Raw genomic sequence first — 230,686 nt, 5'->3', positions numbered from 1 at the left:
TTTTGCTGCTGATTGGCCTGGCCCTCGCTTTGAGCCTGCAGCGCACGCCCTTGGTCGCCCTTGCCGCCGAACTGCAGCCAGCCGATGTCAAACAAGCCAAAGATGTTTTGCGGCGCAATGATCCGCGCCAACTTGAGACGGGGGCGCAGCGCCTGTTGAGCCTGCGCGAGCAGGAGCTCAATTTGATGCTGGGTCAGGCAACCAAGGTCTATGGCCATGCGGCAGCACAGATGCAGCTGCATCCCGGCCGGGCTCATTTCCAGGCCAGTTGGCCGGTGGCGAAGCTGGGCCTGTGGTTGAACCTGGACGCCGAGCTGCAAGACGGCAAGGCGCTGCCGGAATTCACCCGCTTTCGCATCGGCCGGCTGCCGCTACCGGCCGGGCTCGCCAACTGGGGCATGAAGCGCGCCATGCAGAGACTGCCCGCCCTGCTTGATCTTCCGCTGAGCGATGTTTTGCTGGGCGATATGGTCGAGCGGGTTGGCTTTGCCGAGGAGCTACTACAAATCAAATACCGCTGGAACAAAGACAGCATGGCACGCGTGATGTCCTCCTTGTGGCCGGCGGCCGAGCAGCAACGCGCGCTGGCCTACCAGGCGCATTTGGCGGCCTGGGTGCAAACATTGCCGGCAGGTCAACCGGTTTCTTTAGCGAGTTTGATGCCGCCGATGTTTGTGTTGGCCCAGCAGCGCAGCGCTGGCCTGAGCGCGCAGGCGGCGGCGGAGAACCGCGCCGCCATTCTGACGCTGGCGCTTTACGCCACCGGGGAGAGCTGGGCGCGCGTGATGCCGGCGGCGCAGGCTTGGCCACGGCCGCTGCCTCTGCAAGTGACGCTGAACGGCCGCGACGACTTCGCCATGCATTTCTTGGTCTCGGCGGCATTGGCGGTCGAAGGCGGCGGGCCGCTTGCGGATGCGATCGGCGTCTACAAGGAGCTGTCAGACTCGCGCGGCGGCAGCGGCTTCAGCTTCAATGACATCGCCGCCGACCGGGCCGGCACGCGTTTCGGGCTGCTGTCCGAACAATCGCCAGAGAAATTGCAATCACTGCTCAGCGGTGGCCTGCCCGAGAGTGCCTTCATGCCGGTCGTGTCCGATCTACCGGAATTTCTGAGCGAAGGCGAATTCTTGCAGCGCTATGGCGGCGTCGACGGGCGGGCTTATAAGCAAATGATCAAAGAGATCGAAGCGCGCCTGAACGCGTTGGCCTTGTCCCATTGAAGGCCATGCCGCTACCGCACCGAGCTGTGAAAGATCAGCCAGAACGCCACGCGGCGAGGCCGCCACGGGCCCAATGCCCGAAATGCCAGAGGCCACAGGCGGCCTGCATCTGCGAATGGGTCAGACCGGTCGCTAACCGGGTCGAGCTACTGCTGCTTCAACATCCGCTGGAACAGGGCCACGCCAAGGGCACGGCCACGCTCTTGCAAATGTCGCTGCGGCATTGCCGCATCTGGGTCGGCGAGAGCTTTGACCCACAAGAACTGGCGCAGGCTTTGGCAAGAACTGAGGCTGGTTCAACTTGGCTGCTGTATCCGGAGGATCGCCCACACATCAGCCCAGGCTTGATGGCCGCAGCGGCCTGCCGACAACTGGTGGTGCTGGATGCCACTTGGCGCAAAAGCCGCAAGATGCTGCTGCTCAACTCCTTGCTCCAGCATCTGCCCCGCCTCGCCCTGCTGGACCCACCGGCCTCGCGCTACACGGTGCGCAAGGCCCAGCTCGGCCATCAGCTCTCGACCCTGGAGGCCAGCGTCTTGGCTTTACAACAGTTGGAAGGGCCGTCAGCCGCCTTCGATGATTTGCTCAAGGGCTTCGACGGTTTTGTTGCGCAACAATCAAGCCGCTTTCAACCCTGACCCGAAACATTCAAAGCGCGCGCAATGCGGTTGCGCGCCACTGTCGTCTTGGGTACCTTGAAGGGGAACCAGGTCCGCACATCCTCTTCCAGTCCGATGCCGTGCATATAGTTGTAGATGGCCTTTTTCAGCCCGACTCCCAAGCGGTCGTGGTCAACCCCGGTTGGGTCGATAAAACCAACATCGTTCTTGGCGAATGAGACCGGCGGCAGGGGCCGCAAGCTCACGCCATATGCGGCTGGATCGCGCCCCACCGGTGAGTGCACCGTGCAGGCAAAGCGGTGGAAGAAGCCGCTTTGTATGCAGCCTTGCTCGAACAACTGACGCACATATTCCAAAGCATCGACTGTGTCTTGCACGGTCTGGGTCGGGAAGCCATACATCAGATAGGCATGCACCAGAATGCCGGCATCGGTGAAGCCGCGCGTGACGCGCGCGACCTGCTCGACCGAAACGCCTTTTTTCATCAGCGTCAAAAGCCGGTCGGAAGCAACCTCCAGGCCGCCGGAGATGGCGATGCAGCCGCTATCGGCCAACTGCTGACACAGCTCGGGGCTGAAAGATTTCTCGAAGCGGATATTGCCCCACCAGGAGATGCTGGTGTTGCGCGCCTGCAGCTCGGCCGCCAGCGCCTTCAAGGCCTTGGGCGGCGCGGCTTCATCGACGAAGTGAAAGCCGGTCTGGCCGGTCTCGGCAACGATGGCTTCGATGCGGTCGACCAAGGTGGCGGCCGAAGTGCCCTCGTAGCGCGAGATGTAATCCAGCGAAACATCGCAAAAGCTGCATTTCTTCCAGTAGCAGCCATGCGCGACGGTGAGTTTGTTCCATCGGCCGTCCGACCAGAGTCGGTTCATCGGGTTGAGCATGTCCAGCAAGGACAGATAGCGGTCCAGCGGCAGGCCGTCCCAGGTCGGCGTGCCGACTTCGGCAAAGGCAATGTCCGGCTCGACAAAGTTGATGTACCTGACCTGGCCCTCTTCTCTGACAAAAGTCCTCACCAGCCGCTGCTTGGAACGCTTGCCATTGAGGTGCTCAAGCAGCGCCAGCAACGGCCGCTCGCCGGCGTCCAAGGTCACATAGTCAAAGTAGTCAAACACGCGCGGCTCGGTCAGCTCACGTAACTCGGTATTGACGAAGCCTCCACCCAAGGCAATCACCACGCCGGGATAGGCTGCGCGGATGAACTGAGCGATCCGGAATGCCGCGTAGACCGCGCCGGGAAAGGGAATCGACAGCAGCACCAGGCGCGGCTGGTGCTTGTCCATCGCCGCCAGGGCGAGCGCTTGCAGCGTGGTGTCCACCAGATTCAGCGGTGCCGCCAGCGCTTGGGCCAGTGGCTCGAAGGTCGGCTGGCTGGTCGCCAGTGACTCGGCATAGCGGACGAACTCGAAGCGCGGGTCGACCGCGTCGCGCAGCACATCGGCCAGATCGTTCAGGTAGAGCGTGGCCAGGTGGCGCGCTTTGTCTTGCAAGCCCAAAGCGCCAAAAGCCCAGGCCAAGGGATCGCCACCGTCTTCGTCGATATAGACATCGAGCGAGGCAAAACGCGGCCCCTCGGGCAAAAAGTTGCGGCCGCAGATGCGGTGCGCCAAGGTCGGGTCGCGCCCTTGCAAAAAGGCGATGGTGGCCCCAATGGTCGACACATAGACCTCGAATGCAGAGTCGAAGCCTTGCACCAGGGGCGTGCGCTTGTCCAAGGGCAAGGCATGAATGGCCTCACGCAGCGACAGCAAGCCGGCGCACGAAAACAGCTTGAGCATCAAGGCCAGGGCCAAGTCTTCTTGCACCGCGTCGACAGCGCGAGAGCGCAAAAAACCGGTCAGATAGGCGGTCGAAGGGTAAGGCGTGTTGAGCTGGGTCATCGGTGGGATGACGGACAGCACACGCATGGCAGTGGGCAAAGAGGACTGGGGGAACATAGAAACGCCTGGAGGGGGCCTCATTTTGCCTGCCTGGCCGACCACTCGCCCAGCGCCGCGCTAAAGCCTGCCGCTCACTGCGTGCATTGCAGGGTCGAATCGTTAGCGCATGGGCCGCGCCAGCGCAACTCGGTGGCATTGGCCGGAGGCAGCGGCGAGCGCAAGGTCTGCGCCTCCGCTCGGCTGACGTTGAAGGTGGCCAGGGCGGTCCAGCTCCCTGCCGCACCGGCGCGGTACTCGAGGCTGTAGCTCGCCTTGGGGCGCAGTGCGCGCGTGCTGATCAGGTATTGCGTTTTGTCCAAGGTGAAACTGGGGCTGTCGGGAAATGGCCGCGCCAGCGGCTCGCCGACGAACAAACCCTGACCCGGCCATTGCACCGATTTCCAATAGGCCTCGATGACGGTCTCACCGCGAAAATAATGCTCCATCAAGACTGAGGCCTGCGGAAACTTTTGGGTGTAGCTGCAGGGCTCCTCGACAGTGCCATAGCTCGCCGTGGCGCCAGCATCCAGCCAGTCGGTGATGGGCATCTGACCGGAGCTAGGCAGCAAGCCGCCGTAGGAAGTCAGATGATCGGCCACAGCACCGGGCCTGAAACTCACGCTACTCAACTTAGGCACGTTGGCCAGACCGGTGAAGTAGAACAAGACACCGGCCTTGGCTTCGATGAAGTCGGCCGCTGCCCCAGCCGAGTTGTCGATGTAATTGAGCTTCAGCCGCCCGGCCCAGGCGGCGGGCAGGCCGGTGTAATCGGAAAAGCGCACGCTGCGTGCCTCGTCGCTGGTGCGCAGCAAATAGCCGTCGCCGGCGGGCTGGCTGGCGTCGGCGCGCACACCTCGGTCAATCAGGGTCTTGGCGGCGGCCAGGGTCGCCGCACCCAGCATCATCGAGGGGCGGATCTTGTGATCCACCCAGGCCTGCTTGGACTCGGAATCAAAGTAGCTGGACGACGCGGTGCTGGAGCAGCCGCCACAATACTTGCTGTCAAAACCAAAGGCCATGGCACTGGTGATGCTCATCGCGCAAGAGCCCACCACGCGGGACGGCGCCGTCCAAGTCAGCAGCGTGGCCTGCACGCCGGCAGGAAGCTTGGCGTCAACTTCAGCCTTCAGGGCCGCAAAGTCGGGCGCCGAGATCGTCGCAGAGGCAGTGTTCAGCTTGACCCGGATGATGTTGGCGGCCGGGATGGCTCGCGCCGTTTGGTAATAGCTGGCAATCGCCTCGGATTGCGCGTCGCCGTCGACCACGATGACCGCCAGTTCGGCGGCACCGAGACCACCCCGAGGCAGACTGAAGCCCAAGGTGCTGTTGGCACTCCCGATCGGCACCGGCGTGCTTGTAGGCGGTGACGTCTCCTGAGCATTGGTGGCAGAGCCACCACCGCCCCCACAAGCGCTGAGCAACAAGAGCAAGGCGCAGCCAAGCATGCGCGAGAGGCTGCGCCCTGAAGCGCAAGGGTTGGCTGTGCTGAATGCATACATAGACCAAATTGTCTCGCGTCCAACTGGGTGACAAAGCGAAAGATGAGTTGTGCCTGGCACCCTGTTCGAGCCATCCAGGCCCCAACGCGGCCGGATGAGATCGAAAAGCGCGTCAAGGCTGGCTTGATTGTGTGCGAAAACACCACAGAAATCAGGCATGGTGGAAGCAGTCGTGAACTAAAGCAGTGCAAGCATGGAATACAAAGACTTCAATGAAATCAATGAATTTCAAATAGTGAGTGCACACCAACACCGCCAAGTCGGTGCACTTTGCCCGTAAAAACCCCAAGTGCGGGCATGCTGGCCCGCGTCTACATTGCGTTCACTCGAAGCGTCCGCGACCCGGATGCTAGGGCGGCCGAGGAGACAAACTCGAGCGAAGCAGTACAAACAATAAAGTGACACTGTCACAATCAATGGGTCGCTGAAATCAGTTTTCAGCGACCCGTTTTTCTTTTCGGCAACAGTTTGATGCTGCGCGTCACCTGCCCCTCTCTTCCCCTGCATGCTTGAACTCTTGACCGTCGCGTTGGCCTCCCTGATGGCCGGGTTTATTGATGCCGTGGTCGGCGGCGGCGGCTTGATTCTGGTGCCGGCCTTGTTCGGCGTGTTTCCCCAAGCCGCTCCCGCCACACTTTTCGGCACCAACAAGGGCGCGTCGATCTGGGGCACAGCCTGGGCCACGGCGCAATATGCAAGGCGAGTCTCGCTGAATTGGTCGGCATTGCTGCCCGCCGCAGCTATCGCCTTGGCCGGGAGCTTCGCCGGCGCCTGGACGGTCACCTTGATAGACCCGAGTTTTTTGCGCCGCGCCTTGCCGCTGATCTTGGCTCTGGTGCTGATCTACACCCTGGCGCGCAAGGACTTGGGCCGCCAGCACGCGCCGCGCTTCAGCGGCCGCACCGAAACGCTGGCCGCCGGTGGCATCGGTTTGATCGTGGGCTTTTATGACGGCTTCTTTGGCCCGGGCACCGGCAGCTTCTTTGTATTTCTATTCGTACGCTTGCTGGGTTACGACTTCTTGCATGCCTCGGCCACTGCCAAACTGATGAACACGGCCACCAATGCTGCGGCCATCGCGCTGTTCGCCTACAAGGGCCATATCTGGTGGCATATCGCAGCGGTGATGGCCGTCACCAATGTGGCCGGCAGCTTGGTCGGCACGCGCATGGCGCTGGCGCGCGGCGCCGGTTTTGTGCGCGGCATGTTCATCGTGGTGGTCAGTGCGCTGATCCTGAAGACGGGCTGGGATGCCTTCTTGCGCTAACCCTGCGATACAACCGTTGCTTGCAAAGACTTGCGCTACGCCGCCAGCAAAACAGCCGCTCTAAGCACTAAGATCGCACAAGTTTCAGGAGGTTCCTCACCATGCCCGTCGATCCAACATTGCGCACGCTTGACATCGAAATTCCGACTCAGCCCGAGGTCTTGGTCAAGCTATCGCTGTTGATGGCGGCCGAGGACATAGATTTACTGGCGATGTCTTCCCTGGTCGAGACCGATATGGCGCTGGCGGCGGCGGTCTTGAAGGCCGTCAACTCCTCACTCTATGGTTTGCGCGGCCGCGTCCAGACCGTGCACCAGGCGCTGACCTATCTGGGCATGCGCGAAGTCGCCTCGATTACTTTCGAGATGGGCTTGCGCGCCGCGTTCCCGCCTGCGGCTGAGCTGGAGCCGGTCTGGAAGCGCGCCGCCGAGCGCGGCTTGCTGATGGGCCGCATGGGGCAGATGCTGGGCATCGACCCCTGGGCCGCGCATTCGGCAGGTCTGTTTGAGGAGTGCGGCAAAGCGGTCTTGTATCGCCATGCGCCGGCGCATTACCCGGCCATGTTGCGGGCGGCGGCTAGCGACGTCGAATTGGTGCAACTCGAACACACGGCCTTCGGCGTTAGTCACGACGCACTGGGCGCGGCGCTGTGCGAGAGTTGGGGACTGGCGCCGGCCGCCGTGGCCAGTGTCAGGCACCATGTCGAAGTTCAAGCCACGCTGCTGATGCCCGAGGCCCTGCAACGCCGCGGCGTTAGCGCCATCTCCACCATTGCCTGGGCCTTGCTGCTGCATCCCGAGCGTTTAGATGAGGTAGCGAGCGATATCGCTCCGCAAGCCTCGCTGGACGAAGCCCTGGTGTTGCGCGCCGCACGTCGCGTCAGCGACCAGATGCAACAGGCGCTCGAGCGCGATCGCTGACGAGAACCGACAGCAGGCTAAGGATGCCCGCTTGATGCCGCGAGGCTGAGTCGGTCGCGGCCGGCATGCTTGGCGATGTAGAGCGCTTCGTCGGCAGCCTGCATCAAGGCATGCGGGCTCAAATAGGGGTGCGCCGGGCTATAAGCGGCCAAACCCACGCTGACGGTCAGCACCCGGCCACTAACGCCACCTTCATGCGGCACTTTCAGCTCACGCAGATCTTCACGCAACTGCTCCAGCAAACCCTGGGTGACGTCCAACCCAAAGCCCGGCAGCAGGGCAACGAACTCCTCGCCGCCGAGTCGCGCCACCAGATCGGTATCGCGCTTGAAGCGCACCGACAGCAGTTGCGCAAAGCGAGCCAGCACCGCGTCGCCAGCCGCAACGCCGTAACGCTCATTGAAATTCTTGAAATGATCCAGATCCAAGACCGCCAGGGCCAAATGACCACGTTGGCGCTGCGCGCGTTTGAACTCGCGCCTGAGACCCTCATCAAACTCCCGCCGATTGGCCAGACCGGTCAGCTCATCGATGCGGCTGAGCCGACCCAGCTCCAAGTTTTTTTGCGCCAATGACTGCTCGGCCGAGCGCAGTGCTTCTTGCTGCCGACTCACTTCCAGTCGCAACTGTTCGGCGCGGGCTTGCTCTTCTTGCAGCTGCAGCCACAGGCTTTGCTGCGCGCGCGTGATCGAGTGGGAGATGCGCGCCAATTCATTCGGCTGCGACTGCGCTTGCAGCGGCTCCTGCGGTGGCGGCAAGGTGGAGTCAAAAGTATCGGCGTGGCTGGCCAGTCGACGCAGCGGCTGCAGTGGCCGCAACAGCATGCGGTCCAAAACAAAGATCAAGACCAGACTCAGCAGCAGCACCAGGCTCAAATCGCGCCACAGCATGGCCGGCAATTGCTCGCGCCAAAAATTCCTTTGCAAAGCCTCCGATTGCCGACCCAAGTCATTTGGCCCCGTGCCCAAGTCTGAGGAAGTCTGATACACCAAGCCGCGCGCCTTGGCTTGCTCATCGCGCCCAGGCAAGGAGCCCTGTCCCACCTCAAATGCCAGTTGCTGCTGCATTTGATAGCGCAGGTGAAGGGCGTCAGTCGCGCAGACCAGCAACAGACTCACCGACACGACGGCAAGTGCCAAGCGCAGGCGGATAGAACCGAGGCGGGCTGAGGCTGGTGTTGCTGCAGCGGCGGACGGGAGGTCGGCCGCTGCAGCGTCCAGCGGTGCTGCAGATGAGAGGGGGCGCTGACTCACGGCTGGGCTCGGGCAAAGAGAGTAGGATGCAGAGCTGCCATTGTGCATGGCCGCCTGGATTCAGAACGCCCCAAAACACCAGGGTATTCCCAGACTGAACGGAACTTGGGCACCCCATTTAGGCCACTTCGCGGCATTTCGGGCCTCTTCTGGCCACTTCGGGCGCCGGCATCGAGGCCGACGCTAGTCTTCAGGCGCTGAGTTCAGGCATTGATGAACTGCATTTGCGTGCCGGCCAACTCAATCACATCGCCGTTCTTGAGTGCGACCGACTCACCCGTCAAGGGTGCGCCGTTGACGCTGGGCCGTGCCACCCCTTCGACATGGGCAAAGACGTAGCCGCTGGGCCGCTTGGTGATGGAGGCGACTTGCACGCCCGGCTTGCCGACCGTGGTCACGACCTTGGTCAAGCTGACCTCACGGCCTGCCGCCGCACCATTCAAAACCTTGATCGAGGCGGTCGAGGCGTTGGCCGCGCCCGTCAAGGTGCCGAATCCCGAAGGCAAGCCAGAGGCGGTCGGCAAGGCCGCACCGGGCTTCAAGATCATGGTCTTTTCGTAATCGCCGGCATCCTCCAGCAGATATTTGATCTTGTACTTGCCGATTTCAACAATGTCGCTGTTCGCGAGCAATTGCTTTTTAATCGCCTTGCCGTTGATATAGGTCCCGTTGGTCGAATTCAAGTCTTCGATAAAGACATCTCCACCAACCATCTGCAAGACGGCATGCTCGCCACTGACCGCCAGGTTGTCGATCACGATGTCGTTGTACGGCCGGCGCCCAAGCGTGGTCTTGTCCTTGGTAATTTGGACATCTTTAATCACCACCCCATCGAGCGAAACCACCAGTTTGCCCATGCTTTGACCTCGATCCTGTTGTCTTATTGCTTGCGTCTGCGCTGCCTAGCAGCACCACTCATATTCTTTAGCCCAGTTCAGCGCCGCCCAAACGACCACCAAGCTCGGCCCTCTGGCTTGACGCGACCTTCGGCGCGAACCAACACCAGGGCGATATTATCTCGACCACCCATGTCATTGGCGCCGTCTATCAAGGCCTGCGCCGCTTCCGACAAAGATGGGTGGTTTAAGAGCAACTGGCAGATGGCTGCATCGTCCAGCATATCGGACAGGCCGTCCGAGCAAAATAGGTAGACATCCCCAGGCTGGACTTCGTGCAGATGCAACTCCAGCATCACCGAATCCTCGACGCCGACAGCGCGGGTGACCAAATTCTTGTTGCTGGACTGGGCTGCTTCTTCAGCGGTCAGCAGGCCGGCATCGAGTTGCTCCTGCAAGAGCGAATGGTCACGGGTGATTTGCGTCAGATGGCCGGCACGCATGCGGTAGGCACGGGAATCACCGACATGGCCCATCAAGAGGCCCTCCTCGCGGAACACGCCGACCACCAAGGTCGTGCCCATGCCTGCATAGCGCGGGTTGGTGTTGGCGGCGTTGAAGATCGCGCGGTTGGCATTGTCTACACAGATGTCCATCGCCCGCCTGACATCCACAGCACTGGCGCTGCTGGCCGACTCTTTCAGCCAGCGGCCGAGCTCGGCGCGGATGAAGCTGGTCAACATCTGACTGGCCACTTCACCGGCGTTATAGCCGCCCATGCCATCGGCCAGCACAGCCAATCCGACCGCCTCGTCCATGGCGACCGAGTCTTCATTGTTGTCGCGTGCGCGGCCCACATCGGTGGCGCTGAAAAACTCCAGGGTCATGGCTTTGTCTTCGGTTGCAGTTCTGCAGGATTCTGCCCTGCTTCCTGCGTATTTAAGCGGACTGTTTGTGCGAAAGAATCGGCAGTTTCAATCGCCTCGCTGGGGATTTGTGCCGGCGCAGGGGGCGCAGTCGTGTCGTCCCATCCTTGCATCAACAGTACGGCGTCCAGATCCTGCGCCATCTGCTCGCCGCTGGCATATCGCAACTCGGGGCGTTTTTCCAGCGCCAGCGCCAACACCAAGGCCAAGGCTTCGGGCAGCCCGGGCCGGTAATGGCGCACATCGGCCGGTGTCTGATTGGCGATCTGGTACATCAAGCGCGCCATCGAGTCCGACTGATGGGGCAGATGGCCGGTCAGCAATTGGTAAATCATGGCGCCCAGCGAGTAAAGGTCGCTGCGCCCGTCCACCTTGAGCCCGGCCAATTGCTCGGGTGACATGAAGGAAGGGGTACCCAGGACCAAGCCGGTACGTGTGCGGCTGCCGTCGGCAATGCGGGCGATGCCAAAGTCCATCACCTTCAGCACATCGTTTTGCACATCCAACATCACATTGGCCGGCTTGATGTCCCGGTGCACTACCCCTTGTCTGTGCGCATAGTCCAAGGCCCGCGCCAGCCGGGCACCTATCCGAATCACTTGGCGCGCCGGCAGCAGTTGGTCCGCACGGGTGTAATGGCTGAGATCCTTGCCCTGCACGAACTCCATCGCGATCCAGGCATCCTCACCGGCTTCACCGGCATCGAGCACCTGCAAGATGTCGGGGTGATGCAGATGCCCGGCGGCGCGTGCCTCGCGCATGAAGCGCTGGCGTACATCGACCAAGTCTTCGGCTGCAAATTCGCGCTGCAGCGACAGGCGCTTGATAGCGACCAGTTGGCCGTTACTGAGCTGGCGGGCCAAGTGAACCACCGCCATCGCGCCCCGACCGAGTTCGCGCTGCAACTCGTAACCCTGCAGGCCGACGGCCACCTTGGTGGCTTGAACAGCTAAAACGGATGCCCCATCGGCGGCTGACAGCATCGATTCGCCCCCCGCCGGAGAGCTTGATTTACCGAGAATTCGCCGCCAGAAGCCCATCATTCGTGCGCCCTTTTGCCTAGTCTGTTTTTTTGCTTCGAGCCGCCAATACTTTGCCCGCAGCCAGCACTAACAAGGCGCCAACAATTCCGCAGCCGTAATGCCACGCCGGCACAACCATGGCGCTGCCAGCTTGTTCACCCGGCTGAGTCGGCACCCAAGCCTTCAAAGCCGGATCGCCAACAATCATCGTACCGGCGATCCAGCCCAAGAGCATCGCGCCTACGGTGATGACCACCGGGAAGCGATCCATCAGCTTGATCACCAACTGGCTGCCCCAGACGATGATGGGAATCGACACCAGGAGACCGAAAATCACCAGCGGCATTTGGTGGTCGCCACCCGCGCCTTGGGCCGCGCCGGCGATCGCGATCACATTGTCCAAGCTCATCACAAAATCGGCCACGATGACGGTCTTGACCGCCGCCCACAGCTTGTCACTGGCCTGAATCTGAGCATGCTCTTCCTCGTTTTCGGGCACGAGCAACTTGATGCCTATCCAAACCAAGAGCAGGCCGCCGACGATCTTGAGATAGGGCACTTGCAGCAGGGTCAGCGCGAAGAAAATCAGCAGCACACGCAAAACAATTGCGCCGGCCGTGCCCCAGATGATGCCCTTGGTGCGCTGGGCAGCCGGCAACTTGCGGCAAGCCAAGGCGATCACAACGGCGTTGTCGCCGCCGAGCAAGATGTCGATCATGATGATCTGACCGACGGCCAACCAGAACTCGGGACTTAAAAGGGTATCCATCAATAAAAGGGGCCGTAGCCTGGGTTGTCAGTTTCAGCGGTCTTGACAGCCGCCGACTATAACGAAGCAGCGCAAGTGCGAGCTTAAGAATGGAAAAAGGGGCGAATGCCCCTTTTTGAATGATGCGCGTCTGGCCGGCCGGTACTCCGCCCCGGCTGGCACAGAATCATCTACTGCTTTACAGCAAGCCCTTCAGCAGCTTGGCCATTTCCGACGGGTTGCGCGTGACCGTGAAGCCGCAGGCTTCCATGATCGCGAGCTTGGCGTCCGCCGTGTCATCGCCACCGGAGATCAAGGCACCGGCATGACCCATGCGCTTGCCCGCAGGTGCTGTAACACCGGCGATAAAGCCAACGATAGGCTTCTTCATATTGTCTTTGCACCAGCGCGCGGCTTCGGCCTCGTCCGGGCCGCCGATTTCGCCGATCATGATGACGGCGTCGGTGTCCGGGTCGTCATTGAAGGCCTTCATCACATCGATGTGCTTCAGACCATTGATCGGGTCGCCACCGATGCCGACGGCGCTGGACTGGCCCAGGCCGATTTCGGTCAGCTGAGCCACTGCTTCATAGGTCAGCGTGCCGGAGCGCGAAACGACGCCGATCCGACCCTTGCGGTGGATGTGGCCGGGCATGATGCCGATCTTGATTTCGTCCGGGGTGATCAGGCCTGGGCAGTTAGGTCCAAGCAACAAAGTGCGCTTGCCGCCGGCGGCTTCCTTGGCGCGCATCCGGTTGCGGATCATCAGCATGTCGCGGACGGGGATGCCTTCGGTGATGCAGATGGCCAAGTCCAAGTCGGCTTCGACAGCTTCCCAGATCGCAGCTGCTGCGCCGGCAGGCGGCACATAGATCACCGACACGGTGGCGCCGGTGGCTTGTGCGGCTTCGGTCACATTGGCGTAAATCGGGATGCCTTCGAAGTCCTCACCGGCCTTCTTGGGGTTCACGCCGGCGACGAAGCAATTCTTGCCGTTGGCGTAATCGCGGCAGCCGCGGGTGTGGAATTGACCGGTCTTGCCCGTGATGCCTTGGGTGATGACCTTGGTGTCTTTATTGATGTAGATCGACATGATTTCTTATCCTTGTGGGCCTAAGCCAGATTAAGCAACGGCGGCGACGATCTTCGTCGCGGCTTCGGCCATCGAATCGGCGGCGATGATGGGCAGGCCGGATTCGGCCAGCATCTTCTTGCCCAGGTCTTCGTTGGTGCCCTTCATGCGCACCACCAGCGGCACGGACAGGTTCACGGCCTTGCAGGCGGTGATCACGCCTTCAGCGATGGTGTCGCACTTCATGATGCCGCCGAAGATATTGACCAGGATGCCCTTGACGTCCGGGTTCTTCAGCATGATCTTGAAGGCTTCGGTGACCTTCTCGGCCGTGGCGCCGCCGCCCACGTCCAGGAAGTTGGCCGGCTCGCCGCCGAACAACTTGATGGTGTCCATGGTGGCCATGGCCAGACCGGCACCGTTCACCAAGCAGCCAATATTGCCGTCGAGCGAGATATAGGCCAAGTCAAACTTGGACGCTTCGACTTCGGCCGGATCCTCTTCGTCCAGGTCGCGGTAAGCGACGACTTCCGGATGACGGAACAAGGCGTTGGCGTCGAAATTGAACTTGGCGTCCAGGGCGATCAGATTGCCCTTGGAGTCGCAGTTCAGCGGGTTGATCTCGACCAGCGACGCGTCGGTCTCCATGAAGCACTTGTAGAGCTTGGCGAAGATATCGACGGCTTGGTCGATCGAAGCGCCGGTCAGGCCGATAGCGGCGGCGATCTTGCGCGACTGCGCTTCGGTCAGGCCGGCCAGCGGGTCGACCATCTCAGTGATGATTTTCTCGGGCGTGGAATGAGCCACTTCCTCAATGTCCATGCCGCCTTCGCTTGAAGCGATGAAGGCGACCTTCTGCGTGCCGCGGTCGGTGACCAGCGAGACGTAGAGCTCATTCTTGATGTCGGCACCGTCTTCGATGTACAGGCGGCGAACCTTCTGGCCGACAGGGCCGGTCTGGTGCGTGACCAGTTGCATGCCCAGGATCTGCTCGGACAGTGCCTTGACGTCTTCCAGCGTGCGACCTAGCTTGACGCCGCCGCCCTTGCCGCGGCCGCCGGCGTGGATCTGCGCCTTCACGACCCAGACCGGGCCGCCCAACTTCTGTGCGGCTTCGACCGCTTCTTGCACCGTGAAGGCAGGAATGCCACGCGGCACAGGCACGCCGAATTGGCGCAGGATTTCCTTGGCCTGGTACTCGTGAATCTTCATAGGGGTCTCGCTTTTGGAAAGGTCAGGAAGAGGAGGTGAAAGCGGGCATCGCAGCGGGCAAGGCCGTCAGGGCCGAGACGCTGCGAAACCAGCGAGGGTAATGAGTTTGCACCGTTGGCCCGTCAATGCGAAGTGCGTGACAACGATTGAGTTGGAACGGGGCCTGGCCGTCGGCGCTGCCTTCGCGTGTGTCGAGCACGATGCCGGCAAAGGCCTGAATCACGGCGGACGGCAGCACCTGGCACATTTCGGTCAGGTGAGTACAACCTTTGATGCCCGCCAAACGCTCTTTGACACCGAGTCTGAAGCCCTGCATCAAATTGAGTCCGACCAAAGCCGCGTAGGCGTCGCCATGCTGGTCACAAGCGCCGGGGTAAGGCATCCAGCTGGTTTGTGAGCCAGCTTCCAGAATATTGGTCTTGTCGTCCACCACCAGGCGCAACTGCATCGCGTGGATGGGTTCGCCCGCCAAGCGTGTGCCGCCGGCGACCGCCATGTCGCGCGTCTTGGTATCCGTCAACTCGGCGTCGACGTCATACAAGCCGTCGGCGCGCGCGAACACCTGCACATCAATGGCGCGGCGATGCATCAAACGGCGCTCGGCGAAAGGATTGGATAGGGGCATGTCTTGAAAACGGCTTCACACAAAACACTGCCTGCGGCCCAAATGGTCGGCAGGCAGGGACATGTGTAGGCTCACAATGTAGCATGCTGCGCCGCCGCAAGGCTTTCGCGAAACTGTCAAGACGGGCATGAACCCTGGCTTTTTGCGCGATGTTGTGAGGCTGGACAAGCATCAATCGTCGTCCCAACGCAGCAGCTTTCGAATCGTTTCGGGGCTGAAGCCGCGCGCCGTCATGAAGCGGATCTGCTTGGCCTTGGCCGCTGCGTCAGGCGGCGCATGGGCTCCGAATTTGCGTAAGTAGATGATTTTGGCGCGCTCAAGCTCGGCCGCCTTGAGCTCGGACATTGCCTCGGCACTCAGGCTCAGCCCATGTTGAGCCAACTCTTGCTTGATACGCAGGTTGCCATAACGCGAGGCTCGCGCATGCACCCGGGACTCGACAAAGCGCTGATCGCTCAGATAGCCTTGAGCCTGCAGCCAGTCCAGCAACAAGTCGAGTTCGGCCTGGGCATCCATTACAAGGCTCGGCTCGCCTTCAGCGGCCGGAGCAGCTTTGCGCTGAATGTTCTGTAGCTTGCGGCGAAGCTCGACTCGGCTGTGCTCGCGCTGGGACAGCAGGGAAATGGCGCGCATTTTCAAGGACAGCGGTTTCATTTCTGTTTGCGCAGCGCATGGCGGGCCCGCAGCAAGGCGGGGCCACTTCAGTTCTATCAGGACGCAGCGACTTGCAGCGACAGGCCCTGCCGCTGATCTACTGCCATTGGAATCAAACCCGGCAAGCTGCCGTTCTGCCGCCAAGCAGGAGCCGCCTGCGTATCCGACCAATACTCGTCAATGCTGACGATCAAGTCTCGCTCAATGCCAAAGAAACTATTGGCGTAGAAAGACTGAGCGCCATGATCAACCCGCACCAAGCTGTGCACGCGCCGGCGCGACTGCGCGTCCGCTGACGCCGACGCTTGCCCCGCAGCGCCCAGCGCATTCAACTCCAGCAGATGAATCGTCCAGCCCTCGGGGTAGACGGCATTGACATGGACGATGGCCACAGCGCCCTCGAAGCGCTCAGACGTCGCCCACCATTGGCAACAGGCTTCCGGATGCAGCAAGGCTTGCGCGGCGGCCCATTCGCGCGCTTGGTACAGCGCCCAAAAGCGCTGCACCAGATTCAGATCGGCGGCTGGACCGCTCATGCTCGGTGCCTTACGAAGCTCAAGCAGCGGCCGTGCCTGCCAACAGGGGCACGCCCAGCGAGTCGCGCACCTTGTTCTCGATTTCATGCGCGATATCGGGGTTCTCGCGCAGGAATTCGCGCGCATTGTCCTTGCCTTGGCCGATCTTTTCGCCGTTATAGGCATACCAGGAGCCGGACTTTTCGACCACCTTGGCGATCACACCCATATCGATGATCTCGCCTTCGCGGCTGATGCCTTCGCCGTAAAGAATGTCGAATTCGGCGGTCTTGAACGGCGGCGCGACCTTGTTCTTGACCACCTTGACCTTGGTTTCGCTGCCGATCACTTCATCGCCCTTCTTGATCGAGCCGATGCGGCGGATGTCCAAGCGCACCGAGGCGTAGAACTTCAGCGCGTTACCGCCGGTAGTGGTCTCGGGGCTGCCGAACATCACGCCGATCTTCATGCGGATCTGGTTAATGAAGATGACCATGCAATTGGCCTTCTTGATGGTGGCGGTCAGCTTGCGCAGCGCCTGGCTCATCAAACGGGCTTGCAAGCCGGGCAAGGAGTCGCCCATTTCACCTTCCAACTCGGCCTTGGGCGTCAAGGCCGCGACCGAGTCGACGACGATCAGGTCGACCGCGCCGGAGCGCACCAGCGCGTCGACGATCTCGAGCGCCTGCTCGCCGGTATCGGGCTGGCTGATCAACAGGTCTTGCAGATTGACGCCAAGCTTTTGCGCATATTGAATGTCCAGCGCATGCTCGGCATCAATGAAGGCGCAAACGCCGCTGAGCTTTTGCATCTCGGCGATCACCTGCAGCGTCAGCGTGGTCTTGCCCGAGGATTCTGGGCCGTAAATCTCGACCACCCGGCCGCGCGGCAGGCCGCCAACGCCCAGCGCGATGTCCAGGCCCAGAGAGCCGGTAGAGACGACCTGAATGTCCTCGATCACCTCGCCATCGGCCAGGCGCATGATGGAGCCCTTGCCAAATTGCTTTTCGATTTGGCTGAGCGCGGCCTGCAAGGCCTTGGCCTTCTCTGGGTTGACGGTGTTGGCGGTTTTGACTGGGGCGTCCATGAAGTTCTCCTGAATGAGCTGGCCGAATTATGGCGCAACCTGAGGTTTTGTACAGTAGTTTTTGAGATTGCAGCCAAAAGACCAGCAAGTTCATCCATCGTACAAAGCCAGTAGCTCATAGGGTGAGCTACATCCAGAAAAACTCCTGGCTTAGGCTGGCAATTTCAGCAAGCCAATCGGCGCCCTCCCGCTGGCCGCCGAGATCAGACCCAGCACGCGGGTCGGCTCGGCCCCCAACATCGACCAAGTGAAGCGCCAGCTCCAGTTGCCACCCAAGACGCCGGGCACATTCATCCGGTGTTCACCGCCCAGGCCCAAAACATCTTGCAGCGGGAACACCGCCAAATTGGCGACCGAATTGCAGCAGGCGCGAATCATCGCCCAGTGCACATCCTGCTCGCCGCAAGCCAGGTAGGCGCCGGCATAGGCGCGCTCATGCGGCGCAGCCTTGTCCCACCAACCACGCACGGTGTCGTTGTCATGGGTGCCGGTATAGACCACACAGTTGCGCGGCCACATATGCGGCAAGAACTCATGCGTCGCGTCGCCGCCAAAGCCGAACTGCAAGATCTTCATACCCGGAAAACCGCAGCCGTCGCGCAGCGCATGCACATCCGGCGTGATGAAGCCCAGGTCTTCCGCGACGATGGGCAAGGCGCCGAGCGCTGCCGCTATGGCGTCGAACAAGGCCTGGCCGGGGCCGGTGATCCATTGGCCTTGCTTTGCATCGGGGCTGCTGGCCGGGATTTCGTAATAGCCGGCAAAGCCCCGGAAATGGTCAATGCGGAACACATCGGCCTGACTCAGCGCACGTTTGACGCGCGCCGTCCACCAGCTGTAGTTATCTGCCGCCATGGCCTCCCAGCGGTAAAGAGGGTTGCCCCAGCGCTGCCCTTCCAGCGACATCGCATCGGGTGGCACGCCGGCCACGACCGTGGTCTGGAAGTTCTCATCTAGGTGATAAAGCTCGGGGCGCGACCAGCAGTCGGCACTGTCATGCGCGACGAAGATAGGCAGGTCGCCCATGATGGACACGCCCTTGCTATTGGCATAGGACTTGAGCGCGCCGATCTGGCTGTCAAACGCCCATTGCACAAACTGCCAGAAGCGGTACTCGTCGGCATGGCTGAGCCGCGCTGCGGCCAAGGCCTCAGGCTCGCGCCGCGCCAAGGCCGGTGCCCAGCTCCACCAGGGCAGACCATTCAGCGGAGAGCGGATCGCCATGAAGAGCGCGTAGTCGTCCAACCAATCGTTTTGGGCCTCGCACCAGGCGGCAAAAGCCGCGCGGTCCTCGGCGCTGGCCTTGGCGAAGAAGCCTGCCGATGCCAAGCGCAGCTGCTGCTCGCGCCAAGGCAGCACGCGGCCGTAATCGGCTACTTGTGCGTTAAAGCCGTCGGCGGGCAAATGCGGCGGCGCCAACCAACCTTTGGCGATCAGCGGTTCAAACGCCACCATCCACTGGCTGCCGGCAAAGGCCGATACGCCTTGGTAAGGCGAATCGCCGGGGCCGATCGGCGTGGTCGGCAGCAACTGCCAGATGCTCTGGCCGGCGCTGTGCAGCCAATCGACAAAAGCATAAGCGTCGGGACCGAAGTCGCCCATGCCATGCGGGCCGGGCAAGGAAGTGATGTGCAAGAGCACACCAGCGGAGCGTTGATTGAGGTTCATCGTTGCTTTCTCAGTCATGACGCAGCAAAAGCAAGCTGCGCCCGGGGATGGTCATTGTCTGACCTGTGTGGAAAATTTGATCCGTGGCTGGCAGCACGCCGCTGCTGTCCAGCGCCAAGCGCCAGGCGCCGCCGCAGAGTTTGAAGGCCAGCTCTTGAGGCTCGGGGTTGAACACCACCATCAGACGCGGCTGGCTGGCGCCGGCCTCGAACATCTGCGCCGCGAAAGCATGGCTGGAAGCATCAAACCAGTCTTGCTGCTGCATCTCTAGGCCCGCCGGCGTGAACCAGCGCAGGCGCGCGGCGGCGTCGCCGACGTCTTCCCGGGCCGAGGCAAACCAGGCGTCATGGCGCAGCAAAGGCTCTTGGCGGCGCAGCGCCAAGAGCTGCGCGACAAAAGCTTGCGTATCTGCTTCAGCTTCGGCCCAGCTCAGCCAGGTCGTCGCGTTGTCCTGGCAATAGGCATTGTTATTGCCGCCCTGGCTGTTGCCGATCTCGTCCCCGGCGCACAGCATCGGCGTACCCTGGGCCAGCAGCAGCGTGGCCAGCATGGCGCGGCGCACGCGCAAGCGAGTTGCGCGAATGGCGGCGTCATCGCTCGGCCCCTCAAACCCAAAATTGGCGCACAGCTCACCATCACGTCCATCGCGGTTGTTTTCGCCGTTAGCGTGGTTGTGCTTGGTCGAGAAGCTCACCACATCGGCCAAGACATAACCATCATGCACAGAGACAAAATTGACCGAGGCGCTGGGCCGGCGGCTGCCGTGGTGGAACAGATCGCTGGAAGCCATGAAGCGCCGCGCCAGCTCGCCACGACCGACACTGGGCTTGTCCGAGCGCAGCCAATAGCCGCGCACCGCGTCGCGGAACTTGTCATTCCAGTCCAGAAAGCGGCCCGGGAAGCGCCCAACCTGGTAGCCCTCATGGCCGGCGTCCCAGGGCTCCGAGATCAGATGCACGCCGGCCAGCAGCGGGTCCTGACGCAAGGCGGTAAAGAATGCCGCTTGCGGGTCAAAGCCATGGTGGGTGCGGCCCAGCACCGGGGCCAAATCAAACCGGAAGCCGTCGACGCCCATCTCGCCGACCCAGTAGCGCAGCGAGTCCAGCACCAGCTGCGCGACACGTGGATGGGCGCAGTTGACGGTATTACCGCAGGCGCTGACATTTTCATAACGGCTTTTGTCATCGGCAACCAGACGGTAATAGCTGCGGTTGTCCAAGCCCCTGAAGCTCAGGGTCGGGCCGAACTCATTGCCCTCGGGCGTGTGGTTGTAGACCACGTCCAGCACCACCTCCAGCCCGGCCGCGTGCAGCTCGCGCACCATCGCACGAAACTCCTCCCGCACGGCGCTCGGGTCGTCCCGGTGCCGGGCCTGCGCCAGACCAGGGTCCGGGCTGAAAAAACCCAGGCTGTTATAGCCCCAGTAATTGGGCTTGCCCAGGTCGGCCAGATGCGGCTCATCGATGTGGAAGTGGACCGGCAGCAGAGACAGGGTCGTCACGCCCAAGGCCTTGAAATGTGCCAGCGCGACCGGATGCGCCAGGCCGGCATAAGTGCCCTGCAGCTCGGCCGGCAGGCCCGGCAGTCGCTTGGAAAAGCCCTTTACATGGACTTCATACAGCACCAAATCGGCCGTCGCATGGCGCGGCGCATTCAGGCGCGGGCTGCTGGCGGGCTCCAAACCTGGCGCCACCCGCGCCTTCAGCGCTTGTAGCGCGTTGTCGCGCGTATCGAAGGAGCGCGGGCCGTCCGGATGACCCAGCTCATAGCCATGCTGCTCGGGGCCCCAATTGAAATGGCCGACGATCTCGCGCGCATAGGGATCGAGCAGCAGCTTATGCGCGTTGAAGCGATAACCATGCTCGGGCGCGTAGGGGCCGTGGGCGCGCAGGCCGTAGACCAGACCCGCGCCGAGGCCGGGCAAGAAGCCGTGGAAGACCGCGTCGTCATGGCCCGGCAAGTCAAAGCGACGCAGCTCACGCTGGCCCGAAGCATCGAAGATGCACAGCTCGATGCGCGTTGCACCTTCCGAGAACACGGCAAAGTTGATGCCGCCGTCGCGCGGCGTGGCGCCCAGTGGCTCGTGGCGCCCGGGCAAAAGTTTTGTTGGCAATGCAGACATAAATCAACAGGGTCTCAAGCAGGCACAAGAAATAGGCAGGCCAGCGGCGGCAAGCTCAGCACAATCGACTGCGCTTGGCCCTGTGTGGCCACGGGCTCAGCACGCAGCTGTCCGGCTTGATTGCCCATATTGCTGCCGCCGTAATGCGCAGAATCGGTATTCAGGGCTTCAGTCCAGATCGCATAGCCGGCCGGCACACCCAGACGATAGCCATGGCGCGGCACTGGGGTGAGGTTGCTCACAACAATGACCGGTGGTGCTGAGCCCTCGTCTTTGCGCAGCCAGGCCAAAACCGAATGCTCGGCGTCCGCTGCGTCCAGCCACTCGAAACCGGCGGCCTCGCAGTCAAGCCGATGCAGCGCCGGCTGCGCGCGGTAAAGGGTATTCAAATCGCGCACCAAGCGCTGCACGCCGGCATGCGCGGGCTGCTCCAGCAAGGCCCATGGCAATTCAGCGTCATGATTCCATTCGCTGCTTTGAGCGAACTCCTGGCCCATGAACAGCAGCTTCTTGCCCGGATGGCCCCACATAAAGCCGTAATAGGCGCGCAGATTGGCGAACTTCTGCCAGGCGTCGCCGGGCATTTTGTTCAGCATAGCCCCCTTGCCATGCACAACCTCGTCATGCGAGATTGGCAGCACAAAGTTTTCGCTGAAGGCATAGACCAGGCCGAAGGTCATCTTGTCATGGTGCCAGCGCCGGTGAACCGGGTCTTCCTGCATGTATTTGAGCGTGTCATTCATCCAGCCCATATTCCATTTGTAGTGAAAGCCTAGGCCGCCTGCCGAGGTCGGCGCCGAGACGCCGGGGAAGCTGGTCGACTCCTCGGCCATGGTAATGGCGCCTGGCGAGGCCTGACCTAATTGCTCATTCATGCGGCGCAACAGGGCGATCGCCTCAAAGTTCTCGCGCCCTCCTTCGCTATTCGGAACCCACTCACCGGCCGGGCGCGAATAGTCGCGGTAAAGCATGGACGCGACCGCATCGACGCGCAGGCCGTCCACGCCCCAGCGCTCGGTCCAGTACAGCGCATTGCCGACCAGGAATTGGCGCACCTCGTTGCGGCCAAAGTTGTAGATCAGCGTATTCCAGTCGCGATGGAAGCCCTCGCGCGGGTCGGCATATTCGTACAGTTGCGTGCCGTCAAAATTCGCCAAACCATGAGCGTCGGCGGGGAAATGCGCCGGCACCCAGTCCAGCAGCAGCCCCAAGCCACGCGCATGGCAGGCCGCCACAAAACGGGCAAAACCCTCGGGCGGGCCGAAGCGTGCACTGGGCGCATACAGGCCCAGCGTTTGATAGCCCCAGGAGCCATCAAACGGGTGCTCGCTGATGGGCATCAGCTGCAAATGCGTGAAGCCCATTTCGGCGGCGTAGGCCGGCAACTGCTCGGCCAACTCATCCCAAGTCGGGAACTGCGCCGCGCCGCGCCGCCAGGAGGCGGCATGCACTTCGTAAACCGAGATCGGCGCCGAGCGCGCATTGGCCGCCGCGCGCTCGGCCGGCAAGGCCTTGGGCGCCGACAAGGCGCTGGCGACGATGCTGGCCGTGTCTGGCCGCAGCTGCGCGGCACGGGCAAATGGGTCGGCCTTCAGCGGCAACAACTGCCCCCCGGCATCCAGCAGCTCGAACTTGTAGAGATCGCCCGCCGCCACATGCGGCACAAAAATCTCCCACACGCCGCTCTCGTGGCGCCGCCGCATTGCGTGGCGCCTTCCGTCCCAGCCGTTAAAGCTGCCGACCACGCTGACGCGGCTGGCATTCGGCGCCCAGACCGCAAAGCGCACGCCGGCGACATCACCCAAGATAAGAGGATGGGCGCCCAGCGCCTCGAAGGGCCGCGGGTGCTCGCCGCGCGCCAACAGGCTCAGGTCTTGCTCGGGCAATTGCGGACCGAAGGCATAAGCATCGGCATAAACACCCTCGCTGCCATCGCCCCAGCACACGCGCAGGCGGTAATCAAAGCGCTTGCGGCGGCGCCCGGCCGGTGCTTCGAACAGCCCGTCCGGAAGACGCAGCTTGAGGCTGGCAACCAGCTTGTCGCTGCCGGCCTCCAGCAAGTCCACCGAGCGCGCGCCCGGTAGCAGCGCGCGCAGCCAGAGGCGGCCTCCCGCCTCGGCCATGTCTGCCTCTGCGTGCAGACCCAAGACCGCAAACGGATCGGCATGCCGCCCGCCCAGCAACTGATCGACGTCGCGCTGCGCCAACATCACGTTCAGCCCAGGCTGGCGACCGACCAGACGCGGTCAACGTACTCGGCGATCGTGCGATCGCTGGAGAAGTCCCCCATGCCAGCCACATTCAAAATCGCCTTGGCGCCCCAGGCTTCGGGCTGCGCATAGAGCGCGTCCACTTCCAACTGCTTGTCCACATAGGCGGCAAAGTCCGCCATCAGCAAGTAGTTGTCGCGGTTCAAGAGCATCTCGGTCAAGGCGCGGTAGCGCCCCGCATCACCGCTTGAGAACACGCCACCGGCGATGCTGTCGATGACGCGCTTGAGCTGCGCGTTCTGTTCCATATACAGACGCGGGTCGTAACCGAGCGCTTTGATCTGCGCGACCGCCTCGGTGCGCAGGCCGAAGACGAACATATTCTCCTCACCCATGGCCTGGGCCATCTCGATATTGGCGCCGTCCCAGGTGCCAATGGTCAGCGCGCCATTGAGGGCGAACTTCATATTACCGGTGCCCGAAGCCTCGGTGCCGGCGGTAGAGATTTGCTCGGACAGGTCGGCCGCCGGGATGATCACCTCGGCCAGACTAACGCCGTAATTGGGCAGATAGACGAGCTTGAGCTTGTCGCCGACACGCGGGTCGCTATTGACCACGCGCGCCACATCGTGCGCCAGCTGAATGATGGACTTGGCCATCACATAAGCGCTGGCCGCCTTGCCGGCAATGATGACGGTGCGTGGTACCCAGGCGGCGTCAGGATTGGCCAAGATAGCCTGATAGCGCGCCACCACATGTAGGATATTCAGCAACTGGCGCTTGTATTCATGGATGCGCTTGATCTGCACATCAAAGAGGCTGTTCGGGTCGACCTGCACACCGACTTCGCGGCGGATCAGGTCCGCCAGGCGCTGCTTGTTGGCCAGTTTGACAGCCTGAAACTGCTGGCGGAAGGCGACATCCGAGGCGGCCGGCGTCAGGGCGCGCAGCTCAGCCAGATCTTGGCGCCAGCCCTTGCCGATACGCGCGTCCAGCAAGGTGGAGAGCTGCGGGTTGGCCTGCTGCAACCAGCGGCGCGGCGTCACACCATTGGTGACGTTATGGAAGCGGCCGGGGAAGATGGCGGCATAGTCGGCAAAAATGGTCTGCACCATCAGCTCCGAATGCAGCGCGGCCACGCCGTTGACGCGGTGCGAGGCGACGATGGCCAAGGCCGCCATACGCACGCGCCGCTCGCCACCATTGCGTCCCTCATCGATCAGCGACACGCGCGCCAGCAAGGCGTCGTCGCCAGGGAACTTGGCCCGCACTTCGGCCAGGAAGCGCGCATTGATCTCGTAAATGATTTCCAGATGGCGCGGCAGCAGCGCCTCGAACAGAGACAACGCCCAGGTCTCCAGCGCCTCGGGCATCAAGGTGTGGTTGGTGTAAGACACCGCTTGGCGCGTGATCTTCCAGGCGGCATCCCAGCCCAGGCCGTGCTCGTCCAGCAGCAAGCGCATCAGCTCGGCCGGGGCCAGCGCCGGGTGGGTGTCGTTCAGATGAATTGCATTGGCAAGCCCTAAGCCATCCAAGCTGCCCGCTTCGCGCAAATGGCGGGCGATCACGTCTTGCAGCGAGGCGCTGACCAGGAAGGCCTCTTGCTTCAGGCGCAGCTCGCGGCCGGCTTCGCTGCTGTCGTCGGGGTAAAGCACCCAGTTCAGCGCATCGGCGACGACGCGGTGGCGGGCCGCGCCGGCATAGTCGCCGGCGCAAAAGGCCTTGAAGTCGATGGGCGCGGCAGCAGTCGCATGCCATTGGCGCAGCGTCGAAACGCGCTCGCTGTGGTGTGCCGGCACAATGAAGTCAAAGGCCTGCGCTTCGAGTTGCTCGGCCGGCAGCCAATGGCGCTGGCCGGCTTCATCCACCGTGACCCGGCCGCCAAAGCCGACCGCATAGCGCACATCGGCGCGCGGCACTTCCCAGGGCTGACCCAGGCGCATCCAGTCATCCGGCGCCTCGACCTGGCGGCCGTCTTGAATCGCCTGGGCAAACATGCCGTATTGATAGCGCAGGCCATAGCCGAAGGAAGGCAGGCCCAACTCGGCAAACGAGTCCAGAAAGCACGCTGCCAGGCGGCCCAGGCCGCCGTTGCCGAGCGCCGCGTCGGGCTCACGCTCCAGCACATTGCCAAGCTGCTGACCCTGCGCGGCCACGAGCCGATTCAGCTCGGGCTCAAGCCCCAGCGCGGCCAGCGCGTTCGACAAGGCACGCCCCATCAAGAACTCCATCGACAGGTAATGCACACGGCGCACCGGATGCGCAGCACCCCGCACCGAGTCGCGCGCGGCGTCCTCAGCCTGCGTGCGCGCCCAGCGCTCGGCCAACAAGCCGCGCGCCGCTGTCGCGGCGGCCCGCATGGCAACGGCCGCTGTGGGCTGGCTCGCCTGCGCCAGCTCAGCGCCGTAGGCCAGTGCAAATTGTTCGTTAAGGGCGGCTTTTTGGACTGCGTTGGAAGTCATAGGGCTGGCGCTCTTTGCGCTGTTGATACTTGGGGCAATTTTTTGCATGGTCGAATTCATGGCCTTGACAATCGGTCTTGATCGCAGCGGAGCTTGCAGGCTGCACTGCTTTAGCGAGGCAAGAAGCCCTCGGCGATGGCTGCTTGAACCAAAGTATCGCCTACTCCAAGGATTTTGTGTAGTTTCACTACATAGTGAAAGCCCCAATTTATCACTCACACCTAGGCTTGCCGCCACAAAGTCCTGGCTCCTAGGTAGTTTTGCTGTTGTTAAACTACATCTTGAACGGTATATTGCCTCCAAGATAAGACAAGGCGTGAGACAAAGATATGGCAGATGTTCAACTCAGCGGCGTGGCCAAGGCCTACGGCGAGGTCAAGATCCTGCATGGGATCGACCTGGAAATTCGCGACGGCGAGTTCATGGTGTTTGTCGGCCCCTCGGGTTGCGGCAAATCGACGCTCTTGCGCACCATCGCCGGCCTGGAAGAGATCACCGGCGGCGAGCTGCGCATTGGCGGGCGCGTGGTCAACGAGGTGCCCCCGGCCGAGCGCGGCATTGCGATGGTGTTCCAGAGCTATGCGCTCTACCCGCATATGAATCTGTACGACAACATGGCTTTCGGCCTGAAGCTGGCCAAGGTGCCGCCGGCCGAGATCGAAGCCGCTGTGCGCGGCGCCGCGAAGATTTTGCACATCGAGCATCTGCTGGATCGCAAGCCCAAGGACTTGAGCGGCGGCCAGCGTCAGCGCGTCGCGATTGGCCGCGCGATTGTGCGCAAGCCCGAGGTGTTCTTGTTCGACGAGCCGCTGTCCAATCTCGACGCCGCCTTGCGCGTGCGCATGCGCTACGAGTTCGCCAAGCTGCACGAAGAGCTCAAGACGACGATGGTCTATGTGACCCATGATCAGGTCGAGGCGATGACGCTGGCCGATCGCATCGTCGTGCTCAATGCCGGCCGCATCGAGCAGGTCGGCACGCCGCTGGAGCTGTATGAGCACCCGGTCAATCTGTTTGTGGCCGGCTTCATCGGCTCGCCGAAGATGAATTTCCTCGAGGCCGAGGTGGTCGCCGCCGATGCTGCGGGCGCCAAGCTGCGTCTGGCCAGCGGCGCGGTGGTCAGCGCGGCGGTCAATGCAGCCAAGGCTAAGACTGGCGACAAGGTCACGCTGGGCCTGCGGCCCGAGCATTTCGTCGTTTGCGAAGCTGCGGCCGAGGCGGTCAACGCGATCCAATGCACGGTCACCTTTGTCGAAGCACTCGGCAGCGCCACCCATGCCTATTGCGCCTACCCGGGCGTCGAGGATGCACTAACTTGTGAGTTCGACGGCCGCACACGCATCCGCGCCGGCCAGGACATTCGTCTGAGCCTGCCGCCCGAGGCCTGCTATGTGTTTGATGCGGCGGGCGTGGCCTTGCCACGACTGGGCGGGACGCCGACATGAAAGGCAGCGCCCTCCCACTGCTCGCCTTGCTGTTGAGCGGCGCCGTTCACGCTGGCAGCAATCACAAGCTGCTGGTTTGGATCAATGGCGACAAGGCCTATACCGGCCTGCAGCAAGTTGGCGATGCGTTTACCAAGGCCTCGGGCGTCAAGGTCGTGGTCGAGCATCCGGTCGACGCGACCGACAAATTCCAGCAAGCTGCCGGCGCCGGCAAGGGGCCGGACATTTTTTGCTGGCCGCATGACCGGGTCGGCGAATGGGCCAAGTCGGGCCTGTTGACGCCCTTGCGCCCGAGCAAAAAGCTCTATGAGGAAGTTGAAGAAGCGGCCTGGAAGGCCTTTGCTTACCAGGGCAAGATCTGGGGTTACCCGATCGCGATCGAGACCACCGGCCTGATCTACAACAAGGCCTTGGTGGCAACGCCGCCGGCCACCTTCGATGCGCTGATCGCGCTCGACAAGCAGTTGCAAAAGCAAGGCAAGCACGCGATTTTGTGGGACTACAACAAGAGCTTTTTCACCTGGTCCATCCTGGCCGGCGCCGGCGGGCATATCTTTGGCCGCGACGCCAAGGGCGAGCTTGATGCCAACCAGGTCGGCGTCAACAATGCCGGCGCCTTGGCCGGTGCCGAGATGATTGCCCGCCTCTTGCGCGAAGGCCATATGCCCAAGGGCGCACGCTATGCCGAGATGGAAAGCGGCTTTGCCAAGGGCGATGTGGCGATGATGATCTCCGGCCCCTGGGCCTGGGACAACGCCAAGAAAGCCAAGATTGACTTCGGCGTCGCGCCGATCCCAGCCGTGGTCGCGGGCAAACCCTCCAAACCTTTTGTCGGCGTACTCGGCTGCATGATTGCCGCACCGAGCACCCAGAAAGACATCGCGCGCGAGTTCCTTGAGAACCATCTGATGCGCCCGGAAGGTCTGAAGATTCTGGACGCCGATGTGCCGATTGGCGTGCCGGCCAACAAGGCGTTTTACGCCGAGTTGTCGGTCAACCCGCTGATACGCGCCAGCATGGAGAACGCCCGACTGGGCGAGGCCATCCCCAACATCCCCGAGGTCGGGCGCTTCTGGACTGCGATGGACGCCGCGCTTGAGGCCATCACCAACGGCCTGCAAAGCCCCAAGGATGCGCTCGACGGCGCCTCGGCCCGCATGCTGCTGAAGACCGCCAAATAAGTACAAAACACATGAACGCCGCACCCCAACAATCAACAAGCCTGGGCGCACTCAGCGCCTACAGCAAGCTGCCGCCCACCGCGCTGGAGCGCTTGCTGCAGGCCTTGCGCTGGCCGCTCACCGGCGCGGCCATGCTGGCCTCGCTCTACATGGTCTTCATGATCCACGCCGCCGGCCAGACCTGGTGGGCTGTGGGCGCCCTGAGCTTCTTCTCGGCCGCGTTTTACGTCTACGTCAGCAATGCGGGCTTTGCTTACCGCTACTTGTTCCCCGGCATCGCCGGCATGCTGATCTTCATTGCCTTCCCGCTGATTTACACGGCGCAGATCGGCTTCACCAACTACTCCTCGGCGCATCTGTTGAGCGAGCAGCGCGTGCGCGACTATTTGCTTGATCAGCATGAGGCGGTGCAAGAACTCACCCAGCCCTTCACCCTGCATGCCGCTGGGTCGGAGTTCCGCCTGGCGCTCAGAGGGGCCGATGAGACTCCTGCCTGGGTCTCGCCACCGCTTGCTTTGCGCAACTCGGGCAAAGAGTTGGCGGTCGAAATGGAAGCCTTCGCCAATCAGCCCCTGCAGCCCGCCTTGTCGCTGCACGAGTTAATCCTGCACCGCGAAGCCTTGATGCAGCTGAAATTAGTATTGCCGGCTTCGGCGGGTCTGGGCGATTTGCGTTATCTGGGGCTGCGCGAATTCGGTCCCATCACACGCAATTGGCAGGCTAACGCCGACGGCAGTCTGACCAGGCTCGCCGACGGCCAGGTCTTCAGCGCCAACCGCGAGATCGGCAATTTTCAAAATGCTGAAGGTGAAATTCTGCAGCCCGGCTTCAAGGTCGTCGTTGGCTGGCAGAACTACACCCGCATGGTGCTGGACGCAGAGTTCCGCGGGCCCTTCTTGGCCATCTTCAGCTGGACGGTGATCTTCAGCTTGTTGACCGTCGTACTGGCCACGTCCATCGGCATGCTGCTGGCGGTGATGCTGAACTGGGATGACCTCAAAGGCCGCACCACTTACCGCACGCTTTTGTTCCTGCCTTACGCGGTGCCGGGCTTTATTTCCATCCTGGTGTTCAAGGGCTTGTTCAACCAGAACTTCGGTGAAATCAACGCCATCTTGGACGCGCTGTTCGGCGTCAAGCCGGCTTGGTTTGCCGACCCGCTGCTGGCCAAGACCATGCTGCTGATCGTCAACGTCTGGCTGGGCTACCCCTACATCATGATTCTGTGCGCCGGCCTGCTGAAGGCGATTCCGGCCGATCTGTACGAGGCCTCGGCGATTGCCGGCGCCGGCCCGCTGACCAACTTTTTCAAAATCACCGCACCTCTGGTCATCAAGCCCTTGGCGCCGCTCTTGGTCAGTGCTTTTGCCTTCAACTTCAATAACTTTGTGTTGATCGCGCTGCTGACCGATGGCCGACCCGATTTCTTGAGCACCAAGATCCCGGCCGGCCAGACCGACATTCTGGTGTCCTACACCTACCGCATCGCCTTCAAGGACTCCGGCTCCGACTTCGGCCTCGCTGCGGCGATCTCGACGCTGATCTTCTTCCTGGTGGCGGCGATGTCTTTGATCAATCTGCGCTTGATGCGCAAAGCCCAAGCTTAAGGACTTCACATGGCAATCGTTCGAGGCAAACAAGCACGTTGGCGAATCTGGGCGGCCCACGCCTTGATGTGGGCATTCCTGGCCATCACGCTGTTCCCGCTGCTGGCCATTGTGAGCATCTCGCTGCGGCCCGGCAACTTCGCCACCGGCAGCATCATCCCGACGCAGATCAGTTTCGAGCATTGGTCTTTGGCGTTGGGCATCCCCTATCAGGCAGCCGATGGAAGTCTGGTGCAGCCCCCCTTCCCGGTGCTTTTGTGGTTATGGAACTCGATCAAGGTGGCAACGATTTCGGCCTTTCTGATCGTTGCCATCTCGACCTCGGCGGCTTTTGGCTTTGCGCGCCTGAAGTTCCGCTTCAAGATGCCCATCCTGAATTCGATGCTGCTTCTGCAGATGTTCCCACCTGTCTTGGCACTGGTCGCGATCTACACGATCTTCGAAACGATTGGTAACTTCATCCCCTGGCTGGGCATCGAAACCCATGGCGGCTTGGTGCTCGCCTATCTGGGCGGCGTGGCCACCCATATCTGGACCATCAAGGGCTATTTCGAGACGATCCCGGTCGAGATCGAGGAATGTGCCAAGGTCGACGGCGCCAGCCATTGGCAAGCGTTTCGATTGGTGCTGCTGCCGATGGCAGTGCCGATTCTGATGGTGGTGTTCGTGTTGGCCTTTATCGGCTGCATCATCGAATACCCGGTCGCCTCGGTGCTGCTGCGCGAAGAAAGCCATCTGACTCTGGCCGTGGGCTCCAAATACTTTTTGCATGACCAGCGCTTTTTGTGGGGCGACTTTGCCGCCGCGGCTGTCTTGTCGGGCCTGCCGATCACGCTGGTGTTCCTGCTGGCGCAGCGCTGGATCGTCTCGGGCCTGACGGCCGGTGGCGTGAAGGGTTAGGTCGGCGATGTTTCGCTTCACCCTCGCCCTCTTTTTCGGGCTGCTGCCGGCATTGGCACAAGCCACTGACTGCAAGACCAGCCCGCTGGGCGAGCGAGAGCTGTTTCTGCGCGGCACTTTTAACAACTGGAGCGCCAGCGACGAGCACCGCTTTGTCTATGTGTGCGACCGCTATGAGCTTTACGCCAAGCTGAGCGGTGAGCAGAGTTTCAAGATCGCCGATGAGGACTGGTCGACCGACGCGGACTTTGGCGGCAGCGCGGCCGAATTGAAACTCAAGGGCGGTGCGCTCAGCGAGCGCTTTGGCGGCGGCCACAAGTTATCACTGCGCTTCGCTGAGGGCGGCGCGGCCAGCTTGCAGATCAGCCCTTTTGCGGGCGAAGCGCCTCAGCTTCTTGCAGCGCCGACGGTCACCGACCCGGTCGCCCTGAGCATCCGCTTCGACTCGCGCGACCTCCGCGACAAATCACCGTTTGGCGCTGTCACGCCGGGCAAGCGCGTGAGCTACAGCTTCCAGGCGCTGCCCGGCATCGAGCAGGCCACGCTGGTGATTGCCAAGCGCCGTCTGGAGGGCAATCAAGAGCTGCTGGAATATGGCGGGGCGACGCGTCTGCCGATGAAGGCCAGCAAGGTGATGGGCAAGCTTCAGCGCTGGAGCGCCGAGCACAGCTTTGCCGCACCGGCCATCTACGGCTACCACTTTGAGGTCCAGATCAAGGGCAAGACCTTTGTCTACCAAAACAAGCGCGACCCGGTGTATTGGACGCGTGAAAAAGGCAGCATGGGCTTAGGGCTGGTGGACCCGCTGCCCGAGCAAACCAAGCGCATCAGGCGCTATCGCCAGACCGTCTATGCGGCCGACTTCCAGGTGCCGGCCTGGGCGCGTGACGCGGTGTTCTACAACATCTTCCCCGAGAGATTCCGCAACGGCGATACCGACAACGACCCTCGCCCGGGCCGCGATCACTACCAGGACAAGGACGTCGAGTTCCACGCCAATTGGCTGGACAAGCCGAGCAAGCCCGGCACGCCGGACGGATCGGACGACACCTACAACAACGACTTCTTCGGCGGCGACCTGGCCGGCATCATAAGTAGGCTCGACTACATCAAGTCGCTGGGTGCCAACGCGATCTATATAACGCCGATTTTTCGCGCCGCCAGCAATCACAAATACGACACCGCCGACTACACCCAAGTCGACCCGGCCTTCGGCACTAACGCCGACTTCAAGCGTCTGACGGTCGAAGCCGCCAAGCGCGGCATCCGTGTGATCCCCGACACCTCGCTGAACCATGTCGGCAGCGACTCGCCCTACTTCAACCGCTTTGGCAACTACCCGGCCGGCGGCGCTTTTGATGATGGTGCGCTGAACCCAGCCTCCAGCTACGCGTCCTGGTTCAAGCTCGACGCAGCCCAAGCCAAACCCGAAGACCAGTACCAGGGCTGGGTGGGGGTGAAGGACCTGCCCGAGCTCGACAAGGGCTCCAAGGCTTTCCGCGCCTTTGCCTACGGCGCCCCAGGCTCGGTGATGCTGCAATGGCTGGACCTGGGCGCGGCCGGTTGGCGCATGGACGTGGCGCCCTGGGTGCCGGATGACTTCTGGCGCGAATGGCGAGCCGCCATCAAGACGCACAAGGCGGACGCTTTTCTGATCGCCGAGACCTGGTTCGATGCCAGCAAGTTCTTGCTCGGCGACAGCTTTGATTCGTCCATGAACTACATCTTCCGCAACACCGTGCTGGACTATGCGGCCGGCGGCGATGCCACGAAGCTGTACCCCAATATCGAGTTGATGCGCGAGGCCTATCCGCCGCAGGCCTTCTTCGCGATGATGAATCTGCTCTCTTCGCATGATCAGGCGCGCGCCTTGCATCATCTGGGCTGGCAGGTCGAGGGCGACCTTGAAGCCAAGGCTTTGGCCAAACAGCGCCTGCGCTTGGCCAGCTTTATGCAAATGACGCTGCCCGGCGCGCCGGCGATTTACTACGGCGACGAGGTCGGTGTCGGTGGCGGCGAAGACCCGTTCAACCGCGCCACCTACCCTTGGGCCGACCTCGGCGGACAGCCCGACAACGCACTGCTGGCCGATATCAGGAGGCTCACACAGCTGCGCCACCAACACAAGGTGCTGCGCCACGGTTCCATCGGAGCGCCACTGCACCTGGACGCCCATGTGATCGTGCTGGCTCGCCAGGACGGCAAAACCTGGGCACTGAGCGCCAGCAATAACGACTCAAAAGCCCAGACCGTCAAGCTGAAGCTAGCGCCGAATTTGCGCGGGCTGCGCTGGAAAGATGCCTTCAGCGGCCGCTGGCTGAAGGCCGACCACCAGGGCCAGCTTCAAATCACCGTTCCCCCCTTGTTTGGCCGCGTGCTGATCAGTCACTGACAAGAAGATAAAGAAGAATCCCATGCAATTGCGAGACTTCGGCAACACCGGCCTGCGCGTCAGCGCTTTGGGTTTCGGCGCCATGCACATCAACGACGAACGAGTCACAGAGGCAGATGCCGGTCGGCTCTTGAACGAGGTGCTGGACCTGGGTGTCAACCTGATCGACACCGCGCGCGGCTACGGTCTGTCTGAAGAACGTATAGGCCGCCACATCGCCCACCGGCGCCAAGACTATGTGCTGTCGACCAAGGTCGGCTACGGTATCCCCGGCGTGGACGACTGGACGGCGGCCTGCATAGTGCAAGGCGTGGACGCGGCCCTCACACGCATGCGCTGCGAGCAGATCGACATCGTGCATCTGCACTCTTGCCCACTGGCGGTGCTGCAGCGAGGAGAGGTGACCGCAGCTTTGCTGAGTTGCAGGAAAGCCGGCAAGCTGCGTGTAGCCGCCTATTCGGGCGACAACGCCGAGCTGGACTTTGCGCTGAACAGTGGCGCATTTGGAGCGGTGCAAACCTCGATCAGCGTTTGCGATCAGGTCAATCTGGCCGCACGCCTGCCGCTCGCGGACAAGCGTGGCATCGGCGTGATCGCCAAGCGGCCGCTGGCCGGCGCGGTCTGGCACCACGCGCAGCGCCCCGCTGACTACGCGGAAGGTCTGTACTGGGATCGCTGGCAGGCCATAGGCTTGGCGGCTGACTTGGCTCCAGAAGAAGTCAGTGCGATGGCACTGCGATTCACGGCCTTTCTGCCGGGTATCGCCAGTTGCATCGTCGGCACGTCCAAGCCCGCTCACTTCAAGCAGAACTTGGCAGCCTTGACGATGGGGCCGCTCGGTGCCGATCAGCAGTCAAGGCTGCGGCAAGCGTTCCTAGATAAAAATTCAAGCGGCACATGGGGCGGGCTGATCTGATGCGGCGCGCTGCACTTCTTTCCCCCCTATTGCTGCTCGGCAGCGCATTTGCGACTTCGATTGCCGCACCGATTGATCTGAGCCCGGTCCCTCACAAGATGGCGCGGGCCGTCAAGCCTTTGCCCAAGGGCTGGTCCGAAGGCGCCGCCTTTATGGAGATCTTCGTGCGTGGCTACCAGGACAGCGACGGCGACGGCATCGGCGATCTGCGCGGCCTGATCCAGCGGCTGGACTATTTGCAGGCGCTGGGCATCCAGGGCATCTGGCTGATGCCCATCAGCCCAAGCGCCGATAAAGATCACGGTTATGCCACGACGGACTACCGAGGCATGGAGCCGCAATATGGCAGGCTGGAGGACTTTGATGAGTTGATGCTTCAGGCGCATAAGCGCGGCATCGCCGTCATCATCGACTATGTGATCAACCACAGCGCGGCCGCGCACCCGCTGTTCCAGCAAGCGAAGCTGGGGCCGGAGAGCCCCTACCGCGACTGGTTTGTATGGCAGAAGACGGCGCCCATCGGCTGGGACATCTGGGGCAAGAACCCCTGGTACACGACCGAGCCAGGATCTGCTCACTACTTCGGCACTTTCGGCCCGCATATGCCGGATTTCAATCTGCGCAATCCGGCCGTCGTGGATTACCACCGTAGCAGCCTGCGCTTTTGGCTCAACCGAGGGCTAGACGGCTTTAGGCTTGATGCCGTGCCGCACATGATCGAAAACGACGCCATCAATTGGAATGACCAGCCCGAGAGCCGGCAGCTGACTCGGGATTTTCAGGCACTGATCAAAAGCTACCCCGATCGCTACACCGTCTGCGAAGCCACCGCCAACCCAAAGGTCTACGCGGCAGAAGAGGTCTGCGGCAGCGCTTTTGCCTTCGGCCTTGAAGCCCAAGTCATCAAGGCCTCACGCGGCGAGCCTGAGGCCATCAAATTCGTGGCCGATTATTTCTTGAGCGCGCCGCCGAGCATGGCCACGATGCTGGCCAATCACGACATCTTTGCCGGCCAGCGGGTCTGGGATCAGCTGGGTGGCGATGAAGCCCGCTACAAGCTGGCGGCCGCCACCTATCTGCTGCAGCCCGGCACGCCCTTTATCTATTACGGCGAGGAGATCGGCATGGCCGGCGTCGCCGGCCTGCCCGGTGACGAGCCACTGCGTGCCCCTATGAGCTGGAGTGCGGGCGGTGGCAAAGGCGGCTTCAGCAGCAGCGACAAACCGTTTCGCCCTCTGGCGCCAAACATCATCAGCCATAACGCGCAAGCCCAGCAGGCCGATCCGGCCTCCATCCTGAACTTCTACAAAGCGATGCTGAAGTTGCGCAAGCAAAACCCGGCGCTGGCTCGCGGCAACTATGAAGCACCGAGCGCGCAGGATCAGGTCTTGAGTTTTCAGCGGAGGCTGGGCAAGCAAACGAACTTGGTGGTGATCAACTATGGCGCCGAGGCCAGCAAGGTCGGCCTCGACAAGCTGCCGGCTCATGCAAAGCTGATCGCAGCCTACCCAGCCCAGGCCGCAGCTGCGCAATCTGATGCACAGGGGCGCTTGACATTGCCCGTGGCGCCCTTGTCCGTCAACGTCTACAAGGTCTCTCCATGAACAGCTCTTTGTTCCACGCAACACGCTTGATTTCGTTCGCACTGGTCCTGTCTTGCGCAGGATGCGACGGTAGCGGCATGCTCACCGCCACGCCCGACAAGGTCGTGCCGCCTAAGGCCTCAACTGCGCAGCCCAACGTCTCCCTGCTGCCGCAACTGCTTGATATGCCGGGCCTGAACCGCCAGCGCCAGCTGCGCATCTACCTGCCGCCGGGCTACGCTGAGTCCGGCGACAAGCGCTATCCGGTGCTCTATATGCACGACGGCCAAAACCTGTTCGATGTGGCCACGGCCTATGCCGGCGAATGGCAGGTGGACGAGAGCTTGAATGCCTTGGCCAAAGCGGGCAAGCTGGAGTTGATCGTGGTCGGGATTGATAACGGCCAAGAAAAGCGCATCACCGAGTTGAATCCCTGGCCAGATCCAGACACGAAACTCGGCGCGCCAGAAGGCGAGGCCTACCTGAATTTCATCGTCAAGGTCGTCAAACCGATGATCGACAGTCAATACCGTACCCAAGCTGAGCCCGCCCACACCGGCATCATGGGCAGTTCGATGGGCGGGCTGATTTCGCACTATGCGATCACCCGATACCCAAGCGTCTTTGGGATGGCCGGCGTGTTCTCGCCCTCCTACTGGGCCGGCGGCGCGCCTGCGCTTGATCACTTTGCCGCCAAGCCAGCGGCGACGGAGGCGCGGCTCTTTCTGCTGATGGGCGAAAAAGAAGGCGGCAATATGGTCAGCAATGTGGAGAAAGTTAACGCCGCCTTGCTACGGGGCGGCCACCCTCCCGCCAATCTCTCGCTGAAGATCACGCCCGGCGCCGGCCACAACGAGGCCTTCTGGGCCAGCGAGTTCGAGCGGGCGGTGTTGTGGATGTTCGCGCCGGGACCATAAGGTCAGGCATTGCCCTCATCAATCGGTCGCCACCAAGAGAAAACCCGCGTCGGATTCAATTGAAACGAATAGACATTGCCGCCGCCGTTGGGTGGCTGATCCCAGCGTCTATCAATCGGCTGGCCAGACAAATGGCAATACAACAGCGTGCCAACGGCGCCATGCGAAACGATGGCGATCGTGCCGGCACAGGTATCAGCCTGCACCAAGGCATTGACCGCCGCAACGATGCGCTGCTGGGCCGCGAGCGCTGCTTCCCAACCCCGCACTGACTCTTCGGGTCGTGCGAAAAACTGATCCGCCACCTGTTCGAACTCTTCGGGCGGCAGAAAGCCGGTCGCGGATCTATCGTTTTCACCCAGCTCGTGGATTGGCGTGAACGGCAGTGACAGATGGCGCGCCAGGATCTCGGCACCATCGATGGCTTTTTGCTCCGTGCTGCAGTAGAGCGCCGTGATCTCTGCAATCCAGGGCTGGTCAAGTGCCGCCCTCATCCGCTCCCGGCCAAGGCTTGAGAGCGGCCACTGAGGCACGGGAACGTCTTTGCTGATCACGACGTTCGGATGACTGATGAGGAGAACTTTACGCATGTGGCTTGTTATACAAGCGAAAAGCTACCCAAGCATGACGTCCCGTCCGAGAGCAGCAAGCGTATTCAAAGCTCCTCGGCGCTTTCGCTTATTTCACTCCCAACTGCTGATCCAAAAACTTCAGCGTCCGGTTCCAAAAATCGATTTGATTCGCAGGCACACGCCAGCCATGCCCCTCGTCCTCATAGACGATGTACTCCACGCTCGGGTTGGTGGCCTTGATCGCGCGGCTGAAAGCCTCGCCATGCACCAGCGGCACGCGCTTGTCCGCGCTGCCGTAGGCCAGCAGCAGCGGCTGCTTGATCTTGGCAGCATGGGTCAGCGGCGAGTTTTCCTTCAGGTCGGCGGCGTCTTTGACGCGGTCACCGAGCAAGGCCGGCATGCCATGCTTTTTTTCACTGTCTGAAATGTCACTCCAGTTGACGGTGTGCAGCATGTCCAGATCGGTCACCGCCACCCAAGCCACACCGGCGCGGAACAGCTCGGGCTCTCGCAGCAGGCCCATCAGGGTCGCGTAACCTCCATAACTGGCTCCAGCGACGGCAATGCGCTGCGGGTCGGCGATGCCTTGCGCAATCGCCCAGCGCGTTGCGTCGGCAATATCGGTCTGCATCGCCTTGCCCCATTGGCGCCAGCCGGCCAAGTGATGAGTCGCTCCAAAACCCAAGGTGCCGCGAAACTGCGGCTGCAGCACCGCGTAACCCCGCGCAGCCAGCAACTGCACCTCCGCGTCCCATTGCCAGCTCGGCCCACGCACAAATGGCCCGCCATGTACCAGCACCACCATGGGCAGATTCTTCTTGTCCTTGGAGCCGGCAGGCAGCGTCAGCCAGACCGGCAGCTCCAGGCCGTCACGCGCCTTGATGCGGTGCAGGTCCATCGTGGCCATCTGCTGCGGCTTGATATCGGGCCGCAAGGCGCCGAGCTTGCTGAACTTCTTTGTCGCCCGGTTGTACAGATAGAACAGCGTCGGCTGTACATCGGCAAAGGCTTCGATCAAAACCCAGGGCGCATCACCCGACCAGGGCGGCGAGAGCCGGTTGACCGTGTTCGGCAGCACCTTGTCAATCTGCGCCTGCAGCGCTTGCATATCGGCGTCCAACCATTGCGTCACTTCGGCATCAATAGTAAAGCGCAGGCCCAAGACCTTATCCTGACGTGCAATCACAGCAGCATCGACATCGAACAAGGGCGAAGAGGCCAACGGCTTGCCCGACCATTCAGCCTTGGTCGGGTCCAAGAGCCACATGGCCGCTTTGTCGCTGCCCCGCTGCGCTGTGACATAGAGTTTGCCGTCGGGGTCGACATGGCGCACTTGCAACTCGCCCGCTTGCGTATAGACATTGAACTCGTTCAAGACGCGCCACTCGCCGCTTTGCGGATCTTTCCAGCGAATGGAGCCCTGCTCGCCCTGGCGGGTTCGCACCACCCTCAGATTGCCATGTTCGTCCGCCCACCAACCAACCGCGTGCAGCGGTGCGGCAATCTCTTCGCTGCGCCCGGTCTTGGTGTTGAGCCTCAGCAACTTGACGAAGCCAACATCTTTTTCGCTATAGGCCTCGGGGCGCAGCACCAGCACCTCATCGCCGCGGCGCTGGCTGCTGCCATTGAGCAAATAGGTATTCCAGGGCTGCAGTTGGGCGTCATTGCCGACCTTGACAAAAACTCGCTGACGTTCGACCAACTGCCTGTAGTTCTCGCCATCATGATCGACGGCAAACAAGCCCGGGGCGGATTCCAGCTTGCCCTGCGCGGTCTCGCGGTCCTCCAGCGTGAAGGCCAGGCGCAGTGGGTTGACCCACACCACCCGCTGCACATCGGCCGCGTCCGAGCTGTACACGACCTTGGAGCTCATCGTCCCCAAATCCAACACCGACAACATCACCCGCCCATGCGGCCCCACCACCCGCATTGCCAAGCGCTTGCCATCAGGTGCCAGCTCGGCGCCCAGCATTTGCTCGGGGCGGAAGAACTGTTCGGCGTCGGCCAGGGCTGACTTCGCGGCTTGACCATAACTGAGAGGCCAGGCGGATAGCAATGCGGCCGCCAGCAGACTGCGGCGCTTCAGGTGAAGGGTGGTGCTGGGACGACTGGGCATGGCGAACTCACTCTCGAAAACAAACAAGCCCCCGCCGGCATCACGTGCCGGCGGGGGCCTTTCTCAACGCTGATTCAATTCAGACTCAGAACTTGTAGCTAGCACCCAGCAAGACCGTACGGCCCCACTTGATGTACTCAAGCGGGCGGTCCTTGGTGCCAGCATAGGTCTGGAACGCTGCGTCGGCCAGATTATTGACTTGCAGCAACAGGCCCAGGCCCTTCAGGCTGCCTTGGTTGAAGCTGTAGCCGATTTGCGCGTCGGTGATGTTCTCGCCAACCACATAACGCACGGTCCGGTTGCCATTGAAGTTGCCGATTTCGCCGATGAAGTCGGAGCGACGACGCTGGCTGATACGGGCTTCGAAGCCGGAGTTCTCGTAATAGAAAGTCAGGCTGCTGACGTTCTTGGATAGGCCCGGCAAGGTAATGTTGGCCTCGCCGACGGCGCTGACGCTGCCTGGATCGGGCTTGATCTTGATATCGCTGTTGGTGACCGAAGTGCTGGCCGTGAGACCAAAGCCGCTCAACATCGGCGTCAGCAGATTGAAGGGCAAAGAGGCCGACAACTCAATACCTTGCAGCTTGCCACCCTTGCCGTTGTAGGCCGAGCGGAATTGGCCGACCTTCTGCGCAGGCGGCGAACCAACGGGTGGCACATAGCCGGCCACGAAGGCCGAGAAGTCAACTTCGCGGCTGTCTTCGTAGATATAGGTCTTCAAGTCCTTGTGGTAAGCGGCCACAGCCACATAGGCCTTGGTCGCGAAGTACTTTTCATAGGACAGATCAAATGCGTTGGCCTTCCAAGGGTCCAACTGCGGGTTGCCGCCATTGGCACTTGGCTTGCCGGTCGCTTTATCCACATTGAAGTCCAAGGCAGCGCGCAGCTGGTCAACCCGTGGGCGGGCCGTCTGTTGAGCCGCACCAAAGCGCACGGTGTGGTCATTGCCCAGGCCGAACACCAAGTTCAGCTGTGGCAGCACATCGGTGAACTTCTTGCCGTCGCTGAAAGGCTTGACTTGCTGTCCGGCCGGCGCTGTGCCGTCCCAATAGTTGGCGCTTGAGGATTGATCGACGTTCTGCACCTGCACACCGACATTGCCGCGCAGCGTGATGCCGCCCAGGTTGGAATCGATATTGGCCATCGCGTAAGCGGTGGTGGTCTTCTCGTAGACATTCCAGGCCTTGGCGATCAGGTAGTCTTTGTCTTCGACCGGGTTGAAGCTCATGTACTTGGCGACCGAGCCGGGCACATTCCAAGCCGGGATCTTGCCCAGATTGGAACCTGCAAAGCTGAGGTCAACCGGCGCGTATTGCAGCTCCGACGAGATCGTAGTTTCACCTTGCTTGCCGAGAACGATGTCGCCTTCGGGCTGGCGCTTTTTCTTCGAGCGGTCGGCGTAGTTGAAGCCGATATCAAAGTCAGCAAAGTAGCTGCTCAGAGACTCAGGTGCGGGGATCTTGCCGGCGAGCTTGAAGCTCTTCAGCTCGTCTTCCACGCTTGGTGTGCGGCCATAGCCGGAGCCGTAAATACTGTTGCGCAGGTAGAGCTTGCTCGGGTCCGAGTAGTCGCGCGCCGGGTTCATGGTCATGAAGCCGTCGTTCGGGAAGGCCACGGTCAGCACATCCAATTGCTTGGACGGCACCAACTGAGTGTTGTTCTCGAGGTAGAGCTCTTCGCGCTTGGCTTTCGAGTAGCCCAGGTCGGCCACCATTGAAGCGCCACCGAGCTTGAAGGCATTGTTCCAGCCCAGCGCGTTGATCTTGTCTTCGCGCTTGTTGTACTGGCCACGCACCAGTGGGTAGACATTGGTCACAACGCCGCCAACCACGGTGTTGGTCGCGTTGACGGTGGACGAGGTCCAGTTGCAGGCCGGCTTACAAGGGTAGTCGCCGTTGTAGTACAGATGCGATTCGAACTGGTTGGCGGTGTCTTCTTGCGTCGCCCGGGAGGTGAACATGTCCACCGTGCTGCTGAAGTCGGCCGAAGGCTTCCATTCCAGCGTGGCCATCAGGCCGTCACGCTTGGTCGAGCCGGTGCGGCGCAAGGCCTTGACACCGTCGGTCATGTACGCACCCTTGGCAACGCCGGGCCGCTGGCCGCCGTCCGAAGGGTTGGCGAAGAAGGGCTCGTAAGTGCCGGTCTGGTTTTCCTGTACCGGTGTTTCCTGGTGGGCGTAGCCGATGGCCAGACCCACAGTACGGTTGGCAAACTGGTCGATATAGCTGGCGCTGAGGCGGTTGCCACGGTCGCTCGAGTCGGCGGCAGAGCCGAGCGAGTTCTGCGAGATGCGGCCGTTCAAGGCCACCACCGATTTGCCAAAGTTCAGAGGACGCACGGTCTGCATATCGATCGTGCCGGACAAGCCCTGGCCGACCATCGCCGCATTCGGCGTCTTGTAGACGACCACGCCAGCCAGCAGCTCAGACGGGTATTGATCGAACTCGACCGAGCGGTTGTCACCGGTGCTGACCAACTCGCGGCCATTCAGCAAGGTGGTGGCGAAGTCGGGCGACAAGCCGCGCACGCTGATCACCGAAGCCCGGCCAGCCGAACGCTGGGCCGACAAACCCGGCAAGCGCGAGATCGCTTCGGCGATGCTGTTGTCAGGCAGCTTGCCGATGTCTTCGGCCGAGATCGCCTCGACGATCGAATCGGAATTCTTCTTGACCGAAATGGCCGCCTCGATACCGCGGCGGATACCGGTCACGGTGACCGTGTCCAGGGTGTTGGGCGTAGCTGGAGCCTGCTGGGCAAAGCCAGCCGATGCCAAAGCCAACAAACCGCAGCCAATGGCCACCGGTTTGATCTTAAAAATCTCGCGCTGCAGTGTGGACATCTGCTTGCGCTTCTCTACGGAAGTACTCATTGATTTGTCTCCTCAAGCGTCAAAAAACAAAGGGGTGGACCCAGACAACTCGGTGTTGTGCGAAGGGATGGAGATCCGAACGTCTCAACCGTGTTTGTACCAAAACTAGATTTAATTCATACAAACGTAAACCCTAGGCGTTGCTTTACTACTACCAAATTCACGCAAACTACAGCAAAAATACAACGGGTTTACCCCTGATTTTGCTGCTTAATGAGGCAATAACGCCACTTCAAGACCAATTCCCAAGCTTTGTCGTGTAATTCAACTACATAGCTTGTCTTGTGGAACTACAGAGAAAGCCATCCGCACTTGGATTACTCATGCTGCTGCTCCAACGCCAAGGCCGCGCCACTGAGTGCGGCCAAGGTATCGGTGATCAAGGCAGTCGGGATCTGGGTCAGGTAGTCGCGAAAGCGCCCCTTGGCCTCGAAGCGCTCGCGAAAGCGCGAAGCAAAAAAGCGCTCACCCAGGCGCGGCACGATGCCGCCGCCGATGTAGACGCCGCCGCGCGCCCCCAGGGTCAGCGCCACATTGCCAGCAAAGCCGCCGAGCAAGGCGCAAAACACATCCAAGGTTTCACTGCAGATCGCATCCTGGCCGCCCAAGCCGCGCTCAACAATCAACTCGGCGCTGAGCGACTGAAAGCCCGGCACCCCGCGCACCGCCGCCACCGAGCCATGCAGCAGCGGCAGGCCAATGCCGGACAAAAACCGCTCGGCCGACACATGCTCGAAACTGCGACGCATATGCGCAAGCAGTTCGCTCTCGAAGGCATCGGCCGGGGCCAGCGTCATATGCCCACCCTCGCCCGGCAGCGCCACCCATTCGCCGTTGGCAAACACAACACCAGCTACGCCCAGGCCGGTGCCAGGGCCAATCACGGCAAAAGTCGTGGCATTGGCAGACCGACCCGAACCGGGCACGCCCGTGGTCGCGCACCATTGCCGCATTTGGCTTGACTGCAACTTGGGCAAGGAGAGCGCCAGCGCCTCGAAATCATTCAAGACCAGCAAGGACTCCAGGCCCAGCGAGGCTTGCACCTCGGCGCGCGAGAAGCTCCAATGCCCATTGGTCAGTTCCACACGATCGCCGACCACCGCCGTAGCCACGGCAAAAGCCGCCCGCCGGGGCACCGACTCAAGCCCAGCCTGCGCCAGCAACGGCCGCAGCCCATGCAGATAAGCCTGCACCGCCGCGACCGGGCCGGCATGCTCAGACACCGGCATCACCGCGATATGCATGACCTCGGCGCCACGCGCGGCCACCCAGCCAAAACGCGCATTGCTGCCGCCAATATCGGCCACCAGGCAGGGGTAGGCCCTGGCGCTCATACCAACCCTCCCAGGGATGACAGCACAAACCGACCACAGAAAGAATTTGCTCGCACGATAGCTCTCGACTCGAAACGCTCAAGGCAGCACAAGGCCACCCCAAGCTGATACAGACCCCGGCGGCCAACACCAAGCCACCAAGCACTTCATTGAATTGTTGCGCAGAAGGTAACAAAACTACATCGCCTGCGCAATAGCGCCTTTCCCGAATCGCAGCATTTCTTTGAATCTTCAGCTATTCACCAGTGCCAACGGGCCTGTTTTCTGCAAATTCAAGGCAAAGCACCGGCAAAAGTCTGGCAATTTTCGAATGTAGTCCAGCTACAAACCTCCATGCGCGCCTCTGCAGCGCCGTCCATTTGCAGCGGGCCTGCCTCTGCGCTGCGCCAAGGCCTGAAAAGACCCAAGGCCTGACGCTGATGGCAGCCTCATAATGCGGCGCACACTCAAGCCTTGCAGGCCCGCACCCACAGCTCTGCCCAATCAGCCCGCCCTCCTCACCATGCCCTCGACCTTTGACAGCCCGCGCCTGATTGCCGACATCGGCGGCACTTACGCCCGTTTCGCGCTTGAAACAAGCCCCGGCGAATTCAGCCAGATTGCCTCGCTGCGCTGCGCCGACTACCCCGACTTCCATGCCACTGTCAGCGCCTACCTGGCCAACCTGACCGGCATGAGCGCCAGCACCCCGATCGAGCATGCGGCAATAGCGATCGCTTACCCGGTCGAAGATGACTTGGTGCGCATGACCAATTACCACTGGCAGTTCTCGATCGAAGAAATGCGCCAGCGCCTGAAGTTCGACACCTTGGTGGTGGTGAATGACTTCACCGCGCTGGCGATGGCGCTGCCCAGACTCAACGCCAATGAGGTGCAGCAAATCGGCGGCGGCCAAGCGCGCATGCCCAGCGTGATCGGCCTGCTGGGCTCGGGCACCGGCTTGGGGCTGTCGGGCCTGATCCCGGCCGCCGACGCCTGGGTGGCGCTGGGCACCGAGGGCGGCCACACCGCTTTTGCGCCGCGCGACGAACGCGAGATCGCGGTGCTGCGCTTTGCCATGAAGCAGTTTGAACATGTCTCGTTCGAGCGCCTGCTGTCCGGCCCCGGCCTGGCCTTGATCTATCGCGCCCTGGCCGAGCGCGCCGGCACAGTGGCCGAAGACTTGCAAGCGCCCGAGATCACGCTGCGCGCGCTGGAGCAGCGCGACGCCTTGTGCGAAGAAACACTGGAAGTCTTCTGCGCCGTCTTGGGCACGGCGGCGGCCGACTTGGCGGTGACGCTGGGAGCTTTTGGCGGCATCTATATCGGCGGCGGCATCGTGCCCAAGCTGGGCGAGTATTTCGCGCGCTCCTGCTTCCGGGCGCGCTTCGAGGACAAGGGCCGCTTCACCGCCTATGTCTCAGCCATACCGACCTTTGTCATCACCGCCGAACACGCCACCTTCAAGGGCGCCTCGGCCATTCTTGAGGCGCAGCTGCGCAATCTGCAGACCACGCCGGGCGCCGGCCTGCTGGGCCAGATCAGGCGCGCGCGCGCGGAGCTGTCACCGGCCGAGCTGCGCGTGGCCGAACACATCCTGGCGCACCCGCGCTCGGCGCTGAACGACCCGATCGCCACGATTGCCCGCGCCGCCCAGGTCAGCCAGCCGACCGTCATCCGCTTTTGCCGCACGCTAGGCTGCGAGGGCCTGTCCGACTTCAAGCTGCGCCTGGCCTCGGGCCTGACCGGCACCGTGCCGGTCACGCATACCCAAGTCAATTTGGACGACTCGATGCTGGAGCTGGGTGCCAAGGTGCTGGGCAATACCGCCTCGGCGATTCTGCAGGTGCGCAGCCAGCTCAACCGCGACATGATGGCGCGCGCGGTAGACCTGCTGCTGCATGCGGGGCGTATCGAGTTCTATGCGCTGGGCCATTACGGCGTGGTGGCGCAAGACGCCGAGTACAAATTCCTGCGCTTCGGCATGCCCAGCTCGGCCTACACCGACCCGCGCCTGCAGCTGCTGGCTGCCAATGTCCTGAAGCCCGGCGATGTGGCCGTGGTGATCAGCAATAGCGGCCGCCTGCCCGAGCTGCTGGAGGTGGTGGAGCGGGCGCATCAGCGCGGCGCCCTGGTCGTGGCCATCACGGCCGGCCAGTCGCCGCTGGCGCGCAAGGCCGATGTGACCTTGATCGTCGACCATGCCGAGGATGTGGAAACCCATGTGCCCATGGTCAGCCGCATCCTGCACCTGCTGGTGATCGACATCCTGGCGGTGGGCGTGGCGATGCGCCGCAATGCGGACGGCCTAGACCCGCTCGCCGATTCACCGCTGCTGGGCCTGGACGAAAACGCCAGCGCCGAGGAGGAAGCAAGCGGCAGCGGCCCTGGCGGCCCAGCGCGCGCCAAACGCACCGCGCCGGGCGTCAGCTTGGCGTCGCCCTTGGCGCGCCTGACGTCACACAGCCGCTAAGCCGCGCCAGCTGCCCGCACCCGCCGGTGCGCCGCGCGGGCGCTGGGCACCCAGGCCTGCGTGGCCCAGCGGCGCCACATCAGCAGCCCCCTGATCCACTCATCCAGCGCATAGGCCATCCACAAACCCGGCAAGCCCAGCTCCAAGTGGACGCCCAAAAACCAGCTGCCACCGGCCAAGACCACCAGCATCGAAGCCGCGCCGGCGATGACCGGATAACGCGCATCCCCAGCGGCACGCAGCGCATTGATGACGACCAGATTGAAGGTTCGGCCCGGCTCCAGCAGCACGGTCAGCCACAGCAGCGTCACGCCGGCCGCAATGATGTCCGGATCTTGGGTAAACCAGCCCATCAACCACGGCCCGGCCAAGGCCGCAGCCAGCGCCACCACCACGCTGACCACCAAGCCCCGCGCCAGCGCCCGCCGCACCAAGCGATGCGCCGCGTGCAGATGCCCCGCGCCAATCATGTGGCCCACCACAATCTCCACCGCGAAGCCAGTGGCGATGCCGAACATCATCACAAAGCTCATCAGCTGCAAGGCGTAAGCCTGCGTGGCCAAGACCGTGGCGCCCAGGCTGGCGGCCACGCTGACGCTGACCATAAAGGCCAGCCGGTAGGCGATGTTCTCGGCCGCGCCCGGCAGGCCGATGTGCAAGACCGCCGCGAGCTCCGCACCCGGCAAGCGCCACCAATCCGACCAACGCGGCCGCAGCCCCAGGCGGGCGCGCCACAGCAGCAGGTGCAGCGCCAGCCCCAAGGCCCGGCTCAGGCCCAGCGCCAGGGCGAAGCCGGTCAAGCCCATCGCCGGCACAAAGCCCCAGCCCAGCATCAAGGGCAGGGCCAAGGCCAGGTGGCACAGCTGCATCGCCACCACCACGGCCAGCGCCTCGCGGCTGCGCAAGTGAGCGCGCATCACGCTGGACATCGTGGCATTCCAGGCATCCAGCAGCAAGGCCGGCGCCAAGACTTGCAAGAAGGGCGTCGCCAACGGCATCACCTCGGCCGGTGCGTTCAGCAGGCGCAAGAGCGGCGCCGCGCCAAGCACGGCGGCCAGGGCCGCGATGCTGCCTATCCAGGTGCTGGCCCCCAAGACCGCGCGCGCCACGCCGTCGGCCGCCGCACGCTGGCCGGCGCCCAGGTTTTGCGTCAAGACCACGCTAACGCCGGCCCCGATGACCCGGAACAAGATGAACAGCGTCGCCGAGACCTGCAGGCCCAAGGCAAAGGCGCCGGCCGAAGCGTCGGAGATGCGCGCCGCCAAGGTGGTGCCGAACAGGCCCAGCGCCATCGCCAGCCACAGCTCCATGAACAAGGGCCAGACGACGCTGAGTAGGCGGGGAGCAGGCAGCGCAGGGGAAGAAGAAGGCATCGAGAAAACAGGCGAAAACAAACAAGACCTTAGACTGCAGGCCGCTGCTGCAACGGATACAAGAGCAGCAGCATTACTTGCGTCAGCGATTGTTGCCCCCAAGCGCCGTGCCGGCGTCCACCCCCTCAGTTGAGTTTGCTCTGCAATGACCCCACCCGCCCCAAGCCTGACGACACAAGTGCTAGCCGCGCAAGGGCTGCTGGGCGCGGCGGACGTACCGACGCTGGCTGCCTTGCTAGCGCAAGCGCCCCAGCAGATCGAGCAGGCGCTGCTGAAGGTGGCCGCGAGCGGGCCGGCCGCGCCGAGCCCAGCCCCCGACGCACGGCTCTTGACCGAGCTGCTGCCGCGCGCGCTACAGCTCTTGCTCAATGCCGAGCAGGTCGTGCGCGCCGCCGAGCTGGTGCTGCAACACGGCACGCCCGCGCAGCAGCTCGACTTTTTGGAACAAGCCGGCTGGGCCTTGTTCTACAGCCCCGCTGCCCGCCCGCTGCTGGGCCAGTTGCTGAGCCTGAATGCCTTGCAGCCACGCCTGCAGCAAGGGGAGTTGCTGGGCCTGCAACATATCTGGACCGTCGAAGTCGCCGGCGAGCCGCATCAGGTCGAGCGCCGCCTGCCCGCGTCTACCGGCTTGAGCGTGGCGCTGCGGGCCACGCTGCAAGCCCGTATCGCGCAGATGTTTGACCAAGCGCCGCGCGCCATTCAACAGGCGCAGATCGCCATTGAGGGCTTTCCCAACGACCTGGTCCTACCCGCACTGTTGGCGCGTTACTCGCTCGGCTTGGCGCTGCTCGATGCCGGCCAGCCTCAGGCGGCAATAGCCCCCTTGAGCGCCGCCCTCAAAGGTGCCAACCGCGACGGCGCGACCTTGCTGCAAATCGACGCCCTGCAGGCCTTGAGCGAGGTGCATGAGGTCTTGGAGCTGGCCGCGCCCGCCGAACTCTATGCCCAAGAGGCGCAGCGCCTGCGCCGCCAGCTCGGCCTGCGCGAGCCGCAAGCGCCCTGGCCCGACGAGGCCTACAACGCCTTCCCGCAACTGCTGGACCGCGCCACGCAGCAGCTGTTTGCTGGCCATCTGGTCGACATAGCCGCCGCTGCCGCCGGCTTGGCCGAGCTGGAGCAGCGCGAGCGCAAGGCCTTTTACTGCTTCAAATGGCGCAACCGCCTGCTGCACGCGCAGAGTTGGCTGGCTTCGCTGCGGCATCAGGACGCGGCGCTAACCGGCATCTCCGCCGGCTTTCGCTCAGACGCCCTAACTGGTTCTTTCGCCGGCAGCTCGCTCTACGAGCTGGAACTGGCGGTGCTGCAAGCTGGCTGCGCGCTGCTGGCGGCGCGACCCTTGCCCGCCGAACCCCTGCTGGCCCTCGAAACCGAGCTGCAGCTGCGTCCGCTGCCGCAATTGCTGCGCCGCCTGCACCTGATCAAAGCGCTGGGCGCGGCGGCCGGCGCCGACATGCCGGCGCTGCTGCAATGGTTGAACAGCGACGATGAGCTGCTCGAGGCCGATGCGCGCTGGCTGGCGCCCAAGCTCGTCGGCCCCTTGGCCGCGCTGCTGGCCTCGGCCTCTATCGTCCACCAGCCCCAAGCCCGCAGCCGCGCCAACAACCTTTTGGCCCTGCTGCGCAACGCAGCGCCCAAACCGACAAGCAGTGAAGCGCAAGCAGCGCCGCTTACCGCGCCGCCCCCTGGCCTGACCGGCCGTGAATGGCAGGTGCTGCGACTGATCGGCGAGCAGCACAGCAACGAGCAAATCGCCAGCGCGCTCTTCGTATCGGTCGCGACGGTCAAGACGCATATCAACCGCGTTTACAGCAAGCTCAACATCGGCTCACGCGAAGAGGCGATGCAGCGGGCAAGGCATTTGGGCGCTTGAGCTGAATCGTCGAGGTTTGGATGGCGGCGAAGTGCCCATTGCAGGTATTCACCTTGGCTAGACGGACTCGCCCAATCGCTCATAAGCGGTCATTGACAGCGGCCTCTTTCAGGCGGCTTTCCAGCTGAAGCCGCCAGCACAGTGCCACAGCGGGAACACGCCAGCTGCCCGGCCATCCATGCCTCGGCTTGGAGACGAACCATACCGATTGAACTCCGCCGTCATGGCGCAGTGTTCGGCGAAGGTGAGGCCCTTTAAGGCCTTCGACTGATGCTTGCAGCGTTGCACGGACAGGTCTGCTTGCGCGCCGCGTTCGACCCTTGGTTGCAAAGCAGGGTTGAGCGACCGGACCTGGGGCGTCCAAAACCTCTTGAGCCCGCCGTCGGAATGATTGGGCCACTTGCTATTCGTTCGGTTTTGGCTGAATTCAGGAAGACGAACTTCTGTTGTTTGGAGTTTCAAATGACAAAGCAAGAGCAACCGAGCCGAGCCCGGCCGGCTGCTCTTGTGTGTCGCTAAAAACCTTACTCAGGGTTTACTTGCTTGTATGTTGCATGTCCGGCCCACTTAGTTGGATGCTTCCATCGCATGCAGGCGACGCATAGCCGCAGCCAGCTCATACTTGCCATAGCGTTCCAAGCCGGCATAAGCGTCGTCCAGCAGAGGCTGGGGGTCACCTTGACCGAGCTTGAATTGAGCTTGGGTGGCAATGATTCGAGCTCGGAAAGGCACGATGAACTTGGCCAATTCGGCCAAGCGAGGACCCATCTCGGCGCCGGACCAGGGCTCCGGATAAGGCTCATCGGCTTGGGCCACCAAAGTTTGAAGCGCCAGTTCGATCGCCCCTGCGTGCTCTTCCAAGGTGATGTCGACGGTGAAGTGCACTGCCTGGTAGTTCCAGGTCGGCGCGTACCGCCGTTCACGAAGCCAACTGGATGAGATATAGCCCTGCGCGCCGGAAAATGTAATCAGGGCGCGACCATTACGGCGCATCAACTCCACCTGCGGGTTGGCCCGTGACAGATGACCGATCAAGGTGCCCTCACCTTGGGCATCGCGTTGAAGTACCAACGGCAGCGGCGAGGCTTGAATTTCGCCATCAACAGCACTGATTACCAGCGCGAGCGGGTAGGCGGCCACCATGCGGTCGATCTCGGCGGGATGTTTGGGGCGAAAGATTTCTGGGTTGTTCATACGAAGGGGGCCACTGCGCGGTGATGGGGTGCTTCAGTCTAGGATTATTTGCATCCGGCCGTTCATCCATTTTTGCAAATCAAACTTGCAGATTTGCAAATTTGATTTGTCAACAAGCTAGCGGTCAATCGCGCTTTTTGGGGCATAAAAATACCACCACTGATGTCGCAATGGCTTGCGCCAAGAGCGGAGTGCTGACTGCGCGGGCCAGGGTCACCCCGCCGAGCAAGGCTGCCAGTGCCGCGAATGCCGCCTCTACATCGCGTGGAGCATCCAATGCCTTTGGACCGGAAGCTATGACGCGGGCAGCCTCACGCTTAAAGACAATAGCTGGGGCGCGGGTGCCAATCTGGGGCTGATGTATGAGTTGGATGCCGGCAGGCGCTTCGGGCTGACCTATACCTCGCCGGTAAAGCTCAACTTCAAGGCGCAAACGCAGTGGAGTGGAGTGGTTTGGCTCCCGGCGTGCGAGCGCTGCTCAACGCCCGAGGCTTGCTGGACACGCAAGTCGATCTCGGCGTGACGGTTCCGAAAGGCCTGATGGCCAGCACCTACCAACAAATCGCAGCGGATTGGGCGCTGCTAGGCAGCGTCGGCTGGCAGCAATGGTCAAAGTTTGGCGAGGCTGAAATCGGCATCGACTCCAACAACCCCGTCGGACTGTCGACACAACTGCCCTTCAGAGACACCTGGCATCTGTCGGTCGGCACGCAGTACAAATGGTCAGATGCTTGGCTGCTGAATGCCGGCATCGGCTATGACTCGGGCTTTCAGAGGAATGGCCAGATTGCCTTGGCCTTGCCGGTCAATGCCACTTGGCGTTTCGGTGTCGGCGGCCAAAAGGAAGAGTCGAGCAACTTCAACTGGGGTTGGAGCCTGGAGTACACGCCCCAGGGTACTTTGCGCTCGAACGCTCAAGGTAACGTTCCGGTGATCTTGGGTGGTCGCGGCAACGTGGTGGGCGAGTACAAAAAGGTCAACTTCATCTTCCTGGCGATGAACTTCAACTGGAAGTCTTGATCGACCGAGAGTGGGCCAAAGTGGAGACAAACTTAGACGCTGAAGCGCTGTGCAGACAGAGTTTCTCAGTCGCCCAACGCTGAGGAGTATCTTTCATGCAGGTCATCATGGAGGCCATACTTGTTGATGACCGCGGCGAGAAAGCGCCTGTGCGTTTGGCGGTCGTCGATCGAGAGTTGACGACCAGTACCTTGGACTTCACCTTGGCAGAAGCCAAGGCGTTCCTAGCCAGCGCGCAGTAGTACCTTGTGGGCGCTCAATGTGCAGACATCGCTGACGAGCACGCACATTGCGAGCGATGTGAGGCCCGATTGACCGTCAAAGGCACCCCTGGAGCTGAACTTCGGCTTTGGGCACCGTGCTGGCGCCCACTCTGCGCATCCGAATAACAGGAACTGGCCGGGAGCGTGAGGCCGCAACATCGCCAGTAAGCCGCCGTTGGGTAAAACGATCGGCGATCCGAACGTCAGCTGTGCGGTGCTTGTTCGAACTGTCGGCCCGGCACAGGCCGGGACATTTCAAGGGCACGGGCTGCTTGGCGACTCTCCACGACCCCGCCTCAGGAATAGACCGACTGTCCCACGATTCATGCACCCGGTCGGATTGCGCTTCAAGGCAGGCGGCTTGGCCGGAAAAATGAAGCTTCATGTCGGGCAGGGCGCATTGTTCGTCCTTGCCAAACAGTCTTCTTGGCGCAGTTCGTGGCTTCAGTCCGCAGCGCAAAAACAGCTGGAAACCCCTCAATGAAACGCATCTCCAAACTAACTCTCTTCCGCTTGCCATCGGCCATCCTGGCCTTGTCCCTGATGAGCGTTTTTGCCGCAGGCTCCGCCGAGGCCGCTCAAGCGACGGCGGCAAGCGCCGTCGCTGAGGACAGTTTCGATGCGGCGCTCGCGCCGTATTTCAAAGCAAATCTTCCAGGCGTCTCGGTGATCATGACGCGCGCCGGCAAGACCATCTTTCGCAAGTCCTATGGTTCGGCCGATCTCGATGCGAAGACGGCCTTGCGCCCAGACATGATGTTTCGGGTGGGTTCGGTCTCCAAGCAATTCACTTCGGCGGCGATCTTTCAAATGATCGAAGCCGGCAAGTTGAAGCTCGATGACGATATCAATGCCTTGCTTCCCGAACTGCCAAGCCAGGGCGAGAAGATCACGCTTGAACAAGTGCTCAGCCACACCTCGGGGCTGAAGGATTACGTCCGCTCACCCAAATTTGCCGAGACTGCCGGCAAGCCGATGACGCGGCAACAGATCTTCGAGCTCTTCAAGAATGATGGCTTGGCATTCCCGCCGGGGCAGGGCTTCGCTTACAGCAACACCGGCTACTTCCTGTTGGGCATGATCATCGAAAAGGTCTCCGGAATGAGCTACGAGGACTACCTCGCCAAGCACATCTTTGAGCCCTTGAAGATGACGCACACGGCCTACGAAGGGCGGGAGCGTGATGCTCAGCGCCGGGTCGAAGGCTATATGGGCCAAGGTGAGAAGGTTCAGAAGGCGGACCCCATCAGCATCGACGTCGTCTATGCCGCAGGCGGACTGGTGTCCACGGTGGATGATTTGGCCACCTGGGACCGGGCAATTACTGAAGGCACGCTATTGAAGCCAAGTTCATGGACGCTGGCGATGCAGCCTCACAAGATTCATGGCACTCAAAATGCAGGTTATGGCTACGGCTGGAACAACTATCAGATTCGTGGCGTTCGAGCGATTGGGCATGACGGCATCATCCCCGGCTTCAATGCCTTTGCCGTGAGGATTCCTGAGCATCAGCTGTACGTGGCGGTGCTGGGCAACAACGGTTTTGCTGCGCCGAACTCCGCTTACCTGGTGGAAAAGATTGCGGCGATTGCCATGGGCAATCCATACCCTGAGTACAAGGCTGTTCAGTTGGACGCGGACAGCTTGGAGAAGTTTGTCGGGGTTTACAAGATCAATGACAAAGATGATCGCTCGATCAGCCGCGAAGGCAATCACCTCTTCATGCAGCGCAGCGGGCGCGGCAAGTTTGAAGTCTTGCCCTGTGGCCCGGCGGAGTTCTTCATCAAGGACAGCCCGAGCCGTGTGCATCTTCGCTTCGTGGCCGACGCGGCAGGTGCGTTTGAGCAGTTGATCGTCACGCAAAACGATCTGCCAAACGCCGAAGTCCGTAAAGCAGGACGCTGAGCGCTGCGGGCCGGCCAGTCTGCAACGGCGGGGTTCAAGCCGTCAGCTCCAGGCACTTCGCGGACATTCAAATAGGCCGCGAAAAGCAGCCGAGCCAGGGTGCGGGCCGGTCACAAACCGTCACAGTCTGCACACGCAAGCACGACAGACTTATCCGCTGGGGTTTTTGACAATGCTGTTCATCGACACAACAGTTTTGACCGAGACCTTCTCCATGCACACATTGGCCGCCACTCCCAGCCCTTTTCAGCACAAGTTCAATTGCCGCCTGGGCCGGCGGCTCAAGCGCATCCAGGAGCCACATGTCAGGCCCCAAGCCATCGCCGGCCGCAGCCCAGCGCAAAACTTGACCGCCGCGTTGCTGGCGCTGGCAATCAGCGCCGTTTTGCTTGCCGCCCTGCCCTCTGAAGTGCGCGCCCAGACCCTGAATCAGGGCCCGCAAGCCGGTAGCAGCAGCACCCTGGTGCGCGTGATTTCGTCCACGCCAAATCTGGAACGTATCACCGAAACTCGCCAGCAATGCGGCTACGAGACTCAGCAAGTGCTGAACCCGCAAGCACCCCATCAAGCCGGCATGGGCAGCACCGGCGGAGCGTTGCTCGGCGCCGTGGCCGGAGGCTTGCTGGCAGCCCAAGTGGGCAAGGGCAATGGCAAGCATGCGGCGATTGCCGCCGGCAGTGCCACCGGCGCCCTGGTCGGCAAAAGCCTGGTGGAACAGTCCAGCCCGGCGACAAGCTATGCAACTTACAGCCAGCAGCAAGTCCATGTCTGCCGGCCGGTCAGCGCGCAGCGCGAACAGGTGCGCGACTACACCGTGCGCTACGAACATCAGGGCCAGGAGTACCAGGTCCAGCTGCCTCAGCAGCCCGGCCAGTGGCTGAGGTTGAACATCAGCCATACGGTGCAAGCAGTATGAGTTGCCATTGATCCAGGGCCACGACCGAGCTGCTGGCGATGCAGTTCGAAGCGGCTGTGGCGGGCTAAGCCCAGATCCTTATGGTGCCCGCCGCCAGCCGCCAGCCGCCGGACGCCGGACGCCGGACGCCTCAGCCTAGTACCAGTCTGCGGGAATCAACTGGCCCGCATTCACGTCAACATACTTGTACGTTGGGACGCCCGTCCAGTCAGTGAGGTTGAAGACGGTTTTGGGGTCCGCCAGTTTTCTCACCTCAACGGTCGACACTGAAAGCGGCTGCTGCGGCTTGCAGACGCTTGGAGGAACGGACGGGCGGACAAAATAGACCGCGCTTTCACTCGTCGTCGAAGGGTTGGTGACGCGCGTCGCAGTGACGGGATTGCCAACACCATTACCTTGCACCAACAAGGCGGTTTCAACGCCGATGCCAATGCCGCGTGCCGTCTTGTTCCCGCTAGACGAGGCAGGGAGTACGCCACCGCTGCATCCGAAACTACCGCTCGGAGTGGCTGTCGGAGCGACGATTCTCGAAATGAATGTCACCAAGCGACCCATGCGGTCCCGGCTGTCAAAGTGAGAATCGAGAATGAGGCTCTCCAACTCGGGCGGCGCGATGAAGCCGCCACTCAAACTCAAGGGCGAAGGATCGAAGGTAATGTCCTTGTAGTAAGGGTCAAGCATCGATTTCTCGGAAGTGGCAGACTTGTAAAGCGCCGAATAATCAAACTGCCCCAGTACTGCCAAGCCCGCACTTGTCCCGCCGATTGGGACATTCTTTTTCATCAATCCCTTGAGCGTTTGTTCCAGCGCTGTGCCCTTCCAGAAGCGAACGTAATGGCTCTGGTCACCACCGGCGATGAAGACGACGTTCGCCTTGGCGACAATCGCGTTGACCGCTGGGCTATTGGCGGCCTTGACACTTGGAATAACCAGCGTTTCCACGGACGTCAGGCCAGAAGATGCGCCGCCGACCCAAAGTTCTTTCACGTCCTTAGACGTCGACAAAGAGTCATCACTATAGAAAACATAGGGGTTGTAAGCGTCATCCCCAGTGGCCCGAATCACCACGAACCGCCCGCCACTTCCCGCAGTGATGGCCGCACGCTGAATCAACCAACGAAAAGCAGCATCCACATCCGGACCGCCGCCCATCAGTACAAAAGATGGTGTGGGACGGGACGCCGGCGCGGTGACCGGGGCGTTGACATCGCCTAGCGCATAGTAGGAATAGAGCGGAACCGGTTTCGCCACCTCGAAGGTGGGCCCCGCAACTGCAGGTTCCGCAGAAAGTGTGGCTGCCAAGGCAAGCGCAACGCTGCCAAAACCGAGGCAGATCCGCCCGGCCAAGTGGGAGAAGGAATTTGTCGACATCTGCTTGTCCTTGATTTGGTGACAGTTCAATACGAATCGCGTGTCAGAGTTTGAGGCGCCAACAGACGCTTATGCTTGTTATGCCCCGCGCCGCTTTGCTGCTCTCAGAATCAGCAGCAGGCCGCCCAGCATCAATGCATAAGTCTGCGGCTCCGGCACCGGCGTAACGCCGAAGGTCAAGGTCCCGGAGTTCCATATGCCATCCGGCTCGTCATACGCGAGATCCTTGTAGTACTCATGAAACTCCAGGCGCAAAATACCTTCGGAACCCACCTGAAAGCTTGTCCCATTGAGGCGCAAGTCCTGAAATCCAGCGTAAGCCATGGGGCCATCAAAATCGTCGCCTCCACCTGGAGCGAACGTGACCCCATTGCCCAAGGTGTCGCTGAAGGTGATTTGCATTTCCGACAGGTAGCTGCCGGCATAACTGGTGACGCAGACATCCCACTTCAGGCTGTCCATCGACGCTCCCGCACCGACGTAGAAGTCGAGAGTAATGTTGCTCGCTGCGTCGCGCTCATCATTGCTCGCAATGTTTGAAACATCGACCGTCAATTCCTTGGCCAGCGTGATTTGCTGGGTCATGCCAGCGCAGACCAGCGTGGCAATTGCAAGCCCACGCAAATACTTTGCCTTGATCATCATCGGTTTTCCCTTCAGTAGTTGTAAGGACGCATCTCCTCGTCAAGCCGCAGCGAACGGCAGCTTGCATGCGGCATGCCTTATTCGCGATTGACTTTTCGCTCAAGGACCAGGCGCTTGCCGACTTGAAAACAGGGCAAGCCAGAAGATTTGCATGCCGCACGCTCTCGCTGCCCTGCACCGCCACAGCGCATCAGTAGTGTCTTAAATTGCAAGCTCAGCGTACATGACATAACGTGACAATTCATGACATCGCTGTCGCAATCGCTGCCGCACTGGAACGCAACTGACGGTCGGTCGCTCGAGCGGCTGTGGCGGGCTTGCGACTGCAGCGCCCTCAATCCACCCCGGGGGATGACGCCCAAGGCTTGCGGCGATCAACACAATAGGGGTCATCTGAACAGCGGTTTGCCAACAAACTATGCTTCTCTTGCACCCCCCCATCAGCCCCTGGGTCCAGCGCGGCGCCGACGGCTGCCGCATCAGCCTGCTCTCCGAGCGGGTCGATCTGGACACCGTCTTCCTGCGCAGCACGCCCGACAACGAGGAATATCTGCTGACCATGCACTATGCGGGGCGGCATGCCGAGTTGCACCGCTGGGAAGCATTTCTGCCTTGGGATGGCGGCAATGCCTTGACGCTCTATGCCTTCAAGGTGCTGGCCGACGGCACGCAGTATTGGCTGGCAGCCGACGGCGCGCATGAACACTTGCCACCCGAGGACAGGCACTTTCGGCTGCATCCCACGCAGATGCCGCCAAGCTGGGTGCGCGAGCAGGTCTTCTATCAAATCTTCCCGGATCGCTTTCACAAGGCGCTGCCGCCGGTCGACCGGCAGGGTCAAGTCTTGCCCGGACAAGACGGCCGTGTCGTGCAACAGCCGCAATGGGACGCGCCGGTTGATCATGACAACGCGGCGAACAGCTTTTACGGCGGCGACCTGCCCGGCATCACGGCCAAGCTCGACTACCTTCAAGGGGAGTTGGGCATCACTGCGCTATACCTGAACCCGATCTTTGCCTCCGGCAGCAATCACAAATACGACACCGACGACTACGAGCAGGTGGACGAGCATTTCGGCGGCAATGCCGCGCTCGAGGGCTTGAGCAGCGCAGTCCACAGCCGCGGCATGCGTTTGGTGCTCGACGGTGTGGTCAACCATACCGGCGTCAACCACACTTGGTTCAAGCAAGCGCTGGCCTCGCCCGAATCGCCCTTCCGCGACTTCTACCTCTTCAACCAAGACGGCGTGCACTTCGGCTGGAAAGGCTATGCCTCGCTGCCGGTTCTGGACTTTTCATCCAGAGCCTTGCGCGAACAGATCTACGCTGGCCCCGACGCCGTGCTGCGCCGCTGGCTCAAAGCCCCCTACAACATCGACGGCTGGCGGCTTGATGTGATCCATATGCTGGGCGAAGGCTCGGGCGCGCGCAACAATGCCCACCATCTGCGAGAGATTCGCGCTGCCATCAAGCAAGAGACGCCCGAGGCCTATGTGATGGGCGAGCATTTTTCCGAAGCCACGCGCTGGCTGCAGGGTGAGCAAGAAGACGGTGCGATGAACTACTACGGCTTCGCCAACCCGGTGCGCGCTTGGCTGGCCGGCCAGGATGTGGCCTATCAGCCGATCAAGCTATCGACCGCCGCCTTCGATGCCTGGATGACTCGAGCCCAGGCCTGCATTCCCTTTGATAACCAGTTAGCCCAGCTGAACCTGCTGGACAGCCACGACACCACCCGCTTCTTCACCTTGCTGGGCGAGGACAGCGCCCGCATGCAGCTCGCGGCAACGCTGCTGTTCACCCGGCCCGGTGTGCCCTGCGTCTATTACGGCGACGAGATCGGCTTGGCTGGCGGCCCGGACCCGGATTGCCGCCGACCTTTCATCTGGGACCGCGAGCGTTGGAACTTGCCGCTGTTTGAGCATTTCCAGACCCTGGCCAAGCTGCGCCAACAGCGCGGCGAATGGCGCCATGGTGCCGTGCAAACCTTAGGGCTCGGCGCCGATTGGATCGTCTATGCCCGCTACACCGACTGGGAAGCCAGCATCATCGCGGTCAACCGCGGCGCATATCCGACCTTGGTGAAGCTGCCGGTGTGGCAGTTGCCGGTGCCGGTCAAGAGCTGGCAGTCGCCCAAGGGTGAGGCTTTAAGCCTGAGCGATGGCCAGTTGGCTTTCGAGTTGCCTCCGGTTGGCAGCGTGCTGCTATTGAGCTCTTGAGCTGCTGAATCAGCAGTGCCGTCGGTCTCCAAGCATGCCCTCAAAATGGTCAACCTCTCACCTCGGATCAAACCATGAAGATTGAAACCAACCAGGATTTGCGTGCCTACTTTGGTGAGCCGCAAGAGCGAGCCTTGAAGAAGGAAATTGCCTTCCTCGACAAGCATTGCCTGGACTTCATTCGCCTATCGCCCTTTCTGATTCTGGCAAGCGCCGACGCCGACTTCAACATGGATGCCTCTCCCAGAGGTGGGCTACCCGGCTTTGTGAAAGTGAACCAAGCCGGCGAGCTTCTCATTCCTGAAGCGCCAGGTAACAAACGCATCGATACCTTGCAGAACGTGCTTGCCACCCGCAAGGCCGGGCTGATCTTCCTCATCCCTGGCTTCAATGAAACCTTGCGCGTCAATGGCGCGGCGAGTTTGTCCTTCGATGCGGCTGATCTGGAGGCATGCAGAGATGAAAAACGACTCCCGCAGGCCGTGATCAAGGTCATCCCGGAGGCAGCCTACCTGCACTGTGCAAAAGCTTTTTTGCGCTCAAAGCTGTGGAAGGCCGAAGCGCAAGTTGACCGGGAACTGCTGCCCACCGCCGCCCAAATGATCAGCGACCAGACCGGCATCCGCGTGCCCTATGAGCCTCGTGAAGCGATGGAGCTGCGCTACCAAGCTGATCTATAGGGCTAGGTTTTAGGCGCTGACCCGGCGCGACCGGGGCAGACGAAGCCAAGCCAGCGATGGCTCAGCAAGGGCTCGCTCATTCCCCTGCCTTACCGCCCGGCGGGCCGACGAGGACTTTCAATCGCTGCCAAACAGACCCGGCTGCCCAAAGGTCACGCGCCAAAGTCAGCCAGGCATGGGTAGCAATGCGCAAGGGGTTGTGGCTCAGCAGCGGCGTGCTCAGGCCGTAGCGGATCTGCACATCGCTGCGCTCCTCCACAAAGCTGCCAAACAGTCGGTCGAAGATGATCAGCACGCCGCCGTAATTGCAGTCCAGGTATTCGGCATTGCTGCCGTGGTGAACGCGGTGATGCGAGGGCGTGTTGAACACCCACTCCAGCCAGCCCAGCTTGGGGATCCAGCTCGCGTGCAGCCAGAATTGATAGAGCAAATTGGTCGCCACCGCAGCAGTAACGGCCAGTGGCGAAAATCCCAGCCAGATCAGCGGCGCGAAGAAGAGCGTCGTGCCGGTGAGTTTGCCCGTCCAGCCAGGCTCAACTCATTGGAGCTGTGGTGAACCGCATGCGTGGCCCAGAACCAGCCCACGCGATGGGCAGCGCGGTGATAGCCGTAGTAACAGAGCTCCTGCCCTATAACGAGCAAAAGGAAGGCGACCGGCCCCGCCAGGCTTATGGTTTGCAGCCTGTTGTCATAGGCCCAGACCAGCAGCGGCGAGGCCAGTGAAAGGCCAAGTGCATCGACGGCGCGGCGGCCACCAAAATCGGCCATGGAGGCCGCATAAGCGCGCCAGTCATAGGGCAGGCGCAGCACGAAGCTGCGCACCACCCCCTCCAGCGTCACGCTGACCAAGACCAGGCCGATCAGGACCAGCAGCCAGGGCAAGGCTTCGGGCACGAGGTCCATGGCTCCCACTTGTTTGCATCGAATACCGCGGTTTGTTGGCGCTTGCGCGGCTCAGTGCCTGGGCCTGCGGCCTCAGTGCGGGTGCATGGCGGCTATCCTCAGGGCATGGGCGTGTGATCCATGCAGGGCGGTTTGGCGAAGGCGTCGATGACGCTGACAATACCCGTCGGGTCGATTGTCGTGATGATCATCATATCGAGGTCCTTGATCAAGTCGGCGATGTAGAACAGCAGTTGTCGTGCCGCCCATTCCCGCGCGATGTGCCGATAGTCGGCCGAATCGCGGGGGTATTTGGCGGCGATCTTGGCCTCGATGTCGGCGCTGGAAATGGACGCCAGATCCTTCTCGGCCAGGTTCAGGAAGTTATTGATGTCATTCGAAAGCAGCACCAGGGCCGTCGCCAGTTCATCGGCCGTCTTGGCTGCCTTGTAGACATCCTTGGCGGCCATCACCCCTATCTTGGCCTCGCCGATCGCGCCCGCCGTGGCGAAGGAGCCGATCATCATGGCCGAGCTGACCACCATATTGCTGATGGTGTTGACGCACTGGTTGGCATTGCTGGCGCAGGCCGCGGCACCACAGTCGGCAATGCCCTTGGCGCAGCGCTGGTTGCAGTTGGTGACGTTGCACTGGTAACCATCGCGTGGCTTCAGGTAGCACAGGCCGGCCTGCATCTCACGGTTGGACTTGCAGGAATTCGCCGCGCTGCCCGCGCCATTTCCATACGAAGATTTGGTAAGCCAGCAGGTGCCAATTCGGTCACTGGTGTAGCCGTCGCGGCAACCGTTCATCGCCCAGGCCCAGCAAGTGCCCAAGGCATCTTTTGCGGTGCAACGGTATCCAGGTTGGTAGGACAGCGACTGGTTGCTCCAGCACACCGGGCCCACGGGGTGGTAGCCGCTGCGGCAGTTGCTGTAGCACAGGGCGCCGTCTTTGTACTGGCCGTCGGCGCAACCGGGCGCAATGCCGATGCCACGGTCGTAGGCAGCGGTCTTGTAGCAAAACGGGGTGCTGCTGATCGAGGTTTCGCGCTGAATCCAGTTCACGATCGTATTGACCTGACCATTGCTCAACTTCTGGCCCGGCACATAGGTTGTGGGCTTGTCGGCCACGGGCACGCCCTGCGGCCAGGTGCTTGCCACGATGCTGCTGGTGCTCCAGTACTGGAACACATTGCCTGCATCGCAGGCCGCGAGCTCGACGCTGGCCCCTTTTTGACTCAGGCACAGGCCACTGGGTGACACGATGCTGGAGTTGCTGCCACGCTTCCACTTTTGATTGGCCGCCGGCGGCACACCCGTCTCGCCGCAGCTGCTTAAGCCGACCGCCGTGCCAGCACCTCCCGATGCCGTCAGGCAATAGCCGTTCAACACGATAGAGCCCTGGTTGGTGAAGCGAAAGTACTCGCTCTTTGCCGCCCCGGCACAGGCCGACACTGTCAACTTGCTGGCTGCCGGCGGCGATGTGAAATCGGTCTGCTGCAAGCAGCCCCGCGTGCTGCTCCTGACCTGCGTCTTGCTGGGGTCGGCCAAGTCGACGGGCAGGGGGTTGGCCAAGGTCCACTTCTGGTTGGCTGCGGTGGCCGAGCACAGCGCGAGTTCGGCGCTCAACACGCCCGGATTCCCGCTGCTGAGGCCTGACTTCACAGTGCCCACCAACTGCCAGGACAAGCACATGGCCGACATCGCCCGGGACTGGCTGAGTTGCAGTTGATTGCCGCCGGGTCGGCTCCAGTAGGTGCTGGCGTTGCCGGTGGACAGCGCTCCGCTGAAACTGACCGTCTTGCTCGCAAACAGATTGCCCTGCAAATAGCGCTTGCCCTCGCCGCCGGCCAGATAGACCGTGCCGTCCGCACCGAAGGCGAAGCGCTGCTCCGCCCCGCCGCAGGAGCTGAGGGCGCCGCTGCTGTCCAGGCATTGGCCGTTGCTGGCAACGAGGTTGTAAGAGGTATCAGCGGCGTGCGCCGACGCCAAGGCGCTGCTTGCCAACAGCGTGATCAAGAAGCGAGAAAACCAATTCATGGTGATGACTCCGGTGAGTGCAATAAGGTGACGATCAAGCGGGGCGCGGCACGCGGCGGATTTCAGCCACCGGCTTGTTTCCCGCCTTGGCTGCCTTGGCCGACTGGGCACGCCGCGCCGCGTCGATCGCTGCAGCGAGTTGCTCGGTGCCTACGGCCCCACGGAACATCACATCGCCGACGACGATGGCCGGCGTGCCCTGGATGCCCAGCCGCTCGGACAGCACGCGTACCTCACCGAGCTGGCGGTTCACTGCCACCACGTCCACCGGTTTGAGGCCGAACTGACGGCTGATGGCCTGCAGGCTGACCGCGTCGATGGACTCGGCGCTCAGCAAGGCCTTGTGCACCTGCTGCGCCGTGGCGCCCTTGCCCGCCGACAAGGCCAGCTGCGCCGCCGCGATCGACTCCGCCCCCAGGATGGGCAGGTGCTTGACCAGCACACGCAGCTGGCCGTCGCGCTGGATCAGCGCCTCGATGCTGGGTGCCAGCTTCTTGCAGTAGCCGCAGTGGTAGTCGATGAACTCGACCAGGGTCACATCGCCTGCAGGGTTGCCCAAGACCGTTGCGTCCGCTTCGTCGTGGATGGCTTTGGCGGAAGCTGCGAGGGCCTTGCGTTCCTGCTGGGCATTGCCAGCCAACTCGCGGCGCTGCAACTCGTCCAGCGCGTCGCGCACCAGCTCGGGCCGGCTCTTGAGCAGCTTGATGACGACTTGCTCGATGGCCTGAGATGATGGGGCAGGCGGGGCTAACTTGGCTGTCTCGCCGGTCTGCGCGATGGCCGCGCCGCCCGGCAGCGCCAAGCTCAGCGCCGCCAGCAAGGGCGCGCTCAGCCTGCGCGCGGCAGGGCTTGTTGAAAGTGAAAGCATGGCAGCTCCTGGCTGGCAAGGGTTGTGCGTGATGGATGGGCCGGCGGCCGGCCCTGAACTTCAACTGAGATTCAGCCGAACTTGCGGCGGCGCCAAGCCAGCAGCCCCAGCCCAGCCAACATCAAGGCATAGGTCTCAGGCTCGGGCACCGGGGCGGCCATCACCCTGATTTCGCCGCTCGTGTAGAGCTGGCTGTAGTCCAGCTGCGTCCCCGCCGCGAGCTTGAAGCCGGTGGCATCGATGTCGGCGAAAGTGCCGGTCAGCGTGCCCCAGTCCAGCAGGTCGAAGCTCTGGCCCTTTTGCGCCACGAAACCGTTCCAGGACGTCAGCTTGAGCGTGCCGTTCAAGCTCAGATTGCCGGCCACGATGTACTTGTCGAAGCTGCTGTTCTTGAACGCCTCATCGCTGCCGCAACGCAAGGTGCAGGCGGTAATGCCGCCAATCTCGGCCAGGTAGGTGCTGCTGTCGCCGAACTCCACATCGCCCTCATCGCTGCCCAGGCCCGGCGATGCGCCCACCGTCAGCGTGCCTTCGAAACGCTTGGCGCCCGCACCGCTGAACTTGGCGCCGGTGCGCTGCTGAACGGTGCCGAAGAAGGTCGCGACCGAGCCGGTTGAAACGCGCAATTCGGCGCCGTTTTGCACATCCACATTGCCGTAGAAGGTGCTGTTGCTATTGCCCGAAAGAATGATCTGGCTGGCAGCGGTACTGAGCATGTCGGCGTAGATCGTCGAGTTGCCGCCGCTCAGCAAGATCTTGCCTTTGTTGGTCAGCAAGCCGCTGTTCAGGCTGCCAAAGCCGTTGATCACCGCGCCGACCTCGTTGCTCATCGCGAAGCCATTGTTGTCAAACGTACCACCTGCCAGTTGGATCTTGCCCATATTCGGCAGCAGGCCTTGGGTCAAGCGCAGGGTCGCGTCGCGGTCGACGGACAAAGTCCCGCGATTGCTGATGCCCCCAGCGGCGAGCGTCAAGATGCCGCCCTTGGCGCTGACAAAGCCCTGGTTGTTGATCGCATTGCCGATCTGGCCCAGGCCCTCGATGCGACCGCTGTTGTCGATCGCCCCACCACTCAGGCTGGCGATGGCCGAAGTCAAGAGAATCTGGCCGCTGTTGGCAAAGCGCTTGTCGACCGACAGCTTGCCGCCCTCGACGATCAGGCTGCCTTGGTTGGCAAAACTGGCGCTGATGACGCCGTTGCCGCTGATCATGCCGCCCGCCTCGTTGACCAGCTTGCTCGTACCGTCAAAAGCACCAATGCTGGCGCCCGCCAAGCTCATCAAGCCCTGGTTATTCAGGTTGCTTGATCGCAGTTGGAGCGCGCCGCCCTTGCCCAAGGTCCAAACGCCGGTATTGATGTTGCTGCCTGGATTTACCAATTCGACATAGTCACCCTGGTCAAACCGGCCACTGTTGATGAATCCCCCCTGACCCAGGTTGGCGCGGATAGCGCCCGAGCCGGTCATGGTGCCGGCGTTGAGCAAGGCGCCGTTCACCGAACCACCGTCCAGCATCAGGCGCCCGTAGTTTTTGATGGTGTTGGCAGCCAAGCTGCTGGCGCGGCCCACTTTTGCTGAGGCATTCGCATCCATTTGGAAATCAATCGCCTGCAGCGCCCCCCCCGCGAAGGTGAGGCTGTCGCCCGAGCCCACACGGATTTGCGCGTCACCCTTGAGGATCTGGCCGGCGCTGAGCACCATGTCATGGCCCAGGAAGTCGCCCGTGGCGTAGTTCGACTTGAAGTTGAGCGTGCCGGAGTCCCAGTTCAATGTCCCGGCAATATTGCCTGTCACCATCTTCAGGGTGCCGCCCTGCAGATTGACGACGCCAAGATCTCCAATCACCAGTTGCCCGACGTCGACAACGCCGCCGCCCAAAACATCCAGCCGACCGGCGCCGGCGGAGCCCACGGTGAGTGCTTGAGCGACGCTCAGTAGAGCGCCCCCGCCCCCCACCGCAGCCGCGAAGCTTGACTCTCCTGCCTCCCCGATATTCATCCAATCTGATACTTGAACCTGGGCGCCATTGGAAACGTTCAAGAGGCCCGCCCGCCCAATGACGACCTTGGTTTTCAACGTTGATCCAAGTCCTGTCGCTTCAAGCACGCCGAAACCTCCGGTGCTTTGTTGCCCGATGAAAAGACTGGAGATTTCGGCAGTGGCGCCCTTGCTGAGTTGCATCAGCCCGTTGCCTTTTGAGCCCAGATAGAAGCCTAGGTCGACCTTGAACAGCGTGCCTGTGTCCTTCACCGTGACGCTGGCATTCTCATTGGGCGTGAAAGAGTCGGTCATATTGATGGTGGCGGTGAACTTGCCACCGCCCGAGACGATCAGTTCGCTGTTGCTGAACGACACGTCGCCACTGCTGAAGCTCGAACCGGCGCCGTCCACCGTCAGCTTTGCAGTCCCCTTCTTGCCAATGAACAACCGCTGGCTGGAGGCGCTGGCGCCGGAGTCGATCAGCAAGGTGCTGCTGCCGACATCGCCAAGGATCAGGTCGGTGCCGACGACAAGGCTGCTGCCCACGCCCTGCACATTGATGGTGCCGCTGCTTGTCGGGAAGGCGCTGCCCAGAGTAAGGTCGGCCGCTGTGCTGAAGCTGCTGCCGGAATTGATCGTCAAGCTGACTTTCGAATTGCCACTGCCGCTGTCACCAATCAAGGCAGAGCCGAGGTTCTTGTAGGCGACCTTGTTGGACAGCGTCAGATCATTTCTCTGGCCAATGCCACCGGTGATGTTCATGCCGGCCGTGCCGCCGTCCCAGGTCTGGTCGCCGTCGATGAATAAGCTCGACGCGCTCCAAACAAGTGTTTGCACCTTGCTGCTATTGTTGACGATGCCGTGGGAGAGCGCCAAGCTGTTGCCTGCGCTCTGTAGCGTGAATGCATTCGCACCCACGTCGAAGGAAATCTTGTCGTAAGACCGGTTGCTCAGCGGGTCATACGTAACCGTCGTGAAGGTCGACGTGCCGAAGTGCAGGTGGTCAAAGCCCATAGGCGTGACGCCCGGGTTCCAGTTCTGCCTGACGCTCATCTTTCCCGGGCCAGACACCGCGCCGCCCTTCCAGATTAAATCGTCCGCATTTGCAAGGCTCGCGCTGCACATCGCTGCAATAGCGAGGCATGTCGGCAGCAAGCGCAGCTTGCGTTCTGCCGTGTGCCGCGACGCTTGTGCTGAATGATGAGGAGTGAGCCATGCTTGCTTGTTCATATCGATTCCCTGGGTTCATTTGTATGGATGGCAGCCCGCTTGTGGGCGTTGCGATTGAAGACGCTTGCTGCAACGCCTGGTGAGCTCGCCGGATTCAGAAGGGCGCGGGGGCAAACTGAGCGTCGATACGCAGCGAAAGCAGTGTCTGCAGTTTTGTCCTCTGCATGTGCGACATAACGCGACGATTCATGACACCGCTGTCGCAATTGCTGCGGCAATGTCACTCGGTAGACGCCTGCGGATGACTTACGATCGCAGCCCCTGCGAACAAGAACTTAGAGCCCCTGCCTTCCCTGATGTCCCAAACCCAAGTGCTGATCGTTGACGACGACGCCGAGTTGGCCAGCATGTTGATGCTGCTGCTGGAGGCTGAAGGCTGGGCCGTGCAGACTGCCCTCAATGCGGCTGAAGCGGAGCGCCGCCTGGGCATGAGCTTGCCCGCCGTGGTGCTGCTGGACGTGATGCTGCCCGATGCCAGCGGCATGGACTTGTGCCGGCGCTGGCGTGCCGCCTACCCCGGCCTTGGCATCTTGATGCTGACCGCACGCGGCGACCCGTTTGACCGGGTGCTGGGCCTGGAACTGGGGGCAGACGACTATCTGGCCAAACCGTTCGAGAAGCGCGAGTTGGTGGCCAGGCTGCGTGCCTTGATCCGGCGGCAGAACCCGCCGGTCGTGGCTGCAGCGGCAAACGAGTTGCATTTCGGCAGCATGAGCGTGCACCTGGAACGCCGTGAAGTGCGTATCGGCGGCGTGGAAATCCCCCTGACCGGCATCGAGTTCAAGCTCTTGCTGGTGTTGGCGAGGGCCCCCGGTCAAGCCGTCTCGCGCCAGCAACTGAGCGACGCGGTGCAGGCCAGCGCCTACCGGCCCCAGGACCGAACGGTGGATGTGCAGGTCGGGCGTTTGCGCCGGCGGCTGGCAGAAGCGCTGCCGGGCCGCGATTGGATCGAGACCGTGCGCGGTGAGGGTTATGCCTTTGTGCCGCGCGGCACGGCTACGGGCAGCGCAGCTGCTATCGATGATCCCGAAACGCCTTGACTCGCTGTTTGTCCGCCTATTGCTGGCACAGGTGTTGCTGGTCGCTTGCGGCTTGCTGCTGCTGGGCGGCTTGCTGGTGGTGGAGCGCAATCAGCTGATGGCGCCGCAGTATGCTGTGCTGATCGCGCCCCAGGTGCTGATCGCCGCGCGTACGCCCTCGATGCCGACGACGCAGGCGCTGCCGGCATACGGCATCAGCGAAGGCCTCCGGCGCCACGAAGCCTTGCCGGCGGGTTTCAAGCTGCGGGTCACCGCCATGCCGGCCGTCGAAGGCTTCATTCAAGAACTGCACAAACAGGGCGTGCAGGTGGACGAGGTCTGGCTGAACCGCAGCGACGGCCACTTCAAGCTGTGGATGCATGTGCAAGTCCCGGGTTCCGAGCCCGTCTGGTTGAGTGGTCATCCACCGGCCATGTTCCCCCGCTGGGCGTCGCGCATGAGCGTTGGCCTGTTGCTGATGAGCTTGGTCGTGGGGCTGCTGAGCCTAAGCTTGGCGCGCAAGGTGACGGGGCCGCTGTCGCAGTTGCGCCGGCGCATGCAGGTGCATGCGCATACTGGCATCCAGGCCGGCGATGCGAGCCACGCGCCACTGCCCCGCCAAGCGCCACCCGAGCTGCTCGAGATTGACCAGGCCTACCGAACCCTGTCCGAACGACTGCAGCGCAATGAGCGCGAGCGGGCACTGCTCTTGGCGGGCGTTTCACATGATTTGCGCAGCCCCCTGAGCCGCATCCGGCTGGCCGCAGAGATGCTGCCCGAGTCGCCCGCGAATGCCGCAGGCGTTGCCTCCATCACGCGCAATGTCGACCATGCCGACCGGCTGACGGCCAGCTTTATGGAGTTCATCCGTGCCGGCGTTGTGGAACTGAATGAAACGGTGGACTTGGCTGCCGCGGCACGCCGGGCGGTGGCCGGCTTTGAGCGCCCTCAGCAGGAGCTGTTTTGCCGCGCACCGCCGACCTTGCTGCTGCACCAGGCGCATGAGCTGCTGCTGGAGCGCCTGATCGTCAACCTGATTGACAACGCGATCAAGCATGGCGGTGTACCGGTCGAGGTCGAAGTCCTGCAGAGCGGCGATACCGCGGTCCTGACCGTCTCTGACGCTGGCCCCGGTCTGCCGGAACAAGGCGCGCAGCAGTTGATGGAAGCCTTTGCGCGCGGCGATGCCAGCCGGGGCTTGCCGGGTTTTGGCCTGGGCCTAGCGATCGCTCAGCAAACCGTGGTTCGCTTGCAGGGCGAGCTCGTGTTCACCCAGAACGGCTCACAACACCAAGTCCAGGCGCGGCTGCCGCTGGCGCGCTAGGCCGCGGCTTTAGCACTCCTATTGCCACCGCATTTCGCCGGACATCAGCGCCGCACATCAGCGCCGCACAAAGACCACCGCGCTGCGCCCGGGCAAAGTGAAGCGGCCGGTGTTCGAATCAAAGTTTGCCTCGGCCGCAATGCGCTTGTCAGCGGCCTTGGCTTGCAGATGCACCGGGTGCAAGACCAAGGGCTTGCCGGCCTGCGAGGGCAAATCGATTTGCTGTGCGGCCGGGTCCGCATTGATGAAGTACAGCAGCTCCTTGAAGCCCGCCCCCGGCCAGCCGCGCCCATCCAGGCTGGCCACCAGCACGCGCGGGTTCTGCGCCGGGCCTGTGTTGTGGAACTTCAGGCGTTGCTTCACCTCTTGGGCGCTGGGCAGGCGAAACAGGCTGGAGCTGGCGCGAATCTTGAGCAAATCGCGAAAAGCGTCACGCGTCCAGGCGATGTCTGCCGGGCTGGGCTTGATCCGCGTGTCTGCCAGCAGCGGCGCCAACAGCGGGTATTGCTCGCCGTTATCCAGCTTGGGCGGCAGGCCGGCGGCGAAGCCGTTGTCGCGGTAAGTCCAGTCAAGGCGATTGAACCAATCGCCCGAGTCATAACTGTTCTTGTCCAGTGACTTGGAACGCAGAATATCGACACCGGCATGGAAGTAGGCGACGCCCTGGCTGAAGGCCGTCAGCGCCAGCCCTAAGACCTGCACGCGGGCGCGCTCGGCCGCCGAGGTCTCCAGCGGCAGCTTCAGCACATTGATGTCAAACAGGGTCTGGTTATCGTGGTTGTCGACGTAATTGACCACTTCGCCGGGCTGGGAGACATAGCCGGCCGGCTGATCGCCATAGGCGATCTCGGCAAGCTTGAGCGTTTTTCCCTGCCAGGTCGGCAGCTCATAGTCACGCAAAGAGCCGGCTAGGCCGACGCGAAGCAGATCGGCTGCCTGCATCAGATCGGCCGACGGACGCTGCGGGCTCTGCTTGGCTAGGGCGTTAGGCGCGTAGACCAGGCCATTCAGCCAGCCTTGGTTCTGAACTACAGCCGCGCCGTTGTCGCCCGCGCTGCCGCCGCGCGCGGCGTCACGACCACGGTCGCTGAAGGTCGCGATGCCGGAGCCGTTCAGCGACAGCTGCGAGGCCTGCACAAAGCGCGCGCCGTTGGCCACCTCGCCAAAATTCCAGCCCTCACCGATCAGTTGCACAGGCCGACCGGCTGCCTGGTTGACCTTCTCTTGCAAGGCCTCCATCACCGCACGCGGCTGGTGCGCCATCAGGTCGAAGCGGAAGGAATCAATCTTGTATTCGCGTGCCCACAGCGCCACCGAGTCCAGCATCAGTTTGGCCATCATCCGATGTTCGGTGGCGGTGTTGTCGCAGCAGGTCGAACGCTCCACTTCGCCGGTCGCATTCAGGCGCTGGTAGTAGCCGGGCACGATACGGTCCAGCACTGATTTTTCATGCTGGCCGGCGGCGGCCGTGTGGTTGTAGACCACGTCCATGCCGACGCGCAGATCGGCGCGGTGCAGCGCCTGCACCATCTCCCGGAACTCGATGATGCGGCGCTCAGCCTTGGCCGCATCGCTGGCATAGCTGCCCTCCGGCGCGCTGTAATGAAAGGGGTCATAGCCCCAGTTGAAGCAATCCTCGGCCGCCACGGCCATCACGGCCGCTTGCTGGCGCGGGCTATCGCCGGGAGCATGGGGCACCAAGGGCTCGCGGCAGCCGGCCTCGGGGATGGTGGCGATATCGAACACCGGCAACAAATGCACATCGGTCAAGCCGGCTTTGGAGAGCGCCCTGAGGTGTCGCATGCCGGCCGAGTCGCTTTGCGTGAAGGCCTGGTATTTGCCGCGCTTGGGCAGTGGCACGCTGGCGTCGCCGATCGAGAAATCACGCACATGCAACTCGTAAATGACCATATCGGTCGAGTCCTTGACGCGCTGCGGCCGCGCTGTGGCGTCCCAGCCCGGCGGCTTCAGAGCGGGGCTTTGCAAATGGGCCACAAAGCTGCGTTTGGAGTCGGTGCTCAGGCCGACCGAATAAGGGTCGGTGACGCGGTTGCGCACGACACCCACGCCGGGCACATAAACGTCCACCAGGTAGTTGTAATACTGACCGCTCAAATCACCTGTTAGCTTCGTTTGCCAAACGCCCGTCTGCGCGTCCAGATTCAGCGCCTCCATGGCCAGCGCCTTGCCGCTGCCGCTGGGGTAGCGGCAGAGCGCGACTTTTTGCGCCGTGGGCGCCCAAAGCTTGAAGCTGGTTTGCACGGCGGGGTGAGCACCCAGATCGTCCACTTGCTCGGCCGCTGCGTACAGATCGTCCAGAGCGCCGGCCGCCTGCAAGCGCGTGTGGGCTTGGATCGTGCCGTCGGCACCTTCCAGCACCAGCCAGACTTGAGAGCGGTGCAAGGCCGGCAATTGGGCCAGATCGGCCGCAGCCACTTGCCAGCGTGGGCCAGGGGCAATGAACTTGAAGCGCTGGGCGAGATCGGCGGGCAGTTCATCGCGACTGGGTTCAAGCAGCAGCGCCTGGTCCGCGCCGGTGACCGCTTGATTCGACCCGACCTGCAAGGCCGCCTGCGCCGAAACATAGAGCTTGGCCCGCGTGCCGGTGCCGATGTTCTCTACTGCGCCAGGCCATTGAATCAGACGCTGGTTCAGCCAATAGGCCTGCGCGGCCAGCGGCACGGCTTCGCGCTGCGGCTGCAGCACGCGGGCAAAGCCAGGCTCGTTGCAAGCATCCAAGGCCTGTGCCGGCATGACGCTCAAGCCAAGCACCAAGCTCACGCTCCACCGAGTCCAGCGGCTTGCCGCCATTATTTTTTGCATGCTCATTTTCTGCCCAAAGCTCGGGTTGGCCGGAATGGCCCACAGAAAATGGTAACAAAACTACTTCATTTTTTCAGTAAAAAAGTTGCAACACCTGTAGAAAGCTTCAAATAAGTAGCTTGATTACACAAAGAAGTCAGAAATAAATGAACCTGACCCCATTTAAAGGGCGGGTGGCTCCCAGAGTTCAACGCGGTTGCCTTCGGGGTCCATCACCCAGCCAAATTTTCCGAATTCGGAGGAGTCGGTCTTGGGGTCAACATCGCAGCCTTCGGCGCGCAGCGCGGCCAGCAGCGCGTCCAAGTCGGCGACGCGGTAATTGACCATGAACGCGGCCCGGCTGGGCGCGAAGTAGTCGGGCTCGGCGGCCGCGTCGAACACGCTCCAGACCGTCGAGCCATTCGGCTCGGGGCGTTCAGGCGTCTGCCATTGAAAGTTGCAACCGCCCCAGGCCTGGACCTCAATACCGAGATGATCGCGGTACCAAGCGCGCAGAGCGTCCGGGTCACGCGCTTTGAAGAAAATACCGCCGATACCGGTGACTCGCTTCATCGCATGCTCCGAACGCTAGGGGAAGGTGCTCTCCGACTCAAGCCGCCGCTGCTGCGGCCACATGGGCCGGGCCTTGGTAACCCTTGGGCACCGCACCCAGCAATTTGCGCGTGTACTCCTGCTTCGGGGCATTCAGCAGCGCCTGCGTCTCGCTTTGCTCGACCACATCGCCGTTCTGCATCACCAGCACTTCGTCGGAGATGAACTTCACCACGGCCAGGTCATGGCTGATGAAGACATAGCTGAGGCCAAACTCGTCCTGCAAGTCCTTCAGCAGATTGAGCACCTGGGCCTGCACCGACACGTCCAGCGCCGACACCGCTTCGTCCAGCACCAGCACCTCGGGGTTCAGCGTCAGGCAGCGCGCGATCGCAATGCGCTGACGCTGGCCGCCGGAGAACTCATGCGGGTACTTGTTCAGCACCGTGTCGTCCAGGCCGACCTTTTTCAGCAAGGCACTGGCACGCGCCAAGCGTTCGTCATGGTCCTTGCCAATCTTGTGGATCTCCATCGGCTCAACCAGGGTCTGACCAATCGTGAAGCGCGGGTTCAGCGAGGCATAGGGGTTCTGGAACACCACCTGGATGCGGCGGCGCATCTTTTGCCAGTCATTGCCGCTCATTTTCAGCAGGTCCTTGCCCTCGAACAGCACCTCGCCGCCGGTCGGCTCATGCAGGCGCAACAAGGTCAGACCCATGGTTGTCTTGCCCGAACCGGACTCGCCCACCACGCCCAAGGTGTAGCCCTTGCGCAGCTTGAAGTTCACTTCCTTGACGGCCTTGAACTCCTTTTGACCGAACAAGCCGCTCTTGAAGAAAAAGCTCTTCTTCAAGCCGCGCGCTTCCAGAATCACCGGTGCATTCGGGTCCTTGGCCTTGCCCGCACCTTCGTGCACCGTGCGGCCGGCGATATGGTCATCGATGACCATCAGCCGCGCCGGGTTCTCGGTCAGCGAAGGCCGGCAGGCCAGCAAGGCCTTGGTGTAGCTGTCTTGCGGATTGCTGAAGATCTCGGCAACGGGCGCCTTCTCGCGGATCTGGCCATGGCGCATCACCACCACCTGGTCGGAGATTTCTCCCACCACGCCGAGATCATGCGAGATGAACAGCAGCGCCATCTTGTGCGTCTCTTTGAGCTTGGCCATCAGCTCCATCACCTGGCGCTGGATCGTCACGTCCAACGCCGTGGTCGGCTCGTCGGCGATCAGCAGCTTAGGCGAGCATGCCAGTGCCACGGCAATCATCACGCGCTGCTGCTGGCCACCCGACATCTCATGCGGATAGTTGCCCAGGCGACGCTTGGGCTCGGGGATGCCGACCTCGTTGAGCAACTCCTCGGCCCGCACCAGCGCCTGCTTCTTGCTCATGCCCATATGCTTGATCAGCGGCTCCATGATCTGCGCGGCCACGGTAAACACCGGGTTCAGCGAAGTCATCGGGTCCTGGAATACGCAGGCAATGTCGCGGCCACGGATGGCCTGCAGCTCGCGCAGCGTGCACTGGCGCAAGTCCTGACCCTGAAACAGGATCTTGCCTTCGCGCTCGGCGTTATCCGGCAGCAGGTTGAGGATGGACATGGCCGTCACCGACTTGCCCGAGCCCGACTCGCCCACCAGCGCGACGGTCGAGTTCTCGGGGATGTCAAAGCTGATGCCTTTGACGGCCAATGCGCGCTGCATCTGGCCGTCGACCTTGCCCATGCGGAAGGAGACTTTTAGGTCTTGAATACTCAGTAGCATTTTCAAATCACTCCAGGCCGCGCAACTTTGGATCCAGCGCATCGCGCAAGGCATCGGTGAACAGCGCAAACGCGGTCACAAAGATGGCCATCAAGCCGGTCACTGCCGCCAACTGCCACCAGTAGCCCAGGATCAATTCGCTCTGCGACTCGCTCAGCATCGTGCCCCAGGACACCTGGTCCACGCCGACGCCCAGGCCCAGATAGGACAGGATCACCTCGCTCTTGATGAAGCCCACCACATGCAGCGACAACTGCACCAGCGCCACATGCGAAACGTTAGGGAGGATGTGCTTGAACATGCGCGAGTAACGCGAAGCGCCGATGGCTTCTGCGGCGCGCACATATTCGCGCACCGAATGCTTCATGAACTCAGCGCGGATCAAGCGGTAAATACCGGGCCAACCGGCCAGACCCAGAATCATCACCACCGACATCACGCCGCGCCCGAAGATCACCGCAAACGCGAAGATCAGCAAGATGCTCGGGATGGCGGTGAAGACGTTGTAGAGCCACTCCAGAAAGTCGCCCACGCGGCCGCCGAAAAAGCCCGACAGCGCGCCCAGCACCACGCCAATGATGGTGGCAACCACGGCCGCCAAAACGCCGACCATGATGGACACCTCGGCGCCCTTGATCGCCTTGGACAGCACATCGCGGCCCAGGCGGTCGCCGCCCATCGGCAGCGTCTCGGCCTTCACCGTCACCTCGGTCTTGTAGGCCTTGGCGCGCTCTTCCCATTCCTTGTACTTGGGCGCGAGCGGGTCGATATCGCTGAGGTCCACATTCGGGCCCTTGGGCGCAACAATGGCACTGGTCGCTTCGGCCGGGGCCGGGCCGATAAAGGTCGGCGGCGCGTTCGGCACGCCGACTTCTTTTTGCCAGTTCTTGGCAATCAAGCCGGTGCTGGAAGCCGCCACCATCAAGAGGAAGAAGCCCACGATCACCATGGACACCATGCCAACCTTGTCACTGCGCAGGCGTCGCCAGGACGCGGCCCAGACGCCTTCGGATTTGCCGGCTTTGGCCGCAACTGGGTTTGACGAAATCACTGCACTCATTTCGCATCTCCGAAGCGGAATGAAACTGAAGAATTCTGGAGTTTCATTTCAGCACCACCCGCGGATCCACCAGCTTGTAGAGCAGGTCGGTAATCAAGTTCACCACCATGGTCAGGAAGGCGATGTAAATCGCAAACGCCTGAATGACGGGATAGTCACTGCGGTTCACCGCCAGCAAAATTTCACGGCCCAGGCCGGGGATGGAGAAGAACACTTCGAGCAAGAAGCTGCCGACAAACACGCCCGGCAAAGCCACCGAGATATTCGTCATGATGGGAATCATCGCGTTGCGCAAGACATGCTTCATCAGGATGGTGCCCTCGGTCATGCCCTTGGCGCGCGCGGTGCGCACATAGTCATGGCCGATTTCATCCAGGAAGAAGGTGCGGTACAGCCGCGTGTAAGGCGCGATCGCGACGGCCACCGCCACCATCACGGGCAGCGGCGCATAGGTGGTCAGGTTGGTCCAGACGCTGTCGGTCCAGCCCTGCACCGGGAACCAGCCCAGGCGGAAGGCGAACACATATTGGCCCACGATCACGTAGACCAGCAGCGAGATCGACACCGCCACCGTGCTCAGAATCATCACCGTGCGGTCGGTCAGGCTGCCGCGCACCGAGGCCACGGCCAAGGCGAAAGGAATGGCGATCAGCACTTCGAGAATCAAGATCGGCAGCATCACCGTCAGCGTGGCCGGCAAGCGGCTGCTGAACAGGCTGGCCACCGACTCATTGGTGGCCCAGCTCTTGCCCCAGTCAAAGGTGACGATCTGCTTGATGAAGATCCACAGCTGCTCCAGCACCGGCTTGTTCAGGCCCAGTTGCTCGCGGATCGCGTCTATCTGTTCGGCACTCGCATTCAGGCCACCGAGGATCTCGGCGGGATCACCACCGAAGAACTTGAAAAGAAAGAACACCAGCAGCACGACACCGAGCAAGGTCGGGATCATTTGCCACAAGCGTCTGAATAGGTAGGCCAGCATCGCTGTTGGTTCTCCGTAAAGAAAGACGTCGCAGATTCGACAAAATTGCTTCCCGGCGGGCTGATGGCCCACAAGGCTTGCGAAAAGAAAAACTGGCGCGAGTCTAGTCGACTTGAGCGCCACTGCTCACCGGGTTTTGCCCTTGTCGCCCCCTGAATTGAGGGCCGGGTTCGAGCAAAACTGAGACATGTTTCGAGAATTCATGGGGCTTTCGGGCCGCTTTGGCGGCGGCAATGCCATTTGCGCATGAGCATTGCCGCAGCCCAGGCACTAGACTGCGCGGCTCCCCAAGTCAGTGACGACAAGAAATGATGCGATCCACCCTGAAGCGCGCCGCTGCCTGCTTGCTGGCCCTGAACAGCCTGCCCTTGCTGGCCCAAGAAGCACAGCCCGCCCCGCAGACCCACCAGCCCGTGAAATCCCTTCGCTACGCGTTTCGCGCCGCCGAGACCGGCTTCGACCCGGCACAGATCTCCGACAGCTATTCCAAGGCGGTTGCGGCCGGCATCTTCGACGCGCCGCTGGAGTTTGAATATCACACCCGCCCGGCCAAGCTGCGCCCCAACACCCTGGTCGCCATGCCCGAAGTCTCGGCCGATTTCAAGACGCTGACCTTCGAGTTGAAGCCCGGCATCTTCTTCAGCGACGACCCGGCCTTTGGCGGCAAAAAACGCGAACTGATCGCCGCCGACTACATCTATTCCATCAAGCGCCATTACGACCCGCAGTGGAAGAGCCCCAATCTCTACCTGCTTGAAAACGTCAAGATCCTGGGCGCCTCGGAGCTGCGCAAAGAGCTGATGGCGGCCAAAAAGCCGTTTGACTATGACCGGCCGGTCGAAGGCCTGAAGGTGCTGGACCGCTACCGCTTCCAGATCAAGCTCGGTGTCGGCGACCCACGCTTCATCAACCAGTTCGCCGATGCCGGCTTCCTCGGCGCGGTGGCGCGCGAGGTGGTGGAGATGTATGGCAGCAAGATCATGGAGCACCCGGTCGGCACCAATGCCTGGCGCCTGGGTGAATGGCGCCGCAGCTCACAAATCGTGCTGGAGAAGAACCCCAATTACCGCGAAGTGCGCTATGCGGAAAGCCCGCCGGCCGACAACCCGGCCCTGGCCGCGCAAGTGGCCAAGCTGCAGGGGCAGCGCCTGCCGCTGGTAGACCGCGTCGTGATCGCCATCATCGAGGAGCCGCAGCCGCGCTGGCTGTCCTTCCTGAACGGCGAAAAGGACGTGATCGAGGAAGTGCCGGCCGACTTCGCCACCATCGCCATGCCGAACAACAAATTGGCGCCGAACCTGACCAAGCGCGGCATACAAATGACGCGCTACCCGCGCGCCGACGTGGCCTTCACCTACTTCAATATGGAAGACCCGGTGATTGGCGGCTACACGCCAGAGAAAATTGCGCTGCGCCGCGCGATCTCCTTGGGCTCGGACATCGACAAGCAAATCCGCCTGGCCCGCCGCGGCCAAGCCGTGCCTTCGCATGGGCCGATCGCACCCGGCACCTTCGGCTTCGATCCAGCCTTCAAGTCCGAAATGGGCGAATACAACCTCGCCAAGGCCAAGAGCCTGCTGGACCTCTATGGCTATGTCGACCAAGACGGCGACGGCTGGCGCGATCAGCCCGATGGCTCAGCGCTGAAACTGGAATACGCCACCCAGCCCGACAGCACGAATCGCCAGCTCAATGAGCAATGGCAGCAGACCATGAATGCGCTGAAGATCCGCATCAAGTTCAAGACCGCCAAATGGCCGGAGAACCTCAAGTCGGCCAATGCCGGCAAGCTGCAGATGTGGGGCGTGTCCTGGGTCGCCACCGCGCCCGATGGCGACACCTTTTTGGCGCTGGGCGACGGGGCCGCCAAGGGCAAGGCCAACAAGGCGCGCTTTGATTTGCCGGCCTTCAATGCGCTCTACAACAAGCAAAAAGCAATGCCGGACGGCCCGGAGCGCCAAGCCGTGATGGCCGAGGCCGCCAAGCTGATGGTGGCCTATATGCCTTACAAGACAGAGGTGCACCGCGTCTTCACCGATATGGCCCAGCCCTGGGTGATCGGCTACAACCGCAATGTGTTTGTGCGCGATTTTTGGAAATATGTCGACATCGACACCGAGGCATTGAGCCAATCGCAAGCAAAATGAGTCCGGTCGGGTCGCTGATTGAAGCGGCCCCGTTTCGGAGCTCTGGATGGGTATTCGGTTCAAGCTGCTATTGACCTTTGTCTTGGGCTTCGGCCTGATGGCCTTGGTCAGCTTGAATTTGTTGCAAGGCAGCCTTGAGGCCAGCTACCAGAGCATAGAAAAGCGTGAACTGGCCTCGCATGTCAGTCGGCTGGTGCAAAGCATAGAGTCCGAGCTCGAGCACCTGAACAGCTTGACCCGTGACTGGGCCGTCTGGTCCGAGATGTACCGTTTCGTCCAGCAACCAGACCCGGCCTGGGCGCAAGACAGTTTGGGCCCGCAAGCGCTGGTGACCGCGGACCTGTCCTTGATCATGGTGTACGACCGGCAGGGGCGCTTGGTGCACTTCAACACCAACCCTCGGCTGAACCGCCCAGCCGGCGAGACCCCGGTTTGGCTTGAACAGCAGATCAAGCCCTATATCGCCCTGATCAAGGATGGCCATGCCGCCCCGACCTGCGGTTTGATGAAAGCCGAAATCGGCTTGATGCTCGGCTGCTGGGCGCATATCCGCCGCAGTGATGCCAGCGGCGAGTTCTCGGGCTCGGTCGTGATGGGGCGGCTTTTGGATGCCGACTTGCTGGCCAAGCTCAGCAAGCAAACCCGGCTGCCCTTCCAGTTGGAGGCCCCTGCCGAGGCCAAACCGGACATGCTGGTTTGGCCCGACTTTGTCGCCGCCAGCTTGCTAGGCTCGGGGGAGGTTCGAAGCAGCGAGTCCCCCGGCCTCTACCACCTGGCCCTGCCGGTGCAAGACCTGCTCAAGCGCGATGTGGCGCAGTTGGCCTTGTCGGTCCCGCGCGATGTCCATGCGCAAGGCCTGCTGGTCTATCAGCAGGTACGCAGGCAGTTGCTGTGGACCGCGCTGGTCATGGCCTGCCTGATGGCCGTCGCCGTCCACCTGCTGCTGGTGAGGCGCCTGCGCCGATTTACCCGCCAGTTGGTCACACTGGCCAAGACGCAGACCTGGAAGACCCGCATCAAGGTGAGCGGCGCGGACGAACTCAGCACCTTGTCGGGCCATGTCAATCACCTGCTGAGCCTGATCGAAACCCAGGTTGACAGCCTGCAGCAACTCAGCCTGACCGACGCCCTGACGGGCTTGACCAATCGGCGCGGCTTCGATGAGCGCTTGGCGCTGGAGCTGTCCAATAAATGCCGGGGCGAGCGCAAGCTGGCCTTGCTGATGCTGGATGTGGACCATTTCAAGCTCTACAACGACCACTACGGCCACCCCGCCGGTGATGCGGCGCTGAAGCTGGTGGCCCAGGTCTTGCAGGCTGCGCTGCGTCGGGGCGGCGACATGGCCGCTCGCATAGGCGGAGAAGAATTCGCGCTGCTGCTGCCCGAAACCGATGCAGAAGGCGCGCAAGAAGTCGTCAAGCGCCTGCGTCAGCATCTGCAGCAACTGGCATTGCCGCATGCAGCCTCGCCGGTTGCGCCCATCCTCAGCCTCAGTGTGGGCATCGCTTTAGCGGCCGACGAATCGCCGGCCGCCCTGATGGCCCGGGCCGACCAGGCGCTCTATCAAGCCAAACAAGACGGCCGCGACCGGGCCGTGCTGGCCGAATAGGCTGCGCCTTCCCTCCCTGCCGCCCTCACACCCTCGGGTTCGACTGCATGGCGGCCGACTCATTCAGGCCGTAGACTGCGGGCCTGAACCATCCACCCGATAAAGGGCCGAAGCGATGGTTCTTTGGCAACCCAATGCGCGCCGGGCTCACAAGGTCACCGGCGCGTTTCTTTAAGCAAGGAGTCATCGTGGCGCGACCCTGGGCGGCAATCATGCTGTACACAGCTTCCATGCTGATGCCAGGCCTTGCCTTGGCCGAGGCCAGCGCTGGCGAGCCCAAAGTACAGCCCAAAGTGCTTCGCTACGCCTTTCGCATCGCCGAAACCGGCTTTGACCCGGCGCAAATCTCCGACCTCTACTCCCGCATCATTGCCGGCGGCATTTTTGATGCGCCTCTGCAATACGAGTACCTGGCCCGCCCTGTACGGCTTCGGGCCGCCACGGCGGAGGCGCTGCCTGAGATCTCGGCCGACTTCAAGACCCTGACCTTTCGCATCAAACCCGGCATCTATTTCAACGACGACCCGGCGTTTGAGGGCAAAAAGCGCGAACTGACCGCCGCCGACTATGTCTATTCGCTCAAGCGCCATTTCGACCCACGCTGGAAGAGCCCCAATCTCTATTTGTTCGAAATCGCCCGCATCCCGGGCCTGAACGAGTTGCGCCAAGAAGCGCTCAAGCGCAAGACCCCGTTTGATTACGCCCGCCCGGTCGCCGGCCTGACGCTGATCGACCGCTACACCTTCCAGGTCCGCACCGAAGCCGGCGACCCTCGTTTCGTCAACCACTTTGCCGACCCTTCGACCATGGGCGCGGTCGCGCATGAAGTGGTCGAACGCTACGGCGACAAAATCATGGCCCACCCGGTCGGCACCGGCGCCTGGGCCTTGACCGAATGGCGGCGCAGCTCACGCATGGTGCTGGAGAAGAACCCCAACTTCCGCGATCTACGCTATGACGAACAGCCGCCCGCCGACAAGCCGCGCCTGGTGGCCCAGGCCGCGCTGCTGCAGGGCCGCAAACTGCCGATGATCGACCGGGTCGAAATCGCCATCATTGAAGAAAACCAGCCGCGCTGGCTGTCCTTCTTACAGCGCGAGGCGGATATGGTCGAAGAGGTGCCGAATGAATACGCGCCGATTGCCTTCCCGAACAACAAACTCGCCCCCAATCTCGCCAAGATGGGCCTGCAGATGGTGCGTTATGCGCGCGCCGATGTGGCGAAATCCTACTTTAATATGGAAGACCCCACGGTCGGCGGCTACACGCCCGCGAAGATCGCGCTACGCCGAGCGATTGCGCTGGCCATCGATGTTGACAAGGAGATCCGCCTGCCCCGCCGTGGCCAGGCGATCGCCGCCCAAGGGCCGATCAGCCCCGGCGTGTTCGGTTTTGTGCCCACCCTCAAAACCAGCATGAGCGAACATGACCTCGCCCGCGCCAAGGCCCTGCTGGATCTCTACGGCTATGTGGACGCCGATGGCGACGGCTGGCGCGATAAGCCGGACGGCAGCGATTTGACAATCGAATATGCGACCGAGCAAGACGGCGAGAAGCGTGCGCTGGCCGAGCTGTGGCAAAAAGCGATGGATGCGATCCAGGTACGCATCAAGTTCCGCCACGCCAAATGGCCGGAGAACCTGAAGGCCTCGACCGCCGGCAAGCTGATGATGTGGTACGTCGGTTGGACCGCGGCCTCACCCGATGGCGACACCTTTCTGGCGCTGGGCTACGGGCCCAACAAGGGCCAGTCCAACAAGGCCCGCTTCGATCTGCCGGCCTATAACGCCTTGTATGAAGCCCAGAAAAAGCTCCCCAACGGCCCCGAGCGCTTAGCCCTGATGACCGAGGCGCAGAAGTTGATGGTGGCCTATATGCCGATCAAGCTGCATGTGCACCGCGTCTACACCGACATCATGCAGCCCTGGGTGCTCGGCTATGAGCGCAACGCCTTTGTGCGCGACTTCTGGAAATACATTGACATCGACGCCGATGCCTTGGCTGCGGCCAAATAAACCAACCGTCTTGCTGCTCCTTATGAACGTAGATCTTTCCCTTCGTTGCCGCGCCTTGCTGCTATTGCTATGCCTGCTTGGCAGCGCGCGTCTTGCCGCTTCCGAAGTCAGTGACACCAGCCCCAAGGTCTTGCGCTATGCCTTTCGCGTCTCCGAGACCGGCTTTGACCCGGCCAAGGTCACCGACATCTATTCGCGCATCGTCACCTCGCATATCTTCGAAGGCCTCTACACCTATGACCATCTGGCCCGGCCAGCCAAGCTCAAGCCCTTGACGGCGGCCGCCCTGCCCGAGGTCAGCGCCGACTTCAAGACCTGGACGATTCGCATCCAGCCCGGCATCTACTTTGCGGACGACCCGGCCTTCAAGGGCAAAAAACGCGAGCTGACCGCCGCCGACTATGTCTATTCCTTCAAGCGTTTTGCCGACCCGTATACCAACAGTCCGACCTGGGACGGCCTGGAAGAAAACCATCTCTTGGGCTTGAACGAATACCGCGCACAAGTACAAAAGAGCAAGCAGCCCTTTGACTACGACAAACCTATCGAAGGCTTGCGCGCGCTGGATCGCTACACCCTTCAAATCAAGCTGGGCAAATCCCGGCCGCGCTTTGACCAGAACTTGGCCGACGGGAGCCTGCTTGGCGCGGTGGCGCGCGAGGTGATCGAAGCCTACCCGGAGCACAGCAGCGAGCATCCGGTCGGCACCGGGCCCTTCCAGCTGGCCTCTTGGCGGCGCAGCTCGCAAATCAATCTGGACAAAAACCCCGGCTACCGGGAGCGTTACTACGATGCCGAACCGAACGCCGACGACGCCGAGGGTCAGGCTTTGCTGGCGCGCTTCAAGGGCCGACGCATCCCAATGATCGACCGGGTGGAGGTCGCCATCATTGAAGAAAATCAGCCGCGCTGGCTGTCCTTTTTGGACGGGCAGTTCGATCTGCTGGACCGCACGCCCGAGGACTTCATCAACCAGGCGATGCCGGGTGGCAAGCTGGCCCCGAATTTGGTCAAGAAAGGCATACAGAGTTTTCGCGTCGTGACGTCGGATGTGTTGTTCACCGTCTTCAATCTGGAGGACCCGGTCGTCGGCGGCTATAGCCCAGAGCGCGTGGCGCTGCGCCGGGCCATCTCGCTGGGCACCGACTCGGAGCGCGAAATCCGCATCGTGCGGCGCGGCCAGGCGATCAGCGCACAGTCCATCATGCTGCCGCACACGACAGGCTATGACGCCAGTTTCAAGAGCGAGAGCGGCGAGTACGACCCGGCCAAGGCCAAGGCGCTGCTGGACCTGTATGGCTTTATTGACCGCGACGGCGACGGCTTTCGCGAGCAGCCCGACGGCAGCCCGCTGGTGCTGGAAAGCCTGACCACGCCCGAGCAGTTCCAACGCCAGATTGACCAGATCTGGCAAAAGTCACAGGCCGCCATCGGCATCAAGGTGCAGTTCAAGACCGCCAAATGGCCGGAGAACCTCAAGGCCATGCGCGCCGGCAAGTTCCAGATCTGGTCGCTGGCCAGTTCGGCCGCTGCGCCGGACGGGCAAGATGCGCTGGGCTTTTTCTTCAGCGAGCGCATTGGCGGGCAAAATTACGCGCGCATCAATTTGAAGTCGCTCGATGATCTGTACAACCAAACCAACGCCTTGCCAGACGGGCCGGAACGTTTGGCCCTGTTCACCGAGTTGAAGCGCCTGGGCGCGGCTTATGCGCCCTACCGCCCACGCGGCCACCGCATCATCACCGACCTGGCGCACGCGCAGCTGCTCGGCTATCGGCGGCCACAGTTTTGGTTGAATTTTTGGGAATATGTGGACGTCGATGAGCGTCTGCGCTTAGTCAAATGAAATACACCGTGAAGCTACTAACTTTTTTATTGAGCGCAAGCCTGACGGCGCTCGCAGTGCCCGTGCGGGCCGAGCCCGATGTAACGCCGCCGCCCGCCAAGGCTTTACGTTATGCCTTCCCGATCGCCGAGACCGGCTTTGACCCTTCTCAGCTCAGCGATATCTATTCGCGCACCGTCACCGCCGGCATCTTCGAGGCTCTGTACCGCTACGACCATCTGGCGCGGCCGGTACAGATCAAGCCCTTGGTGGCTGCGGCCCTGCCGGAGATGTCGGAAGACTTCCGCAGCTTCACCATCAAGATCCAGCCCGGCATCTACTTCGCCGACGACGCCGCCTTCAAGGGCAAAAAGCGCGAGCTGACCGCGCAGGACTTTGTCTACAGCTTCAAGCGCTTTGCGGACCCGGCGCTGAAGAGCCCGGGCTGGAGTTCGCTGGAAGAAGCCGATCTGGTCGGGCTGACCGCTTTGCGCAAGCAGGCGCTCGACGGTAAAAAACCCTTTGACTATGACAAAGAGATCGAAGGCCTGCGGGCGCTGGACCGCTACACCCTGCAATTCAAGACGGTCAAGCCGCGCCCACGCTTGATCGAAACCATTCTGACCGGCAGTGACCTCTACGGCGCCTTGGCCCGCGAGGTGGTCGAGCATTACGGCGACAAGGTCGGCGAGCACCCGGTCGGCACCGGGCCGTTCAAGTTGGGCGAGTGGCGGCGCAGCTCACGCATCGTGCTGGAGAAAAACCCCGACTACCGCGAGCGCTTCTATGACGCCGAGGCCTCGCCGGGCGATGCCGAAGGCTTGGCGATGCAAGAAAAATTCAAGGGTCGGCGCATTCCGATGCTGGACCGGGTCGAGATCGCCATCATCGAAGAGGTGCAGCCGCGCTGGCTGTCCTTCTTGAATGGCGAAAAAGACTTTCTGGAGCGCGTGCCGGCCGAGTTCATCAGTCAGGCCATGCCCAATGGCAAGGTCGCGCCGAATCTGGCCAAGAAGGGTGTGCAGGGCTTTCGCATCGTGGGGCCGGACGTGGGCCTGACGACCTTCAATATGGATGACCCAATTGTCGGCGGCATGGAGCCGGCCAAGATTGCGCTGCGCCGCGCCATCAGCCTGGCGATTGATGTACCGCGCGAGATCAACTTGGTCCGTCGCGGCCAGGCGGTGCAAGCGCAGTCCCCGATCGTGCCGCACACCACCGGCTACTCGGCCGACTACAAATCCGAAACCGGCGACTATGACCCGGCCCGCGCCAAGGCCTTGCTCGATCTGTACGGCTATGTGGACGCGGATGGCGACGGCTGGCGTGACTTGCCTGACGGCAGCCCCTTGCTGCTGATCCGCAATACCCAGCCCGACAATGCCTCGCGCCAGCTCGACGAGCTGTGGCAGAAGAACCTCAGCGCCATCGGCATCAAAACCCAGTTCAAGACGGCCAAATGGCCCGAGAACCTGAAGAGCGCACGCGGCGGCAAATTCATGATCTGGGGCGTGGCGTCCGCAGCCTCGCAGCCCGATGCACAGAGCGCCTTGCAGCGCCTGTATGGCCCGGCCACCGGCGGGCAAAACTTGGCGCGCTTCAAGCTGGCCGAGTTCGACAAGCTCTACGATCAAATGGCCGCCATGGCCGACGGCCCTGAGCGCGAGGCACTGCTGCTCAAAGCCAAGCGCATCTCCACCGCCTATATGCCTTACAAGCAGCACACCCACCGCATCTTGACCGATATGGCGCAGGCCTCGGTACAGGGCTACCGCCGCCCGCTGTTCTGGCAGGACTGGTGGCAGTATGTGGACATTGATGAGAGCAAGCGGGCCTCGCAATGAAAGCCGCTCAGCTCGCAATCGCTTTGTTGATTGGTCTGCAGGCGCTGCTGGTTTCGGCGGCCGAGCCCGCCAAAGTCCTGCGTTATGCCTTCCCAATCGCCGAGACCGGTTTCGATCCGGCGCAGATCGATGACCTCTATTCCCGCACCATCACGGCGGCGATTTTTGAGTCGCTGTACCGCTATGACCACTTGGCCCGGCCGGTCAAGCTGGCACCGCTAGTTGCCGCGGCGATGCCGGAGGTGGCCAGCGACTTCAAGACCTTCACGGTGCGCATCAAGCCCGGCATCTACTTCGCCGCCGACCCCGCCTTCAAAGGCAAGCAGCGCGAATTGACCGCGCATGATTTCGTCTACAGCTACAAGCGTTTTGCCGACCCGGCCAACAAGAGCCCCGGTTGGAGCACCTTCGAGGAGGCCGGCCTCTTGGGTCTGGCGGCGCAACGCGATATGGCGGTGAAGGGCAAAAAGCCGTTTGATTACGCCCATGAAATCGAAGGCTTGCGCGCACTTGACCGCTACACGATCCAGTTCAGGGTCGAGCAAGCCCGGCCGCGCTTGGTCGAGATGATCATGACCGGCAGCGACATCGTCGGTGCGGTCGCGCGCGAGGTGGTCGAGGCCTATGGCGACAAGCTGAGCGAACATCCGGTCGGCACCGGCCCGTTCAAGCTTGGCCAATGGCGGCGCAGCTCCAAGATCGAACTGCTGCGCAACCCCGACTACCGAGAACGCTTTTACGACGCCGAGCCGGGCGCGGACGATAAAGAGGGTCAGGCCTTGCTGGCGCATTTCAAAGGCCGGCGCTTGCCGATGCTGGACCGCGTCGAGGTCGACATCATCGAAGAGGTGCAGCCGCGCTGGCTGGCTTTTCTGAACGCCGAGCATGATTTTCTGGAGCGCGTGCCGCCCGACTTCATCAGCCAGGCCATGCCAGGCGGCAAGTTGGCACCACATCTGGCCATGCGCGGCGTGCAGGCCTTTCGCACCGTCGGGCCGGACGCTTCGCTGACCGTCTTTAATATGGAGGACCCGATTATTGGCGGCATGGCGCCCGAGAAGATCGCCCTGCGCCGAGCCATCAGTTTGGGCATGGATGTGCCGCGCGAGATCAGCATGGTGCGGCGAGGCCAGGCGATCCCGGCACAAAGCCAGGTGGTGCCGCACACGACCGGCTACAGCGCCGAATTCAAGTCCGAAATGGGTGACTACGACCCTGTGCGTGCCAAGGCCTTGCTCGATCTCTATGGCTATATTGACCGCGACGGCGATGGCTGGCGCGAGCAGCCCGATGGTCAGAAATTGGTGCTGGTGCGCAATACCGAGCCCACCAATGCCAGCCGTCAAATGGACGAGTTGCTGCTGAAGAATATGCGGGCCATTGGTCTGAAGATCGAGTTCAAGACCGCCAAATGGCCAGAGAACATGAAGAGCGCGCGCGGCGGCAAATACATGATCTGGTTCCTCGGCTCGAGCGCCTCCGATCCCGACGGCTTGGGGCCCTTCCAGCGTCTCTACGGCCCAGCCATCGATGGGCAGAACTTATCGCGTTTCAAGAGCGCCGAGTTCGACCGACTCTACGAACAGATGCAAGGCATGGCCGATGGACCCGAGCGCGAGGCCTTGCTCCTGCAGGCCAAGCGCCTGGCCGTCTCCTATATGCCCAGCAAAGCCCATGTGCATCGCATCATCACCGACCTCGCCCAGCCCTGGCTGATCGGCTACCGCCGCGCGCTGTTCTGGCAGGACTGGTGGCAGTATGTAGACGTCGATGAAAGCAAGAGAAAGCCGCAGTGAAGATAGCTCGTTTATTCGCCCAAGCCGCACTGCTGATGATTTGCTTGCCGCTGCAGGCGAGCGAAAGTACCGCACCGCCCAAAGTGCTCAAGTACGCCTTCCAGATCGCCGAGACCGGCTTCGACCCGGCGCAGACCAGCGACACCTATTCGCAGACCATCACCTCGCATATCTTCGAGGCGCTGTACGCCTATGACTATCTGGCCGAGCCGGCCAAGCTCAGGCCGCTGACGGCTGCTGCCCTGCCCGAGGTGTCGGTCGACTTCAAGACCTGGACGGTCAAGCTCAAACCCGGCATCTTCTTTACCGACGATCCGGCCTTCAAGGGCAAGCCACGCGAGTTGGTGGCGGCCGACTATGTCTACACCTTCAAGCGCTTTGCCGACCCGGCAACCAAGAGCCCGACCTGGAACGCCATCGAAGAAATGGGCCTGCTGGGCCTGGGCGAGCTGCGCGAGCAAGCACTGAAGTCAAAGAAGCCCTTTGACTACGAGCGCGAGATCGAAGGCCTGCGCGCACTCGACCGCTACACCCTGCAGTTCAAGCTCAAGCACAGCCGGCCGCGCTTTGTCTTCGGCCTGGCGCAAAGCGGCCGAAGCGGCGTGGTGGCGCGCGAGGTGGTGGAAGCTTACGGCGCCGACATCACGGCCCACCCGGTCGGCACCGGCCCTTTTGTGCTGAAAGACTGGCGACGCAGCTCACGCATCGTGCTGGAGAAGAACCCCGCTTATCGTGAGCGTTATTACGAGGCCGAACCGGCCGCAGACGATGCCGAAGGCCAGGCCTTGCTGGCCCGCTTCAAGGGCCGGCGCATCCCGATGATTGACCGGGTCGAGATCGCCATCATCGAAGAGTCGCAGCCGCGCTGGCTCAGCTTTGTCGGCGGCGAGCATGATTTTCTCGACCGCGTACCACCCGAGTTTGTCAATGTGGCGCTGCCCAAGGGCAAGGTCGCGCCCAATTTGGCCAAGAAAGGCATTCAACTCTTTCGCGTGATGGGGGCCGAGAGCGCCTTCACCTTCTTCAATCTGGAAGACAAGACCTTGGGCGGCTACAGCGCCGACAAGGTTGCGCTGCGCCGAGCGATATCGCTGGCCATCGATATCCAGCGCGAGATCAACGGCGTGCGGCGAGGCCAGGCGGTACCGGCGCAGTCGATGATAGTGCCGCACACCTCGGGCTTCGATACGAGCTACAAGAGCACGAACAGCGATTTCGATGTGCCGCGCGCGCTGGCCCTGCTTGATCTGTATGGCTATGTCGACAAAGACGGCGACGGCTGGCGCGATATGCCGGACGGCTCACCCTTGGTGATCGAGGTGGCGACCCAGCCGGATGCGCTATCCCGTCAATATGACGAGTTATGGAAGCGCAACTTCAACAATGTGCAGATCCGCAGCAACTTCTTCCACGGCAAATGGCCGGAGCAATTGAAGCAGGCACGCGCCGGCAAGCTGATGCTGTGGACGCTAGCCGACACCGCGACCTCGCCCGATGGCATCGACCAGATGCTGCGCTTTTACAGCCCGGCCATCGGCGCGCGCAATTACGCGCGCTTCCGGTCGGCCGAATTCGATGCCATCTACGATCAATTGCAGGTCTTGCCCGATGGCCCCGAGCGCGAAGCACTGTTCCTGCAAGCCAAGCGCATCCAGGCGGCCATCGTGCCGGAGAAGACCAATGTGCACCGCATCGTCAATGACATGGCCCAACCCTGGTTGATCGGCTACCGTCGGCCGCTGTTTCGCTATGAGTTCTGGCATTTCGTCGACGTTGATGAGAGCCTGAGGACGCCTCGGTGAGAGCCGCTCGGCGTCGCAGTTTTCTGACCCAGAGTGCTGCGCTGGCGGGCGCTTGCTGGCTGCATTCGCCGGTCTTGGCGGCGGATAGGGTTCGCAAGAAAATCCTGCGCACCGAATTCAACTCGGCCGAGGTCGGGTTCGACCTGCCGCAGGTGTCGGACCAGACCTCGGTGACGATGGCCTCCAATATCTTCGAGCCGCCACTGACCTATGACTACCTGGCCCGCCCGGTGGTCTTGAAGCCGCTGACGGCGGCCGGCCTGCCCGAGGTATCGGCCGACCACAAGCATTTCATCTTCACGATCCGGCCCGGCATCTTTTTCAGCGATGACCCAGCTTTCAAGGGCAAAAGGCGGGAGTTGGTGGCCGAGGACTATGTCTTCAGCATCAAGCGCTTTTACGACCCGCGCATCAAGACCGAGCATCTGTATCAGTTCGAGACGGCCAAGGTCTTGGGTCTGTCGGAGCTGCGCAATGAGGCACTGAAGAGCAAGAAGGCCTTCAACTACGACCAGCCGGTGGCGGGCTTGCGCGCGCTCGACCGCTACCGCTTCGAGGTCCGGCTGGCCGAGCCGGACCCGCGCTTTGTGCACCTCTTTGCCAGCGCTAACTTCGCATCCGCCGTGGCCCGCGAAGTGGTTGAGGCTTACGGCGATGACATCGGTGCCCACCCGGTAGGCACTGGGCCCTTCCGGCTGAAGAGCTGGCGGCGCAGCTCGCTGATCGTGCTGGAGCGCAACCCGAATTTCCGCGAGCAGATGTTCGAGAGCGTCGGCGCGCCGGCCGGTCAGGCACAAGCCGAGCAAGTGGGGCGTTACCTCGCCGGCAAGAAATTACCACTGCTGGATGAGGTGCATATCAGCATCATCACCGAAAGCCAGCCGCGATGGCTGGCCTTTGCCGGCGGCGACCTGGACTTGGTGGAGATGCCCGTAGCCGTAGCGCGCTTGGCCATGCCGAACGGCCGGCTGGCACCGAATCTGAAAAAGCAGGGCGTGCAGGCTTATGCCTCGCATGGCGCCGACATTGCCTTCAGCTACTTCAATCTGGAGGACCCGCAGGTCGGCGGCTATACGCCAGAAAAGGTGGCGCTGCGTCGCGCCATCGTGCTGGCCTATGACAACGCCGAGGAGACGCGACTGGTCTTGCAGGGTCAAGCCTTGCCCGCGCAGTCCATGTTGCCGCCGCTGATCTATGGCCATGAGCCAGACTTGCGCAGCGAGGCCGGCATGACCGAACCGGTGCGTGCCCAGGCACTGCTGGACCTTTACGGCTATGACAAGCGCGACGCCGAAGGCTACCGCCTGCACCCGGACGGCAGCCCCTTGACCTTGCGTCGTGCCGGACGTGAGACGACGCGCGAGCGCCAACTGCACGAGCTGTGGAAAAAGCGCATGGACGCCGTCGGCCTGCGCATGGAATTCGAGACCGCCACCTTCGGCGAACTGATCAAGAAAGCCCTGGCCGGGCAGTTGATGATCTGGGGCTATACCTGGGACCTGGGCTCGCCCGACGGCGACTTCTTGCTCGGCATGGGCTACGGGCCGAACGCCGGGCAGTCCAACGATGCGCGCTTCCAGCTGCCCGCCTTCGACCGCTTGTACGAGCGTCAGCGCCTGCTTCCCGATGGCCCCGAGCGTTTGGCCCTGATGCACCAGGCAACACGCTTGATGCTGGCCTATCTGCCCTACCACCCGCACAACTACCCGGTGCGCGTCGATATGTGCAGCGCAGCCGTGCGAGGCTTCTTGCGCCACCCGTTCACGCGCGATCGCTGGCGTTTTGTGGATATCGTCGATTCATAACGCCCAAGTGAGGCTGACATCATGAAAAGCACCGCATCGCCGCCGAAGATCAGCCTGCGTCACGTCACCGAAGCCGACCTGCCGCTGCTCTGCCAGCGAGCTGCAGCCATGGAGCAACGCGGTGAGTTCGAGTCGACACGGATGAGCAGCCCCCGGTCCATTCACAAGCGCTTTGCCGAGGACGGCTTTTCTAGCGATGACTCGGAAAAACTGCTGGTCTGCGCCGAAGACGGCAAGGTGATCGGTGATGTATCGCATTTCCTCGCGCACCGCTACGCCACGGCGCGCGAACTGGGTTGGGCTATTCACGACCCCGCCTTGCGCGGGCAAGGCTACGGCAGCGCGGCCGCCAAGGCGCTGGTCAACTATCTGTTCGATAACTTCAGCATCAATCAGGTTTGTTGCGGCGTCGCGCCGGGCAATACGGCCTCACGCCGCATCGCCGAGAAGGCGGGGCTACGCCTTGAGGGCCGCCTGCGCGGTGTTATTTTTCTGCGCGGCGAATATGTGGACAGCGAAGTGTTGGGCCTGCTGCGAGAAGATTGGCAGCGCGGCTAAGACCTATTGGCAGCCCGTCGCCGCGCCGGCGCTGGGCATTTCATCGGCCGCCCCGTAACGCAGGCGCAGCAATGCAGGCGCAGCACCGAGTTGAGCGTTTGGCGTCAATACCCAAAAATGACTGAAGCTGCTTTCGCAAAGGTCCGGCAGAAGGGGTGCACCCAAGGCGGCGGCGATCGCCGGCAAGGTGTTGCTGTGGCCTACCACCAGGACCGCGCCGTTTTGAGCGCGGATCGCCGCGGCGACAGCGCCGACATGGGCGGCCGCGTCAGGCCCACGCGCGGGAATCACCTGCGGCCTGATGCCCAGCTGTGCTGCCAGTGCCGCGGCTGTTTCAGCGCTGCGCCTGAACTCGGTCGTGATGATGGCCGTCACACCGGCCTGGGTCAGCGCTGCGGCCAAGGCTTGCGCACGCTGCTGGCCGGCCGGACTGAGGGCGGGGTCGCCGGCTGGCTCCAGGGCTCGCTCGGCATGGCGGACCAACAGCACTTGGCTTGGCTCGGACCACACCTGCACAGGCAAGAGGCAAAGCAGGGACACAAGGGCGGTGCGCATCAGCAACATTTTCGCGGCTCTCCAAGGCAAGGACGCGAGTATGCTTTCAGTCGGCAGCGATGAAGCAGCCCATCCGTCTTCAGCAAGCAAGGACCACCTTCAATGAAACAACTCGCCGGCCTTGATGCCGCCTTCTTGCACCTGGAAACCGCCGAGATGCCTATGCATGTCGGCGCCTTGCATGTGCTGGAACTGCCGGCCGATTACGACGGCGACTATCTGCAAGACCTGCGCGAGCATATGGCCAGCCGTTTGCCGCTGGCGCCGGCCTTGCGCCGGCGCTTAGAAAGCATGCCGCTGAACTTGGCCAACCCGACTTGGGTGGACGCCGAGCCGGACCTGGATGTGCATATCGTCGGCTATGAGATGCCGCCCGGCAGCGGCGTGGCGGCGCTGGAGCAACAAGTGAGCTTGCTACATCCGCAGCTGCTGGATCGCAGCCTGCCGCTGTGGAAGTTCCATATCTTTCTGGGCCTGGAGCCGGGGCCCGAGGGGCAGCAATATGTGGGCCTGTATTCGCAGCTGCATCATGCGGCGGTGGACGGTAAGGCGGCCGTGGCGCTGGCCGAGGTGATTCTGGATCTGAGCGCGCACCCACATGGCCGCAAGCTACCGGCGGTGAGGACGCGGCGGGTGCAGCTGGGTGCGGCCGGCATGTTGCGCGGCGCGATTGCACACCAGTGGCAACAAACCCTCAGCCTGGCCAAGGCCCTGCCCGGTGCCGCAGGCACGCTCAGCATGATGGCTGCGCGCACGGCGCTGGATGCCGCCGGCAGCAGCTTGCACGATTGGCTCAGCCCGGAGCCGCCCAGCGCGCAAGCCAAGGCCGAGCGAGTCCGCAATGTCGGCCTGGCGCCGCGCACAAGGCTCAACACCAGTTTGTCGGCCGAGCGCAGCTTTTCGACCGTCAGCCTGCCACTGCTGGCGCTGAACCGAACAAGGCGCCTGCATGGCGCCAGCCTCAACGACGCGCTGCTCTTCATCTGCGGCGGGGCGCTGCGGCGCTTGTTCGCCAAGCTCGGGCCACTGCCGCCCAAATCGCTGGTGGCGGCGGTGCCGGTATCGATGCGGGCCAAGGGCGACGCCACCGCCAACACACAGGCGACGATGAGCTTGGTCAGCCTGGGAACCCATCTGGCCGATCCGGCCAAGCGCCTCGCCCATGTCTTGGCGGCATCCGCTGCGATGAAAAGCGAGCTGGATCAGGTCAAGGACTTGATGCCCAGCGACTACCCCTCGATCGGCGTGCCCTGGCTGATGCAGGCCGGCGCGCTGCTCTATGGGCGCTTGCGAGCAGCGGACAAGCTGCCGGTGGTGGCCAATCTGGTGATCTCCAATGTGCCGGGGCCGACCGTGCCGCTCTACCTGGCCGGCGCTCGCGTGCTGACCAACTACCCCGCCTCCATCATCGTGCACGGCATGGCGCTGAACATCACCGTGCAGACCTTTGATGCTTCGCTGGACATCGGCATCATGGCCTGCGGCCAAGCACTGCCCGAGACTGCCGCCTTGGCGGCCTATATCGAGACGGCGTTCATGGAGTTTTTGGCCCTGCCCTCGGCCCAGGAGGCCGCCAAGCCCAAGCCGGCGCGCAAGCGCGCCGCTCCCAAGCGCTAATATGCAGCGAGACACCTTTTAGTTTTCTGCAACGCCTGCATGCGATCCACTTCTCGCCCCGCACCGAAGAAATCTGCCGCCTCCTCGGCGAACACGCCCGACGAAGCGACCCCATTGCTGCCTGATTTCCCCGCGCCCAATGCTTTTTTGATGATGCTGGAGGGCCGCGCGCCCTGGGAATATGCGGCGCTGCTGGCGGCCACGCCCTGGCTGCGCAAGCTGCCGCGTGGCGATGGGCACCCGGTGATCGTCTTCCCCGGCCTGGGCGCCAATGATGTGACGACCCAGCCGCTGCGGCGCTTTCTCGACAGCCTGGGTTACGAGACTCACCCTTGGCACCAAGGCTTCAACTTCGGCCCGCGCCACGGCGTGTTGGAACAATGCAGCGCCGACGTCCAGGCCCTGTTCAAGCGCCATGCGCGGCCGGTGAGCCTGGTCGGCTGGAGCTTGGGCGGTATCTATGCGCGCGAGTTGGCCAAGGAGCTGCCCGACCATACCCGCTGCGTCGTGACGCTGGGCACGCCCTTCACCGGCCACCCCCGTGCGACCAATGCCTGGCGTTTTTTCGAGCTGATGAATGGGCGGCACGTTGGTGACCCGCAGATGCTGGCCCAGATCCGCAAGACGCCGCGGGTGCCCACGACCTCGATCTACTCGCGCAGCGACGGCATCGTTTCCTGGCGCTGCAGCGTCATCGAGCCCGACCCGTCGGTGGGCCACAGCGAGAACATCGAGGTGCATGCCAGCCATCTGGGCCTGGGGCTGAACCCCTTGGCGCTGTTTGCGCTGGCGGACCGGCTCACGCAAGACCCACAACATTGGGCGGCGTTTGAGCCACAGGGCGCCAAGCGCTGGTTTTACCGCATGCCAATCTGAGCCGATTTCTTCATTCAATATGCAAATTTCCGCCAATGGCTTGAGGTTTGAAGTCGACGATCAGGGGCCGGCCGACGCCGAACCCTTGTTGATGATCATGGGCTTGGGGATGCAGTTGGTGGCTTGGCCGCAAGGCCTGGTGCAGCAACTGCTGGCGGCCGGCTTCCGGGTCATCCGTTTTGACAACCGTGACGCCGGCCTGAGCCAGCACCTCGATCAGCTGGGCGTGCCCAATATCGCCATCGCCTCGGTTCAGCATCTCTTGCGTCTGCCGGTGCGCAGCCCCTACAGCCTGGCCGATATGGCGCGCGACGCCTTGGGGGTGCTGGATGCTTTGGGTCTGCGCCGAGCCCATGTTTGCGGCGCTTCGATGGGCGGCATGATCGCCCAGCAGTTGGCGCTACTCGCCCCCGAACGGGTCAAGAGCCTGACTTTGATGATGACCAGCAGCGGCAGCCACAGGCTACCCGGCCCATCGATGCGCGTGCGTGGCGCCTTGCTCAGCCGGCCCAGCGACCCGCATGACTTTGCGGCCGTGGCCGAGCGCACTTACAGGCTGTTCCGTCTGATCGGCAGCCCCGCCTACCCGGCACCCGAGGCCGAACTGCGCCAGCGCATCTCGGCCTCGCTGCGGCGCAGCAACCGCCCACGCGGCGTCTTGCGCCAACTCGCGGCCATCGCCGCCGACACCCACCGCGCCGGCCAACTCGGCCGCATCAAGACGCCGACCCTGGTTCAACACGGTAACAAAGACCCGCTAATACCGGTTGCCGCCGCGCATGATCTGGTGCGGCGGATTGCTGGCGCCCGGCTGGACATCATCGAAGGCATGGGCCATGACTTGCCGGAGCAGCTGTGGCCGAGGTTTGTGGCGGGGATCAGGAGCGTGGCGGAGTCGGGCGGCTTAAGTGATGCTTAGACCATCGCTTTAGTTTTGCCTTGCCCAATAAAAAAGCGCCGGTAAGGGCGCTTTTTGGGGCTCGGTTTGGCCCGGTGGAGGTGTTGGAGTTCCTTGCCTCGTTTCAAGTTACCGGGCGAATACCTGCATGAATAGACGTATCAGTTGTTCTTAGCTAACGCGGTGGAAACAGCTGATGGCATGCCTGTTGAGGTAATGGCCCAAGTAATCGATGCGGCGCCAGACGTTGGTGTCAGGATGATTGAACCCGCTGCAGTATTGCCCATCGCATTGGCTGGCACGGCTGCGGTAATCACTCCGTCGGTGATCGCGACCGAACTGATCAATGGGGTTGCCATCGTGGCAGGGATACCATTCGTACCCAAATTGCATCCGGTGAGCGTACCTGTCTCTTGAGCACAGATGGACACCGATTGCTTGTATGCATTCAGGCTAGACAAACCGGACGCAGCTTTGGACTTCGACGTGTAATCGCGATATTGCGGAATCGCCACCGCAGCCAAAATACCAATAATCGCCACGACGATCATCAGTTCGATCAGGGTGAAACCTTGTTGTACGCGCTTCATGTTCATGATGAGACTCCTGGAGATGCGGTGTTAAAAGGGGTAGAGGCACCCCCCTGAACGCAGGGGTCATGCCAGGTATTTTTACCCGAGTTTCCGTGTGCTTTCTCACGCTTGACCCGGTGGGCGCGCCCGGCAACTGACAAAAATGGGCACTTCAATGGGCGCAATTCGGTCGGAGGGGGTGCCAATGTGACGTTTTCTGTCAGCTCCAGCTTACTCAGCCAGAAACTGGCAGGCATTCGCCTTGGAATCGGCATGCACCAGCTACTACGACCTCTGCTGGCTTATCGCTCCACGATTACTCCCCGCACTCGGTCGCCCTCATGCAGTTGCGCTTGCACTTCGTTCGTCGTGGACAACTGATGGGAGGACTTGCACCTCCAAGAGTGCGCCCAAGCTGGGCGCACATAAAAAAAGCGCCGGTGAGGGCGCTTTTTGGGGCTTGGTTTGGCTCGGTGGAGGTGTTGGAGTTCCTTGCCTCGCTTCAGGTTACCGGGCGAATACCTGCATAAAAAGATGTATCAGTTGTTCTTAGCTAAAGCAGTGGAAACAGCTGATGGCATGCCTGATGATGTGATGGCCCAAGTAATCGATGCGGCGCCAGACGTTGGTGTCAGGATGATTGAACCCGCTGCAGTATTGCCCATCGCATTGGCTGGCACGGCTGCGGTAATCACTCCGTCGGTGATCGCGACCGAGCTGATCAATGGGGTTGCCATCGTGGCAGGGATGCCATTCGTGCCCAAATTGCATCCGGTGAGCGTACTTGTCTCTTGAGCACAGATGGACACCGCTTGCTTGTATGCATTCAGGCTAGACAAACCGGACGCAGCTTTGGACTTCGACGTGTAATCGCGATATTGCGGAATCGCCACCGCAGCCAAAATACCAATAATCGCCACGACGATCATCAGTTCGATCAGGGTGAAACCTTGTTGTACGCGCTTCATGTTCATGATGGGACTCCTGCAGAGGGGGTGTTGAAAAGGGGTAGAGGCTACCCCCCTGAATGCAGGGGTCATGCCAGGTATTTTTACCGGAGTTTCCGTGTGCTTTCTCACGCTTGACCCGGTGGGCGCGCCCGGGAACTGACAAAAATGGTCACTTCAGTGGGCGCAATTCTGTCGGCGGGATGCCAATGTGACGTTTTTTGTCAGCCCAACTTGCTCAGCCAGAAGCTGTCAGCCAGTCGCCTTGGAAAAAACAAAAAGCGCCCGAGTAGGCGCTTTTAGCTCAACTGCCGCACAAGCCAACACAGGGCTGGCCACTGGAGGCCCTAAAACACCATCTCATCCCCCGCCTTCAGCGCGCTGATACGGTGCGGCGTGGCCAGTGCGGAGACGGCCCCCATCACGGCTTCGTCTTCGCCCGGCTTGATATGGGTGATATGCACCTCGACGCTGCCGCCCAATTGGGCCAGCTCCAAACTCAGCGCCGAAGGGCATAAATGGCGGCTGACCTGGGCGAGGCGCTGCTCGTCATCGCCAAACGCGGTTTCTATCACCAGATGCGCCAGCGGCATATCGGCCAAACGCTGCCAAAGCAGCGGGTTGGGGCCGGTATCCCCTGTGAAAACCCAGTTACCCTGGGCGCCACTGACCGCAAAGCCAACCGCAGGCACCGTGTGCGCGGCGGTGATGACCTCAATCTCGCGTGTTTTCTCATCAGCCCCCCGCAGCATCAAGCGCTGGCCCAGCTCGAAGGGGTGCAGGCTCAGCACCGGATGCGCCGCGCTGGGCAGGCGGGTGAAGTCGGGCCAGATGACGCCATTGAAGATATGCCGGCGCAAGGCGTCCAAGGTCTCTGGCAGCGCGTGGATCTGGATCGGTGGCCGCCCGGCGACCTCGCGCATGCGCAGCACCGCATCGGCCATCAGCGGGATCGCCAACACATGGTCCAAGTGCGAGTGACTGACCAAGATATGGTCAATTCGCGCCATTGCTTCAAGCGGCAAATCACCGACACCGGTACCGGCGTCGATCAAGATGCAGTCGTCCAGCAAAAAGGCGGTGGTCTTGTAACCGGACGCAATTGCACCGGAGCAACCAAGGACGCGTATTTTCATGGGGTGGATCGAAATTAGATTTTTGCGCCGCTGCAGGTGGAGCCTTGAGAGAACAGATCCGGCGCTTGACTGCAATGTACGGTGCCCAGCGGCTAAAGCAAGTGAGCATTACCGGCTTTGTGTGCGCATTTGAGCCCCGAGCGGGCTGGGTAGCGGGACGCGTGACTTGCATCACAGAGCAGACCCCGCTTGCCCGACAAGCGCTTGGGGCCGCGCGGGTAGGCATACTGCGCGCTTCGCTCTCCAATGCAATATGGCCAAGAAGATTCCTCCCCCGAGTTTTGATGCAAGCCCGGCCTCCATCGCCGGACTGGTGTCACAAAACAAGGAGGAGTTGCTGGCCAAAGCGCGTCATATCAAAGCCGAAATCATGAACAGCAAGTCTGCCCCCTCTGGCGGCGCCAAAGCCAACAAGCCAGCGTCACCGCCCTTGCATGCCGACGATGAGCAACAGGTGTTTGACGCGCTGCTGCTCAGCGGCGGCACGCGCGGTGCACAGGGTGTGCAGCAATGGCTGCAGGCCAGCGGCGCCGTAGACAGAGCGCGGGGCCTGCCGTTTGAACTGAGCCAAGCGACGCAATGCCTGCAGTCTCTGCTGCGCCGTGGCTTGGTCGAGCAGGTACCGGGACATGGCTTTGTGCTGGACCCGCGTGAACACAGCGACCGCATGCAGCTCCTGCTGCTGCGCGAGGAATCACCTCAATTGCCGAGCTACTGGCGCCGACTGGCCTGGGTCTTGGGCGGCGGCTATGGCGATGTGCGGCGCGAAATCGGCTGGATCAGCTTTCGCTCGCGCGCCGAGATGCTGGCGATGTTGCGCCTGTATATTTTTTCCGGCGTCAGCCGGGCCGACTTTGAGAAAAGCCTCAAGGGCCCGCTGATGGAGTTGCATGGCGACCCCATGCTCTTGCTGGACGCGCTGACCCAGCCCTGGATGCCGATGGCCTTGGACGCCATGGACGCCGACTTGCGCGGTGCGTTGATGAGCCAGGCCATGGCCTTGCTCCACCCCAGCGACCCGCGCGCGCGTTTGATGTCGCACTGGTTGGCGGGCCGCTTCAAGGCCGAGCCGATGTCGGTGGCACCGCCTTTGCGCGTGCAACTGGCCGAGGCGCGCGTGCAGGCGCTGGACTTTGCGGCGATGGGTGAGCTGCTGCAAGGCATCAGCGGGCCGATGATGAGCGCTTTTGATGGCGCCGAGCAGGCTGCGCGCGGCGAATGGGTGCCTGCGGTGGCCGCGTTCGAGGCCGCCATCAAGGAGATCCGCAAGGCGACCGGCGCCCGCCGCGACGCACTCAGCGCCGATATGGCGCGCATCTATGTGATGTGCTTGCTGGCGCAAGATGAGCCCAAGGCCTGGACGGCCGCGCGCAAGTTTTGCATCGGCGAATCAGGTTCGCGCAGCCCCTCGCCCTATGAAGGCTGGGGTCGCTGGGCCCATGTGATCGGCACCCGGCTGGGCGAAGACAGCCTGGACGAGAACTGCCTGGCCTATGTGCCGGCGCTGGAGTCGCGCGAGCACAGCTTGGGGCCTGCCGCCGAGCGCTTGCTGCTCGCCGCCTGGGCCGGCAAGGCGGCGCCGGGCTGGCAGGCGCCCGCCGTGCAAGCTCTGGTGCAGCGCCTGCAGAGCAGCGGCCAGCTGTGGTTGGCCAGTTGGCTGGCGGCGGCCGCCGAGCGGCTTGAAATTGGCCCCATAACCTTGAATTTGCAGGGTCAAAAAGCGCCCGTCAGTTTTCTGAGTGCGCCGCGTGAGGCCTGGCGCGACGCGCTCGCCGCCATCGCCTCGCTGGGCGACGAAAAAGCCATCGCCAAGCCTGCCGGCAGCACCACCGAGCTGGCCTGGCAGCTGACGCTGGATGCGCAGGGCCGGGTGCAGGATGTGGAGCCGCTGGAGCGTAGCGTTAGCGCGCGCGGCGTGATCAAGCTCAAGCCCATCACCTTGACCAAGCTAAAGAAGAGCGGCGCCGCCGATGCACGCGACAACGCGGTGCTGCGCCATATCGAGCGCAGCGTCTACGGTGGCGCCAACAGCTACCAGATCGACGGCCCGCAAGCAGCGGTGGCCCTGATCGGCCACCCGGCGCTGATGTTTGCCGACGCACCCGGCCAATGGGTGGAGCTGGTCGAGGCGCAGCCGGAGCTGGAGGTGCTGAAACGCCCGCGCAAGGATGAGTCGGGTAAGGAAACCGGTGAAGAACAGTTCGAATTCCGCATTCACCCGGCGCTGGTCGGCGTCGAGCCGCCGCGGCTGTTCGGATATTTCGGCAGCAACCATGAGGCTGAAGCCGCGCGGCGCGATTCGCTGCGCATCCTGCGCGACGGCCCACAGCGCGCGCGCCTGATTCGCATCAGCAGCGCGCAGCGGCGCGTGGCCGAGCTGGTGGCACAAGGCTGGGCGGTGCCGGTCAGCGCAACGGCCGAGTTAGGCGCGGCGCTGCAAGTGCTGAGCGGCCTGTTCCAGCTGCACAGCGACGCCGAGGCCGGCCAGATGGTGGCCGGCGACAGCCGCTTGCACGCCCGCCTGTTCCCGCTCGGCGACGGCTTGCAGCTGCAATTGGTGGCGCAGCCCTTCGGTGGCTTCGGGCCTGCCGTCACGCCGGGCCAGGGCCGCGCGCGCCTGATGTGCATGCATGAGGGCGTCAGCCTGGCGACCGAGCGTGATCTCGCCGCCGAGCATGCGGCTAGGTTGACGGTGCTCGACGCCCTGCCTTTTCTCGACCCCGAACTGGGGCCGGAGTCGCCCTGGATGCTGGCCGATGCGGAGGAAGCGCTGCGTGCGGTCGAGGTCTTGCCCGGCCTGCCCGGCATCGCCGCGCTTGATTGGCCCAAGGGCCGGCCGCTGCGCGTGACGCCGGTCGCCAGCCAGAGCCTGACGGTGCAGGTCAGCAGCGGGCGCGATTGGCTGGGGCTGAACGGCGAGGCACAGCTGGACGAAGGCCGCGTGATCGGCCTGCAAGAGCTGCTGACACTGGCGCGCGCCTCGCGCAGCCGCTTTGTGCGCCTGGGCGAGGGTGAGTACCTGGCGCTGAGCGAGCAACTGCGCCAGCAACTGCGCGACCTCGATGCGCTGGGCCAAGTCAAGAAAGACCAGTTGCAGCTGCCGCACGCAGTGGCCAGTTGGTTGGATGAGACCTTGATCGATATGGCGGTGGACGGCGACAAGTCCTGGCATAGCCGCATGGACGCACTGGCCGGCGCGGCTGCGCTGCAGCCCGCATTGCCGCCGGGCCTGCGGGCCGAGTTGCGTGGCTATCAGATGGAGGGTTATGCCTGGATGACGCGGCTGGCGCAAGCCGGCCTGGGCGCTTGCCTGGCCGACGATATGGGCCTGGGCAAGACGGTGCAGACGCTGGCGCTGTTGATAGACCGCGCCGAGTTGGGTCCGGCCCTGGTGCTGGCGCCAACCTCGGTCTGCGGCAATTGGCTGGAGGAAACGGCCACCTTCGCGCCGGGCCTGCGCGCCACGGTTTATGGTGAAGACGCGGACCGCGCTGGCCTGATCGAAGCGGCCGGCCCCGGTGACGTGCTGGTCGTCAGTTATGCCCTGGCCCAGATTGATGGCGATTTGTTCGCCAGCAAGCAGTGGGCCACGCTGGTGATGGACGAGGCGCAGGCGCTCAAGAACGCCGCCACCAAGCGCGCCAAGTCGGTGGCCGAATTCAAGGCCGATTTCCGGCTGGCGCTGTCGGGCACGCCGGTCGAGAACCGGCTGGCCGATCTGTGGTCCATCATGAATCTGATCAACCCCGGCCTGCTGGGCAGCGCGGCGCAGTTCAGCGAGCGTTTCGCCACGCCGATCGAGAAGCACCAGGACGCGCCGGCCCGCCAGCGCCTGCGCCGCCTGGTCTCACCGTTCTTGCTGCGCCGGACCAAGACGCAAGTGCTGCAAGACTTGCCGGCCCGCACCGAAATCGTTCACCTGGTGCAGCCCAGCAGCGAAGAGAAGAGCTTTCTGGAAGCGCTGCGCCGCTCGGCCCAGGACGCGGTGGCCAGCGCCGCCAAGAATGGTCAAGCCGCGCCTATGCAGGTGCTGGCCGAGCTGATGCGACTGCGCCGCGCCGCCTGCGACCCGCGTCTGGTGGCGCCAGAGCTTGGGCTGGTGGGTTCGAAGTTAGGCGAGTTCGAGCGCATCGTGCGCGAGCTGGTCGACGGCTCGCACAAGGCCTTGGTGTTCAGCCAGTTCACCGACTTTTTGAAAATCCTGGCCGAGCGCCTCGACAGCATGGGGGTCAAGTACCAATACCTGGACGGCAGCACGCCGGCGGCGGAGCGCACCAAACGCGTGGCCGCCTTTCAGCGCGGCGAGGGCGAGGTCTTTTTGATCAGCCTGAAGGCCGGCGGTTTTGGCCTCAATCTGACCATGGCCGACTATGTCTTGATCGTCGACCCCTGGTGGAACCCGGCCGCCGAAGACCAGGCCACCGGACGCGCGCACCGCATGGGCCAGAAGCGCCCGGTGACCGTTTACCGCCTGGTCACGGCCGGCTCGGTCGAGGAGCGCATCATCGACCTGCACCGCGACAAACGCGGCCTGGCCGACGGCATTCTGGAAGGGCAGGAGGAAGCGACGGTGCTGGACGCACAGGCGCTGGCGGCACTCTTGAGAGGTTGATATGAAGGCAGAGGCCGCTACCGTTGACGGCGGGCGGCCTCGGCTGCAATGTGTCCTGCCAGCGAGGCGACAAAAGATCGCACGCCTGTCATAGAAGACAGCTCCGAATACGCCCCATCCACTACTGCCGTGCGCGGCGTGGCAATCACCGAAGCCGCCGAGTAAAGCTGCTCCTTGGCCAGCCGCTGACAGAGGATGTCGTATCGCTGCAGATAGGACGCACCGGCAAACTCAGGAAAAATCTGGAAATGCGGCGAGGATTCTCGCAGCACTGGGGCCTGCGATTTTGGTGCATCCTCGACCACCATCAGCCAGCCCACAAACGGCCGCTCCTGCTGGCCGAATGCGCCTTCCCGGTAGGCGGTCCAGAGGTCATGGGAGGTGCCGATGGCTTCCTCTGCACGGTTATTGAAGTTGTTGCCGAACGATGGTCCGACATGACTTTTGAATTCCAAAGCAGCGATAAGCCGCCCTTCGTCTATCACCAGCAGGTCCCACAATTTTGTAGGGCGAAAGTAGCCGGGTAGCGTCAGTACGGTGCGTTTCTGGTGAATCTCGGCGTTCGGCAATCCGTTCGCTTGAACCAAGTCAATCACCAGATCGGAGAACCCGTCCATGTTCTTACCACCTGTGACGCCAGCCCGCTCACCTTGGTCGGACTTGCCGGACTCCTTCTGCTTGCGCTTCGCATCATCGCGGGTCTGCCAGAAAGCCTTGATCGCAGCTTGTGACTTCTTCTCGAAGTCGCAAAGGTTCAGTGCCATGTCGTTCGTTCTCCCTGTTATGTTCTGATCAGCGGGCAAGCATAGCGGCTTCCTCAGAGGTCAGTCCGTAAAGTTCGCAGGCAGCACTATCGCATTCAGGCAGGTCCAGCGACATGGCAGCTTGAGCTAGGCGAGTCCGCATGGCCTCGGGAACGGATGCCCAATTCGGCAGGCGGATTCGGCGCAGGTACTGTGCCTGGAAGCGCAGGAATCCGCCGCGCATCGTCGTGGAATAAGCGGCTACGAATTGCCGCGCAACGCTGGAGAGCAAGACACCCTGCAAGGCGCGCAAGTTCCAGTCCTCGGACACAACGAAATACAGGTTGTGGTGCGGATAGAGTTCACCACTTTCATAGACCACATGCGCCGAACCTTTGATGTCCGGAATCAGTAACTTAGGGCGCGCAGCGAGTGAGGGTGTTATCCGGTCAATAGTGCGATACCAGTTCCCTGGCGACTTCTGCGCGACATGGCGCCCTGCGATGACTTCGCGATGTCGTTCAAGGTGCGCCCGTAGTTTCGGATACTTTGCAAGGTCGGCCAACTTGCCGTCATCTTCAAACGGATTGATGACGCCAGCCCCAAGCCATTGCACGACACCGCTTGCGATGTCCTTCGTCGTGGCGAGGGGCAACTTGCGTGAAGGCTCTACGTCGAGCTCGGCCATTGGTGCAATGAAGGCCTTGTCAGCACCTGTGGCAACGCCGATGCCGACCTTGCAGCCTGCCTCTTCCAAGGTCGGGAACAGGCCTTCCAGGCGCCTCAAGAGGCTGCGCTTGCCGGATGAGCTCAAAACCCATGGTTCCGCTCCAATACTCGCTTGCTCGACGACAGCCACGCACAGTTCTGCGCAAGGAATGCCCGCCCGCAATGTGCGGGCAAGCCGGGCAAGTTCGTCCGCCACCAAGCTAGGTTGCTGGGTCACCAAGGTCGGCCCAGGTGGACTCCGCTCAATCAACGTGATGGCCGGATAGGCAATCACCTCCGAATCGAAGGCTGGTGTGTCCACCATATCCACATACGCCTTCAAATGAAACGCCTCTGACACCATGGCGCGCAGCGGTCCGCCGTATTTGTTCTTGGTCCACCGGTCCGCACAGATAAAGGCGAACTGCCCGCCGTGCGCAAGCAAATCAAGCGATCGCTCGATGAATGGCACATAGAGATCTGCTCTGTCGTAAAGAGACACGTAGCGCCGCCGATATTCGGCCAGCAGGGGGGGCGGAATCAGTTCCTGGCGCACATAGGGTGGATTACCCACGACGAAATCGAATTTACCCGAAAGCTCAGAAAGCAGGAAGTCTCCATTCAGCAACCACGCATCCACCAAGCGGCGCGACTCCGCCGTATCAACACTTGCCCGCTCAAGCAAGTCGAGCAACTTGACTTTTGTCTCGGTGTAAGTGTTGCCGTGCAGTTCAACGGCACGAATACAGCCCGACAAGTCTTTGCTGCTGTCTGTAGCCGTGGACGCAGTGAGCAGCCGGGACACCGCCGCCAGCAAAAATTCTCCACCACCAAACGATGGTTCAAGCAGTCGCATACGGTGAAGCGGGCGATTCGCCGTGTAGCCCGCCAAGTCCAGCATGAAGTCCACCACCTCACGGCGCGTGAAGATTGCGCCCCGCTCGCTGTGATCAGAGTCGCGCGCCAATTTTTCGACCGCGTCCGAGATGAGGCACATGCCTGGAAGCCCAGGTTGTTCTACTGTGAAGGTAAGAGCCATGATGTCCAAAGGATAAGGCGGCATTATCGAGCCACAGTGCCGCACAGTGCTTCGGGGAATAATGCGGCAGGGCCGGCCGACAGGTCACCGACCGGTCGCCAGTACCACCGGGGCGAGCGGTGTTGCGTTGGGCAGCGCGGATCAAGGGTTGGCGCTGCAAATGGCCTATCTTTGGGGCAAGGTCTATGACAGTCAGGATCAGATGATCAGCGCTCAGCAGATTCACAGGTTCTGCGGCGTGGGAAAACCATCCCCTAAAATCGCCCCGCCCTTGCCGCAAGGCAGGGGCAGCGTTCTCAGGGCGGGGTGGAATTCCCCACCGGCGGTATGTGGGCTGAGGCCCATAAGCCCGCGAGCGCCCGCAGCAAGTGCTGTGCGGGGTCAGCAGATCTGGTGCGATGCCAGAGCCGACGGTCACAGTCCGGATGAAAGAGATCGCGATGAATACAGCAACGCCGTTGTGACTTTTTCTCGAAGAAGCCGCAGCGGGGCCGCTGCGTTCGCCTTCGCGCGCTTGCCCTGATTTATGTGTCAAAACCTTCAGAGGTCCACCATGAATCAGCGATTCAATAGCAATATCAGCACTCCCGGCGGCCATATGGGCCGTTTTTCGGCCCATGCGCCGTCCACCCGCATCGCCATCATTTCGGCGGGCTGGCATGCCGACATCGTCGGCCAATCCCGCGAGGCCTGTCTGGCCGAGTTGCAAGCCCATGGCCTGCCGCCCGACCGGATCGAATGCTTCGAGGTGCCCGGCGCCTTCGAGATCCCGCTGCATGCGCAGACACTGGCCGCCAGCGGACGCTTTGATGCGATCCTGGCCTGCGGCCTGGTTGTCGACGGCGGCATTTACCGGCATGACTTTGTCGCCACGGCCGTCATCGACGGCCTGATGCGCGTGCAACTGGACAGCGGCGTACCGGTGTTCTCGGCCGTGCTGACGCCACATCACTTTCATGAGCACGATGAACACCGGCGTTACTTCAGCGAGCATTTCGTCAAGAAGGGTCGCGAGTTGGCGCAGGCCTGCATGCAGACCTTGGGCGCCCGATTGGCGCTGAAGGACTTGTTGGCGGCCTGATCGCCGACTAAACCCCGCCGGTCAGCCGCAGCTTGCTCTCGAAATGGCGCGGCTGACCGCTCAGCGGGTCCACAAAGCTCAAGGCCTTGGCCAGCAGCTGCAAGGGCCGGCCGAAATCGGCCGCGTCCTGCGGGGGCAATAGCTCAGGGTAGATGCTGTCGCCCACAATCGGCAGGCCTAACGCATTCATATGCACGCGCAGCTGATGGCGCTGGCCGGTGCTGGGGTGCAAGGCATAACGCGCCAAATTAGCGTCGCCGGCCAAACACTCCCGCAACTCGATGCGGGTCTCTGCATTGACCTCGCCGTCCACCTCAATCGACTGCATGAATGCCGCTGCGCTCTCCTGCATGCGGCTGCGGCGAATCAAGGGCAGCTGCAAATCGGCGCGAAAGGGCGCGATCGCCTCGTAGACCTTGCTGACCTCACGGTCGCGGAACAGGTTTTGATAGGCGCCGCGGTCTTGCGGCTGCACCGTGAACATCACCAGGCCGGCGGTCTCGCGGTCTATGCGGTGGGCCGGGCTCAGATGCAGCAGGCCGGTGCGCTGCTTGAGCCGGGTCAGCAAGGTCTCGCGCACATAGCGCCCTCCCGGCGTCACCGGCAGGAAATGCGGCTTGTCGGCCACCAAGAGCCTGTCGTCTTGAAAAACAATGCTCTCGGTGAAGGGGCTCACGGGTTCAACGGCCAGCTCGCGGTAATAAAAAATACGCCCGCCGCCATGAAATGGCGCCTCGGGCGGCAAGACCTGACCCTGCTCGCCGAACACGCTGGCGTTTTGCATCCGCGCCGCCCACACCGCACGCGTCACCGCCGGCATGCGCTGATCCAGAAAATCCAGCATCAGCCCCCAAGGCCCGGTCTGCGGCAAGGCCACCGCACTGACGCCGACACCGTCGCGCAGCGGCAGATCGAGGCTGCGCGCCCGGGTCATTCGATCTGTGCCCCGCCACGGGCACGCTCATCCATATAACGCTTCAGGCGCACGCGCTCCTGTGCATCCATTTGCTCGCCGCGCCAGCCACGAATCCAGTCCTCGCGGCGCGGGTCTTGCGCCAGCTTGCGCACGCCCAAGTCAATCGCCTCGATCATCTTGCGGCCTTGGGGGTTGCGACTGCAGGCAAAGGTGGCCGAATTGGCGCTGCGGCTTTCGGCCACCGGCAACTTGACCAAGTCGGGCCCCGCGCCGGCGCTGCGCAGATATTCATCCACCGTGGTCGGGTATTCCAAGGTGTAGTCCATGCGGCCGGCCCGCAACATCGCCAGCAAATGCATGCTGCGGCCGGCCACCACGGTTTTCGGCGCCAGCTCACCGCGCTCCTTCAACAAGGGGTCAATCTTGACGCCATAAGAGCGATCCCGGGGCAGCAGGCCGACCAGATCACTGCGCTGCAAGACCTCGGCCAAGACCGGCACAGCGCCGAAGGCCTCGAACTTGGGCAAGTCTTCGCGCCGCACAACCAGATGTACCTGGCGCGTCAACAGCGGCGGGTGTACCTGGGTGAAGTAGAGCCAGTCCAAGCGGTCCGGCGTCACCACATGCAGCGGCGAGCACAGAGCCTGGCCTTGACGCACCATGGCCTCAAAGCGCGGAAAACCGGCGTCAAGAAACTCATGCCGGTATTGCGGCATCTGCTTGATCAGCAGCCGCAAGAAGCCATCGATTTCGCCGTTAGCCAGATCCTCGGGATGCCGCGGCGCTTTGCCGCCGGTGTAGCTGAAATAGGGCGGCACATCGCGCACCAGCCAGGTCAAGACCTCGGGCGCGGCCTGCGCTCGCGCCGCAACACCTGGCAGAGTACCCGCGAACACCAGGGCCAGCGAGGCCGCTGCTCGCCACCACGAAGCCAAGTTCATCAGTCGCCTTCGACCCACTCGATACGAGCGCCCAAGCCGCAGATGTTTTCGACAAAGCGCGGATGCGCGCGGCGGATCGGTGTTGCGTTGCGGATCACCGAACGGCCAGGGATGCTGGCCGCCACCATCAGCAGCGCGATCGCCACGCGGATGATGTAGGGGCTCTCGACCTCGGCCGCATGCAGGGGCTTGCCGCCGAAGGTGACCATGCGGTGCGGGTCGGACAGGAAGGCATGGCCGCCGAACTTGCTCAGCTCCGAGGTCCAGCCCATCGCGCCGTCATAGATCTTGTTCCAGAACATCACGCTACCCTCGGCGCGCACACCCAGCGCGACAAAGATCGGCAGCAGGTCAACCGGCAGATAGGGCCAGGGTGCGGCCTCGACCTTTTGCAAGATGTTGCGGGTAAAGGGTTCTTTGACCTTCAACGGACCATCGGTGACCGAACGCGACCAGCCGTTCTCATGCACGATCTGCACGCCAAACTTGGCAAAAGTGCGGTCGATCAGCGGGAACTGCTCGGGTACCGAGTTACGTACCTCCACCTGGCCGCCGGTGATGGCGCCCAGCGCCAAAAAGGTGACGATTTCGTGGAAGTCTTCGGCAAACGTGAATTCACCACCGCCGAGGCGCTCAACGCCGTGAATCGTCAGCTTGGAGGTGCCCTGGCCCTCAATCTTCGCGCCGAGCATCTGCAAAAAGGCACAGAACTCCTGCACATGCGGCTCGGAAGCCGCGTTCATCAGCGTCGAGCGGCCATTCGCCAGCGCCGCGCAAAGCACGAAGTTCTCGGTCGTGGTGACCGAGGCGTAATCGGTCCAATGGTCATTCGCCCTCAATTGACCGTCGACCTTCAGCACCAGCCCGTCGCTGTGGCGCTCGACCGCCGCGCCGAAGCGCTGGAACACCTCCACATGCGGGTCAATCTCCCGCACGCCCAGCGTGCAGCCGGTCACATCGTCCTCGATGCGGGCGGCGCCAAAACGCGCCATCAGGCCCGGCACCAACATGATGCTGGAGCGCATTTCCTCGGGCAGCCTGTCCTTGGCGGCGTCGAAATGGGTGTCCCGGTGATGCACGTCCAGCACGCCGGTCGCGTAGTCGATCTCGACCGAGCTGCCCAGGCTGCGGAAAACCTCGAGGATCTTCTTCACGTCGGTGATCTCGGTGACACCGCGCAGCCGCACCGGCTCGGCCGTCAGCAAGGTGGCGCACAGGATCGGCAGAACGGCGTTCTTATTGGCAGACGGGATGATGCGGCCCGCCAAAGGCGTACCACCGTGAATAATCAGATTCGACATGGGCTGGAGCGCAAAGAGACAGGAACGCGCGGTCGGAAGGGACAAGACGGCGATTATCGACGCTGGCGCGAGCTTATTCACCCGCTAGGGGAAATGCGCTGCGTCAAAACGGCCTGAGCTGCTACGCTGCATGCTTCTTTTTCGCACCCAGCTCCGCCGACCATGATTGCGCTTCGCTGCCTGTTGATCTCCGTATGTTTGGCTTGCTGCCAAGCCGTCGGCGCTGCAGATGGGGCGCTTAAGGTGACGGACTTAGCGACGGATATAGCGCCGGGCGCAGCCAAGGATATGGCGGCCTTGGCTGCAGCCGCCCGTGCCGAAGGCCACATACACAGTGCTGGCATGCCCGACACCTGGGCCAACTGGCGCAGCACCTGGGCCGACCTGCGGCGCCTCTACGGCATCAAGCATGTGGACGAGAACATGAACAGCGCGGTCATCATCAGCCGCATGGCGGCCGAAGGCCCGCTGGCCAGCCTGGACATCGGCGATGTGGGCTTTGAGTATGGGGCGATCGCTCGCGGGCGCGGCATCAGCCGGCCGCACAAGCCAGCGCTTTGGGCCCAAATCCCCGCCTGGGCCAAGGACGAGGAAGGCTTTTGGGCGCTGGCCTATACCGGCACGATCGCGTTCTTGGTCAATACCCGGCGTACCGGCGGCCAAGTCCCGCGCAGCTGGCAAGAGCTGTTCGAGGGCCGCTACAGCGTCGGCATCGGCGAGGTCGGCTCTTCAGCCCAGTCCAGCGCCAGCGTGCTGGCGGCAGCGATCGCCCTGGGCGGCGACGAAAGCAATCTGCAGCCGGCCCTGCAACAGTTCGCCAAGCTGGCTCAACAAGGCCGCTTGGTGCTCAGGAATCCCGGCCCCGCCCGCCTTGAGCAAGCCGCGGTCGATGTGTTCCTGATGTGGGATTTTCTGGCCCTGTCTCAGCGCGACAAACTGCCCAAACCCACAGATTACGCGGTGCTGATCCCGGCAGATGGCTCGGTCACCAGCGGCTACACCACCGTACTCAACCGGCACGCCGCGCATCCCAACGCGGCCGAGTTGGCGCGCGAGTACATCTTCAGCGATGCCGGTCAGCTCAATCTGGCCCAGGGTTTCGCCCGGCCGATACGCATCGAACATCTGCAACTGCCCGAGGCCTTGCGACTGCGGCTCTTGGACGGCGCCCAATACAAAAACGCGCGCGTGATCAAGCCCTTTGTCTGGGCCTGGGAGGTAAAGAAGCTGCCAATGCTGTGGCAGCGCGAGGTGCTGGCCAAGCAGGCCGGGGCGCCTTGAGCAAGCTACCATCGGCGCCTGTCTTTTTCCTACACTTTCGCATCCATGGTCAAAGCCCTGTGTGGCGCTGTGCTGCTGGCCCTGTTCGGCGGGGCAAGGGCGCAAACAATGCCGGCGCCGCCGAATATCGCCGCCGCCTCCGACCTCAAGTTCGCGCTGGACGAGGCGGCCGAAGCGTTCAAGCAGCAAAGCGGCCAGAGCCTGCGGCTGAGCTATGGCTCGTCGGGCAATTTCTACGCCCAGATCGTGCAGGGCGCGCCCTTCCAGCTGTTCTTGTCGGCCGATGAGGACTTTGTGTTCAAACTGGCCGAGCAAGGGTTCAGCCCGGACCGGGGTCTGCTTTACGGCACCGGCCGCCTGGTCTTGTTCGCGCCCAAGGGCTCCAAGCTCAAGCCTGACGCCGAGCTGGCCGATCTGCGCTTGGCCCTGAGCGACGGGCGCGTGCGCAAATTCGCCATCGCCAACCCCGCACACGCGCCCTATGGTCGCGCTGCCAAACAAGCCTTGCAAAGCGCCGGTCTGTGGGCCGCCATCGGCCCTAAGCTGGTACTGGGCGAAAACGTCTCACAAGCAGCGCAGTTCGCGGTTTCAGGCTCGACCGAGGGCGGCCTGTTTGCCTATTCCTTGGCTCTGGCACCTCAGTTTTCCCAGGCTGGCAGCTTTGTCTTGATCCCTGAGGCCATGCACAGCCCGCTGCGCCAGCGCATGGTCTTGACCAAAAAAGCAGGCCCGGTGGCGCGCGAGTTCTATGCCTACTTGCAAGCACCGGCCGGGCGGGCGATCTTGCAGCGCCATGGCTTCGAGCTGCCGCCCCCAAGCCCCATCAGCAGCGAGAGTAGCCGCTGAATGGACTGGACCGCCCTGCGCCTGTCGGCCTTGCTGGCCTTGGCCACCGCCTTGATCTTGTTGCCGCTGGGCGTCTTCGCGGGCCGCTGGCTGGCGCGCAGCCGCCATCCGCTGCGCCCCGTGCTGGAGGCCGCACTGGCGCTGCCACTGGTGCTGCCGCCGACCGTCCTGGGCTTCTATTTGCTGATCTGGATGGGCGGCGGCTCGGCCTTGGGTGCTTGGTATCAAGCTTTAAGCGGACGCACGCTGGCCTTCTCGTTCGAGGGCCTGCTGCTGGCCAGCCTGATCTTCAACATCCCCTTCGCCGTGATGCCTATGCAGCGCGCCTTCGAGGCGATACCGAGCGAACTCTTTGACGCCGCCCGCAGCTGCGGCCTGTCGCCTTGGCGCACGCTGACGCTGATCGAGCTGCCGCTGGCTTGGCGCGGCATTCTGAGCGGCCTGATCATGACGGCCGCGCACACCTTGGGCGAGTTTGGCGTGGTGCTGATGGTGGGCGGCAATATCGCCGGCGAGACGCAGACGATCTCGATCGCCATCTACGACCGCGTGCAGTCCTTTGACATGCAGGCGGCGGGCGCGATGTCGGCCACGCTGCTGGCAATTTCGATGCTGACGCTGCTGATCAGCAGCTGGCTGAGCCGACCCCATCGAACTCGGGGAGGCTGAAGCACGATGCTGCAAGCGAGTCTGCATCAAGCCGGGCCGATTCCATTGGCGCTGGATCTGCGCTGTGCGAATGGCGAGTTACTCGCGCTGGTCGGTCCTTCGGGAAGCGGCAAGACCAGCGTACTGCGGGCGCTGGCCGGCCTGTTGACGGTCAGCAGCGGCCGCATCAGCTTGGGCGATGAGCTGTGGTTCGACAGCGAGCGCAGCATCGCCGTGCCGGCCGAGCGGCGCGGCGTCGGCATGGTGTTTCAGCATTACGCCTTGTTCCCGCATCTGAGCGCCTTGGACAATGTCAGCCTGGCCATTCCCAGCGACAGCGGCGCCAGCTCCAAGACCGCCCGGCGCGAGCAGGCACTCAAACTGCTGGCCGATATGCAGCTGGATGGCCTGGCGGCGCGACGCCCCGAGCAACTGTCCGGCGGCCAGCGCCAGCGCGTGGCCTTGGCGCGCGCGCTGGCGCGCAGGCCCAAATTGCTTTTGCTGGACGAAGCGTTTTCCGCTGTCGATCAGCCGACCCGCTATGCCTTGTGGGAGGAGTTGGTCAAGCTGCGCGAGCGCCTGACGCTGCCCATCATCATGGTCACGCATGATCTGCGTGAAGCCCGCATGCTGGCGGACCGCCTGTGCATTCTGGAAGCCGGCGAAGCGCTGCAAGACGGCCCGCCCGAGCAACTGTTGGCGCGGCCGCGCAATGCGCGGGTGGCGGCGCTGGTGGGCCTGCGCGACATCCATCGCGGCATCTTTCGCAAGACCAGCGGCGGGGCGCTTTTGCAATGGGGCGAGGATGAAGCGGCGCCACAACTGCAGATTGTTGACAAGGGCCGCATCGAAGACGGCACGCCGGTGCGCTGGGTCATCAGCGGTGAATTCATCCAATGCCACACGGCAGCACCGGCCGCCGCCGTCGTCAATTTGGTCCCTGCTGAGCTGATCGAGCTGCGCAGCCTGGGCGAAACCTCGACGCTGAAGCTGGCCGTCCAAGGTTCGGCCAAGGCTCATGTGCACCTCGACATCGGCACGCGTCAACTCAGGCAGTCGGGCTGGCGTGTGGGTCAGGTCTTGCTGCTGGAGCTGGACCCGAGCGGCATTCATGTGATGCCGGTGCGGAGCTGAAACCGCAAGGCACAGCAAGACAAATTCATAATTCCATTACAATGGAATTATGGAAGAACAAGCAATCGTCAAGGCGCTGGCAGCGCTGGCGCAGGCCGCCCGCCTGCAAGTGTTCCGCACCCTGGTCGTGGCCGGGCCGCTGGGCCTGACGCCGAGCGCCTTGGCGCAAACCTTGGAGGTGCCGGCCTCGACGCTGTCCTTCCATCTGAAGGAGCTGCTCAATGCCGGCTTGGTCAGCCAAGAGCGCGAGGGCCGCAACCTGATCTACCGCGCCGCCTTTACGCAAATGAACGAACTCTTGGCCTATCTGACGGCCAATTGCTGCCAGGGCGAAGCTTGCTTGACGATTTCAACCCCAAACTGCTCGGCCTGCTGAAGGCCAAATCCCCATGACCACGCATGTATTGATTCTTTGCACCCACAACTCGGCGCGCAGCGTTTTGTCCGAGGGCATGTTGAACCATCTCGCCGCCAAGCTGGGCCGCGATGTACGCGCCCACAGCGCCGGCAGCGCGCCGAGCGGCCGGCTCAACCCCTTCGCCCTGGAGGCGCTGACGAACGCCGGCGTCGATGTGGCTGGTTATCGCAGCAAGAGCTGGGATGAGTTCAGCTCAGAGGGCGCACCGCCACTGTCCATCGTCATCACCGTCTGCGACAGCGCGGCGGCAGAGACTTGCCCGGTCTTCTTTGGAGGCCAGGGTCAGCCGGTCAAGGTGCACTGGGGCTACCCGGACCCTAGCAATGCCGAAGGCGGCGAGGAAGGCAAGCGCCGCGCTTTCGAGCTAACGCGTCAAGCGATTGGCTACCGGATGCTGCAACTGCTGGCCTTGCCTTTGGAGACCATGAGCAAAAGCGATCTGCAAGAGGCGCTCGGGGAGATTGGCAAGTCATGAGTCAGGCCCTGCAGATGCGCCCGCGCCTGCTGGCGGAGGGCTTGGGCACGGCTTTGCTGCTGGCCATCGTGATCGGGTCCGGCATCATGGCCGAGCGCCTCAGCGGCGGCAATGTGGCCGTCGCATTGCTGGCCAATACGCTTGCCACGGTCTGGGGCCTGTATGTCTTGATCGAGATCTTAGCCCCCATCAGCGGCGCACATTTCAACCCGGCCGTCAGCCTGGTGATGGCCGCGCGCGGCGAGCTGGCGGCGCGCTGGGTCTTGCCCTATATTGCCGCGCAATTGCTCGGGGCAGTCCTGGGGGCCTGGCTTGCTAACGCGATGTTTGAGCTGCCGCTTCTGCAGACCTCGCTGAAGCTGCGCGGCGGCGCAGGCCAGTGGCTGGCCGAGGCTGTGGCCACGGCCGGCCTCTTGTTGGTGATTTTGCGGGCGCCGGCGGGTCGCGCCAGCAGCCTGGTGGCCGGCTATATTGGCGCCGCCTATTGGTTCACCGCCTCGACCTCGTTTGCCAATCCGGCGGCCGTGTTTGGCCGCATGTTCAGCGACTCCTTCGCCGGCATTGCACCGGCGAGCGCGGCGGGTTTTGTGATCGCACAGCTCCTCGGTGCGGCAGCCGGTTTAGGCCTGCATCAACTTTTAGGGCGCAACAAATGAGCGATCTTCCCAACTTGGACGCCGCCTTGTTCAAGCCGCCTTTGGCGAGCGACTTCGCCGCCATCGGCAGCCGCGCCACCCATGCGCCACGTGTGCTGCTGCTGTACGGTTCCTTGCGCGAACGCTCTTACAGCAAGCTCTGCACGCTGGAGGCCGAGCGGCTTTTGCAAGCGATGGGCGCCGAGACCCGCGTCTTCAACCCCAGCGGCCTGCCACTGGTCGACGATGCGCCCGACACCCACGCCAAGGTGCGGGAGTTGCGCGAGCTGGTGCAATGGTCGGAGGCCATGGTCTGGTGTTCGCCCGAGCGGCATGGCGCGATGACCGGCTTGATGAAGACACAGATCGACTGGATCCCGCTCAGCGTCGGCGCCGTGCGGCCGACCCAGGGCAAGACGCTGGCCGTGATGCAGGTGTCGGGTGGCTCGCAATCCTTCAATGCCGTCAACCAGATGCGCATCTTGGGCCGCTGGATGCGTATGTTGACCATCCCCAACCAAAGCTCGGTGGCCAAGGCCTTTCTGGAGTTCGACGAAGCCGGCCGCATGAAGCCATCCAGCTATTACGACCGCATCGTCGATGTGATGGAAGAGCTGATGAAGTTCACGCTGCTCACGCGCGAATCCAGCGCCTATTTGGTCGATCGTTACAGCGAACGCAAGGAAAGCGCGGCCGAGCTGAGTCGGCGCGTCAATCAGGCCAGCATTTAGCCCGGCGCCGCTTTATTGCCGGCGGCCTGGGCAACGGGGTCAGCGGGCTCGGCCGCTGTACTTCCAGCGGCGGCGCCCCCCAGCGCGCCGGCCACCAGACCCAGCGCGGCGCCCGCCACCACGCCTACCGGCCCGGCCACCGCGACGCCCACAGCGGCCCCGGTGGCGGCACCGGCAATCGCGGCACCGCCAACCCAGGCCGAGTTGGCTTCTCTTTCGGCGTCCTCACCCTTCAGCGGCAGCTGAGCCGACAGACTGGTGTCTTGGGAGGGGATGCCCTCGCCCGGCTTGGCTTGAGCGGCCAGATCCTCGTCGATGGCGGCGGGCGCTGCAGTGTTCGGGCGCGGTTGTTCAGATGAGTTCATGGGGTGTCCTTGGGCTTGGATGCAGGCAGGAGCGCCGGGCTCTTGCGCCACAACTTTTATACCGCCCCTGCAGTCCCGCTTGCAGCGTCCTGCAAGCCGATGCGATGTAGGACAAGTCCCCGCAATTCCTTGTTCGCTAACGCACAGACCGCCGTGGCGCTGAATTCGAGACTCTTGCTTGCCGCTGTCGTGCGGCATCGCAATAGGGCGAATTTGGCGAATTGGGCTTTTCAACCTGGAGTCGGACATGAATCATGCAAACCTGCTTTCAAAGACCTGCAAATTTTCAGTGGCACTGAGCGCTGTGCTGTGTTGGGCATTGCCTGCCGTAGCGGCACCCTTCCTGGGTACAGCACAGGGCCTTGCGGTCTTGGGCGCCTCGACCGTGACCAACACCGGACCGAGCACGATCTGGGGCGATCTCGGCTTGTCCCCGGGCTCATCGATCACAGGTCTGGCCAGCATCACGCTGACGGGTGCATTGCATCAAACCGATGCGGCCGCGCTGCAAGCGCAGCTGGATGCCTCCTCCGCCTATATTGCGCTGGCCGGCATGGCGTCCACGGGCAACCTCACCGGCACCGATCTGGGCGGCCTGACGCTGACGCCAGGTGTCTACAGCTTCGATACCGAGGCGCAGTTGACCGGGACCTTGACGCTCAACGCCATGCACGACCCCAATGCACTCTTTGTGTTCAAGATCGGTAGCGCGCTCACGACGGCCAGCAGCGCCATGGTCAATCTGATTGACGGCGGCAGCAATACCGGCGTGTTTTGGCGGGTCGGCAGTTCGGCCACCCTGGGCACCGGGACCTTGTTTGCCGGCAACCTCATTGCCGACCAAAGCATCACTCTCAATACCGGCGCGCGGATTCTGTGCGGCCGCGCCATCGCCCTGCATGCGGCGGTAACCCTGGACACGAACATGATCTCCAATGACTGCTCAGGCAGCGGCGCCCTCGACAGCGGCCGCAGCGACTATGGCAGCGCCGGCTTTGGCAGCGTTATCGCGGTGCCCGAGCCCAGCAGCTGGGCCTTGATGGGCCTGGGTCTGACTGGCTTGGCGGGTCTGGCTGCAAAGCGGCGCCGGGTCGTTTGACGGAGGTCAGCCTAAGCCCGCCCCAACATCCCCATCGTGCGGGCTCTTGTCACCGCGTGCTTGCGTGAGGCCGCTTCGAGTTTGCTGTAGAGCGCCTTCAAATGCCATTTGACGGTCTCGCTGCTGACCATCAGGGCGTTGGCAATTTCCTTGTTGGAATAGTTGCGCGCCAGCAGGGCCAAGATTTCACGCTCTTTGGGGGTCGGCAACTTTTCCGTGGCCGCCGGTGCAAATTGGCCGGCTGACTAGAAGCCGATATTCAGGCCCAGCCGCAGGCTGCGCGGCTCGACCGGATGGAAGTGAATATCGGGCACACCCTCGGCCGGCTCGCCCTTCAGGCGCGAGGCGTAGTAGTAATCGATGTCGCTGGCCTTGCTGGCGAATAGATTGAAAACGTCCAGGTTCAAGCTGGTGCTGGCGTTGATGCGGTAGCCGATGCGCATCTGCGCCAAGGTGGTGGCTTTGGAGCGCTGGCTGTTGTCTTCGGTCAGCGCTCTAGGCCCGAAGTAGCGCAGCTGGAATTGGCCCGACCAGGGGCCCAGACCGTTCAGCGTGGCGCCGGCCGAGAAGACGCGGTTGATGGCGCCGGGCACATGGTCGCCGGCCGGGTCGAACTCGGTATAGCGCGCCCGGGACAAAGCCACATCGGCGTCCAGCAGCAGCCAAGAGGCGGCCTGGTAATGGTTGTTCCATTCGACGCCGCTGCGCCGGCTGGCGCGGCTGGCCTCGGTCTCGCCGGCATCGCCAACAAACACCAGCTCCGACGCCAGCTTCAGCTGCCACAGCGCCAGCGAGCTTTGCAAGCCCGGGATGATCTCGCTGCGCAGGCCCAGCTCGCTGCCCTTGGAGCGCACCAAGGGCCGCACCGCCTCGACCGGCAGATTCTCTTTGGCCGAGACCCGCGCGGTGGCGCCACGCGCATCATTGCTGTGAAAGCCCTGACCATAGTTGACGAAGGCCTCGGTCTTGGCCCAGGGGCCGAAGATCAGCGACAGCTTGGGGCTGCTCAGATGGGCTTGCTCGGTGCCGCTATTGGCCGCGATCGAACTGCTGACCTTCAGATCCAGCCGGTCAAAACGCAGGCCGGCCACGCTGCGCATCCAAGGCAGCCATTGGGTAGAGTTCTCTGCAAATACGCCGACCGAGGTTTGGCGCACGGCGCTTTCCTGGATGACACCGACCCGCTCGCGCGCGACCGACTCATACAACCCGACCGGGCTCAAACGGTCATGGCGCAGTTGCAGACCGACCGTGTTGCTGGTTTCCAGCCCTGCCAGCGTGAGGTTCCAGCTGCGGCTGCCGGCCAGGCCGTAAACCTGGCGCCGCTCGGCCTGCTCGAACTGGTCGCCATGCTTGAGGCTGGGGTCCAGGTCCAACGGATGCTCAAGAAAAAAGGTGAAGTTGGAGAACAGATCGAGTCTGGACTTGATCGCATAGGCATTGAACTTGAAGCCGCCATCCTCGGCCTTGCGCTCGGTCGTGAAGGAAAGGCTCAGGCGCGAGGTGTGGCCACCGTCGCTGGGGTCCAGCGCACCGTAGCGGCCCACCAAACCGGCATTCACCGCCCGCAAGGGGATCTGGTCGGTCGAGTTCCAGTCGGCCTCGTAGGCCATCGCTGTAATGCTGCTGCGCTGCTCGGCCGAGCCAAAGCTGTAGCGCAATACGCCGTTCTTGCGCCGCAGTTGTTCCGGATTCTCCCAGGGGCCGTCATTGTGCGAGGCTTCCAGCGCATAAAGGAGATCGCCGCCGCTCAGTTCGAGCGACTTGCTCAGCAAACCGCGGCGGTAGCCGTTCTGGCCCAGCGTCAATTCGGCCAAGCCGGCGGGCATGCGCTCGCTCAGCTCAAAGCGGGCCGCTCCGGCCGAGCCGAAGTCGCCCACATCGGCAAAGTAAGGGCCTTTTTTGTAGCTGATGCGGTTGACCAGCTCCGGGATCAACCAGTTCAGATCGCTATAGCCGTGGCCATGCGCATGGGTGGGCATATTGACCGGCATGCCGTCCACAAAAGTGGCGAAGTCGGTGCCATGGTCGAGGTTGAAACCCCGTAGAAAATACTGGTTAGCTTTGCCGCCGCCACTGTGCTGGGTGACGATCACGCCGGGCACAAACTCCAAGAGTTCGGCCGGCCTGAGGGTCGGGCGGCTCTCTATCAAACGGGCGCTGACCGCGCCTTGCGATGCAGCGTCGGAGCTGCCGACGCCGTTGATGTAATTGCCTATCACCAGCACCGGCGCCAGGCTTTGCGTAGCTTCGCCGGCTTCACTGCCGGCCTTCTTCTCTTCGGCGGCCGCCTGTTGGCAGGCGAGCGCCAGCAGGCTCAGCGGCAGAGATACGAGAGCGGTCTTGGCGAGGGAGGGCATGGCGGAATTCATCGATGGAGACAGAGGAGGCATTGCAAAAAGGTCCGCCTGGATTCGCGGCCATCCGGCCAGCGGATGCGCGAAGCCCAGAATGCTAAGCAATGTTTATGACACCTCTTTGGCATCCAGGCCCGTGCTCGAGCGGCACTGAAGACCGCGACGACACAATCCCGGTGGCCTTTCTCCCCTTCTTCCCCTGCTCCCACCTGCTCCCCCTGCCGCAGGTGGGCGACTCAGCCCTCTGTTGATTTACAACTGTGCCGCCCGAACTTCGGCCTTCTTGCCCAGGTTCTCGTTCAAGACCTCGGCCAGGCGCTGTGCCGCCAGCTGCAACTGCGCCAGCAGCTGGGGCTCATGCGCGTCGGCGTAGGCCTGATCGACCTTGTGGCCATCGGGGTAGAAGTCCGGCGCACTGGCGATGCGGCACGACTCGCTGGCCCATTGCGCGGCGCCGCCGGCCGACTTTGACATCTCGACCTTCAGCGGCTTGGCTTCGCTGAGTTGCGCTTGCAAGGCCGCCAGCGCGCCGGGGCGATTCAGGATCAGGCCCGAGTCCCACAAGGCATGCAGATTGGTGCCGCGCCCAAAGCCCTGCAGCTGATAGCTGTTGCCGCCTCTGTCATCGCCAAAGCCGGCATGCAAGGGCTGATGCACATCAGCGACCAGGTGGACGACGTATTTCAACGCCTTCAGCCGCGCCTCATCATCGGCGGCGCTGGAGCGCAGCACGCTGCTTTGGCGTTGGATGGCGGCCACCACGCAGGCCCCGCCCTCGCAGTCGCGCAGCGGCTCATACAGGCAATCAGCATCGCGTGGAAAGTTGACGTAATGCCACGGCCCGGTCTGCGGCGAACGGTGCTCATCCGCCCAGGTCGACACCGAGGCCAAGGTGCTGCCCGGCTCCAGCGCCAGCAGCCGCGCCACCTCGGCGCGCGCGCCGGCGTTGAGCTTGTGCTCGGCCAAGTTAGCAATCAGGCGGTGGCCATCGGCACCCCAGGCCTGGGCCGACTTTGAGTGCATGAACAGAGCGGGGAGAATGACAATCAGGGCAGCGAGTGGCTGGCGCAGGCGGGGCGAATTGAGCAAGAGCAGGAACTTGGAAAAACTTACGGTGAACAAACAGGAATTGCCCGGCAGGACAGCGGCCGCCATTCTGCCAAAGCCTTGGGGCCTATGTCGCTGCCCAAGCCTAGCCCCAAGCTTCTCCGAAAGTGCTAACTCCCCAAATTGACTGATTAAGTGATTGAATGAGCGTGCAATGACTGGACTGAGAAGCAAGTTTGAGCGTTTGGGTTGGCGTCACCTCGCCCTGGCCTTGGCTTTGATGGCCTTCGCCGTCATTGCAGTGAAGACCCGGGCATCAAGCAACGCCGCTGGCGAAGCAGGCCTCAGCAAGCCACCAAGCCACTATCTGACCGCGCCGCTGGACGATCTGGCGCCGCTGCTGGAGTGGACCGAGCGCCAGCTCAAAGCGAAAGAGGCTTCTGCCAGCCCCTTCAATGCCGCTCAGCGGGGGGCCATCAAGGCCTTGCAGACGCGGCTGGCCTTGTTGCGTGGGCGGCCGGATGAGGCGCTGCGCTTGATCGCACAGGCCCGTTCTGACAGCGCCAAGCTGGCGCTGCGCCCGGGCTTGCTGTGGGTGGAAGAGCTGCTGGCCGCGACACAGCAAGACTCTGCCGGGGGCGCCTGGCTTGAGGCCCGCTGGGACGCCGAATTGCAGCAGCGCCTCAAGGCCCAGTCTTGGCCGGCAGCACAGGCCGGCCTCCAAGCCTTGGTGTCGACGTGGCACTTCATGCCGATCGAACACCGGGTGATTTCATGGACGCATTCATTCGACACCTTCAAGCCCGGCAACCCGACGCGCCCGGACGATCTGGCGCTGGCGGAAATGATCATCAATTTCCGCTTCGAACACGAGTTACTGGGTCCGCGCGTTGCCGGCTTTGAGCAAGGCATCACTCGCTTTCTGGCGGCGCAGCCGGCCGGCGAGGATTTCTGGGCGGCGCGGGCCTTCAAGCTGCCCGAAGGCCAGGGCCAGGCGGTACGCGTCGCCGTGTGGGAAACCGTCGGCGTCGATGTGATGGCGTTCAAGCACGCCGAGCGGCCCTGCTTGATGCTGACCGACAAGGCGAATCAGTTTTGTATCGTCGATCCGGTGCTGCCGGGCCTGAATCGGCATGAGGCTTGGCTGTTGGTGAAAGGCTTCGAAGACTCGACTCAGGGCCGCAAAAGCGCCGCAGCAGCGGCCTATTCTGCGCATTTGGAGCAAGTCCGACATCAACACTCGAGCGATCAGGTCGCCTACGCACAGGCCATGGCTCAAATGACGACGCAGTTGCTCGAAGGCGTCAGCCGCCTGCACGGCACTCATGTCGCCGGCATCGCGATGGCCGGCAATCCGCATGCCGAGCTGCTGGCCATTCACTCGGGTTCGGAGTTCTTCAAACCCGCTTTTATCGCCAAGCGAGGTGCCTTGCAAAAGCAGCTGGAGCAGATCGCGGCCTTCATCCGCGACAACAAGGTTCGCATCGTCAATATGAGCTGGGGCCTGCCCGGCATAGGCATGCAGGCCGAACAGGAGCGGGCTTTGCGCGAGCAGATGCTGGCGCTAATGGCGGCCTGCCCGAACACCTTGTTCGTGGCCGGTGCGGGCAATGAGAACAGCGATATGGGCCCGGCCGCCTCGCGCTTTTGGCCGGCCAGCCTGGGCGCGGCCAATTTGCTGGCGGTGGGCGCGCTGGATCACGCCGGGCATGTCACCGGCTTCAGCAATTACGGCGAGGCGGTGCATCTGTATGCGCTGGGCGACGCGACGCTCAGCGCCATACCGGGCGAGCAAACCATGGCCATGTCGGGCACCAGCATGGCTGCCCCCGAAGTCAGCAATCTCGCGGCCAAGCTCTTGAGCCAATGGCCCGGGTTGACGGTGGCGCAGCTGAAGCAATTGCTGATCGACGGCGCCGACCCGGTGGCGCCTGGCACGCAGCTGCCGATGGCGATGCGGCGTCTGAATCCCTTGCACTCGGCGCAGCTGGCCCGTAAGCCGCCCGGAGAGCTGGCCAAGCCTTGATCGGGTAAGCGCGGCAGAGCCGGCCCGGCGAAACCCTTAAACTGCGAGGCCACCACCGACCGCAGGCCATGAAGAGCAGCCCGAAAGAACGCAAATCCACACGCAGCACGGCATCCGGCCACGACCCCAAGGTCACGTTGGGCATGGTGGCGGAGGCCTGCGGCGTTTCTCCCAGCACGGTGTCGCGCATCTTGAATGGCACGGCCGTGGTCAGCGCCGAGAAGCGTGCGGCGGTGGACCAAGCGATCGCCGAGCTGGGCTTTGTGCCCAATCCGATGGCGCGCGGCCTGGCGGGCGGGCGCACGCTGAGTGTGGGCGTTATCACCCAGGCGATCGACAGCCCCTTCTACGGCATCGCGCTACGCGGCATCGAAGAAGAGCTGAACAAGATTGGCTACAGCCCGCTGTTTGTCAGCGGCCATTGGAACGCCAAAGAAGAAGCCCGCTGCATCGAAGTGCTGCGTTCGCGCCGCGTTGACGGGTTCATCATCCTGACCGGCCGGCTCAGCGATGAGTCGCTGAAGACGCTGGCCAAGGCCTTGCCGGTGGTCGTCACCGGCCGCAGCCTGGCCGCACCCGGCTTGTACTCTCTGGACTTCAATAACTTCGAAGGCGCAAGACTGGCGACTGCTCACCTGCTCGCCCAAGGTCACCGCGAGATTGCCTTTATCGCCGGGCCGGAAAACCATCCCGATGCGCTGGAGCGTTTGCGCGGCTATCGCGCCGCGCTGACCGAAGCGGGCGTTGCCTTCCAAGCCGAGCTGGTGCTGCAGGGCATGTATAGCGAAGAAAGCGGCTTGCTCGCGGTGGAGCAGTTGATTGCAGGCCGCCGGCCCTTCAGCGCGATCTTTGCTGCCAATGACCAAATGGCTTTTGGTGCGGCCCTGGCCTTGCATCGCCATGGCCTGCATGTGCCGGATGAAGTCTCGCTGGTTGGCTTTGATGACGTGGCCGGCGCAGCCCACTCGGTGCCGCCGCTGACCACCATCCATCACCCGGCCTATGAGCTCGGCAGCTTGGCGGCCACCGCGCTGTTGCAGCTCTTGGCGGGCGAACAGCCGCAGGCCAGCCTGCCGGAACCCCGCTTGACGGTGCGCGGCTCGACCAGAGCGCTGCTGCCCAAGCTGTGAGCCACCGGCGCGGCCATTGCTTGGCCCGCCCCAAAGCGGCACCCCCGCACTTACCCTTTGTTGACAGGCTGAGTGGGCTCAATTACATTCTGAAAGCGCTTTCATAAAGCGCCTAAAACCCCAAATAACAGACCGGATCGCCCATGATGGCTGATTCAAGGTGGAGACAAGCAGGCAATGAAAATGAACAAGCGTGTCGGTTGGCGCGCCTGGCTGAATCACCGGCTGACGCAGTCAAAGTTGACAGCGTTGTCAATGCTGCTCGGGCTGCTCAGTCTGGCGCTGCCACTCAGCGCGGCGGCACAGCAAGTGCTGGTGGTGGCTGCCTACCCGGCCGTGGACGAAATCGTCCGGGCGGCGCTGCCGGCTTGGCAGCGCCTGCATCCCAATGTCGAAGTCAAGGTCGTCAGCCGCCAGTTTGCCGATCACCACACCGCCATGACCACCGCTTTGTCGACGGCGGTCTACCTGCCCGATGTGATGGCGCTGGAGGTCGGCTATCTGGGGCGCTTTTCGCCGGGCTTCGGTCTGGAGGATTTGACCCGTCCGCCCTACGAGATCGCTCGCTTCAAGAGCCGCTTTGTGCCCTATGCCTACCAGCAAGCGAGCAACCGCCGCGGCGAGGTGGTGGCGGTGCCGACCGATATCGGCCCCGGCACCTTGCTCTACCGCAAAGATGTGCTGGCCAAGGCCGGCGTCAGCGAGGCGGAACTCACGCAAAGCTGGGACAGCTATGTCGCGGCAGGCATCAAGATCAAGGCCAGCAGCGGCGGCTTCCTGCTGGCCCATGCCCGCGATATCAAGAACATCTTGATCCGCACCGGCATACAGCCCGGAGAAGGACTCTACTTTGACAGCCAATCGCGCGTGCTGGTCGCCTCACCGCGCTTTGTGCGGGCGTTTGAGTTGGCCCGCGAGGTGCGCAAGCACAAGCTGGACGCAAGAGTATTGGCGTGGTCGGCCGACTGGACCGAGGGCTTCAAGCGCGGCAGCATCGCCACCCAATTGACCGGCGCCTGGCTGGCCGGCCACTTGAATACCTGGTTGGCCCCCAACACCGCCGGCCTGTGGCGTGCCGCACAACTGCCCGAGGGAGCGTTTGCGGCCTACGGCGGCACTTTCTTTGCATTGCCGCGCAAGGCCGACCCGGCCAACAAGGCCTTGGCCTGGGACCTGATTCAGTTCCTGACCCTGAACCGGGAGATACAGCTGCGCGCCTTCAAAGCGCAAGACGCCTTCCCGGCCTTGCTGGAAGCGCATGACGACCCGTTCTTCGAGCAGCCGATTGCTTTCCTGGGCGGTCAGACCGCGCGGATGGGCTGGCGCGACGCGGCTCGCCGCATCAAGGCGGTAGATGTGCACAAGCAAGACGCGTTTGCCGAGGAAGTCATAGACACCGAACTCGACAAGGTGCTGGAGCGCGGCAAAGACATCCGCACCGCGCTGGCCGATGCCGAACGCCTGCTGAAGCAGCGCGCCACCCGTTAAGTAAAGCGTCAGGACCCTCACGATGAAGCTACCTGTCTTCCTGCGCTTGCCACCACGCTGGGCGCCCTATGTGTTCTTGGCACCTTTCGTGCTGCTGTTCCTGATCTTCGGCATGTTCCCGCTGAGCTTCTCGCTCTACCTGGCCTTCCAGACCTGGGAGCCGACCAGCGGCCTGACGGCGATGAGCTTCGTCGGCCTCGACAACTTCGCCTTCGCGCTGCAAGACGAATGGTTCTGGAAGTCGCTGAAGAACACCACCTGGCTGGCCTTGGCCTCGGGCGTGCCCCAGCATCTGGTGGCGATCCCGCTGGCCTGCTTCATCCATGCCTCGTTCAAGCGCCTTCGCAACGGCGTCGTCGGCGCCTACTTCATGCCCTACATCACCTCGACGGTGGCGATCGCGATCCTGTTCAGCTCTTTGTTCTCGACCGACTACGGCCTGATCAATGGCGTCATCGCGGCCTTGCGCGAGCTGCCTGGTATCGGCTGGCTGATGCCGGCTGCGGCGATCGACTGGCTCAACAACCCGGACGCATTGAAACCCGCGATTGCGATGATCGTGTTCTGGCGCTATGTCGGCTTCAATGTGGTGCTCTATCTGGCCGCACTGCAGACTATTCCTGCCGACATCATGGAAGCCGCACGCATGGACGGCGCCAGCCGGATGCAGCAGTTCTGGCACATCACCTTGCCGAGCTTGAAGCCGATGATCTTTTTCGGCGTCACGCTGAGCGTGATCGGCGGCCTGCAGCTGTTCGAGGAACCCTTCATCCTGACCAATGGCCGTGGCGGCACCGACCAGGCCGGCATGACGACGGCCATCTACCTCTACCGCATGGCTTTTGACTTCAATGATTTTGGTGCGGCCAGCGCGATGTCCTGGTTGCTCTTTCTGCTGGTGGGCCTGCTGACCTGGCTAACCAACCGCGCGTTTCGCCAGCGCGGCGCTTGAAGAAGGCCTTTGATATGCACACAAGCTCCAAGCACCAACTCGCACCCTGGGCCGCCTACGGTCTGGTCGGCCTCGGCATGCTCATCATGCTGGCGCCCTTCTATTTCATGTTCGTGTTCGCCACCCATTCGCGCGGCGAGATCTTCAGCATGCCGCCGCCGATGTTTTTCGGCGACGACTTTCTCAACAACCTCGCCATCCTGACCAAGCGCATTCCCTTCTGGCGCAATCTGGGCTGGAGCATTTATGTCGGCCTGGCCTCGACGCTGCTGACCTTGCTGTTCTGCGCCATGGGTGGCTATGCCTTCGCGATGTTCGAGTTCCGCTACAAGAAGGCGCTGTTCGGTCTGGTCATGGGCACGATGCTGCTGCCGACCTTTATGAACATGATCCCGACCTTCATGATCATGGACATGCTGGGCTGGATCGATCAGCCGCGCGCGCTCTACATCCCCGGCGCGGCCAGCGCCTTCGGCATCTTCCTGATGCGGCAGTTCGCCTTGACCTCGATCCCGCGCGACCTGGTCGAGGCGGCGCGCATGGACGGCTGCGGCGAGTTCGGCATCTTCTTTCGCATCGTCTTGCCGCTGCTCAAACCAGCGCTGGGCACGCTGGGCCTGATCACCTTCATCGCCTCCTGGAATAACTTCATCGGCCCACTGATCGTGATGCGCTCGCCGGATATGTACACGCTGCCGCTGGCGCTGCGCAGCCTGCAAAGCCCGGTCGACACCGAATGGGGCGCGCTGATGACCGGCTCGGCCATCGCAACGCTGCCGCTGATCGTTCTGTTCGTCATGTCTTCCAGGCAGCTGATTTCCGGTCTCACCGTAGGCGCCGTCAAGTAGACGCACGCCGCCTAACTCTTCTCCCGCCTCCTCTGCCCATGAGCAATAAAAAGAACTCCTTCTTCCCGCACGACTTTGTCTGGGGCGTGGCCACCAGCGCTTTCCAGATCGAAGGTGCCAGCGCCGCCGACGGCAAAGGCCCCTCGATCTGGGACAGCTTTTGTGCCCAGCCCGGCAAGATTGCCGACGCCAGCAACGGCGACATCGCCTGCCAGCATTACCAACGCTGGGCCGAAGATCTGGACATGATTGCCGCCTTGGGCGTCAATGCCTACCGCTTCTCGGTCTCCTGGCCACGCGTGCAGCCCGCCGGCAGCGGCGCCTGGAACGACAAAGGTCTGGACTTCTACGAGCGCATCGTCGACGGCCTGCTGGCGCGCGGCCTGCAGCCTCATCTGACGCTCAACCACTGGGACCTGCCGGACGCCTTGCAAGCCACCGGAGGCTGGGCCAAGCGCGACACCACACAGCGCTTTGTCGACTACGCGCTCGGCATCAACGCTCGCCTGGGCGACCGCCTGGCCTCGATCGCCACGCACAACGAGCCCTGGGTGGTCGCGACGCTTGGCCACGAGACCGGCATCTTCGCCCCCGGCATCAAGAGCCGCAAGACCGCCGCGCAGGTTTCGCATCACCTGCTGCTCAGTCACGGCCTGGCGCTGCGGGCGCTGCGCGAGCAAGGCGTTAGCGCCAAGCTGGGCATCGTCTTGAATCTGGCGCCCATGCACCCGGCCACCGACACGGCCGCCGACCGCGCTCAGGCCAGCTTGGAAGACGGCCGCCTGCTGCGCTGGTATCTGGACCCGCTCTTCAAGGGCGCTTATCCGAGCGATGTGTTGGCTGACCTGGGCGGCGATGCACCCGAGATCGAAGCCGGCGACATGCAGTTGATTGCCGCACCGATGGACTTCCTTGGCGTCAACTATTACTCGCACTCGGTCGTCAGCGCCGACAAGAGCTACAAGGCCGGCAGCACCGGTTTACCTGTCACCGACATGGGCTGGGAGGTCTACCCCGAAGGGCTGACCGAGCTGCTCCTGCGCCTCAAGCGCGACTACCCGGTGCCGCCGTTGTTCGTGACCGAAAACGGCGGCGCTTTCAAAGACAAGATGGTCGCGGGCCAAGTGCATGACCAGGATCGCCTCGACTATCTGGCGCGTCACATCGACGCGGTGGCCGAGGCGATGCGCCAGGGCGTCGACATGGGCGGCTATATGGTCTGGAGCCTGATGGACAACTTCGAATGGGCCTCAGGCTACGAGAAACGCTTCGGCATCGTGCATGTCGACTACCAGACACAGCAGCGCACACTCAAAGACAGCGCGCTCTGGTATCGCGACTTCCTGCAAGCGCAAAAACAGTTCTGAGGACGAGAAAATGGGACAGGTTTCACTGCGCGGCATCCGCAAAAGCTACGACAAGATCGAGATCATCAAAGGCATAGACCTGGAGGTGCGCGACGGCGAGTTCATGGTCTTTGTCGGGCCGTCGGGCTGCGGTAAGTCGACCACCTTGCGCATGATTGCCGGGCTGGAAGAGATCAGCGCCGGCGAGCTACAAATCGCCGGCGTGCGCGCCAATGAGGTGCGCCCTGCCGACCGGGGTGCCGCCATGGTGTTTCAGAGTTATGCGCTGTACCCGCATATGACGGTGGCCGAGAATATGGGCTTCGCGCTGAAGATGGCAGGCGAGTCCAAGGCAAAACGCGAGGCCCAGGTGGCCCGCACCGCCGAAGTCTTGCGCATCACCGATTTGCTCGGCCGCTACCCCAAGGAGCTGTCCGGCGGCCAGCGCCAGCGGGTCGCGATTGGCCGCGCCATCGTGCGCAAGCCCAAGGTCTTTTTGTTCGACGAGCCGCTGTCCAACCTGGACGCCGCGCTGCGCGTCAATATGCGCATCGAGCTGTCGCGGCTGCACAAGGAACTCGGCACGACGATGATTTACGTGACCCATGATCAGGTCGAGGCCATGACCATGGGCGACCGCATCGCGGTCTTCAACCAGGGCCGCATCGAACAGCTCGGCGCGCCGCTGGAGCTTTACGAGCGCCCGGCGAATGAGTTTGTCGCCGCCTTTATCGGCGCGCCGCGCATCAATTTCATTGACCGACCCGTGGCAGGGGCGGCCAGTGCGGCGCACCAAGGCCTATGGGCAAAACTGCTGGCGAACAGCAACGACATGGCGGCCAAGCGCGTGGGCTTGCGCGCCGAGCATGTACGCCTGGTCGCCGCCGAGCAAGGCATCCCGGCCCAGGTCGAGTTGGCCGAACATCTGGGCGACAGCTCGATTCTGTATCTGCGCATCGAGGGCCTGCCCGATCTGCTCAGCGCCAAGGTCGGCGCGGGCCACAGCAGCATTCAGGCTGGCCAACGGGTCGGTCTGGATGTGGACGCAGCGGCGGCACTGCGCTTTGGTGCGGATGCTTGTTTGCTGGGCTGAAATCAGCCAAAGAATTCGAGCGTCGACCCCAGCCGAGTGGTTCAACGCCTCTTGCGTTTCACTGGTAACGCTTGAGCAAAAATACGCGCTCGGGAATACCCGGAATGCCTGTGACCCGACCAATCACTTCAAATCCAAGCTTGCCGTAAAAGTCGGGCGCCTGCAGAGCGAGCGTGTCCACCTGGGCGGCCACACAGCCCCGCTGCCTCGCCTCGGTTTCCGCCAAGGCCATCAGTCTGCGGCCCAAGCCGCTTCCACGCGCGGCTTTATCCACCCAGACCACTTCGATCAAAAACTGTTTGTATATCGTCCGCCCGGCAACACCGCCCAAGAGCTTGCCCGCGTCGTCCCGACCGACTGCGCAAAGCGGCTTCGACAGCTCCTTACCCAGCAGTTCATGGTTATAGGCCCTGACGCCGTCAACCAACGCATCAAAGACGGCAGGATTGCTTTCATTGAATACTTCGAATTTCACGCGCTTGCTTCCCGGTTTGTGTTGCACTTATTGATGGCTGCTCGAATCAGTTCAGCCCAGGCGCTGATGGCCTGACTCAGCGTGAGCCAGTTTCCTTCACGCCCTGCATACCCTTCACATACTTCATGATGTTCACAAACGTGTCAATCCAGAAGACATCACGGCGTGCCGCGAGGTAATTGAGCAGTTCTGCGTGCGCCTGTGTTGACACGCTGAGGTGATCGCCGCCTATGCCATGAAAGGTGATGTTGATCATCGTGCCGGCCTGGGCCGCCTGGTCGACAAGCGCGATCAGTTGCGCTCCGCTGGCATCTAGCGGGACGAAGACGCTGACCGCATAAGGGTCAAGCTGGGCCATATCGGGTACAACACCACCGACCTTGGCCTTGATGGCGACAAAGTCGCCCTTGATCAGCGTCAGATAGTTCTGGCCCCCGGCCAAATGCTCGGTGCAGGGCGCGGTGAAGCTACGCTCAGTCTTGCCGTCAATTGCCCGCAGCAAGGTGTTGCCGACGCGAATCTGCGCGGCCAGTTGAGAGGCACTGATCTTGTCCAGATCGTTGTCTTCGCTGACCCAGGCGCGCTCAGACCCGGCGCGGGAGCATTGGTGAAACAGCGTGTGATTGCCCAGCTCATGGCCGGCGGCGGCCGCGGCGCGCCACTCGTTCATGCGACGGCTCACGACATCGCTGCTCAGCGTCAAGTAAAAGCTGCCGCGCAAGTCGGCCCGATTCAAGGCCGGAATGGCGTTGTCGAGCTGGCTGTTCAGCGCGTCGTCATAGGCCAGGCTGACCGCCGCGCGCTCGCCCTTGGGCCATTGAAAGGGCTGGCCTTGCGCACCACGGGCAGAGGCCGTTAGATTCAGCAAAGCGGTGGCCAGGAACAAGGCCTGGGCGGTCTTCATCTTCCACATCGAACAGTTCCAGCCTTTCAAAAAATAGCGGCTTCAACCCCCATCCATCACACAGCGAAAACCGATGGTGCCGGCCCGGTCTTTGGACGGCGCCATCAGTAAGTATTTGCCATGCTCGTTCAGCTTCAAGGCCGACGGAAAGTACCAGTGCGAGCCTCGGGGCCGATAGTAGCTGCCGCCGCGCAGCACGGCCGCGCGGGTGTGCTCGTCGGCGAATTCATCGGTCCATTGCCAGACCAGGCCCACCATGTCCTCGACCCCAAACGGGCTGGCGCCCAAGGGGTGCGTGCCGACCGGGGCGGGCGGCGGCATGTCCCGCTCGGTGGCGGGCGTGGGTGCAGCGGCGGCCAGCCATTGATTGCCCCAGGGGTATTGCCGGCCATCGCTGCCCTGCGCCGCGTATTGCCATTCCCACTCATGCGGCAGGCGCTTGCCGGCCCATTGGCAATAGGCGCGCGCGTCTTCAATCGACACCCATGTGACGGGGCGCTGGGCATCGCCCGGCTTTGGACTGGGCCCGGCCCATGCTTTCAGGAAGTTATGTGCATCGGCGGGCTGGTAGCCGGCGGCGTCGATGAAGGACTTGAACTGTGCGTTGGTGACCGGATGACGGTCGATGAAGAAACGCTTGAGCGCCATGCGGTGCAGATGAGCGCGGCGGGGCAAAGCCTCCCAGGGGTATTGCACATCCATGCCGGGGCGGTTCTCGCCCTCGATTTCGACACCGGTGACGCGGAAGTCAAACTCGCCGGCGGGAATCTCAACCATGCCGCTAAGCGCTTGGCTGACAGACCGTGTAGCCGCGATTGGCAGCATCGTTTGCGGCAGCGGCTTCCATTCGGCGGAGTAGGCGCTCAAGGGCTGACTGGCCCGAGCCTGCTGCGCTGTCAAGAATGCCGCAAGACCGGCCGGCAATGCGCCGCCGTCCAGCCCGAGCACCGCACCGTAACCGAGCGGCTCCATCTCGAAGCTCAACACAGCCTCGGAAGCGCTTACCCTGGCCGCTAGCTCCACGCCGCGCCACAGATCGAAATAGCGCCGCCCCGGCCGATGTGCCAGCTTGATGATGGCCTCATCGAGCGCAAAGGCATTGCGGTTGACCAGCGTCCACAAGGTGCGGCCCGCACCGGCAAAGCTGCTGGCGAAGACACCGTAATGCTGCGTCGGCAGATGAGGCACCCAATCCAGGCTGCTCAGCAAATCGGGCACGGCGCGGTAGATGCTCGCGATGCGCCTGAGAGCCTCGGCATCTCGCGGCGTGAAGGGGTTCCACCAACCCCAGATGTTCTCCCAGCTCTGGATGCCGGCGCCGTTAAAAAAAGCCGCCTGCATGATGTTGTGGCGGTCGGTGGCCCAGCGGTCGCTGACATGGATCAGATGGCGCGGTTCTAACCACTTCCATTTACTGACCATGGGCACAAATGGCGTCTCCCAATAACCCCAGCTCTGCTGATTGAAGGCCAGCATCGCCTCGTCCTTGAAGGACAGCTCGGGCTGCAGCAGCAGCGCCCGGCCACTCGCGTCCACTGCCTCGCGGTAAGCCAGCGGTAGGCCTTCCATGGTGTCGCCATTGATGCCGTCGGCGCCGATCTCGGCCATCAGCGCGGCGATAGCTTCGGGCATGGGCCGGCCTTCGTCGCGCGAGCCCTGGTCCCAGGGCAGCAGCGGGAACAGCACGCGCACGCCTCGGCTTTGAAAGTCCTTGACCAGTTGGCGCAGCGCCGGCAGACCGCCGGGCAGGTCGCGCAACATATCCCATTGGTTGCGGTCGTCGATGCCGATGTTCGGATAGACCGGCCACAGCAGCACGCTGTCGATGCCGCCATAACGCTGATTCAGGTCGGCGAGGTAGCGCTCGGGTGTGTAGCGCCGCGCTTGTGGGTCGTAGAGATAGCGGTCCTCCATCATCGCCTGCGGCTGCACGAAGTTGCGCTGCGTCCAGAGCAGCTCGGGGCGGCGGTACTGCGCGTCGTCATAGGCCATCGCTTTGAGCTGCTGCATGCGCCAAGCCCGCATCGCTTGCAGCCAGAGCTCAAACTCACCGGCGCTATCGCGCTGCCAGTTGTTCATGCGCGCCTGCCAGTCGGGCTCGCCGCGGTCCTCTTGTGCCGGGCCGGCAATTTGGCTGCCGCGCGGTTTGATCTCGACCGTCGCCGCTTGCCCTTGCACGGCCATGGTCAGCAGCAGCCCGATCGTGATCAAGCCAGCCAAGCCGCGCCGCCGCTTACTTGGCCTGCTGGTAGATGCGCACATGCTCGACTTCCATACGGATCGGCAAGGCGGCGTCATCGACCGGCCCGCCCAGATCGCCGCCGATGGCGATATTCAGAATCAAGAACTGCGGCGCATCAAAAGGCCAGGCGGCCTTGCCGGTCTTGAGGTTTGGATAGACGGCATGGGTCTTGCCGTCAATGCCGAAGCTCACTTGGTCGGCCGTCCAGTGCATCTGGTAGTTGTGAAAGGCGCTGCATGCGTCAGGCACCTGGGTCTCGCCGCCCTTGCCATGCGCGCCGCTGCCGGCCGTGGTGTGGACGGTACTGAAGACCTTGGCCGGCTCTTTGCCGACCTGTTCCATGATGTCGAGCTCGCCGCCTGCTGGCCATTCGCCCTGACTGCCCAGCATCCAGATCGCTGGCCAACTTCCGACGCCACAGGGCAGCTTGGCGCGGATCTCAAAAAAGCCATAGGTCCAGTCGGCCTTGCCAGCGGTGATCAAGCGGGCCGAGGTGTAGCGCTGGCCGCCCCAATCGGGCTGCTTGTCCAGGGATTCCAAGCGCGCGCTGATGATGAGCTTGCCGTCTTGCACGACGGAGTTCTCCGCCCGCGCATGGCTGTAGTACTGCAGTTCCTTGTTGTGCCAGCCTTGCTTGTTCATGCCGGTGTCGTAGACCCATTTGGCCGGGTCGGGCAGGCCGGCTTGCTCGAACTCATCAGACCAGACCAGCTTATAGCCGGCCGGCAGGCTGAGCGTTTGTGCTGCCGGTGCCGGCGTCTGAGCAGGCGCGGGCGCCACATCAGCCCCGCCCGAACCGCAGGCAACGAGAGCCAGGCCGGCGAGCAAGGGCGTCCAGCAGCGGCGTTGCGAGATGAGTTCGGAGCAAAGTTGCAAGGAGGCAGTTGGCATGGTGATCTGAGTGGAGGTGGTTTCATCGGTGAGCACGACGTTCAAGCAGGGCTTGGGCGTCGGCGAGGGCGGTGCGAATAGATTTGCCACGGTTCAAGACATGATCGAGTTCGCTTCCAATCACTTCATCGGCGAAGGGGTCTTGCTTGTGCACAGGCACGGCGCTGATGCGGCGCGCGGCCTGGCGCCATAGCTGCCGCGCCGGCTGAGCGCCCAAGAATGCGACTGGCGCGTCAAAAAACGGATCCTCATGCGCGGCCAGCAGCGCCGGGAAGGCATCATGCGTTTTGAAGGCGGTCAATTGACGCTCGCGGTCCAGCGTCATCAGCTGGATGAACTGCCAGGCCAGCAGCTTGCGGTTGGCATCCAGCTTGCGCGGTATTGCGTAGAAGGCGCCGCCGTAGCCGGCATTGGCACCCTCGGGCAGCTCGGCGGCGCGCCACAGGCCGGCCGTTTTCGGCGCGATCCAGTTGCTCAGTTGGCCAACCAACCATGCTCCGGACAATTCGGTGGCCAACGTGCCGCGTTTGAAGCCCTCGGCCCATTCATTCGACCAAGCGGTGATGCGGGCATCCAGCCCTAGACGGCGCACCTTTAGCGCCAACTCAAATGCGCGCACAAAGCGCTCGGACTGCACCAGCACCCGCGAGTTCTGGTCGAAATAGATGCCCTCGCCGGGCGCAATGCCGGTGCGGATCAAGATGTCTTTGATCGCCTGCACATGGGCGATCAAATAAGCGCCGGTCTGCTTCTTGATGCGGGCGCCGGCCGCAATATAGCCGTCCCAGGAACGCGTTAACTCAGCGGCATCGACAGCGGCGCGGGCCAGGATGTCCTGGCGATAGAGCAAGGTGCCGGGGCCGATATCGGTCGGTACCGCGACGACGGCGCCGTTGCGGGCGATGGCCTGGTCATAGGCATAGGGCACCAGCAGCGGCCGATAGCGGTCTAGCGCGAAAGGTGCTTGAGCCAAGTTTTCCAGGCCGCCGCCCTGCGCGAAGCGGCCAAGCTTGCTGGACTCCAGCGCCAGCACGTCGGGCAGAAGCGCCGCGGTAGACAGCGCCGTGCTCATGGCCGTGTGGTGATCAGCGTATTGGCGGGTGAGCACCTCAACAGCCACATTCGGATGCAGGCGCTGCCAAGCAGGCAAGGCGGCCCGGGCGATCTCATCGACCAGCGGGAAGGCGGCGACGGTCAGCGTGATCTTCTCGTCAGCCGCAACCCGCCCCGCTGCGCCCAGCGCCAGCCATGCACCGGCGGCGCTCCCCGCCAGCCAGGCGCGTCGCGTCGGCCCCGGCAGCAGCGACTGCTGTTCCGAGCAGGTACTTGCGGGCATTGTTTCGGTCTCCGATGTTTTTATGAAAGCGCTTTCAGAATGTAATTCATGCGCGTCTCTTTGGCATTGCTGGCTAACCCTTAGCCGGCATTGAGCGCGGCGCGGGCCGCACGCGAGGCCATGCCGCTCGAACTGCAATCCATGCCCCAAACCACGCGTCAACCGGCGCCCTCCTAGAATGCGCTCAACATAGATCAAGAACGGAGACACCCGATGCGCATTCTGATTGCGGAAGATGATCAAGTGCTGGCCGACGCGCTGCTGCGTTCGCTGCGCGCCTCCGGCTACGCAGTCGATCAGGTCAGCAATGGCAGCGAGGCCGACGCCGCCCTGGCCTCGCATGAATTCGATCTGGTGATTCTGGACCTGGGCCTGCCCAAACTGCACGGCCTGGAGGTTTTGCGCAAGCTGCGCGCGCGCGGCTCTTCGATGCCGGTCTTGATTCTGACGGCGGCCGACAGCGTCGAGCAACGCGTCAAGGGCCTGGACTTTGGCGCCGATGACTTCATGGCCAAGCCCTTCTCACTGCAGGAGCTCGAAGCCCGCGTGCGCGCGCTGACCCGGCGCGGCCTGGGCACCGCCTCCAGCGTCATCAAGCATGGTCCCCTGAGCTTTGATGCGACCGGGCGCGTCGCCTACATCAACGATCAGATGATAGAGCTGTCGGCGCGCGAGCTGAGCCTGCTGGAAGTACTGCTGCAACGCGCCGGGCGCCTGGTCAGCAAGGACCAGTTGGTGGAGCGCCTGTGTGAGTGGGGTGAAGAGGTTAGCAATAACGCCATTGAGGTCTATATCCACCGGCTGCGCAAAAAGATCGAACAAGGCCCGATCCGCATCGCCACCGTGCGCGGCTTGGGTTATTGCCTGGAAAAGATCGCCCCCTGAGCCAGCCGCTGATGCCTGCTCAACAGCTCCGTCAAGCAGCGGTTCGCGATGCCGGCTAGCTCTGGTCAACGCTCGCTGTTTGGCGAGATCCTCGATTGGATGCTGGCGCCGCTGCTGCTGATCTGGCCGATCAGCGTCGCGCTGACCTGGCTGGTCGCGCAAGGCATCGCCAGCAAGCCCTATGACCGCGAGCTGGGCGAGATGGCGCGCACGCTGGGCCTGCAGGTCGCTGCGGCAGACCCCGCCCCGCGCGGTGGGCGGCCCAAATACGCCTTGGCGCCGGAAGCCGCTGCGCTGCTGCGTGCCGATGAAACCGACACGGTGTTCTATCAGGTGCTGGGCCTGAAAGGCGAGCTGCTGAGCGGTGATGCGGCGCTGCCGGTGCCACCCGACGACGAGGTGATCGTGCCCTGGGAATTGCATTTCAGGGACGACGAAATTGGCAACGAGGCTGTGCGCGTGGCTTACATCTGGGTGGCGCCCGAGGGCATGGCCGGCTCGACCAAGACCATGCTGGTGCAGGTGGCGGAGACCTTGGGCAAACGCTCGCGCCTGACCAACGAAATCATCAAGGGCGTGATCTTGCCGCAGTTTGTGATCCTGCCGCTGGCGGTCTTGCTGGTCTGGCTGGCGCTGGCGCGTGGCATTGCGCCCTTGAATGAATTGCAGCGCCGCATCCGCTCGCGCGACAGCTCCGACCTGAGCCCGATTGACGAGCTGCGCATCCCCGATGAGGTGGCGCCGCTGGTGCGGGCGATCAATGATCTGTTGGCGCGGCTGGATCAGTCGATCAGCAGCCAAAAGCATTTTCTGGCCGACGCCGCGCACCAGCTGAAGACGCCGCTCGCCGGCCTGCGCGCGCAAGCCGAGTTCGCTCAAGCGCAGATCGACGAGGGGCATAGCGAGCCGGCCGAGCTGAAGCGCTCGCTGCAGCAGATCTCGCTGAGCAGCCAGCGCGCCGCGCATATGGTCAACCAGCTGCTGGCGATGGCGCGGGCCGAGGACAAAGAACATGCGGCGCGGCGCAGCGAGGTCAATCTGGCCGAACTGGCGATCGAGACGGTGCGCGACTTTGTCCCGCGCGCGCTCGATAAGCGCATTGACCTGGGCTATGAGGGGCCGTCCGAAGAGCAATGCGGGCTGCGCGTACTCGGCCACCCGCTATTGATTCGCGAGCTGATCCGCAACTTGGTGGACAACGCCCTGCTCTACACGCCGACGAGCGGCACCGTCACCGTGCGCGTGGTCGAAGACCCGTTCGGCCAGGTCAGCGTCTTGCAGGTGGAAGACACCGGGCCGGGCATTCCTGAATCGGAACGCGAGAAGGTCTTCCAGCCTTTTTACCGCGCCTTGGGCACCAATGTGGACGGCTCAGGGCTGGGCCTGGCCATCGTTCGCGAGATCGCCGGCCAGCATGAGGCCGAAGTCAGCCTGGATGACACTCGCCAGCGCCGGCCGGGTCATGTCGATGCCGCGGGCCAGGGGCCCGGTGCGCGCTTCACGGTGCGTTTTCAGGCTCATCCCATTGAGCTTAGCTAGAGCCTGCGCTGAGCGACCAGGCTCATCCCATTGAGCTTAGCTAGAGCCTGCGCTGAGCGAACAGGCTCTTCCCATTGAGGCCACAAGCTAGAGCCTGCGGCGCTGAACTAGGCTTAGCGGCTGAGAACTTTTGTAGCGAGCGGCCGTCAGGCTAGGCGGACGGAGCGCAGAAACCGGAACGTACTCCCTGTACGTGAGGATTTCGAGCACCCGGCCAACGACGCATGGCGGTCGCGCAGTAAAAAGTTCTCTGCCGCTCAAGACTGATTGAAGCGCCGGCTCTTGGCGATCGACATCAGCATTCCCAGGCTGATGCCCAGCATCACCATCGCCGTGCCGCCATAACTGATGAAAGGCAGGGGCACACCCACGACCGGCAAGATGCCGCTGACCATGCCCATATTGACGAAGACATAGGTGAAAAAGCTCATCGTCACCGCGCCCGCCATCAGGCGCGCGAACATGGTCGGCGCGCTCGAGGCGATCAGCAGCCCGCGCAATATCAGGGCCGAAAACCCCGCCAGCAAGGCCATCGCGCCAACTAGGCCGAACTCCTCGCCGAAGGCTGCAAATATGAAGTCGGTGGTGCGCTCGGGGATGAACTCCAGATGGGTTTGCGTGCCTTGCATAAAGCCCTTGCCGGTGATGCCGCCGGAGCCGATCGCGATACCGCCCTGGATGATGTGAAAGCCCTTGCCCAGCGGGTCTTTGGTCGGGTCCAGCAATGTGCAGACGCGGTTCTTTTGGTACTCGCGCAGCACCGGCCAGGTCACGTCGGGCTGGCAGATGGCGTCTTCGCTCATGATCAGCGCCGTGACGGCCGCTGCACCGAGCACAAAGGCCGGCAGGATCAAGCGCCAGGACAGGCCGGCAAAGAAAATCACATAGATGCCGGCCGCCGCGACCAGGATGGCGGTGCCCAAATCGGGCTGCTTGGCCACCAGGGCTACCGGCAGCAAGAGCAAGACAAAGGCGGCGATGAAGTCGGCCAGACGCAGCGCCCCTTCGCGCTTTTGGAACCACCAGGCCAGCATCAGCGGCGTGGCAATCTTCAGCAACTCCGAGGGTTGGATGACGATGCCTATATTGAGCCAGCGGGTCGCCCCTTTTTTGCTGATGCCGAACAGCGCCGTCGCCAGCAACAGCGCCATGCCCACGGTGTAAAGCGGTATCGCCAGCGCCATCAAGCGCTGCGGCGGCAGCTGCGCCACCAGGAACATGACCCCGAAAGCCAGCAGCATATTGCGACCATGGTCGACGAATCGGGTGCCGTGATCGAAACCTGCCGAGTACATCGATATCAAGCCAATGCCGGCCAGCCAGGCGATGGCCAACAGCAGCGGGATGTCAAAGCCGGCGAACATCGGTTTGAGGTGCTGCCAAAGACTGGGCTTTTTGAAAACGTCGGTCATCGCGAAGCTCCGGATGCGGGGGGCTGGACAGCGGCTCTTGGCGCACTGGCCGGCCGAAGGGCGGGCTTGCTGGATGCGGATGCGGCCGGCATGTTCGCTATCGCCGGAGCTGCCGAAGCTGCTGAAGCGGAAGGCATGGGGGCAGACGCAGAAGCTGAAGCACCAGCAGCCGAGGCGGAGGCCGCCGAAGCTGCCGCCGCTACATCGGCCGCATTGCCCGGCAGTGGGATCTCGGTCGCCAGGCGCGGCTTGCCGACCGGCGCGGTGGTCTTGCCTTGCTGGGTCAGGGCGATGTCTTCTTCGCTCGGGTATTGCCCCATCAGCACAAAGTCGAACAGGCGCCGGGCGATAGGCGCGGCCGAGGTGGAGCCGAAACCGGCGTTCTCGACGATCACCGCCACCGCGATCGTCGGCGCTTCGATAGGCGCGAAGGCGACGTAGAGCGAATGGTCGCGCTTGCGTTCATCGGCCTTGATGTCTTTGTACTTTTCGCCGGCACGCAAGCCCACCGCTTGCGCGGTGCCGGTCTTACCGCCGCTCTTGTAGCCGGCGCCGGCAAACACAGCGCGCGAGGTGCCTTCCACCGTCACACCATGCATAGCATTCAAAATCACATCGACCTGTTCGGGCCTGAGCGGCAAGGGCGTCATCGCGTCACTGGCGACGCGGCGCTGTTCATGTTTGACGACGTCCTGAATCTCGCGCACCAAGCGCGGCTTGTAGCGCAGGCCGGCGGAGGACAGCGTCGAGGTGGCCGTGGCCAGTTGCAGCATGGTGAAGTTGTTGTAACCCTGGCCGATACCCAGCGAAATCGTCTCACCGGCATACCATTTTTGCTGCTCGGGCTTTTTAAAGCGGGTGCGCTTCCAGGCAGTGGACGGCAGATCACCGGTCAGCTCGCCGATCAGGTCGATACCGGTCTTGCGGCCAAAGCCGAACGGTTCCAACTCGTCATGAATCAGGTCCACGCCCATCTCATTGGCCAGGCTGTAGAAATAGACGTTGCTGGAGCTGACGATGGCCAAACGCATGTCTTTAGGGCCGGGCCGGTCCACCTCGGGGCTGCCGAAGGTGCGGCCGCCGAAGCTGTAGGTGAGGTTGTCCTGGATGATCAGGCTGGGCGAGCGCTTGCCCGAGTTCAGGGCCGCCATCGCCATAAAGGGCTTGAAGGTGGAGCCCGGCGGATAGGTGCCACGCATCGCCCGGTTCAACAAAGGTTTGTCGATGTTCTCGTTGAGCTCGCGCCAGTTGTCGGCGTCGATGCCATCGACGAACAAGTTAGGGTCAAAGGTCGGCTTGGACACAAAGGCCAGCACCTCACCATTGCGCGGGTCAATCGCCACCAGCGCGCCGCGCCGGTCCTTGTACAACTCCTCGACCAGCGCTTGCAGGCGGATGTCGATCGACAGCACCAAGGTGTTGCCCGGCGTGGGTGGCTTGTGGGCGAGCCGGCGCACGGCGCGCCCGCCGGCACTGGTCTCCAACTGCTCGAAGCCGGTGATGCCGTGCAGCTCGCGCTCATAAGCCTGTTCCAGGCCCAGCTTGCCGATGTACTCGGTGCCGCGGTAATTGGCGAAGTCTTCTTCCTCCCAATCATCCATGGCCTTCTTCTCGGCCTGGTTGATGCGGCCGATATAGCCGATCAAATGCGCGCCGACCTCACCCAGCGGGTAGTTGCGGAACAGCCGCGCCTTGATCTCGACGCCAGGGAAGCGAAAGCGCTGCGCGGTGAACTTGGCGACTTCGGTGTCACTGAGCTTGGTGCGAATCGGCAGCGACTCGAAGTTCTTGCTCTCGCTCATCAGGCGCTTGAGGCGCTTGCGGTCGCGCGGCTGGATCTCGATCAGCTGGGCCAGCGCGTCGATGGTGCCGTCTAGATCATCGACCTTGGCCGGCGTGATCTCCAGCGTGTAGGCCGAGTAGTTGCTGGCCAGCACGACGCCATTGCGGTCCTTGATCAGGCCCCGGTTGGGCACGATGGGGACGATGGTGGTGCGATTGGACTCGGCGCGGTCGAGCAAATTGTCATGTTGCGTGACCTGCAAGAACAGCAAGCGGGCCGTCAACAGGCCAAAGCACAAGAGCACAAACAAGCCGGCCGCGACCAGGCGCAAGCGAAAGCCGCCCAGCTCTTGCTGGATGTTTTTCATCACCGTCATGTCGGGAGCCCTGAGCCGCTCACAAGGGGATTCACAAGGGCACTCACAGGGGGCGATTGGCGTCGCGATCCGGCGCCCGCCGCTGGGGCGCCAGCAGCAAGACGGTGGCCAGCGGCCACAGCATCGCCTCGAACAGCGGGGCCAAAGCCAGCTGCCAGCCCGGCCACATGCCGCCCACCACCATGCGAACCAACAGCGACACCGCATGGGCCGCCATGAACAAGGGCAGGACATGGAAGGCCTGCGTCACCAGCCCAAAGCCGGGCAGGCGGCGGTGCAGGCTGACCGCCGCGTAGCTGAGCAGGCTGTAGGCCAGCGCATGCTGACCGAGCAAGGCGCCATGGTGAACGTCCACCAGCAAACCGAAGGCAAAGGCCCAGCTCACGCCAATGCGGCGCGGCTGGTGCACGCCCCAGAACACCAGCACCACGGCCAGCAAATCGGGCATCGCGGGCGAACGGCCGATCGGCACCATATCGACCATCAGCGCCAGGATCAAACTGAGGCCAATAAAAAGCGGATTGGCCGGCATCAAGAGCTGGCCGGAGCCACGCGGCATGATCATTTCGAGCCTCCTTTGGCCGCCGCAGCTGCGGCCTTGCGCGCGCTCTTGCTAGCGGCCGCAGACGCCGCATCGGCGGCTGCCGCCGCAGCGGCTTCGGCCTGCGCCGCCTCATGCTGGGCCAGCGGCTGCAGGACCAAGACATGGCGGGCGCTGTCGGCCTGCGCGATGGGTTGCAGGCCGACGCTGGCAAAGCTGGTATCGCCGCGCCGCTCGACCAAGCTGACGCGCGCAACCGGCAGGCCGGGTGGGTAGACACCGTCAAGGCCAGACGTCACCAAAACGTCGCCCTCTTTGACGTCGGCATTGGCGGCCAGAAAACGCAGCTCCATGCCATTGCCATCGCTGCGCCCAAATGCCGCGTTACGTTGCTGGGTGCGCGAGTTCAAGACCGGAATCGCCGCATCCTTGTCGTTCAGCAAGGTCACCTCGGCGCTGAGGCCGTAAACCCTGGTGACCTGACCGAGCACGCCCTTGTCATTGATGACCGGCGCGCCCGGCTGCACACCATGCCGGCTGCCCCGGTCGATGACGACGCGGCGCGAATAGGGGTCGGTCGCCTCGTACAGCACCTCGGCCGAGACCGAGCTGACCTGCACGGCAGGGCGCAGCTCCAGCAAGGCGCGCAGGCGCTGGTTTTCGGCCTGCAGCTGCTCGGCGCGGCTCAGGCGTTCGGCCTGTTGCACCAGCTGGCGTCGCGCCAGGTTCTCGGCCTCGCGCGCGCTCTCGGTGCCGCGCAGATAGTCTTGCAGCGTTTCCCAAGCGTCCACCGGTGCCAGCAAGAGGGTCTGCAGGGGTTGCAAAGCCAAGGCCATGCTGGCCCGCGCCGGCGCGGTCAACTTGAAACGCGCATCGGCCACCATCAAAAACAGCGCCAGCGCCGCGCACAGCAGCAGCTTCGTCAGCGCAGAAGCGCCTTGACGAAAGAACGGAGGGGTGTCGCGATCAAAGGGGCCGAGGGACATGGCGCTTCAGGACGTTTCGATTCGACATAAGCAGTCTCACGGGCCGTAGCGAGCGGAGGCTTGGCTAGGCGGCCGGAGCACAGCAACCGGAACGTACTTCCTGTACGTGAGGATTGCGCGCACCGCCCAACGACGCCAGGCCTTCGCGCAGTAGGCCTTCGCCCATTACTCGTAGGTGAAGATGGAACCCAGGCGCTCCATGCGCTCCAGCGCCATGCCGCAGCCACGAACGACACAGGTCAGCGGATCTTCGGCGACTAAGACCGGCAGGCCGGTCTCTTCCGCCAGCAAGCGGTCCAGATCGCGCAGCAGCGCGCCGCCGCCGGTCAGCATCATGCCGCGCTCGGCGATGTCGGCGCCCAACTCCGGAGGCGTCTGCTCCAAGGCGTTCTTGACGGCGGAGACGATCTGATTCAGCGGGTCGGTCAGCGCTTCCAGGATTTCGTTGCTGGAAATCGTGAAGCTGCGCGGCACGCCTTCGGCCAGATTGCGGCCCTTGACTTCGATTTCCTTGACCTCGGAGCCGGGGAAGGCACTGCCGATGGTCTTCTTGATCATTTCGGCGGTGGGCTCACCGATCAACATGCCGTAGTTGCGGCGGATGTAGTTGATGATGGCCTCGTCGAACTTGTCGCCGCCGACCCGCACGCTGCCCTTGTAGACCATGCCGCCCAGCGAAATCACGCCGACTTCGGTCGTGCCGCCGCCGATGTCAACCACCATCGAGCCCGAGGCTTCGCTGACCGGCAGGCCGGCGCCGATCGCGGCCGCCATCGGCTCTTCGATCAGAAACACCTGCGAGGCACCGGCGCCGAGCGCCGATTCGCGGATCGCGCGGCGCTCCACCTGGGTCGAGCCGCAGGGCACGCAGATGATGATGCGCGGGCTGGGGCGCAGCATCTTCGAGTCGTGCACCATCTTGATGAACTGCTTGAGCATCTGCTCGGTGACAGTGAAGTCGGCGATCACGCCGTCTTTCATCGGGCGGATCGCCTCGATATTGCCCGGCACCTTGCCCAGCATGGCCTTGGCTTCGCTGCCGACGGCCTGGATGGTTTTCTTGCCATTGGGGCCGCCTTCGTGGCGGATCGAAACGACCGAGGGCTCGTCCAGCACGATGCCTTTGCCGCGGACGTAAATCAGCGTGTTGGCAGTGCCCAAGTCAATGGCGAGGTCGGTGGAGAAATAGCGGCGCAGGGAGGCGAACATGGTATTTTTTAAGGCGCTGGGCTTGGCATCTGAGCCCTTGGGCTGGAGATCGCCGGCACATCACGCTTGAAGCGTTGATCGGGGCTGTTGGTGGTGAGCCAGTGCGGGATAAGGGTGGTGAAACAGAAAAACTTGGCTTCGCCATATGCAGCGAGGCTGCCTGAGCCTGTACGGCACTCAAAAGTACCGCTTAGCTTGCGCAGCCCCGTTGCAATGGAGATAAGCATAGATAATAACTGATCACCCTCTATTTCTTCATAGCGCGGGCCCTTTGTTCTTAGACTTGGGGCTTTGTTTTTTGCCACTCACCCCCTTTGGTTTGCCATGGCCCTGACCCCACAAGACGTAAGCCGTATCGCCAATTTGGCCCGGCTGGAACTGCATGAGGCCGAAAGCGCCGCCCTGCTGGGCCAGCTCAATGGCTTCTTTTCCATCGTCGAACAAATGAGCGCGGTGGACACCAGCGGCGTCGAGCCGCTCTACACGCCGCTGTCTGCGGTGCAAGAAGTGAGCTTGCGCCTGCGCGAAGACCTGGTCACGGAGACAAATCAACGTGAGCTGAATCAGCGCAGCGCGCCCGCCGTCGAGGACGGCCTGTTCCTGGTGCCCAAGGTGATCGAATAATGACAACGACGACAAATAAAGCATTGCATGATTTGGGCGTGGCCGATTTGAGCCGAGCCTTGGCGGCCAAGCAGCTCAGCAGCGTCGAATTGACGCAGCATTTGCTGGCACGGGTGAAGCAGCACGAAGGCCTGGGTTGCTTCTTGCACACCGACGCCGACGCCTCACTGGCCGCCGCAACGGCCGCCGACGCGCGCCGCGCGGCCGGTGACGGTGCTGCGCTGCTGGGCGTGCCGCTGGCGCACAAGGACATCTTCGTCACCAAGGACATGCCGACCACGGCCGGCTCCAAGATCCTTAAGTCTTACCGCAGCCCGTTTGACGCGACCGTGCTGGAGCGGCTATTCGCGGCCGGCACGATCTCACTGGGCAAGCTCAACTGCGACGAATTCGCGATGGGCTCGGCGAATGAGAACTCGGCTTTTGGCCCAGTGGCCAACCCCTGGGACCATGGCCGCGTACCAGGCGGCTCTTCCGGCGGCTCGGCCGCAGCCGTGGCGGCCCGCCTAGTGCCCGCCACCACCGGCACCGACACGGGGGGCTCCATCCGCCAGCCGGCCAGCTTCACCGGCATCAGCGGTATCAAGCCGACCTATGGCGTGTGCAGCCGTTTCGGCATGATCGCGTTTGCGTCCAGCCTCGACCAAGCCGGCCCGATGGCTCGCTCGGCTGAAGACTGCGCCATGCTGCTGTCGGCGATGAGCGGCTTCGATGAGCGTGACGCCACCAGCGTGCAGCGCCCGCCGCAAGACTTCCACACACAAATGTTGCAAGCACGGCCCGGCGCCACTGCGGCACAGCCACTCAAAGGCCTGCGCATCGGCTTGCCCGTCGAGTTCTTCCCGGCGGCCTTGGCGGCCGACGTCAACGGCGCCGTGCGCGCCGGTCTGGCGGAACTCGAAAAACTCGGCGCAACGCTGGTCGACGTCAGCCTGCCGCGCACCGAGTTGGCGATTCCGGTTTACTACATCATTGCGCCGGCCGAGGCCAGCTCGAACCTGAGCCGCTTCGATGGCGTGCGGTTTGGCCATCGCGCCGCCCAGTACGACGATTTGCTGGACATGTACAAAAAAACCCGGGCCGAAGGCTTCGGGCCTGAGGTCAAGCGCCGCATCATGATCGGCAGCTACGTCTTGTCTCACGGTTATTACGACGCCTACTACCTGCAGGCGCAAAAGCTGCGCCGCATGATTGCCGACGACTTCCAGCGCTGCTTCACGCAATGCGATCTGATCGCCGGCCCGGTCGCGCCGACCGTCGCCTGGAAGCATGGCGAAGGCGCCGATGACCCGGTCAAGGCTTATCTGGCCGACATCTTCACCCTGCCCGGCTCCTTGGCCGGCCTGCCCGGCATGAGCGTGCCGGTCGGTTTCGGCGAGGGCGGCATGCCTGTGGGCTTGCAGCTACTCGGCAACTATTTCCAGGAGGGTCAGCTCTTGCATGCGGCCCATGCCTTGCAACAAGCAACCGACTGGCACCTGGCTGCCCCGGCGGGGATCTGAATATGAGCAGCAGTAGCAACAGCAAACTTATTCGCGGCTATGAGGTCGTGATCGGCCTGGAAAACCATGTCCAGCTGTCGACCCAGTCGAAAATTTTCAGCGGCTCCTCGACCGCGTTTGGCGCCGCGCCCAACACGCAGGCCTCGCCGGTCGATCTGGCCCTGCCGGGCACGCTGCCGGTCTTGAACCGTGGCGCGGTCGAGCGGGCGATCCGCTTCGGTCTGGCGGTCGGCGCCAAGGTCGCACCGCTGTCGATTTTTGCACGCAAGAACTATTTTTACCCCGATCTGCCCAAGGGTTATCAGATCAGCCAGTACGAAATCCCGGTCGTACAGGGCGGCAAACTGGAGTTCTTTGTCGGCGACGTCAAGCACACGGTCAACCTGACCCGTGCCCACCTCGAAGAGGACGCGGGCAAGAGCTTGCACGAGGACTATCACGGCCTGACCGGTATCGACCTGAACCGCGCCGGCACGCCGCTGCTGGAGATCGTCTCCGAGCCCGAAATGCGCAGCGCGGCGGAAGCCGCCGAGTACGCCAAGACCTTGCATGCGCTGGTGGTGTGGCTGGGCATTTGCGATGGCAATATGCAGGAAGGCTCCTTCCGCTGCGACGTCAATGTGTCGGTGCGCCGCCCCGGCGAGCCTTACGGCACGCGCCGCGAGATCAAGAACCTCAACAGCTTCCGCTACATCTTGCAGGCGGTGGACTATGAGGTGAATTGGCAGATTGACGAGCTGGAAGACGGCCGCGCGATCCAGCAGGCCACGATTCTGTTCAACCCCGATACCGGCGAAACCCGCGCCATGCGCAGCAAGGAAGACGCGGCCGATTACCGTTACTTCCCCGACCCGGATCTGCCACCACTCCTGATCGCTAACGAGTGGATCGAGCGGGTGCGCAGCGAGATGCCGGAGCTGCCAGAGCCCATGGCCAAGCGCTTCCAGAGCGAGTTTGGTCTGCCTGGCTACGACGCGGCCATGATGACGCAGAGCAAGGACTTTGGCGCCTTCTTCGAGACGGCGGCCAAGGCCTGCGGACAGCCAAAACTGGTCGCCAACTGGCTGATGGGCGAGTTCGCCCGCCGACTCAATAGCGAAGACCGGCCGCTATCGAGCAGCCCGGTCGACGCCGCAACCTTGGCCGCGTTGATCGTGCGCATCAGCGACGGCACGATTTCGAACAATGGCGCGCGTCAATTGTTTGAAGCGCTGTGGACCGGACCTGCGCAAACGGTCGATGCGCTGATCGAATCCATGGGCTTGAAGCAGATGAGCGATAACACCGAGTTAGAGCGCATCCTCGACGAGGTTTTGGCTGCCAATCCGAAATCGGTCGAAGAGTTCCGCGCCGGCAAGGAAAAGGCTTTCAATGCGCTGGTCGGTCAGGCGATGAAAGCCACCAAGGGCAAGGCGAACCCGACGGCGGTGAATGAATTGCTGAAGAAAAAGCTCGAAGGCTGATTGAGTTCAACGGGGGGCGGATGCTGCGGCGTCCGCCGGTCCATTGCTCGAGTTGCCCAGGCTGCCCGGTGCAGCACCGGCCCACAGCCGCTTCAAACGCTGCAATTCGAGGTCGTAGCGGCTCCCGATGCGCACCAACTCGGCTTTCTGATTCTCGATCAGCTGCTTTTGGGCGTCGACGGCGGCGTCATTCGCGTCCATCTGCTGCTTGAGCTTGGCCGGCAAGGGCTTGCCCTTGTAAAACTCGGCTTCGTCCATCAAGGGTTTGCGCTCCAATGCCAGATCCTTGACACGGCGCTCCGAGATCAGCCGCGCCTTGTTGGCATCGTCCAGCGAGCTGGCCCGGGCGCGCTGATGCGCGGCTTCATCCGGGTAGCGCATCATCAAGTTGCGATCACGCCGCACAGCGTCCAGTTGCGCCAAGCGCTCGGCCGCCAACTTGCGCTCACGCGCCTCATTCGCGGCGCGCTGCTCCGGCGACATCGCCGCCGGCAGCACCGAGCGCAGCGAACCATCGGCATTCAAGACCCGCTGCTCCACCGCACTGCAATCACTGATCGGCCGATCCGAGGTCAGGCGCCGGCCGTCGGCCGTCGTGCAGGTGTAGATGCTGGGCTTGGCGGTGCTCGTGGCCGCCTGCGCCCAGGCCAAGCCGGGCGCCAGCATCAGCATCAGTACGGAGGCGGTGAGTTTGCCCATCAGACCCCGTAGCGATCCCGGTAAGCCTGCACAGCAGCAGCATGGGCGGTGACCCGCACGTCGCTGGTGGTCTTCAAGAATTCCAACAAATCACTCAGGCCTGCGATGGCAATCACTGGCAAGTGCAATTGTTCGGTCACATATTGCACCGCCGACTTGGGGCTGTCGACGCCGTTCTCGACGGCCTTTTCCTGCCGGTCGAGCGCGATGGTGACGCCGCAAGGCGTGGCGCCGGCAGCCGTGATCATCGCGATAGACTCGCGCACCGAGGTGCCGGCGGAGATGACGTCATCAATGATCAAGACGCGACCCTGGACGGGCGCACCAACCAGGGTGCCGCCTTCGCCATGATCCTTGGCCTCCTTGCGGTTGTAGGCGAATGGCTTGTTATGGCCGAGCCGCGCCAGCTCGATGGACAGCGCCGCCGCCAGGGTGATGCCTTTGTAAGCGGGGCCAAAAATCATGTCGAACTGCAGGCCGGAGGCGATCAGGCGCTGCGCGTAAAACTGCGCCAGCCGGCCCAGCTTGGCGCCATCGTCAAACAGACCGGCGTTGAAGAAATAAGGGCTCAGGCGGCCGGCCTTGGTTTTGAACTCGCCGAAGCGAAGCACCCCGGCTTCAACCGCGAAGGCAACGAATTCTTGGGCAAGTGGATCGGGCGTTTTAGCTGTCGTCATGGGCTGCTCAGGCGGGTTCTTTCGGGACATTGTAGGGGCCAAAAAAAGCCCGATCCTCACTGAAGGATCGGGCTTTGCACAAGCGCCTAATCAGTTGAGGCCGGAGCTTGCGGGGTACCGCAAGGTCCAGCCCACAGAACCCGCTCAATCAGTTGGGGTCGGAGCTTGCGGGGTACCGCAAGGTCCAACCCACAAAGTCTAGAAACTTGCCTTGAACTGCAGCCCATAGCTGCGTGGCTCGTTGATGATGCCGGTCAGGTTGTTGAAGTCGATCGCGGCCACGACTTGCTGCTCGTTGGTCATATTGCGCACATAGGCCGAGACTTCGTACTTGGAGTTGTTCCAGCCGTAGCCGACGCGCAGGCCGCCCTCTAACAGCGACTTGGCACGGTACTCGGCCGCCTTGTACAGGAACATGTTGTACTCGTCCTTGTAGGCCCAGTCGGTCAACACATAGACGTCGCCGCCGGCCAGCTCGGTGCTGTAACGCAGCGTCCAGTTGGCAATCCACTTCGGCGCGCGCGGCAGCGGGTTGCCGCCGATCAGCACGACGCCCTTGACATCGGGACTGACCTTGTTCTGCACGGTACAGCCGGTATTGGCCTCCAAGAATTGGAAGGTCGCATTGCCGCAAGGTGCGACGAAGAGCTTGTCGTCCTTGATCTCGGTGTCGGTGTAGCTCAGGCCCAGCGAGGTGCGCCAGTCGCGCGCAATGATGGCTTGGGCATCCAGCTCAAAGCCCTGGCCGGTCGCCTTCTTGGCGTTCACGAGGCGGTTTTGATTGACGCTGCCGCTGCCGGCCGTCAGTTGCAGATCATCGACCTTGTAGCTGAACACGGTGCCGCTGATACGCGCCGTCTTGTTCAGCAGATCGGTCTTGAAGCCGGCTTCGAAGGACAGCGCCTTTTCGGAGTTAGCGACCGAGATCGAATCGCCGAACAAGACCCGACCCTGGATACTTGGGGCACGGTAGCCGGTGGCCACCCGGGTGAACAGCGAGGTGTCCTGGTTCACGGTGTAGTTGGCACTCAAGTCCCAGCTCCAGTCGGTCGAGCGCGGATTGGCCGTGAACGGGCCGGCATTCTTGCCACCGAACGGGGTCTGGGTGCGTGCGGCGTCAAAGTCCTTTTTATCGTCGGTATAACGCAGGCCTCCGCGAATTTTCAGATCATTGGTGACGGCATAGTTCAGGCTGCCGAAAGCGGCCCAGGAGGTCGAATCCTGGTGCTGGTAGGCATAGCCGTTTTGCGGGTCGCCGGCCGAGAAGGAGTCGAAGTTGAAGCTGTCAACCGTCATCTTCTCTTTGAAGAAATACAGGCCGCCGATCCACTGCAGCGCGTCGCTGGTATTGGACTGCAGGCGGAACTCTTGCGTGGCTTGCTTCAGCTCGGGCAAGCCGTCGGCCGTCTGGGCGTCAAAAGGAATGACAGAGGGCTGGCCGGGGAAACGCGGGCCGTCGGGGATACCGGCAAAGCGGCTGCCAAAACCACCATCCACGTCGCCGCGGCTGTAAAACTTGGCGGTGTCATAGGCCGTGATCGAGTGCAGCGTCATGCCGCTCAAGTCCCAGCGCAAACGGGCGCTGACGCCCTTGGACCGCAGCGTTTGCTCGTTATAGCCGTCGGTCGGGTAATTCGAGGCGTCAAAACCGTCGACGATGTCATTCGTGCCGCGCTTGATGATGTTGGCGCGGAATGTCGTGGCGCTGCCTTCGTAATCGCGACCGCGCAGATTGAACAGCGCGTAGAAGCCGCCGTTCTTGTAGGCCGCCTGCACACGCGCGGCCTTGTCGTTATAGCCTTCCAGGTCCGAAGTGGCGCCGGGCAGCGGGTTGTGCACACGGTCGCTGGCGCGCTGCATCAGCACGGCGGCGCGCACGGCCCAATCCTCACCCAAAGGCGTGTTGACCGCAGCTTCCAAATTGAAGGCATTGTTGTTGCCGAAACCGGTGTTGACATAACCCTCGAACCGCTTGCCTGGCTTGACAGAGTCAAACTTCATCACGCCGGCCGGTGAGTTGCGGCCGAAAAGCGTGCCCTGCGGGCCGCGCAAGACCTCAACCTGCTCCACGTCAAAAACCGGGAAGCCTTTCAACATCGGGCTTTCCTGCACCACATCGTCATAGACCAGGCCGACCGGCTGCGAGGCATTCAAGTCAAAGTCGGTATTGCCCAGGCCGCGGATATAAAAACGCGGGAAGGTGCGGCCGAAATCCGATTCGATGTTCAGGCTGGGCACCCGGCCCGACAGCGCGCGGATGTCTTGGCCGCTGGCGTTGTAGGCATCGAGTTCTTCGCCCTTGATGGCCGAGATCGACATCGGCACGTCGCGGATGTTCTCGACCCGGCGGCTGCCGGTGACGATGACGGTGTTGAGCGTCGTTGTGTCCTTCTTGGCTTCGGTCGCGGGCGCGTCTGCGCTCTGCGCCAGAGCGCCATGCATGGGGAAAGCGGCGGCCAAGGCAAGGGCCATCAGGCTGGGTTTAAGAGCAAAGGTTTTCATGGGAATCCTGCGGGTGAGTTGATTCAAAGAGCGGGCTATCTCGGGCCTTTGCGGCCAAATCTTGGACGGGACGCTCCAACAATGATCCGAGCGGGGCGTAGGCCTGGTCTCGACACTGAATCGAGCTTCGGCAAACGTTTGCCTTCTGAGCAGTCGTGAATCTATCAAGTCATTCCGATGAAAGTCACCGCGAAAGGGTTTGCCCTAGGACTTTGTGGTCAAAACACAGCAGACCAATCGAGACCAGGCGCGGCGCAGCCGCCTGCGATACTGCGCCCATTGCCACCCAACCCTGCCTTTTTTCACCATGCGCTTCATCACAGCCAATCTGAACGGCATCCGTTCCGCCGCCACCAAGGGTTTTTTTGATTGGTTGCCCGAGCAAAAAGCCGACGCGCTGGGCGTGCAAGAAGTGAAGGCGCAAGACGAGCATGTGGCCGGCACTTTTTGCAGCTCTGGCGAGCTCAAAGGTCACTTCCACTACGCGCAGAAGAAGGGCTACTCCGGCGTGGGCCTCTACACCCGCGAGCTGCCCAGCGATGTCATCACCGGCATCGGTGTTGAGGAATTCGACTTCGAGGGTCGCTATATCGAGAAACGCTTCGACAAGCCCGGCCGCAAGCTCAGCCTGATCAGTTGCTACTTCCCCAGCGGCAGCAGCGGGCCCGAGCGGCAAGAAGCCAAATACCGCTTTCTGGCCGCGATGGCGCCCCATTTGGCAGCGCTGCAGGCGGAGCGCGAGTTCATTCTGGTGGCCGATGTCAACATCGCCCACAGGCCAGCTGACCTGAAGAACTGGAAGGGCAACCTGAAGAACTCCGGCTTCCTGCCCGAGGAGCGTGCCTGGCTAGATCAGCTCTTCGGCAGTGGCGACAAGCAAAGCCCGGGCGGCTTGGTCGATGTGTATCGGCAGCTGCACCCCGACACCACCGACGAGTGCTACACATGGTGGAGCAACCGCGGCCAAGCCTATGCCAAGAACGTAGGCTGGCGGCTGGACTATCACTTCGCGACACCAAAGCTCGCGGCTCTGGCCCGGAGTGCAAGCATCTACAAGGATCAGAAATTCAGCGACCATGCGCCGCTGACGGTGGACTACGACTTCAGTTTGTGAAGCAAGTCGGATTCTGAAGAGCGCGCCCCTATCAGGCTAGGGGCGCACCGATCCCGGCTCGCCGGGCTGGCCCACACTCACCCAAAATCAGGGCAGGGCAATGACTCAGTCAGACCTGCGACTTGAAGTAGTTGAAGGAATGAACAAACGCGTCGCGCATCTTGTCCATGTCGGCCACCAAGGCATCCCAGCGGTCTTCGCCCGCGGCCTTCAGGTCCTCCAGCTTGGCGGCAGCCGCCTTGGATTGAGCGCGCAGACTGGCCACTTCTTCCCTGTACTTGGCGCGCGCTTCATCCTTGGCGTCTTTGGCCTTCGCATCGACCGCATCCATCTTCGCGTTCAGTGCGTCGAGCTGGTTCTTCATCTTCTGGACATAGGTGTCGCGTGTGTTCATGGCAGGGGCTCCTTTGGGTTTGATCGGGATCGGCAATTGCCTTGAAAGCAATTTAGCCCGACCCCAGACCCTGCTCTGTGCGATGGCGCACATTGCCACGGCTGCCTATCTGAAGGAGTTTGCCCGCGCGCGGCCCTGACGCAGCGGATCAGCGCCGCATCACTTGGCGCGCAGCCGCCGCCAAGCAAAAAGCAAGCCCAGGCCAAGTGCCGCCAGCGCGGCGTTGGCCGGCTCAGGCACGGCAGCCGTCACACCCAGACCCAGGCTGCCGCTGAGCCACTGGCCTTCGGCGACGCCGTCAGCCGCGTCCTTGTAAGCTTCACTGAACTCGATCCGCAGCAGGCCATCGGCACCGGCAGCAATCCCATAGGGGCTCATGTCGAGTGCGCCGGCATAGCTGCCGTTGCCGCTTAAATTGTCGCCCAGGGCAGGGCTCAGCGTGATCGCATCCAAGCCGCTGGAACTGCCGAAACTGACCTGCATATCGCCCAGGCTGCTGGGCGCGAAAGCACTCAGCTGCAGCGTCCAATCGAGCGAACTCAGCAAGGCGTTGGCGCCAACGTCGACGAGCCAGACCGTGTTGCCGGCCTCTCCCTGCAGATTGATGCTCTGCGCGCCACTGACGTCAATATTGACGCTTGCGGCTTGCGTGGCGGCACTGGCGAGCAGCGCGGCGGCGAGGGTGGCCGTCGCGGCCAAGTTGCGGAACTTGTAATGGTGGAATTTGTTCATGGTGGGTGTTTCTATTTCAATGCTGCGGGGCGAACGACGAAGACCACGGCGGTGCGGGCCGGCAGGCTGAAGGCACCGGTTGCGCGCTCAAAGCTGGCTTGGCGGGCACGCTGATCGGCCGCGTTAGCCGAGCTGTGCACCGGGTGCAACTCCAGCGCGCGGCCGGCCAACGCCGGCAGCGTCAACTGCTTGTCGGTCTTGTCGACGTTGATCAGATAGACCAGCTCCTCGAAGTTCGCGCCGGCATAGCCCACGCCGTTCAGGCGGCCGACCAAGACCGTCGCCTCCTGGGCCGAGCCGGTGTTCAGGAAGCTCAGGCGGGCCTTGATGTCCTCGGCCGTACGCAGGCGCAGCAGCGTCGTGCTCTTGCGGATGCGCAGCAGATCGCGGAAGGCATCCCGCGTCCAGGCGATGTCGGCCGCACTCGGCTTGATCAGCGCATTGCTCAGCAGCGGGCGCGCCAGGTTCCAGTTGTCAGCGTTGTCACGCGCAGGTGGCAGGCCGACGCCGAAGTTATTGTCGGCATAGCTCCAGTCCAGGCGGTTGAACCAGTCGCCGCTGTCGTAGCTGTTTTTGTCCAGCGACTTGCTGCGCAAGATGTCCACGCCGGCATGGAAATAGGCCACGCCCTGGCTGAAGCTGTTGATCGCCGCCGCCAGGATTTGCACGCGGGCGCGGTCTTCATGGCTGGTGTTGCTGGGCAGCTTGAAGGCGTTGTTATCGAACAGCGTCAGGTTGTCGTGGTTCTCTACATAATTGACCACCTCGCCGGGTTCCAACACCCAACCGGCGGGGATGCCGCCAACATTGATCTGCTCCAGACGCAGCATGGCGTCCCAGCTCGTTTGCATCTGGAAGCTGCGGATCGAGCCCGCAAGCGAAGCCTTGATGCGGTCGGCCTGCCACATCAGTTCGCCACGGCTCTGGCCGGAGGCCGCAGAGTTGGCGTCATAGAAGAAGCCGTTCACATAGCCCTGGTTGGCGACCAGGCCCGCGCCCGAATCGCAGCAACCGCCGCCGCGCACCGCGTCGCGGATCAGCGGGTTGAAGCTGCCGATGCCGGAGCCGTTGAGCGACAGCATCTCGGCCTGCACAAAGCGCGCACCATTGGCCACTTCGCCGAAGTTCCAGCCTTCGCCGAGGATCTGCACCTCGCGACCCGTGGCGACCTTGACGCGCGCCTTCAGCGCCTCGATGACAGCGCGCGGATGGTGGCCCATGATGTCGAAGCGCAGCGAGCTGATGCGGTAATCGCGCGTCCAGGTGACGGCCGAGTCGGTCATCAGCTTGGCCATCATCAGATTCTCGGAGGCGGTGTTTTCGCAGCAGGTCGAGCGTTCGATGCCGCCGCTAGCGTTGAGTCGGTAGTAATAGCCGGGCACGACCTTGTCGAGCACCGAGTTGGCGTTCTGGCCGGACGAGCTGGTGTGGTTGTAGACCATGTCCATGCCCACGCGCAGGCCGGCGGCGTTGAGCGCCTGCACCATGCGGCGGAACTCGACGACGCGGGCGACCGGGTCACTGGCCGAACTGGCGTAGCTGCCCTCTGGCGTGCTGAACTGCATCGGGTCATAACCCCAGTTGAAGCAGTCGCTGCCGGCCGTGGCCGCCACCGTCGCCTGCTGCGCATCGCTGTCCGGCGCTCCGGCTGGCGTCGGCGTCAGGCAGCTCTTTTCATTGACGCTGGCAATGTCGAACACCGGCAGCAAGTGCACATCGGTCAAGCCCGCCGCGGCCAAGGCGCTGAGGTGGCGCATGCCATTGGAATTGGCTTCGGTGAAGGCGAGGTATTTGCCCCGCTTGGCCGCAGGCACGCTGCTGTCGTTGATAGAGAAGTCACGCACATGCAACTCGTAGATGCTGAGGTCCGAGGGTGCTGCCACTGTCGCAGGCGGTGCGCCGGCATCCCAGCCGACTGGCTTGGTGGTGGCGGCGTCCAAGTCCATCACGACGCTTTGCTGGCTGCCTAGCGTGAGGCCGAGCGAGTAGGGGTCGGTAACGAGGTTGCGCACCAGGCCAACACCGCGCACAAACACCTGCACCTGGTAGCGGTAGCTGGCGCCTTGCAAGCGACCGGGCTTGGCCAGGCGCCACACGCCGGTGGCGGCGTCGCGGCTCATCGGCTCGGTGCTGGTGCGGCTCAGCAGCGCGGAGCCGTTGACGGGCGAGGTGAGCACCAAGGAGACGGCCTGCGCGGTCGGCGCCCAAAGCTTGAAGCTGGTGCTGCCATTGGTGATCACAGCACCCAGGTCGGGCACTTGGCTGGCCGCTGCGTACAGCTCATCCAAGGCGCCTGCGACCTGCGCGGTAGTGGCGTTCTGCACGCGGCCTTCGGCATCTTCTTGCACCAGCACGAGCTGCCTTTGGTGCAGCTCAGGCAGGCGCGCCATATCGGCCGTGCGGACATTGAAAACCGCGCCGTTGGCGACATATTTGAAACGCAGCGCATCGGCAGCGGGCACGCTGCCGGCGAAGGCGTCCAGCGTGATGAAGCCGTCTGCGCCCTGGACCGACTTGTCGGCAGCCACCACGATCTGGCCGCTTGCCGAGTGGTAGAGCCGCACGACGCCGGCGGCCGCCACGCGCGGCCATTTCACCAAACTCTTGTTCAACCAGACGGCGCGCGCATCGGTACTAGAGACCTGGCGCAGATCGGGCGGCGCGGTGTAGACCATGGCGTCACGCTCCAGCAGCCAGACATGGCCGATCTGGTTTTTGACGGTCAGCGCGGCGTATTCAACGCGGATATTGTTGTCACGGCCGTCCTTGTCGTTCTCGTTGGGCGGCATGCCGTGGATGATGAATTCCAAGGCCTTGCGGTTCACATCACCCTGCGGGTTCAGCACCGGGATGTCGAACACCACTTCGCCGTCGCCGGCCGTGTAGCCGGGCATCGCGCTCAAGGCCACTGGCTGGTTCCAGATGTCGATATTGACGCCGGCGGGCGTGGCGGCCGGGTTCATCCCGTTGCTGCCCCACAAATGCAAGCCCCAGGCGTTGTAGGCGCCATCAAAACGCTTGTAGTGCACGCGCACGGTCTTGATGTCGGGCACCGGCAGCAGCAGCGGGTTGCTGGCGTAGTTGCTGCTGTCAGCCTGCAAACGCCAGATCTCGTTGGCGCCGGCTTGCAGCACATAACTCTGATCGGCGCCGCCGTTGTCCTTGTTATCGCCGTTGTGCAGCAAGAAGCCCACCGTGCCCGTGGCCGTGGCCAGTGGCACGTCGTAATAGACACCGAAGTCGTCGCTGCCCGCAGCATTCCAGCCTGCGCTCCAGTTCGGGCTTTGCGCGGCGCCCCAGCTGTGGAGCTGCCAGCCAGCATGGTTGCCGTCGGCGCGGCGGTAATGCACGCGCAGCGAAGTGGCGGGCGCGGCAGTCGTCGCCACGGCGGCGATCTTGGCCCGCGCAGTCGTCTGCCCCGTTTGCGGCAAACCGGCCAGCAATTCGACGCCGCTCTCTGGGACAGCGGCGACGCTGACGCTGCTCATCGGCTCCGACTGCGCCTCTTGCGCAGCACTGCCTCCGCCGCAGCCGGCCAACAGCCCACTGAGGCCGATCGCCATCGCTCCAATCACCCGCCGCGCCAGCCGCGCTCGACCACCTAGCCATGCATTCATGCCTGTGTCTCCAAAAGTTTGGCGGATGGTACTGAAGTAAAACTACATATGGAAGTTGGTGTAATCCCGGTGATGAGGCTGCAAAATTCGTGAATTTATAAGCACTTCATGGGGTGAATTTGAATACAAGACGCTAGCAATGTAGTTTTACTTCTTATTGTTTTGTCATATGAATCGCGAAACTTTCGGCTTGCCGAGCACAAGCAGGGCTTGCCGGACAAGCGCCCTGTGCAGCCGGGCAGCGTCAGTCCGGCCGGCCGGACCATGCGTCGGTCGACAAAAATCAGGCTATGACTGTGATTGGCAAAAGTCATCATCTGCTCGGGTCCTAAACCCTAAACTGCACAGGCACTTCAATGACAAACATCCTCAGGAGCCAGCCATGTCAGCACAATCCAAATGCCCTTTCGCCGGCCACGCCAGCCCCAACGCAATAGCCGCCGCACCCTCCAATGCCAACTGGTGGCCGAATCAACTCAAGCTGAGCATCCTGCATCAGCATTCGCCGCAGTCCGACCCGATGGGCGCGGACTTTGACTACGCCGCTGAATTCAAGCGTTTGGATCTGGATGCGGTTGTCAAAGACTTGCACGCCTTGATGACCGACTCACAAGACTGGTGGCCGGCCGATTGGGGCCATTACGGCGGCTTGATGGTGCGTATGGCCTGGCACGCAGCCGGCACCTACCGCGTGACCGACGGCCGCGGCGGCGCGGGCACCGGCAACCAGCGTTTTGCGCCACTGAACAGCTGGCCCGACAACGGCAACCTGGACAAGGCGCGCCGCCTGCTCTGGCCGATCAAACAAAAGTATGGCCGCCAGCTTTCCTGGGCCGACCTGATCGTCCTGGCCGGCAATATTGCGCTGGAATCAATGGGCTTCAAGACCTTTGGGTTTGCCGGCGGCCGCCCCGACATCTGGGCACCCGAGGAAGATGTCTACTGGGGCTCCGAAAGCACCTGGCTGGGTGATAAACGCTATAGCGGCGATCGTGAGTTGGAGAACCCGCTGGCCGCCGTGCAGATGGGCCTGATCTATGTGAACCCGGAGGGGCCTAACGGCGTGCCTGATCCGGTCGCCTCCGGCCGCGATGTCCGCGAGACTTTCGCCCGCATGGCCATGGATGACGAAGAGACCGTCGCCTTGGTGGCCGGCGGCCACACCTTCGGCAAGGCGCATGGCGCGGGCGACCCTGCGCTGGTCGGCCCTGAGCCCGAAGCCGGCCCGCTGGAACAGCAAGGCCTGGGCTGGATCAATAAATTGGGTTCGGGCAAGGGCGTGCACACCACCACCAGCGGCATCGAGGGCGCTTGGAAGCCCAATCCGACGACCTGGGATAACGGCTATTTCGACATGCTGTTCGGCTACGAGTGGGCGCTAACTAAAAGCCCGGCCGGTGCCCATCAATGGGTCGCCCAGAACGTCAAGCCCGAGCACATGATTCCGGACGCGCATGACCCGAGCAAGAAGCACCCGCCGATGATGACCACGGCCGACCTGTCGCTGCGCATGGACCCGGCCTACGAGAAAATTTCGCGCCGCTTCCACCAAGACCCGGCCGCCTTCGCCGACGCCTTCGCACGCGCCTGGTTCAAACTGACGCACCGCGATATGGGCCCACGCGCACGCTACCTTGGTGCGCTCGTGCCGCAAGAGGTGTTGAGCTGGCAAGACCCGATTCCGGCTGTTGACCACGCGCTGGTCAACGCACAAGACATCGCCGGTCTGAAGGCCAAGCTGCTCGCCTCTGGCCTGAGCATCGGCCAACTGGTCAACACCGCCTGGGCCTCGGCCTCGACCTTCCGTGGCAGCGACAAACGCGGCGGCGCCAATGGTGCGCGCATCCGCCTGGCGCCGCAAAAGGATTGGGCCGTCAATCAGCCGGCCGAGTTGGCTGCGGTGCTGAGCAAGCTGGAAGCGATTCAGGCCGAGTTCAATGCGTCTCACGGGCCCCAAGGCAAGAAGATCTCACTTGCCGATCTGATCGTGCTGGGCGGCAATGCGGCCATTGAAGCGGCCGCCAAGCAGGCCGGCCAAGACGTGAGCGTGCCGTTTGCGCCCGGTCGCATGGACGCTACGCAGGAGCAAACCGATGCGGCCTCCTTCGCTTATCTGGAGCCCGCCGCCGATGGTTTCCGCAACTATGCCCGCCCCGGTCTGGCCGGCGTGAGCGCCGAACTGCTGCTGGACAAGGCGCAGCTGCTGACGCTGAGCGCGCCGGAGCTGACGGTGCTGGTTGGCGGCCTGCGCGTGTTGAATGCAAACGTGGCTCAGACCCAGCACGGCGTGTTCAGCGCGCGGCCCGAAACCTTGAGCAACGACTTCTTTGTCAACTTGCTCGATATGCGCACGCAGTGGCAAAAGTCCACCAGCGCCGATGGCGTGTTGGAAGGGCGAGATCGCAGCACGAACGAGTTGAAATGGACCGCCACCGTGGTTGACCTGGTGTTCGGCTCCAACTCGCAGCTGCGCGCGCTGGCCGAGGTCTACGGCTGCAGTGACTCGGGCCCGAAATTCGTGCAGGACTTCGTCGCGGCCTGGACCAAGGTGATGAATCTGGACCGCTTCGAACTGGCTTGATTCAGGACCCGCGGAGCAGGTCAGCGGCCACCTGCTCCGCCGCTTCCAGCGCGCCTTCCAAGAACCCGCCCGACTGCGGTGCGAACTCGGTGCCGGCCAGCCATAGGCGCCCCCGCCATTCGGCCGGCACATTTGGCGCGCTGTAAACCGGATGTTGGCTGAGCGGCCTGTGGTCCAGCGCATCAGCCGTGAAGGGCTCTTGCGCCCAATCCTGCACGGCCGACCACAAGGGCGTTTCGGCCTGCGGGCCGAACAGACGGGCGAGCTGGGCCAGGGATTGCTGGCGCAGGTCTACCTCGCCCACGCCTTGCCGGTAAGACGGCGGCACACCCAGAAAGCCAAATAGCGCTGCGTGCTGGCCGGCGCCGTCAGAGGCGTCATGGATCTCCACCATAGGCCCGCGATGGCTGCCGGCCGCGCCCGAGAGGCCGGCTTCGCGCCAAAAGGCCTGTTCGTAGACCGCGACAAACTTGGCCTGGCCGGCCATCCAGGTTGGCGTACGGCGCCAGCCCTGCGCTGTGGCCGGCGGCCAAGCGGGCTCGGCCGACAGCTCGGCCAGCAAGCGCGGCGGCAAGCTGCTGATGACGCGTGCGGCGTGCTGCACCCAGCGGCGCTCGCCCTGCCTCAGATGCAAATCGACGCCGCCTTCGGGCCGCAGCTGCAAGGCCTCGACCAGCGTCCCCGGCAGCCATTGCACCTGCGTCAACAAGCTTTGAATACCGCCAACCAATGCGCCCATGCCGCCGGCAATGCGCATCGAGCGCGGCTGCTGCTCCCAGCTGTGGCCCAGGCGCCGTACGGCCCCGTCCGGCCCTTCGAGCAGGCTGGCTCCTTCTGTGTGCTGCGGGTAACTTGTTAGCCCCAAGCGCTGCACCCAGGCACTCATCAGCGGGTTGATCTCGGGCCAGTACCAGGACGGACCCAGATCCAGCCGGTGTTCGGCGCCGTCAGACGTCGGCACACTTAGCACGCGCCCGCCTGCGCGCTGGCGCGCCTCGACCAGCATCACCGCATGCCCCGCCTCTTGCAGCCGCCACGCAGCGTGCAGACCGCTCAGGCCGGCGCCGATGACGACGCTCAGTTGCTCGAACACGCTCATGCCGCTATCGATACCAACAAGGTGTCCATCACTTGGCGCGGCCCCCGGCCCGACTGCAGACCGCGGCCCACCAGCATCGCGCCTTCCAGCGCGCCCAAGAGGGTCAGTGCCCATTCCGGCGCGGAGATAGCAACATTCACCGTCCCGGCCTGCTGGCCTTGGGCAATCACGCTCTCGAGCCAGGCCACATTGACCTCAAAAAACCGCCGCACCTCGGCATTGATCTCGGCCGGCAAGGAATCGGACTCGGCACCCAACATGCCGCACACGCATAGGCGGCGGTTTTCGGCATAAGTGGTCTCAAACAACTGGGCATAGGCGCAAAGGCGCTCCGGTGCCCGCGCCTGCGTGCCTTCGATATGCAGCAAGGCCTGGCGAAAGCGGTGGGTGTAGCGCTGCGCTACCACCACGCCCAATTCGATCTTGGTCGGGAAATGGTGATGGATGCTGGGCTTGCGAATGCCGACCATTTGCGCCACGTCTTCATAGGAGAAGCCGTTGTAGCCGACGCGCTGTATCAGCGCCTCGCCGGCATCCACAATGCGCTCGGCCGAGGCCGTCAGTTCGGAGAAATGTTTCATGGGATCTGGCGTTCTTGACCAAGCAATAGGTAGACGAATTCTAGGGAACTGAGCTTCAAGGCCTTGCCCTCGAAGTCGGTGGCAGATGACCGGTCTTGAGCCAGAAGGTACAGCCTTGTGCACTTGATAGGGGCTGGTGCTGATGGCAGTCGGGCAGGCGCAACCAGTTGCCGGGTCCGCAGTGGCGCTGCTCATGCTGGAGTTCGCCGCTGATGACAAAGATCTCTGCGCCGCCCTGGCATCCTTGATGGTCGCGGCAAAGCAAGCCGGCCGACGGGGCCAGTTTCACCAGACTGGTCTGCTCCGAGCCGAAGCCGCCGAGTGGCATCAGCTCGATACCGGCCGCCGGACCCGGCTCCCAGGCCGCAGCGCGGGTGTCTATCACCCGGCGCTGCTGGTCCTCCGCCTGCAACTGCCTGAGCTTGACGAAGATGATGCAGCCGCCGTCGGTAAACGGCGCATGGGACGAACCCCAGGGGTTGCGCACAGCGCAGCCTGCCGGGTAACGGCCATATTCATCGGCAAACTCACCCTCCAGCACGAAGAACTCCTCGCCCCTATCGTGCGTATGCCGATCAAACTTGGAGTCCGGCGCATAACGCACCAAAGAGGTGGCGACCGCCACCTCGTCGCCATCGCGGTGCAGCAATCTGCGCATCACCCCGGCTGCCGGCGAGGGCAGCCAAGGCAGCGTTTGCGTGTTGATCACGACGGCTTGTGTCAGGTCGCTGTGCAACTTCAGATGATTCATCCGGCCAGTATCCTTCCAAGCGATTGCCAAGAAGGCCTCAGGCCAAATTGCGCCCGGCCATCACGCCGCCGTCCACATCCCAGACCGCCCCGGTCACCCAGCCGGCCTTGTCTGACAGCAAAAAGCCGACCGCCTCAGCTACGTCGCGCGGCGTGCCCACGCGGCCGATTGGGTGGAAGCTGTTGAAGCCTTGCAGCGCCGCATGCACCTCGGCCTTGGGAATGAAGCCCTCATAAATCGGCGTCTCCACCACCGCCGGCGACACCGCGTTGACCCGAATGCCATGCGAGGCCAGCTCCATCGCCAGATGCTGGGTCAGCGAATGCAGGCCGGCCTTGGCCATCGAATAGGCACTCGACGGCGTGGCCTGGATCGCCTGCTTGCCCCACATCGAACCGATGTTGACGATGGCGCCCTGGCGGCCGGACGCCACCATGTTCAGCGCGACTTTTTGCGTCACAAAGAAGAAGGCGCGGTTCAGGTTCATGTACTGGTCGTAGTCGGCGTGGCTATGTTCCAGGAAGGGCTTGGGGAAGAACACGCCGGCGGCATTGACGAGCAGATCAATGTCCCGGTGCTCGGCATCCAGGGTTTGAAGCAGGCGATCCACACCAGCGGCTGTGCTCAGGTCGGCACTCAGCGACGTTACCTCGCCCAGCTCGGCGAGCATGCGGTGCGCTGCTTCGAGCTTGTCCGCCCGATGGCCAACAATAAGCACCCGGCCGCCCTGTTCCAGCACCAGGCGTGCGGTTTCCAAGCCGATGCCGCTGCTGCCGCCGACGACCAAGAGCTTTTTGCCAGTGAATGTTGAAGTCATTGCATTCTCCAAAATATTTACCTACTACTTGGTAGGCATCTGCTTCAAAAAAACAGCAAGCAAATTCCGCGCGAATTGCTTGCCAGCTAGGTGGTCTTTGTTTGATGGCACTCGCTATGTTGCCAGCCATTAAAATACAAACCAACCAATAGGTCAGTATTTTATGCAAAATTTCGCAGCGCGCAAGCCCAGACGATAAAAAGCCAGGGGCGCGCACGCAAACCCGGCCCAGCTGATCGCTCTAGCGGCCAAACTTTCTCGAACCCGCCACGCAAAGAATCACCGCCACCGTGACGCCCAGCATCAACGGGCTGACCTGCTCGTCCAGCAGCGTGGCCGCCAGCGCCAGCCCAAAGAAGGGCTGCAGCAGTTGCAGCTGGCCGACGGCGGCAATGCCGCCTTGCGCCAGGCCGCGATACCAGAACACAAAGCCGATCAGCATGCTGAAGACCGAAACATAGGCCAGGCTGAGCCAGGCAGGAGTGGTGATGCCGGTGAAGTCGGGCGGCGCTTTGAACCAGCTCAACAGCGCCATCAGCGGCAGCGCCAGCACCAAGGCCCAGGAAATCACCTGCCAGCCACCCAGCGTGCGTGACAACTTCGCGCCTTCTGCGTAACCGAGTCCGCAGACAAGTATGGCCAGCAGCATCAACAGATCTCCCGCCGGAGAGGCCCTCAGCCCTTGCGACAGCGCGAAGCCCACCACCAGCAAACTGCCCAAGACCGAGAAGAACCAGAAAGCCGGGCGCGGACGCTCACCCCCGCGCCACACCCCAAAGCTGGCGGTGGCGAGCGGCAACAGGCCGAGGAAGACGATGGAATGCGCGGAAGTCACATATTGCAGCGCCAAGGCCGTCAGCAGCGGAAAGCCCAGCACAACGCCGGCCGCGACGATGGCCAAAGGCCCCAGCTGATGCCTGGCCGGCCGCTTTTCCTTGAAGAGCAGCAGCAAGCACAGCGCCAGCAGGCCGGCGATGCTGGCGCGGGCTGCCGTCAGGAAGAAGGGCGAAAACTCCCGCACGGCCAGCCGGGTCGCCGGCAAGGAGGCACTGAAGATCAGCACGCCGATAAAGCCATTGAGCCAGCCGCTGCTGGATGTTTTTGTTGTGGGGGTTTGCGGCTGCGTCAATTGAGCTTCTCCATTCAGTGCCAGCGCTAGGGTCTGACCGCGCGCTTGTAAGCCGCCAGTCTAGGCATCACAATCAGGACAATCAAATAATTGTCATAGATACATTGCCTATGGTTCAAGCCCGGTACAAGCAGGTGGTCGATCGCTTCGCCGCCGATATTCGCGCCGGCCGCATGCCGCCCGGCACGCGTTTGCCCACGCACCGGCGGCTCGCCGCCAGCGAAGGGTTGGCCTTGATGACCGCAAGCCGCGTGTATGCGGAGTTAGGAGCTATGGGTCTGATCAGCGGGGAAACCGGCCGCGGCACTTTTGTGCGCGAAACCGCGCTGCCGCGCGGCCATGGTCTGATCGATCCACAGGCCTATCAGCACGCGGCGGCCACCGACATGGTGGACTTGAGCTTCAACTACCCGTCGCTGCCAGGCCAGGCTGAATTGCTGCGGACTTCCTTGCGCGAAATCGCCTCGGGCGGCGACCTGGAGGCTTTGCTGCGCTACCAACCGCATGGCGGGCGCCCGCATGAGCGCGCAGCCGTGGCGCGGCATCTTGCCGCCAGCGGCCTGAACGCGGCGGGCGAACAGGTGCTGCTGGTCGATGGGGCGCAGCATGGCCTGGCAATCACCGTGATGGCCTTGCTGCAAGCCGGCGATGTGGTCGCTGTTGATGCCTTGAGTTACCCCGGCTTCAAGCTGCTGGCCGACGCGCATCGCCTGGAGTTGGTGGCGCTGCCGGCGGCGGGTCAAGGCCCCGACCCGGATGCACTGGACGCGCTGTGCAAGCGCCGCAAGGTCAAGGCGATCTACACCATGCCGACGCTGCACAACCCCTTGGGCTGGGTGATGAGCAGCAGCCGCCGGCAGGACCTGGTGGCGGTAGCGCGCCGGCACGGCCTGCTCATCATCGAAGACGCAGCCTATGCTTTCTTGATCGAAGACGCGCCCGCGCCCTTGGCGGCCATGGCACCGGAAATAACGGTCTACGTGTCCGGCTTCTCCAAGAGCGTGGCCACGGGGCTGCGGGTCGGGTATGTTGTCGCACCGCCCGCCTCGGTGGCCCAGCTCGAGCGCGCGATCAGGGCGACGACCTGGAACACGCCGGGCCTGATGACCGCCATCGCCTGCGGCTGGCTGGCCGACGGCACCGTCGCCCGCCTGGAGGCCGCCAAGCGCCAGGATGCGCGCGCGCGCCAGCAAGTCGCCGCCCGGCTCTTGGGCAAACTCAAGCGCGTCTGCCACCCAGCCTCCTACTTCCTGTGGCTGCCGCTGGGAGAAGAAGTGCGCGCCGAGCAAGTGGCGATGACCTTGCTGCGCGAACGCATCTCGGTCTCCACCGCCGAGCCTTATGCGACCTCGGCGCAGGTCCCGCATGCGATCCGCTTGGCCTTGGGCTCGGTGGAGCTGCCCAGGCTGCACAGCGCGCTGGGCAGGGTGGCTGAGGTGATTGGGGAGATTGATCCGTATGGGGAGTAAGGGCTGAACTGCACGATTCCAGATCTGCGCGCATTTTTGGGCGGAATGTGCCTGCTCGGCTCAGGCCGATCAGTCATCCTTCGTGCCCTCCCGGGCACTGCGGACCATCGCTGCGCGATGTCCTGTGACAGCCACTGGCTGTCACAGAGCGAACCACGTCGGTGGTTCTCATCCACCTGTCAAACCCCCAAACGAAAATGGCTCCCACAAGGGGAGCCATTTGCTTTTGGTGGCCTGGGGCGGAATCGAACCACCGACACGCGGATTTTCAATCGCCTGAGACGCAAACAGCTCAATCGATCAGCGGTTCATTGCCTGCACCGCAGCGAGTAGAGGGCGCAACTAGGGAGCACTAGCACCTGCTTAGAAGCTACGCCTTGGCTACGGCAATTCCTATTGATCAGGCGAAAAGAACTGCTTGTGCTTCAAGAAAGTTGCAACACCATCTAGTCCAGCAAATAGAGTTGCTGCTGTAGTGCCCATGTTTCGTAAGTCTGCCAATGCTCTTCTCGCTTGATCAGAAGAAATATCCACTACCTCCAGCAAGGTTCCTAACTTCATATTTAGGCGAGTCTCTCGCTTCCGAAGAAATTCTTCGATATTGAGCATATTTGAAAATGTGAATAGGCCCTGTTGATTTAGTAGTCGGCCATTTCCACGCGAAGGTGGCGAATAGGCTGACACTGTCGGCATTGGATCTATTACATGTGTGGTCACCGTACTCATACCTTTGCGCACGAAGTCTGCACTAAGCCTAAATACTCGAACATGTGACGGTGGCTCCCTTTTTGCTACTACTTCTGCAAAAGCAAAGTATGCAGCCACATAGGGCGAACTAGTCCAGTCTAGAAGTGGCGTAGGGAAGCCATGATGCTGCGCTAGTCCAATAACTGCACCAAAGTCTGTGCTGGATGATAAATTGTATATACCGCCAAGTTCTGTTTCTAGCCTATCCGCAAAAATTGGTAGATCCTCACGAACATATCTGACTAGATCAACCCTGTCAGTTCTGTGGAAGCTGGTGCATAGCCTATGCCTTCCCCCTTGCCCCCTAAATGCAGCACCTTGCATGCTTGTATATTTATTCGCCCAACCTTTGAAAGCATCCCAGTCTGAGAATATTTGATGTGCTACCGTTTCTTCACCCAGTACCTCACGGAAAAGCTTGAGTGTCCCAGTTTTTCCGTCAGACCTCCATTCCCCTGATATTGCATTCTCCAACTCTGCATTCTTTATAGTAACGTCAGCCCTAAATTCATTAGGCAGGCGATATTCTTCTGATATTCTGTAGTCATTCTCCAGCATCTCGGATTTGAATACATTCAGCAAAATTTCATCACTATTTACAGTAGATATTGAAACACTTGCGACATTAATAAATCCATTGCCCCCTTCATTAAAAAGTACATGTCCTGAAGTTCGATCGGGATCAATCAGAAGCTGACACCATCCAAGGGTGCTGCCGTCGCTCGCTTTTGCCTCCCCAAAAAATAGTCCACTGATCATCATTTTTTCCCCTAAATAAATGTTGGCGAGCTTAACTTAAGCGCACATATCCACGGCCCCCGCCGCGGCGCATGCGACGCAGGCGGCGGGGGCGGTGGGTATGTGTGTCGCACAAGGGTGAACGAAGTCCCCTTCCTGCTATCCTTTGCCCATGAGCAAACGAAGCCGTCAAACTCCCAGCGTCGATGAAGTCGAGGCCAAGCGCCGACATGACCTGATGGACAAGGCTATCTTGAACTTCAAGGGTTCTGCCGACGAGTTGGAGACAGCCTTGGGCATGTTTATGGTTGGCCGTCACGTCGGCTGGAAAGTGCTCTACCTGATTCATAGCAAAAAGACCGTCGCAAAGTACGAGGCCTTGCTAGGCATCAACGTTCGCGAAGAGTTCCCCGAAATTGGCCCTGATGCCGAGCGCTCCATGGCTTGGCAGCTTTCCAAGTCCATCAGCAATTTTTGGAAAGTCGTTTCTGGGGAAGAAAAGCTGCCGCTAGACCGGGATGGTCGCCGCTCGCTCGAATAAGGGAACCTAAAGTTCCTTGACGGAACTTCAAGACCCCTCTACATTGCGGGGTCATGAAGTCCCCTCTTTCTTCAAAGTTCGATTTGGCAGCGGAACAGAGCACGGAAGCGCCGCGAGGCGCCCCGTGCTCCGGCACCGCTGCTGGGCTTGTCACCTTTAAAACAAGTGGCACGCCTGAGGCCAACACAATAGAGATTGATCAAGTTCAGACCCGCCTCAAGCGGCTACGTAGATCAGTCACCGTTGCGGCTCGTCTGTTTTCTCATGTCTTGGGAAACCGGAATTTCAAGCCGGCCATGTTGACCCTCACCTATCGAGACGTTGACGGCTTTTGCCCGCGTGACGTCTCCGAACTTCTAAAGCGCATTCGTAACTGGTTATCTAGACGGGGCCATGTTTTGCGCTACGTGTGGGTTGCTGAGCTTCAAGTGCGGGGGGCGCTTCATTACCACGTGCTGCTATGGCTGCCTCGTGGTTTGACTCTCCCGAAACCTGATAAGCAAGGATGGTGGCCACATGGACACACACGAATCGAATGGGCGCGGAACGCCATCGGATACCTCTGCAAATACGTCTCCAAATTCGACGGACAAGCCAAGCTCCCCAAGGGATGCCGACTCCACGGCTCAGGCGGGCACGACGACTTTGCCAAGTCGATTCGACAATGGTTCAACCTGCCCTCATGGCTCAAGGCTCTCGCCGGAGTTGGCGAACGCTTTGTGCGAATCAAAGGTGTCGGCCTGGTTGAGCGTGGAACGGGGGTTTGCTTGCCGTCGCCCTGGCGGGTGTCCTATCGCGGAGGCCGTGTCTTTGCAACTCAAATATTCGAGTACGCGAACGGCCTCGCCAATGTCTGCGGACCCTATTCAAGACTTGAATTTGTGCGAGGACAAGCATGCTGACCCTGACTCTCATTGAAGCAGCCAGCCTGCTCAAGGTGCATCCAAAAACCTTGCAGAAGCTCGCCCAACGTGGCGGTGTGCCCGCCTGCAAGGTCGGGCGCTCTTGGGTTTTCGTCGAGCAGTTGCTCATCGACCAATTAGTTTCTAGATCCAAGGCGCGCTTGACCGTTGCCGACGATCAGGAGTTCTCAGAATGTCTCTCTACAAACGCAAAGATTCGCCCTTCTGGTGGATCAAGCTCCCTGCCATCCGTGGCGAGTCGAAGCCTTTACAGCAAAGCACTGGGACTGGTGACAAGCGGCAAGCGCAGCAAGTCCATGACCGCCTAGCTGTTTCACGCTGGGAGCAGGACCGTCTCGGCGTCAAACCGCGCCGGTCCTGGGAGGAGGCTGTGCTGCGTTGGCTGTTGGAGACCAAGCACAAAGCCACCCATGATGGCGACAAGGCAAAGCTGCGCTGGCTTGATAGCTACCTGGGTGGCAAACACCTCGAAGAGATCGACCGCACGCTGATCGACCGCATAAAGTTTGACAGGGAGAAAGTCTCCGCCGGCGGCACCACGAATCGCTATCTGGCGCTGATCCGCGCCATCTTGAAACGGGCCTGCTCAGATTGGGAGTGGATAGACCGGGTGCCCAAGTTCAACATGTACCGGGAAGCCGAGGGCCGGGTGCGCTCGCTCACGCCGCAAGAATTCGATACCCTTTGTAAAGAGCTGCCGGAACATCTTGCCGACATGGCCGCGTTCTCTGTTGCCACCGGCTTGCGGTCGGCAAACGTCAAGGGCCTTGAATGGAGCTATGTTGATCTTGAGCGCCGGCACGCCTGGATACCGGGCAGCAAACACAAAAACGGCAAGGCTCACTCTGTGCCGCTGAATGAAATGGCATTGGCCGTGATTCGCAAGCAAATCGGCAAGCACAGCAGCCGCGTTTTCACATACCGTGGCAACCCGGTCGGCCAGTGCAACACCAAGGCATGGACAGCAGCCTTAGAACGGGCGGGAATCGAAAATTTCCGCTGGCATGACCTGCGACATACCTTCGCGACTTGGCACCGGCTGGCGGGGACGCCAACCCATGAGCTTCAAATGCTTGGCGGCTGGAAGACCGGCGCCATGGTGGAGCGCTACGCACATCTTGCTCCTGAAGCACTTCAGGGGGCCGCCAATCGCCTCGACGCGATTGGCCGTTACGTTCCGGCTACGGACAAAGACAAACGGCCTAGCTCTGATTGAGCTAAGCCGTTGTTTTATCTGGTGGCCTGGGGCGGAATCGAACCACCGACACGCGGATTTTCAATCCGCTGCTCTACCGACTGAGCTACCAGGCCTTATTCTTTTCATCACTTCTTCGTCGCAGCTGCCTGCTTCAAATCAGCGAAGACCGCGACTATAGCATCAAATTCCGCCGCCGCGCTTATTTCGACTCAGATCGACACCCAATTGCTTGAGTTTTCGATACAGATGGGTGCGCTCCAGGCCCGTCTTTTCGGCCACGCGGGTCATCGAGCCGTTCTCTTTCGAGAGGTGGAATTCGAAATAGCTCTTCTCGAAGGCGTCACGCGCCTCGCGCAATGGGCGATCAAGCTCGAAGCTTTGCTCCGAAGCCAGGCCCAGCGCCGGCTGCGCCATTTGCGGCATCAAGCCCAGGCTGGGAGCGGTGTACTGGGGCGGCATTTCGCTGCGCATATAGGTTGACACACCGACCGGCGGCGCCGGGCGTGGTGCTACCTTGACCAGTGACTGCTCAACCGCACGCAACAGCTTTTGCAAGGTGATGGGCTTTTCAAGGAAGGCAATGGCGCCGAACTTGGTCGCCTCAACCGCCGTATCGATGGTGCCGTGGCCGCTCATCATGATGACGGGCATGGTCAGCAGCCCAGCGCCGCCCCATTCCTTCAACAAGGTGATGCCGTCTACATCGGGCATCCAGATGTCTAGCAACACCAAGTCGGGCCGCATGCGCTCACGCACGGCGCGAGCCTGCGCGGCGTTCTCAGCCATTTCAATGGTGTGCCCCTCATCGCTGAGGATTTCTGACAACAGGGCACGGATGCCCAATTCGTCGTCAACTACAAGAATTGTTGCCATGGAGTCCTAGTTCACGCCGGCTTATCCGCAGGGCCAGCATCGACCGCTGCAGTTGAAAACTTTGAAAATGATAACGAAACTTGCGCGCCCACTACGGCCAAGGCATCATCGCCGGCCACATGAAGATTGCTCAGCCGGATACGCGCGCCATGTTCATCGGCGATTTTCTTGACCACCGCCAGACCCAAGCCCGTGCCTTTGGTCTTGGTGGTGACGTAAGGCTCGAAAGCCCTCTTGAGCACTTTCTCGGCGAATCCAGGCCCATTGTCGGTGATGTTTAGGCGCAACACACGCACTTCGCCACTTTCTGTGAAAACTTGCACCGTGCGCACCAGCACCTGCCCGTCCGGGCGCTCCTGGACCGCGTCCAGCGCGTTCTGCACCAGGTTGTGAATGACTTGGCGCAACTGCGTCGCGTCGCCCTTGATGGCGCAGGCGTCCGGGGCCAATTCGGCGCGCAAAAGACCGCTTTCCTGGGCCTCGGCATACAAGGTCAGTACCTCGCTGACCAGTGCATTGAGGTCCAGCACCTTGAGCTGTGCCGAGGGCAGGCGGGCGTAGTCGCGGAACTCGTTGACCAACTGCTTCATCGACTGCACTTGGTTGACGATGGTGGCCACCGACCTGACCAGCATCGCCTGATCAGCGCCCTCGAGCTTGGCTTCGAGCTTGTGTTGCAGGCGTTCGGCCGAGAGCTGGATCGGCGTGAGCGGATTCTTGATCTCATGCGCCAAGCGCCGGGCCACCTCGCTCCAGGCGGCGGAACGCTGAGCAGAGACCACCTCGGTGATGTCATCGAACACCATCAGCCGCGCGTCTTGCGGCAACTTCGCTCCGCGTACCAGCAGCGTTAGCACGTCCTGACCCGCTTCGAGCTGCAGCTCAAAAGCATCCTGCCAATGTTCGGTCCCCAAGCCAAGCGAGGCTTCGGCAACGCTCGGGCGCAGCGGCCGGTCCTGCTCGAAGCGCTGCATGATCTCTGCGGCAAAAGGCTGCAACTGCGGCAACTCGTCAAGCTTGCGGCCGCGCAGGTCTTCTGGGGGCAGACGCAAGATGCGCACCGCGCCGGGGTTGACGGTTTCGATGCGTGCCTGGGCATCAAAGACGATCACGCCGGCGGTCAGATTATCCAGAATGGTCTGCAAATGTGTGCGCGCACTCTCCAGTTCGGCCACGCTGCGGCCCACCATGGCGCGAGCATCGGAGAGTTGCGCCGTCATGTCCGCGAACGAGCGCGTGAGGCCGCCGAGCTCATCGCGCGAGGCCAACATGGGCTTGCGGCTCAAGTCACCTTGCGCCACCTGCCGCACGCCATCGGCCAGCAGCAGCAGCGGCCGCGCTAACTGATTCCCCAAGGTGACCGCCAGCAGCAGCGCTGCGAACACGGCCAGAATCAGCACCAGCGTCAGCGTGCCGATATACATGCGCCGCAAGCCGTCGCGCTCCAGCGCCCGCTGCTGATACTCGCCGCTGGCCGCCTGCACCGCCAGGGCATTGGCGACCACCGAGGCCGGCACACGCTGGACCACCATCAAAAAGCGCTCTCCGGAGCTGCTACTGCTGAGGCGATAGTCGGCGTTGGGCATCAGCGCCAGCGCGCGAATACGCGCCTGGCCTTGCATTGCCAAGGTCTCGTCTTCCAGACCTTCGAGCTGGCTCGCCACCTTGGCCACGCGGGCCAGGCGCAGCATGCCTTCCGAGGGCCGCTCCGCCGTCAGCGAGCTGGTGTCGCCACCGGACGACATCAAAATTTGCCCATGCCCATTGACCAGGTCTACGCTGCGGGCGCCGAGTTGCACGCGCAGGCGCTCCAGCGCCAAGGGCTGCGGCATGCCGCCCGATTCCGACAAGCGCCCAGCGGCGCTCAGGGTCTTGTCCGAGAGGTCGCTGACCAGCCCGTCCAAGGTGGCGCGGCCCAGGTTCAAGCCGGCCTCCAGCGCGCCGGCCAAGCGCACATCGAACCAGCTTTCGATGCTGCGGTTGACGAACTGGTAAGACACGCCGTAAATCATCACGCCCGGCACCACGCCGACCAAGGCGAAGATGCCGGCCAGTTTGAGCAGCAGGCGGCTGCCGAATTTTCCCGAGCGCACGCGCAGCACCAGGCGTACTGCGGCCACGCCGATGACCAACACCAGCAAGCTGGCCACGGCCGCATTGAGCCAGAACAGCCAGACATAGTGGCGCTCGAAAAACCCGCGTTGTGAACTGACGCCGATCAGCAGCAAAAAGGCCAAGACCCCGCAGACACCCGTCACGATCACCGTCGAGATGACCCAGGTTAATCGTGCTCGTCTGCTCAAGGCGCCGCCCGCTTGGCTTGCTCAGCCCTGACCCCGACCGCAAAAATCATGGCACGACGAGGCTGCTGCTGAAGTCGGCCGCCAAGTTCTGCGTGCGCTCGATATTCAAACCCCAGCCTTGGGGCGACCCCAAACCGATCTGCATGGGCTTGGGCAACTGACTGGTATCGAGCCGGTAGCTGAACTCCAGGTAATAGCGCCCGCCGTCTTCCAAATCGCGGTTTTCGGCGATGCGCCAGCCGGCCGCACCGCGCAGCGATGCCAAGGCCTCGGGCAAGCTGGCATAACTTTGACTGAGCCCGCCGGTGCTGACCTTGAATTGCCGCGTCAGCGGCTGCCAGGCCAAACGCCAGGTTCGGCTGGCGCGCGCCGTCCGGGCATCCCGCCAATACCAACGGTTACGCAGAATTTCGGCTTCGGCCACAAAGTAGATAGGCACACCCTTCATCAAGGCGTCTTCAGCCGCGCGGGTCAGCTCGAAGCGGGTGCTGAAGCTCAGCTCCAGGCCTTCTTCGGTTCGCTGGGTGCTCAGTTGGACGAGCTCCACCCCTTGTGCCAAAGCAGGCCGGGCCAATAGAGCCAACAGCAACACCAGCCCTGCCGCTGCCAGCCAACGCCAGATGCGGCGCGCCAGCGGGTGGGTGTCCCGGCTGACGTGGCTCAAAAAGGCAGGTGTTGCGGCGGTGACGGCTGGCGAGGTCAAGGTCGGTAGGTACTTTTGCTGCGAAGCGCCCCAGGCAAAAGCCTGCTTGCGCCGCGTCATGAGTTCAGAGCTTCTTGATCAGCAGCGCGTAATAGAAACCATCCAAAACCGATGGCAGACCACCCGCTGCCTCGCCATTGTGAGTGAGCGGGAGCAGATGCCCGCTCATGCCGGCCACATCGATGTGTTTTGCATCACTTTGGCGTTGCAAAAATGCATCGACTTGGTGCTCGCCCTCGGCCTTGAAGATTGAGCAGGTCGCATAGACCAGCCGCCCGCCGGGCTTGAGCGTCGGCCACAAGGCGTCCAGCAATTCGGCCTGGATGGTGGCCAGATTGCCTATATCCGTCGGCCGGCGCAGCCAGCGCACATCCGGATGGCGGCGCACAATGCCGGAGGCGCTGCAGGGCGCGTCCAGCAAGATCGCATCGAAGAGCTGGCCGTCCCACCAAGCCCCGTCGCCATGGCTTTGACGGGCATCGGCTGCCTTTGTTTGAGCCTTCAGGCACAGGCGTTGCAAATTGTCTTGCACACGGGTCAGGCGCCCGGCATCGCTGTCCAAGGCCAGCAGATCCAAATCGGCCAGCTCCAGCAAATGCGCGGTCTTGCCGCCGGGCGCCGAGCAGGCGTCCAGCACGCGCGCGCCTGAGGCGAGCGCCGGCAGCGATGCAAGCGCGCCCACTGTCAAAGGCGCCGCCAGCTGCGCCGCTGCGTCCTGCACCGACACATCGCCATCCGCAAAACCTGGCAAGGCCATCACCGGCAGCGCCCGCTCCAAGAGCAAGGCCTGGGGCGCCAGCGGCCCGACCGGCGTCGCCTTGATGCCGGCGGCGGCTAAGCGAGCCAGATAGCTTTCGGTACTGCCGCGCCGCGCATTGACGCGCAAGGTCATCGGCGGATGCTGGTTATTGGCCTGCAGAATCGCTTGCCATTGCTGCGGCCAGTCGGCGCGCACGCGGTCAATCCACCATTGCGGGTGGTTATAGGCAGCCGGCTCAGCGGCCTGCGCGGCCAGCACGATGGCGCTGCGCTCGCGCAAAAAGCGCCGCAGCACCGCGTTGACGAAGCCGGCACTGGCAGGCGCGCGCTTGCGCACCGCACTGACCGCTTGGTCAACCACCGTGTGATCGGTATAGGGCGGGGCCGCGCCCGGCGCGCAAGGCCACAGCAGCGCCAAGGCACTGACCAGCAAGGCGTCGACCTTGGGCGGCGGGGCTTTGGGCGCCAGCAGCGCACGCGCGGCTTCGGCACTGCTTAGCAAACGCAGCACATAAAAGCTCAGCGCCTGGGTGGCCGGGCGCAGCTCGGCGGGGCAGCGGGCCAGGACATCGGTCAGCGAGCGCCCAGAGCGCACGGCCTGCAGGGCATCGGCCACCTGCAGCAGCAGGCGCTGCAGCGGCGGGGAAAGTTGCGGATTGGGTTTCTCAGTCACGCCTTCAGTGTAGGTCAGCCCTGCACGGCCGGCAGGCAAGACCCGACCCTGCGCGGGTTTTGGATTGCGGCCACAATCGAGCGCTTCAGCCTAAGCGAGAAGTTTTATGAGCGGCGATTCATCCAAAAAAATAAGCCTAGACGCCCAGCAACTGGCGGCCCTGCCCGCGTCCGAGCGGGTGCGCATGCGTTTGGTCAGCGCCGGCTGCCGCCACCATGCGAATGACAATATCGCGGACTACATCGAAGCCGGCGAGCTGGAGCAGTTGCAAGCCGAGGTGCAGGCGCAGATGCAGGGCGTTTTGCGCGCGCTGGTGATAGATACCGACAGCGACCACAACACGCAAGACACCGCCAAACGCGTGGCCAAGATGTTCATGCAGGAGATCTTCAAGGGCCGCTACCAGCCCATGCCGGCGGTGACCGAGTTCCCGAATGTGACGCGGCTCAATGAGCTGATGATCGTCGGCCCCATCACCGTGCGCAGCGCCTGCTCGCACCATCTTTGCCCCATCATGGGCAAGGTCTGGATCGGCCTGCTGCCTAACGAGCATTCCAATCTGATTGGACTGTCCAAGTACGCGCGGATTTGTGACTGGATCATGAGCCGCCCGCAGATCCAGGAAGAAGCCGTCACCATGCTGGCCAACGAGCTGCAAGAGCGCGTGCAGCCGGACGGCCTGGCCATCGTGATGGAGGCCGACCATTTCTGCATGCATTGGCGCGGCGTCAAGGACAGCGAGTCCAAGATGACCAATAGCGTGATGCGCGGATCCTTTATGAAGGATCCCAATCTGCGCCGCGAATTCCTGTCCTTGATTCGTTAGACATCCACTCGACCATCGCTCGGCCCTCTCAAGGAAACCCCATGCTTGTTCACCTTCTGTACGCCAGCCGCGCCGCCCATGCGATGAGCGGCCAAGATCTCGTCGCCATCCTCAAACAGTCGCGCGAGCACAATGCCGGCGAAGGCATCACCGGCCTGCTCTGCCACAGCGACGGCGTCTTTATGCAGTTGCTCGAAGGCGGCCGCGACGCCGTCAACGCGCGCTACCAGCGCATCGCCAGCGACCCGCGCCACAAGGATGTGATCCTGCTCAGCTACACCGAAATCGCCGAGCGCGAATTCGCCGGCTGGACCATGGGCCAGGTCAATCTGCACCGCCTCAACCCCGGCCTGGTGCTGAAATACAGCGCCACCAGCCAGCTCAACCCTTACAGCATGAGCGGGCGAGCAATGTTGTCGCTGTTCCGCGAGCTGGTGAGCTCGGGCGCGATCGAATGCTCTTGAATCCGGCCTGAACTCGGTCAGCGCCTAACGCGGCCGTCGCCGGTCAGCATTGACAGCTCGACAAAGCTCGACGCGACACGCCGGCCCGGCCCGAAATTGACTGTGAAGCCGCCGGCGTTGTAGTTGCTCAGGCTTTCCAGTCCTGCGATCAAACCTTCACGCGTCAAGCTCTTGGCGCGGCGCAGCCCTTCGGTGAAAACCTTGGCGGCCAAAAAACCCTCCATGCCGGTGTAATTCGGGCGCAGCTCGCCGCCCGCTTTTTGCACCGCTGCTTGGTAGTCGGCCACCACACCATGGGCGACGCCAAAGGGATAGGGCATCACCTGGCTGACGACCACGCCCAGCGCTTCCTTGCCCAGCTCATCGGACAGCGCCTGGGTGCCTACAAATGAGACGTTATAGAACACGCCGCCATAGCCGGCCTTGCGCGCTTCGCGGATAAAGGCCGCACAGCTCTTGTAGGCGCTGACCATCACGATGGCCTCGGGGCGGCCCGGCACTAACTCACTCACCGCGCGTGCCACGTCGACCGTATTGCGCTCGACCGTGGCGGTGGCAACGGTTGCGAGTGACTGGCTCGTCAGGGCGCGGTTGACGCCGGCCAAGCCGGCCTTGCCATAGGCGTCGTTCTGATAAAAGACCGAGATCTTCTTCAGCCCCAAATTGGTCATCTGATTGACGATCAGCGCGGTCTCGTCGTAATAGGACGCACGCAGATGAAAGACCCAGCGGCTCACGGGCGCACGCAGCGCCTCGGCGCCGGTAAAGGGGCCGAACAAGGGAATGTGATGCTGGTTGATCAGCGGCAGCGCCACCAGCGAAGTCGGCGTGCCGACATAGCCGAACAGAGCCAGGACATCGTCTTCGATGAATTTGGCCGTGTTGGCCTCGCAGCGCTGGGGCTCGTAGCCGTCATCCAGCGTTTGCAGATCGATCAGGCTGCCGGCCACGCCACCGCTGGCATTGACCGCGTCGAAGTAGAGTTTGGCGCCGGCCCGCATCTGCAGGCCCAATTGCGCCGCCGGCCCGGTCAGCGGCGCCGACTGGCCCAGCACGATGCGTTTGCGCCCGCCGGCCTGTGCACGCGCCCCGGCAGGCAGAGATAGCGCAGCCATCGCGCCCAAGACATGTCGACGAAGCAAGATCGGTCTCCTGTATATCCAGCAGTCCTCTAGCATCGTCGTCAAACGCAGCCAAGCGCGCAGACCGGCGACGGCTCAGCCTTCAAGAGCGTGAATTTTTCTCAAGCCTGGCCCGATCAAGAGGTGGTCACTTCACAGTGAGCGAGCTTCGCGAAAGCCATACATGCTGGCCAGGATGCGCGTCGGGAACTGGGTGATCGCTTCGTTGAACTGACCCACCGCTTGATTGAAGAGCTGGCGCGCAAAGGAGCGCTGGCGCTCCACCATTTTCAGTTCATCGACCAAGGCATACAAATCGGCATGCTCGCGCAGCTCCGCATGGTGCTCCAACATCGACATCAGCCGGGTCAAGGCTGCTGCATGCACGGCGCTCGCAACCCCCAGCATGCCGACCGGTTCGGCCATATAGGGCCTGGGCCGCGCGGCCTGTGCCGCCGCGCTCACTTCGGCCTGCGCCTGCTCCAAGGCTTCAAAGGTAGCGCGCTCATTGCTGAGCAAGGGCTGCAACAAGACCAGCAGCTTGCTGCACAGCTGCGCTCGCGTCGTCAGATGCTCATCGAGCTGCACAAACGCGGCGGCAATGGCATTGCGCAGCCGCATCAAGCGGTTGTATGCGCCAATGCCCCAGAACAGCAGCAACGCCGCCACCGTCCACAGCGCCCAATTCAAGTTGCTCATGACGCCGTCTCGCTGAACTCCTGAAACCCCCGCGCGCGCAACTCACAGGCCGGGCAGCTGCCGCAGCCATAGCCCCAGGCGTGGCGCTGCGTGCGCTCACCCAGATAGCAGGTGTGGGTATGCTCGATGATCAGCTCGTTCAAGGCCGCGCCGCCCAGGCTTTCGGTCAGCGCCCAGGTTTGCGCCTTGGTGATGAACATCAGCGGGGTTTCCACCGTCATCGGCGCATCCAGCCCCAAACTCAGCGCCACCTGCAGCGCCTTGAGCGTGTTGTCGCGGCAATCCGGGTAGCCCGAAAAATCGGTCTCGCACATGCCACCCACCAGCACCGAGGCCCCGCGCCGGTAGGCCAAAGTGGCAGCGAACGTCAAAAATAACAGGTTACGCCCCGGCACAAAGGTATTGGGCAGGCCATTCGCCTGCATCTCGATGGCGCGGTGCTCGGTCAGCGCAGTGCTCGATATCTGGCCAAGCAGGGCGAGATCCAGCAGATGATCTTCGCCCAACTTGGGCGCCCAAGCCGGGAAGCGCGCGATCAGCTCGGCGCGCACGGTTTGCCGGCAATCCAGCTCGACGCGGTGGCGTTGGCCGTAATCAAAACCTATGGTTTCGACCTCGGCGTAACGTTCCAGCGCCCAGGCCAGGCAGGCTGTCGAGTCCTGGCCGCCGGAAAACAGCACCAGGGCTTTGCGGGCGGAGTTGGCTTGTGGTGTTTCGCTCATGCCGCCAGTGTGCCAGAGCCCTCCCGCCCAAGCCGGCGGCCATGCTATGTTCACGCCTGAAACTCTTGGAGCCCGCGCATGCCAACACGCTTTCTCGTTCTGCTGCCTCTGTTGTTCACACAAGCCGGCCTCGCTGCCGCCCAGAGCAGCAAGATCAGTCAGGTCCTGGTCTACCCGGGTGGCGCCACCGTGGAGCGGGTCGCCAAAGTCGCGGCCGGCGCCCAAACGCTCAAACTCAGCTGCCTGCCGGCCCGCTTCGACCTCGATTCGCTGCAGCTGCAAGGCGATACAGGCATACAAATCGGTGATGTCAGCGTGCAGACCGTGGCGCGCGAGCAAGCGCCCGAATGCGCGGCCAGCCCGCTCGACGCCAGCATCCGCGAGTTGGAAGACAAGCAGGCCGGCCTGAAGGCCGAGATCGATGCTCAAGAGCTGGTGCTTGGCTTTCTGAAAAACTTCGGCACGGGCACCGGCGCGAGCAATCAAGCCACCATCGGCAGCACCGCCGAGTCCTTGCGCCGTAGCGGCCTGGAGGCGATGCAGCGCCAGCACCAGCTCTTGCGCAAAAAGCAGATGATCGAACAAGACCTGAGCCCGCTGCTGGCCGAGCGCGATCGCTTGATCAAGGCCAACCCGCAGGTGCGCAGTTTGCAGATCCGCCTGGCTGCCGCGCAGTCCGGCGAACTGCGGCTGAGCTACCGTCTCAGCCAAGCGGGCTGGACGCCGGTCTACCGCGCCTATCTGGATACGGCCAAGGCACAGCTGCGCCTGGAGCGCCAGGCCCAAGTGGCACAAAACAGTGGCGAGGACTGGAGCGGCGTGAAGCTGCGTCTGTCGACCGTGCAGCCGCGCCAAAACACCGGCATCGCGCCGCCCTATCCTTGGACGCTGGACATCCTGCCCCCAATTCAGGTGCAACAAGAAATGCAATATGCGCGTGCGGCGCCCGCAGCCGCCCCGCCTCCCGCATTCATGCCCCCACCCGAATTCAAGCCCGCCGCCCCTGAGCCACGTTTTGACGTCAGCGTCTTCCAGGGCGAGTTCGCCGCCGAGTTCGGAGTGCCCGGTCTGGTCAATGTAGCCAGCGATGGCCAACGCGTGGGCTACACGCTGGGCAGCGAGCTGCTGGATGCACGCGTATTGCGGCGCGTGCAGCCGCAGCAAGAGGCGCACGCCTTTTTGATGGCCGAGCTGGCTCGGCCGGCTGGCTCCTGGCCGAGCGGCGCGCTACAACTGTTTCGAGATGGCGATTTCGTCGGCAACAGCCATTTGAATCTGGCCAGCGAGGAGCGGCTGGAGCTGTTCTTTGGCCGCGACGAGATGCTCCGGGTGAAAGTCGAACCCGAGCAGCGCGGCGGCGCCAACGCCGGCTTCATCGGCGCGCGCGCCGAGCAGAAAATCGGCCGCGCCTTTGTGCTGGAAAACCTGCACAAAAAGCCGGTGCAGTTGCAAGTGCTGGAGGCCTCGCCGGTGGGGCGGCATGAAGACATCCGCGTGCAAACCGTCTTCAATCCCAAACCCAGCCTTGAGGCCTGGAAGAAGCAGCCCGGCGTGGTGGCCTGGGAGCTGCCGCTGGAAGCCGGCAAGACGCTGCGCATCACGGCGGACTATCTGATCACTTACCCCAAGGATGCACGGATCAGCGGGATGCGCTGAAGCCAAGGCAGACTTGTTCCCCGGACGCTTCACATCCGGGGAGACTTGAGCACATCAAGGTGTGCCGCGTTTCAGGGTGTTTTCAACTCGAAGCTGGTATCTTCAAGTTTTTCGCTGAAGCTCACATAACTGCCCAGGCTGCTGTCGGCGTTCAACTGATGGCATTGGCTGCCAGTGCGTGTGAAGCCAGTGGCCACGACCTTGGCGCTGCGCTCCAGGCAAAGCAGCACCCGCGCACCATCTTGCTTGACCGCCCAGGTATCCACGTAATTGGCCTCGGCGCCGCTACCGGCCTTGCAGCTGAGGTATTCAATGCCGCTGCCGTTGGGGCCGGTGTCGCCGACCTTGGCCGTCTTGGACAGGCGACCCTTGGTCACCGACGCTTCGCAGCTGTCATCGGCCAAAGACGCCTGCCCCTCGGACTGAACCGTGCCCGCGTCAAAGAAAGACTCATAGGTCGAGCTGTGCGATGTGCCGAGAAAGTTCAGCGTCATGCTTTGGCTCATGTGACTGGACAGCCTGCCCGACACAGGGTGTGTGCCCATGCCGGTCATTGGCGCGGTCGTCAGCACCATCGATACCGGCGTGCCGGCCGGCAGGCCTCCACCCGACACGGTGCCACTGAGGCTCCAGGTATTTGCTTTGGTGTAGTACTGCGTCATCGCCGCTTGCAGGTCGTAGGTCGTCGGCTTGACCGGCTCCGGCGGGGCGTCACTGCCACCGCCACCGCAGGCTTGCAGGGCCAAAACGATTGCGGCCAAGGAGGCCGCAGCGACGAGCCGCGCGCTCGATTTCAGTTGTTCGGACATGAGTTTCCCTCGAACTATCGATGAATATGTGTTGGATGATGATTGGCAGAGCTTCGCTTCTTGCTGAGCGCTTGGGGCATCGCCGGGGCTTGGAGGCCTCACCGGAAGCCTGCGAAGGCTTTGAGCCGGCGCCATTCTATGAAGCCCCTGGTGCTTGGGCTATCCTCACTTGGGGGGACAAGCCACTGATGGCCCGTCACCCAAAACCTCTTGGCGGCGCCTGCGGTTTTGCTGCCAATGAGCGTTGTTTGATCCAGCAAAATAGTTAGAAAAACAAGGACTCTCAGATGTGCACCGTGATCGCCATTGGGCCGCGCGCCAGCGTTGATGGCTCGACCCTGCTCAGCCATTCCGACAGCGGCCAGGACTCGCGCGTGCGCAAAGTGGCCGCCCAGGATCACCCGCCCGGCGCGATGGCGCCGGTGCATTGGGGCATGCAAAACATCGTCAAGCCCGAGCTCGACTATTTCGGCGAAGTGATAGGCGAGATCGCCCAAGTGCCGCACACCTATGCCTATTTCCACTCCGCCTATTCGCACCTCAACGAGCATCAGCTCGCCATCGCCGAAAGCACCACCTCGCAGCGCCCCGAGCTGAAATGCGCGCGCGGCGAAGGCGAGCAGATCATGAGCGTCGAGCAGGCGATGGTGTTCGCGCTGCAGCGTTGCCGCCGCGCTCGCGAGTCGGTTTTTTTGATCGGCGAGCTGATGGAGCGCCATGGCTTCCTGAGCAGTTGCGGCGATGGCAGCGAGCTGCTCTGCATCGCCGACCCGGATGAGGTCTGGGTGCTGGAAATCGTCGGCGTCGGCCCGGGCTGGCGCGCGAACAGCGGCGCACCCGGCGCCATCTGGGCGGCCCGCCGCATGGACGCTGACCATGCGCTGGTGGTCGCCAACTGGAGCATCCTGCGCGAGTTGGATCTGGCCGACAGCGTGCGAATCTTGGCATGCGCTCATGTGCAGAGTTATGCGATCGAGCGCGGCTGGTACCGGCCCGAAGCCGGCCGACCTTTTGATTGGCAGCAGGCCTATATCCCGCTGCCGCATGAATGGGCGACGTCCAGGCTGTGGTTGTTTTATGCCGATGTGGCGCCGACGCTGCGGCCCTGGCCGGCACGCCGGCTGGAAACCGACCGTTATGCGACGCTGGATGCCTACCACCAGGTCGTGGAACCGCTGGACATCTACCCCTTCTCGGTCGCGCCCGAACGCAAGCTCGGCCTGGACGATGTGATGGCGTTTCACCGCTCGACCTTTGAAGGCACGATCTACGACATCACCGAGCAGCCGCAATGGCAGGTCGCCGACGCGAGCGGGCATGTGTCCAAAAGCGTGCTGGCCACGCCGTTCCCTAACCCAGATCTTCGCCGGCTCCTGCGCCTGACGCATCGCCGCCCGGTGGCCCGGCATTTCGGTCACCTCAGCATGATTTGCCAGCTGCGCCGGGGCCTGCCCGCTGACATCGCCGGCGTCTACTGGCTGGCGCTCGACAACCCCCATGTCAGCAGCTGGATCCCCATGCATGCAGGCATAGACGCGCTGCATCCTTGCTTCAGCGACTACGACCCCGAGCAGTTCAGCGCGACGTCGGCGCGCTGGTGCATAGACTTCGTTGACAACCTGATGCAACTGGCCTACCAAAAAGCGCTGCCGTTTCTGCTGGAGCGGCGCGCCGGCTTCGAGGCCGAGCTGATGGCAGGCTGGCAGGCGCTGGACTTGCGCTTGCAGAATGAACCCAGCGAAACACAGCGGCGCGCCTTGGCGACCGCCTTCGCCCAGGCCAGCATGGCCAGCGTGCCGGTCTTCTACACCGCGTTGCGCGACCTGTTGATCACGCAGCTGACGCACAAACGGCAGGGCTGAAGCCGGCCGGCGGCAAGCCGCCTTAAGGCTAGAAAAGCGACGCTCCTCGAGGGCCTGAAAAACCGTGATGCCAATCACGGACGGCGCTGATTTGACCACTTGATCCCCCGGGTTCGCGGGGTCACGCGAACCCTGCTTCAACCCTATATTTCAAGTGCCGTCACGTCTCGGTGCTTGGGTAGATAGATCGCATCGATTCCTCTCCGGCACCGCGTTTACTGAAGCCTTTGGAGCCCCGCCATGAACAGCTTGATTTACGCACCGATGGTCAGCCCTGCAGATGGCACGCCGCATCCACAAAGCGGAGAAGCCCCCGCCTGGACGTTGCCCATACTGGCGGCCGGACAAACTGTCTGCTCGGGCAATTGCGATCAAGGTCGGCGCTGCAATTGCACGCTGAGTTCGAACATCTATTGCGAGAACGCAAGAGCGGAGAGCCTTGCAGACCAGCAGGAACAGCAAGGCGCCGCGCTGCTGATACAGATGTTCCAGCTCCTGTGCGGCATCATGCTTATGTGTTCGCTGGCCTGGCTTGTCGCCTAGTAGATGTTCCGCGTTCAAGGCCTGAGCTTGCCCGGCGCCGAGTAATCCTCGATCGCTTAGAAAACACCGCCCAGCCGCGCCGGAAGCTTGGCTGAGGTCCGCCCATAGGCCTGCTCCACGCCGAAGCGAGCCCTGTGCACGGAGGCATCGTTGCCCCCCTGCTCAAGCAGTTCCAGATAGCGCAGCACGGCATCAAGTGGGTGATTTTTAGGCATCTGCGGCGGCCGCGCCGAAGCGGCCAAGGCCAGGGCGGCGGCCGCTTCGGGATCGCCCATCATGACCAAAGTCGTCGCCAGATCCAGCCGGGCCTGCCAGACCGCTGGGACCGCCTGATCAGCGCCGGCGGCCAGCAAATCGACCCGCTGTGCCAACAATTTGCGACTGCCTTGCCAGTCACCGCGCGCGCGCAACAGCTCACCCTCGACCTGCGCGACCTGGCTGTTCAACCAGCGGTCCTCGCGCAAATGCAGTTCACCATCGTCGCGCAGACGCTGAATCGCATCCGTCGCCAAGGCTTGATCGTCCAGCAGCAGGCCGGTGCGCGCCAACGCCAGCCAGGCTTCTGAACGGCGAAAGGGGCCAAGCTGCCGGCTGTCGGCGGCTGTTCTTGTCAATAGTTCTTGCGCCTCGGCGAGCAGCGCCGCGGCGGGCGCATCATCGGCCATGCCACGGGCGTGCAACAGCGCCGCGCGTGAGGCCACCAGCGCCGGTCTGGGCGTGCCATTGCTGCCGCTCAAAACCGCCTGCCGAGCCTTCAAAGCTTCGCCGAATTCACCGCGGTCGCTGTGGTAGCGGGCCATCTCCGGGTAGAGTGCGGCGCGCAGCGAGCTGCCCGGACCGAGCAAACTGTCGATTTCGGCACCCATGGCTTGAGCACGCGGCTCGACCTGCTCATATAGACCGAGCCGCATCTGCAAGGCCAGAATGCTGCGCTGCCAAGCCAAGGCATGGCGCTTGTGCGCCGTCGAAATCTGCGCCTGCGCTTGCTCCGTCTTCCGATACTCGCGCAGCGCCTCACTCCAACGGCCCTGGCTGGACAGAATGGCCGCCTTGTAACTGCTCATATGGGCGCGCTCGAAACTGCCCGGCGGGAATTGGCGCTCAATCATCACGCTGGCCTCTTGCATGGTCAGCTCGGCTGCAGCGCCCTGGCCGGTTCTCATCTGGGCCTGAGCCAGCATGAAAAGCAAGCTGCGCATGAACTCCGACTCCTGGCCGACCAGGCGCGCCACCCGGGGGCGCAGCGCTGCAATCTGCCGGATCACCTCATCCCAGGGGCCAGCCGGGTTGTAGATCTGCAAGAGCTTGTGCCTCGCTTCCATCGTGCGCAAGTCATCCTCGCCGTAAAGCTGCACCGCCAAGCCGACCCATTCTTCGGCCAGCGGGGCGGCTAGGTCAAAGCGGTTCAGGCTTTCATAGGTGGAGGCCAAGACCTCAAGCAGGCGCAACTTGGTGGCGGGTTCGTCCTTGAATTTGCCCCCCAGTTCCGTACGACTTTTCTCCAGCAGCTGCAAAACGTTCGGTGACTCACCGCCATGCAGATCGGGGCTGGCGCTGCCCAGCAGATTAGTCAAGTAAAGCGTCACTTGATCGGACTGATGGGCGGCCGCGTCGGCGCGCTGCCATTGCGCCAGGCTCACGCCCAAGCCGGCCAAGACCGCCAGCGCCAACGAGCCGCCCAAGGTCGCCGGCAAGGCATTGCGGCGCAACCACAAACTGCTGCGGTGGCGCCAATCGTCGCGGCGCGCACCGACCGGCCTGTGCGCTAGCCAGCGGCGCAGGTCATCAGCAAAAGCGCCGACGCCCGCATAGCGCAAGGCCGGGTCTTTGCGCAAGGCCTTGGCGACGATGGCCTCCAGGTCGCCACGCACGCGAGCGAAGTCTTCGGGCCGCCCGGCCGAGCGCTCGGCCAGCAATTGCCCCAGGCGCGGCGCCTCCAGGTGCAGCAAGGCATGTTCGGCAACAGCCCGCGATTGGCCCTCGGTCGCAAACGGCAGCCAGCCCGCCAGCAGCTCAAACAGCAACACACCCAGGCTGTACACGTCAACGGCAACGCCAAGGGCCGACCCACTGAGCTGCTCCGGCGCGGCATAGCCCAGGGTCAGGCCGCGCCCGCTCAAGCGCGTCAGCTCGCCCGGCGCTTCGTCGTCCAGCAAACCGGCGATGCCAAAGTCCAGCACCTTGGGGTTGCCTTGCAGGCTGACCATCACATTGGTCGGCTTCAGGTCGCGGTGCACCACCAGCTGCGCATGCGCATGCTCTACCGCCTGGGCGACACGGATCAACAGCGTCACCCGCTCGGCCACCGTCGGGCAGGCAGCTCGCACATGCTCGGTCAGCGTGCGTCCGTCCACATATTCGAGCACCAGAAACGGCAAGCCCGCTTCAATGCCAGCGTCCAACAACTTGGCGATGCCCGGGTGGTTAAGCCGCCCAAGCACCGCCCGTTCTCTCGCAAAACGTTCAGACAGGGAAGCTTGCTGCAGGTCGCCACGCAGCAGCTTGACCACCACCTCTTGTTCATAGAGTCCGTCGGCGCGCCGCGCCAGCCAGACCTGGCCCATGCCGCCCTCGCCGATCTTGCACAACAAAGCCCAGGCGCCCATGCGTCGGCCAGTCAAATCGCTTGCCCCGTTGATGGAGCCTTCTTCATCCTGCTGCAAGGCATGCTGCAGCAGCGCGTCAAAGCCGGTCGGCGATGCAGCTTGGTCGGGCGCAGTGTCGGCCGCTGCTTTGGCCAGCATCCTCGTCAGTTGTTCGACCAGCGACGCGTCGACGCCGGCCGCCTCGGTCAGCCCGGCCAGCCAGCCGGCACGTGCCGACTCTGGCAGATCCAGCGCCTGATCGAACAGCTCGGATAAGCGCAGCCAACGCGGGCGGTCCAGCGTCGCTGCGCCCATCATCAATAAACCGTCGCTGCGCTATCGCCCATCAGCTCAGTCAACAGCGCCCTCGCCTTGACCAGATCGCGCTCGACCGTGCGCCGCGCCACCCCGCGCAGCTGCGCCACCTCAACGATGGGTGTGCCGGCAAAACCAATCATCTCCAGCAACTGATAAAGACCAGGGTCAAGCTGCTGCATCTGCAGCAAGGCCCGGTCAATCGCAATCAGATCGAGGGCCGAGCTGATCGGCGCCACCACCTCGGCGGCGGCAGACAGCGTCAGCAATATGCCTGCCTCGCCGCCGCGCTTGTCGGCCCCAGCCGCCCGAATATGGTCGACGACGACCGAGCGCAGCACCCGGCCCACATAGGCGAAGAACTGACCGCGGGAATTGCCTTGCAGACCTTCGCTGTCAGCCATGCGCAGAAAACTTTCATGCACCAGCGCGGTGGTGTTGAGTCCGGCCACGCCGCTGGCCTGCGCCAGCTTTGCCCGAGCGGCGCGTTTTATCTCGGGATAGAGCCGTGCAAATAGCGCGTTAACTGCGCTGCTCTCACCTTGCGAAGCGCTGGCCAGCAGCTCGGTAACGGAAGGGAAATGGGAAGGGGAAGGGGCGGCGGGCAGCGTCATTTGCGGCCGATTATGGCCGGGAACCTCGTCTTCACCCCCCTAGCCTTAGGGGTCAAGACGGAAATATCCGCTTCCCGCCGTCGTGATCGTCGACGCAATGCGTCTTAGCCAAGAGGCCGAGCAAAAAACGCACGCCCTTTTGTCCATACCTACGCTCTACAGCCGGAGATCTCCATGCCGTCCAAACAACACTGCTTCGTCAGCAGGCGCGAAGGGCTGGGCCTGTTAGGCGCCGGGCTGATGAGTTTCACCATCTTGCCGCCCACTTTCGCGGCGCAAGCCTCCGCCAGCGAACTCGAACGCGCATTGGAGAAGTTGCTCAAGGAGCGGCCCGAGTTGGTGCGCGAGGCGCTCAACACCCTGGAGCAGCGCGAAGCTGCCGCTAAGCTGCGCAGTGATCAAGCCTTGCTGAGCAGCTCGGCCAAGGCGATCTATACCGAGGTCGGCTCCACCGTGCTGGGCAATCCGGCCGGGGATGTGACGCTGGTGGAGTTCATCGACTACCGCTGCGGCTACTGCAAACATGTGCAGGCCGAAATCAACAAGCTGATTCAGTCAGACCGTCATTTGCGCGTGCTGGTCAAGCATCTGCCCATCCTCGGGCCCGATTCGCTGGCCGCAGCGCATTTGGTGCTGGCAGCGGGGCAAGGGCCCGCCGCCCAGCAATTGCACCAGCGCCTGATGGCCAGCACACAGCTCGACGCCGCCAGCCTGCAAGCATTCGCACCAAAGGCCAAAGCCGCGGCGGTAGACAAGGCGGGCATAGCGCGCGGCCTGAACGAGGTGCGGCAACTGGCCGAGCGCCTGAGTATTGACGGCACGCCGGCGCTGCTGGTCGGGGACCAGTTGATGCGCGGCGCGGTAGAGCCGGCGCAACTGCAGGCCGCCATCCTTGCGACCCGCCACCGGCAAGGCAAGAACCCGCACGCGCGGGTCTGAATCGGCTTCAGACCGATCGTTCTCAGTCATCGATGGACCAAGCAAATAACTCATTAACTCAGGGTGAAATCATGAAGAAATTATTGCTCAAAACGCTGCGCCGCTTTGGTGCCTCGGCCTGCATTGCCATGGCAGCGATGGCCGGCATGACGGGCGAAGCGCAGGCCTTGTCCTGCCCGAGCGGCAAGGTCGCCGATGGCGGCCTTTGCTACAGCCCGCCGCGCGCCGGCTATAGCTGCACCGGTGCGGCCTGCATGGAAGATTGCCGCAGCGGCTATTCGCCCAGCGTGCCGGGCTTCTGCCATTACCGGGGTTCCTTGACCTACACCGAGAAAGCCTACGGCAAGCACCACAAGAGCACGCCGCATAAATGCCTGTTGCTCTACTACGCCAATTGCCGGGCCGACTACCACATGGATGCCTGCGGCATCTGTACCTACAAGGGTGCTTGGGACACCACCCGCCACACCTATTTCCGCGAGCCCGGCATCAGCGCGGACTTCTCGCAAGCCTTCAACCACATTGGCTCGACCATGCAGGCCACCTATGGCAGCTCGATTGGGGCCATGCAAAGCGCCTACTACGCCGCGATGGCCGAAATCCAAAAAGGCATCGATGCCTTGACCTTGCGGCTGTTCCACGAAGCGGCGAAGCTGGCCATGGCCAAGGACTTGGGCAAGAGCTTGAACAAAACGTTTGTGGCTTTTAAGAACGCCAAGTCCAACGCCGACACCTTGAACGATATGAAGCGCGTGCTGGCCATCGTGGCGTCCAAGAAGCAACTCGCCGATGACTCCGCCGAAGTCAAAGACATTGCCAATGTCATGCTGAAGAACGCCGGCAAATTTGGCCTGCTCTGCGGCACGGGCATGTACGAAGCTTTTTCACCCGGCCTAACGTCAAATTTCCCTTCCAATCTACAAAACTCGTCCTCGGGTATTTTTGCCGCCATCGGGTCCGCCGTGGTCGCTGGCGCGGATGAGTCCATCGGCCTGATCCATAACTGCCAGCTCGACAGCAACGGCCGCATGCAATTCGCCGTGGTCAGCACCGTCGGAGGCTCTCTTGGCGCTGCTTTGATTGCCGGCGGCGATATCGGCTTCATGTGGAACCCGGGTGCGGTGGGTAAACAGGGCGGCGCTTATGTCGGCATGGCAGGCGCAGGCGATATCGGCGTGGGTGTGGCAGGCACGGTGAGCTGGAGCGTGGCCAAGGGCATGCGCGGCGCGCAAAACGCCATCCCAGGCTTCAGCGCAGCCACCGGCGTAGGCGTTGGCGCGCAGCTGAGCCTGATTGGCGGCAACGCCACGATTTTGCAGACCTTCTCCTACAAGCCGTAAGACGAGTCACGCTCGTTTCAGCTGCTTTTTCATTTGGATTTTCTGCTGGATTTCGTTCAGCTTTCTTTGAACACACAGGGACACATCATGAACAAACGCATCAAACTCGACCTCTGCCCGACCATCCGCGCCGCGAAGCGCCGCCTCCCACACCATGCGCGCCTACCGCTCAATATTGCACTGGCCGCGGCGATGAGCCTAGGCCTGATGGCGCAGGCCGAGGCGAGCAAGCGGACGTGGACAGGTGCGGCCGTTGTAGCCGGTGGCCCGACAGCCCAATGGAGCAACTCCCACAACTGGAATGTGTTCGGGATCAGCACATACATTCCAATCCTCAACGGCGACTCGCTGTTTTTCGACTCCACCAAAGCGCCCACACAGCTTGCCGATGTCAATGCCTTCTATACCGGCATTTCCTTTGGCGCCAACGCGACCGGTTTTACCTTCAACCAGGGCAACAATATTGGCATTTGGAATGAGGGCATCAGCAACGGCAGCAGCAAGACGCAAGTCTTCAATGTCAGAGTTGATGCCTATGGTGAAAAAGGCGATCAGAGCTGGGACGGCGGCAGCGCCGGCATGAATCTCAGCAATGCCTGGTTGGGCGGCGCCGACACGACGCTGACACTGAAGAACAAGGTGTCCATCCAATCAGGGATCGAACAGCTGGGCGCAAACGCAGGCGATGCCTTGACTTTGAACATCATGTCAGGGAGCTCGGCCACCCTGAGCCAGTTGACGCTGGCAAGGGACAACCTGAGCCAAGGCACGATCCTGGTTGACGGCCTGCTGTCCAAGCTCACAAACAGCGGCGATCTGGTCGTCGGCCTCGGCGCCACCGGCACCATCACCGTGCAGAACGGTGGAACTTTGAACAGCGGCAACAGCTTTATCGGCAAGGCCACGGGCGGCGATGGCTTGCTGCAGCTGACCGGCGCCACTTCAAGCTGGGTCAGCACCGGCAACTTGAATATCGGCGACGCCGGTGTGGGCAGCCTGCGAGTCGAAGCCGGCGCCAAGTTCAGCAATGTAGGCGCCACTTTAGGTAGCCTGGCCGGCGGCGCCGGCACGGCCAAGGTCACGGGCGCGAACTCGAGCTGGCTGCTCAGCGGCGATTTGACGGTCGGCAAACTGGGTGAAGGCTCCCTGTTCATCGAGCAGGGCGGCCTGGTCAGCAACCAGCACACCTTTGTCGGCCTGATCGGCGACGCTGGCACGTCCAAGCTGGTGGTGACGGGCGCCAGTTCACGCTTGCAAAGCAGCGGCAATCTAACGGTCCAAAGCGGCAGCTTGGAAATTGCCGATGGCGGTCTGGTGAACGCCAAGAACGCCTATTTCGGCGCAGTTGGCGGCACCTCCGCTTTGGTGGATCTGGGCGGCACGGGCTCAACCCTGAGCTTGACGGACAACCTTGTGATCGGCAGCGAAACCGGCTCGGCCACCTTGAACCTCAGCAACGGTGCCATCCTCAACAGCGGCAGCCAATTGATCATCGGCAAGGGCGGCGTGCTGAACCTGAACGGCGGCACGCTCAATGTCGGTTGGTCGAAAAGTGCGGGCCAGGTCAACTTCAACACCGGCACCATCAATTTTCTCGGTAGTCAGTTCACCGGCGACGGCATTCTGGATCACAGCGTCGGACTCGGCGCGGGCATGAACATCAACGTGAAAAGCGAGCTGAGGATTTTGGCCGGCGACAACCTGACCCTGAATGGCGGCAATGCGCAAACTCAATCATTGACCGTGCTGGGCGAGTTGGCAGTCGGCAACTTCAGCCAGCTTGTTGTAGGCGCTGGCGGACTGAACAACACCGGTGCGGTGCAAATGGCCGGCGGCAAGATCAGCAGTGCAGGCACGGTGCTGAGCTCAAGCTTTTTGGGCGGCTATGGCGTGATTGCCGGTGCGGGCGGATTCAGCAACACCGGCTTGCTGCGTCAATCCGGCGGCAGCCTGGAGCTGGCCACCTTGGGCAGCAATATCAATACCGGCAATTGGGACATGCTGGACGGGCGCGGCCTGGTTCTGAGCGGCGCCAATCTGCTCAATGCGGGCGTTATGAGCATGAGCGGCGACACCGTCTCCGGCTCGGCCACCTTGATCAACGGCACGGCCGGCACCTTGACCGGGCGCGGCGTCATCAGCGCCAAGTTCCAGAATGCCGGGCGCATGACGGTCGATGCCGGCAGCTTCCGCATCGACCAGAACTTCCGCAACGATGGCCAGATCCTGATGGGCTCGACGACGGCCACCATGGCGGGCGGCACCATCACCAACGCCGGCCGCATCATCGGCGCAGGCCAGATCAATAACGAAATCAACAATACCGGTACGGTGGGTGCGGTGGGCGGCACGCTGACGCTGGACGGCAAACTCAGCAATAACGGCATCATCAGCGCCGGCCGTGACGCCACCGTGCTGATGAATCGCGGCTTGGGCAGCAATACGGGCAAGATTCAACTCAGCGGCGGCGGCTTTGACAACAATGGCTTCGCGATGAGCAACGAGGTCGGTGCGGTGATCAACGGCTTTGGCAGCCTCAGTGGCGGCTTGCTGAGCAACAAGGGCAAGATCTTGCTGAGCGGCGGCAGCTCGACGATCTATGCCGACTTGCTGAACAGTTCCGCCAGCCAGATCGTGCTCTCGGGCCTGAGCAACAACACCTTCTACGGCAAGCTCGATGTGCAGAGCGGCGCCGAGCTGCGTGTCTCGACCGGCTCGGTCGCGACCTTCTTCGGCGATGTGCAACAGCGCACCGGCTCCAAGTTCACTGGCGCGGGCGCCAAGCGCTTCGAGGGCACCTTGACGATCGGCGCTTCGCCGGGCCTGGGCACGGACGAAGGCGATGTGGAGTTCGGCGAGAGCAGCAGCTACCTGGCCGAGATCGGCGGCATTAGCGCCTGCACCTTGCGCTGCGGCAGTGATGAGGCCTTCAAGAACAGCAGCTTCGACAAATACATCGTTGCGGGCAATCTGAGCCTGAACGGTACGCTCAAGCTGACGTCTTGGAACGGCTTTGTGGCGCAAAAAGGCCAGAGCTTCGACCTGCTGGATTGGGGCACGCTGACCGGTACCTTTGCCGACATTGACGCCTCAGGCTTCAAGCTCGCGGCGGGCACGCAGTTGGACTTCAGCCAGCTCTACACCAATGGCAGCATTTCGGTGACGGTGGCTGCCGTGCCGGAACCGGCCTCGTTAGCGCTGTGGCTGGCCGGGCTGGGCGCATTGGGCAGCGTCGTAAGGCGTCGCCGCTTGGCATCAAAGGCAGGCTGATCCGCCAATTGGGCGCGAGCGGTGGCCTCGGTGGCACCGCTTGCGCCCAGCAGCAAGGATGCTGCCGGCGCTGACCTAATTAATTGCCGTAATCAAGATCCTGCACGGACTTTAAGCGGCCATCCTCAAAGATCAGTAATTGCATGAATTGCTGAGGGCCGAAGTTATAGACCCATTCTTCGATGCTGACCTGAATCTCGCGCTCGACCTCCACCGAGTTGCCGATCGCGCCCGCCTGCCTGGTCGTGGCTTGCTGGTATTCGCGCACCCGGATGATGCGCCGCTCCAGGCGCACGTCCCGCGTGCTGGGCGGGCCGCATTTCTTCAGCACCTCGGCCTTATGCAGGCCGGCGTCGATGATGTAGGAGTTGCACCGGAAGGCCCAGGCCGAAGGTGCGTGCGTGAACAGGCTCAATGCCAAAATGGCTGCGACCAGGACAGGTTTGCTTTTCATCGATTCAATCATCGACTCGATACCCTCAAGCCCGCACCTCGCCCTGACCGAGCACCACCCATTTCAAAGAGGTCAAACCCTCCAAACCGACGGGGCCTCGCGCATGCAGCTTGTCGGTCGAAATGCCGATTTCTGCACCCAGGCCGTACTCGAAACCGTCGGCGAAGCGGGTGCTGGTATTGACCATCACGCTGGCCGAATCGACCTCGCGCAGGAAGCGCATCGCGTGGGCATGGTTGGTCGTCAGGATCGCATCGGTGTGGTGCGAGCCATAGTGGTTGATATGCGCAATCGCCTCGTTCAGGCTGTCGACCACCTTGATGCTGATGATGGGTGCCAGATATTCCTCGCTCCAATCGGCCTCGGTCGCGGCCGTCACCTTGGCGCCGGGCAGGGGGCCAAGCAAGGCCAAGGTGCGCGCGCAGCCGCGCAGCTCCACGCCCTTTTCGGCCAAGACGGCGCCGATATGGGGAAGAAAGTCCGGCGCGCTTTCGGCATGCACCAGCAGCGACTCGGTCGCATTGCAGGGGCTGTACTTTTGCGTCTTGGCGTTGATCACCACCGTCAGCGCCAGGCCGAAGTCGACCTCGGCGTCGACATAAGTGTGGCAATTGCCGTCCAAGTGCTTGATCACCGGCACCTTGGCCTCGGCGCTGATGCGCTCAATCAGGCTTTTGCCGCCGCGCGGAATGATCACATCGACATGCTGAGGGGCCGTGATCAGCATGCCGACGGCGGCGCGGTCGGTGGTGTTGATCAGCTGCACGCCGGTGGGCGGCAGGCCGGCTTCCTTCAAGGCTGCGGCCACCAACTCGGCCAAGGCGAGGTTCGAGTGCAAGGCCTCCGAGCCGCCGCGAAGAATGCAGGCATTGCCGCTCTTGATGGCCAGCGAGGCGGCCTCGATGGTGACGTTGGGGCGGCTCTCGTAAATCATGCCGAACACGCCCAGCGGCACGCGCATCTGACCGACGCTGATGCCGCTGGGGCGGCGCTTCAGGCCGCTGATTTCACCGACCGGATCGGGCATCGCGGCGATCTGTTCGCAGCCCTCGGCGACCGTGGCGATTGCCGCCGGCGTGAGCTTCAGCCGGTCCAGCAGCGGGCCTTTGAGGCCGGCGGCTTTTGCGGCGGCCAGATCCTTGGCGTTGGCGGCCTTCAGCGCCGGGCCGCTAGCGCGCAAGCGGCGAGCCAGCGACAGCAGCGCCTGGTTCTTGGCGGCGGTGGGGGCGGCGGCCATCAAGGCGGCGGCACTGCGGGCGGCGCTGCCGACGCCGTCCATATAGCGGGTCAGGGCGTTCAGATCGGTGCGGGGTGTGTTCATGTTTGGCATTTTCACCGATGGCGCAGCCCTGGCCCGAAACGGCGACGCTCGACAGACGGCAAAGCCGCCGCAATAATCGCCGCCGGCGAATTCATTCTTCAATCCTCGCCCGCTCGGGCTGCGACAGGAGTGCTCTATGCAAAGAAGGTCAACAAGCCTGTTCAGGGCGATTTTGCTGCTGGGCCTTGGGCTCGGGCTGGGCGCCACAGCGGCGCAGGCGCGCGACGCCGCGCTGCTGGAGCGAGGCAAATACCTGATGAATGGCGTTGTCGCCTGCGGCAACTGCCATATGGCCCGAGGCGAGCAGGGCCAGCCCTTGTTCGAGAAGGGTTTGTCGGGCGGCATGGTGTTTGATGAGCCGGTGTTCAAGGCGATGGCGCCCAACATCACCCCCGACCCGGAAACCGGCATCGGCAAATGGACCGACGCGCAATTGGCCAAGGCCATCCGCGAGGGTGTGCGCCCCGACAAAAGCATCATCGGCCCGCCGATGCCAATCGAGATGTACCGGCATATTTCAGACCGGGATCTGGCCGCGCTGATCGCTTACATGAGAGAGCAGCCACCGATCCGCAACACAGTCGCCAAATCGACTTACGCTATTCCGCTGCCTCCGAGCTATGGGCCTGCGCTGGACTCCGTGGCCGCGCCCTCCGTCAAGGACAAAGTGAAGACCGGCGAGTACTTGGTGCGGATCGGGCATTGCATGGAGTGCCACACGCCTCGCAGTCAGCAGGGTCGCCTGGAAATGGACAAGCTGGGCGCGGGCGGCCAGACCTTCAAAGGACCTTGGGGCGAGAGTGTCGCCCGCAATCTAACTTCTCACGCCAACGGACTGAAAGACTGGAGCGACGCCCAGATCGCCAAGGCCGTCCGCGAGGGTGTGGACCGCCAAGGCAAACCCTACAAGCCGCCGATGGCCTATGGCTTCTATCGGTCGATCAAGGACGAGGATATGGCGGCCATGATCGCCTATCTGCGCAGCCTCACCCCGATGCCCTGATCAGGCCGACTGTTTTCGCTGAGTCAATTGGCGCGTTTTTGCCGCCGCGCCAAACTCAACACCCCCACCAAGCCGCCCAACATCAGCGCATAGGTCTGCGGCTCCGGCACGGCCGACAGCGTGGCCACGGCAGCGACGCCTAACAAGGGTTGGTCGGTGAAGAAGCCGTCCATGCCCAGATCGACAAAGGCCTTGATCTGGCCGCTCAGATCGCCATAGGCGGCCGGGTCGGCACTGCTGTCGAACTCATTCGGCAAGAACACGTTCTCCGCGCGGAAGGTCCAGCCATGAACGGCCAGGCCGCGCTGGTGCGCGTTGGCGATCAGCTGCGTCGGCGAGCCCAACTTGCCGCCCACCAGCGGAATCATCAAATTGGTGTTGGAGCCTACGCCATCGGCATAGGTCTTGATGCTGTCCAAACCGGCCGCCGAGGCCAACTCGGCATAGCTGCGACCATCATCAAAAGGGTTGCCGCTGCCATTGAGCAACTGAATGATCTTGATGTCGGTCTTGCTATTGATGTACTCGAGGTTGTGCACCTCGAAGGACTGGATGAACACTGGCGCGTTGTGGTCATTGCCGTAGTTGGCGTGCAGCGTGGCGATCAGCTTGTCCTCCATGCGCTGCAGGCCGTTGGCGTCGGTGAAGTTCTTGAAATAGCTCGGGTGCTTTGTCTCGGGGTAGATGCCGATGACGCGGCCGGTTTCCAGCGTCTTGGCCTTGGCCAGATTGATCACCTCTTGCAGCGTCGGGATCACGAACTGGTTGTTATAGGCGTTATTGCCCAAGCGCAGATCGCGCAGGCGCTCTTGGGCGCGGATGTCGTTGCGGATCTCGGCAGCTGTGAAATCTTCGGCGAACCAGCCGGCCGTTTTCACGCCGTCAACATTCTTGACAGTCAGGCGGTCCGCATACTTGGCCAGTTGCCAGACGTTGGTGCTGCTGTCGGTACGGTTCAGCACCGGTGCGCCGTTCACCATCTTGATGCTGCCATTGGCATTCAGTTCGACGCGGGCCAAGAGAGGCTCGTGACGGGCGATCAACTCGCCGTCTTTGGTCATCACCAGATCGGGCTCAATGTAGTTGGCGCCTTGGGCAATGGCCAGGGCGTAGCCTTCCAGCGTGTGCTCGGGGCGATAGCCAGAGGCGCCGCGATGGCCGATGACGAGGGGAGCAGCACCGCTGAGTGTGTTCCAGACCTTGGCCGGCAGCGGGCTGGGGTCAATTGCAGGAAGAGCCTGAGCGGATGTGGCGGCAGCGGTGGCAGCCAAGGCGCATAGCGCGACGGAGATAGCGTGCATATTCATGTGGAGTCCTGTTTGGAGGAAAGGGTCGCATCAGCATCGCCCAGCCACATGACACGCCAATTAAGCGCCAACATCCGTTCGGATGCGGGCGCCTGGAGGCTCTTACATGCCGAACTTGGCGTAATACGCCGCGACTGCCGGCGTGGCCGCAATCCGCTGCATATGAGCGTTAAGGGCCGGAGCGACCTGTTCGACCAGATCGCGGGGCACATGGTCGAGGCGACCCGAGTTCAGGCCTCGCACATCGATAAACACCTTGATATCCGCCACCGTCAATCGATGGTCGGCAAAGTACTCGCCGCCGTGAGCCAAGAGCTGCTTCTCCAGCCAGCGCAGATAAACCGGCATCGAGCCGTTGACCAAAGCGAGCCGAGCTTGCTTTTGCTCTTCACCCGTCATGCGAAAACTCGGGCCCAGCTTGACCGAGGCCTCTTCGACCACGCACATCACCTCGTCGCAGAGCAGCGCCTGGAAAGGGTCGCTCGGATACAGATTCGCCAGCTTGCCCGCATAACGGATGATCGCGTCGCATTGCGTGACCTGCACGCCGTCCACATGCAAGGTGGGCACCTGGCTCAGCGGTGTGGTCTTGCGCACCTCTTCAAACTCCGGGAAGCTGAAGCGGTAATCCTCAAATGGCACGCCGCCGATATGAAAGGCCAGCCGTGCGGGCTCGGCGCGGCCGCCGTGGAAGTCGAAATAGGTGAGTTTGAGTTGGCTCATGGTGCTGTCCTGAGTAGCAATGAAGGCGAGGCAGCAGATGGTAAGTCAAGCGGGAAAACTCAGTTACGCTGTGTCGCAATGTCCTTCTGACCCCCCTCAAATGCACCCCTTCAAAAAACTGCTTGCCTACGCCCAAGGCCACCGGCGCGATATCCGCCTGGCCACGCTGTACTCCATCCTTAACAAGTTCTTCGACATCCTGCCCGAGGTGCTGATTGGCGCGGCGGTGGACGTGGTGGTGCGCGGCGAGCAGAGCTTTTTGGCCAAGAACATCCTCGTCAACTTCGGCATCACCGACACCTGGCAGCAACTGCTGTTCCTGGGAGGCTTGAACATCGCGGTGTGGATAGGCGAGTCGGGTTTCGAATATTTGCTGGAGCTGAAATGGCGCGGCTTGGCGCAGAACATCCAGCATGAGCTGCGCCTGGACACCTATAGCCATGTGCAAAAACTTGAGTTGAGTTATTTCGAGAATCAGCGCACCGGTGCGCTGATGTCGGTCTTGAACGACGACATCAATCAGCTGGAGCGCTTCTTGAACGGGGGCGCCAACCAGATCATCCAGGTGGTGTGTTCCTCCGTCATGGTCAGCGCGGTGTTCTTTGCCTTGCAGCCGGGCCTGGCAGTGGTGGCGCTGCTGCCGGTGCCGCTGATTCTGTTCGGTACTTTCTGGTTCCAGAAACGCCTGGCGCCGCGTTACGCGGTGGTGCGCGAAGCGGCCGGCGATGTGTCGGCGCGCTTGAACAACAACCTGCTCGGCCTGGCCACCATCAAGGCCTTCGCGACCGAGACGCTGGAGGCCGCCCATATTGGCCAGGCCAGCGACGCCTACCGCGTCGCCAATGCCAGCGCGATCCGGCTCAGCTCGGCGATCACGCCGGTCATACGCATGGGCATTCTGGCCGGCTTCACCGCCACCTTGCTTTACGGCGGCTGGCTCACCATTCATGGCGATTTGGCCGTTGGCGCCTACTCAGTGCTGGTCTTCCTGACCCAGCGCCTGCTCTGGCCAATGACGCGCCTGGCCGAGGTGGCCGATATGTACCAGCGCTCGATGGCAGCCGCCCAACGCGCGCTGGACCTGCTGGCCACACCGATCAAGATTGCTTACGAAGGCGAACATTTCCCGGTCGAACAGGCACGCGGGGGCTTGAGCTTCGAGAACGTCAGCTTTGCCTATGCAGAGCAGCCGACGCTGCAAAACCTGAATCTCGGCATTCCGGCGGGTCAAACGGTGGCCTTTGTCGGCAGCACCGGTTCGGGCAAGTCCACCTTGGTCAAGCTGCTCTTGCGTTTTTACGAGCCGCAGCAGGGCCGCATTCTGTTCGACGGGCGGCCAATTGGCGAGTTGAACCTGCAGGATCTGCGGCGCGCGATCGGCTATGTCGCGCAGGACAGCTTTTTGACCGATGGCACGATCGCCGAGAACATCGCCTACGGCATGGCCCAGGCCAGCGATGCGCGGATCCATGAGGCAGCGCGCCTGTCAGAGAGCCTGGAGTTCATTGAGCGCCTGCCCTTGGGCTTTGCCACCCGCGTTGGCGAGCGCGGGCAAAAGCTCAGCGGCGGCCAGCGTCAGCGCTTGGCGCTGGCCCGCGCTATCTTGAAGAACCCGCCGCTCTTGATCCTGGACGAAGCGACCAGCGCGGTCGACAACGAAACCGAAGCCGCCATTCAACGTTCGCTGAACATCGTCAGCCAAGGTCGCACGACGCTGGTGATCGCGCATCGCTTGTCGACGGTGCGCCAAGCCCATTGCATCCACCTCTTGGAGCATGGACAGATCGTCGAGAGTGGCACGCATGACGAGTTAGTTGCGCAGGGTGGGGCCTATGCGGCACTTTGGCGGCTGCAGACGGGTGAGATGATTTGATGTCATTCGCATCACTACGCAGATTCTTTCTGGGCAGCAGCGTCGTCCATGGCCCGGTAGCCGCGATCAGCAAACACCAGTTGCAGCGCCCCGAAGGCCCGCGCAAATTCCTGCTCGCACGACCCAGCCAAAGCCCGACTGGCCCGCGTCCCTTGGTGATTCTCTTGCACGGCTTCGGCGCCTCGGCCGCGCAGTTGCTGGGCCAAGGCTTCCCACCCTCGCCGCTGGCGCATTGGCTGGAGATTGCCGAGCGTGAGCAATGCCTGGTGGCGGCGCCCGACGGCAGCGGACACAGTTGGAACGATGCCTTTGCCGACGCGCGCGTCAACGCCAAGACCGACGACTGTGGCTTCATCGGCGCCCTGATTGACGAGCTGATTGAAGCCCGTGGCGTCGACGCGGCGCGGGTCTATGTGATGGGCGTGTCCAAGGGCGGCATGATGGCATTTCGCTTGGCAACGGAGCTGGCGCCCAAGCTGGCGGCGTTTTCGGCCGTGCTGGCTTCGATGCCGCTGAACAGCCAATGTGCGCCACCGCAAACGCCGATCTCCGCCCTGTTGATCGCCAGCAGCACCGATCCGCTGGTGCGTTATGGCGGCGGCAGTTTTTTGAAAAACCGGCGTCAGGCCGGCGCCATGCTGGGCATCGAAGCCTCGGCCTTGGTGTGGCGTCAGCTGGCCGGGCTCACGGGCGGTACAGTGTCAGAGGAGTTACCACATCGCCAAGCCAAGGACAAGACGCTCGCTACGCGCTGGATTTGGGGTAAAGATCCGCAACAATTGCAAGTTAGCCTGATTCGAATTGACCGAGGCGGGCACGCCGAACCCAGCCCAACGAGGCGGTACCCGCGCTGGATCAACTGGCTGACCGGCGCGCAGAATGCCGATTTCGAGACGGCCGAGCTAGGGTGGGAGTTCTTCAAGGACAAACGGGCGGCATTTGTCGGTCCGGCGCCCAATTGAACTCAGGGCATACCCGTGCGCGATGTCTGAATGACGGGAACATAATGCCAAAACTGTAGGGTGGCCGCACTTCAAGGACGGCACCCGAACGCAACGTTTCGACCTTGTCTTGGAGATGTGCATGAATAAGTCTTACGCCCTGGCTCTGACCCTGCTGTTCGGTATCGGCGCTGCCCAAGCGGCCAAGCCCTGCGAGGAACTCAAGTCCGAGATTGCCGCCAAGCTCGACGCCAAAGGCGTAAAGGTGTACACGCTTGAGATCGTTGCCAATGACAAGGTTGGAGAGGCGAAGGTCGTAGGCAGCTGCGATGGTGGCAGCAACAAAATCACTTACGAACGTAAGTAGGCTTGGGTTTGGTTCTCAGTCAATCCTGACCCAAACCTTTTATCCCCTTCATCCTGGTTCAAGGCTCCGGGTCGCGTGCTCGCCATTTTGGGGCGTTGCCACGAGCAGAATCAATCGGCGGCTTTTTGCTGAGCGCAGAGCCGCTATTCAGCCAAGAATCAAAGGGGATAGGTCACACCAGCCCCCGCGTCTGCGCCATCAAGCGCGTCAGGCCCAGCATTGCATCGGTATAGGGTGTGGCCAAGCCAATGTGCTGGCCGATCTCGCGCACTGAAGCGACCAGCGCATCCAGTTCAAGCGGGCGGCCGGCTTCGACGTCCTGCAGCATCGAGGTTTTGAAGGCGCCGAGTTTGCGCGTTACTGCATGGCGCTCTTGCGGCGTCTGGCCAACCGCGCAGCCGATGCGCTCACCGATGGCGCTGGCTTCAAGCATCACGGCGGTGACGAAGCCGCGCACCAGCTCGTCATCCAGAATCCGGTCACAGGTGGCGCCCGTCAGCGCCGAGATCGGGTTCATGGTCATATTGCCCCAGAGCTTGTACCAAATGTCTTTTTGGATGCGCTCGGAAACCGTCGCGTTGAAGCCGGCGCGGCTCAGCAGCTCGGCCAGCTTGGTGATATGCGCGGGGCGGCCACCGGCCGGGTCACCGAGGATCAGGCCCATGCCCATCACATGTTTGACCAGGCCGGGCTCTGGGCTTGAGCAACTCGCATGGACGACGCTGCCGATCACGCGCTCAGCCGGAATCGCCGCCGCGATCACGCCGCCCGGGTCGACCGACTGCAGCTGCAGCCCAAGGCAAGGGCCTTCCAGGCCATTGAAGAACCACCAAGGCACGCCGTTCATGCCCACCAAGACCTTCGTCTGCGGGCCCAGCATGGCTTTGACCGCAGGCGCCACGGCAGCCAGCGCCGGGCCTTTGACGGCGATGACGATCAGATCGGGCTGACCCAGGTCTGCGGGCTTGTCGCTGGCGAAAATCGGCACCGCGATGCGCTCGCCGCCGGCCGAATCCATGCGCAAGCCATGCTGGCGCAAGGCGGCCAGCGTGGCGCCACGGGCCAGCGCGCTGAGCTGCACTTCCTGCCCGAGTTTGTGCCCAAGGTGGGCGGCAAACCAGCCGCCGATGGCGCCTGCGCCGACGATGCAAATTTTCATGAGCGTGACTGCCTTTGCGCGGCAGGAAAGAATTTGACGATCAGGCAGTCTCGCATGAAGCCGGCGCCGAGGTTTGCCTCGCAGCTGACAGCGCACTCGCCATGCCGTTCACCCGCCTCCAACGCCGCTCCAGCACCACGATGGTGATGATGTACAGGCCGACGATGAGAGCGGGTATCAGCATAAAGCGCTGCCCGGGGAAGGCGTACCAGGCGGCCACGAGCAGCAGCGTGCGCGCGATTGCGTGGAAGGCGCCTATCCAGTGCTGGATGATCCAGCTGAAGGGCAGCCACATCAGACCGGCCAAAATGCCTACGGTCAAGGGCAGCGACTGATGGTCTTGGCTGGCCCAGGGCAGCGCGATGGCGAACACCGCCAGACTCATCAACATGGCGCTCAAAAACAGCCGGTCAAACTCGTTCTTGTCTTTGTTCCTGGACAGCAGGTTTTCGCCGGTGAAACGGGATAAAAAGACCCCCAGATAGAAGATGGACCCGGTGCCGAAGTACAGCGTCATCACCGCCTGAAAGGGTGTGCCCAGCCAGCCAACCAGACCAATCAAGGCCCAGGCCAAGGTGCCGGCCAGCGGCATGGCGAGGAAGCGCCGGCGGGTGAATTCATCGCGCTGCTGCTCAAGTGAGCGCGGGGCGCTGTGGGCAAGGGAGGGCTGGTTCATGGGTAGGCTCCATTGGTGGCTTGCAATGGCCCTCATCTTGCCGCCGCCATCCCGCTCAAGCCCGGTCTTGGCGACGAATCAACAGCCGCGACGACGAATCGCCAGCCCGCTGGCGCGGCCTTCAGAAACTGGCCTTGGTCTTGACGAGGACTTGCACCTTCTTGATGTCGGCCGACGCGTTCAACGGGAAGGCGAGGTCCACATGCAGCACATTGCTGAAGGCGGCGCGTGCGCTGACGATGCGGGCACCAAAGCCGACGTCAGAGAGCCAACCCGGATTGAGGGTATTGCCAAAGCCGGTGTTGCCACCCCAGGCTCTGCCGGTGTCAAAGAAGGCCGCGCCGCCGATGCGGAACAAGCGCCAGATATAGAGGTCGGTGTAGGAGCGTTCTTCGACGGTGAACAGCGCGCTGCGGCTGCCGCTTTGGTAGCGCAGCGGGTAGCCGCGCAGGCCGTTGTCTCCACCCAGCAGCAAGGCATCGACCGGCTCCGGGTTCGTCTGCACCGCGCCCGACGCCGCCGCATAAAACAGCCAGCGCGGCGACTGCGGCAGGTAATACTGCGCTTGGCCCGCGAGCTGCTGACGCCGAATCTTGCCGTCAGCATATCGCCCGGAGAGCGAGCCCGAGGCGATCAGCGTTTGTTTGGGCGCGGGCTCGAAGCCCCGGCTCAGCGTCGCCGCATAAATCAGCGCCGAGTGGCTGGAGCCCAGGCCGGTGGCGGCGTAGCCGAGTTGGACCGTGGAAGCCAGCCCCAGGGCGAAGAACTCGGGCCGGCCGATCAGGTTCCGATTGAGCTCGCGGTCATAGCGGTCCTCGATCAAGCTGTAGCGCAGAAAGGGTGTGACCAGCTTTTCATTGCTGGGCAGCGGCGTCGGCGCGAGCAAACCGGCCTCTTTGGCATAGCCGTCATCGCGGTAGTTGATGCCCAGCGAGTAACGCTGTACCCAACCGTTCTCCAGGCCTTTGGACCAGCCCGCAAAGACCTCGGCCAGGTCTTGCTTGTGGCGATACTGGCTGGCGATTTCGCCGGCATTGTAGAAAGCGTCGATGCGGTCATCCTTGACCGCCCACACACCCCCCGCCCAGCGCGAATCCAGGGCATAAAAGGGCTGAACGATAGAGGCCGCCTGGCGCCGGCCGTCGCTATTGGACGCCAGGCTGAGCGACACGGCCGTCCAGCTGCCAAAGGTGCGGTCGCTGGAGAATTGCAGCTCATTGCTGCTGCGGTCCACATTGCGGGAATGCCCAAACGACAGCGCCGTGCCGCTGCCCAGCAGGTTGTACTCCTTGAGCTGTATGCCGGCGGAATTAGCGCCGCCCGAACGGCCCACGCTGATCCCGGGGTCGAGCGACCAGGTGTCGCGCGTCACCACCTCGATGTCGACCACGCCGTCGTGATAAGCCACAGGGCGCATTTGCACATCATAGAGATAGCGCTTGCTGCGCAGCAGCCGCTCGGTCTCTTCGATCAAGCGCAGCGACAAGCGCTCACCCGTTTTGAACAACAGCGAGCGCCGGATGACCTCGGGCCGGGTCTGGATATGCAGCGCATTGGCCCAGCGGAAGAGCAGCTTGTCTTCATCCGGGTCACGTGTGTCAAAAATGTCCTCGGCCGACACGCGGATTTCGCCGATGGTGGCGCCAGCGGCTTCCAGCTCGGCAAAGCTGGGCAGCGACGCCTGCGCGCTACCTTGCGCATTCGCCAAGCCGTTCAAACTGGCAAGCAGCATCAGGCAGCTGCATGCAAGAGTGAGCCTGCAAAACAAGCCGGCTGTTCGGCGATAGAAGGCCGCTCGCAGATGCATGATTCGTTTTCCCCCTCAGCCTTGGTCGGCTTGTGCTGGATGCTAAGCCCTTTCCCGCGCCGGATGCTTGATAGGGAGCAAGTGCGAGAGCTACGGGATACTTCAGGCCATGAACGAAATGCCAGCTCCAACCCTGCCTCAAGGCAACACCTTGCCCCTCGCCGGCCTGCGCGTGATCGAGTTCACCCATATGGTGATGGGCCCGACCTGCGGCATGGTGCTGGCCGATCTGGGCGCCGAGGTGATCAAAATCGAGCCGCTAGAGGGCGACAGCACACGCCGCCTGCTCGGCGCAGGGGCTGGCTTTTACCCGCTCTTCAACCGCAACAAGCTCAGCCTCAGCCTGGATGTCAAGAACCCACGCGGGCTTGAGATCGTGCTCAAGCTGCTGCACGGCGCCGATGTCTTCAGCGAGAACTTCAAGAGCGGCGCGATGGACCGGCTGGGCCTGGGCTTTGAGGCCTTGAGCCGGCTCAACGAGCGGCTGATCTATGTCTCGCACAAGGGCTTTTTGCCCGGCCCCTATGAGCACCGCACCGCACTCGACGAGGTGGTGCAGATGATGGGCGGCCTGGCGTATATGACAGGCCGGCCTGGCGACCCGCTGCGCGCCGGCAGCAGCGTCAACGACATCATGGGCGGCATGTTCGGGGCCATCGGCGTGCTGGCGGCGCTACAGCAGCGCCACAGCACGGGGCGCGGCCAGCTGGTGCAGGCCAGCTTGTTCGAGAACAATATCTTTCTGGTCGCGCAGCACATGATGCAGTTCGCCGTCACCGGCAAACCGCCGGCACCGATGCCCGAGCGCATCTCGCCCTGGGGCATTTACGACGTCTTCGCTGTGGCCGGGGGTGAACAGATATTCCTGGCCGTGGTCAGCGACACGCAATGGGCCATCTTCTGCCAAGCCTTCGGCATGAGCGACCTGCAATCCGACGCACGCCTGGCCAGCAACAATCTGCGCGTGCAGGCCCGCGCATGGATGATGCCCGAGCTGCGTCGGCGCCTGCAGGCCCGCACAGCGGCCGAGATTGCCGGCGTCTTCGAGGCCGCCGGCCTGCCCTTTGCGCCCATCACCAAGCCAGAGCAACTGATGGACGACCCGCATTTGCTGGCGACCGGCGGCTTGGCACCGATGACGCTACCGGACGGCCGCGAAACCCGCGTGCCACTGCTGCCCTTGAGTTTGAACGGCGAGCGCCTGGATCTGCGTCTGAGCCCGCCGAGGCTTGGCGAGCATAACCATCAATTGCTGCGGCAGCTGGGCTATGGCGAAGATGAAATCGCTGCGCTGCTGGCCGAGGGCGTGGTCGGCATGAGCGAATGATGCTGGGCGATCGGCGGCTGATAAAGTTGTTGGCTGAATTTGAAGTCGAATTCGACCGGCTTTTCAAAAATCGGCCCGGCCCCGCGGCTTGATTTTCGAGCGCTCCGGCCAGAAGGCTGATAATCGCGGCCCCGTCACCGGGATTTTCTTATTTGCACCCACTGGATATCTGATGAACAAAAGCGAACTGATCGAAAGCATTGCCACCAAGACTGGCGCCACCCGTGCTGCCGCAACGGCCAGTTTGGACGCTGCGCTGAGCGCTATCACCGAAGCGCTGGCCGCTGGTGATTCGGTTGCCATCCTCGGCTTCGGCAACTTCAAGGTCAGCGAGCGCGCTGCCCGCACCGGCAAGAACCCCGCCACCGGCGAGGCGCTGGAAATCGCCGCCGCAACCGTTGCCAAGTTCACACCCGGCAAGGCCCTCAAGGATGCCGTGAACGCCAAGAAGTAAAAGCTGCAAGCCTTCGGGCTGCCGTCAAGAATAGGCGCCGTCCGCGTGACGAGCGCCTATTTTTTTGCCTGCAACAAGGCCTTCGCTGCGTCGATGCGCAGCGCCATTGCGACCGAGGGGTCGTTCATGACCTGGGCCAAGAAGCGCTCGGGGTCCATATTGGCTGCGTCGTTTGAGGCAGCGCTGGAGGCCATCGGGGTGACTGGGCTGATAGGGGTGAGCCTTGCCACGCCGAGCTTGGCCAGCGCTGTGGCCAGATCTTTGGACTGGATGCTCTGCAGACGGCACAGCAGATCCGCCTGGCCCTCACGGCTGGGCGGGATGTCCAGCCAGGGCTCGGCGGTGAACACCGGCGCGAGGTCGGGGGCCACGAAGGCAGACCAATGATCCTCTTGCTCGTCGGTCGGCCGGGGCGGCAAGTTGGAAAAAGCGGGCGTAGCAATCCCGACGCGGTCCTGGGCCACATCGCCCAGGTAGCGCGCCTGCAAGGCCTGCGCAAAGCCCAATGCCTGCGGCTGCGCCAGCGGCTCGGCCAGGGAGAAGTACAGCTGATAGCCATCGACACCCGATACGGCGATGGCCGGCGCCGGCAGATCCAGATCGGCCTGCACGCCGCGCCAAACCCGGGCGATCAGCGTCCAGTCGGCCGGACTCGCCAAGGACAGCACGACGACGCGCACCGGCGCGCCATGCGCCGCCAAGCCCTGGCCCGCAGACTGGGCCGTCGGCGCAGCATAAAGTCGTTGCAGCTCGGATTGGAGTCGGGGCATGGGGCGCTGAAATGGGGTAGGCTGATCGAAGGCCAGACTCTACTCGACCCGCGCCCAAGCCCAAGCCAAGGCCCAAGCAGCCCGGGGCGGGGCGGGGCGGAGCGGGAAAAGCATGGCAAAGCACCGCCTGTTCGCCGGCGACGTCGGGCCGGTCACGACTCATACTCGAAGACTTTGACGCTCGCGCATCCAGGCGCGGCCGCGCCGCATTGCTGCGGCTCGGGTTTGACGTCGGCTTTTGGACTTGCCCCGGGGATTTTTTGATGTTCAAGCAACTCGATGTGAAGGCCCAACTGAGCTTGGGCTTTGGCTTGGTCGTGGGCCTGTTTGTGGCGGCCCTGCTGGGCGTGGGGCTGATGGTGGCCACGCTGTCGGACGGCGTTCATGCCATCAGCGAGAAGTCGCTGCCGCGCGCCCTGATGGTGGACGAGATGAATCTCGCCCGCTCGGATGTGCAGCAGTTCTTGACCGATGTGGCCGCCACCCATGACGAGGCCGGCTACAAGGACGCGGAGAACTCGGCGCAACTGTTTCGCAAGAACGTGGCCGAGTTTCGTCGTCAATTCCAGGCCGAGAAGGATGTCGCCAAGCTGCAGGAGTTGGAGGCCTTGAGCGCCAGCTTCGAGACCTTTGCCAGCGGCGGCAAGCTGATGGCGCAGGCCTATCTCAGCCAAGGGATGGAGGCCGGCAATCTGTTGATGAAGGGCTCGCCCGACAAACCCGGCTTCGACAAGCTCAGCGAAACGCTGGGTGAGCGGCTGGAGAAATTCCGTGCGGCCGAGGTCGAAGCGGCCAAGGCCAGCGCCAAGGAGGCCGACCAGCTCAGCAAAAAGATTCGCATGCTGCTGCTGTTCGGGGGGCTGGCGGCCGCCATCGCGGCCGTCGTGATCAGCTCGCTGATCGTGCGCTTGCTGCTGCGCCAACTGGGTGGCGAGCCGCGCATCGCGGTGCGCCTGGCTCAACGGGTGGGTTCGGGTAATTTGTGCAGCAAGATCATCGTCGAGGCCGGCGACAGCAGCAGCCTGCTGGCTCAGCTCAAGCATATGCAGACCGGCCTGGTCTCGGTCGTTGCAACGGTGCGGCGCGAGTCGGCCGGCGTGGCCGAGGCCAGCGCCGAGATTTCGGACGGCAATAACGAAATGTCGGACCGCACGGTCAGCCATGCCAATGCCTTGGAAGAAGCAGCCGCGTCGATGGATCAGCTGAACGTCACCGTCAAGCAAAACGTCGACGGCGCCCGCGAGGCGCAAGCGCTGGCATCCTCCGCCTCCCAGGTGGCCCAGCGCGGGGGTGAACTGGTGTCGCAGTTCGTCGGCACCATGCAGGGCATCAATGAAGCCTCACGCAAGATCGGCGACATCATCGGCGTCATCGACAGCATCGCCTTTCAGACCAATATCCTGGCACTGAATGCCGCCGTCGAGGCGGCCCGGGCCGGCGAGCAGGGGCGCGGCTTTGCCGTCGTGGCCAGCGAGGTGCGCAGCTTGGCGGGCCGCTCGGCCGAAGCCGCGCGCGAAATCAAGGCGCTGATCAACACCAGTGTCGAGCGGGTCGAGCAGGGCTCGTCCCTGGTCGATCAGGCCGCCGCCACGATGAGTGAAGTGGTGCACAGCATCCAGGCGGTGTCCAGCATCATGACCAATATCAACAGCGCCAGCGCCGAACAAAGCGGCAGCGTCGCGCAAATGACCGCTGCTATCCACCATATGGAGAACGTGACGCAGCAAAACGTCGCCATGGTCGAAGAGATGGCGGCCTCGGCCAGCACCTTGAGGGCCAAGGCGCAAGAGCTGTTTCAGACCGTGCAGGGCTTCAAGCTGGCCGAGTAGGCGCTTCTGACCCGCTGGCCGGGGCCTGTGCGGTCTCGGGCCATACTGCAGGCCATGCATTCGACCCACTCGCAGCAGCCTGCGCATCCCCAGCTCCAACAGCTCTACCCCCTGCTCTTTGTCGGGCTCTGGAGCACCGGCTTTATCGGTGCCAAATACGGCCTGCCGGATGCCGAGCCGCTGACCTTTCTGAGCCTGCGCTACGCCATCGTGCTGGCCTTGATGGGCGCGGTCGCCTTGCTCAGCAAAGCGGCTTGGCCGAAGCGCGCGCGGGACTATCTGCACATCGGCGTATCCGGCTTGCTGGTGCACGGCCTGTATTTGGGCGGTGTGTTCACCGCCATCGGCCACGGCTTGCCGGCCGGCGTCACCGCGCTGGTGGTGGGCTTGCAGCCGGTGTTGACCGCGCTGGGCGCGGGCGTCTTGCTGGGCGAGCGGGTCCGCGCCGGGCAATGGCTGGGTTTGGCCTTCGGCTTTGTCGGCGTCAGCCTGGTGGTGGCGCACAAGCTGGCCGCTGGCACCGGCGGCGGATTGCTGCTTGGGCAATTGGCGCCGGCGCTGTTGGCACTGCTGGGCATCACCGCCGGCACGCTCTATCAGAAGCGCTATTGCCCCGCCTTTGATTTGCGCAGCGGCTCGGTGATCCAGTTTTTGCCCTGTCTGGCCCTGACCCTGCTCGCCGCCAGCCTGAGCGAAACCATGCAGGTGCGCTGGACGGGGCAATTCGCGTTTGCGCTGGGCTGGCTGGTGCTGGTCTTGTCCTTGGGTGCGGTGAGCCTGCTGAATCTGCTGATCCGGCGCGGCAGCGCTGTCAATGTGGCCAGCCTTTTCTACCTGGTGCCGCCCACCACGGCGCTTCTCGCCTGGGCGATATTCGGTGAAACGCTGACCGGCCTGGCGCTGCTGGGCATGGGCTTGGCGGTGTTCGGCGTTTGGCTGGCGCGGCGCTGAGGGCGGCTCAACCTTCCATGAGCAGCAGCCCCGGTCAACAGCGCAAGACCCACGCCGGGGCCAGCCGCCGAAGCTTGCCGGTTGATGAAAATGCGGTCCAATCCAGACCGTTTGTTGCTGCTGTGCCAGCTCAGCCAAGTCAAAAAGTGCGTTAGCCAGTTGGAAGAGTTGTTCAGCACCCGGCGCGCAGGCAAGAATATCTATTGCGGCATGAACAGCCCGCAGACCATGGCCGTGATGGGCGTTTTGTACCCCAGGTACTGCGGCGAATAATTAGCAAGCATTGAGGAGTCAGCCACATCATGCAAATCGATTGGACACATTTCACGCCCTGGGCCTCGCTGGCCGGTGGCGTTCTGCTGGGCCTGGCGGCCAGCGCCTTCATTTTGATCAACGGGCGCATTCTTGGCATCAGCGGCATCCTCGGCGGCCTGCTGCGCCCGCGCAGCGGCGACGCCGCTTGGCGCATCGCCTTCTTGCTGGGCATGTTGACCGCGCCGGCGCTGTACTACCTGGTGGGCGGCCCGGTGCTGGCCACGGTCGACACGGGCTGGGGCACGGTGATTGCGGCCGGCTTGTTGGTCGGCGTAGGCACCCGCTACGGCTCGGGCTGCACCAGCGGCCACGGCGTGTGCGGACTATCGAGCCTGTCACCGCGCTCGCTGATAGCCACCTTGGCCTTTATGGGCGCGGGCTTCGCCGTCGTGTTTTTCGTTCGCCACCTCTTGGCTTGAACAAGGAGCAGCGCATGAACAAGCAAAGCCACCCGGCGTTTCACCATCATCGCCTGTCCGAATTTGGCGTCGGCCTGCTTTTCGGCCTGGGCCTGATCTTGGCGGGCATGACCGACCCCAGCAAGGTGCTGGGCTTTCTGGACTTGGCCGGCCAGTGGGACCCCTCGCTCGCCTTCGTGATGGGCGGCGCGATCTTGGTCAGCCTGGGCGCGTTTGCGCTGGCAAAAAAGCGCAGTCAGAGCTTTCTGGGCGGCGCCATGCATCTGCCGACCAGCCGTGACATCGACCGCCGCCTGATCACCGGCAGCCTCTTGTTCGGCGCCGGTTGGGGCTTGGCCGGCTTTTGCCCGGGGCCGGCCATCGTGTCGGTCGCCACCGGCAACCCCAAGGCCATCGTCTTTGTTTTGGCTATGCTGGCGGGCATGGCCGTTTTCGAGATCGCCGAGAATCGCGTCAAGACAAGCCCCATCAAACAGAGTTAACAACGCCACCATGAGCATCCCCGTTCGTTCCGTCACGCCCGAGTTTTATGTCGCGGCCCAGTTGGCACCGACCGACATGGCCGCAGCCGCCGCCATGGGCTTCAAGACCGTCATCAACAACCGCCCGGATCTGGAAGGCGGCTCCGAGCAGCCGCTCAGCACCAGCATGCAAGCCGCCGCGCAAGCCGCCGGCCTCAGCTACGTCTATCTGCCGGTTGTCGGCGGCGCCATCACCGCAGAGCAAGCCGCCAGCATGAAGCAAACGCTCGACGCCGCACAGCCACCAATCTTGGCCTTTTGCCGCTCCGGCGCGCGCTCCACACAGTTGTTCATGCTGGCTCAGCAACACGGCTGAGCGCTTTAGCTCTGATTGATTTTTAGGAGCTAAAGCTCTTAAAGGTCCTTATTTCTCGAAGCCATCCTCAGGCCCAGCGGCCTGTATCCGGTGATCCTCGGGCGCTACGGTTGCAAGCTTGGCGCTCAGCGTGAGCCGCCGGCTTGCAGCCTCGCTGCGCAAAGGATGACATCGAATGGATCAGGCGAGCACAGAAGCCTCAAGGCCTTGGTTGGCGCAGTACGGCACGGCAGTGCCGGCGATCTTGCCGACGCCCGAACACAAAAGCCTGGCGGCTCTGGCCAGAACGGTTGCGAAACGCTTCGCCGATCAGACCGCCTTCACCACAGTCATGCCCAACGGCATGTTTGGCTCGCTCAGCTATGCCCAGGTGGACGAGATGAGCGACGCCTTCGCGGCCTATCTGCGCGCCACGCTCAAGCTCGATGCCGGCGACCGCGTCGCGGTGCAACTGCCCAATGGCTTGGCCTACCCGGTCGTGCTGCTGGGCATCTTGAAGGCCGGCTGTGTGGCGGTGAACACCAATCCGCTCTACACCCCGCATGAAATGGCCCATCAGTTCAAGGACAGCGGGGTCAAGGCGGTGGTTATCGTCGATATGTTCGCCGACAAGTTGGAGCAAGTGCTGCCGCTGTGCCCGGCCATCAAGAGCGTGGTGTTGACGCGGGTCAGCGAGTTCTTCCCGGCGCTGGTGGGCGGCATCGTTCATGCGGTGATGAAGCATTGGAACAAGCTGATCCCGGCGCACCGCTTGACGGTAACCCATCTGCCCGAGGCGCTGGACTTGGGCCGCGCCCAGCAAGTGGACGTACAGAGTTATGCCAGCGGCTTGAACCATGACAGCTTGGCGCTGCTGCAATACACCGGCGGCACCACCGGGCTGGCCAAGGGCGCGATGCTCAGCCATGGCAACTTGCTCTGGAATATGGCGCAGATGCGGGCGATGTGCGCCAGCCATGTCGAAGACGGCCGCGAGGTCGTGCTGACCGCGCTGCCGCTGTATCACATCTTCGCTTTCACGGTGAACTACCTGTGCATGTTCGAGGCCGGCGCTCGCAACATCCTGGTGCCCAACCCGCGCCCGGTGCAGAACCTGCAGCGCGCGTTCGAGAACTACCCCATCACCTGGATGACGGGCGTGAACACGCTCTACAACGCCTTGCTGAACGAAGAATGGTTCACCGCCTACCCGCCCAAGCATTTGAAAGCCGCCGGCGGCGGCGGCGCGGCCATGCACCATGCGGTGGTGACGCGCTTTGAGGCCGTCACCGGCGCACCGCTGGTGGAAGGCTACGGCCTGACGGAAGCCAGCCCGGTGGTCTGCTTTCAGCTGCTCAACGCACAGCGCCAGCGCGACAGCATTGGCGTGCCTGCCCCGATGACCGAGCTGCGCTTGCTCGATGACGAGGGCGCCGAGGTCGCAACCGGGGCGCCCGGTGAGCTGTGGCTGCGAGGCCCGCAAGTCATGCAAGGCTATTGGCAGCAGCCGGCGGAGACGGCGGCCGTCTTGCGAGATGGCTGGCTGCGTACCGGCGATGTGGCGGTGATGGACGCGCAGGGCACCTTCAAAATCGTCGACCGCAAGAAAGACATGATCTTGGTCAACGGCTTCAATGTCTATCCGAATGAGATCGAGGAGGCCTTGTCGGCCCACCCGCAGATATTGGAGGCGGCGGTGATCGGCGTGCCGGATGCGAAAACCGGCGAGGCGGTCTTGGCCGTCGTCGTGCGCTTGGATGACAGCCTGAGCGAACAAGCCGTGCTGGCCCATTGCCGCAGCTTGCTGACGGCCTACAAACTGCCGGCGCGGGTCGAGTTCAGGCGCGAGTTACCCAAGACGGCGGTCGGCAAGATCTTGCGGCGCGAACTGCGCCCCGCCGCCGCGCTCGCACCATCTGCCCCAACGTCCACCAAATCAGGAATCTGAGTCATGTTGACCGACACCGAAACCCGCCTCTTGGGCGTGATGATGATGGTCATCATGCTGGGCATGGGCGCCAGCCTGACCTTCAAAGACTTCGCCATCGCCTTGCGCAAACCGGCGGGCGTGGGTATTGGCCTGATCACCACCTATGTGCTGACACCGATGGTCGGCTATTTGCTGGCGACCGCGCTGAAGTTGCCGCCCGCCTATGCCGTGGGCCTGATTCTGATGGCCTGTCTGCCCGGCGGCACCACCAGCAATATCTTCAATTACTTCAGCAAGGGCGTGTTGAGCTTGTCTATCCTGATGACCATCGTCTCCACGCTGTTTGCGGTGTTGTTGGTGCCCTTGGCGCTGAAGCTGTTTTCATCCGGCATCGAAGGCGAATGGCAAATTCCGCCGGGCAATGTGGCGCAGGTGCTGGTGGTGCTGCTGGTGCCCACCGTGATCGGCATGCTCTTGCGCAAATGGAATGCCAATGTGGGCGCGGTGCTTGAGATGCTCGGCGGGCTGCTGGGTATCGTGGTGATTGTGTTTTTGATCGTCAGTTGGGTGCCGCGCAATTTCGGCCTGCTGGCCACGACGCCGGCCGAGGTCTATATCGGCGCCATCGGCCTGGGGCTGGTCGGCTTTCTGGTCGGCTATGCCTTTGCCCGCCTTGTGCGCCAAGACAAGCGCCGCAGTCGCACGATTGCCTTGGAAACCGGCATCCAGAACGGGCCTTTGGGCGTGCTGATCGTGCTGCTTACCTTTGAAGGCACACGCCAGCAAGAGGTGCTGCTGATCCCGGTGCTGTACTCGCTCTTCATCGTGCTGACCAGCTCCGTAGTCACGATCTGGTTTCGCCGCATCACGCTGCGCGAGGAGGAGGCCCGCGACAATGCCAAGATTGGCGCTGTGACAGCAGCTTGAATCAGCGGCCGCGGGGAGCAGAAATTGGGGTCAGGTTCATTTTCTCCACGGGCAAGATAAATGAACCTGACCCCAATTAAGAAGATGGAGCGCAAGCGATGCGAATTGCCGTGATCGGCCTGGGCGATATTGCCCAAAAAGCCTACCTACCACTGCTGAGCCGGCGCAGCGATATCGAACTGATTTTGTGCTCACGCAACGCACAGACGCTGCGGTCGCTGGGTCAGCAATACCGGATCGAACATCTGGCCAGCAGCCTTGAAGACTTGGCACGCTTGACACCTCAGGTCGCCTTTGTACACACCGCTACTGCTGCCCATGTCGAGGTGGCGAGCGCGCTGCTAGAGATGGGTGTGGATGTCTATCTGGACAAGCCGATCGCCTATGAGCTGGCCGCCGCCGAGCGCCTGGTGGCGTTAGCGCGGGCGCGCGGACGGCTCTTGATGCTGGGCTTCAACCGGCGCTGCGCGCCGCTTTACCGGACCTTGGCCGAGCAGCCAGATCCGCATTTGGCGCTGCTGCAAAAGCACCGCGTCGGTCAGCCCGCCGGCATTCGCGAGTTTGTCTTTGATGACTTCATCCATGTCGTCGACACCTTGCGTTGGCTGGCACCGTCAGAGCCCACGGCGCTGGCTGTCGCTGCGCGCGTTGAGACGGGTAAAAGGGCGGGTTTGCTGGCGCATGTCAGCGTGCAGTTCAAAGCCGGCAGCTTCACCGGCCTAGGCCTGATGAACCGCGACAGCGGTGCCAGCGAAGAATGCCTGGAGCTGATGGCTGCGGGCAGCAAATGGCGGGTCGAGAACCTGAATCAAGCCAGCGAGCACCGCCAAGGCCGCGAGCAGCGGCATGGCTTTGAGGACTGGACGCCGGTGCTAAGGCGACGCGGTTTCGAGGCCATCATCGAGCAGTTTTTGGCGGCCGTGCGGGCACCCGAAGTGGATCACCGCTGGGCAGAAGACGCGCTGCTGACGCACCGGCTGTGCGAGCAGATTGTGCTGGCGATCGAGCAACAGCAACAGACACAAGCCGTCCCGCCGGCTTGATTCGGCGCAGGCGCTGCGTGTTCATTGCGCCAAGCTTGGTGCCGGCTTGGACCCGGCGGTTTGCGCGGCACCCTCCACCATCTCAGCCAGCAGCGCCAGCGGCAGCGGGCCGTGCTTGAGCACCTTGTCGTGGAAGACGCGGATGTCGAATGCCGGCCCTTCGCGCAGACGGGCGGCTTCGCGCAGCTGGCGCAGCATCACCGCACCTTGCTTGTAGGTGATGGCCTGCACTGGCCAGTTGCGCACCCGGGTGATCTCGCGCTCGGCCAAAGCGGGCAACATCGGCAGCTGGCTTTGCCAAAACTCATGCGCCTGCGCCTCGCTCCAATCGAAATAGTTGATGCCCACATCCAACACCACCCGGATTGAGCGCACCAGGTCCCACTCGACCGCACCCAGGGCGTCTGAGTCCTGCTGATACAGGCCCAGCTCGCGGCCGAACTCTTCGACATAAGCGCCCCAGCCCTCGGCATAGGCCGAATAGAAGCCATGCGGCAAACCCGTTGGGCAGCCACGCTGCTCCAGCGCATAACGGCTTTGATAGTGGTGGCCGGGCGTGCTCTCATGCAAGAGCAACCAGTCGATATTGCGGCGCCCGTATGTGGCCTGCGCGCGATTGAAATAGAAGGTGCTCTCATCCGGCTCGTAATAGCCGTCCACCGGCAAAGCGCTGCCCAAATCAGAGCGGCGGATTTGCGGCGGCGCAATCGCGGTCGGCACAAAGAGTTTGTGCATGTGTTGATAGACGATGGCTTGCCGCGCCTCATAGTCGGCCTGCGGCGTCTGGTCCGGCGGGTAGCTGAACGCGGGGCCGGCCAAGTAGTCCACAAAAGCCTGGTCGCGGCCGGCATAGCCCATCCGCGCTTGCAGCGCCCTGTAGCGTCCCAAAGCCCGTTCCAGCTCGCTGCGACCCATCGCCATCAGCGCCTCGGGCGAGCTGTCCATGGTCAGCCAGGCTTGGCGCAAGAAGGCATACCAGTCCTTGCCCAAGCTGGTCTTGGCCAAGCCCTGATCGGAGAGAACCGCCCGCTCGCCCAGCGCCAGATAGGACCGCAGAAGCGCCAGCTTTTGCTGCTGCAAGGCCAACTCATAAGCAATCTGGCGCAGCTGCAAACGCTGGCAGCTACTGCCGGCGGCCGGATCAAGGGCTTGCAGCTGATGGCTCAATTCATCGAACAGCGCTTGCTGGCGCGGTACATCACTGCTCTGCACGATGTGCTGGATGTTCTGGATGTAAGACAGTGCCATCTCGCCGCCCAAGCCCAGCTCGGTATAGGTCTTGCTGTAACGGGCGATGAATTGTTCGACGGCACTTGCGGCCGCCATGGCAGGCGCGGCCGTGCTCGCTTGGGCCCATGATGCGCCCGAGGGGGCGCTCAGAAAAAGCGCGGCAAGCCAGGAAGCAAGCAGTTTCATATATTGCGCAGAGGGAGGGGAAATGGAACGGGGTCGGGGAGAGCCGCAGCCTGCTCAAACGCTTCCGCGGCATCTTGCCAAGTTGGGCCCATCCCCCGCAAGTCCCATTCGGCACCCCACATCAGCCTGCGCCTCTACCTTGACTTGGCTCGCCTTGCCTTGCCCACATGGCCCCCAACCAGCCCGGTGGCATGACCATTTATCTGGACGGCAGCTTGCCGGCGCATTGGGTGATGCCTGCTTATTAGACCAAGGTCAAAATCAGCACCGCCGCAATGACGAGCGCAATGCCCAGCCAAGCAATTGGCTTGAGTCGGTGGCCGAAGAGCAGTCGCCCGCAGATGGCCGTACCCAGAATGCCGACAGAGCCCCACATCGCATAGGCCACAGCGAGGTCGATGCTCTTGATGGCTTGGCTCAGCATCAAGAACGCCAACCAAAGCATGGCAATGGCGCCGAAACCCCAAGCACGGTTTTTGAAACCATTGGATTTCTCCAACATCATATTGGCGGCAATATCACTGCAGGCCGAACCCATAATGAAAATAATTGGCATCGTCTGCATGTTCAAGACTCCTCGCCGAGTGCTACGCACACGATGCCCATCATGACGAGCCCAAGTCCAAGCATCTCGCTGTGCGACAACTCTTCCTTGAACACCAACACACTCACCAGCGAAAGCGAGGCGAGTCCGACACCTTCCCACACCGCATAAGCAATGCCGATCGAGATTTGTCCAATCGCTTGCGAGAGCAAGTAATAGGACGCCGCCAAGGCCGCGGCCATCAACAAATAGCCTTGAAAACTGTCACCGCGCGACGCATTCGCCATGAAAGTGGTGCCGGCCACTTCGGCAGCAATGGCTGAAAAAAGAAACAACCAAGCAACAACCAAATTCCTACTATTAAAACTAAACATAAATTCACCTATAGTATATTCCTTTTGATAAAATACAGCATCATTCTATCACATGGCATTAACTTTGTAAAATAAGTGATTTTATTGATAAATCAATATGGCAGATTTTTAAAACAAAACTGCCTGCCAAGTCATGGTTTTCAATGAAAACATGAACTTGCTCGCGCGTGTTTTTTTGGCCCCACTTCAAACTCATTGCGTGAAACCGACCCCCGCCTGAACAAACGTTTTGGCCCGTGCACGGCGTCTCACTTTGATACCGGCCCGCATGGGCTGATGGGTGTTGCCGGAGCTGCTTGTGTCCCGCTGCCTTGCGCATTTTTTTTGAACTCACCGAAGCGGTTGGACGGCGACTATCTCGGCCCTTGAAAGTTTGGGCCGAATTGAGCCATGCCGCCCTCACTCGATCCTGCGCCGATAAACTGCCGCCACGATGAATCAGCAGAGCTTGCAACCCGAACCCACCGCAGCGGCTCTGCCCGCCAGCGACATGGCTATGGCCTTGGCCCATTTGCCCCAAGCGCTGCTGGTGTTCGATGCCCAACACCGGCTGATCTTTGGCAACCCTGCCTGCGCAAGCTTGCTGGATCTGCCCACTGAGCTGCTGGCGCGTTGGGTCGCCGAGCGCTGCACGGGCCAAGAAATCGCTAGCCATCAAGGCGCGCGAGGAGAACCGGCGGAGGACTTTGCCCCTGCGCAGAATTCGAGCCGCACGCGCCGCACCGCAGCGGGCAAAACGCTTCAGCTCACGACCCAGATGCTGCCCTGCGGCGGCTGGCTGAGAAGCTACTGCGACGTCAGCGCTCTGGCTGCGGAGTTGGAGGCCAAGAGCGCCAGCGAGGTGGTGCTGCGCTTCGCCCTCGAAGGGGCTGGCGACGGTGTCTGGGATTGGGATGTTAGGGCCAACATCACCCAGTATTCGCGCCGCTGGAAAGAGATGATGGGCTTTTCAGGCGCCGATCTGGACAGTGACATCTGCTACCGCGAACCGCCCAGGATTCACCCCGATGACTTCGACGCGGCCTGGGCCGCCGTGCATGCCCATCTGGCAGGGAAAACGCCCGGCTATGTCAGCGAGCACCGCCGCATGCACAAGGACGGCAAATGGCGCTGGCTGCTGGCCCGCGGCATGGTCGCAAGCCGCGACGCCGAGGGTCAAGCCCTACGCATGACGGGCACCAGCACCGACATCACCGCCCGCAAGCTCGCCGAAGAGCAATTGCTGTTGGCCGCCAATGTGTTCAAGCATGCCCGCGAAGGCATCGTCATCACCGACGCCGCGGGCAACATCATTGATGTCAACGAAACCTTCAGTCAGATCACCGCTTACCCGCGCGAAGCCGTGTTGGGCCGAGCCGCCCTGATGTTGCGTTCGTCGGCGCAAGCGCCCGGCTTCTACACCCAGCTATGGCGCGATCTGCACGCCGGCGGCTATTGGAGCGGTGAGCTGTGGATTCGGCGCAGCGCGGGCGATATCGTTGCCATCATGCTCACCATCAGCGAGGTCAAGGGCAAAAAGGGCGAAACGCAGAATTTTGTCGCGCTGTTCACCGACATCACGCAAACCAAGCACCATCTGCGCCAACTTGAACGCAACGCCCATTTCGACGCACTCACCGGCATGCCCAATCGGGTCCTGTTGGCCCAGCGGCTGCAGCATGCCATGGCGCAATGCCGGCGCCGCAAGCTTTCTTTGGCGGTGGCCTATCTGGATCTCGACGGCTTCAAGAGCATCAACGACCGCCATGGCCACGCCACCGGCGACGAGCTCTTGATTGCCGTGGCCAATCGCATGCAGTCGGTACTGCGGGACGGCGACGTGCTGGCACGCATTGGCGGCGATGAGTTTGTGGCGGTATTGAGCGAACTCGCGCAGCCGCGCGATTGCGAACAGGCCTTGGAGCGCCTGCTGCAAGCGGCCAGCGCGCCAGTCCAGCTGGGTGACTTGCTGCTGGAGGTTTCCACCAGCATTGGCGTCACGATCTATCCTCAAGACGGCGCCGATGCGGACCGACTGATCCGCCATGCCGACCAAGCCATGTATCTGGCCAAACAAGCCGGCAAGAATCGCTTTCATCTCTTCGATATCGCACACGAAGCTGCGGCCAAGCAGCAGCGCGAAGGCTTGGCGGAGATGCGCAACGCCCTCGCACTCGGCCAATTCAAGCTGTGCTACCAGCCCAAGGTCAATATGCGGACCAACGCCGTGGTCGGCGTCGAGGCGCTGATTCGCTGGCAGCACCCTGAGCGCGGCGAATTGCCACCGGCGGCTTTTCTGCCGCTGATCGAAGATCAAGCGCTCAGCGTGGATGTGGGGGAATGGGTGATTGCGCAGGCCCTGCGGCAAATTGCACTCTGGCGCGCCGAGGGCCTGGACTTGCAGGTCAGCGTCAATGTCTGCGCGATGCAACTGCAGCAAGCCAATTTTGTGTCGCGCCTGTCCGCATTGCTGCTCCCCACTGCGGGGGAGCAGCAATGCGGCCTGCAGTTAGAGGTGCTGGAGACGAGCGCCCTGGAAGACATGGCCCAGATGTCCAAACTGATGCACGCCTGCCAAACCCTGGGTGTGCATTTCGCGCTTGATGACTTCGGCACCGGCTATTCATCGCTGACTTACCTGCGCCGCCTGCCGATCGAGCTGTTGAAGATCGACCAGACTTTTGTCCGTGACATGCTGAGCGACCCTGACGATCTGGCCATCGTCACCGGCGTGATCGGCCTGGCCAAAGCCTTCGGTCGCCAGGTCATTGCCGAGGGCGTGGAGACCGCCGCGCATGGCGCGCGCCTGCTGGGCCTGGGTTGCGAGCTGGCTCAGGGTTATGGCATCGCCCGCCCCATGCCGGCCGCCGCCGTGCCCGCCTGGGTAGCCGCCTGGTCTGAAAAGCCGCACTGGCTGGCCTGAGCGCAGCGATTGGCGCGCAGGCTGGCCCGACCCTAATCCAAGCTCAGCAGCAAATTGCCCACCTTCTGCCCACTCAGCGCCAAATCAAACGCGGCTGCAATCTGCTCAAGCGGCATGCTGCGATCAATCAGCGGCTTGAACTCCCCGCGTTCGAGCAGCCCGCCTACGAAAGCCATGCTTTCCAGCGGCCTGAAGGGCACCGGAAAGATGACCTTGGGCCCGGGCAAGATAGGCGAGAGCAGCGCCAGCAAGGGATTCTGCAGATAAGCCCCCAGCTCGGACGAGATGTAAACGCCCGCAGGCCGCAACAGGGGGCGGCAGGCGGCAAAGCTGCTCTTGCCCACCGCGTCGAACACATAGTCGAACTGTCGCCCTTGCTCCTGGGTGAAGTCTTGCTGCAAGTAATCAATCACCCGATCGGCACCCAGCGCTTTGATGCGCATGAGCTGTGGCGTGGCGCAGGTCGCCGTCACCTGCAGGCCAAAATGCTTGAGCAGCTGCAGCAAGGCCGAGCCAATCGCGCCAGACGCGCCGTTCAGCAGCGCCGTCTGCCCGGGTTTCAACTTGACCTTGTTGATGAAGTTGTAGGCATAGTGAGCCCCCTCTATGCTCGCTGCGGCTTGCTCAAAGCCGATGCCGGCTGGCATCTTCGCGACCGCCTTGTCCTGCCGCAGCAGCATCTGTTGGCTATGCGAGCCAAGCCCGGCATCGTCAAATCCCCAGACCCGGTCACCGACCTTGAAGCGATTCACCCCACTGCCGACAGCCTCGACTTCACCAGCGAAATCGGTGCCGCTTGCATGATGGCGGGGTCGCCTCAGGCCGCAAATAAGTCGCATCACGAAGGGCTTGCCGAGCAGGATGGCGCAATCGGTTCGGTTCACGGTCGCCGCCCGCACGCGGATGCGAATTTCGCCCTCTTTGGGCGCTGGTACAGGCAGCTCGCGAATCGACAACACAAGGGGCGGGCCGTAACGGTCTCGATAAGCTGACTTCATCGCGACGAATGTAGCAGTTGCGGCCTGCAGCTGTGCTGTGCCCCACAAGCGGGGGCCGGCCTCGCCGAGCATGGCAAAAAAGAAACAAACGGCCTCGGCTTCCGGGCCGGTATTGATGCAAGTGAAGAAAACCAGCATGAAAACCCGTAATATGTCTCAGGTTTTGCAGGATTGGACTGCGCAATCGACTGCGGCGCTGCTAAGGCGCTGCTAAGGCGCTGCAGATGGTGCCAGCGAACCTGCATCTGCATCCGAGTTTGTTGACTCTGTGCGTTTTTATGACTTTTCTTGAAAGCACCACCATGAAGAATTCCATCGCCGCTGTTGCCGTCCTCGTCTCCTTGCTGGGCGGCGCCGCTCAAGCTCAAGTTACCGCAGCAGCAGCCATGCCTGCCGCAACTGCGCCGGCCAAGGCCGCCACGGCCAGCACCGACCCTATCGTGGTGATGCGCGCCGAGCAGCGTGCAGCTCGCACCGAGTTCAACAACACCGTGCGCCCACTGCGCGCCGAACGCGCTGCCACCATCAAGGCCGCTCAAGACAAGGCCGGCGCTGAAGCCAAGGCCGCCGGCAAGGACCCCTTGGTGGCCCGCCGTAACGCCAAGGCCGAAGCCACTGCTGCAACCAAGGCTGACTTCGACGCCAAGATGAAGGCCGCAACCGAAGCCCGCAGCGCCGCCATGGCCGCTGCTGCCGCCAAGCGCGCCGCTGCCAAGTAATCACTCGGCTGACGCAAATGAGAAAGGGGCCAGTCGGCCCCTTTTTTTATTACTCGGATCATGTGGCCGTTTTGCGGCCTCGCCTGCGGGCGTACAGATCGGCCAGCACGCACAGCGTCCAGCAAATGAAACCCGTCCACAAGGTGTGGCTGAGGTAATGCGCACCGCGCGCCATCTGGGCCAAGCCAAAAGCCGCGCCGAAAGCCAACACCAGGCCAAGAATCACTCGAGCCAGCGTCGGCCGATAGGGCCGCCATAAAAAATACAGGCCGAAGAAACCGAACGCGGCAATCGCATGGCCGGACGGGAAGCAATGGCCCGGCCCGCCGTCATAGACCCCCATCAGCCAATGCGGCACATAGTGAGCCGCGCCGCCAAACTCGCCCAGCTCCCAGGGGCAGCTGGTCAAGTTGACACGCTTGAGCGCGGGCACGAAGACGATATTCGCCACCGCCACGCCCAGCCAGAACAAGCGCTCCCGCTTGCTCGGCGTCATGGGTTTTGGCTTGACCCACAGCGCGTCGCTGAGCTGCCAGATCAGCACCGCCCAGCCCAGCGCCCGCCCACCTTCATGCGCCAGCGTGCTGGTCAGCCAGGCTTCGCGCCAGGGAAAGCCTTCGGCCGTGCCGAACTGGCGTACCAGCGGCAAATCCAGGCCGCTGAACTCCCATAGCGTCAGCAAGAACAGGCAGATCAGAGTGATGGCAAGGTCGCGGCGCCAGACCGGGTTTGCGGCCGCCATCACTTGAGCACCGCCCCGTTGCCGGGAACGCGGCATTGCCCGGCCAAGTCCAAGCTCGGCTCCAGCAAGGTGCTGCGCACATCCAGCAGCCCCATCAAGGTGTGGAACAGATGATCATGGCTGACCGGTGTGGCGGGCGTCTGGGCAGCGCGGCCGCGCAGGCAGTCCCAGTCCAGGCCCGCCCCGCCGGCAAAGCCGCTGCTGGCCCACATCAGCATGGGCACGCGGGTCTGCACATCGGGCGCAATCGCATAGGGGATGCCATGCAGGAACAGGCCGTTCTCGCCCAACGATTCGCCATGGTCAGACACATAGAGCAGCACCGTATCGACCTCGGCCGCGCGGCTTTTGAGCTTGGCGATCAGGCTGGCCAGCACATGGTCGGTGTAGAGCAGGGCGTTGTCATAAGCATTGGCGATTTCTTCCTTGCTGCACAGACGCAAATCGTCCTTCTCGCAGGCCGGCACAAAGCGCTTGAAGGCGGGCGGGTAGCGGCGGAAGTAAGAGGGCCCATGGTTGCCCAATTGATGCATCAGCCAGAACTGCGGCGCCGCACCCGGCTTGAAGCCCGCGACCACCTCACTGAGCCGGCCGTCAAGATCGGCAATCAAGCCTTCATCCAAGCAGCGCTCGCCCTCGCACAGGCCCGGCGCATTGACTTTGCTCACCGCGTCATTGGGCAGGCCGTCGCACACGCCTTTGCAACCCGATTGGTTGTCGCGCCATTGCACGCCGACCCCGGCACGGGCGACGATGTGCAGCAGCGAGTCGGTACCGCGTATGCGGGCCTCGTCATAGTCGCGCCGCCCAATGGCCGAGAACATGCAGGGCAGCGAGGTCTCGGTATTGGTGCCGCAGGCCTGCACATCGCGGAAACTGATCAGGCTTGAGCCCGGCTGCGCGGCAATCTCCGCCAGTTGTGGCGTGGTCTGGCGGGTATAGCCGTTCAAGCCCCAGTTGGCGGCGCGAGCGGTTTCGCCGATCACCATCACGACGACCTTGGGCTTGGTGCGGCCCGCCCAGCTTGGGCCGGCTGCGGCGTCCAGGCCCACCGCTTGACGGGGCTTGGCCGCGCCGCGCGCTTCGGCCGCCAGCGTGCTGCCTAGCGACCAGACATAGTTGGACGGCGTGATCAGGTAGCGGATCTCTTTGTGATTGCGCATCAGCGAGGAGAAAGGCTGGAACACCGACATCACGCTGGCGACCATGGCCAGCACCGCCACCACGATCAGCCCCAGCCGCACCAGCACCGCGCGCCGCCAGGGCCGGTTGACAATGCGCACCCGCCACAGCAGCAGCAGCGGCAGGCCGGCGTAGATCAACACATGCAAGAGCAGCGCGGCCGAAATCAGCTCGCTGGCCTCGGCGGGGTCGGTGCGCAAGGTATTGCGCACCATCGTCGGGTCGAGATAGACGCCGAAGGCCTGCATGAACCAGCTGGCGAAGGCGGTCGTGATGATCAAGACCACCAGCAGCGGCTTGAGCGTCCAGCGGTTGGCCACCAGCGCCAGCAAGAACAGGTGCAAGGCCAAGACCAGCACCACCATGGCGGCGGCAAAACCCCAGGCGCTCGGGTCGTCAAAGCTGCGCCCCTTCAAGGCGGCGCTGAAGAAGAAGCGGTTGGCCGTCAGCGCCCACAAGAGGCTGACGGCGAGCAAGACCTGCTCAACAGTGGCCGGAATGGTCAGGCGGCTGGCGCTGCCTGGGGCGGCCCCGGGTTGCTTGGCCAATGACGTCGATGGCGTAGATTTAAATAAGCTCATGGCCGGATTGGACACTATGCGCAGCGAGTGCCGCCGAAGCAGGGCCAAAAAGGCCGGCCGTTCTTGGACAAATCAGCAGCGGCTACTTGAGTGCCTTCAGCGGCAACGGCGCGCCGCTCTTGACGCAGCGGATCGCAAAATTGCTGGTGATGTCTTGCACCATGGGCAGCGCCTGCAGGCGGCGCACGATGTGCTCGTAACTGCTCAGCTCGCTGACCACCACTTCGAGCAGATAGTCATGCGCGCCGCTGACCACATGGCAGGCCACCACCTCGGCCATCGCCTCCATCGCCGCTTCAAACTGCTGCACTGCATCCTCGCGGTGATGCATCAACCGCACATTGACGAACACCGTGGTCGCCAGCTGCACCGCTTTGCGGTCCAGCACCGCCCGATAGCCGGCAATGAAGCCGGCATCTTCCAGGCGCTTGAGCCGACGCGCGCAAGGGCTTTGCGACAGCGCCACCCGCTCGGCCAGCTCGGCGATCGAGAGCCGGCCGTCGCGCTGCAGCAGTTCCAGTAATTGGATGTCTATTTTGTCCATGGCTCGAAATCGTCAATTTCACGCATTTTATTGGATGAATCCACCCTTGCAGCCGAGATTAAACCGCCATTTGAGTCGATATCGTCTGGGGTCACGCCGGAAAATTTGACCTTTCCAGCAGTAGATTCACTCCCGCAGCATGCCCAGCCCAGCAGTACCCATCATTTCCGCAAGCCAGCAAGCCATCACCCATCGCCCGCTGGCCGCCAAACCCAGCCTTGACCTGCTGGGCTGGGCCGCGCTGGCTTTGACGCTGTGCATCTGGGCGGCTTTCTTCATCTCGCTGCGCGCTGGCGCTCGCGCCGCGCTGCCGCCGGCCGAGCTGGCGCTGCTGCGCTTCGGCCCGGCCGGGCTTTTGTTCATGCCTTTGCTGTGGCGGCGGCGCGCGCGCTTTGCGCAGGTGCCAATCAAACTCTGGCTGATGATTGTTTTGGGCGCGGGTCTGCCTTACTTCTTGATCGCCGGCTGGGGTATGCGCCACGCGCCGGTGGCCGATGGCGCGACACTGATCCCCGGCACCTTGCCGCTGTTCACCGCCCTGCTGGCCGCCGCCCTGCATGGCCGCGCCGCCTTGGCGCGCTGGCCCGCGCTGCTGTGCATTGCTGCCGGCATCGCCACCATGCTGGCCTTGAAGGCCGGGCAAGCCGGTTTGGCTCAGGGTTATGCCATATTCTTGCTCGGCAGCCTGATGTGGTCGGCCTACACCTTGGCACTGCGCCAAGCCAAGCTGTCTCCTATCGAGGCGGCGGCGCTGATCTCCAGCGTTTCGCTTTTGCTACTGCTGCCTTTGCTGGCCTGGCAGGCAGCCCAAGGTGGCTTGAGCCTGCCGACGCTGCCGCGCGAGCAGCTCTGGCTGCAGCTGCTGATTCAAAGCATAGGCGTGGGCCTGATCTCGACGCTGAGCTATAGCTTTGCCGTCGCCCGCCTGGGTGCGCAGCGCAGCGCGATGGCGGGCGCGCTGACGCCGGTCTTGGCGACCCTGCTGGCCTTGCCCATGTTCGGCGAGCAGCCGGATCTGGTCACCATCGTCGGCATGCTCTTGATCGCAGCAGGCGTGTTGTGGGGGCAGCGCAAGGCTTGAGCCTCGCCACACCGATCGAGCACTTTTTGCCTGTGGCGGAAAATACCGCCATGCAAAAGCAAACAGAAATGCCGGACGATCATGATGATGATGACGCGGCAGACACAAAGCCCTCACCGGACCGCTATGGCAGGGTGGTCAAGACCCTGCTGCCCGGCTTTGCGGCCGCCCTTTTAGCTTGGAGCTTTATCGAGATCAGCGGCGCCATGCTCGACGGCGGCACGCGCGGCGTCGACACCGCCTTGCTGCTATGGGCTCAGCAGGCACGCAGCGCTCAGCCCTGGGTGGTCTCCGTGCTGCGAGATTTGAGCGGCATTGGCAGCACGGTCTTCCTGACCCTGCTGACGGTCGCCGCAGTCGGCTATCTTTTGTTGGTGCGGCGGGCAGTAACGGCTTACCTACTCGCCAGCTCGGTGATCAGCGGCACGTTGGCGGTGTTTTCGCTCAAGGCGGCGTTTGGGCGAATTCGCCCCGACGCCGCGTTCGCGGTGATGATTGAGCCGGGCCTGAGCTTCCCTAGCGGCCATGCCAGCCTGTCGGCGCTGGTGTTTCTGAGCCTGGGCGCGCTGCTCGCCAGCACGCGCAGCAAACCGGCGGAGCGGATCTACATTCTGTGTCTGGCCGGGCTGATGACCTTGCTGGTCGGTTTGAGCCGGGTCGCGCTGGGCGTGCACTGGGGCTCGGATGTCTTGGGCGGCTGGGCCTTTGGCAGCGCCTGGGCGCTGGTCTACCTCTTGCTCGCGCGCAGATTGGCGCGGCACCGCTAAAGCTCATGGCACCGGGTGCCGCGTTCCGCGCAGATAGATCACCCAGTAGACCCCGGCCACCAGCAGCGTGCCGCCGGCCAAATTGCCCAGCACCACGGGCACCAAATTGAGCAACAAGTCGGCCCAGCTCAGCGGCGCGCCAAGCGCCATGGCGAGCGGAAAGAAGTACATATTGGCGATCGAATGCTCGAAGCCCGCCGCCACAAAGGCGCTGATCGGGAACACGATGGCCAGCACCTTGTCCGTTACGCTGCGGCCCGCCAGCGCCATCCACACCGCCATGCAAACCAGCATATTGCAGAGCACGCCGCGAAAAAAGGCCTCGCTCCAGGGCAGGTCGGCCTTGGCTGTGGCGATGCGTATCGCGGTCTCGGCCACCGCGCCGCCATTCAAAGCGCCATGGCCCGACAGGAACACCAGCAAGCCCAAACCCGCCGCGCCGACAAAATTGGCCAGCGACACCACCAGCCAATTGCGCAGCACTTGGCCCGTGCTGACGCGCCCGCTGGCCCAGGCCATCGCTAGCAAATTGTTGCCGGTAAACAGCTCGGCCCCCGCCACAGTGACCAAGATCAGCCCGAGCGAAAAGCCCAGGCCGCCCAAGAGCCGCGACGCCGCAAAGCCAAGCGTCGGGTCGCTGAGCACCAGCGTGTAGACCAGGGCGCCAAGGCCTATGAAAGCACCGGCCAAGATGCCCAGCAAGGACAGCGTTAGCAGCGGCAAGCGCGCCTTGATAACGCAGAACTCGTTGACCCGCTCGGCAATCTCTTTGGGCGAGTAGGCGTCCAGACCAAAGACCTCTGCCATGGCTAGCTCCCGTTGACGGGTCGATCTTAGAACTTATCCGCACCCGGCTGCGTTCAGATGACATGCAAGTTCAGCTGACGCTGTTTCCGGAGCGATCCATACAGCGTCGCACCGCCGGCGAGCGCCAACAGCGGCAAGATGCCGACCTGGATGGCCGACCAGCCCCAGGCATTGAAGACCACGCCGGCCAACAAGGAGCCGCCGGCCGCCACCGCCGCCGTGATGAACTCATTGGCCGCTTGCGCCCGCGCCCGGTCGGCCGGGCTGTCATCGGCAAAGCCCTGGGTCAAGAGCGTGCTGCCGCCGACGAACATGAAGTTCCAAGCCAAGCCATTGAGCATCAGCGCCAGGCCAAACAAGAGCGGCGTCTGTCCGGCCAGTGCCGCCGCGCTACCGAGGCCAAAGAGGGCCGCGCCAAGGCCAAGCATTGGTGCCACGCCAAAGCGCGCAATCAAGCGGCCACTGAAGAAGCCCGGCACATACATGGCCAGCAAATGCCACTGAATCACCGAGGCCGCGACGCTGACCGGCAGGCCGCAGCCGACCACGGCCAGCGGGCTGGACGTCATCACAAACATCATCATGCCGGCGGCCAAGGCACTGTTTGTCGCGGCCACCAGGAAGGCCGGGCGGCGCAAGAGGCGGCCCAGCGGCGTCGAAGAAGCTGCGCCGCTCGCCCGCACGGCGGATGTCGCTTCACCCTGGCCAGCCAAGCGGCTCAGCACCAGCGCCCCCAACATGGCCAGGCCCAGCAAGACCAGGTAGGAGCCGGCAAAACTGTGACTCGGCACCGCCTCCCGCGCCCAGGCCGCCAACGTCGGGCCGACCAGCGCGGCCAACACGCCGCCGCTGATCACCCAGGCGATCGCACGTGCCTTGTACTCGGCTGGCGCCGCCTCATTGGCGGCAAAGCGGTAGTACTGGGCGCTGGCTGCGAACAGACCCAAGGCCAGATTGGCGAGGCAAAACAACAAGAAGTCATTGCGGGCGATGGCCCAGGCCGCCAAGGCTCCGCCGAGCGCGCCGCTCAAAGCGCCAAGCATGAAGACCTTTCGACGACCCCAGCGCAGCATCAATAGCGAGACCGGAATCGTGCTCAAGGCCGTGGCCACGGTGACCAGCGCATAGGGCAGGGTGGCCAAGGCACGGCTCGGTGCCAGCATCGCGCCGACCAGGCCGGTGAGCGTGAGGCCGATGGCCGAGGCGCAGACGAACAGCGCTTGGCTGAGCACCAGCAGGCGGACGGTGTGGAGGGGGCTTTGATGTTGTTGGTTCATGCTGCATAGCTTATGCTTGAGTTCTATGTCCGTATCGACACAATGACCGCAAAAACTGCCAAAACTGCCAAACCACTCGCGCCGGCCGAGGCGCGCCGCACCATCGTGGTCGTCGCCTATGAGGGCTGCCAGTCGCTTGACGTCACCGGCCCCTGGGAGGTGTTCAGCAAGGCCAATGGCTTCTGCCAAACCGCCGGCCGGGCCTTGCCCTACCGCCTGCTCTTGGCCTCGCCCGAGGGTGGGCCGGTGACCAGCAACTCAGGCCTGCAGCTCGGCCCGACCACGGCGCTGTCCGCCTTGCGCGGTGAGATCGACACGGTCCTGGTAGTCGGTGGCAATGACGCGGTGCTGGAGCAGCCGGGTTCGGTGCCAAGGCTGATTCCCTGGTTGCAGCGCCGCGCGCCCCAGGTGCGCCGCATGGGCAGCGTTTGTACCGGCGCGTTCGCGCTTGCAGCGGCAGGGCTCTTCGATGGCCGGCGCGCCACCACGCATTGGCAGTATTGCGAGCGCCTGAAGCAGATGTTTCCAGCGGTATTGATGGAGCCGGATGCGATCTATGTGGCCGACCCGCCGATCTACAGTTCGGCCGGCATCACGGCGGCGATTGATTTGTCCTTGGCCTTGGTCGAGGCCGATCTGGGTCAGGCGCTGGCCTTGCAGGTGGCGCGCAATTTGGTGCTGTACTTGCGCCGGCCCGGCGGACAGTCGCAATACTCGGCGGGGCTCCAGGCGCAGACACAAGCGAGCAGCAGGTCCGGTAGCGGGGGCAAGGCGGGTCAACGCTTGGGAGAGTTGTTGAACTGGATGGCTGAGCATCCGGCCGTGGACTTGAGCATTGCTGCGCTGGCCTTGCGCGTGCATATGAGCGAGCGCCATTTCGCGCGGCTGTTTTTGAGCGAGACCGGGCAAACGCCGGCGCGCTTTGTCGAAGCGCTACGGCTAGACCGTGCCAAGTCGCATCTGGAGCAGACGAGCTGGCCTTTGGCACGGGTGGCGCAGCGGGCCGGCTTTGGCTCGGTGGACAGCTTGCAGCGGAGTTTGAAGCGGCATAACGGGATTACGCCGGAGGAGTATCGGGGGAGGTTTTCGGGGGTTGGGGGTGGGGGCTAGACGGCGGGTACGTTGCGCTGGACTTTGGGCGTTGACTACCAAGTCGGCCCTGCAAAACCCCGCCAACCCCCATGGCCACTGACATCTCGGGGTGAATGCCAATGGCCAGAACTCCCAAAAAGATATTCAATCGCTATTGATTTCTGGGAGTTCTGGAGGGTAAAACGATGGCGACCGACGACTTCTTCCGCGCACGTTTGGACGGGATGGTGGATCCCCAGCACCCGCTGGCGGTGTTAGCTCGGCGCCTGCCCTGGTCTCAGATTGAAACCTCATTGGCGCCGCTGTTTGCGCGCAAGGCCCGATTGGGCAAGTCGCGC

General features: G+C 62.7%; 189 protein-coding genes, 1 tRNA gene, 1 other RNA gene, 1 pseudogene and 1 riboswitch (1 of these 193 cut by a window edge). Of the genes and pseudogenes, 93 read left to right on the top strand and 99 right to left on the bottom strand.

Features of this window, described 5'->3' with window-relative positions; translation table 11 throughout:
* A protein-coding gene (locus PRZ03_RS00955; RefSeq protein ID WP_273598603.1) for a hypothetical protein crosses the window boundary here: on the top strand, window positions 1–1,220 show its 3' portion. Its footprint begins 49 nt before the window's first position; only the last 1,220 of its 1,269 coding nucleotides appear in the window; its start codon lies off the left edge, out of view; it ends in the stop codon at window positions 1,218–1,220.
* A gap of 26 nt (window positions 1,221–1,246) precedes the next feature.
* Entirely contained in the window at window positions 1,247–1,858 is a 612-nt protein-coding gene (locus PRZ03_RS00950) for a tRNA-uridine aminocarboxypropyltransferase (RefSeq protein WP_273598602.1), read from the top strand.
* Here PRZ03_RS00950 and PRZ03_RS00945 read toward each other — a convergent pair.
* Together PRZ03_RS00945 and PRZ03_RS00940 are read right to left on the bottom strand one after the other, a co-directional pair.
* Window positions 1,849–3,747, bottom strand: a complete 1,899-nt coding sequence (locus PRZ03_RS00945; protein WP_273598601.1) for a B12-binding domain-containing radical SAM protein — start codon at window positions 3,745–3,747, stop codon at window positions 1,849–1,851. The two genes, PRZ03_RS00950 and PRZ03_RS00945, sit on opposite strands and share 10 nt — an antisense overlap.
* Window positions 3,748–3,851: 104 nt before the next feature.
* Window positions 3,852–5,258, bottom strand: coding sequence for a TIGR03790 family protein (locus tag PRZ03_RS00940; RefSeq protein ID WP_273598600.1), 1,407 nt, complete (start codon window positions 5,256–5,258; stop codon window positions 3,852–3,854).
* A 505-nt stretch (window positions 5,259–5,763) separates the two neighbouring features.
* Between PRZ03_RS00940 and PRZ03_RS00935 the strand changes: the two genes are divergently transcribed.
* Together PRZ03_RS00935 and PRZ03_RS00930 are read left to right on the top strand one after the other, a co-directional pair.
* Window positions 5,764–6,525 carry a sulfite exporter TauE/SafE family protein gene (locus PRZ03_RS00935; RefSeq protein ID WP_263535840.1) on the top strand — a complete coding sequence of 254 codons (762 nt, stop codon included), beginning with the start codon at window positions 5,764–5,766 and terminating at the stop codon, window positions 6,523–6,525.
* A gap of 101 nt (window positions 6,526–6,626) precedes the next feature.
* Window positions 6,627–7,445 (top strand): HDOD domain-containing protein, encoded by an 819-nt coding sequence (locus tag PRZ03_RS00930; RefSeq protein WP_263535841.1) that lies wholly within the window; start codon window positions 6,627–6,629, stop codon window positions 7,443–7,445.
* Window positions 7,446–7,462: 17 nt separating this feature from the next.
* On the opposite strand, the gene PRZ03_RS00925 is transcribed toward PRZ03_RS00930, so the two are convergent.
* The 15 genes from PRZ03_RS00925 to PRZ03_RS00855 all read right to left on the bottom strand — a co-directional run bounded on the left by PRZ03_RS00925 (window position 7,463) and on the right by PRZ03_RS00855 (window position 25,857).
* Window positions 7,463–8,698: a GGDEF domain-containing protein gene (locus PRZ03_RS00925; RefSeq protein WP_273598599.1), complete on the bottom strand. Its 1,236-nt coding sequence runs from the start codon at window positions 8,696–8,698 to the stop codon at window positions 7,463–7,465.
* A gap of 203 nt (window positions 8,699–8,901) precedes the next feature.
* Window positions 8,902–9,555, bottom strand: a complete 654-nt coding sequence (locus PRZ03_RS00920) for an FHA domain-containing protein (protein ID WP_263535843.1) — start codon at window positions 9,553–9,555, stop codon at window positions 8,902–8,904.
* A 77-nt stretch (window positions 9,556–9,632) separates the two neighbouring features.
* Window positions 9,633–10,421, bottom strand: a complete 789-nt coding sequence (locus PRZ03_RS00915; RefSeq protein WP_273598598.1) for a Stp1/IreP family PP2C-type Ser/Thr phosphatase — start codon at window positions 10,419–10,421, stop codon at window positions 9,633–9,635.
* Window positions 10,418–11,443: a serine/threonine-protein kinase gene (locus PRZ03_RS00910; RefSeq protein WP_273598597.1), complete on the bottom strand. Its 1,026-nt coding sequence runs from the start codon at window positions 11,441–11,443 to the stop codon at window positions 10,418–10,420. Before PRZ03_RS00910 ends, PRZ03_RS00915 begins: the two co-directional genes overlap by 4 nt.
* 76 nt (window positions 11,444–11,519) lie before the next feature.
* Window positions 11,520–12,251 (bottom strand): TerC family protein, encoded by a 732-nt coding sequence (locus tag PRZ03_RS00905; protein WP_273598596.1) that lies wholly within the window; start codon window positions 12,249–12,251, stop codon window positions 11,520–11,522.
* A 178-nt stretch (window positions 12,252–12,429) separates the two neighbouring features.
* The gene (sucD, locus tag PRZ03_RS00900) at window positions 12,430–13,323 is read right to left on the bottom strand and encodes a succinate--CoA ligase subunit alpha (RefSeq protein WP_263535847.1); all 894 of its coding nucleotides are present in this window, start codon (window positions 13,321–13,323) and stop codon (window positions 12,430–12,432) included.
* Between the two features lie 30 nt (window positions 13,324–13,353).
* Complete coding sequence (gene sucC / locus PRZ03_RS00895; protein ID WP_273598595.1) at window positions 13,354–14,514, bottom strand: ADP-forming succinate--CoA ligase subunit beta; 1,161 nt, start codon at window positions 14,512–14,514, stop codon at window positions 13,354–13,356.
* Window positions 14,515–14,536: 22 nt separating this feature from the next.
* Window positions 14,537–15,139, bottom strand: a complete 603-nt coding sequence (locus tag PRZ03_RS00890) for a DUF2889 domain-containing protein (RefSeq protein ID WP_273598594.1) — start codon at window positions 15,137–15,139, stop codon at window positions 14,537–14,539.
* Between the two features lie 171 nt (window positions 15,140–15,310).
* Window positions 15,311–15,793: a recombination regulator RecX gene (recX, locus tag PRZ03_RS00885; RefSeq protein WP_273598593.1), complete on the bottom strand. Its 483-nt coding sequence runs from the start codon at window positions 15,791–15,793 to the stop codon at window positions 15,311–15,313.
* A 56-nt stretch (window positions 15,794–15,849) separates the two neighbouring features.
* Window positions 15,850–16,329, bottom strand: coding sequence for a hypothetical protein (locus PRZ03_RS00880; protein WP_273598592.1), 480 nt, complete (start codon window positions 16,327–16,329; stop codon window positions 15,850–15,852).
* 19 nt (window positions 16,330–16,348) lie between these two features.
* The gene (gene recA / locus PRZ03_RS00875; protein WP_273598591.1) at window positions 16,349–17,395 is read right to left on the bottom strand and encodes a recombinase RecA; all 1,047 of its coding nucleotides are present in this window, start codon (window positions 17,393–17,395) and stop codon (window positions 16,349–16,351) included.
* A 150-nt stretch (window positions 17,396–17,545) separates the two neighbouring features.
* Window positions 17,546–19,063, bottom strand: a complete 1,518-nt coding sequence (gene malQ / locus PRZ03_RS00870; RefSeq protein WP_273598590.1) for a 4-alpha-glucanotransferase — start codon at window positions 19,061–19,063, stop codon at window positions 17,546–17,548.
* Window positions 19,064–19,073: 10 nt separating this feature from the next.
* Window positions 19,074–21,185: a glycogen debranching protein GlgX gene (glgX, locus tag PRZ03_RS00865; RefSeq protein WP_273598589.1), complete on the bottom strand. Its 2,112-nt coding sequence runs from the start codon at window positions 21,183–21,185 to the stop codon at window positions 19,074–19,076.
* 14 nt (window positions 21,186–21,199) lie between these two features.
* Window positions 21,200–23,395: a 1,4-alpha-glucan branching protein GlgB gene (gene glgB, locus PRZ03_RS00860; RefSeq protein ID WP_273598588.1), complete on the bottom strand. Its 2,196-nt coding sequence runs from the start codon at window positions 23,393–23,395 to the stop codon at window positions 21,200–21,202.
* 5 nt (window positions 23,396–23,400) lie between these two features.
* Window positions 23,401–25,857 (bottom strand): glycogen/starch/alpha-glucan phosphorylase, encoded by a 2,457-nt coding sequence (locus PRZ03_RS00855; protein ID WP_273598587.1) that lies wholly within the window; start codon window positions 25,855–25,857, stop codon window positions 23,401–23,403.
* A gap of 329 nt (window positions 25,858–26,186) precedes the next feature.
* Between PRZ03_RS00855 and PRZ03_RS00850 the strand changes: the two genes are divergently transcribed.
* Genes PRZ03_RS00850 through PRZ03_RS00815 form a run of 8 tightly spaced genes read left to right on the top strand, consistent with a single transcriptional unit; the run spans window position 26,187 to window position 36,798 of the window.
* Window positions 26,187–27,302, top strand: a complete 1,116-nt coding sequence (locus PRZ03_RS00850) for an ABC transporter ATP-binding protein (protein ID WP_273598586.1) — start codon at window positions 26,187–26,189, stop codon at window positions 27,300–27,302.
* Entirely contained in the window at window positions 27,299–28,483 is a 1,185-nt protein-coding gene (gene malE / locus PRZ03_RS00845; RefSeq protein ID WP_273598585.1) for a maltose/maltodextrin ABC transporter substrate-binding protein MalE, read from the top strand. The genes PRZ03_RS00850 and malE overlap by 4 nt, the downstream gene beginning before the upstream one ends.
* Window positions 28,484–28,494: 11 nt before the next feature.
* Window positions 28,495–30,090 carry a maltose ABC transporter permease MalF gene (malF, locus tag PRZ03_RS00840; protein WP_273598584.1) on the top strand — a complete coding sequence of 532 codons (1,596 nt, stop codon included), beginning with the start codon at window positions 28,495–28,497 and terminating at the stop codon, window positions 30,088–30,090.
* 9 nt (window positions 30,091–30,099) lie between these two features.
* The gene (gene malG / locus PRZ03_RS00835; protein ID WP_273598583.1) at window positions 30,100–30,990 is read left to right on the top strand and encodes a maltose ABC transporter permease MalG; all 891 of its coding nucleotides are present in this window, start codon (window positions 30,100–30,102) and stop codon (window positions 30,988–30,990) included.
* A gap of 7 nt (window positions 30,991–30,997) precedes the next feature.
* Window positions 30,998–33,382 (top strand): glycoside hydrolase family 13 protein, encoded by a 2,385-nt coding sequence (locus PRZ03_RS00830; RefSeq protein WP_273598582.1) that lies wholly within the window; start codon window positions 30,998–31,000, stop codon window positions 33,380–33,382.
* Window positions 33,383–33,404: 22 nt separating this feature from the next.
* Window positions 33,405–34,298, top strand: coding sequence for an aldo/keto reductase (locus tag PRZ03_RS00825; RefSeq protein ID WP_273598581.1), 894 nt, complete (start codon window positions 33,405–33,407; stop codon window positions 34,296–34,298).
* Entirely contained in the window at window positions 34,280–35,902 is a 1,623-nt protein-coding gene (locus PRZ03_RS00820) for an alpha-amylase family glycosyl hydrolase (RefSeq protein WP_273598580.1), read from the top strand. Before PRZ03_RS00825 ends, PRZ03_RS00820 begins: the two co-directional genes overlap by 19 nt.
* Window positions 35,899–36,798: an alpha/beta hydrolase gene (locus PRZ03_RS00815; RefSeq protein WP_273598579.1), complete on the top strand. Its 900-nt coding sequence runs from the start codon at window positions 35,899–35,901 to the stop codon at window positions 36,796–36,798. Before PRZ03_RS00820 ends, PRZ03_RS00815 begins: the two co-directional genes overlap by 4 nt.
* Window positions 36,799–36,800: 2 nt before the next feature.
* On the opposite strand, the gene PRZ03_RS00810 is transcribed toward PRZ03_RS00815, so the two are convergent.
* The 4 genes from PRZ03_RS00810 to glk all read right to left on the bottom strand — a co-directional run bounded on the left by PRZ03_RS00810 (window position 36,801) and on the right by glk (window position 43,689).
* The gene (locus tag PRZ03_RS00810; RefSeq protein WP_273598578.1) at window positions 36,801–37,388 is read right to left on the bottom strand and encodes a histidine phosphatase family protein; all 588 of its coding nucleotides are present in this window, start codon (window positions 37,386–37,388) and stop codon (window positions 36,801–36,803) included.
* 88 nt (window positions 37,389–37,476) lie between these two features.
* Window positions 37,477–39,486 carry a S9 family peptidase gene (locus PRZ03_RS00805; protein ID WP_273598577.1) on the bottom strand — a complete coding sequence of 670 codons (2,010 nt, stop codon included), beginning with the start codon at window positions 39,484–39,486 and terminating at the stop codon, window positions 37,477–37,479.
* 85 nt (window positions 39,487–39,571) lie between these two features.
* The gene (locus tag PRZ03_RS00800) at window positions 39,572–42,355 is read right to left on the bottom strand and encodes a TonB-dependent receptor (RefSeq protein WP_273598576.1); all 2,784 of its coding nucleotides are present in this window, start codon (window positions 42,353–42,355) and stop codon (window positions 39,572–39,574) included.
* A 317-nt stretch (window positions 42,356–42,672) separates the two neighbouring features.
* Complete coding sequence (gene glk / locus PRZ03_RS00795) at window positions 42,673–43,689, bottom strand: glucokinase (RefSeq protein ID WP_273598575.1); 1,017 nt, start codon at window positions 43,687–43,689, stop codon at window positions 42,673–42,675.
* Between the two features lie 502 nt (window positions 43,690–44,191).
* On the opposite strand from glk, the gene PRZ03_RS00790 reads away from it, so the two are divergent.
* On the top strand, window positions 44,192–46,141 hold the full coding sequence (locus PRZ03_RS00790; RefSeq protein WP_273598574.1) for a glucokinase: 1,950 nt from the start codon (window positions 44,192–44,194) through the stop codon (window positions 46,139–46,141).
* Here the strand turns inward: PRZ03_RS00790 and PRZ03_RS00785 are convergent.
* Window positions 46,138–47,514, bottom strand: a complete 1,377-nt coding sequence (locus PRZ03_RS00785; protein WP_273598573.1) for an MATE family efflux transporter — start codon at window positions 47,512–47,514, stop codon at window positions 46,138–46,140. The genes PRZ03_RS00790 and PRZ03_RS00785 overlap by 4 nt on opposite strands.
* A gap of 145 nt (window positions 47,515–47,659) precedes the next feature.
* Here PRZ03_RS00785 and PRZ03_RS00780 point away from each other — a divergent pair, with 145 nt between their 5' ends.
* A complete protein-coding gene (locus PRZ03_RS00780; RefSeq protein WP_273598572.1) occupies window positions 47,660–49,384 on the top strand; it encodes a helix-turn-helix transcriptional regulator in 1,725 nt (574 codons plus the stop codon).
* A 567-nt stretch (window positions 49,385–49,951) separates the two neighbouring features.
* Here the strand turns inward: PRZ03_RS00780 and PRZ03_RS00775 are convergent.
* On the bottom strand, window positions 49,952–50,578 hold the full coding sequence (locus PRZ03_RS00775) for an FMN-binding negative transcriptional regulator (protein WP_273598571.1): 627 nt from the start codon (window positions 50,576–50,578) through the stop codon (window positions 49,952–49,954).
* A gap of 438 nt (window positions 50,579–51,016) precedes the next feature.
* Here PRZ03_RS00775 and PRZ03_RS00770 point away from each other — a divergent pair, with 438 nt between their 5' ends.
* The 4 genes from PRZ03_RS00770 to PRZ03_RS00755 all read left to right on the top strand — a co-directional run bounded on the left by PRZ03_RS00770 (window position 51,017) and on the right by PRZ03_RS00755 (window position 54,682).
* Window positions 51,017–51,598: an outer membrane protein transport protein gene (locus PRZ03_RS00770; RefSeq protein ID WP_273598570.1), complete on the top strand. Its 582-nt coding sequence runs from the start codon at window positions 51,017–51,019 to the stop codon at window positions 51,596–51,598.
* Window positions 51,599–51,693: 95 nt separating this feature from the next.
* Complete coding sequence (locus PRZ03_RS00765) at window positions 51,694–51,840, top strand: hypothetical protein (protein WP_273598569.1); 147 nt, start codon at window positions 51,694–51,696, stop codon at window positions 51,838–51,840.
* A gap of 501 nt (window positions 51,841–52,341) precedes the next feature.
* Window positions 52,342–53,766: a serine hydrolase gene (locus tag PRZ03_RS00760; protein WP_273598568.1), complete on the top strand. Its 1,425-nt coding sequence runs from the start codon at window positions 52,342–52,344 to the stop codon at window positions 53,764–53,766.
* A gap of 214 nt (window positions 53,767–53,980) precedes the next feature.
* Window positions 53,981–54,682 carry a glycine zipper 2TM domain-containing protein gene (locus PRZ03_RS00755; RefSeq protein ID WP_273598567.1) on the top strand — a complete coding sequence of 234 codons (702 nt, stop codon included), beginning with the start codon at window positions 53,981–53,983 and terminating at the stop codon, window positions 54,680–54,682.
* A 135-nt stretch (window positions 54,683–54,817) separates the two neighbouring features.
* Here PRZ03_RS00755 and PRZ03_RS00750 read toward each other — a convergent pair whose 3' ends face one another.
* Window positions 54,818–56,053 carry a cyanophycinase gene (locus PRZ03_RS00750; protein WP_273598566.1) on the bottom strand — a complete coding sequence of 412 codons (1,236 nt, stop codon included), beginning with the start codon at window positions 56,051–56,053 and terminating at the stop codon, window positions 54,818–54,820.
* Between the two features lie 78 nt (window positions 56,054–56,131).
* Window positions 56,132–56,698, bottom strand: coding sequence for a PEP-CTERM sorting domain-containing protein (locus PRZ03_RS00745; protein ID WP_273598565.1), 567 nt, complete (start codon window positions 56,696–56,698; stop codon window positions 56,132–56,134).
* Between the two features lie 427 nt (window positions 56,699–57,125).
* Here PRZ03_RS00745 and malZ point away from each other — a divergent pair, with 427 nt between their 5' ends.
* Together malZ and PRZ03_RS00735 are read left to right on the top strand one after the other, a co-directional pair.
* Window positions 57,126–58,916, top strand: a complete 1,791-nt coding sequence (gene malZ, locus PRZ03_RS00740; RefSeq protein WP_273598564.1) for a maltodextrin glucosidase — start codon at window positions 57,126–57,128, stop codon at window positions 58,914–58,916.
* A gap of 74 nt (window positions 58,917–58,990) precedes the next feature.
* A complete protein-coding gene (locus tag PRZ03_RS00735) occupies window positions 58,991–59,596 on the top strand; it encodes an MSMEG_1061 family FMN-dependent PPOX-type flavoprotein (protein WP_273598563.1) in 606 nt (201 codons plus the stop codon).
* A gap of 76 nt (window positions 59,597–59,672) precedes the next feature.
* Here PRZ03_RS00735 and PRZ03_RS00730 read toward each other — a convergent pair whose 3' ends face one another.
* From PRZ03_RS00730 to PRZ03_RS00710, 5 genes are all read right to left on the bottom strand, one after another.
* A complete protein-coding gene (locus PRZ03_RS00730; RefSeq protein ID WP_273598971.1) occupies window positions 59,673–60,056 on the bottom strand; it encodes a sterol desaturase family protein in 384 nt (127 codons plus the stop codon).
* Between the two features lie 20 nt (window positions 60,057–60,076).
* Window positions 60,077–60,499: a sterol desaturase family protein gene (locus PRZ03_RS00725; protein ID WP_273598562.1), complete on the bottom strand. Its 423-nt coding sequence runs from the start codon at window positions 60,497–60,499 to the stop codon at window positions 60,077–60,079.
* A 98-nt stretch (window positions 60,500–60,597) separates the two neighbouring features.
* Entirely contained in the window at window positions 60,598–62,520 is a 1,923-nt protein-coding gene (locus PRZ03_RS00720) for an RICIN domain-containing protein (protein WP_273598561.1), read from the bottom strand.
* 34 nt (window positions 62,521–62,554) lie between these two features.
* Window positions 62,555–63,388, bottom strand: a complete 834-nt coding sequence (locus PRZ03_RS00715; protein WP_273598560.1) for a thioredoxin domain-containing protein — start codon at window positions 63,386–63,388, stop codon at window positions 62,555–62,557.
* Between the two features lie 71 nt (window positions 63,389–63,459).
* The gene (locus tag PRZ03_RS00710) at window positions 63,460–66,420 is read right to left on the bottom strand and encodes a beta strand repeat-containing protein (RefSeq protein WP_273598559.1); all 2,961 of its coding nucleotides are present in this window, start codon (window positions 66,418–66,420) and stop codon (window positions 63,460–63,462) included.
* Window positions 66,421–66,893: 473 nt separating this feature from the next.
* Here PRZ03_RS00710 and PRZ03_RS00705 point away from each other — a divergent pair, with 473 nt between their 5' ends.
* Window positions 66,894–67,637 (top strand): response regulator transcription factor, encoded by a 744-nt coding sequence (locus tag PRZ03_RS00705; RefSeq protein ID WP_273598558.1) that lies wholly within the window; start codon window positions 66,894–66,896, stop codon window positions 67,635–67,637.
* Complete coding sequence (locus PRZ03_RS00700) at window positions 67,618–68,940, top strand: sensor histidine kinase (RefSeq protein WP_273598557.1); 1,323 nt, start codon at window positions 67,618–67,620, stop codon at window positions 68,938–68,940. The genes PRZ03_RS00705 and PRZ03_RS00700 overlap by 20 nt, the downstream gene beginning before the upstream one ends.
* 57 nt (window positions 68,941–68,997) lie before the next feature.
* On the opposite strand, the gene PRZ03_RS00695 is transcribed toward PRZ03_RS00700, so the two are convergent.
* The 5 genes from PRZ03_RS00695 to PRZ03_RS00675 all read right to left on the bottom strand — a co-directional run bounded on the left by PRZ03_RS00695 (window position 68,998) and on the right by PRZ03_RS00675 (window position 76,095).
* Window positions 68,998–71,763, bottom strand: a complete 2,766-nt coding sequence (locus tag PRZ03_RS00695; RefSeq protein ID WP_273598556.1) for an alpha-1,6-glucosidase domain-containing protein — start codon at window positions 71,761–71,763, stop codon at window positions 68,998–69,000.
* 162 nt (window positions 71,764–71,925) lie between these two features.
* Entirely contained in the window at window positions 71,926–72,315 is a 390-nt protein-coding gene (locus PRZ03_RS00690; RefSeq protein WP_273598555.1) for a VOC family protein, read from the bottom strand.
* Window positions 72,316–72,352: 37 nt separating this feature from the next.
* Complete coding sequence (locus PRZ03_RS00685) at window positions 72,353–74,053, bottom strand: ABC transporter ATP-binding protein (protein WP_273598554.1); 1,701 nt, start codon at window positions 74,051–74,053, stop codon at window positions 72,353–72,355.
* 7 nt (window positions 74,054–74,060) lie between these two features.
* Complete coding sequence (locus PRZ03_RS00680; RefSeq protein WP_273598553.1) at window positions 74,061–75,113, bottom strand: ABC transporter permease; 1,053 nt, start codon at window positions 75,111–75,113, stop codon at window positions 74,061–74,063.
* A 43-nt stretch (window positions 75,114–75,156) separates the two neighbouring features.
* On the bottom strand, window positions 75,157–76,095 hold the full coding sequence (locus PRZ03_RS00675) for an ABC transporter permease (RefSeq protein ID WP_263532934.1): 939 nt from the start codon (window positions 76,093–76,095) through the stop codon (window positions 75,157–75,159).
* Between the two features lie 308 nt (window positions 76,096–76,403).
* On the opposite strand from PRZ03_RS00675, the gene PRZ03_RS00670 reads away from it, so the two are divergent.
* The 9 genes from PRZ03_RS00670 to PRZ03_RS00630 all read left to right on the top strand — a co-directional run bounded on the left by PRZ03_RS00670 (window position 76,404) and on the right by PRZ03_RS00630 (window position 91,496).
* Window positions 76,404–78,242, top strand: a complete 1,839-nt coding sequence (locus PRZ03_RS00670) for an ABC transporter substrate-binding protein (protein ID WP_273598552.1) — start codon at window positions 76,404–76,406, stop codon at window positions 78,240–78,242.
* A 46-nt stretch (window positions 78,243–78,288) separates the two neighbouring features.
* Window positions 78,289–79,851, top strand: coding sequence for a diguanylate cyclase domain-containing protein (locus tag PRZ03_RS00665; RefSeq protein ID WP_273598551.1), 1,563 nt, complete (start codon window positions 78,289–78,291; stop codon window positions 79,849–79,851).
* A 212-nt stretch (window positions 79,852–80,063) separates the two neighbouring features.
* Complete coding sequence (locus tag PRZ03_RS00660) at window positions 80,064–81,866, top strand: ABC transporter substrate-binding protein (RefSeq protein WP_273598550.1); 1,803 nt, start codon at window positions 80,064–80,066, stop codon at window positions 81,864–81,866.
* A gap of 22 nt (window positions 81,867–81,888) precedes the next feature.
* The gene (locus tag PRZ03_RS00655; protein WP_273598549.1) at window positions 81,889–83,712 is read left to right on the top strand and encodes an ABC transporter substrate-binding protein; all 1,824 of its coding nucleotides are present in this window, start codon (window positions 81,889–81,891) and stop codon (window positions 83,710–83,712) included.
* Window positions 83,709–85,535: an ABC transporter substrate-binding protein gene (locus PRZ03_RS00650; RefSeq protein ID WP_273598548.1), complete on the top strand. Its 1,827-nt coding sequence runs from the start codon at window positions 83,709–83,711 to the stop codon at window positions 85,533–85,535. Before PRZ03_RS00655 ends, PRZ03_RS00650 begins: the two co-directional genes overlap by 4 nt.
* Window positions 85,532–87,331: an ABC transporter substrate-binding protein gene (locus PRZ03_RS00645; RefSeq protein WP_273598547.1), complete on the top strand. Its 1,800-nt coding sequence runs from the start codon at window positions 85,532–85,534 to the stop codon at window positions 87,329–87,331. The genes PRZ03_RS00650 and PRZ03_RS00645 overlap by 4 nt, the downstream gene beginning before the upstream one ends.
* On the top strand, window positions 87,328–89,133 hold the full coding sequence (locus PRZ03_RS00640; protein ID WP_273598546.1) for an ABC transporter substrate-binding protein: 1,806 nt from the start codon (window positions 87,328–87,330) through the stop codon (window positions 89,131–89,133). Before PRZ03_RS00645 ends, PRZ03_RS00640 begins: the two co-directional genes overlap by 4 nt.
* The gene (locus PRZ03_RS00635) at window positions 89,130–90,938 is read left to right on the top strand and encodes an ABC transporter substrate-binding protein (protein ID WP_273598545.1); all 1,809 of its coding nucleotides are present in this window, start codon (window positions 89,130–89,132) and stop codon (window positions 90,936–90,938) included. The genes PRZ03_RS00640 and PRZ03_RS00635 overlap by 4 nt, the downstream gene beginning before the upstream one ends.
* A gap of 21 nt (window positions 90,939–90,959) precedes the next feature.
* Window positions 90,960–91,496: a GNAT family N-acetyltransferase gene (locus tag PRZ03_RS00630; RefSeq protein WP_273598544.1), complete on the top strand. Its 537-nt coding sequence runs from the start codon at window positions 90,960–90,962 to the stop codon at window positions 91,494–91,496.
* 3 nt (window positions 91,497–91,499) lie between these two features.
* Here the strand turns inward: PRZ03_RS00630 and PRZ03_RS00625 are convergent, their stop codons facing one another.
* Window positions 91,500–92,060, bottom strand: coding sequence for a histidine phosphatase family protein (locus PRZ03_RS00625; RefSeq protein WP_273598543.1), 561 nt, complete (start codon window positions 92,058–92,060; stop codon window positions 91,500–91,502).
* A 93-nt stretch (window positions 92,061–92,153) separates the two neighbouring features.
* Here PRZ03_RS00625 and PRZ03_RS00620 point away from each other — a divergent pair, with 93 nt between their 5' ends.
* Genes PRZ03_RS00620 through PRZ03_RS00610 form a run of 3 tightly spaced genes read left to right on the top strand, consistent with a single transcriptional unit; the run spans window position 92,154 to window position 95,463 of the window.
* Complete coding sequence (locus PRZ03_RS00620) at window positions 92,154–93,668, top strand: wax ester/triacylglycerol synthase family O-acyltransferase (protein ID WP_263532923.1); 1,515 nt, start codon at window positions 92,154–92,156, stop codon at window positions 93,666–93,668.
* A gap of 39 nt (window positions 93,669–93,707) precedes the next feature.
* Window positions 93,708–94,544 (top strand): esterase/lipase family protein, encoded by an 837-nt coding sequence (locus PRZ03_RS00615; RefSeq protein WP_273598542.1) that lies wholly within the window; start codon window positions 93,708–93,710, stop codon window positions 94,542–94,544.
* Between the two features lie 19 nt (window positions 94,545–94,563).
* Window positions 94,564–95,463: an alpha/beta hydrolase gene (locus PRZ03_RS00610; RefSeq protein ID WP_273598541.1), complete on the top strand. Its 900-nt coding sequence runs from the start codon at window positions 94,564–94,566 to the stop codon at window positions 95,461–95,463.
* 140 nt (window positions 95,464–95,603) lie between these two features.
* Here PRZ03_RS00610 and PRZ03_RS00605 read toward each other — a convergent pair whose 3' ends face one another.
* The 3 genes from PRZ03_RS00605 to PRZ03_RS00595 form a co-directional block, all read right to left on the bottom strand.
* Window positions 95,604–96,038, bottom strand: coding sequence for a pilin (locus PRZ03_RS00605; RefSeq protein ID WP_273598540.1), 435 nt, complete (start codon window positions 96,036–96,038; stop codon window positions 95,604–95,606).
* A gap of 515 nt (window positions 96,039–96,553) precedes the next feature.
* Window positions 96,554–96,988, bottom strand: coding sequence for a pilin (locus tag PRZ03_RS00600; protein ID WP_273598539.1), 435 nt, complete (start codon window positions 96,986–96,988; stop codon window positions 96,554–96,556).
* A gap of 320 nt (window positions 96,989–97,308) precedes the next feature.
* The gene (locus PRZ03_RS00595; protein WP_263532920.1) at window positions 97,309–98,097 is read right to left on the bottom strand and encodes an MBL fold metallo-hydrolase; all 789 of its coding nucleotides are present in this window, start codon (window positions 98,095–98,097) and stop codon (window positions 97,309–97,311) included.
* A 253-nt stretch (window positions 98,098–98,350) separates the two neighbouring features.
* On the opposite strand from PRZ03_RS00595, the gene PRZ03_RS00590 reads away from it, so the two are divergent.
* Entirely contained in the window at window positions 98,351–102,709 is a 4,359-nt protein-coding gene (locus tag PRZ03_RS00590; RefSeq protein WP_273598538.1) for a DEAD/DEAH box helicase, read from the top strand.
* Between the two features lie 17 nt (window positions 102,710–102,726).
* On the opposite strand, the gene PRZ03_RS00585 is transcribed toward PRZ03_RS00590, so the two are convergent.
* Together PRZ03_RS00585 and PRZ03_RS00580 are read right to left on the bottom strand one after the other, a co-directional pair.
* Window positions 102,727–103,473, bottom strand: a complete 747-nt coding sequence (locus PRZ03_RS00585) for a PaeR7I family type II restriction endonuclease (RefSeq protein ID WP_273598537.1) — start codon at window positions 103,471–103,473, stop codon at window positions 102,727–102,729.
* Window positions 103,474–103,501: 28 nt separating this feature from the next.
* Window positions 103,502–105,199: an Eco57I restriction-modification methylase domain-containing protein gene (locus PRZ03_RS00580; protein WP_273598536.1), complete on the bottom strand. Its 1,698-nt coding sequence runs from the start codon at window positions 105,197–105,199 to the stop codon at window positions 103,502–103,504.
* Window positions 105,200–105,487: 288 nt separating this feature from the next.
* Window positions 105,488–105,640: riboswitch (FMN riboswitch) on the top strand.
* Window positions 105,641–105,752: 112 nt separating this feature from the next.
* Between PRZ03_RS00580 and PRZ03_RS00575 the strand changes: the two genes are divergently transcribed.
* Entirely contained in the window at window positions 105,753–106,280 is a 528-nt protein-coding gene (locus PRZ03_RS00575) for a 6,7-dimethyl-8-ribityllumazine synthase (RefSeq protein WP_409993907.1), read from the top strand.
* Window positions 106,281–106,287: 7 nt separating this feature from the next.
* Here the strand turns inward: PRZ03_RS00575 and PRZ03_RS00570 are convergent, their stop codons facing one another.
* Genes PRZ03_RS00570 through PRZ03_RS00560 form a run of 3 tightly spaced genes read right to left on the bottom strand, consistent with a single transcriptional unit; the run spans window position 106,288 to window position 109,438 of the window.
* A complete protein-coding gene (locus PRZ03_RS00570; RefSeq protein WP_273598535.1) occupies window positions 106,288–107,214 on the bottom strand; it encodes a pseudouridine synthase in 927 nt (308 codons plus the stop codon).
* On the bottom strand, window positions 107,211–108,137 hold the full coding sequence (locus PRZ03_RS00565; protein WP_273598534.1) for a TIGR02285 family protein: 927 nt from the start codon (window positions 108,135–108,137) through the stop codon (window positions 107,211–107,213). The genes PRZ03_RS00570 and PRZ03_RS00565 overlap by 4 nt, the downstream gene beginning before the upstream one ends.
* A complete protein-coding gene (locus PRZ03_RS00560; RefSeq protein WP_263532916.1) occupies window positions 108,137–109,438 on the bottom strand; it encodes a UDP-N-acetylglucosamine 1-carboxyvinyltransferase in 1,302 nt (433 codons plus the stop codon). Before PRZ03_RS00560 ends, PRZ03_RS00565 begins: the two co-directional genes overlap by 1 nt.
* A gap of 162 nt (window positions 109,439–109,600) precedes the next feature.
* On the opposite strand from PRZ03_RS00560, the gene PRZ03_RS00555 reads away from it, so the two are divergent.
* From PRZ03_RS00555 to arsH, 8 genes are read left to right on the top strand one after another with little or no spacing between them, the layout of a single operon-like run.
* Window positions 109,601–110,719: an ABC transporter substrate-binding protein gene (locus PRZ03_RS00555; RefSeq protein ID WP_273598533.1), complete on the top strand. Its 1,119-nt coding sequence runs from the start codon at window positions 109,601–109,603 to the stop codon at window positions 110,717–110,719.
* A gap of 45 nt (window positions 110,720–110,764) precedes the next feature.
* Window positions 110,765–111,565, top strand: coding sequence for a molybdate ABC transporter substrate-binding protein (modA, locus tag PRZ03_RS00550; protein WP_273598532.1), 801 nt, complete (start codon window positions 110,765–110,767; stop codon window positions 111,563–111,565).
* Entirely contained in the window at window positions 111,566–112,234 is a 669-nt protein-coding gene (gene modB, locus PRZ03_RS00545; protein WP_273598531.1) for a molybdate ABC transporter permease subunit, read from the top strand.
* Between the two features lie 6 nt (window positions 112,235–112,240).
* Window positions 112,241–113,347, top strand: coding sequence for an ABC transporter ATP-binding protein (locus PRZ03_RS00540; protein ID WP_273598530.1), 1,107 nt, complete (start codon window positions 112,241–112,243; stop codon window positions 113,345–113,347).
* 49 nt (window positions 113,348–113,396) lie between these two features.
* A complete protein-coding gene (locus tag PRZ03_RS00535; protein ID WP_273598529.1) occupies window positions 113,397–113,723 on the top strand; it encodes an ArsR/SmtB family transcription factor in 327 nt (108 codons plus the stop codon).
* A 13-nt stretch (window positions 113,724–113,736) separates the two neighbouring features.
* Window positions 113,737–114,240, top strand: a complete 504-nt coding sequence (locus PRZ03_RS00530) for an arsenate reductase ArsC (protein WP_263532910.1) — start codon at window positions 113,737–113,739, stop codon at window positions 114,238–114,240.
* Complete coding sequence (locus PRZ03_RS00525; protein ID WP_273598528.1) at window positions 114,237–114,896, top strand: aquaporin; 660 nt, start codon at window positions 114,237–114,239, stop codon at window positions 114,894–114,896. Before PRZ03_RS00530 ends, PRZ03_RS00525 begins: the two co-directional genes overlap by 4 nt.
* Window positions 114,893–115,606 carry an arsenical resistance protein ArsH gene (arsH, locus tag PRZ03_RS00520; protein WP_273598527.1) on the top strand — a complete coding sequence of 238 codons (714 nt, stop codon included), beginning with the start codon at window positions 114,893–114,895 and terminating at the stop codon, window positions 115,604–115,606. The genes PRZ03_RS00525 and arsH overlap by 4 nt, the downstream gene beginning before the upstream one ends.
* Here arsH and PRZ03_RS00515 read toward each other — a convergent pair.
* Window positions 115,603–115,971, bottom strand: a complete 369-nt coding sequence (locus tag PRZ03_RS00515; RefSeq protein WP_273598526.1) for a hypothetical protein — start codon at window positions 115,969–115,971, stop codon at window positions 115,603–115,605. The genes arsH and PRZ03_RS00515 overlap by 4 nt on opposite strands.
* 247 nt (window positions 115,972–116,218) lie before the next feature.
* Here PRZ03_RS00515 and PRZ03_RS00510 point away from each other — a divergent pair, with 247 nt between their 5' ends.
* Window positions 116,219–117,070 (top strand): ice-binding family protein, encoded by an 852-nt coding sequence (locus PRZ03_RS00510; protein ID WP_273598525.1) that lies wholly within the window; start codon window positions 116,219–116,221, stop codon window positions 117,068–117,070.
* Window positions 117,071–117,081: 11 nt separating this feature from the next.
* Here the strand turns inward: PRZ03_RS00510 and PRZ03_RS00505 are convergent, their stop codons facing one another.
* The 3 genes from PRZ03_RS00505 to PRZ03_RS00495 all read right to left on the bottom strand — a co-directional run bounded on the left by PRZ03_RS00505 (window position 117,082) and on the right by PRZ03_RS00495 (window position 120,450).
* On the bottom strand, window positions 117,082–117,279 hold the full coding sequence (locus PRZ03_RS00505) for a response regulator transcription factor (protein ID WP_409993906.1): 198 nt from the start codon (window positions 117,277–117,279) through the stop codon (window positions 117,082–117,084).
* Between the two features lie 36 nt (window positions 117,280–117,315).
* Entirely contained in the window at window positions 117,316–119,430 is a 2,115-nt protein-coding gene (locus tag PRZ03_RS00500) for a TonB-dependent receptor (RefSeq protein ID WP_273598524.1), read from the bottom strand.
* 249 nt (window positions 119,431–119,679) lie between these two features.
* Window positions 119,680–120,450, bottom strand: coding sequence for a S1/P1 nuclease (locus PRZ03_RS00495; protein WP_273598523.1), 771 nt, complete (start codon window positions 120,448–120,450; stop codon window positions 119,680–119,682).
* 238 nt (window positions 120,451–120,688) lie between these two features.
* Between PRZ03_RS00495 and PRZ03_RS00490 the strand changes: the two genes are divergently transcribed.
* The 7 genes from PRZ03_RS00490 (at window position 120,689) to PRZ03_RS00460 (ending at window position 129,357) form a co-directional block, all read left to right on the top strand.
* Window positions 120,689–122,500 (top strand): S8 family serine peptidase, encoded by a 1,812-nt coding sequence (locus tag PRZ03_RS00490; protein WP_273598522.1) that lies wholly within the window; start codon window positions 120,689–120,691, stop codon window positions 122,498–122,500.
* A gap of 68 nt (window positions 122,501–122,568) precedes the next feature.
* Complete coding sequence (locus PRZ03_RS00485) at window positions 122,569–123,630, top strand: LacI family DNA-binding transcriptional regulator (protein ID WP_273598521.1); 1,062 nt, start codon at window positions 122,569–122,571, stop codon at window positions 123,628–123,630.
* A gap of 183 nt (window positions 123,631–123,813) precedes the next feature.
* Entirely contained in the window at window positions 123,814–125,118 is a 1,305-nt protein-coding gene (locus PRZ03_RS00480; RefSeq protein WP_273598520.1) for an extracellular solute-binding protein, read from the top strand.
* A gap of 22 nt (window positions 125,119–125,140) precedes the next feature.
* Entirely contained in the window at window positions 125,141–126,070 is a 930-nt protein-coding gene (locus tag PRZ03_RS00475; RefSeq protein ID WP_273598519.1) for a carbohydrate ABC transporter permease, read from the top strand.
* Window positions 126,071–126,084: 14 nt separating this feature from the next.
* A complete protein-coding gene (locus tag PRZ03_RS00470; RefSeq protein ID WP_273598518.1) occupies window positions 126,085–126,918 on the top strand; it encodes a carbohydrate ABC transporter permease in 834 nt (277 codons plus the stop codon).
* A gap of 38 nt (window positions 126,919–126,956) precedes the next feature.
* A complete protein-coding gene (locus PRZ03_RS00465) occupies window positions 126,957–128,285 on the top strand; it encodes a GH1 family beta-glucosidase (protein ID WP_273598517.1) in 1,329 nt (442 codons plus the stop codon).
* Between the two features lie 10 nt (window positions 128,286–128,295).
* Window positions 128,296–129,357 carry an ABC transporter ATP-binding protein gene (locus tag PRZ03_RS00460; protein WP_273598516.1) on the top strand — a complete coding sequence of 354 codons (1,062 nt, stop codon included), beginning with the start codon at window positions 128,296–128,298 and terminating at the stop codon, window positions 129,355–129,357.
* Window positions 129,358–129,415: 58 nt separating this feature from the next.
* Here PRZ03_RS00460 and PRZ03_RS00455 read toward each other — a convergent pair whose 3' ends face one another.
* The 5 genes from PRZ03_RS00455 to PRZ03_RS00435 all read right to left on the bottom strand — a co-directional run bounded on the left by PRZ03_RS00455 (window position 129,416) and on the right by PRZ03_RS00435 (window position 135,205).
* Window positions 129,416–129,832, bottom strand: a complete 417-nt coding sequence (locus PRZ03_RS00455) for a GNAT family N-acetyltransferase (RefSeq protein WP_273598515.1) — start codon at window positions 129,830–129,832, stop codon at window positions 129,416–129,418.
* Between the two features lie 76 nt (window positions 129,833–129,908).
* Window positions 129,909–130,745 carry a polysaccharide deacetylase family protein gene (locus PRZ03_RS00450; RefSeq protein WP_273598514.1) on the bottom strand — a complete coding sequence of 279 codons (837 nt, stop codon included), beginning with the start codon at window positions 130,743–130,745 and terminating at the stop codon, window positions 129,909–129,911.
* Window positions 130,746–130,778: 33 nt separating this feature from the next.
* A complete protein-coding gene (locus PRZ03_RS00445; protein ID WP_273598513.1) occupies window positions 130,779–132,998 on the bottom strand; it encodes a formylglycine-generating enzyme family protein in 2,220 nt (739 codons plus the stop codon).
* The gene (locus tag PRZ03_RS00440) at window positions 132,970–133,869 is read right to left on the bottom strand and encodes a glycoside hydrolase family 16 protein (RefSeq protein WP_273598512.1); all 900 of its coding nucleotides are present in this window, start codon (window positions 133,867–133,869) and stop codon (window positions 132,970–132,972) included. The genes PRZ03_RS00445 and PRZ03_RS00440 overlap by 29 nt, the downstream gene beginning before the upstream one ends.
* 22 nt (window positions 133,870–133,891) lie before the next feature.
* Window positions 133,892–135,205 (bottom strand): ABC transporter substrate-binding protein, encoded by a 1,314-nt coding sequence (locus tag PRZ03_RS00435; protein ID WP_273598511.1) that lies wholly within the window; start codon window positions 135,203–135,205, stop codon window positions 133,892–133,894.
* A 213-nt stretch (window positions 135,206–135,418) separates the two neighbouring features.
* Between PRZ03_RS00435 and PRZ03_RS00430 the strand changes: the two genes are divergently transcribed.
* Entirely contained in the window at window positions 135,419–136,090 is a 672-nt protein-coding gene (locus PRZ03_RS00430) for a response regulator (protein ID WP_263532891.1), read from the top strand.
* A gap of 48 nt (window positions 136,091–136,138) precedes the next feature.
* Window positions 136,139–137,629: a sensor histidine kinase gene (locus PRZ03_RS00425; protein WP_263532890.1), complete on the top strand. Its 1,491-nt coding sequence runs from the start codon at window positions 136,139–136,141 to the stop codon at window positions 137,627–137,629.
* Between the two features lie 118 nt (window positions 137,630–137,747).
* Here the strand turns inward: PRZ03_RS00425 and PRZ03_RS00420 are convergent.
* From PRZ03_RS00420 to PRZ03_RS00395, 6 genes are all read right to left on the bottom strand, one after another.
* A non-coding RNA gene (locus tag PRZ03_RS00420) (sX9 sRNA) lies at window positions 137,748–137,824 on the bottom strand.
* 62 nt (window positions 137,825–137,886) lie between these two features.
* On the bottom strand, window positions 137,887–139,041 hold the full coding sequence (gene rodA / locus PRZ03_RS00415) for a rod shape-determining protein RodA (protein WP_263532889.1): 1,155 nt from the start codon (window positions 139,039–139,041) through the stop codon (window positions 137,887–137,889).
* Window positions 139,038–141,200, bottom strand: coding sequence for a penicillin-binding protein 2 (mrdA, locus tag PRZ03_RS00410; protein ID WP_273598509.1), 2,163 nt, complete (start codon window positions 141,198–141,200; stop codon window positions 139,038–139,040). The genes rodA and mrdA overlap by 4 nt, the downstream gene beginning before the upstream one ends.
* 43 nt (window positions 141,201–141,243) lie before the next feature.
* Window positions 141,244–141,765: a rod shape-determining protein MreD gene (gene mreD, locus PRZ03_RS00405; RefSeq protein WP_263532887.1), complete on the bottom strand. Its 522-nt coding sequence runs from the start codon at window positions 141,763–141,765 to the stop codon at window positions 141,244–141,246.
* A complete protein-coding gene (gene mreC, locus PRZ03_RS00400) occupies window positions 141,762–142,727 on the bottom strand; it encodes a rod shape-determining protein MreC (protein ID WP_263532886.1) in 966 nt (321 codons plus the stop codon). Before mreC ends, mreD begins: the two co-directional genes overlap by 4 nt.
* A gap of 165 nt (window positions 142,728–142,892) precedes the next feature.
* On the bottom strand, window positions 142,893–143,936 hold the full coding sequence (locus tag PRZ03_RS00395; RefSeq protein WP_263532885.1) for a rod shape-determining protein: 1,044 nt from the start codon (window positions 143,934–143,936) through the stop codon (window positions 142,893–142,895).
* A gap of 324 nt (window positions 143,937–144,260) precedes the next feature.
* On the opposite strand from PRZ03_RS00395, the gene gatC reads away from it, so the two are divergent.
* Genes gatC through gatB form a run of 3 tightly spaced genes read left to right on the top strand, consistent with a single transcriptional unit; the run spans window position 144,261 to window position 147,525 of the window.
* Window positions 144,261–144,560, top strand: a complete 300-nt coding sequence (gene gatC, locus PRZ03_RS00390) for an Asp-tRNA(Asn)/Glu-tRNA(Gln) amidotransferase subunit GatC (RefSeq protein WP_263532884.1) — start codon at window positions 144,261–144,263, stop codon at window positions 144,558–144,560.
* Window positions 144,560–146,062, top strand: a complete 1,503-nt coding sequence (gatA, locus tag PRZ03_RS00385; RefSeq protein ID WP_263532883.1) for an Asp-tRNA(Asn)/Glu-tRNA(Gln) amidotransferase subunit GatA — start codon at window positions 144,560–144,562, stop codon at window positions 146,060–146,062. The genes gatC and gatA overlap by 1 nt, the downstream gene beginning before the upstream one ends.
* 2 nt (window positions 146,063–146,064) lie before the next feature.
* Window positions 146,065–147,525, top strand: a complete 1,461-nt coding sequence (gene gatB / locus PRZ03_RS00380) for an Asp-tRNA(Asn)/Glu-tRNA(Gln) amidotransferase subunit GatB (protein ID WP_273598508.1) — start codon at window positions 146,065–146,067, stop codon at window positions 147,523–147,525.
* A gap of 6 nt (window positions 147,526–147,531) precedes the next feature.
* On the opposite strand, the gene PRZ03_RS00375 is transcribed toward gatB, so the two are convergent.
* The 3 genes from PRZ03_RS00375 to PRZ03_RS00365 all read right to left on the bottom strand — a co-directional run bounded on the left by PRZ03_RS00375 (window position 147,532) and on the right by PRZ03_RS00365 (window position 151,403).
* Window positions 147,532–148,224 (bottom strand): hypothetical protein, encoded by a 693-nt coding sequence (locus PRZ03_RS00375; RefSeq protein WP_273598507.1) that lies wholly within the window; start codon window positions 148,222–148,224, stop codon window positions 147,532–147,534.
* Entirely contained in the window at window positions 148,224–148,901 is a 678-nt protein-coding gene (gene pyrE, locus PRZ03_RS00370) for an orotate phosphoribosyltransferase (RefSeq protein WP_273598506.1), read from the bottom strand. The genes PRZ03_RS00375 and pyrE overlap by 1 nt, the downstream gene beginning before the upstream one ends.
* A 198-nt stretch (window positions 148,902–149,099) precedes the next feature.
* A complete protein-coding gene (locus PRZ03_RS00365; RefSeq protein ID WP_273598505.1) occupies window positions 149,100–151,403 on the bottom strand; it encodes a TonB-dependent receptor in 2,304 nt (767 codons plus the stop codon).
* A 307-nt stretch (window positions 151,404–151,710) separates the two neighbouring features.
* Between PRZ03_RS00365 and PRZ03_RS00360 the strand changes: the two genes are divergently transcribed.
* Window positions 151,711–152,517 carry an exodeoxyribonuclease III gene (locus PRZ03_RS00360; protein ID WP_273598504.1) on the top strand — a complete coding sequence of 269 codons (807 nt, stop codon included), beginning with the start codon at window positions 151,711–151,713 and terminating at the stop codon, window positions 152,515–152,517.
* A 109-nt stretch (window positions 152,518–152,626) separates the two neighbouring features.
* On the opposite strand, the gene PRZ03_RS00355 is transcribed toward PRZ03_RS00360, so the two are convergent.
* The 3 genes from PRZ03_RS00355 to PRZ03_RS00345 form a co-directional block, all read right to left on the bottom strand.
* Window positions 152,627–152,911: a sll1863 family stress response protein gene (locus PRZ03_RS00355; protein ID WP_263532877.1), complete on the bottom strand. Its 285-nt coding sequence runs from the start codon at window positions 152,909–152,911 to the stop codon at window positions 152,627–152,629.
* A gap of 159 nt (window positions 152,912–153,070) precedes the next feature.
* Window positions 153,071–153,643, bottom strand: a complete 573-nt coding sequence (locus tag PRZ03_RS00350) for a PEP-CTERM sorting domain-containing protein (protein WP_273598503.1) — start codon at window positions 153,641–153,643, stop codon at window positions 153,071–153,073.
* A gap of 11 nt (window positions 153,644–153,654) precedes the next feature.
* Window positions 153,655–157,260 (bottom strand): alpha-1,6-glucosidase domain-containing protein, encoded by a 3,606-nt coding sequence (locus PRZ03_RS00345; RefSeq protein WP_273598502.1) that lies wholly within the window; start codon window positions 157,258–157,260, stop codon window positions 153,655–153,657.
* A gap of 382 nt (window positions 157,261–157,642) precedes the next feature.
* Between PRZ03_RS00345 and katG the strand changes: the two genes are divergently transcribed.
* On the top strand, window positions 157,643–159,841 hold the full coding sequence (katG, locus tag PRZ03_RS00340) for a catalase/peroxidase HPI (protein WP_273598501.1): 2,199 nt from the start codon (window positions 157,643–157,645) through the stop codon (window positions 159,839–159,841).
* Window position 159,842: 1 nt separating this feature from the next.
* Here katG and PRZ03_RS00335 read toward each other — a convergent pair whose 3' ends face one another.
* From PRZ03_RS00335 to PRZ03_RS00315, 5 genes are all read right to left on the bottom strand, one after another.
* A complete protein-coding gene (locus PRZ03_RS00335) occupies window positions 159,843–160,940 on the bottom strand; it encodes a flavin monoamine oxidase family protein (protein WP_273598500.1) in 1,098 nt (365 codons plus the stop codon).
* Window positions 160,937–161,521 (bottom strand): TetR/AcrR family transcriptional regulator, encoded by a 585-nt coding sequence (locus PRZ03_RS00330; protein ID WP_273598499.1) that lies wholly within the window; start codon window positions 161,519–161,521, stop codon window positions 160,937–160,939. The genes PRZ03_RS00335 and PRZ03_RS00330 overlap by 4 nt, the downstream gene beginning before the upstream one ends.
* A gap of 55 nt (window positions 161,522–161,576) precedes the next feature.
* The gene (locus PRZ03_RS00325) at window positions 161,577–162,272 is read right to left on the bottom strand and encodes a cupin domain-containing protein (protein ID WP_273598498.1); all 696 of its coding nucleotides are present in this window, start codon (window positions 162,270–162,272) and stop codon (window positions 161,577–161,579) included.
* A 37-nt stretch (window positions 162,273–162,309) separates the two neighbouring features.
* A complete protein-coding gene (locus tag PRZ03_RS00320) occupies window positions 162,310–163,089 on the bottom strand; it encodes an SDR family NAD(P)-dependent oxidoreductase (protein ID WP_273598497.1) in 780 nt (259 codons plus the stop codon).
* Window positions 163,090–163,330: 241 nt separating this feature from the next.
* Window positions 163,331–164,218: a DMT family transporter gene (locus PRZ03_RS00315; RefSeq protein ID WP_273598496.1), complete on the bottom strand. Its 888-nt coding sequence runs from the start codon at window positions 164,216–164,218 to the stop codon at window positions 163,331–163,333.
* 110 nt (window positions 164,219–164,328) lie between these two features.
* On the opposite strand from PRZ03_RS00315, the gene PRZ03_RS00310 reads away from it, so the two are divergent.
* On the top strand, window positions 164,329–165,687 hold the full coding sequence (locus PRZ03_RS00310; protein WP_273598495.1) for an aminotransferase-like domain-containing protein: 1,359 nt from the start codon (window positions 164,329–164,331) through the stop codon (window positions 165,685–165,687).
* Window positions 165,688–166,080: 393 nt separating this feature from the next.
* On the opposite strand, the gene PRZ03_RS00305 is transcribed toward PRZ03_RS00310, so the two are convergent.
* On the bottom strand, window positions 166,081–167,196 hold the full coding sequence (locus tag PRZ03_RS00305) for an FRG domain-containing protein (protein ID WP_273598494.1): 1,116 nt from the start codon (window positions 167,194–167,196) through the stop codon (window positions 166,081–166,083).
* Window positions 167,197–167,344: 148 nt separating this feature from the next.
* On the opposite strand from PRZ03_RS00305, the gene PRZ03_RS00300 reads away from it, so the two are divergent.
* The 4 genes from PRZ03_RS00300 to PRZ03_RS00290 are packed head-to-tail and all read left to right on the top strand — an operon-like array spanning window position 167,345 to window position 169,852.
* Entirely contained in the window at window positions 167,345–167,713 is a 369-nt protein-coding gene (locus tag PRZ03_RS00300) for a hypothetical protein (protein ID WP_273598493.1), read from the top strand.
* A 53-nt stretch (window positions 167,714–167,766) separates the two neighbouring features.
* Window positions 167,767–168,615 (top strand): rolling circle replication-associated protein, encoded by an 849-nt coding sequence (locus PRZ03_RS00295; protein ID WP_273598492.1) that lies wholly within the window; start codon window positions 167,767–167,769, stop codon window positions 168,613–168,615.
* A complete protein-coding gene (locus tag PRZ03_RS24025) occupies window positions 168,609–168,944 on the top strand; it encodes a helix-turn-helix domain-containing protein (RefSeq protein WP_409993905.1) in 336 nt (111 codons plus the stop codon). Before PRZ03_RS00295 ends, PRZ03_RS24025 begins: the two co-directional genes overlap by 7 nt.
* Entirely contained in the window at window positions 168,848–169,852 is a 1,005-nt protein-coding gene (locus PRZ03_RS00290) for a tyrosine-type recombinase/integrase (RefSeq protein ID WP_409993913.1), read from the top strand. The genes PRZ03_RS24025 and PRZ03_RS00290 overlap by 97 nt, the downstream gene beginning before the upstream one ends.
* Before the next feature lie 19 nt (window positions 169,853–169,871).
* Here PRZ03_RS00290 and PRZ03_RS00285 read toward each other — a convergent pair.
* The 5 genes from PRZ03_RS00285 to rsmB all read right to left on the bottom strand — a co-directional run bounded on the left by PRZ03_RS00285 (window position 169,872) and on the right by rsmB (window position 175,145).
* Window positions 169,872–169,947, bottom strand: a tRNA-Phe gene (locus PRZ03_RS00285).
* 67 nt (window positions 169,948–170,014) lie between these two features.
* Window positions 170,015–170,707 carry a response regulator gene (locus tag PRZ03_RS00280; RefSeq protein ID WP_263532859.1) on the bottom strand — a complete coding sequence of 231 codons (693 nt, stop codon included), beginning with the start codon at window positions 170,705–170,707 and terminating at the stop codon, window positions 170,015–170,017.
* 11 nt (window positions 170,708–170,718) lie between these two features.
* Complete coding sequence (locus PRZ03_RS00275) at window positions 170,719–173,010, bottom strand: sensor histidine kinase (protein WP_273598490.1); 2,292 nt, start codon at window positions 173,008–173,010, stop codon at window positions 170,719–170,721.
* A 46-nt stretch (window positions 173,011–173,056) separates the two neighbouring features.
* Window positions 173,057–173,773, bottom strand: coding sequence for a DUF4390 domain-containing protein (locus tag PRZ03_RS00270; protein ID WP_273598489.1), 717 nt, complete (start codon window positions 173,771–173,773; stop codon window positions 173,057–173,059).
* A gap of 4 nt (window positions 173,774–173,777) precedes the next feature.
* Window positions 173,778–175,145 (bottom strand): 16S rRNA (cytosine(967)-C(5))-methyltransferase RsmB, encoded by a 1,368-nt coding sequence (gene rsmB, locus PRZ03_RS00265; protein ID WP_273598488.1) that lies wholly within the window; start codon window positions 175,143–175,145, stop codon window positions 173,778–173,780.
* Between the two features lie 184 nt (window positions 175,146–175,329).
* Between rsmB and folE the strand changes: the two genes are divergently transcribed.
* Window positions 175,330–175,971 (top strand): GTP cyclohydrolase I, encoded by a 642-nt coding sequence (folE, locus tag PRZ03_RS00260; RefSeq protein WP_273598969.1) that lies wholly within the window; start codon window positions 175,330–175,332, stop codon window positions 175,969–175,971.
* A 41-nt stretch (window positions 175,972–176,012) separates the two neighbouring features.
* The gene (locus PRZ03_RS00255; RefSeq protein ID WP_263532855.1) at window positions 176,013–176,435 is read left to right on the top strand and encodes a BLUF domain-containing protein; all 423 of its coding nucleotides are present in this window, start codon (window positions 176,013–176,015) and stop codon (window positions 176,433–176,435) included.
* Between the two features lie 17 nt (window positions 176,436–176,452).
* On the opposite strand, the gene PRZ03_RS00250 is transcribed toward PRZ03_RS00255, so the two are convergent.
* The 3 genes from PRZ03_RS00250 to queC all read right to left on the bottom strand — a co-directional run bounded on the left by PRZ03_RS00250 (window position 176,453) and on the right by queC (window position 178,977).
* A complete protein-coding gene (locus PRZ03_RS00250) occupies window positions 176,453–177,613 on the bottom strand; it encodes an ABC transporter substrate-binding protein (protein WP_409993904.1) in 1,161 nt (386 codons plus the stop codon).
* A 96-nt stretch (window positions 177,614–177,709) separates the two neighbouring features.
* Entirely contained in the window at window positions 177,710–178,255 is a 546-nt protein-coding gene (locus tag PRZ03_RS00245) for a LemA family protein (RefSeq protein ID WP_263532854.1), read from the bottom strand.
* Entirely contained in the window at window positions 178,252–178,977 is a 726-nt protein-coding gene (gene queC / locus PRZ03_RS00240; protein WP_273598487.1) for a 7-cyano-7-deazaguanine synthase QueC, read from the bottom strand. Before queC ends, PRZ03_RS00245 begins: the two co-directional genes overlap by 4 nt.
* A 78-nt stretch (window positions 178,978–179,055) precedes the next feature.
* Here queC and PRZ03_RS00235 point away from each other — a divergent pair, with 78 nt between their 5' ends.
* Window positions 179,056–180,633, top strand: a complete 1,578-nt coding sequence (locus PRZ03_RS00235; RefSeq protein WP_273598486.1) for a DUF4139 domain-containing protein — start codon at window positions 179,056–179,058, stop codon at window positions 180,631–180,633.
* Window positions 180,634–180,704: 71 nt separating this feature from the next.
* On the opposite strand, the gene PRZ03_RS00230 is transcribed toward PRZ03_RS00235, so the two are convergent.
* A complete protein-coding gene (locus tag PRZ03_RS00230) occupies window positions 180,705–181,442 on the bottom strand; it encodes a hypothetical protein (protein WP_273598485.1) in 738 nt (245 codons plus the stop codon).
* Window positions 181,443–181,729: 287 nt separating this feature from the next.
* Between PRZ03_RS00230 and PRZ03_RS00225 the strand changes: the two genes are divergently transcribed.
* Both PRZ03_RS00225 and PRZ03_RS00220 read left to right on the top strand, forming a co-directional pair.
* On the top strand, window positions 181,730–183,304 hold the full coding sequence (locus PRZ03_RS00225) for a dipeptidase (RefSeq protein WP_273598484.1): 1,575 nt from the start codon (window positions 181,730–181,732) through the stop codon (window positions 183,302–183,304).
* A gap of 240 nt (window positions 183,305–183,544) precedes the next feature.
* Window positions 183,545–183,847 carry a hypothetical protein gene (locus tag PRZ03_RS00220; protein WP_273598483.1) on the top strand — a complete coding sequence of 101 codons (303 nt, stop codon included), beginning with the start codon at window positions 183,545–183,547 and terminating at the stop codon, window positions 183,845–183,847.
* A gap of 56 nt (window positions 183,848–183,903) precedes the next feature.
* Here the strand turns inward: PRZ03_RS00220 and PRZ03_RS00215 are convergent, their stop codons facing one another.
* Both PRZ03_RS00215 and PRZ03_RS00210 read right to left on the bottom strand, forming a co-directional pair.
* Entirely contained in the window at window positions 183,904–186,750 is a 2,847-nt protein-coding gene (locus tag PRZ03_RS00215; RefSeq protein ID WP_273598482.1) for a serine/threonine-protein kinase, read from the bottom strand.
* Window positions 186,750–187,361 (bottom strand): ECF-type sigma factor, encoded by a 612-nt coding sequence (locus PRZ03_RS00210; RefSeq protein WP_273598481.1) that lies wholly within the window; start codon window positions 187,359–187,361, stop codon window positions 186,750–186,752. The genes PRZ03_RS00215 and PRZ03_RS00210 overlap by 1 nt, the downstream gene beginning before the upstream one ends.
* A 174-nt stretch (window positions 187,362–187,535) precedes the next feature.
* On the opposite strand from PRZ03_RS00210, the gene PRZ03_RS24155 reads away from it, so the two are divergent.
* From PRZ03_RS24155 to PRZ03_RS00195, 3 genes are all read left to right on the top strand, one after another.
* The gene (locus PRZ03_RS24155; protein ID WP_273598480.1) at window positions 187,536–188,300 is read left to right on the top strand and encodes a thioredoxin domain-containing protein; all 765 of its coding nucleotides are present in this window, start codon (window positions 187,536–187,538) and stop codon (window positions 188,298–188,300) included.
* 71 nt (window positions 188,301–188,371) lie between these two features.
* On the top strand, window positions 188,372–189,640 hold the full coding sequence (locus PRZ03_RS00200) for a hypothetical protein (RefSeq protein WP_273598479.1): 1,269 nt from the start codon (window positions 188,372–188,374) through the stop codon (window positions 189,638–189,640).
* 87 nt (window positions 189,641–189,727) lie between these two features.
* Window positions 189,728–192,910 carry a beta strand repeat-containing protein gene (locus tag PRZ03_RS00195; RefSeq protein WP_273598478.1) on the top strand — a complete coding sequence of 1,061 codons (3,183 nt, stop codon included), beginning with the start codon at window positions 189,728–189,730 and terminating at the stop codon, window positions 192,908–192,910.
* Between the two features lie 79 nt (window positions 192,911–192,989).
* Here PRZ03_RS00195 and PRZ03_RS00190 read toward each other — a convergent pair whose 3' ends face one another.
* Both PRZ03_RS00190 and PRZ03_RS00185 read right to left on the bottom strand, forming a co-directional pair.
* Window positions 192,990–193,364: a DUF2845 domain-containing protein gene (locus tag PRZ03_RS00190; RefSeq protein WP_273598477.1), complete on the bottom strand. Its 375-nt coding sequence runs from the start codon at window positions 193,362–193,364 to the stop codon at window positions 192,990–192,992.
* Between the two features lie 25 nt (window positions 193,365–193,389).
* The gene (locus tag PRZ03_RS00185) at window positions 193,390–194,643 is read right to left on the bottom strand and encodes a glutamate-5-semialdehyde dehydrogenase (RefSeq protein ID WP_273598967.1); all 1,254 of its coding nucleotides are present in this window, start codon (window positions 194,641–194,643) and stop codon (window positions 193,390–193,392) included.
* A 178-nt stretch (window positions 194,644–194,821) separates the two neighbouring features.
* On the opposite strand from PRZ03_RS00185, the gene PRZ03_RS00180 reads away from it, so the two are divergent.
* Complete coding sequence (locus PRZ03_RS00180; protein WP_273598476.1) at window positions 194,822–195,688, top strand: c-type cytochrome; 867 nt, start codon at window positions 194,822–194,824, stop codon at window positions 195,686–195,688.
* Window positions 195,689–195,711: 23 nt separating this feature from the next.
* Here the strand turns inward: PRZ03_RS00180 and PRZ03_RS00175 are convergent, their stop codons facing one another.
* Together PRZ03_RS00175 and PRZ03_RS00170 are read right to left on the bottom strand one after the other, a co-directional pair.
* Window positions 195,712–196,995 (bottom strand): glycerophosphodiester phosphodiesterase family protein, encoded by a 1,284-nt coding sequence (locus tag PRZ03_RS00175; RefSeq protein WP_273598475.1) that lies wholly within the window; start codon window positions 196,993–196,995, stop codon window positions 195,712–195,714.
* Between the two features lie 102 nt (window positions 196,996–197,097).
* Complete coding sequence (locus tag PRZ03_RS00170; protein WP_273598474.1) at window positions 197,098–197,718, bottom strand: glutathione S-transferase; 621 nt, start codon at window positions 197,716–197,718, stop codon at window positions 197,098–197,100.
* 100 nt (window positions 197,719–197,818) lie between these two features.
* Here PRZ03_RS00170 and PRZ03_RS00165 point away from each other — a divergent pair, with 100 nt between their 5' ends.
* The 3 genes from PRZ03_RS00165 (at window position 197,819) to PRZ03_RS00155 (ending at window position 200,899) form a co-directional block, all read left to right on the top strand.
* Window positions 197,819–199,591: an ABC transporter ATP-binding protein gene (locus tag PRZ03_RS00165; RefSeq protein WP_273598473.1), complete on the top strand. Its 1,773-nt coding sequence runs from the start codon at window positions 197,819–197,821 to the stop codon at window positions 199,589–199,591.
* On the top strand, window positions 199,591–200,553 hold the full coding sequence (locus PRZ03_RS00160; protein WP_273598472.1) for a CE1 family esterase: 963 nt from the start codon (window positions 199,591–199,593) through the stop codon (window positions 200,551–200,553). The genes PRZ03_RS00165 and PRZ03_RS00160 overlap by 1 nt, the downstream gene beginning before the upstream one ends.
* A 121-nt stretch (window positions 200,554–200,674) precedes the next feature.
* Entirely contained in the window at window positions 200,675–200,899 is a 225-nt protein-coding gene (locus PRZ03_RS00155; RefSeq protein ID WP_273598471.1) for a DUF1161 domain-containing protein, read from the top strand.
* A gap of 172 nt (window positions 200,900–201,071) precedes the next feature.
* On the opposite strand, the gene PRZ03_RS00150 is transcribed toward PRZ03_RS00155, so the two are convergent.
* The 3 genes from PRZ03_RS00150 to PRZ03_RS00140 all read right to left on the bottom strand — a co-directional run bounded on the left by PRZ03_RS00150 (window position 201,072) and on the right by PRZ03_RS00140 (window position 204,466).
* A complete protein-coding gene (locus PRZ03_RS00150; protein WP_273598470.1) occupies window positions 201,072–202,058 on the bottom strand; it encodes a 2-dehydropantoate 2-reductase in 987 nt (328 codons plus the stop codon).
* A 40-nt stretch (window positions 202,059–202,098) separates the two neighbouring features.
* Window positions 202,099–202,734 carry a DUF7010 family protein gene (locus PRZ03_RS00145; protein WP_273598469.1) on the bottom strand — a complete coding sequence of 212 codons (636 nt, stop codon included), beginning with the start codon at window positions 202,732–202,734 and terminating at the stop codon, window positions 202,099–202,101.
* Between the two features lie 121 nt (window positions 202,735–202,855).
* Window positions 202,856–204,466, bottom strand: a complete 1,611-nt coding sequence (locus PRZ03_RS00140; protein WP_273598468.1) for a BamA/TamA family outer membrane protein — start codon at window positions 204,464–204,466, stop codon at window positions 202,856–202,858.
* Window positions 204,467–204,659: 193 nt separating this feature from the next.
* On the opposite strand from PRZ03_RS00140, the gene PRZ03_RS00135 reads away from it, so the two are divergent.
* Together PRZ03_RS00135 and PRZ03_RS00130 are read left to right on the top strand one after the other, a co-directional pair.
* Entirely contained in the window at window positions 204,660–205,868 is a 1,209-nt protein-coding gene (locus PRZ03_RS00135) for a CaiB/BaiF CoA transferase family protein (RefSeq protein WP_338109589.1), read from the top strand.
* 172 nt (window positions 205,869–206,040) lie between these two features.
* The gene (locus PRZ03_RS00130) at window positions 206,041–206,322 is read left to right on the top strand and encodes an HU family DNA-binding protein (protein WP_263532836.1); all 282 of its coding nucleotides are present in this window, start codon (window positions 206,041–206,043) and stop codon (window positions 206,320–206,322) included.
* 56 nt (window positions 206,323–206,378) lie between these two features.
* Here the strand turns inward: PRZ03_RS00130 and PRZ03_RS00125 are convergent, their stop codons facing one another.
* A complete protein-coding gene (locus tag PRZ03_RS00125; protein WP_273598466.1) occupies window positions 206,379–207,092 on the bottom strand; it encodes a hypothetical protein in 714 nt (237 codons plus the stop codon).
* Window positions 207,093–207,355: 263 nt separating this feature from the next.
* On the opposite strand from PRZ03_RS00125, the gene PRZ03_RS00120 reads away from it, so the two are divergent.
* The 9 genes from PRZ03_RS00120 (at window position 207,356) to PRZ03_RS00080 (ending at window position 215,322) form a co-directional block, all read left to right on the top strand.
* On the top strand, window positions 207,356–208,921 hold the full coding sequence (locus PRZ03_RS00120) for a methyl-accepting chemotaxis protein (RefSeq protein ID WP_273598465.1): 1,566 nt from the start codon (window positions 207,356–207,358) through the stop codon (window positions 208,919–208,921).
* Between the two features lie 54 nt (window positions 208,922–208,975).
* Window positions 208,976–209,872 carry a DMT family transporter gene (locus PRZ03_RS00115; protein ID WP_263532833.1) on the top strand — a complete coding sequence of 299 codons (897 nt, stop codon included), beginning with the start codon at window positions 208,976–208,978 and terminating at the stop codon, window positions 209,870–209,872.
* Window positions 209,873–209,956: 84 nt separating this feature from the next.
* On the top strand, window positions 209,957–210,145 hold the full coding sequence (locus PRZ03_RS00110; RefSeq protein ID WP_273598464.1) for a hypothetical protein: 189 nt from the start codon (window positions 209,957–209,959) through the stop codon (window positions 210,143–210,145).
* Between the two features lie 29 nt (window positions 210,146–210,174).
* Complete coding sequence (locus PRZ03_RS00105; RefSeq protein WP_273598463.1) at window positions 210,175–210,606, top strand: YeeE/YedE family protein; 432 nt, start codon at window positions 210,175–210,177, stop codon at window positions 210,604–210,606.
* A gap of 14 nt (window positions 210,607–210,620) precedes the next feature.
* Window positions 210,621–211,088, top strand: coding sequence for a YeeE/YedE family protein (locus tag PRZ03_RS00100; RefSeq protein WP_273598462.1), 468 nt, complete (start codon window positions 210,621–210,623; stop codon window positions 211,086–211,088).
* 10 nt (window positions 211,089–211,098) lie between these two features.
* Window positions 211,099–211,443, top strand: coding sequence for a protein tyrosine phosphatase family protein (locus tag PRZ03_RS00095; protein WP_273598461.1), 345 nt, complete (start codon window positions 211,099–211,101; stop codon window positions 211,441–211,443).
* Window positions 211,444–211,618: 175 nt separating this feature from the next.
* Window positions 211,619–213,370 carry an AMP-binding protein gene (locus PRZ03_RS00090; protein ID WP_273598460.1) on the top strand — a complete coding sequence of 584 codons (1,752 nt, stop codon included), beginning with the start codon at window positions 211,619–211,621 and terminating at the stop codon, window positions 213,368–213,370.
* Between the two features lie 3 nt (window positions 213,371–213,373).
* Window positions 213,374–214,279 carry a bile acid:sodium symporter family protein gene (locus PRZ03_RS00085; protein WP_273598459.1) on the top strand — a complete coding sequence of 302 codons (906 nt, stop codon included), beginning with the start codon at window positions 213,374–213,376 and terminating at the stop codon, window positions 214,277–214,279.
* A gap of 98 nt (window positions 214,280–214,377) precedes the next feature.
* The gene (locus tag PRZ03_RS00080) at window positions 214,378–215,322 is read left to right on the top strand and encodes a Gfo/Idh/MocA family protein (protein WP_273598458.1); all 945 of its coding nucleotides are present in this window, start codon (window positions 214,378–214,380) and stop codon (window positions 215,320–215,322) included.
* Window positions 215,323–215,343: 21 nt separating this feature from the next.
* Here the strand turns inward: PRZ03_RS00080 and PRZ03_RS00075 are convergent, their stop codons facing one another.
* The 3 genes from PRZ03_RS00075 to PRZ03_RS00065 all read right to left on the bottom strand — a co-directional run bounded on the left by PRZ03_RS00075 (window position 215,344) and on the right by PRZ03_RS00065 (window position 217,656).
* Complete coding sequence (locus PRZ03_RS00075; protein ID WP_273598457.1) at window positions 215,344–216,738, bottom strand: DUF885 domain-containing protein; 1,395 nt, start codon at window positions 216,736–216,738, stop codon at window positions 215,344–215,346.
* A gap of 244 nt (window positions 216,739–216,982) precedes the next feature.
* Entirely contained in the window at window positions 216,983–217,303 is a 321-nt protein-coding gene (locus tag PRZ03_RS00070) for a DMT family transporter (protein WP_273598456.1), read from the bottom strand.
* 2 nt (window positions 217,304–217,305) lie between these two features.
* Window positions 217,306–217,656, bottom strand: a complete 351-nt coding sequence (locus PRZ03_RS00065) for a DMT family transporter (RefSeq protein ID WP_263532824.1) — start codon at window positions 217,654–217,656, stop codon at window positions 217,306–217,308.
* Window positions 217,657–218,089: 433 nt separating this feature from the next.
* On the opposite strand from PRZ03_RS00065, the gene PRZ03_RS00060 reads away from it, so the two are divergent.
* Window positions 218,090–220,558, top strand: coding sequence for a GGDEF and EAL domain-containing protein (locus tag PRZ03_RS00060; RefSeq protein ID WP_273598455.1), 2,469 nt, complete (start codon window positions 218,090–218,092; stop codon window positions 220,556–220,558).
* Between the two features lie 32 nt (window positions 220,559–220,590).
* Here the strand turns inward: PRZ03_RS00060 and PRZ03_RS00055 are convergent, their stop codons facing one another.
* Window positions 220,591–221,694: an NAD(P)-dependent alcohol dehydrogenase gene (locus tag PRZ03_RS00055; protein WP_273598454.1), complete on the bottom strand. Its 1,104-nt coding sequence runs from the start codon at window positions 221,692–221,694 to the stop codon at window positions 220,591–220,593.
* A gap of 164 nt (window positions 221,695–221,858) precedes the next feature.
* On the opposite strand from PRZ03_RS00055, the gene PRZ03_RS00050 reads away from it, so the two are divergent.
* Window positions 221,859–222,275: a hypothetical protein gene (locus PRZ03_RS00050; RefSeq protein WP_263532820.1), complete on the top strand. Its 417-nt coding sequence runs from the start codon at window positions 221,859–221,861 to the stop codon at window positions 222,273–222,275.
* Window positions 222,276–222,333: 58 nt separating this feature from the next.
* Here PRZ03_RS00050 and PRZ03_RS00045 read toward each other — a convergent pair whose 3' ends face one another.
* The 3 genes from PRZ03_RS00045 to PRZ03_RS00035 all read right to left on the bottom strand — a co-directional run bounded on the left by PRZ03_RS00045 (window position 222,334) and on the right by PRZ03_RS00035 (window position 225,324).
* The gene (locus tag PRZ03_RS00045) at window positions 222,334–223,017 is read right to left on the bottom strand and encodes a phosphatase PAP2 family protein (RefSeq protein WP_273598453.1); all 684 of its coding nucleotides are present in this window, start codon (window positions 223,015–223,017) and stop codon (window positions 222,334–222,336) included.
* A complete protein-coding gene (locus tag PRZ03_RS00040; protein WP_273598452.1) occupies window positions 223,017–224,780 on the bottom strand; it encodes a phosphoethanolamine transferase in 1,764 nt (587 codons plus the stop codon). Before PRZ03_RS00040 ends, PRZ03_RS00045 begins: the two co-directional genes overlap by 1 nt.
* An 82-nt stretch (window positions 224,781–224,862) precedes the next feature.
* Entirely contained in the window at window positions 224,863–225,324 is a 462-nt protein-coding gene (locus PRZ03_RS00035; RefSeq protein ID WP_263532817.1) for an Lrp/AsnC family transcriptional regulator, read from the bottom strand.
* 139 nt (window positions 225,325–225,463) lie between these two features.
* On the opposite strand from PRZ03_RS00035, the gene PRZ03_RS00030 reads away from it, so the two are divergent.
* Together PRZ03_RS00030 and PRZ03_RS00025 are read left to right on the top strand one after the other, a co-directional pair.
* A complete protein-coding gene (locus PRZ03_RS00030; protein WP_273598451.1) occupies window positions 225,464–226,405 on the top strand; it encodes a DMT family transporter in 942 nt (313 codons plus the stop codon).
* A 50-nt stretch (window positions 226,406–226,455) separates the two neighbouring features.
* Window positions 226,456–227,172, top strand: coding sequence for a phosphatase PAP2 family protein (locus PRZ03_RS00025; RefSeq protein WP_263532815.1), 717 nt, complete (start codon window positions 226,456–226,458; stop codon window positions 227,170–227,172).
* Between the two features lie 3 nt (window positions 227,173–227,175).
* Here PRZ03_RS00025 and PRZ03_RS00020 read toward each other — a convergent pair whose 3' ends face one another.
* Window positions 227,176–227,979, bottom strand: coding sequence for a formate/nitrite transporter family protein (locus PRZ03_RS00020; protein ID WP_273598450.1), 804 nt, complete (start codon window positions 227,977–227,979; stop codon window positions 227,176–227,178).
* Between the two features lie 53 nt (window positions 227,980–228,032).
* On the bottom strand, window positions 228,033–229,256 hold the full coding sequence (locus tag PRZ03_RS00015) for an MFS transporter (protein WP_273598449.1): 1,224 nt from the start codon (window positions 229,254–229,256) through the stop codon (window positions 228,033–228,035).
* A 42-nt stretch (window positions 229,257–229,298) separates the two neighbouring features.
* Here PRZ03_RS00015 and PRZ03_RS00010 point away from each other — a divergent pair, with 42 nt between their 5' ends.
* Together PRZ03_RS00010 and PRZ03_RS00005 are read left to right on the top strand one after the other, a co-directional pair.
* A complete protein-coding gene (locus PRZ03_RS00010; protein ID WP_273598448.1) occupies window positions 229,299–230,366 on the top strand; it encodes a GlxA family transcriptional regulator in 1,068 nt (355 codons plus the stop codon).
* Window positions 230,367–230,533: 167 nt separating this feature from the next.
* Window positions 230,534–230,686, top strand: a pseudogene (locus tag PRZ03_RS00005) (IS5/IS1182 family transposase); the annotation flags it as partial.

This window comes from Roseateles albus, from assembly GCF_028595345.1.
Lineage (GTDB): Bacteria > Pseudomonadota > Gammaproteobacteria > Burkholderiales > Burkholderiaceae_C > Paucibacter_A > Paucibacter_A albus.
Note: the sequence above shows the minus strand (reverse complement) of the source record. Positions and strands in the feature narration are given on the sequence as shown.

Coding starts and splice junctions, on each gene's coding strand:
- PRZ03_RS00710 (WP_273598559.1), bottom strand. CDS start 66,420: ATGAGCGTCAGGCAGAACTGGAACCCGGGCGTCACGCCTATGGGCTTT.
- recX (WP_273598593.1), bottom strand. CDS start 15,793: ATGAAACCGCTGTCCTTGAAAATGCGCGCCATTTCCCTGCTGTCCCAG.
- PRZ03_RS00800 (WP_273598576.1), bottom strand. CDS start 42,355: ATGAGTACTTCCGTAGAGAAGCGCAAGCAGATGTCCACACTGCAGCGC.
- PRZ03_RS00560 (WP_263532916.1), bottom strand. CDS start 109,438: ATGTCGAATCTGATTATTCACGGTGGTACGCCTTTGGCGGGCCGCATC.
- PRZ03_RS00915 (WP_273598598.1), bottom strand. CDS start 10,421: ATGACCCTGGAGTTTTTCAGCGCCACCGATGTGGGCCGCGCACGCGAC.
- PRZ03_RS00065 (WP_263532824.1), bottom strand. CDS start 217,656: ATGTTTAGTTTTAATAGTAGGAATTTGGTTGTTGCTTGGTTGTTTCTT.
- glgB (WP_273598588.1), bottom strand. CDS start 23,395: ATGTTGGCGCAGCGCGACGTCGATCAGTTGCTGGGCGGGCGGCATGCC.
- PRZ03_RS00780 (WP_273598572.1), top strand. CDS start 47,660: ATGACCCCACCCGCCCCAAGCCTGACGACACAAGTGCTAGCCGCGCAA.
- PRZ03_RS00650 (WP_273598548.1), top strand. CDS start 83,709: ATGAAATACACCGTGAAGCTACTAACTTTTTTATTGAGCGCAAGCCTG.
- PRZ03_RS00590 (WP_273598538.1), top strand. CDS start 98,351: ATGGCCAAGAAGATTCCTCCCCCGAGTTTTGATGCAAGCCCGGCCTCC.
- PRZ03_RS00600 (WP_273598539.1), bottom strand. CDS start 96,988: ATGAACATGAAGCGCGTACAACAAGGTTTCACCCTGATCGAACTGATG.
- PRZ03_RS00530 (WP_263532910.1), top strand. CDS start 113,737: ATGACCACGCATGTATTGATTCTTTGCACCCACAACTCGGCGCGCAGC.
- PRZ03_RS00010 (WP_273598448.1), top strand. CDS start 229,299: ATGACCGCAAAAACTGCCAAAACTGCCAAACCACTCGCGCCGGCCGAG.
- PRZ03_RS00220 (WP_273598483.1), top strand. CDS start 183,545: ATGAACAGCTTGATTTACGCACCGATGGTCAGCCCTGCAGATGGCACG.
- PRZ03_RS00630 (WP_273598544.1), top strand. CDS start 90,960: ATGAAAAGCACCGCATCGCCGCCGAAGATCAGCCTGCGTCACGTCACC.
- PRZ03_RS00575 (WP_409993907.1), top strand. CDS start 105,753: ATGAATCAGCGATTCAATAGCAATATCAGCACTCCCGGCGGCCATATG.
- PRZ03_RS00435 (WP_273598511.1), bottom strand. CDS start 135,205: ATGCCCGCAAGTACCTGCTCGGAACAGCAGTCGCTGCTGCCGGGGCCG.
- malF (WP_273598584.1), top strand. CDS start 28,495: ATGAACGCCGCACCCCAACAATCAACAAGCCTGGGCGCACTCAGCGCC.
- PRZ03_RS00095 (WP_273598461.1), top strand. CDS start 211,099: ATGAGCATCCCCGTTCGTTCCGTCACGCCCGAGTTTTATGTCGCGGCC.
- PRZ03_RS00750 (WP_273598566.1), bottom strand. CDS start 56,053: ATGTCGACAAATTCCTTCTCCCACTTGGCCGGGCGGATCTGCCTCGGT.
- PRZ03_RS00200 (WP_273598479.1), top strand. CDS start 188,372: ATGAAGAAATTATTGCTCAAAACGCTGCGCCGCTTTGGTGCCTCGGCC.
- PRZ03_RS00030 (WP_273598451.1), top strand. CDS start 225,464: ATGCCCAGCCCAGCAGTACCCATCATTTCCGCAAGCCAGCAAGCCATC.
- PRZ03_RS00270 (WP_273598489.1), bottom strand. CDS start 173,773: ATGACGCGGCGCAAGCAGGCTTTTGCCTGGGGCGCTTCGCAGCAAAAG.
- PRZ03_RS00450 (WP_273598514.1), bottom strand. CDS start 130,745: ATGTGGAAGATGAAGACCGCCCAGGCCTTGTTCCTGGCCACCGCTTTG.
- PRZ03_RS00165 (WP_273598473.1), top strand. CDS start 197,819: ATGCACCCCTTCAAAAAACTGCTTGCCTACGCCCAAGGCCACCGGCGC.
- PRZ03_RS00700 (WP_273598557.1), top strand. CDS start 67,618: ATGATCCCGAAACGCCTTGACTCGCTGTTTGTCCGCCTATTGCTGGCA.
- PRZ03_RS00685 (WP_273598554.1), bottom strand. CDS start 74,053: ATGCTACTGAGTATTCAAGACCTAAAAGTCTCCTTCCGCATGGGCAAG.
- PRZ03_RS00465 (WP_273598517.1), top strand. CDS start 126,957: ATGAGCAATAAAAAGAACTCCTTCTTCCCGCACGACTTTGTCTGGGGC.
- PRZ03_RS00920 (WP_263535843.1), bottom strand. CDS start 9,555: ATGGGCAAACTGGTGGTTTCGCTCGATGGGGTGGTGATTAAAGATGTC.
- PRZ03_RS00735 (WP_273598563.1), top strand. CDS start 58,991: ATGAAGATTGAAACCAACCAGGATTTGCGTGCCTACTTTGGTGAGCCG.
- PRZ03_RS00050 (WP_263532820.1), top strand. CDS start 221,859: ATGAAGAATTCCATCGCCGCTGTTGCCGTCCTCGTCTCCTTGCTGGGC.
- PRZ03_RS00720 (WP_273598561.1), bottom strand. CDS start 62,520: ATGAATTGGTTTTCTCGCTTCTTGATCACGCTGTTGGCAAGCAGCGCC.
- PRZ03_RS00330 (WP_273598499.1), bottom strand. CDS start 161,521: ATGAAACATTTCTCCGAACTGACGGCCTCGGCCGAGCGCATTGTGGAT.
- PRZ03_RS00040 (WP_273598452.1), bottom strand. CDS start 224,780: ATGAGCTTATTTAAATCTACGCCATCGACGTCATTGGCCAAGCAACCC.
- PRZ03_RS00825 (WP_273598581.1), top strand. CDS start 33,405: ATGCAATTGCGAGACTTCGGCAACACCGGCCTGCGCGTCAGCGCTTTG.
- PRZ03_RS00570 (WP_273598535.1), bottom strand. CDS start 107,214: ATGACCCGGGCGCGCAGCCTCGATCTGCCGCTGCGCGACGGTGTCGGC.
- PRZ03_RS00360 (WP_273598504.1), top strand. CDS start 151,711: ATGCGCTTCATCACAGCCAATCTGAACGGCATCCGTTCCGCCGCCACC.
- PRZ03_RS00210 (WP_273598481.1), bottom strand. CDS start 187,361: ATGACGCTGCCCGCCGCCCCTTCCCCTTCCCATTTCCCTTCCGTTACC.
- mreD (WP_263532887.1), bottom strand. CDS start 141,765: ATGATCATGCCGCGTGGCTCCGGCCAGCTCTTGATGCCGGCCAATCCG.
- PRZ03_RS00085 (WP_273598459.1), top strand. CDS start 213,374: ATGTTGACCGACACCGAAACCCGCCTCTTGGGCGTGATGATGATGGTC.
- PRZ03_RS00155 (WP_273598471.1), top strand. CDS start 200,675: ATGAATAAGTCTTACGCCCTGGCTCTGACCCTGCTGTTCGGTATCGGC.
- PRZ03_RS00445 (WP_273598513.1), bottom strand. CDS start 132,998: ATGTGCGCATCTACCAGCAGGCCAAGTAAGCGGCGGCGCGGCTTGGCT.
- PRZ03_RS00115 (WP_263532833.1), top strand. CDS start 208,976: ATGCATTCGACCCACTCGCAGCAGCCTGCGCATCCCCAGCTCCAACAG.
- PRZ03_RS00150 (WP_273598470.1), bottom strand. CDS start 202,058: ATGAAAATTTGCATCGTCGGCGCAGGCGCCATCGGCGGCTGGTTTGCC.
- PRZ03_RS00080 (WP_273598458.1), top strand. CDS start 214,378: ATGCGAATTGCCGTGATCGGCCTGGGCGATATTGCCCAAAAAGCCTAC.
- rodA (WP_263532889.1), bottom strand. CDS start 139,041: ATGACCGACGTTTTCAAAAAGCCCAGTCTTTGGCAGCACCTCAAACCG.
- PRZ03_RS00490 (WP_273598522.1), top strand. CDS start 120,689: ATGACTGGACTGAGAAGCAAGTTTGAGCGTTTGGGTTGGCGTCACCTC.
- PRZ03_RS00535 (WP_273598529.1), top strand. CDS start 113,397: ATGGAAGAACAAGCAATCGTCAAGGCGCTGGCAGCGCTGGCGCAGGCC.
- PRZ03_RS00910 (WP_273598597.1), bottom strand. CDS start 11,443: ATGCTGTCAGCCGCCGATGGGGCATCCGTTTTAGCTGTTCAAGCCACC.
- PRZ03_RS00930 (WP_263535841.1), top strand. CDS start 6,627: ATGCCCGTCGATCCAACATTGCGCACGCTTGACATCGAAATTCCGACT.
- PRZ03_RS00850 (WP_273598586.1), top strand. CDS start 26,187: ATGGCAGATGTTCAACTCAGCGGCGTGGCCAAGGCCTACGGCGAGGTC.
- PRZ03_RS00725 (WP_273598562.1), bottom strand. CDS start 60,499: ATGGACCTCGTGCCCGAAGCCTTGCCCTGGCTGCTGGTCCTGATCGGC.
- PRZ03_RS00170 (WP_273598474.1), bottom strand. CDS start 197,718: ATGAGCCAACTCAAACTCACCTATTTCGACTTCCACGGCGGCCGCGCC.
- PRZ03_RS00665 (WP_273598551.1), top strand. CDS start 78,289: ATGGGTATTCGGTTCAAGCTGCTATTGACCTTTGTCTTGGGCTTCGGC.
- PRZ03_RS00555 (WP_273598533.1), top strand. CDS start 109,601: ATGATTGCGCTTCGCTGCCTGTTGATCTCCGTATGTTTGGCTTGCTGC.
- PRZ03_RS00280 (WP_263532859.1), bottom strand. CDS start 170,707: ATGGCAACAATTCTTGTAGTTGACGACGAATTGGGCATCCGTGCCCTG.
- gatA (WP_263532883.1), top strand. CDS start 144,560: ATGACAACGACGACAAATAAAGCATTGCATGATTTGGGCGTGGCCGAT.
- PRZ03_RS00255 (WP_263532855.1), top strand. CDS start 176,013: ATGCTTGTTCACCTTCTGTACGCCAGCCGCGCCGCCCATGCGATGAGC.
- arsH (WP_273598527.1), top strand. CDS start 114,893: ATGAGCGATCTTCCCAACTTGGACGCCGCCTTGTTCAAGCCGCCTTTG.
- PRZ03_RS00935 (WP_263535840.1), top strand. CDS start 5,764: ATGCTTGAACTCTTGACCGTCGCGTTGGCCTCCCTGATGGCCGGGTTT.
- PRZ03_RS00765 (WP_273598569.1), top strand. CDS start 51,694: ATGCAGGTCATCATGGAGGCCATACTTGTTGATGACCGCGGCGAGAAA.
- PRZ03_RS00605 (WP_273598540.1), bottom strand. CDS start 96,038: ATGAACATGAAGCGCGTACAACAAGGTTTCACCCTGATCGAACTGATG.
- PRZ03_RS00365 (WP_273598505.1), bottom strand. CDS start 151,403: ATGAAAACCTTTGCTCTTAAACCCAGCCTGATGGCCCTTGCCTTGGCC.
- PRZ03_RS00185 (WP_273598967.1), bottom strand. CDS start 194,643: ATGGACGGCGTCGGCAGCGCCGCCCGCAGTGCCGCCGCCTTGATGGCC.
- PRZ03_RS00135 (WP_338109589.1), top strand. CDS start 204,660: ATGCCAGCTCCAACCCTGCCTCAAGGCAACACCTTGCCCCTCGCCGGC.
- PRZ03_RS00055 (WP_273598454.1), bottom strand. CDS start 221,694: ATGCTGGTTTTCTTCACTTGCATCAATACCGGCCCGGAAGCCGAGGCC.
- sucC (WP_273598595.1), bottom strand. CDS start 14,514: ATGAAGATTCACGAGTACCAGGCCAAGGAAATCCTGCGCCAATTCGGC.
- PRZ03_RS00070 (WP_273598456.1), bottom strand. CDS start 217,303: ATGCAGACGATGCCAATTATTTTCATTATGGGTTCGGCCTGCAGTGAT.
- PRZ03_RS00195 (WP_273598478.1), top strand. CDS start 189,728: ATGAACAAACGCATCAAACTCGACCTCTGCCCGACCATCCGCGCCGCG.
- PRZ03_RS00025 (WP_263532815.1), top strand. CDS start 226,456: ATGCAAAAGCAAACAGAAATGCCGGACGATCATGATGATGATGACGCG.
- PRZ03_RS00230 (WP_273598485.1), bottom strand. CDS start 181,442: ATGTCCGAACAACTGAAATCGAGCGCGCGGCTCGTCGCTGCGGCCTCC.
- malG (WP_273598583.1), top strand. CDS start 30,100: ATGGCAATCGTTCGAGGCAAACAAGCACGTTGGCGAATCTGGGCGGCC.
- PRZ03_RS00075 (WP_273598457.1), bottom strand. CDS start 216,738: ATGAAACTGCTTGCTTCCTGGCTTGCCGCGCTTTTTCTGAGCGCCCCC.
- PRZ03_RS00945 (WP_273598601.1), bottom strand. CDS start 3,747: ATGCGTGTGCTGTCCGTCATCCCACCGATGACCCAGCTCAACACGCCT.
- PRZ03_RS00760 (WP_273598568.1), top strand. CDS start 52,342: ATGAAACGCATCTCCAAACTAACTCTCTTCCGCTTGCCATCGGCCATC.
- PRZ03_RS00355 (WP_263532877.1), bottom strand. CDS start 152,911: ATGAACACACGCGACACCTATGTCCAGAAGATGAAGAACCAGCTCGAC.
- PRZ03_RS00020 (WP_273598450.1), bottom strand. CDS start 227,979: ATGGCAGAGGTCTTTGGTCTGGACGCCTACTCGCCCAAAGAGATTGCC.
- PRZ03_RS00525 (WP_273598528.1), top strand. CDS start 114,237: ATGAGTCAGGCCCTGCAGATGCGCCCGCGCCTGCTGGCGGAGGGCTTG.
- PRZ03_RS00485 (WP_273598521.1), top strand. CDS start 122,569: ATGAAGAGCAGCCCGAAAGAACGCAAATCCACACGCAGCACGGCATCC.
- pyrE (WP_273598506.1), bottom strand. CDS start 148,901: ATGACGACAGCTAAAACGCCCGATCCACTTGCCCAAGAATTCGTTGCC.
- PRZ03_RS00655 (WP_273598549.1), top strand. CDS start 81,889: ATGAACGTAGATCTTTCCCTTCGTTGCCGCGCCTTGCTGCTATTGCTA.
- PRZ03_RS00755 (WP_273598567.1), top strand. CDS start 53,981: ATGCACACATTGGCCGCCACTCCCAGCCCTTTTCAGCACAAGTTCAAT.
- PRZ03_RS00495 (WP_273598523.1), bottom strand. CDS start 120,450: ATGCACTCAAAGTCGGCCCAGGCCTGGGGTGCCGATGGCCACCGCCTG.
- PRZ03_RS00790 (WP_273598574.1), top strand. CDS start 44,192: ATGCCCTCGACCTTTGACAGCCCGCGCCTGATTGCCGACATCGGCGGC.
- PRZ03_RS00245 (WP_263532854.1), bottom strand. CDS start 178,255: ATGAGCAACTTGAATTGGGCGCTGTGGACGGTGGCGGCGTTGCTGCTG.
- PRZ03_RS00610 (WP_273598541.1), top strand. CDS start 94,564: ATGCAAATTTCCGCCAATGGCTTGAGGTTTGAAGTCGACGATCAGGGG.
- PRZ03_RS00375 (WP_273598507.1), bottom strand. CDS start 148,224: ATGGGCAAACTCACCGCCTCCGTACTGATGCTGATGCTGGCGCCCGGC.
- PRZ03_RS00745 (WP_273598565.1), bottom strand. CDS start 56,698: ATGATGATCAAGGCAAAGTATTTGCGTGGGCTTGCAATTGCCACGCTG.
- PRZ03_RS00775 (WP_273598571.1), bottom strand. CDS start 50,578: ATGAACAACCCAGAAATCTTTCGCCCCAAACATCCCGCCGAGATCGAC.
- PRZ03_RS00145 (WP_273598469.1), bottom strand. CDS start 202,734: ATGAACCAGCCCTCCCTTGCCCACAGCGCCCCGCGCTCACTTGAGCAG.
- glk (WP_273598575.1), bottom strand. CDS start 43,689: ATGAGCGCCAGGGCCTACCCCTGCCTGGTGGCCGATATTGGCGGCAGC.
- PRZ03_RS00140 (WP_273598468.1), bottom strand. CDS start 204,466: ATGCTGCTTGCCAGTTTGAACGGCTTGGCGAATGCGCAAGGTAGCGCG.
- folE (WP_273598969.1), top strand. CDS start 175,330: ATGCGTTTGGTCAGCGCCGGCTGCCGCCACCATGCGAATGACAATATC.
- PRZ03_RS00300 (WP_273598493.1), top strand. CDS start 167,345: ATGAGCAAACGAAGCCGTCAAACTCCCAGCGTCGATGAAGTCGAGGCC.
- PRZ03_RS00470 (WP_273598518.1), top strand. CDS start 126,085: ATGCACACAAGCTCCAAGCACCAACTCGCACCCTGGGCCGCCTACGGT.
- PRZ03_RS00175 (WP_273598475.1), bottom strand. CDS start 196,995: ATGAATATGCACGCTATCTCCGTCGCGCTATGCGCCTTGGCTGCCACC.
- PRZ03_RS00515 (WP_273598526.1), bottom strand. CDS start 115,971: ATGAACTCATCTGAACAACCGCGCCCGAACACTGCAGCGCCCGCCGCC.
- PRZ03_RS00250 (WP_409993904.1), bottom strand. CDS start 177,613: ATGCTAGAGGACTGCTGGATATACAGGAGACCGATCTTGCTTCGTCGA.
- PRZ03_RS00035 (WP_263532817.1), bottom strand. CDS start 225,324: ATGGACAAAATAGACATCCAATTACTGGAACTGCTGCAGCGCGACGGC.
- PRZ03_RS00015 (WP_273598449.1), bottom strand. CDS start 229,256: ATGAACCAACAACATCAAAGCCCCCTCCACACCGTCCGCCTGCTGGTG.
- PRZ03_RS00440 (WP_273598512.1), bottom strand. CDS start 133,869: ATGCCAACTGCCTCCTTGCAACTTTGCTCCGAACTCATCTCGCAACGC.
- PRZ03_RS00690 (WP_273598555.1), bottom strand. CDS start 72,315: ATGAAGCGAGTCACCGGTATCGGCGGTATTTTCTTCAAAGCGCGTGAC.
- PRZ03_RS00180 (WP_273598476.1), top strand. CDS start 194,822: ATGCAAAGAAGGTCAACAAGCCTGTTCAGGGCGATTTTGCTGCTGGGC.
- PRZ03_RS00660 (WP_273598550.1), top strand. CDS start 80,064: ATGCTGTACACAGCTTCCATGCTGATGCCAGGCCTTGCCTTGGCCGAG.
- PRZ03_RS00815 (WP_273598579.1), top strand. CDS start 35,899: ATGAACAGCTCTTTGTTCCACGCAACACGCTTGATTTCGTTCGCACTG.
- PRZ03_RS00565 (WP_273598534.1), bottom strand. CDS start 108,137: ATGAACTTGGCTTCGTGGTGGCGAGCAGCGGCCTCGCTGGCCCTGGTG.
- PRZ03_RS00580 (WP_273598536.1), bottom strand. CDS start 105,199: ATGGCTCTTACCTTCACAGTAGAACAACCTGGGCTTCCAGGCATGTGC.
- modA (WP_273598532.1), top strand. CDS start 110,765: ATGGTCAAAGCCCTGTGTGGCGCTGTGCTGCTGGCCCTGTTCGGCGGG.
- PRZ03_RS00705 (WP_273598558.1), top strand. CDS start 66,894: ATGTCCCAAACCCAAGTGCTGATCGTTGACGACGACGCCGAGTTGGCC.
- PRZ03_RS00395 (WP_263532885.1), bottom strand. CDS start 143,936: ATGTTCGCCTCCCTGCGCCGCTATTTCTCCACCGACCTCGCCATTGAC.
- PRZ03_RS00090 (WP_273598460.1), top strand. CDS start 211,619: ATGGATCAGGCGAGCACAGAAGCCTCAAGGCCTTGGTTGGCGCAGTAC.
- PRZ03_RS00715 (WP_273598560.1), bottom strand. CDS start 63,388: ATGCTTTCACTTTCAACAAGCCCTGCCGCGCGCAGGCTGAGCGCGCCC.
- PRZ03_RS00595 (WP_263532920.1), bottom strand. CDS start 98,097: ATGAAAATACGCGTCCTTGGTTGCTCCGGTGCAATTGCGTCCGGTTAC.
- modB (WP_273598531.1), top strand. CDS start 111,566: ATGGACTGGACCGCCCTGCGCCTGTCGGCCTTGCTGGCCTTGGCCACC.
- PRZ03_RS00940 (WP_273598600.1), bottom strand. CDS start 5,258: ATGTATGCATTCAGCACAGCCAACCCTTGCGCTTCAGGGCGCAGCCTC.
- PRZ03_RS00670 (WP_273598552.1), top strand. CDS start 76,404: ATGATGCGATCCACCCTGAAGCGCGCCGCTGCCTGCTTGCTGGCCCTG.
- PRZ03_RS24155 (WP_273598480.1), top strand. CDS start 187,536: ATGCCGTCCAAACAACACTGCTTCGTCAGCAGGCGCGAAGGGCTGGGC.
- PRZ03_RS00345 (WP_273598502.1), bottom strand. CDS start 157,260: ATGAATGCATGGCTAGGTGGTCGAGCGCGGCTGGCGCGGCGGGTGATT.
- PRZ03_RS00215 (WP_273598482.1), bottom strand. CDS start 186,750: ATGATGGGCGCAGCGACGCTGGACCGCCCGCGTTGGCTGCGCTTATCC.
- gatC (WP_263532884.1), top strand. CDS start 144,261: ATGGCCCTGACCCCACAAGACGTAAGCCGTATCGCCAATTTGGCCCGG.
- PRZ03_RS00880 (WP_273598592.1), bottom strand. CDS start 16,329: ATGAGCGGTCCAGCCGCCGATCTGAATCTGGTGCAGCGCTTTTGGGCG.
- PRZ03_RS00335 (WP_273598500.1), bottom strand. CDS start 160,940: ATGAGCGTGTTCGAGCAACTGAGCGTCGTCATCGGCGCCGGCCTGAGC.
- PRZ03_RS00810 (WP_273598578.1), bottom strand. CDS start 37,388: ATGCGTAAAGTTCTCCTCATCAGTCATCCGAACGTCGTGATCAGCAAA.
- PRZ03_RS00475 (WP_273598519.1), top strand. CDS start 125,141: ATGAAGCTACCTGTCTTCCTGCGCTTGCCACCACGCTGGGCGCCCTAT.
- PRZ03_RS00675 (WP_263532934.1), bottom strand. CDS start 76,095: ATGCTGGCCTACCTATTCAGACGCTTGTGGCAAATGATCCCGACCTTG.
- PRZ03_RS00430 (WP_263532891.1), top strand. CDS start 135,419: ATGCGCATTCTGATTGCGGAAGATGATCAAGTGCTGGCCGACGCGCTG.
- PRZ03_RS00805 (WP_273598577.1), bottom strand. CDS start 39,486: ATGCCCAGTCGTCCCAGCACCACCCTTCACCTGAAGCGCCGCAGTCTG.
- PRZ03_RS00460 (WP_273598516.1), top strand. CDS start 128,296: ATGGGACAGGTTTCACTGCGCGGCATCCGCAAAAGCTACGACAAGATC.
- PRZ03_RS00225 (WP_273598484.1), top strand. CDS start 181,730: ATGTGCACCGTGATCGCCATTGGGCCGCGCGCCAGCGTTGATGGCTCG.
- glgX (WP_273598589.1), bottom strand. CDS start 21,185: ATGTCTGCATTGCCAACAAAACTTTTGCCCGGGCGCCACGAGCCACTG.
- PRZ03_RS00305 (WP_273598494.1), bottom strand. CDS start 167,196: ATGATGATCAGTGGACTATTTTTTGGGGAGGCAAAAGCGAGCGACGGC.
- PRZ03_RS00905 (WP_273598596.1), bottom strand. CDS start 12,251: ATGGATACCCTTTTAAGTCCCGAGTTCTGGTTGGCCGTCGGTCAGATC.
- sucD (WP_263535847.1), bottom strand. CDS start 13,323: ATGTCGATCTACATCAATAAAGACACCAAGGTCATCACCCAAGGCATC.
- PRZ03_RS00855 (WP_273598587.1), bottom strand. CDS start 25,857: ATGACTTCCAACGCAGTCCAAAAAGCCGCCCTTAACGAACAATTTGCA.
- PRZ03_RS00320 (WP_273598497.1), bottom strand. CDS start 163,089: ATGACTTCAACATTCACTGGCAAAAAGCTCTTGGTCGTCGGCGGCAGC.
- PRZ03_RS00125 (WP_273598466.1), bottom strand. CDS start 207,092: ATGCCCCGACTCCAATCCGAGCTGCAACGACTTTATGCTGCGCCGACG.
- PRZ03_RS00295 (WP_273598492.1), top strand. CDS start 167,767: ATGAAGTCCCCTCTTTCTTCAAAGTTCGATTTGGCAGCGGAACAGAGC.
- PRZ03_RS00510 (WP_273598525.1), top strand. CDS start 116,219: ATGAATCATGCAAACCTGCTTTCAAAGACCTGCAAATTTTCAGTGGCA.
- PRZ03_RS00645 (WP_273598547.1), top strand. CDS start 85,532: ATGAAAGCCGCTCAGCTCGCAATCGCTTTGTTGATTGGTCTGCAGGCG.
- PRZ03_RS00105 (WP_273598463.1), top strand. CDS start 210,175: ATGCAAATCGATTGGACACATTTCACGCCCTGGGCCTCGCTGGCCGGT.
- PRZ03_RS00615 (WP_273598542.1), top strand. CDS start 93,708: ATGCGATCCACTTCTCGCCCCGCACCGAAGAAATCTGCCGCCTCCTCG.
- PRZ03_RS00585 (WP_273598537.1), bottom strand. CDS start 103,473: ATGGCACTGAACCTTTGCGACTTCGAGAAGAAGTCACAAGCTGCGATC.
- PRZ03_RS00120 (WP_273598465.1), top strand. CDS start 207,356: ATGTTCAAGCAACTCGATGTGAAGGCCCAACTGAGCTTGGGCTTTGGC.
- PRZ03_RS00045 (WP_273598453.1), bottom strand. CDS start 223,017: ATGGCGGCCGCAAACCCGGTCTGGCGCCGCGACCTTGCCATCACTCTG.
- PRZ03_RS00350 (WP_273598503.1), bottom strand. CDS start 153,643: ATGAACAAATTCCACCATTACAAGTTCCGCAACTTGGCCGCGACGGCC.
- PRZ03_RS00695 (WP_273598556.1), bottom strand. CDS start 71,763: ATGCAAAAAATAATGGCGGCAAGCCGCTGGACTCGGTGGAGCGTGAGC.
- PRZ03_RS24025 (WP_409993905.1), top strand. CDS start 168,609: ATGCTGACCCTGACTCTCATTGAAGCAGCCAGCCTGCTCAAGGTGCAT.
- PRZ03_RS00540 (WP_273598530.1), top strand. CDS start 112,241: ATGCTGCAAGCGAGTCTGCATCAAGCCGGGCCGATTCCATTGGCGCTG.
- katG (WP_273598501.1), top strand. CDS start 157,643: ATGTCAGCACAATCCAAATGCCCTTTCGCCGGCCACGCCAGCCCCAAC.
- PRZ03_RS00620 (WP_263532923.1), top strand. CDS start 92,154: ATGAAACAACTCGCCGGCCTTGATGCCGCCTTCTTGCACCTGGAAACC.
- malE (WP_273598585.1), top strand. CDS start 27,299: ATGAAAGGCAGCGCCCTCCCACTGCTCGCCTTGCTGTTGAGCGGCGCC.
- PRZ03_RS00830 (WP_273598582.1), top strand. CDS start 30,998: ATGTTTCGCTTCACCCTCGCCCTCTTTTTCGGGCTGCTGCCGGCATTG.
- PRZ03_RS00680 (WP_273598553.1), bottom strand. CDS start 75,113: ATGAGTGCAGTGATTTCGTCAAACCCAGTTGCGGCCAAAGCCGGCAAA.
- PRZ03_RS00820 (WP_273598580.1), top strand. CDS start 34,280: ATGGGGCGGGCTGATCTGATGCGGCGCGCTGCACTTCTTTCCCCCCTA.
- PRZ03_RS00060 (WP_273598455.1), top strand. CDS start 218,090: ATGAATCAGCAGAGCTTGCAACCCGAACCCACCGCAGCGGCTCTGCCC.
- PRZ03_RS00100 (WP_273598462.1), top strand. CDS start 210,621: ATGAACAAGCAAAGCCACCCGGCGTTTCACCATCATCGCCTGTCCGAA.
- PRZ03_RS00160 (WP_273598472.1), top strand. CDS start 199,591: ATGTCATTCGCATCACTACGCAGATTCTTTCTGGGCAGCAGCGTCGTC.
- PRZ03_RS00890 (WP_273598594.1), bottom strand. CDS start 15,139: ATGCCCCTATCCAATCCTTTCGCCGAGCGCCGTTTGATGCATCGCCGC.
- mreC (WP_263532886.1), bottom strand. CDS start 142,727: ATGTCCCTCGGCCCCTTTGATCGCGACACCCCTCCGTTCTTTCGTCAA.
- PRZ03_RS00325 (WP_273598498.1), bottom strand. CDS start 162,272: ATGAATCATCTGAAGTTGCACAGCGACCTGACACAAGCCGTCGTGATC.
- PRZ03_RS00110 (WP_273598464.1), top strand. CDS start 209,957: ATGAAAATGCGGTCCAATCCAGACCGTTTGTTGCTGCTGTGCCAGCTC.
- PRZ03_RS00425 (WP_263532890.1), top strand. CDS start 136,139: ATGCCGGCTAGCTCTGGTCAACGCTCGCTGTTTGGCGAGATCCTCGAT.
- mrdA (WP_273598509.1), bottom strand. CDS start 141,200: ATGACGGTGATGAAAAACATCCAGCAAGAGCTGGGCGGCTTTCGCTTG.
- PRZ03_RS00310 (WP_273598495.1), top strand. CDS start 164,329: ATGGTTCAAGCCCGGTACAAGCAGGTGGTCGATCGCTTCGCCGCCGAT.
- PRZ03_RS00480 (WP_273598520.1), top strand. CDS start 123,814: ATGAACAAGCGTGTCGGTTGGCGCGCCTGGCTGAATCACCGGCTGACG.
- PRZ03_RS00235 (WP_273598486.1), top strand. CDS start 179,056: ATGCCAACACGCTTTCTCGTTCTGCTGCCTCTGTTGTTCACACAAGCC.
- recA (WP_273598591.1), bottom strand. CDS start 17,395: ATGGACGCCCCAGTCAAAACCGCCAACACCGTCAACCCAGAGAAGGCC.
- PRZ03_RS00500 (WP_273598524.1), bottom strand. CDS start 119,430: ATGCCCTCCCTCGCCAAGACCGCTCTCGTATCTCTGCCGCTGAGCCTG.
- PRZ03_RS00785 (WP_273598573.1), bottom strand. CDS start 47,514: ATGCCTTCTTCTTCCCCTGCGCTGCCTGCTCCCCGCCTACTCAGCGTC.
- PRZ03_RS00130 (WP_263532836.1), top strand. CDS start 206,041: ATGAACAAAAGCGAACTGATCGAAAGCATTGCCACCAAGACTGGCGCC.
- gatB (WP_273598508.1), top strand. CDS start 146,065: ATGAGCAGCAGTAGCAACAGCAAACTTATTCGCGGCTATGAGGTCGTG.
- malQ (WP_273598590.1), bottom strand. CDS start 19,063: ATGAACCTCAATCAACGCTCCGCTGGTGTGCTCTTGCACATCACTTCC.
- queC (WP_273598487.1), bottom strand. CDS start 178,977: ATGAGCGAAACACCACAAGCCAACTCCGCCCGCAAAGCCCTGGTGCTG.
- PRZ03_RS00625 (WP_273598543.1), bottom strand. CDS start 92,060: ATGTTGCTGATGCGCACCGCCCTTGTGTCCCTGCTTTGCCTCTTGCCT.
- PRZ03_RS00190 (WP_273598477.1), bottom strand. CDS start 193,364: ATGAAAAGCAAACCTGTCCTGGTCGCAGCCATTTTGGCATTGAGCCTG.